The sequence below is a fragment of the Desulfoluna butyratoxydans genome (genome assembly GCF_900699765.1).
In the GTDB taxonomy this organism is placed as follows: Bacteria; Desulfobacterota; Desulfobacteria; order Desulfobacterales; family Desulfolunaceae; genus Desulfoluna; species Desulfoluna butyratoxydans.
In genome coordinates, this window is sequence record NZ_CAADHO010000003.1 from 1 (window position 1) to 230,686 (window position 230,686).

A 230,686-nucleotide genomic window follows, 5' to 3' on the forward strand; every position below is an offset into this window, starting at 1 on the left:
TTAAATTTGTCGGTAAATTTTCTTCGTTTTTTTCCCATCTGCATCCTCTCGCTATTAGCATTATTGGGATGCAGATTCCACTTAAGCCTGTGGTCCTAAAATCGGGGGTAAGCGCAGGTGTCTATCCAATGAATCCAGGAGACGCAAAAAGTTGCGTCCTTGATTTCCACGTTCGCAAGAGGTCTGTTTATGTTTCTTAATGTAATTCAAGTAATCATTTTTTCATGTATTTATTGGACCATGAATGTGTTCTCGTTTTGTTTTGCATTCATGATTGTTGCACTTCCTATCAAGATTCTAACTGGAAACACATTACGATACTATTTTCCTGGAGATTATCTGCTTTATATTTTTTCCTTTGTAATTGGAATTCTCCCTTTGTATTTTAGTCTTTATTCAGGGATAGAAAGTTTGAATGTATCTCATAAATTTCTCAAAAGCTTTACTGCTCCATATTTGAAAATATACTATCTGATTAAGGGGTATCTGATCAATCAAAGTAATTCCAAGTCACAAGGCTTTTAACTTAGGCTGGACGACAAATTCTTGTTTTTTATGGCGTTATTAATTGATCGCTTTTGTCTTTCGGTCTGTAGCACAATGCGTCTCTAAGTTCATTCGTGCAGGCGATTGACCTCAAAAAATACAATGAATCAAAAAAACACGGATATTCAAAAAATCTGGCGAGGCTTGAAAAACCTCATATTTTCGATTTCTCTCATAATCGTGACCATTGCATTATTATTTTATTTATATAATGCGTCAGATTTTAGAGGTTTTGATCTTGAAAGGGCCATGTTTGAGCATCAAGATGCTGTTGTGTTTGCTATAGCAGTCTTTGGAGCAGAATTCGTTTTATTGTTACTATCCATTTATAGGGTAGCAAAATCGTTGGATAAAAATGCAGCAGCTTGGTTGATCGCCTGTGTTGCATTTCCCATGGTTTTGTATGTTGCGATAATCTATTTGTCCATTTTAGGTGTTTATAACATCATAAAGATAAAATTTACCAAAAATGTCGAACCATCGCCTTCATCCAGCGTTCGTTCACCGCTCGGCTGAACCGTAAGTTACATTTCAAAAAGGGTAAATACAAAATGAAATATGAAATTTCTGGCTTTTGGGTGAGGGTCGGTGCATTATTTGTAGACGCTTTAATTTTGTGTGTTTTTGGCCTTTTTCTCGGCCTGGCTTTTTCTCAACAATTTGCAGAATTGGGTGGCTGGGGACGGGCGATCGGATTTCCAATTGCGGCTATGTATTTTGTAATACTGAACAGTCGATTCGGTGGCGGGCAAACCATCGGGAAAAGGGTGTTTAAAGTACAGGTTGTTGATAAGACCGGTAAACTTCTCAATTTAACTCAAAGTACTCTGAGATATTCCATTATTGGCATTCCATATTTTCTGAATGGGGCCATAATTCCGGAGTCAATTTTCTTTCCTGTCGTTCTTCCGCTCGTGTCGCTGCTTGTATTTGGATTCGGAATTTCTATAATCTACTTGAGCGTTTTCAATCGAAACACTCGTCAGTCGCTACATGACATTATCACGGGTACTTATGTTATTCGCAAAGACCTTGAATCAGATGAAATAGTGAAACCTATTTGGTCGGGTCACTATGCAATTTGCACCATTATTATGGTGCTTGCGTTACTTGCTCCAATATTTAGTAATCAGTTAAGTCAAAACGAATTTTTCTCAGAACTTACTGCTACCAGGAAGAATATACAGAATCTTCCCCACGTGGTTTACGCAACCATTCAGGATGGCCAATCAACCACTATACGGGTAGGTGATGAATCCAAAACGACAACCTATTTGAATATTCAAGTTATTGTAAATGACCCAAAAATTGATGCAGAGAAATTTGCTGCCAAAGTCGTGAATATAGCTTTAGAAAGTCACAAGGAAGCAACTCAAAAAAATCAGATACAGGTTGTCCTGACCTACGGTTATGATATTGGGATTGCCTCGAAATGGATCAGCTCTCGTTATTCTTTTGCCCCGGAGTATTGGCTGGCAAAGAACGAGAAAGAAATTTGACATGAAATGAGATAACTGGCTCATGATGACCGATTGTTGTGATCATAGGCACTCTCTCATTCTGCTGAAGCGAACGTTAATATCAATATGATAGGAATTATAATGGAAGCATGGCCTTTTGATCAGGCGTCAAACGTAGCTGCTATTACAACTCGTCAAGTTCTTGAGGATGGACATCCCATTTTGAGAGTTACACATTACTCTGATGACCACTCATGGGCATTTTTATGCGGAACAACAGATAATACAGACGATGGTAGGATTGTAGGTATGGGGACGGCCTTACAAATTGATCCCTCTCTCCGTGACATTGCTGATTTACCCGTTGGTTGGTGTGCCTGGCGTAAATCTGTTGATTCTCCCTGGCAAAGGGCCAAAGATCCATCAGCTTAACAATTAATTGCGAGGAAGGGTAAGAGTGAGCGAGTAAGAAGACAGGTCTTTTGAGCTATATAAAGTACAAGCCTTAGTTCACCTCAAACAGCCCCACGCTCTACTTCCAACCAAATTCTTTTGCGGTTATAGAAGCGTCCGGCCAATGGGTAGATGACGGCGCTTCAAGTATCAGATGGGCACGCTCCGCTTTGCCCATCCTATATGTGCAGGTTTGCGAATATTGGCAACCACATCTGCTGGCGACGGTTTACCTGGGGGCATGATTTCCGAAGACGACATTCGGCTGAGGTAGCGTTTCTTTGTGGTGAGGACGCAGAGTTTCCGCAGGGGAGCTCACCACGCGATCAGGTTTTCGTGCCTTTCAGCCGACATCAGGGATATTAAGACGCATCACAAAAAGAGTTTGTTCCTTGCCGTCCCTGGTCCAATGAAAACCGCTATGGCTTTGATCTGTTTGACATGCTACAAGCGTCATCGCGCTGCGAGCTTAGTGCATCCATCTTCTGCGTTATCAGAGCGTTGAGGTAAACAATTCCATCTGCAGCTCCGATGCCTTGAATAGTGGGTGCACCCGTCTTGTGAAATACCCGGGCTAAGTGTTTCGTTGCACGGAAAAAAAGTGTTTTAAACCAAGCTTATATTAAAAAAAACAGGAATATTGCTATGTCAGTTGAAGAGAAGATGTGTCCCAAGTGTAATTCACCTTATGCCTATCCCGATGGGTTCATGTGGGTATGCCCTGAATGTGCCCATGAGTGGTCAGCTGATGAGGCTTCTGATGCCTCTTCAGAAGATGCTCCCAAGTTTCTTGATGCCAATGGCACTCCGTTGCAGGATGGAGATACAGTCACCACCATCAAAGATCTCAAGGCCGGGAAAGACACCGTGAAATGTGGTACGAAGGTCAAAAATATCAGGCTTCTTGATGAACCTGTAAATGGACACGATATCTCCTGTAAGATTACAGGCTTTGGTGCCATGTATCTCAAATGCTCTGTTGTCAAAAAGGGCTAAGAGACAAGCAGAGAAACAGGGGACAGGCTCATTAAGCTGCATAACCCACCTCAAACAGCCCCACGATCCACCTCCAAGCAACTCCTTGACGGTTTTTAAAGGGGTAAGCCAATGGGGAGATGACGGCGCTTCAAGCATCAGATGGGCACGCTCCGCTTTGCCCATCCTACATGTATCGTCAGGCTTCAGGTGTCCGAAGGTCTGGGTGAACCAGAACGGTGGCTTGTTGAGTGGGGCATCTCCTGCCCGATCCCATGGAGGCAAGACGACAGGTTCATGATGACCATAGACATCATGAACCTTGTTTTATTTCCGGCCCTGTTTCTGTAGGCTCCACGGTTACGGTTTCATGGCCTTTTCCATGCGCCGAATGGCGTCTCTTTCCGCGTTGGCTTCCTGAATGATCTGCCAGCGACAGGTCATGGATTCGGGGACGATCTGATACGCTGTTTCCATGGTTTCGACGGACCGTTTCAGGCAGGTGCGGCATGGCCCCTCTAACCGTTCTTTCTGCCTTCGGAATGCGCTGTATGGCTTCTGCTTCCAGATGTCTCTGAAATTCACCTCCTGCATCGTTCCCCAGTGGAGGCTCTCTTTTGGTGCAGAACGGCCATGGGCCCAGTGGCGGACTTGCCCGGTGACGGGAAGGCTTGACATAACGCAGGGTGCCACGGTGCCGTCAGAGGCAATCACAGCGGATTTTGCGATGTTTTCCGTGCAGTGATTGAAGAGCATGAAAGGGGATACCAGGTGAAACCGCAGCACGTTTTGCAGACCGGCATTGGCGCGCATATCATAGAGCTTCCGCTTCAGATCATCCCACTCTTGCATGGTGTCGGCCAGGCAGGCCTCCTTCTGGAGCTCGGGACGCGTGACCAGGGACAGTGAACTGAGCACCACCTGATCAACCTTTAGCTTCTTCCAGAAGGCCGGGTAGGTGTCGAGGTGGATGAGGTTCGACCGCAGCAGCATCTGGGCGATATGGACCCTGGGAAACGCTGTGTGTCTTTCGGCCTTGTACTTTTGGATGGTATTGATGCAGCGGATGACCTGTTCCAGGGAAGTGCCCTGGCGAATGGGGTCATTTTCTTCACCGCTACACCCGGCAGTGGAAAAAGCGATGAGGTCCAGGCCCATATCCACCAGCGCTTCCATGGTGTCGTCATCCAGCATCGTGCCGCTGGTGGTGGTACCGACCTTGAATCCTTTATCTTTTAAGTTTTTGATGATGGAGACCAGTTGCGGATGGGCAAAGGGCTCTCCCCAGCCCTGGAGATGGATGTAGGTCTTCGGATGAAGATGGGGGAGGATGGCGTCTATCTGTTCGGGGGCAAGAAATCTGTTTTCCCAGCATGATTCGTATGCGGTCTGCGGGCAGTACATGCAGGCATTGGTGCAGACGGAGCTCACTTCGATCTGCAGCCAGTCAAGGCGAGTGCGTTGCCATGGTGTTTTCCACATACGACGTCCTCCTTTGCGGGTCCTTGAGGTACCACATGGATGACTCTATCTGTATTTCCAAACGGATGCCAGTTCTTTTGCTTTCGTGATGGTGGGGCGGCAGCCGGATATCGAATGGGTAAAAAAGAGAAAAGAGAAAAGAGAAAAGAGAACGCAAATGAGACACGAGTGTTATTTCTGCCATATCAAGACCGTTGAGTCATTGATTCGTAAATTCAAGCCTGATGCGGATACCGCTGAAGGCTTTATTTTTGCCGTGCATGAGCTGCTGGCCGCCAATCGCGATATGGCCAACCCGCAGCTGGCAACGCAGGTTCACCGGATTGCAAGGCAGCACCTGGACAATGGGAATCTGTATGCAGCGGAAAAAAAAGAGGCCAATGACCTGCTCCTCGGCCAGTATGAAGACTGGAAAAAGAGGGTGCGTGATACAGACGACCCGTTTTACACCGCTGCGAAACTGGCCGTGATCGGAAATATCATCGATTATGGTGCCCACAGTGTCAGCCGTGATATCTCCGCTCAGATTCAGGGCTTTCTCCAGCAGGACCTGACCATCGATATGCGTGGGGAATTGAAAGAGGCGCTGGGCCGCGCGGAAAGCGTTCTCTACCTGGGGGATAACTGCGGGGAGGTGGTTTTTGACAAGCTGCTCATCGAGACCCTGGGGCATCCGAATATCACCTTTGCCGTGCGCGGAAAGCCGGTCATCAATGACGTGACAGAAGAAGATGCCGGGTATGTGGGCATGGACCGAGTGTGCCGGGTTCTTTCCAATGGCGCGGATGCTCCGTCCACACTCATGGATTTCAGTTCAGACGAGTTCAAGGAGGCGTTTTACGCGGCGGATCTTGTTATTTCAAAGGGGCAGGGGAACTTTGAGGGACTGATGGAGTGCGATCATCCGAACATCTTTTTTCTCCTGATCGCAAAGTGTGCCCCCATTGCTGAACTTTTGGGTGTGGAGAAGAACAATATGGTTATTGTGAGGCGTTAGGCCGGATATTTCATGGGAAAACGGCCTGTTTGAAGCAATGGTGTATGATTGCAAGGGTTACTGCAGAGATATTAGACGCTTCAAAAACGCAACATGTAATTCTCGGTTTTATGCTCGGTTTTCTCACTCTTCGGGCGAGCCGGGTGTACTCATCTTTTGCGTTATCGGAACATTGAGGTAAACCATGGCATCTGCGGCTCTCATGCCTTGGGTATGTGTGCACTCGATTCGTGAAACATCCGGGGTAGGGGCCTCACATTCCGAACCCATGAAGATGTCCGAGTGCGGGGACAAATTCTTCGAACTGGACATCCCACGTTCGACTGTGAGATAACCGAAAACGTAATCATCATCTCTAAATCATAAAAATATAACCCTGAAAACATACCTGGTATTCATATTTTACAAGGTCGTAAATGAGGAGCGATGCCGCAAGTTTCCCCTATGGTCGTGGTGTATTCAGACCAAAAGGCTGACTACCATGTGATCAGTCGAACGGTACTGGTCGGTCGTCGGTTCGGGCTATTCGTGAAATACTCGGGCTAACCCTGGTGGAGTGGTAGTAAAGTAAAATGTGGTCGGATAGCTAAAATAGCTCTTATAGAAATATGGTAAACCATTGTCCATGTATCAAGATTAATGAAAATACAACAAAAACGAGGCCTAAAATGTTTTCGAGTTTAAGAAAAGTTGTCGTTGGTTGCATTTGTTTATTTCTCTTGTTGGCAGTTGATGGTCAGTGCCAAATAGATTCAGATAATACCAACACTATTTCTGAATATTTGATTCAAAAAGTGAATGACTGCACTGATAGTGATTTTACTACATCACTGTTTTTACTGTCTCACTTAACTCTGACAGAAAACAATATTAGAGTACTGAGTTCGATTTACAAGAGAGAGAAAGATCCAATTCGAAAAGTATTTATTGCGTTTACATTGTATGAAAGAACACTGGAAAAACGGTATGAAAATGACTTTATAAAGTTGTATCCTGTTGGTGAACAGCAAAGGCGTATTTGGAAGATATCAAGATATAAAACAGACTATGTTAATGTATCGTCACCTTTGCAAAGAAGGTTGGCTAACTTTGCAATAACCAATCAAATAGCATTAAAAAAACTTTTGTCAGGGTATGAGTTTTCCGACGGGGCTGACAGAGAATCATTGTCCGACCAAATACTTCAAATTTATAAATCCAATCCCGATTATATAGTGAGAGAACTTCATCAACATAATATTGAGTTATCAGAACTCGGGATTAAATAAATTTGGAGGAAATTATGATATATCGCATCAAATCACAAACGTTAACATTTAATGGCCAATCGTATAATGCTGTAAGCGGTCCACACGGAAGAGGGAAGCTGCCACCTGGTAACTATGAAATAAAGGTTAGGGAAGCTGTGGAAGGCAGCAAACTATCCTCCCCGTATTGTGCGGGAGGGGCTTGTTTTTTTATTCCGATAGAACCTCTGTTCAATGCAAAGGGGCGTACTGGGTTTGGCATACACCCTGATGGAAACGTAAGGGGTACAAATGGGTGTATTGGAATCATCGCCGATGATGCTAAAGTGTTTCTGGATGCCTGGAAAAGAATGGATATTGGTAGCAGGCCAACAAGTATAACTGTTTTGGATTGAATTTAGTGCTTTTGAGTCAAGAACACTTAAGTGTTATATCGTTGAGTAATGAATTGCTCTGACTCATTGTTTGTCCTATATAATGTTGAATGACGCGTGGGCCGGTATTGTAAGGTTTGCTGAAAAAAGAGCGTGTTCTTATTATGTATCAAAGTTGTACTTCAGCCAAACGGCTCATTGGCGTTGATTTAAGTGACTCAGAGTAGGATGAATTTTAGGATTTATGGCGAGAATCTATTACACAGAAGAAAAATTAAGCGGAAAGCCGATTGAAAGCGACATCATAACCATTGAACTGTTTGACTTTCTCTTTGACAGAACCGATCAATCTGAATTTGAATTCCAGAGCACGAAAATTGCCATTCTTGCGGGCTTTATCAAAGCCGGGTTCAACGTATTCAAGCATGTGAAGCTAAGAAATGACGGGCTTTACTATACATCAAAAGGGCAAACGTTTTTCCTGCCACGCTCTATCATCTTTTATGATGTGTCTGATTATAATTTTCCAACAAAATTTTACTTTATTGCCAACATCGGAAACCGACTTGAATTAAGACAATGCCGTGGGGGTGTCGGGGTTGAGTGGTTTCAGATTCCGGAACTTCATGGGCCTGTAAAAGATACGAAAATTGTGAAACGGGTCGAAAAGACCCTGGCAGAAGTGAAACGAATGGTGGAGAAAAGTGACAACGAAGGTATCTGGGTAGAGCGAAAGCCAAAAAAAGCCGAAGGCACGCCAAAAAGAGACGAGAACAGTCTCTCTTTGAGCAAGGATCAAAAAGAGGGGTTCAAGGAACTCATCGGGTTGTGTGTGAAACCTGATTCCTGCAAAGAGGCGATTGAAACATGCTTGGCCAACCTGCACGCTGAATACAGCGAAATTGTTCTGCTTGATCTTATATGCTTTTCAGAACACAACGACTGTGATTTCATCATGCGCATGGACTGGGCCGCTGAAGTCTCTGAATTGGATGGGGTGTTGTCCAGTAACATCCAACATAACCACGGCCTCCACATTGATCTGCCAACGCCCGATACCTACAGTGAGGACGCAACCGTTTCATTTGATCATGTTTTCGAAGATTACGATAAACCATTGCGAGAACATGGTCTGCAATTGGGGTTTATCGATACAGAATCAGATGAATACATCGTTCTTTTGCATAAGGTTCAAGATAAAAACAGGGTTGAACAGGCTGTGGCTAAAATTGGGTTTGATTATTATGAAAAATGAGACGAATTCCACTTCCGTGGGCTGTACATTTAATCCTAACAAGGACATGCTGCGGGTAGGACGTTGATGTTTGTGTTGCTGCCTTTACGGGATACTCAGCAATACTTTCTTGCATTCCATCAATGTCAGTAACAACCATCAGATGTAAAAGATATCCCCAACATCCCATGAATATAATACACGTATACTTCGGCATGAATGGAAGGTTGTCTTTGGTTCGATACTGGTTGTATTGGGTTATTCCATTCTCAGTTGTTTTGCTATCTTTGTACTACTTTAGAGGCCTGGGGTATTCTTTGGGTACGGGCACAATTAGGGTGTTCAATCTTTTGATCATTTGGCCTGCGATAGCAACTTCAGTGAAACGCCTTCACGACCTGAATAGGTCTGGCTGGTGGTTTTTGTTAAACCTTATTCCCCTAATCGGGAATTTGTTTCTCGGATTCCTGCTGTGCTTTATCCCTGGAACTAAGTCTGGTAATAGTTTTGAGTAGCTTTAAATGCCTAAAGAATATCGGAAAATAAACCTGTGTCCAATATGATTTTTAGTGATAAAGGAACCATGAAAACGATTATTAAAGTTTTCATCGGGCTATTGGTGTTGGCCTCTCAGGCTTTTGCATCTGAGCTGACAACAAAAAACTACACAATCACAATCGAGACCCATTGTGAGGAGGGTGTTGTTTCATGTGGTGATGTGACTTATGTCGGCACCCATAACAAAACAGGTAAATCCATCACGCTGAAGGGCGCCACCTGGAATTCAATGTGCGCCGATGGCGTTACGCCCAATCGTTTTATCGGGTATCGATTTAAAAATGGTGATATTTCCTATCTCGTGTATGAGGAGGGGCTTTTGGAGGTTTATCGTGGTGACGAGCTTCTCCTGAGCGAAGAAGGGACGTGGGTGTACTAACCCGGATATGTCACTGGTCCTTGATCACGTAGACGGGTTTTTCCGAATGGTCCAGCTGCTTGTCCTTAAGCATCCTGCGGGTTCGCTCTTCCCATTGGGAGCGGGCCAGGGCCTGCATGTCGGCGATGGTGTCCACCTCATCCATGATTTCCATCCCCAGCAGGGTTTCGATGATGTCTTCCATGGTGATAATTCCTGCTGTCCCTCCGTATTCATCCACCACCAGAGAGATGTGTTCCTGGCGAGTGAGAAGGAAGTCGAATATCACCGTCAGGGAGATGGTTTCCTGAACGGTTATGATGTCCCGCTTTAATTCAGACAGGGGCTTGGCCTCCTCTCCCTTGGCCGATGCCAGCAAGATGTCGTTTTTCATGACATAGCCGGTGATGGTGTCCAGGTTTTCACAGTAAAGCGGTATCCGTGAGAAAATAATATGCGGATGGGCTTCGAGGACCTGCTCGGAGAGCATCTCCTGTTTCAGGGCAAAGACCACGGTTCTCGGTGTCATGATGTCCTTGACCCGCAGTGAGTTGAACCGGAAGAGGCTTCTCAGGATGCGGGCCTCCTGCTTCTTTATTTCTCCGGATTTTTCCCCGAGTTCCGCCATGGCTGAAAATTCTTCCCTGGAGAAGGTATGTGGCGCTGTTTCAGGTGAAAAGAGGCGGGTGATGTACTTTGAAATCCAGACAAAGGGAAGCATGGGGGGGATAAGGTACGACAGCATCAGCGATACGGTTCCCGCAAGCTGCTTCCAGTAGGTGGCGCCAAGGGATTTGGGGATGATTTCAGAAACGATCAGGATCAGAAGGGTCAGTACCGCAGAGATGACTCCCACATACTGGCTTCCGAAAACCGCAGCGGCCTGTGCACCCGCTCCGGCTGCGCCCACGGTATGTGCAATGGTATTGAGGCTCAGGATGGCGGCCAGCGGTCTGTCAATGTTCTGCTTGTAATCATTGAGCCGTTTCCCCGCTTTTGGGCTTTTCTTCTCCACAACACCGATATACGAGTGGGGTATACTCAGAAGAACCGCTTCCATCATGGAGCAGGCAAAAGAGAAAAAAAGAGCGATGAAAATGTAAACGAAAAGTAATGTCATGTGGGGATCCTTTGATCCTTTTTTGCGTTACATTCTGTTTTTAACCAAGATATCAGGGATTCAGCATTGATTCAACATGACTTTGTGGGTGCATGCGACCCATGAAATATTCGGGTTATGATGACATTTTAATGCCTTGGCCTATTAGCATTCTCATGAAATATCCGGATTAGGGGGTGTCGATGATCAGAAAGGCTTGTGATTCAGATTGCATCAATTTAGCGGCACTCTCTTTGGGGGTGTGGCTTCAAACATATTCTGCGGATGGGATCTGTACAGAGAACTCAAGATTTGTTTTGTCTACTTTCAACGAAGAGTATTTTTTGCAGCGCCTGCGAGATTCCCGTTACCGGTGCCTGGTCTTTGAAGATGGGGTGTATATCAGAGGGTATGCCCTCATTAATTTGGAATCCCGATTTCAACGTGGCGTGAGTGGGTTTGAAATTGAAAAATTATACGTCCACTCCCCTTTTCAGGGACGTGGCATTGGCCAAAAGCTGTTGGCCGAGATAAAAGAACAGTTTGGGGACAGGTTCTGGTTGTACACGTGGGTCAGGAACAAGTCTGTGGGGTTTTATGAAAAATGCGGATTTGAGCATATCGGCACCCACCGCTTTGCCTTTGGGGATCATACCATCGAAAACCATGTGCTTGGCTATGACGGTTCATCATGATTGCCATCGGCTTTATCCGCACCTGTGCCGTATTTTCGGTGACCATTGTGGTTTCAATGCTGACGGATAATTAACCCTGTCGCACCTTGCTGCACGTTAGCCCGGATATGTGTTACCTCCGTAAGGATAAGAATGAATGATTGCTTACTGTGGAATTGACTGTTCGAAGTGCAAAAGCTATATAGCAACTCAGTCGGGTAAACGAGAAGAGTTGGAAACCGTTGCCCGAAATCTGGCACGAGCCTATCATGCTGAAGTCAAGCCGGAGTATGTTATCTGTGACGGTTGCAAAGAAGACAAAAGACATTCCTTCTTTTGCAGTAACAGATGCAACATGCGGCCGTGTTGCATTGCGAAAAATTATACGTCTTGTGCCGAATGCTCCGGGTTTCCGTGTGCTGAGTTAGAATGTGAAATTAAGAACAAACCAGATGCATGGGAGAACCTCGAAAAAATGAGTTGAAAAGTAATTTTCTCAGAATCCAGGCCCGATACGAAATGAAAACTCTTTGTCGTGGTTACTCGACTCGTGAAATATCCGGGCTAAGTAAGGATCAATAGGCTATGTTATTTGTAGTGCGCTTTACAGACAAGCCAGACAGCCAGTCGCTTCGAGAGACGTACCTTCAGGCTCATATTGCCTGGTTGGATGAGAGACGCCAAACGATCCTTGTTGCCGGGTCCATACGCGATGAACCGACCTCAAGTCCACTTGGCGCGTTTTGGGTCGTAGAGGCTGAGAGTAAGAGCAACGTCCATGAACTCTACAAATCAGATCCATTCTGGACCTGTGGTATGCGTGAACATGTGGATGTCTATCATTGGTCAAAAGCATTTGACGAGGAAACGTTGGTTTAGTTTTTCACGTTCACCGAGCGGGGCATTTGTCGAATAGTTAGTGCTACCCTTTCCTCAATCTGGAGAGGTCTTCCGTCTACTTGGAACCTATCACGCCTGTTATACTTGAGTATACCTGAAAAAGAGGAAAGATGACTTTTCAATCGTGGCTCATATACATGGCACTGGTGCTTGTTGCCACCGCAACCCCGGGTCCGGCTGTCTTTTTTATCATGACAAAGTCTGCGTTGCATGGATGGCGTCAGGCGACATTTGCGGCCCTGGGGAATATCGCGGGGCTTTTTTGCCTTGGGCTTGTGGCGGTTTCAGGCCTGGGGGTCGTGTTGCAAACATCAGAGACGATATTTACCGCCGTAAAATATGCCGGTTCATTGTACCTGATGTTTTTGGGGGTGAAGCTTATCTTTCACCAAGGCTCCGATGCCGGAATGGAAACCAGCGAATGTCACCAGGTCGGGACGGCGCCATGGAAAATATTCGCCCATGCATTTGGGGTCGCTGTGACCAATCCAAAAGCCATTGTTTTCCTCACGGCCCTGTTTCCACCCTTCATAAACCATGATGAAGCCCTTGTTCCCCAATTCTTGACACTTATTTCGGTGTTAATGGCGTCGTCATGTGCATTTCTGGTGTTTTATGCCCTGATCGCAGACAGAGCGACAGGCTGGTTCAGAAAACCGTACAGAATGAAGGCAATACGTCAGGCAAGTGGCTCTGTTTTTTTGGGCTTTGGCATTCTGATGGCAACGTCTTCAAACAAATGATGCGATGTAATTTTTTATGGTCGGCTGTGTCAAAGTCCCTGCACCTGATCTTTTGCGCAAGAATACCGATGTCCCGGGTGGTACGGTTGCCCCACTGAGGGCATCGCCTTGGAAGGTGGTCGGGATGAAAGCCCTCCTCGGTTGTACGAGGTGGGCTTTTTTGCGTTGATCCTTGCAACGTCCCCATATATCTCCCTCAATTCATAAGCAGGTTGTGACCGGGTATGTGACCAGCCTGTAGGCTTGAGAGCAAGGCCGCTGCGGTGTTTGGCCCGGATCTTTCATGAGAAAGCGTCTCAATTGGAATAATGAGACAATATTACAAGAAGTTATTGTGGAAAAGATCGATAATTCAAGGGTATAAAATGTAATTTACGATTTTCTGATCGATTTTCTCACCCTTTGGGCGAGCCGTGTGCACCCCCCAACGCTGCGAACCGCTTCAAGAGAGTTATCGCAGATAGTGCGAAAGCCCATGCGTTAGATGGAAGTCCGCTTTTTTCCAGAGCTTTTTTATTTCTGCCCATGATGTCCTTGATACCATGTAGATAGAATGGATCGAAAGTCCAATTCCTGAATGGCACATCCCTTGTCTACCAAAAAAGTTCCCTCTTGCTTTAGTACTTGTGAAACGTTCCCGGATTGGGTGCACCGTTTTTTGTGTTCTGCGTGAACGGCAGCAAATTCGTTGGATAATATGTCTATGAGAAGTGCTTACTGTTTTAAGATAAAAGAGTTGTGCTTTTTGTTAGCTTTGCAGCGTGTTGTCCAAAGTTCTCTTTCAGGTATGTATGGTTTTTCTAAATTGAAAAATGTTGAATTACAGCGTATGACTGAAAATATTCTAGTTGATTTCTCATTTAGGGCTACAGGTACTATCACTGTCCAATATCCAATGGGATTATGCCTGTTTTTTTTGCCGGAGTAGATACCACTTCATTCATTGATAAAGCAGGCAGTAGAGTCTTTAGACAATTTATCATAGCCACAGGCTGATTTACTATAGAAAGCATTTTTCTTTGTGATTGTATTTATGATTAAAGAGGTTTGGGAATAGATGCCATAAATTCTGTTTTTATGGGTGGGTGCGATCAGTGCATTCAGCCGATGCTCCATCAACACGCGCTTAAATCGAAACGGTAAGAGATAAATCGGAACATTTACTTTAGCTCAAGGACGGATCATGATGGAAAAAGAATTTCAAGAGAACGCAGTTGAAAAATCTGACGAGAGTTCAGGGGTTCAATTAAAAAACGTACTAATGAATGAGGGAATAACGGCTATTTGGATTGATAAACTATTAGACTGCTTTCGACAGGACTTTTTTTCAGATTTTTTTGAGAAAAGTGAGGCCTGGTTAATCAAGTGCGGCTTATATGGTTTATACATTGTCGGTATTTTGGGGCTTCTAACTTCATTGATTTTTCCGATCCGATATAATGCACTTCCTTTTATGTATTCTTTCGGGATTGGGGTATCTTGGGTGCTTTTGTGTGTGGTTCTTCACTATACGGCATATAAATTCGTCCCAAATATGACCAATATTATATCTTCAACACCAACCAAAATGTCATCGGAAGCGTTCTTAAACTCAATCGCCTTGATATCAGGCCTTTGTGGGGTTGTGTCTCTTCTCGCGGGCATTTTTTTCTGGATCAAAACATCATCATTTAACTCCTTTGTTATTGGTCTGTTTTCTTTTGTTTTTTGTGAGTATATGCTTGCGCTTTCGCTCAATCCGAATCTCCTTAATATCAATATTGATAAGAACATCTCTGCTGGAGAAGAATTCATCGGAATATTATCTTTTTTTGTAAAAAGTAATTTAAAGATAATTCCTATAATTTTTGGCTCTGGGATCGTTCTTAGCATAATTAGCTTGATAGGGGCCATGTTTACAAAATTCAACTATATTCCAGAGATTACCGCTAAGATGATGACCATTGGTGGTTTTACATTAACAGCTCTGTTGCCATTTGTAGGATATCTACTGTTTCTGTCCTACTATTTTGTTTTGGATTTAGTGGCTTCCGTTATTTCTATACCTTCGAAAATTGATGCCTTAAATCAGGAAAAATAGTGAAAACTTGACTCTTTGCATTACGGTTTGCCGTGACCGAAGGGTAGAGCAAGCCTTTTTTTCAAATCGTTGGGTTTGAATGTAACGAGAACTTGTCAGGTATTGTTTGAGTGTGAGAGGCCCGCCTCGGGGCTACGAGGTGGGCTTTTTTGCGCCGATTCTTACAATGTCCCCATGTATCTCCCCCCGTCCACAAGCAGGTTGTGGCCGGTGATGAAGCGAGCCTGTTGGCTGGCGAGAAAGGCTGCTGCGGCGCCGAAGTCCGACGGGTCGCCGAAGCTTCCGCAGGGAATGGCCGAGACCATTTTCCGGGAGATTTCCTCCTGGGGTTTGCCTTCCAGGGCGGCGCGGTCCTTGACGAGTTTGTCCACGCGGGCGGTTTTGTGGGTGCCCGGCAGCAGGGCGTTCACGGTGATGCCGTGGGGGGCCAGCTCTGTTGCCACGGTTTTTAAAAAACCGGTCAGCCCGGCCCGGGCCATGTTGGAGAGCAGCAGGTCGCCGATGGGCTGCTTCACGGAGATGGAGGTGATGGCAATGATTCGGCCCCAGCCTTTGGCCTTCATGGCCGGGCAGACATGGTGGATCAGGCGCACGGCGCTCATGAGGTTGAGGTCCAGGGCTTTGGGGTAGTCCTCCAGCTCCGTGGTTTCAAACGTGCCGGGGGGCGGGCCACCGGCGTTGGTGACGAGGATATCCGGGGTGCCCAGGGCGTCGTCCACCCCTTGGACCAACCTGCGGATCTCCTCTTTCTTTGTCAGGTCCGCCCCGAAGCCGACAGCCTCGACACCGTGGCGTCCCGAGATCTCCCGTGCAGCCTCCCGGGCGGCGTCGTCGCTGCGGGAGCACACGGCAACCCTGCACCCCTCTTGCGCCAGGGCCTCGGCACAGCTCCGGCCGAGCCCCCTGGTGGAAGCTGAGACAAGGGCTGTTTTTCCTTTGATTCCTAAGTCCATGGTTTGTTTTTCCTTGTAACTGATCAATCCAAACATGCCTCCGGCAGGGCCGCCGGAGGCATGTGGAGCTGAATAGTTACTTTTTTTTGGTTTATCAGGGGCGAAAGAAGGGGGCCAGAAGGCGACGGACCTCGTTTGGTTCTCCCACGCCTCCCTTGCCGGACATCACATAGGCCAGGGCGGGAAAGGAGACCATATCGGCTTTTCCCACGCCCTGGTTTCGCTTGATGTCCCGCTGCAGCCTGTAGAGCTCCCGAAATGCCAGGTGGGGCTCTGCCCCGGCCATGTGCTCCATGACCTTGCGCGATCGCTTGGCGCCCTTGGCAACGTCCTTGTCCGAGAGGGTCGGCAGGTCAGGGGCATCGGAGAGGTTGGCGATGAACCGCTCTGCCTGGTCCATGGCCTCCTGCTTCAGGGAGAGGCTGTCGGCAGGGGCTCCGGATGACAGGCAGGCGAGGCGGCCTGCCGGGGAGTCCGTGGCGCCGTTGATGTTGGAATCGGTGGTGCCCACGATGATGGTTTTGCCCGGGTCGGGCAGAGGCATGCCGCAGTCAACGGAGAGGCAGACCAGGTGGGCCACCTCCAGGGCGCCTGCCTCTCGGTCCAGCACAGGCATCCAGGAGCCGGGGGCGGCGCTGAAGGTGTCCAGAAAGTCGAGGAGGGCGGTGAACCGGCTGTCCGGCTCAACATGGCCGGTGGCCGGGTCTGCTTCGGCGACTTTCCGGGCGCCCAGGGAGTAGTCTGTGACGGTTTGTGCCCGCCCCGCTTCGGTGAGGACGGAAAGATAGCGGGCCGAAGCCGCCTCATGGGTCAGGCCGTCTGCGGGGCTGCCTGTGCGGAAGGCTTCTCCCGTACGGATCACCGGCGGTTCGATCCAGGTGTTGCTGTCTGGGCCGGGGATCGCCGGAACCAGGCCGAACCGGATGGGAAGGCCGACGTCCCTGGCAAAGCTGAGGTCTGCGGCGCAATGGGCCGGGTTCACGATGACCACACCGGTGCCGATGTCCGGGGCCACCCAGTCCACGGCCCAGACGGGCATGAGATCGCCGTGCAGGGGGTGACGGGCATACGTCCCGGTAAAGGCCGGAAGGCTTTTTCCCCTGGGGGCCAGTTTGTGGTGCGGGTGCACGGCAATGGCACAGGCCGCGGGCAGGGGGCTCCAGTCCGTGGTGAAGCAGTGCAGCGCATCGGGTTCGGTACCGGGTTCTGTCTCCTGGAGGGGAAAGGCCATGAGGGCGCCTTTCCGGGGTTTCAGGGCCTTTTTTGCCAGGCGGCCCAGGCTGGCTGGGGCGTTTTCCAGCCATGTTGCCAGGAAGGCCTTGGCCTCGGCAGAGGGGAGATAGTAGAGCCCGTCCCTGGAGTCGCCTTCAGGGATTCGGTAGACCAGTCCACGGTGTTCAAGGGCCGTAAGCTGCGTGCCGGGATCTTTTTTTGGGGGGTGGCCCTCTTCTGTTTCGTCGAACACTTCGCTGAGCCGCGCGTAACACGACGCGATGGCCGTGGCGCGGAAAGAGCCGTCACTGGAGAATATCTTCATGGTGTCCTTTCCATGGGCCGCCGTGGGGTGCGGCGGCCGTTTTGCATGGTGAGAGGTGACGAATTAAGATGCCCTGTCCTGGGCCAGGTCGCTTTCTGAGCCTTTGAGGGGCTCGGGGGCGCCTGCTTTGGCGGGTTTGCGCTCCATGATCACGGCGATAAAAGAGCCCACCAGCATCACCGTTGCGCCGGTCAACTGCAGGCGGCCGATGGATTCCCCCAGAAAGAGGATGGAGAAAAACGACCCGAAGAAGGGCACCGTGAACATCATGATGGTGGCGGTGGAGGCGCTCACCCGCTGCAGGCCGTAATAGTAGAACAGGTAGGCAATGGCCGTGGGGCCCACGCAGAGGTAGGCCACGTTGTACCAGGCCGTGGGAGACACCGAGGCCCAGTCCACTGCGTGGGCATGGGGAACGGCCAGGGCAATGAGGGCCACGGCACCGCTCGCCGTGGCCCACGTCGTGGCCCGCAGCGGGTCGATGGTCCCCTTGGAGAGAAGCGTCTTGGACACAATGCTGTAAAGGGCCCAGCAGCAGGCTCCGACCACGAAGAAGATGTCACCTGTCATCCGGGTCTTTAAAGACGCCCCGGTGCCTGCCCCGGCCAGGAAGATCCCCGCGCCCACAAGCCCTAAGAAGAGCCCCATGATCCTCATGGACGAGGCCTTTTCCCGGCCCAGGGTGATGAGAAGGACGGTGGTGATGACAGGGCTGAGTACCGGGACAATGACGCTGCCGTCGATGGACGGTGCCAGGGAGAGCCCCCAGAAAAAGAAGAGATTGTAGGCAAACACGCCGAGGAGGCCTGCAAATCCCGCAGACATGGCAGCCCCCCATCCCACGGGCTTGGAACGTCCGTGCATCACCATGGCAAGGACCATCAGAAGGGCGCCCCCGCCCCCGAACCTTAGAGCCGCCGCCACTTCGTGGGGCAGCTCCCCCACCACGAACTTGGAACTCGCAAATGCACTGCCGAACATCACCATCGTCACCAGCAGGCTGAGATACGGTGACGCGCTGGAACCCGTTTTCTCCCGGCCTTGAGTCTTGTCAGTCAACATACAACATCATCTCCTTTCTTACGTTTGTATTACAAAAATCTATGGAAAAGGCGTAAACGCCTGGTCCGTCGTGTTCGTGGTGAGGGCGCCGGGCACAAGGGGGCTTCTGGTTTTTTCATCTTTTCAGTACCTGGGCCCGGTGCCGGGTTTGCCGGAACCGGGCCCAGGCGCTGGCCTGCGGTTATCTTCCCGATACCCGGTCCATGATGGGCGATTCGTCACCGCCGAAATTCACGTGGATCAGTTTCTGGTTCGGGTCGCTCTTCGTGATAAAGGGCAGGAGCCCGTCCCGGTCGCTGTCGCTGCCCGTGGGCGACCACAGGGGGGAGGCCGCGAGCTGCCTCAAATCGGTGAGGCTCAGGCCGCTGATCCGTTCCAGTCGGATGGCCAGCCCCTGGCTTTCAATCTGCCCGCCCATCAGGAGGGTGCGGATCTCTCCTTGCCTGGAAACCAGGTCCGGCTGCTCGGCGGAGAGGTAGTTGTGCAGCCCGGCACATTGCCCTGCAAAGGGGGAGAAGACCATGCAGGCCAGCTGCTCGGTGTTCAGGCCGAAGGTGTCCCGGGCGTATCCTTCCACGAGGCTGCGCATGTGCGTTACGCCCTCATCCGTGGCGTAGCGCTTTTTGATGGTTTCGATGAGGTGCTCCGGAAAGTCCTTGTGCTCCATGAGTTCAATGGCGAACTCCGTGTACTGATCAATGCCTTCCCGGTAGCCCCGTCCGTAGACCCGTTCGGTGCGAAGGCCGCGCAGATGCGCCATGAGGGCGGGGTTGGCGCAATCGGACTCCGTGAAGCTGAAGGCCAGCTCGTCGAAGACAAACCCCAGGAAATCGGTGAGCAGCGCCCAGTGGGCACCGGAGGCGTAGTCCGTGTAATCGTAAATCGAAAAAAAAGTGAGGGTCTCGGAGACATCCCACGTGACCCTGCGATCCGCCAGCCGGTCTGCATGGCCTGCGCCGTGGATCTCTGTAAAATAGGCCTGGGAGATCCCGTCGAGGACTTTCAGGGTGCCCTTGAAGGAGGCGTCCCCGGACGGCTTCTGCCCGGTCTTGTGTGCCAGCTTGTTGATCCATACGGCATAATCCCGCTGTTCGTCCGGGGAGTCCCCGGTGACGATGAGGTCCACGCCGCAATGCCGGGCCGCCACCCCGAAGAAATTGGCCACGTTGAAATTGCAGGCGTTGCAAAAGGAGGTGCGGCCGTCTCCGTATGACTGATGGCCGGCCATGAGCAGGTCGGTCCGGTTAAAGTCGATCAACACGTGGGGCATGGGGGCGTGCAGGTCAAAGGGCCGCACCTCCTCCCGTTCTATGAGGAGCAGCTCGGCCATGGGGTCGTCGTACACGCCCAGTGCCTGATAGGTCCGGTGGATGTTCTGCATCACGACAAAGGGCATGCCCGAGTGACGCATCGTCACGATGACCAGACGGAACGTCTCGCCGTGGAAGCGTTCCGCCATGGCCAGGTGCACGGCCCGCATAAAGGCGGTGGTGTAGGCGCTGTCCTTGCCGCCGCCGTAGGCCACCATCACCGTGTTTTTACTCAGATTGTCTTTGTGTGGTAATCTGCCGTGCAGGTTCGTTACACACTGTTCAACCGCATCTACATCATTATCCGGCAGGGCCTTTCGCAGCGCGCTCAGTATATGCTTTTGCATTCCAATTTCCCTTGTAGGTAATGTCAGTTTAGTGACAAACGCTGCTAATTCAGCAGCATACATGGTCTCGGTTCATGGCACAACTGAATTGCTTAATGGTAAGTAATTCTTTTGACCCATGTGATGAACTCATCCGTCGCCAGCAGGTCCGTGTGACCGCCGCTGAATCGTCGGCTTTTCACGCCCTCGGTGGTGTACTCGTCCCACCCGTCGAGGCCGTTTTTCGTGACCAGGGGATCCCGGTCGCCGGACGCCGCGAAAATGGGGCAGTGCAGCCGCCCGAAATCCGGCGCATGGAAATCGCTCAGCAGATTCAGCTCCTTGCGGCTTGTGTCGATGAGGACGTCCTTCCACTCCGGGTCGGGGATTCGTTCAAAGAGGCTTGGGTCGACCATGGCCCAGTAAGCCTCGATTTCTTCGGGCGATCTCGGTAGTAACGCGGCTCCGTCCAGAACATGGGGCGCGTTGGCGCCGACGACGATGAGCCCGCCGATGCGGCATGTTGTTTTTTCCAGGGCGGTGGCAAGGGCGTAGGCGATATACGCCCCGAAGCTGTGTCCGAAGAGGATGGGTCCCTTTTCCTGCATGTCCCGGAGGCGGGGCAGGCAGGACATGGCCGCGTCGTGAAACGAGGACGTCACATCGTCGTCCTGTCCGTAACGCCAGGGGTAGCGGAGAACCTGAGCCTTGGGCCTCAACGTCCGCACAATGGGCTGAAACTCGCTGCCGAAGGATCCGGTTCCGGGAAAGATAATGACATCCCGTGTTGCTTGCTCCATGATGGTTTTCCTTATTGGTTTGTCCCTTTTCAGCATCGCAGACCCAGCTCGTCGACGATCATGGCGAGGCTGATGGCGCCCAGGCGAAAATCCCATTTCTCGTTGACGGTTTCAGGGGACGGCCCGGCCATGCATTCCGGGTTCAGGGCCTCCACAGAGGCCACCATTTCCTGCCAGTCCTGCCAGAGCTGGTGGTCGACGATGGATTTGAGGTCATAGGCCGTAAATCCGTGTTTTGCACGGTTCATGACCTGGTCCGGGACGGTGTCGCGATACGCTTCTTTCAGGCAGGTCTTTCCTTCGAAATTCACCACCTTCTTGTCGTCGGGTACCTGAAGGGCCAGGGAGACCACCGAGTTTCCGAGGAAGGGGTAGCGTCCTTCGATGGAGTTGGCCATGACCATGGCGTCTCCGTGGTCACCCAGCAGGTGCCCGCCGAGCTGGACATAGACGTCGGCGATGGAACGCAGCTGCATGGGGGAAAGCCCGGTGAGCTCTGTTTCCGAATAGGGGATCAGGCGGTTGCGCCAGAACTCCCGGCCCACAATCTCCTGGCGCGCATGGTCGGACAGGAAGGTGCGACGGCGGCCTTCCACACGGTCTAAGTCCACCTCCCAGCTGAAATCCGCCCGGCCCCATGCCTGCTCGTTGCGGGCGCTGGCTTTGGGCGGGCGTCGCCGGACGCTGTCAAAGGCGTAGGAGTCGTAGCCGAAGAAGAGCTCATCGGCCCCTTCACCCGAGACCACGCCTTTGATCCCAGCCTTGTGCACACGCTCCGAGAGCATCATGGCAGAGACGTTGTAGGTCTCCCGCTGGGGAAAGCAGCAGTGGCGAACCATCTTTTCGAAGCGGGCGGCAATGTCTTTGGGGGCGCACTGCACCTCTTCGTGGACGCTGCCTGCGACCGCCGCCACAGAGCGTTGGTAGCGTCCCTCGTCCAGACGCGGGTCGTCGAACGTCACGGAAAAGGAGCGCATGGGGCCCTTGGACAAGGTGGCCGCGTCCATGAGGATCGCCGTGGAATCGAACCCCCCGCTGAGGTAGGACCCGATTTCCACATCGGAGTGAAGGCGCACGGCGATGGAGTCCCGGACACCCTCGCGGATCGCTTCCGCATCCACGGGTCCCTTCGTTGGTGTGAAGGTGCCGTAGCGCCAGTAGCGCAGGGTCTTGCGGCCGTCTTCGCTTATCTTGACGGCGCACCCCGGCTCCACGGCAGAGACCTCTGCCACAAGGGTCCTGGGGGCCACGATATTGCCCAGGGAGAAGTACTGGTCCACGGCGGCATAATCAAGGCGCCACGGTCCGGGTACGGACTGCACAAGGGGTTTCAGCTCCGAGCAGAAGTGGGTACCGTGCCCCGCTGTGGTGTAGAACAGCGGGCAGATGCCGAAGCGGTCCCTGGCCAGGTAGACGGTGTTTTCCAGGCGATCGTGGATCACCGAGGCAAATTGACCGTCGATTTTCTCCAGGCCGTCGATGCCGTAGCGGGCCACCAGCTCCGGAAGGATGGCCACATCCACCCCGTTGCCGCTGGGCCGGGGGATGCCCAGCTCCCGGAACAGGCTCTCGGCGTTGTAGATCTCCCCGTTTGTCAGGGCCACAAAGCGTCCGCTGGCCTCTTCCACGGGCTGCCAGCCGTTTTGCAGGCCGATCATCCCGAGCCTTGCGAGTTTTGCCGACAGGGACGCCGTGTTCAGGGAGTAGGCTTCGTCCGGTCCCCGGTGGGTCAGCCGGTTGTGCATGGCCACGCAGAGGCTGCGGTCCAGCCCACCGTCCGGGGCAAAGGTTCCGCTTATACCGCACATAAGCGTTCCACCTCCTTTTCGGGAAAGGCGTCCACAAGGTCGCCGAGTGTTTCGGCCCGAAGCACGTCCCGCACGCCCACATCGGTCCATCCCAGCTCCTTGATCTTGGCCAGCAGGATGATGGTGGAGGCCGAATCCCCGCCGATGTCGAAGAAGTTGTCGTCCCGGTTGGCGTCTTCAAGGCCCGTGAGGCTTCGCACCAGTGAGAGGATCTGGGCCTCGACGGTGGTGGCCTCCTCAAAGACCTGATGGCGGGCGGCCTGGAGGGCGTGGCGATCCACCTTGCCGTTTCGCGTGTAGGGCATGGCCTCCAGGCGCTTGAAAACCGAGGGCACTTTGTACGGGTTGAGGTTTGCTTCCAGGTGCCTACGCAGCATGCGGGGCTCGGCCACGCCCTGGTAGTAGCAGATAAGGGCGTCGGCCCCTGCGTCCTCTTCCCCTGCGTGGGATTCGGCCAGGACCACCGCCTCGACGATGGTGTCCAGGCCGCAGGCCACGCCTTCCACCTCTCCGGGGTCGATGCGGTAGCCCCGTACCTTGACCTGGCGATCGCTTCTCTCCACAAAGTAAAACTGGCCGTTTCTCACCGTGACGATGTCGCCGGTGCGGTACACCCGGTGGCCTTGCGGGTCGAGGAAACGCTGCAGCCCCTCTTCGGCAAGGTAGCCGACGGCCACGCTTTTGCCGGTGATGACAAGCTCGCCCCGGCAGTCCGGAGAAGGCTCATCCGTGGGGTCGGCCTGCTGCCGGGCCACCTTGACGTCGCAGTCTCCCACCACATCACCCAGCGGGACCCCGTCGCGGCATGCGTCGGGGCTCAGGGTACCGGTCAGGAGGTTGCAGATGGTCGACTCCGTGCATCCGTATGCGTTGTGGAAGTCTGTTACGCGCGCCCATTTTTCCACCACGGCAGGTCTGCAGGCGCCGCCGCCGTTGACGACGTGGCGCAGGTGCATGGCCGGTGTGGGCCATGTGGCCGTCAGGGCAAAGGGCGTTGTTTTCAAGTGGGTGATGGCATGATGCTCCAAGGTGTTCTGCAGGACGGCACCGGGTGCCAGCTCGTCTTCGTCCACCACCACAAGGCAGGCTCCGGCACAGAGGGTCCAGAAGATCTCGGTGAGGCACCCGTCGAAGGTGAGCTTTGCAAACTGGAGCGTCCGGCTGCCGGGCCCCACGTCCAGCCTGTGGATGTGGTCCCTGATCACGGAGGCCATGGAGTCGGCGGCCACGGCAACGCATTTCGGCTCTCCGGTGGAGCCCGAGGTGTGGATGGCATAGGCGATGTCGCCGCACTCACCGCAAAGGTCTTCGCGCGGCTCGAGCCGACCCGGGGCGTCACCCGCCCAGGGGGCAGGGGTGGGCACGAGTTCGACCTCTCCGGGGGTGGCGGTGCCCCGGGCCACCTGGTTGATTCGAAGCCGGGACACCTTGCTGCGATTGGAGTCCTGGCTGTCTCTCGGGTCCATGACCACAAAGGGCCGACGGGCCCTCAACAGCCCTGCCATCGCCACAATGGTTGCGGCATCGCGCCGCCCTTCGATGCCGACAAATTCACCGGGGAGCGTCTCCTGCTCCACGCGTGATGCCAGCTGCCTTGTCTTTTTGTCCAGGTCTCCGTATGTCAGGGATGCCGACGGCGTCTCCATGGCCGTGGCATCCGGTTGCATGCGGGCACTCCGGTCGATCATATCCGCAACAGACATGTTGTCTTTGATGTTGGTCTTATCCATGTTGATTTGATGCATACCGTTCCGTTTCGTCTTACGATCGCCTGGCGGGCGGTCTATTTCACATGATGGGAGAGGTGCCCGACCTTCTCCACGACAGCCTCCACCGTGTCACCTGCCTCAATGGCTGCGGCCCCCGGGGTGCCGGTACAGATCACCGTGCCGGGCAGGAGGGTGCGGCCAGCGGAGAAATACTCCACCAGAAAGCCTAAGTCGTAGCGCATCTCGGACACCTGTGCCGAAGCGATGGTCTCCCCGTTTCGGACGGTGGACACGCGCAGGGTGTCGAGCTCTCCCGGTGCGAAGGTGTCCATGGAGACCAGGGCGGGCCCGATGCTGCAAAAGGTGTCAAAGCCTTTGGCCCAGGGAATGTAGCGGGGGTTTTCGCGGATCACGTCCTCGGCGGTCATGTCCAGGACCGTGGTCACGGCCGCCACCGCATCCCGCCAGTTTTCGCGGCGTACATTCTTGCAGCGGGTTCCGATGACAAGGCCCAGCTCCCCTTCGGCGGTGACGCGCCTGCTCTGCTGCGGCAGCTCGATGGCATCGCCGTTGGCGATGAGGCACCCGGCGGGCCTCAGGTAGGATCCGGGCCCTGAAACCGGCTGGGTGGCGTCCAGGTCTTTGGCGTGTCCCCGGTAATTGAGCCCCGCGCCCCAGATATCCCCGCCGTCCCCTGCAACCGGGGCCGCCGTGTCCAGGCGGCTTGCCGACACATCTGCCGTATCCTGGGTCTCCAGGAGGCCCTGAATGGCTTCCCTCGGCTTGTCGGCCAGAAGTTCCACCAGGCGGAAGGACTGGAATTCCTCGGGCAGGCACATCCACCTGCCGTCGCCGTTGCAGGCGTGGATTTTTGCACTCTCTCCGTGCTTCAAACGAGATAGCTTCACTCTTTTTTTCCTTTCGAACCGGCTCTGGGCCGGTCTTTGTTTCCTATGCGCACATTTTCTGGGACACGATCTCTGAGGCCTTGTAGATGTCGGATTCCTTGGGGTCGTATGTGGCAACGTTCAGGGCCTCTTTCATGACGGCCATCTCATCGATCTTCTGCTCGGAGCACACCTTTTCGATGACCGGAAACAGGCTGGTGTGCAAGCCGATGACCCCGCCCAGGACCTGGAGGTAGTGGCTCCCTGGAATGACCTTCATCTCCTGGTTGCACATCTCGGCCAGTTTCGCGAATTCGCGGTAGTCGTAGTCGCCCTTTCCCATGTTGGACAAGATGCCCGCCAGGGACTCGATGGCGGCGTTGCCGCTTCCGCGGCCGATGCCGTAGAGGGTGCCGTCGACGACCGATGCTCCGGCAGAGATGGCGGCAAGGCTGTTGGCATTGGCCATGCCCAGGTTGTCGTGCCCGTGAAAGCCCACCACGGGGAAGGTTTCCCGGACGGCTCGGACATAGTTCTCGACGTCTTCGGGCAGCATGGTGCCGTAGGAGTCCACGATATAGACCCCGGTGATCTCCGAGGGCACATTCCGGAGGAAATTCCCGATCTTGTCCGGGGAGACCACGCTGGATTTCATGAGGTTCAGGTAGACGTCATCGCAATGGGTCAAGGCATGTTCCAGATAATCCAGGTTCTCCTCCACCCGGTACGCTTCCAGGCCCACCCGCACAAAGGACATCCCTTCGCTGCACAGCCATTTCAGTGTGGAGAGGCGGCTGAACCCGGGCTGAGCGAACATTCCCCATTTTGAGGTGCTGAAGTTTTCGTTGGCGATGTCGCACCACTCGGTGAGGCTGATGTTGCTCTCCGTGTACCCGGCCCTTTCCGCTTCAAAACCAATGCCGTGGGCCACTTCCACCAGGTTGACGGAGAGATCGTTGAGCCGTTTTGCCAGGCCAATGACAAAGGCCTTGTCAAACTGAAAATCAACCGCGTAGGAGCCGTCGCGCAAGGTCGAGTCGAGCAGCTGGATCCCATGGGTTGACGCCGTCACATCTTGTTTGGTTGTCTCTTTCATCATTCATGTCCCCTTCGTGTTTATTGCAGATTAAAGGTTATCCCGCTGTAAAGCCGGGGGGCTTGAACTGTTGAAGTTCCGGCGTGGCCTGGAAACGCACGCCCGGGGTGCAGGTGGATCACCGGTCCCATGCCGTGGGCAAGGGGCCGGGGGTTGTTACTGGCATTTTTGGGTATGGACGGTTTGGTTAATGTTCTGGAATTATCGAATATTACGAGGCCGTGACTCCAATGCACGGCCTCCTTTGCCTGGATCGCAGGGGCCGGGCGTGGCGATGTTGCTCGTCAACACACCGGTTCGTCGTCATAGTGCATGCGGTCGCCGGAGGCTATTTATTGTACGACTGGTAAAACAAAAGGCCGGTTTTTTCCCGTACAGGCATCGATCGTCCCACCTATACGGGGGGGCTTGACGATGCGGCGGTGTCGGGCGTCGGTCGTATTCCTGCCGATAAATCCTGCGGCATATTGACTATGTGCTCGTGACGTCAATTGAGGATTTATTGCTTGCGTAAAATGTACGTGATTCCGAAATGTCAGGAGGCTCAATTTATGATTGCAGGGTGCAATACAATGTTTTGATTTGGGCGAATCTTATAATACGTAACATGGTGTGGGGATATTATTTTACATGTGTTAATTCTGTCAAGGTAAAATCTTCAAAATAACAAAAATGAAGCCGAAGATTTGTCGCAATGACAAGGCCGGGATGTTTCTTCGGGATGCAACGGGCTGAATCCGTGATGCATACGACATGACTTGTGATGAGACTTTTTTGAGCTTCGCTTTATTGCTTCCCACTCTGGCGCGGTGCGGGTCTGGGGTGTTTGTGGTGTCCACCGACTTCGGGTGTCGATAAATCGCGGGTTGCGAAAAGAAGGTATTCGCAGCGTGGCGAAAGTCCCGCCACTTACGGGCGCAGGTAATTTCTCATCAGGCGCCCTGCGTGCCCGAAAAATCTGTTTTTGAAACCCATGGCCAGGTACCGCCGGTTCACCTGGCCTGTGTAGACGTCGTAGCCCGCCTCCTTGAGCATGGCGCGGCAGGACGGGGCGTCCCAGGCCCTTCCGGTCTCGGTCCGGGTGTCCATGTCCCGGGGGTTGGTTCCCCGCTCCGCCACCAGGAAGTTGGCCCCCGCCCTGAGGCACAAGGGGGAGGGCTCGTGGGCGGCCAGTGTGAAGATGGTGTTGCCGAAAAAGAGGCGGGTCACGGCGGTGATGCGGGCAAATTCCTCGTCGGAGATCTGGCCGTAGGGTTCCAGGGGGCTGCCGCATATGGGGATGCGCTTCATGGTGGCCATCCAGGAGATATTGAGTGTGCGCATGAGGTCCAGGAGATCGGCGATCTCCTCGTAGCTGTGCTCCGGGCCGATGGGTTCCAGGCAGGACCCCACCAGCAGGCCGGCCCGATGGGCGTTTTCAATGGTCTGCATGCGTTTGTACGGGTCGATGAGGGTTACCACCCCTTCGCCGAGTCTCAGGGCGTGGTAGCAGAAGGTGAAACCGGCTTTTTTTACGGCCCGGGCCTGGTCCGAATCCAGGTCGCCCCAGTTGGCAAAGAGGGGAATCCGCCCTTTGAGCTCCTTGCGGACCATGGCTCCCATGGAGAGGAAGAGGTCAAAGTCGTAATCGGCGGTGGTCATCAGGGAGATGGACCCCACGTTCTGGGCTCCAAGGGCCGCGGCGTGTTCCAGAACCTCTTTTTTGTTGAGACAAAACGGGGTGTCAAGGGCGCTCCAGGTATCGCTGAACATGCAGAACTGGCAGTCGTTGCTGCACCGTTCTCCGTTGAGGCCGATCTGGCCGTGCACCTCGCCCATGTTTCCGAACTGGCGGCGGGAGAGGCCGTCGGCTGTTTTCAGGAGGGCCGTGAATGCCTCGCCCCGGGTGGGGAGCTCGTGGAGCAGCGTCAGGGCCTCGCTCTTGGTGAGGCCTTTGCCCTTGCTGCCTTTGTGGATGATGGAGAGGGTGGCCTGGTCTATCGCTTTGCTTCGCATTTTTATCACCTCACTTCGCAATTCTTCGAACGTCGCCGCGATCTGCCTGCGGCAGGGTATCGGGCAGGGAAGAGATGGCCTGCCGGTGCGTGCCGGGCTCCGGGGAGTGCATGGGCCTGTAAAAACAGAATCTCACGCCGGTGGGCCGGGGGTGAAGAGGGCGGTTTGCCCCATTTGATGCCCGGTCACCTGCTCACCGCTAAACAGATAGCAAGGCATATGCCAATGGAAGGGGCAGGGTGGGGAAGGCCCGGGGGGCAACGCCCCCCGGGTGACGGTGGCACCGGGGAGAAAACCCCCCGGTGCAGGTTACGCGGTGACAGATCAGAAGGAGGCTGTGAGGCCCTTCCAGAAGGTCACCAGGTTGGAGCGGCTGGTTTTTCTGAACTCACGCCACATGCCGGCAACGGTCATGCGGGTGGCAAACCAGGCTGTGTGGGCAAGGCCTTCGGGGAGAATGCCGACCCCCATAAACGCCTTGGCCACGGGATCCAAGGGAATGGAGCCCCTGGTGATGCAGTAGGTGTCCCGGACCTCCACCTGGTTCGGGTTGCGTTCAAAAGACTTGGGCCAGTAGCCTTTTTTGGACTGGAAGATTCCCTTGTAGTTGTACCCGTCGTTTCCGTAGTGGTAGCTGAGATCCGAGACCCGCTCCACCAGCCGGTTGGAGAATCCATGGTCGTTGTGCCTTCCGGCCATGGGGGCCAGGCCCAGGGAGAGCACGCGGAATCCCGGCTCGGTTTTGAAGCAGGCAAGGGCATCGTCCACAATGGCATCGAAGATGGCGATGTTGCGGCTGTCGTCCCGGCGGTTGATGTTGGCGTACCACCCGATTTTACGGTTCTGGTCGTACATCGCCTCAAAGGTAACGTATCCAACGAGGGCGCCGTCCAGTCGGGCAAAGAAGGTGCGTTCGTCCGGTTCGTCCCGAAACGTGGGCTCGCGGAGAAGCAGGTTCAGAGGGGTTTTGGTTTTGCGCGTCTGGCGCCATGCCTCGGAGATCTCCATGGCCTGCTGTGCCAGGGTGGGGTCGGAGTCCCACCGGGCTTCGGAGACCACAAGGCCTTTTTTCTGGGCCTTGCGGATTCGACGCCCCACGTTTTTCCCTTTGATGGTCCAGTCGTTGAGGATAAGGGTCTCAACCCCCATGTGGGTGGCGTCAAATCCGTGGCTGCTGAAATGACGCGCGGTCTCCAGGCTGCACTGCATGCCCACCAGGGGGCGGCGAAGCAGGCGGCTCTCTTTGACAAAGGCCTTGATTACCGCCGCCGCATCGCATGGGCAGCAGAAGGGGTCGCCCACAAAGATGCGAACGCCGAATTTGTCCTGATAGGCGATGGAGCCTTTTTCATGGGGGAAATGTGAGAACTGGGGGTCTTTTTTGATGGAGTAAGCCATGGTGAATGAACCGAATCTTTTGTAGTTTTCCATAAATCGTGTGTTCCTTCTTTTTTTTGCGATTGTTACGTTTCGCCTGTGTATGCATGCTTGTCGCATGGGGTGTTGTGGCGGTTTGAACATTGTGGGGTTTTGGGGTGGGAAAGGCGGGGCGTATCACAGGGGCTTTTTCATGCGAAACTGTGATGAAAACCCGGCTTTGGCGGCGATGGGGCCGTAGGGCAGGGTGCCGCAGTCGGCAAACCCGAGCTCCTCGTAGAGCTTTTTGGCCCCGGGGTTGGTGTCGACAACTTCCAGACGAACGCCGGAGAGGCGGCGGGTCCTGCCGAAGGCGAACAAGGTCTCCAGGAGCCGGTGGCCCACCCCGGTACCCCGGAAGGCGTTGTCCACCGCGATAACCTGCACCCTGACCTCGTTGTGGCTTAAGGGGTGGATGTCCTTGAACACAGAGCCGCTGAGCTTTCGCGTCACGCCCCCGAAGAAGCCGAACTCCCGGTTCAGGGTGGCAAGGTTCAGGTTGATGAATTTCTGGTTTTGGTAGTGAAAGCCCAGCATGCCTGCGACACGCCCCCGGCAGACGGCATAGATTCCCGAAGAGAAGTCCGCGCCGTCGCGATAGATCCGCAGGGCCTGGGCGCGGTCACGGGGCTTGAGCATGAGGTGGTCGATTTTTTGTCCGAATCCGCTTAGAAATACCTCAATGGCTGATTGCTGAAGTGTCTCGGGCAGCTTTCCCGTGACGATGATCGGGGTGTGACTCTTGTCCTTCATGGTGCAAAACTCCTTTTGGTAGGTAAGTAAAGAACGACCTGAAAAGGCGGGGCCTTACCGGCGGTGCTCCCGTCGCTGTGAGGGGTGTGCGCCTGGTGGCAATCTGCCCCGCGAAGACGGGTCAGTAACGAGTAAATAGTAGGGAAGGATGAGATATTGGTACAGGAGTGATTTTTTACTCTTGAGGTGGTGTTGCCGGTCCGGATATCTTCCGGGTTGACTGCACCCTTATCCGGGGCATCATGGCCGCATATGTAGTGGCTTACCTCAACGCGCTGATAACGCAGCTGATGGGGGGATGGCTTATCTGGAGGGTGAGGAAATTGAGTCGAAAACGGTGAATGGCATTTTGCGGTTTTGAAATACCTTAGATTTTTGCCGTAAAAAACTGTAATAGCACTTTATTTTTCTGTCTTAGCTGTTTTCTCGTGGGCTGTCCGGGTGGGGATGTTTTCCCGGAAGGGGTTGGTGGGGATGTCGTGGTAGGTATGATGAAGTGAAACAGGCAGGTATTGCGGGGGAGGGGCGGGCGGATTACTCCGGGGCGGTCATCACCTGGGTCATGATGCGCCGGATCTCCCCTTTGTTCTGCATGTCGGTGATGACTGCATTGAATTTGATGATGAAGTCTTTTTTGAAGTGAAACCGCCCGAAGTCCCGGCTGGTGAACCCCAGGTGGCCCCACTCGGTGCTGACGACAAGGGCCTCGCTCAGCAGGGCGTGGGTTCCCCCTTCATCGTAGAGACCCTCTTTTTTGAGTTTGTTGAGTTCCCAGAGGATGGCGAGGCGGTCGTTGATGTAGCAGTCTGTTCGTTTGATGCCCAGTTTCAAGAGATTGATGCGGTTGCTCCTGGCTTCGTCGATGCGGATGTTGTTTTTTTCGACTTCGCGGTAAAAGGCCTCGCCTCCTAAAAGAAAGCCGTCGTTGCTACCGATGGTCAGGCCGCGGAAGTCTTCGGGCCAGGTGTGCCTGGGGGCGCTCTGCAGGATCTCGTCCCGGCAGAGAAGCACCACTTTTTCCTGGAGGATGGGGGTGGAGTAGGGCCACATGTACGGCCGCGCCCGGGGTCTGAAGTAGGGCGGGCAGATGGCGAACACCTTGCCGTTTTCGATGTCGTGAAGTCCCCGTTTCCAGGGGATGGGCAGGATGGTGACGCGGTACCCCTCCATGCGCTGAAAGGCCTGCTCAAGGATGGCGGGGTAGATGCCCCGGGCCTGTCCCTCCACCGCGTAGCTGTAGGGTGGGTAGTTGTCGTCGCAATACACGACCACATCCGTTGCTGCGATGCCTGTTTGCCATGTGGTCAGGCAGGTTATCAGCAGGGCTGCAAGCCAGAGGCCTTTTTTCATGCATCCGTCCATGTGGGGGGTGATGGGGGTGTCCGGTTCGGGCCGGGCGTTGAGGTGTGTTGCTGTGTGAGAAAAGTATATCAGAGGGACTGGATGGCGGGAAAGGTAAATAAACGGGGTGGGTTGCGGCACCCGGGGCTGCCGGGGCAGCCCCGGGTGCGGGGATGTTGTCAGATGGCGTTGTTGAGCTGCTTCAGGGCGCGCATGAGGGCCTGGGTGCCCATGCGTGAGCCCCCGTGGGCCATGACGGCCTGGTAGAGCTGATTGACCAGGGCAAGGCCGGGCAGGGCCAGGTTCATCCGCCGGGCCTCCTCCAGGGCGATGCCCATGTCCTTGACAAAGTGCTCCACGAAAAAGCCGGTGTCGAACTCCCCTTTGAGGATCCGGGGCGCCAGGTTGTCCAGGGACCAGCAGGCTGCCGCACCGCCCGTGATGCTCGAGAGCATGACCTCAAGGTCGAGCCCGGCCTTTTCTCCGTAAAGAAGGGATTCGCACATGCCGATCATGGTGCCGGCGATGACGATCTGGTTGCACATCTTGGTGTGCTGGCCGGAGCCGGCAGGGCCCTGGTGGACGAGCTGCTTGCCCATGATTTCGAACAGGGGTGTCAGCGCTTTTACGGTGTCCTTGTCGCCCCCCACCATAATGGAGAGGGCTGCGTTGCGGGCGCCCACGTCTCCGCCGGAGACCGGGGCGTCCACGGCCCGGACATCTTTGGATGCGGCCTCTTTGTAAATGGTCTGGGCAAGGCTCGGGGAAGTGGTGGTCATGTCCACCACCACGGCGCCGGGGCGCGCACCCTTGAGAATACCGGATTCTCCCAGGTAGACCTCTTCCACATCCTTGGGAAATCCCACGATGGTGAAGATTACGTCCGAGGCGGCGGCCACCTCCTCGGGGGTCTCTTTCCACTCGGCCCCCAGGTCCATGAGGGGCTGGGCCTTGGCTTTGGTGCGGTTGGTGACAGTGGCTTGAAAGCCGTGGTCCATGAGGTGGCGGCACATCCACTGTCCCATGACCCCGGTCCCGATCCATCCGATACGTGTGTCGGTCGTGCTGAACTGCATGGCGATACCCTTCCTTAAAATGTAATAAATGGAAACGCTACTTCATCATCTTTTCGGGGACCACTTCGATCCAGTACCCGTCGGGATCTTCCACAAAGTAGATGCCCATGGCCTCGTTCTCCCAGAGGTTCAGGCCCATCTCCTTGTGGCGGGCATGCCAGGTGTCGTAGGCATCGGTGGTGACGGCCAGATGGATTTCGTTGTCGCCCAGGTTGTAGGGCTCTGTTCGCTCTTTGAGCCAGGTGAGTTCGAGCTGGTGACCGCCGGTGCCGTCCCCCAGGTAGACGAGGACAAAGCTGCCGTCTTCGGCCTCATGGCGGCGGACGATCTCGAAGTCCAGGGCCTCGGTGTAGAAGGCGAGGCTTTTTTCAAGATCGAAAACAGTGAAGTTGGTGTGTGCGATTTTTAAGGTGCCCATGGGGTCTCCTGTGGTTTTATTGCTGACGTGTTGAAGGAGGGGGCGCCGGGGGCTCCGGTGCGTCCTTGTTAAGGTCTGTCGGGTGAAACAGTATAGCGCCGACGCTGACTGCCGGTCAACCGGATGGAAGGGGGAGTGGGAGGGGGAAACAAAAAAGGCCTGTCGAAAAAATCGACAGGCCCTTGAAATCTTAAATGGTGGAGCTGAGGGGGATCGAACCCCTGACCTCATGACTGCCAGTCATGCGCTCTCCCAGCTGAGCTACAGCCCCACATTTTGTGTCTGGTGCGTTTGAAGATCGCTCGCAACAAACGAGAGAGTATTTAGACCATCACCGCACGGGTGTCAATGAAAAAAATGACTCTTTTTGCGCTTTCGGAATGCCCGGGGACGATAGGGCCCCGGACCCATTTGAAATACCGGGGCGCTCCGGGGGGCGGAAAATAAATTCTGTACTCTCAAAACAAGGGATGGTAAAGGTATTCGAGTTTTTTAATATAAGGGTATGAACCCGTATGGGCGTGGGAAAATGAGGTGGCGGCACTCGTTTGCTGCGGCCGCCGGGCGGTGATGGCTCACCGCGTTCGGCTATCCTGTCGTGATGCGCAAGCAACTGCCTTACCAGATGGTGCCGCCCATCCGTCCCAGCCCCCGAAACCAACGACGACAATAAGGGTACAGAGGTATATTGATGCTACAAATGATGCGTGACAATGCCGGCTCCTGGATAATCAAGATACTGCTGGGCGTTATTGTCCTGGTATTTATTTTTCTTGGACTCGGACCGGACCGCAACAGCGGCAACTCCATTGTTGCAGAGGTGAACAAGGCCGTTATCAGCTGGGACGATTACCGACTGGCCTACAATGAACTGGTGGAGGGATACCGGCGTCAGCTGGGCGGAAACCTGAGCCAGGAGATGATCAAGATGTTCCGGCTCCGTGAGCAGGCCCTGGAGAGCCTCATCACCAGTGAGCTGATGACCCAGGAGGCCGAGCGCCTGAAGCTTCAGGTGACCGACAAAGAGCTTGAGCAGGCCATCACGGAGCTGCCCTATTTCAAACGGGACGGCGTCTTTGACATGACGCTCTACGAAGCCCTCCTTCGCCAGAACGGGCTCACCGTTCCCCAGTTTGAAGCGCAGCAGAGAAAGGCCATGCTCATCTCCAAGCTGCGAAGCATGGTGGAAAGCGGCGTGCAGGTAACGGACGGCGAAGTCCAGGAACTCTACAAATACAAGAACACCGAAGCCTCGGTCCGCTACGCCCTGTTTGATCCGGCCTCCTACGCGGATGTCACCGTGGACGATGACTATGTCACGACCTATTTTGCCGAAAACGGAGAGCGATACAAAACTGACCCCGAGGCCAGGATCGCCTTTATGCGATTCAGCCGGGACGACTTCCGCAACGGGGTGAGTGTCTCCGACGAGGAAGTCGCAGATGCCTACGAGGCCAACCTGGCCCGGTACCAGACCCCTGAGACCGTGGAAGCGAGCCATATCCTCATCAAGGTGGCCGATGAGGCCACGGACGAGGAAGAGGCTGCGGCCCGGAAGCGGGCCGATGAGGTGTACGCCAAGGCCACGGCCGAGGGCGCGGATTTTGCCGAACTGGCCAAAACTTTGTCCGAAGGGCCTTCGGCCAAGGACGGCGGGCGCCTGGGCGCCTTTGACCGCAGCTCCATGGTGAAGCCCTTTGCCGACAAGGCCTTTGCCATGGCCGAAGGGGAGATCAGCGAACCTGTCCGGACCCAGTTCGGCTGGCACGTGATCAAGCTGGAGAAGAAAAACCCCGCCACGGAAAAGAGCCTGGCCGAGGTGTCCGACGAAATCCGTCAGGGCCTTGTGGATGAGCAGGCCGAAGCCGACGCCTACGCTGCGTCGGAAAATGCCTTTGACATGGTCCTGGGCAGCGACAACCTCAAGGAGGCAGGCGAGACCGCCGAGCTTCCTGTGACCGAAAGCGCATTTTTTACCCGCTGGAAAGGTCCCGAGACCGTTCCCGGCGTGGATCGCATGCGTATCGCCAAAGACGCCTTCGACCTGGAGGTCGGCGGGGTCAGCGATATTCTGGAATACAACGGCACCTACTACATCGTTCAGCTCATGGAGAAGAAAGAGTCTGTGGTGCCTGAACTCACCGCCGTAAAAGAGGCTGTACAGGCCGATGCCCTGTCTCAGGCCAAGGCTCAGAAAGCCGAGGCCGAGGCTGCCGCCCTCCTGGCCCTCCTCAAGGAAGGCAAGGACTTCCCCGAAGGGACCAAGGTCACAGAGTCTCCCATGTTTACCCGGGACGGCAAAGGGGCCGATGCCCTGGATCGCAAGGTGGTTGAGGCGGCCTTTGGTCTCAACGCCGAAGAGCCTGTTGCCGGTGAGGTGATCAGCGGCAACGGAGGCTACTATGTGGTGGCCCTCAAAGAGAAGAAGATTCCCGGCCTGGACGGGTACCCCGAGGTATCCGAAGACCTGAAAGCCGAGCTTCTCAATCGCAAGCGCAGCGATGTGCTGTCCAAGTGGGTTGAGGAGTTGCGAAACGCCGCGGAGATCAAGCGGGACCCCCGTTTCGCATCAGCCGACGCTGAATAATCCGTCCTGCGTGTCGGACTCCCTGACGCCCGAGGGCGACCCGGGGGCCTGACCCATGGCCCGAAAAGACGAGAAACCTGCCGGAAACGCTTCATTGGCTTGCCCGGCAGGTTTTTTTTATGGTAGCATATATATCTGTATGCGCTGACCAAAAGGGCTTGCGCGATACCGCCATGATCCCGCACGGGGTCCGGAGAGAAAAGCCGGTTTCCCATGCATATTTTCAAGCCAGTCGCCCATCGACCAGAAGACCAGACGACCCTCACGACAACCACTCAGCAGGAGATGGTGCATGGGAAAAGCAAAAACCAAACGGGTGTTCCCGTCCAAAAGGTGCCCGTATTGTTTTGCCAGCCTGTCGCTGGCTGCAGAGACCTGCCCGAGCTGCCACAAGCGCGTGGGGACGGTGGACCGATACGGCCTGGCCAAAAAACCCATCAACTATTTCGGGTACCTCGCCGCCGTGATGTGGGCGGGGATCTTTGTCGGGTACATCTGGTTTGCCTTTGTTCGGTAGCCACATGCACAATCGATGATTTCGAGGCCGGGAAGAACGTCATGACGTCCAACCGGCCTTTTTTATTTATTTGAGGGAGAAACCATGACAGGAAAATCGTTTCAACGTGTCCTTCACTGCCTGCTGGCCGTGATGCTGGTTGTCACCGCCGCGTGTGCCCGCCGTGACCTCGGCACCACCGCTGCTCCGGAACCGCGCCTTCCCAAAGACCCGGCCGTGGTGGAAGGGGTCTTGGACAACGGGATGACCTATCTCGTGATGAGGAACACGGAGCCCAAGGACCGGGTGAGCATGCACCTGGCCGTTAAATCAGGCTCCATGGTCGAGACCGAAGCCCAGCGGGGCGTGGCCCACTTTCTGGAACACATGCTGTTCAACGGCTCCGAGCATTTCCCCCCCGGTGAACTCATCAAATACTTTCAGCGCATCGGCATGCGGTTCGGCGGAGACGCCAACGCCCATACCGGTTTTTATGAAACCGTCTACGACGTGGTGCTGCCCGCGGGCGACACCAAGAGCCTGGCCGAAGGGCTCCTGGTCATGCACGACTATGCGGGAGGGGCTCTGCTCCTGGAGACAGAGGTGGACCGGGAACGCGGGGTGATCCTGGCCGAGAAGAGAGACCGGGACTCCGAATCCTACCGCAGCTTTGTGAAGAACCTGGCCTTTGCGTTGCCGGGCATGCGGATCAATGATCGGCACCCCATCGGCCTGGAGTCGGTCATCAAGGGCGCGGATTCAGCCCTTCTGAGGAGCTATTACGACACCTGGTACCGCCCGGACAACATGGCCGTGGTGGTGGCGGGAGACGTGGATCCCGTCGAGGTGGCTGGGTTGATCCGGGACCGCTTCTCCTCCCTTGAGGCCCGTGCCCCCAAAGGGAAGCTCCCCGACGAGGGCTCCTTTGCCCATGCAGGGACCAAGGCGTTTTACGCCTACAATCCCGAAGCGGGGAGCACCACCGTGACCCTGCAGGTGTTGCATCATGTGGCGCGGCAGCCCGATTCCTTTGCCGTCCGACGGGAGCAGATGCTCTTTGACATGGCGAGCCGGATCCTTGACAACCGGCTGGAGGAGCGTATCGGAAAGCCCGGTACTCCCTTTACCTCGGCCGGGGCCGGGGCCGGAACCTATCTGCGCCATGTGCGCTACGGCATTGTGGCGGCGGATTGTGACGCAGAAAATTGGGAGGAGAGTCTTGCCGTCATCGACCATACCCTGCGCAGTGCCCTGGCCTTCGGGTTTGCACCCGATGAGGTGGCAAGGGTCAAAAAGGAGATGAAAAACGCCCTCCTGCAGGCGGAGGAGAAGGCCTCCACCCGGGACAGCAGGGCCCTGGCTTCCCTTCTGATCCAGAGCTACACCACAGAGAAGGTGGTTGTCTCCCCCGGGGATGCGCGCCGCCTGTTCGAGCCTGTGGTGGACGCGGTGACGGCAGACGAGCTGCATCGCGTGCTCAAGGAGGTGTGGAACCCCTCCCATCGCCTTGTGATGGTGGAGGGCAACCTCCGCCTGGACGCCGGTGACAAAGGCCCAGAAGCCGTCCTTCTTGCCGCTTATAAGAAGAGCGGCCTTGTGGCGGCCACCCCGCCCCCGGCCAAGTCGGCAGCGGCGTTTCCCTACCTTCCGGCCCCTGAAACCCCGGGCAAGGTTGTTTCGCGGGTGGATCACGATGACCTCGGGATCACCGTGGTCACCTTTGACAACGGGTTGGTTCTGAACCTGAAGCAGACGGATTTCAAGGCCAGGGAGGTGCTCTACTCCCTGCGGTTCGGACAGGGTGTCAAAGGGGCCCGGGGGCTTGCCCCCGGCCTGGCCTCCATTTCCGAGATGGTGACCAACGAAAGCGGCCTGGGGCGCCTGAACCGGGACGAGACCGCCCGGGCCATGGCCGGTACCAATACCTCCTTTTACTATGGTGCGGGCCAGGACGGGTTCGGTCTCTCCGGGCGCACCATCCCCGGGGAGCTGGAACTCATGTTTCAGGTGCTTTTTACCCAGCTTACCGACACCCGACTCAAAGAGGATGCCTACCACCTTTCGACCCAGCGCTATACACAGGGCCTTGAGGAGATGGATCGCACCGTGGACGGCGTGCTCCAGAAACAGGTCGAGGCCTTTCTCACCGGGGATAAAGCCCGCTTCGGGTATCCGGGCGTCTCCCTTGAGGGCATCGACCTGGAGGCGGTCAACGGTTTTGTCATGCCCGACCTGCAAGGGGCGCCCCTGGAGCTCTCCGTGGTGGGGGACATGGACGTGGAGGAGGTGATCTCCCTGTGCGGGCGATGGCTCGGGTCGCTTCCCCGCAAGGCCACGCAGCCTGCCCGGGATCACGACCTTGCCTTCCCCGGGGGAAAGCGCCTTGATCTCTCCGTTGAGAGTTCCATCGACAAAGCCGTGGTCACGGTGGCCTGGCCCACCACGGGCATGGGCGATATCCATACGGTACGCCGCCTCTCCATCCTGGGGTCTCTTTTTTCCGAGCGCCTGCGGGAGACCGTTCGGGAAAACCTGGGGGCGGCCTACTCTCCCAAAGCCTGGAACCGTTCCAGCAGGGCCTACCCGGAGTATGGCACCCTCCGTGCCGTCATTACCGTGAGCCCCGAACAGGTGGACGAGGTCATCGCAGCGGTGAAAGAGATCGCCGACGGCCTCCGTGGGGCACCGGCCACCGAGGATGAACTCCGGCGCGTGGTGGACCCCGTGGTGAACCGCATCATCGACTACCGGCGCACCAACGGGTACTGGCTCAACAGCGTTATGCAGGACTCCTCGAGGTACCCGGAAAAACTGGTCTGGCCCCGGGATATCCTGGAGGACTACGCCGCCGTTACAGCAGCTGAGCTCCAGGCCCTGGCCCAAGCCTATCTCAAGGTTCCGGAGGCCGCGGTCCTGACGGTACGTCCCGTGCCGTCGTCCTGATCGCCTTTTCTGGCCCTGAAATTTTCGCCGCCCTGGAAACGGGGCGGTTTTTTTTGCCTCTTTGAAAAAAAACGGGGGAGGGGGCGATGGGCTTTTTCCATGATATGTTTCTTGGGAAAGAACGTATCTGCAAGGGTTTTGGGTGGGATGGAAACGCAATGTATACGGTGGGATAACATCTTTATGGCAGGCCTCTGTCCGGGGCTCGTAATGGTCTTGATTTTATGCAGGTGATCATTTATATAGTCCCCACAAACATTTACGACTCACGTGAGGTGCGCCTGCATGGAGACTGAGACGGCGCGTCTGTGTAATGTACTGTTACTACAGGAGATTTAGGTGGAATCAGTTAACTGGTTGGCGCTTGTCTACGGTTTGGTCGGTGGGCTGGGGCTTTTTCTCTACGGCATGAAGATGATGTCGGAAGGCCTTCAGAAATCAGCGGGCAGCAGCCTGCGAAACATCCTTGAAAAGCTCACCACCAACCGGGTCATCGGGACCTTTGTAGGTCTGGTGGTGACCGCAGTGATCCAGAGCAGTTCCGCCACGACAGTCATGGTGGTGGGGTTTGTGAATGCAGGGCTCATGAACCTGGTCCAGGCCCTGAGCGTGGTATTGGGTGCCAACGTCGGTACCACCGTCACGGCGCAGCTCATCGCGTTTAAAATTGGTAAGCTTGCCCTGCCCGCCATCGGTATCGGCGTGTTTATGCGCATGTTTACCAGCAACAAGAAGTACCATTACTGGGGAGAGGTCATCATCGGCTTCGGCCTTCTCTTCCTGGGCCTCAAGATCATGAAGGACGGTTTTGTTCCCTTGCGGCACAGCGAGTTCTTCCAGCAGGCCTTCATCACCTTTTCCCATCACCCCGTGCTGGCCGTTGCCGCAGGCGCCGTCCTGACCATGGTCGTCCAGAGTTCCTCGGCCACCATCGGGATTACCGTGGCCATGGCATCCACGGGGCTCATCGATTACTACGCCGCGTGCGCCCTGGTCCTCGGGGAGAACATCGGGACCACCATCACCGCCAACTTAGCGGCCATCGGTACCAACCCCACGGCGAGGCGGGCCGCCTTCGGCCACTTCCTCATCAACGCCCTGGGGGTCTGCTACATGCTCTTCTTCCTGAAGTTCTTCATGCAGGCCGTGGATGTGTTGACGCCGGGGGACCCCAACTTTGTCAACGCTTCCGGTAACCTTCCTTACATCGCCCGCCACATCGCCAACGTCCACACCGGCTTTAACATCGTCAACCTCATCATTTTCGTTCCCGTGCTTCATATCCTGGCGCGCCTGTGCGAGCGGATGATTCCGGGCAAGGGCAACGGCCGGGACGACGGCCTGGTCTTTCTGGACGACTGCCTCATCGAGACCCCTGATTTTGCGGTCTCCCAGGCCAGAAAAGAGGTGAGCCGCATGTCGGGCCTGGCCCTGGAGATGCTGAAACTGAGCCGGGACGCCTTTTTCACCCGGGACACAAAGACCATCAACAAGGTCTATGAACTGGAGAACACCGTGGATCTCCTGGAAAAGGATATCTCCACCTTCCTGGTCCGCCTGAACCAGGAGCAGATCAGTGCCGAGACCTCCCGGGAGCTCAACAACATCCTGCATGTGCTCCACGACCTGGAGAAGATCGGGGATTACGCCGAGAACATTGTCAACTACACGGAAAAGCTCATTGAAAGCGACATCCGCTTTTCCGACGAGGCCATGCAGGAGATGGAAGAGATCTACGACGTGGCCATTCGTTTTACGGACAATGTGATCAAGGCCTACAACGCCGGGGGCCTTCCCAGGGCCATCGACACCGAAGACGAGAACACCATCGACAAGATGCGCAAGCAGTTCAAGAAGCATCACCTCAAGCGCCTCCAGAAGGGCTCCTGCTCCGTTGAGACAGGGATTCTCTTTGTGGATATCCTCAACAACCTGGAGAAGACAGGGGACCAGGCCTTCAACATTGCCCAGGTGGTTCAGGGCGATATGTAAGGGGCAGCGGATTGCTGAACAGATGAAAGGCCGGGCAGACAGACTGCCCGGCCTTTTTGCGTGGGCCATATTGTGAGTCAGCTATGCGACACACATGTGTATAGGGTTCTGATACGATTGACGTTGTTCCCGCGCCTTTCGGTGTGGTATCATGCGCTGCCCGTTGGGGCCGCAGGGGGCAAGGGCGCTTCATTGCCGCTCAAAGCCTTCGGCTGTGACTTTTGACAAACGCACCACGTAGATGGTGCGCCGAAAGGGATCTATGAACAAACAACAAGTGGAAAAAGGGCTGGTCGATATCCTCTGGGGTGTCTTTGCATCGGTTCGGCTTTCCGTCATCGTGCTGACGCTTCTGGCCGTCACCTCCATCATCGGAACGGTGATTCCCCAGAACGCGTCTCCCGCCGTTTACGTGGATCGGTTCGGTGAGGCCGCGTACCGCGTGATGTCGTTCCTCGATATCTTCGATATGTACCACTCCTGGTGGTTTCAGCTGTTGCTGCTTCTGCTGGGGATCAACCTGGTGATCTGCTCCATGGATCGCCTGCCCGCCGTGCTCAAGATTATCGGCAAGACACAGCGCCTCAACCCGGAGGCCTACCGCAAGGCCATCAAAGGGGAGACCCTGTCCGTGGCCGGGTCCCCTTCCGAGGTAGCCGGGGTGCTCTCCGGAAAGCTCAAGGCACCCATGGGCGCCTTTACCCCCGTGGACGAAGGGGAGACGCGCTATCTTTTTGCAGAAAAAGGCCGCTGGACCCGCCTCGGGGTTTATGTGGTCCATGGCGCCGTCCTGTTGCTCCTGCTGGGGGGGCTCCTGGGATCCCTGTTCGGGTACGAAGGGACCCTGAACCTGGCCGAAGGGGAGAGCAGCCAGGTGGTCAGGCTCAACGGCTCCAACGCGGCCATGCCCCTTCCCTTTGAACTCCGATGTGATGCTTTCTCCGTCTCCTTTTACGACACGGGTGCGCCCAAGGAGTACCGGTCCGACCTCGTGGTGACCGAGGGCGGGGCCGAAGTCCTTTCAAAGCAGATCGTGGTGAACGATCCCCTGCGCTACAGGGGGGTCAGCTTTTACCAGGCCAGCTACGGCACGGTGCCCCCGAAGTCCGCCACCTTCTCCTTTACGAGCAAGGCCAGCGGCATGAGTTACCCTCTTGACGGTGATTTCGGGCAGCCCATCGCCATCCCCGAAGGTCTGGGGACCTTTACGCCCATGCATTTCATGAACAACTACAGGTTCCACGGCAGGTCCATGGGGGGCGCTGTGCTCGGCGTTCTGGAGAGTGCGGAGGGAGAGGCCACCCGCCTGGCCCTACCGGTGAAATCCCCCGGTTTTGACCGCATGCGGCAGGGAGACGTGGTGATTGCCGTGGCGGACTTTCCGCAGCGGTACTACACGGGACTCCAGGTGACCAAGGATCCCGGGGTGTGGCTGGTGTATGCCGGGTTTCTCTTTCTCATCGCCGGGTGCTACATCACCTTTTTCATGAGCCACAAAGGCTTTATGGTGGCTGTGGAACCGACTCTCACCGGGTCGGCCGTGACCCTCTATGGAAACACAAACAAAAACAGGCTGGGCATGGAGATGGTGCTTCGCCGCTTGACCGAAAAACTCGACCGTGAGGCCATTAGTCCTGAAAGGCAGGTGGAGAGATGAACAACAGTTCCCTGATTTTGTCCATTGTGACCTTTGTCTACGGATTTTCCGCCGTTTTGTATATCTCCGGGTGGATCTTCGGCAAAGAGGCACCGGCACGAAGCGCGCGGTATATTGCCGTGGTGGGGGCACTGGGTAACCTGGCCGGGTTTCTGCTTCGGTGGGTGGAGTCCTACGGGCACGGGTACGGGCACATCCCCTTGTCCAACCTCTATGAGTCCCTGGTCTTTTTTGCCCTGACCATCGCCCTGATCTCCCTGGTCATCGAGGTGCGGTACCGAAATTACATGATCAGCACCTTTGCCATGCCCCTGGCCTTTTTGGCCCTGGCCTACGCCTCTTTGTCCCCCACGGTGAACGACAAGATCCAGCCGCTCATTCCGGCCCTGAAGAGCAACTGGCTCACCACCCATGTGGTGACCTGCTTTCTCGGCTATGCCGGGTTTGCCACGGCCTTCGGCATCGGGGTGATGTACCTGGTGAGGGAGTGCACCACCGTCCGGGAGGGGGGCCTTATTTCCCGGCTTCCGGAGGGGTATGTCCTGGATGAGCTGATCCAGAAGACCGTGATGTTCGGGTTCCTGTTCCTGACGGTGGGCATCATCACCGGCGCGGTGTGGGCCAACTCGGCCTGGGGCTCCTACTGGAGCTGGGACCCCAAAGAGACCTGGTCCCTGATCACCTGGTTCGTTTACGCCATCATGCTTCACCTGCGCTACATGCGGGGCTGGGGCGGCGCAAAGATCGCCGTTATCTCCATCATCGGGTTCATGGCGGTGATGTTTACCTATTTCGGGGTCAATTTTCTTCCCGGCCTGCACAGCTACGGCAGCATGTAAGGGAGATCAATCAAGGATTGAAGCGGAGCCGCCTTTCCCGTCAGGGGAGGGGCGGCTCTTTTTTTTGGGTGGGAACAACCCACCGGAGCCGTTGGAATTTCATTTTCTTGCTTTGTGAAACGATAAGGATCTTTTTATTGACACGTGCGGCGTCGTTACTATAGAAAAGAGGCTAGCAATTTTCAGCGTTTCAAAGCCTCATGCATGTGAAATGGCAGTAAAATCCGGGACGCCCCTTGGGCTGCTGCCCGGGGTGGTGCGGGACGGCGGCCGGGAAGCGAACCGTTGTCCCCAAGTGGGAACCGTCATGACGCGATGGCTGCATCAGACCGTCTCTGACCCGTTTTGAAACCCGTTTTCTTTTTGCCTGCCGTGTTGCTTGAATCTGTTTCTTCCGCAGGTACTTAGTTGCCTCGCCGTGGGGCCCCGGACAGGTCCGTGAGACATCGGGCGTGGTTGCCATGGCTTGAAAAAGGACGCATGAGCACGTATAAGAAACGCAATCAAATGCGTGAAGACCGGCGAAGGGGGAATGCCGGTTTGCTATACCTGGTAAGGCTGCTTGACAAGGCCGGTGCAATGCGTGCCCCGGCTCTCCGTTTCGGCCTTGCCGTTCACAGGTTCGGAAAAAGCCGTTAGCACCCGGTAAGATCACAGGGGGCCAGGGGCTTTTTGTATGTCCGCGCCCCTTTTTTTGACGTATCCGAGGACGCGGCGCATGCCTGAACCACCCGGTGGTCGGGTATCTGGTGCTTAAAACAATTAACACGTGGAGTTTTCATGAGCCTAACTGGTGAAAAACAGACTGGTCGTGAGCAAACGGGGTCACCCGGAGGTCCGGAGAAAAAGGGGGAATCGGGATTGGTAGCCCTCTTTTTTATCGTGGGCCTGGCCTCAAGCCTTGCCATAGGGTGGATCGTTTTCCCCAAACTTCTCTATTCCAAGAGTGAGCAGCCCTTTGATTTCAGCCATGTCACCCACGCCGATGCGGTGGGGGACTGCGACAGCTGCCATTACTTCCGTGAAGACGGAACCTTTGCAGGGGTTCCCACCCTGGAGCAGTGCGCGGAGTGCCACGAAGAGGTACAGGGCGAGAGCGAAGCCGAAGAGACCTTCGTCAACGAGTATGTGGCCGAAGGCAAAGAGGTGCCCTGGAAGATCTATTCCAAGCAGCCTGACTGTGTCTTTTTCTCCCACGCCGCCCATGTGCAAGGGGCGGGGATGGAGTGTGCGGAGTGCCACGGGGACATCGGCGAGTCCGAGAGCCTGAAGCCTTACGAGGAGAACCGGATCACCGGGTACAGCCGGGACATCTGGGGCAAGAACATCGCCGGCATCAAGAAAAACAGCTGGGATCGCATGAAGATGGACGACTGCGGTGCCTGTCACCAGGAGACCATGGGCAGCAAAGGTGCCTGTTTCCAGTGCCACAAGTAGACGCTGTTTTTAGCCTCAACGCGAACGATCAATCCTTTCAAGGGGTGATTCACATATGAAGATCAACAGGAGACATTTTCTCGCTTTGGGAATGGGAGCCACGGCCGGTACCCTGCTCTCTCCCCTTCCCTGGAAGTTGACGGACGATGTGTCCATCTGGACCCAGAATTGGTCCTGGACGCCGGTTCCCGAGACCGGAGAGTACTATTACGTCGGTGGGGCGTGCACCCTCTGCCCCGGCGGCTGCAGCCTTGCGGTACGCAAGGTGGGCGAACGTGTGGTGAAAATCGAAGGGAGCCCCGAGAGCGCCGTGAACAGCGGTGACCTCTGCGGTATTGGCATCTCGGCCACCCAGCTCCTCTACGGCCCCTCGCGCATCGAGGGCCCCATGGTGCGGGCCGGCAAGCGCGGTGAGGGCAAATGGAACCGCATTTCCTGGGAAGAGGCCGAAGCGCAGCTGGCGGAAAAGCTGGGCAGCCTCTCCGACGGCAAGGGCGTGGCCGCCCTGTCGGCTTCCCGCAGCGGCAGCGTTCCTGCCCTGTTCCAGCGCCTGCTGGACACCCTGGGTTCCGACCGCTTTTTGACCCTGCCGTCTGTTCACGACACCCTGGAGCAGGCCATGGCCATGACCATGGGCCGCAAGCCCGGGGAAGGCGTGGGGTTTGACACGGAAAACACCGACCTGATCCTGAGCCTCGGAAGCGCCGTGGCCGAAGGGTGGGGCGCTCCGGTGCGCATGGTGAAAGCCGCCGGTTCCAAAAAGATGATCCAGGTGGAACCCTACCTCTCCACCACCGCCTCCATGGCCGACATGTGGGTGCCCGCCAAGCCCGGCTCCGAAGGGGTATTTGCCCTGTCCGTGGCCGCTGCCATGGTCCAGGAAAAACTCTACGACCATATCTTTGTCTCAACGGCCACCGAAGGTTTCGACGCCTTCAGCGCCTGGCTCCTTGAGAACTACGCGCCTGACAAGGCCGAAGCCGTGACGGGAGTCGCTCCTGCCATGGTCAAAAAGGTGGCCGTGGCCTTTGCCGGGGCGCGCCGCCCTGTGGCCATCTGCGGTCGCGGAAAAGGGGAGACCCCCGTGAGCCTTGCCGAGGCCCTGGCTGTCTTTGCCCTGAACGCCCTGAAAGGGTCCGTCCAGCGTGACGGCGGCCTGGTGAAGGTGGGGGCCCTGCCCTACGCCGTGGCCACCGCCGAAACCGCCGACCTGGGGGCCAAGCTTGCAGAGCTTACCGAGCCCGGCAAGACCGAGCTCCTCATGGATTGGGGTACCAACCCCTTCTACACCCTGGCCACCTCGGACAAGGCAAAAGAGTCCCTGGCTGCCATCGGCACCATCGTCAGTTTTTCTCCTTACATGGACGAGACCGCGGCCATGGCGGACCTGATCCTGCCCGACCACACCCACCTGGAAAAGCTTCAGGATGTGCCGGTTCGTGCGGGCCTGGAGCGGCCCACCGTCAACCTGGCCCAGCCGGCCATCGACCCGGTGATGGACACCAAGCACACCGGGGACGTGCTTATCAGCGTGGGCGCTCAACTGGAAGGCGGCAGCGATTCCTTTGGCTGGGACGACTACGAAACCTACCTCGAAGAGAGCTGCGGGGAGATGTGGGAGACCCTCTACGACGAAGGCACCTGGCAGGGTGACATCGCCTGGAAGAAAGGCCTTGAGCGCATTCTGGGCACGTCCCAGCGCTTTACCTTTGTCATCCCCGAAGGTCCCGTGGCCCTGGCTGCCGAAGGGGCGGCTTCCGGCCTTCCCTTCACCCTGGTGCCGAGGTGGTCCCTGCGCATTGCCAGCGGCCCCGTGGCCGACGCTCCGTTTACCATGAAGACCATCTCGGACCGGATGCTGACCAAAGGGGTCTCCCATGTGGAGCTTCACCCCAAGACCGCCAGGCAGGCGGGTCTCAAAGACGGCGACACCGCCACCCTGTCCACACCCTTTGGCAGCGCCAAGGTGGTGGTCACCCTCTTCGAAGGGGTGATGCCCGGTGTGGTGGCCCTGGCCGCAGGCCTGGGGCATACCGCCTTTGACGACTACATCGGGGGCAAGGGGGCGAGCTACACAGCCCTTTCCGGCAGCATGGCCGACCCTGCCACAGGGCTCAACTGCACCTGGGGCGCCAAGGCATCCCTGGCCAAGGGGTAGCCTGAGGGCGGCAACGGCTCGTGAACAACTGACGAAAACCCATCTCATACGAGGTTTTTCATGAATACGGAATCAAACGATACGAGGGCGAAGAAATTCGGCATGGTCATCGACCTCGACAAGTGCACCGGTTGCGGATCCTGCATGGTGGCTTGCTCGGCCGAGAACAACGTCCCCGTCAGGAAAGACGAAAGCGACAAGCTTTTGAGCACGACCTGGATCCGGGTCTACCGCATCACCAACGGCAAGGATTTCCCCGACACCGAGATCTGCTATATTCCCCGCCCCTGCCAGCATTGCGGCGGCAAGCACGACGACGGCCATTCCCCTTGCGTGTCGGTCTGCCCGGCCACGGCCACGGACTACGACCACTCCACCGGCATTGTCAGCCAGATCTACACCCGCTGCTTCGGCTGCCGGTACTGCATGGCGGCCTGCCCGTATCACGCCCGTTACTTCAACTGGTGGGACCCGGTCTGGCCCGCCAAGGTGGAAGAGTCCCTCTCCCCGGACGTCTCTCCGCGTATGCGCGGGGTGGTGGAGAAGTGCAGCTTCTGCTTCCACCGCTACCAGCTGGCCAAGGAGAAGGCCTATCTGGAAGAGCGGGATGTGGAGGAGATGGAGTACCAGACTGCGTGCACCCAGGCGTGTCCTTCCGGCGCCATCACCTTCGGGGACCTGAACAACCCCGACCACGCCGTGTACACCCTGAAAAAAGACAAGCGCGCATTCCGGTTGCTTGAACGCCTGCACACCAACCCGAAGGTCTACTACCTCTCCAGCCGTGAGTGGGTGAGACGGGCAGGTGACAACTACGTGAGCAGCGAAGAGCCCACCGGAAAACCCGGAGCCTATCACCTTGAAGGCAAGGGCGGCCACTGATCAGGCCCGCTTCTATCAGGACAAGACAGACGCCCGGCAGCCACGGGCGTTTTAAAAAATCTCTAAATGGCCGCCTGCACACAGGTGGAGGCGGCGAGGGGTAAGGATTTATGGACTCTGCTTTGATACCCGAAGGTGTTGAGCGTTGCTCTCTCAAGCGGTTTACCCTTGGTCTGGTCATTCCGGCGGCGCTGGTGGTCTGGGGGCTTTACGCCGCCTACCTCTGCTGGTTCAAGGGCCTCAATCAGACCAACATGAACGATTCCTACGGGTTTGCCCTCTGGATCTGGGCCGACCTGGCGGTTATCGCCGTGGGAGGCGGTGCCTTCTTCACCGGCTTTCTCCGCTATGTGGTGGGAAAAGACGAGCTGAAGAACATCATCAACTTTGCCGTTATCGTGGGTTTCTGCTGCTACTGCTCCGCCATGCTGATCCTGGCCATCGACATCGGCCAGCCCTTGCGCGGGTGGTTTATTTTCTGGCACGCCAACGTCCACTCCATGTTGACGGAGGTGGCTTTTTGTCTTTCGCTCTACCTGTCGGTGCTGGCCATTGAGTACCTGCCGCTGGTGCTGGAGAACCGAAAGATCGACCAGAATCCCTTCTTTCACAACCTGGGCCACCGCATGCACGAGGTGATGGCGGTCTTTGCCGCCACCGGCGCCTTTCTCTCCTGCTTCCACCAGGGATCCCTAGGCGGCGTCACCGGCGTGCTCTACGGGCGCCCCTTCGGCCTGAGGGACGGGATCTTTATCTGGCCCTGGACCTTCTTTCTCTACACCTGGTCTGCGGCGGCCTGTGGCCCCTGCTTTACCATGCTCTGCTGCAAGATCACCGAGAAGATCACGGGCAAGCGCCTGGTCAAGGACAACGTCTACGACCTGTTGGCCAAGATCTCCGGCTGGATGCTGGGTACCTACATGGTGGCCAAGATCGCCGACACCATCTGGTGGGCCGTGGTGACCGTGCCCAAGACCGGCTTTACCTTCATGGAGTTCTACACCAACTCCCAGAACTACCACGGCATCTGGATCCTGATCCTTGAGCTGGTGATCTGCGGCATCGTGCCCGCGGCCATTCTCCTTAAAAAAGAGTGGCGCCAGAACAGCAGGCTCTTTATCGTCGCCGTGACCCTGGCCGTCATCGGGGTGTGCGTGAACCGCTGGGTCATGGTGATGCAGCCCATGGCCATGCCGGTCATGACCTTTGATTCCTGGGTCCTCTACTTTCCGTCGTGGCAGGAGTGGGCCACCACCATCCTGCCCGTGGCAGGGGCCATCCTGATCATTGCTCTTTCCTATCGGTACCTGCCGGTGTTTCCCCAGGAGAAAGAGCTCAACCCTGTCGAGAGACCGTAAACGACCAACCGACCGGGGCCTTGGTTTTATCACAGGCCCCGGCATGAAAAGGAGAGAGCCATGTTTCCATTTGTCTGGGAGTGGGTCTGGGACGCGGGCCATTACCTGTTTTTCGGGGGGATGTGGTACGTACTGATTATCCTCACCGTGGGGCTGAACTGGTGCATCTTTAAAGCCCTGAAGGACACAAAAGAAGGGAAGGGCGGCGGCCACTGATCTTTTTTTGAAATAAAGGCATGATATGATAAAGGGCTGATTTCCTATGGGAAATCAGCCCTTTTTTATTGCGATGTTATGTGACCACCTTCATTTTTATGCGCATTTTTTACCTTTTTTTTGCTGTGTGAAGCAGATCATACCTGATGTATCAGCCTTGTGGTAGCTTACGAACCGTCGATAGGAATGAAACCGCCTCCCTTGAGGCTTTGAAGTACCCATTATGTTTTAGGAGTATCACGATGAAAAAAGCAGTTCGAGCAGTTGCAGGGTTGGCAGTGGCCGTATGTATGATGATGACCGCAGGTAGCGCCATGGCCGAAGAGGGCGGGACCAAGTTCAAGCTGGGTGTGGGAACCTACGGGCTGATCATTGCAGATGACAGTTCCAGCGTAAACAGTCATGACGAGGAATTCTACGGGGGGGCCATTGTCGGCACCGCGTGTTTTACCAAGCATGTGGCCCTGCGAGGGGCGTTCTACGCAGCGGAAAATGATGACGATTCCAGATGGGACATAAGCGGCGGCGACCTCCAGATTCTTCTGGGTACCAACTTCTACAAAGGGTTCAACGTGTTCGGCGGCATCGGGGTTTTTACTGAAACCTGGGAGTACGACGGCGGGACCATCGGCGGTGTAAGCATCAAAGCCGATAAGGACTTCTCCGGTGCCCAGGCCTCCTTCGGTATCGGATACTCCTGGAACAAGGTGGCCCTGGATTACGTGGTCAACGTCAGGGACACCAGCGACTACGAAGATTTTACCACTGTCGACCATGACTTCGCCGTCTCAGGCGGGATCAACCTCTCCTACATTTTCTAAGAAACCCTCCTTATTCCCACAAACAGGTCCCTGAAGGCCAGGCGCAGGCGGTATTCGAGTGAATACCGCCTGCGTTTTTTTGTTTTTGAGACACACCCCGTCCATTACGGGCGCAGCCCGTCAGCGAATGTGACAACCCGAGGGACGAGGGTTGGGGCATTCGCGAGCCTGGGGTACAGGGGCTGTAGCCCCTGTATTTTAGTTTTTGATGGCGGAGGTGGCCAGCTGGTCGGCTTTTTCGTTTTCAGGGAAGCCTGCGTGGCCTTTGACTTTGACAAAGACGAGGTTTGCGAATTTTCGGGTGAGGGCGCGGATCTCTTCCACCAGCTCCCGGTTGGCCTGGGCTTTCCAGCCTTTGGCGATGAGGCCCAGGGCGTAGCTGGAGTCGGTGTAGATGCGCACGGGCAGCTCGGGCTTTTTCACTTCGGAGAGAGCGGTGCGGATGGCTTCGAGTTCGGCGATGTTGTTGGTACCCTGGCCGATGTTCCGGGAGATCTCCCGCTCGTGGGGCCCGTAGCGGAAAAAGACCCCGATGCCCGAGGGGCCGGGGTTGCCGGAGCTGGCTCCGTCGGTGAAGATGTGGATGACGCCGGGTTCGGTGGTGGAAAGACCTTCCAGGGGCACCTCGCGCACAAGGCCGGGGCGCTGGGGCGGAGGCACGCTGACCTCCCCTTTTTGAGGGGGCGCTTTTTCCTCTTCGTTTTTTTTCTTTTTGGCGCCTTTGGGGATGAGGTTTTCCGGGGCGTCGGACTTCAGGGTGTCGGGATAGACTTTGTATTCATGGGTCTGCTTGAGGTTGTACTTGATGCGCACCCGGCCGCCGTCAAGGCGAAGCTCTTCTGCTTCGTCCACCTCTGCCCACACCTTGTTGCCCTTGAAACTCATGCGTTTCCAGAGGGCACCCTCATCGTCCTGTTTGGCCATGGTCTGCTCCGCGTCAGGGGTTGTAGATCAAAAAGGCTTCCCGGCTCTTCCTGAAATCGTCCAGTCCATCCTGCCACTGTGCTTCCAGTTTATCAATGGCCGTTCCTGCTTCAAGGCTTTCCCTGAGTGCACGAGATCCCAGGATCATGTCCATGGGGAGTTTTTCGTATTCGTACTCGTAGGGGGGCTGCTTCCAGGCAAACTCATCGGGGTGGTTGGCCATGGCCGCCCGGATGATATCCAGGCTGAGGCGGTACGGGGCAAAACGCTCCCGGTCGGTGACGTGGATCTGAAAGCCCTTGCAGAGCTCGCCCGCCCATTTGCCGAAGGTGGGCTCAAAGCCTGTCTCCCGGAGGATGCAGCCCTCAAGGCTTTCAGGGGCCAGGGTGTTTATGAGTTTGGTGGTGTCGAGGTAGGGGGCGCCGAAGAGCTCAAAGGGCCGGGTGGTGCCCCGCCCTTCCGAGAGGTTGCACCCTTCTAAAATCACCTGGCCGGGGTAGACCAGGGCCGCCTCTTCGCAGGGCATGTTGGGGGAGGGCAGCACCCAGGGAAGACCGGTGTCGCCGAAGTGCATGGATCGGGTCCAGCCTTTCATGGGCACCACGGTGAGGTCGCAGCCGATGCCGAACCGCTCGTTGAAGAAGAGGGCCAGCTCGCCCATGGTCATGCCGTGGCGCATGGGAATGGGGTAGCGCCCCACAAAGGAGGTGTAGGCCGCTTCGGTGAGGTTGCCCTCCACCTTAACCCCGCCGATGGGGTTGGGCCGGTCCAGCACCGCCACGTGAAAGCCTTTTTCAGCCGCCGCCTCCATGATGTAGGTAAGGGTCCAGATAAAGGTGTAGACGCGGGTGCCTACATCCTGGATGTCCACCACCACCGTGTCGATGCCCTCAAGCATTTCGTCCGTGGGCCAGCGGGTTTCGCCGTAGAGGCTGAAGACCGGCACCCCGGTGACCGGGTCAATCCCATGGCCCGATTCGATCATGTTGTCCTGCTTGTCGGCAAAAAAACCGTGCTGGGGAGAGAAAAGAGCCCCCAGGCTCCCCGGCAGGGCCTCGGCCATGAGGTCGCGGGCGTGGCGGTACGAAGGGCCCACCGACGCAGGGTTGGCCAGAAGGGCCAGTTTGCCCTCCCGCGCCCAGGCAGGCGGTGATTCCAGAAGGTGTTCAAGACCGGTGGTGACGCGTAACAAAAAAGACTCCCGGGTTCGCGGTTGCTCTCAGCCCCTCGTTCCCCGGGTTTGATCACAGACGCTGACCGGTCATAGCGCCGAGGTTGGCGAAGGGGAGATGCACATGTTGAGACGGTTGACACTTGGGTGGGATGACCTGTGCCCGGCATTTTTTCATTGAGTGCCGGAGCACAGCCATTCCATGCTTTTTAGCCTTTAGCCTTTAGCCTTTAGCCTTTTTCTTATTCAGTATCTCCGTGATCTCCTCTTTGGAGAAGTGGTAGACGCTGTTGCAGTTGTGGCAGCGGAGCTCCACGGGAAAGGGGCCCTCATTGGCGATGGCGGCCAGGTCCTTTTTGGGGAGCATGGCAAGGTGACCTGCAAAGGCCTTTTCGGAGCAGCGGCAGAAGAACTCCACGCGGTGGCTCCCAAGGAGTTTGGGCGAGAGTTCGGAAAAGACCGTTTCAATGACCTCTTCGGGGTTTTCGGCCCGTTCGGCGATGTCCCCGGGGGAGGGGAAAGAGGCCATGAGCTCTTCGATTTTCTTGTCGGTCTCCTCAGGGGCTCCGGGCATCACCTGGAGGAAGAGGCCTCCTGCTCCCACCACCTCGCCGTCCTGGTCGAAGTTGATGCTGAGGTTGAAGACCGTGGGGGTCTGCTCCGAAGTGAAGCAGTAGTTGGCCAGGTCTTCGGCGATGTTGCCGTACTCCAGGGCCACCTGGCCGGTGTAGGGCTGTTTCATCCCCTCAATGACCTTGGTGACGGTGAGCATGCCCGCTCCGAGGAAGGGGGACATGTTGAGGCTCTCCAGGGGGGCCTTCACCGGGATGGGGCTCTTTTTAAGGAATCCGCGTACCTCGCCGTAGGCGTTGGCTTCCACGGAGAGGCCCTTGGCCGGTCCGGTGCCGTCCAGGGAGAGGCCGATGCGGTCTCCGCCCTTTAAGTTGGCGCTCATGAGGGTACACCCCAGGTAGGCGTGGCCGAGGATGTAGGTCTCCAGGATCCCCAGGTCGAAGTTGCCGCGCATTTCGTTGATCATGCGGGTTCCATGGACAAAGACACCGCGGACGGTGTCGTCGGCCAGGAGAAAACGGTACATTTTGTCCCGTGCGCTGGCCTTGAGCTGCTCTTTGGCGTTGGCGCCGTATGGTTTTTTCTTGATCATCTCTTTTTCTATGGTATTTCGCATCGCCCCTTTCGGTGGAGGGCGACGCCGTGTTTTTCCGGTGTTCGTGAATTTCCATCCGAATTGCAGCCCGTTATATAATACAGGTGAAACGGGAATGCCACAAAAAAGGCCCCGGTGGGACACAGCCTTCCCTCCCGCAGGGTAGAATGCGACGGATGGGCAGGAGGGGCACGGGTCGGAAAATCGATTAAACCTCCCCCGGGCGGTGTCCGATAGAATCCCTATCAGGGATAAATTTCATGACATCGTTTCCGAGATTTCCCGTGGCACAGATTGAAAAAAGTAGGCAAGACCCGGAACCACCGGCATGCCTTCAACTGCCGGTACGTTCAGGATAAAAAGTGTTTTCGTTCACGGATGGAACAGCACGGCCCAGGCCGTGGAAATGTCCCCCTTCCCGGGGGAAAAGGAGCAAGGATGCTGATGAAGAAAGGGATGCTTTTGATGGGGCGCAGGTGCCTGGTGTGGATGGTGATGGCTGGCATGGTGCTTGGGGGGACCGCCCCTGTGTTTGCGGGCTGGAATCAAACCCCCGATTACATGAAGCCGTCCGACGACGTCACCTATCAGGAAGACCAGCTTTACCCCGAGGACGCGGAGATGGACACCTATCAGGATCGGTATGCCGCTCCTCTTTTTTACATGCCCGATGTCTATCAGACCCACCGCATCACAGGCTACGGAGCCGTTGCCTTAACCATTCTGGCCGTGGCCTCGGGGGATGACTCCACCTTTCACAAGATCAGCGGGGCCAGTGCCGCCCTCTGCGGCGTGGCTGCCGGTACCTCCGGTCATATGGCCTACGGCGGGGGGATCAATTTCAGGGATGGATGGACACGTGAGAACATCCATGCAGGGGCCGGGTACCTGGCCACAGCAGCCCTGGTGCTGGCCGCAGGCCTGGGAGCCGCCGACGAAGACCACGAGACCGCAGGCGCCGTTGCCACGGCAGCCGCTGTGGTTCCCGTGGCTGTGTTTGTGTTCTAAAAGAGAACCTGTCTACCGTTCCGCTTTTACCTGCCACCCACATGGATTACGAGGGTTTGTGAAAACACTCAAGCTCCATTGCGCTTTGCCTGAGCAGCGAAGGGCAAAGCGCAGTGGCAACCCGCCTTCGAGGTGGCTCACCTCGCCGCCGGAGGCGTTTTTTTGTCAAGCCTCACGGAAGGGTGCCGTGGGGCATGGTGTCCAAGGCCTTTCTCAGCCTTTGGGAAAACCCGGGGGGGACCGGTTCCTCCCCCACCTCTTCGCAGAATCCAACGGTCCGTTTCAGGGTCTCCAGGCACGTGGTGCAGCAGGGGCAGGCCTCCATGTGGGCACGGATCGCCTCGCAGGTCACCTCATCTGTCTCTCCGTCAATGTATTCCGAGAGCTTTGCAAACAGCTCCAGGCACGCTTCGTGATCATGGTGTGTGTGGTTGGCTGTCATGGAAATACCCCTTTAATTCTTCCCGCAGGAAAAGCCGGGCGCGGTGGAGCCGCACCTTGACGTTGGCGGGCGTGATGCCCAGGATCTCGGCTGTTTCGTCCGTTGAAAAGCCCTCCATGTCCCGTAAGACAAGGACCAGCCGGTACTGGGGGGGCAGCTCTTTCACCGAAGCCTTGAGGTACTCCCCCAGCTCGCGGTTCAGCACCTGGCGGATGGGCATGGCTGCCCATTCCGGCAGCTCTGTGTCGATGTCGGCATGGTCAGCGGGCAGGAATTCATCCAGGGAGAGTTCCCGCTCCGGCGCGTATTTGGACCGGCGTCGCATGCGGTGGCAGACGCTGGTGGCGATGCGGTACATCCAGTTTTTGAACTTTGTCTCCTGCCGAAAATCCTTGAGGTACCTGAAGATGTTGATGAAGGTCTCCTGGGCAAGGTCTTCGGCGTCGGAGGCGTCCTTGCAGATGCGGAGCCCGAAGTTGTAGAGCTTTCCTTCGTACCGCGTCACCAGCTCTTCAAACCTCTCTGCGGCCCCGTTCTGGATGGCCGTGATGAGCTCCGTATCCTGGTCCGTGATGTCAGGCACCCGGTTTGCGTCCCTTCCCATTGGCTTGTCCCCGACCTTTTTTCTTTTTTCCCGCCACCTGGCAGGCGTCGCTCATTCAGGTGCTGATTCCCATTTTGGGCAGGATCCATACCTGGAGGGCGAGCCAGATCACGACGATGAGTCCCATGGCAAGCAGTGCGTTCATGATGATACTCCTTCTTTTGAGGGGCATAGCGCCCCTGGTGTTTCATGGTTCAGATTATCGCAAAGCCCGGATGTTGGACAGCGAATAAACGTAACGATTCAGTTTGTCTTCTATGATTAAAGTGACCGGCAAAAAGCGTGCCTCCGGCGGCGAGGTGAGTCACCTCGAAAACTGATTGCGCGTGCGCATTTTCCTTCGTTCCTCAGGAAAATGCGCACGCGCCTTCGGCTCGGGCTTCGCCCGACATAAACGCCGATGGTTTATGCGGGTTGGCTCACAAGCTTCGACGTAACAGGATACGTTGTTGCCACTTGTCCATTGTGGATTTAACCGCACTGCCGGCGGCCAAGGGTTGTGCCTCTACGACCTTTTTATCAAACCTTCTGTATCGTGTTTTTAGAAGAATGAAATGGGCCTCTCCTGCAAAGACGGTTGCCAGATGTCACACATCACGCGAATGCCCCGAAACCTGTCGCGAAATGGTTGCCTTCATGCATTCGCCATAGGGTTTCAAGGTGCCCCCACCTTGCCGCCGGAGGCCTGCTTTTTAAACCGGTTTTAACCATAGAAGGCATTTTCTCCGTTATCCTTCGGCGGACCTGATCCATCCCGTGCCTTTGATGGCGGCCACAAGGGCGGCAGCACCCAAGGCAAAGACCCCGAAAAGGTGGATGAGGTCCAGGGTGGTGATGGCAGCCGCCGGCATGTAAACCCCCTTGAGGTTTTTGATCACCAGAAGTCCCCCCGAGGCGATGATGGCCGCATATAAGCCTGTTTTCACCCGTGCGGCGGCGGTGAGGGATCCGCCTTTTTCCAGGAGGCGCGTGGTGACGAGCCAGGCGGCCATGGCCAGGAAGAGGGCGGCGGTGAGGTAGTGGACGGCCAGGGTGATATGGAACTCCGCCAGCCAGCCGAAGCCCGGGATATCGGCGATGTAGTACCGCTTGAAGATGGGCATGTGGCCCACGCCGCTTAAGGCAAGAAAGAGCATGTTGACCCGAAAGAGGGTGCGGAACAATGGGTTCATGGGGCTTTCTCCTCCTTTGCGGCTTTTTTGAGCTTCAGAAAGACGCGCCCTGCGGCCGCTGCAAACCCGGCCAGGGGCGCCAGGAGCATGGCCGCCCCCGCGTTTTCTGCCAGGGCCATGCTGTTGCCGTGGGGGGCGAGGTCGGGCAGGCCCGGGCCCTGGTCCACGGCGCTGTTCAGGGTTTCAAAGGGGACGGGGGAGACGTAGAGGGTGGTGGTCCCCCCGTTTTCGTCCAGGCCGTAGATGTACCCGTTCATCTCCTTTGCAAGGGCCCTGGCCTTTGCGATCATCTCGTCCCTTGGACCGATGCTCTGTACTCCTTCGGGGCAGGCCTCGATGCAGGCTGGCTGTTCTCCGTCTTTGAGCCGGGTGTGGCAGCGGTCGCACTTGTACATCACCCCGTTCCCGGCAAGGGAGGGCAATAGGTCCAGGTAGAGCCCCACCCCGGTCTGGCGCTGGGGGATGTGCCAGGGGCAGGCTTTGCGGCACTTTGCACCCCCTAGGCAGAGGGCGTCGTTGATATGGGAGAGCCCGTTTTTTTCCTGGACCGCCGCGCCCCAGGGGCAGAGCTTCACGCAGGGCGGGTTGATGCAGTGCATGCAGCGCCTGGGGATGTAAAGGGTCTGCTCTTCGCCGTTCACGGTGACCTCGGCCTCCTGGATGGTGAGCCAGTTGTACGGGCTGAGCCGCCCCTCCTCATCCTGTTCATCGCTGAAGTCCTCCACCGGCACCCGGCTGGGGTGCATGGCGGGAAAGGGCTTTTGGGGCTGGGGAAAGTCCTCTTCGTGGGCCTCTTTGCAGGCCATGACGCATTCACCGCACCCCACGCACCTGGAGAGGTCCAGCAGGGTGGTGAGGTAGCCCTCGGGGTCTGCGGCCTCGGCCCGTGCGGGCAAAGCTGCTGCCGTTACCGCCGTGGCCGCGCTGGCAACGCTCCCCTTGAGAAACGCGCGTCGTGATAAAGTCGGGTTCATGGGTGTCCTTCATGTACGGGGTTCACCGGGTTGGGCACACAAGCCTCCGGGCAAATTCCCGGAGACGTTGCCATCCATGGTCCATGCCCTTTAAGAGACGCTTTCAGGAAAAGGGTTACAACATGTGCATCCCTTTGACAGGATTTTTCTATCGTCGTAGTATAGTAGCAGGTGACACGGACATGGATGCGCCGCCTCACCCCTTGCTTTCGCTCTCCATGAGTGCCTTTTCCCTTTCTCTCTCTTTTTCCGTTTGATTTCCGGCCGCGATGTTTTTTTGATCTCTTCCATGTCCGTCACCGGCCCACGACCAACGAGGGGCGGCAGCGGTGCACAGGTGCCCGCCCGAGGCAAATGCACTGTCGCTCCGGTACCCCTGCTGTATGGTGATTTAGGTCTTCCGTGCACGGGAAAGGGGGAATGGGATGAAACACAAACAGACGATGGTCAATCGCTCCGCCCAGGACAGGCGTCGCATGGAATCCGGCACGTGGAAGGGTGTTGAGCGCAGGACGCAAGAGGAGAAGCGGGAGCAGTGGCAGCGCGTCGGTAAATGGCGCAGCAAGCACAAGCCGGTCACCACGATCGACCTCTCCCACAATGCCCTGCTGTGATCCTTCGGGCCTGGCTGGCCGGGCCCTTGAAACCCAGTTTCCCTGACGCCTTGGACGGTCTCCGGAAGGCGGCCTCCAGGCGTCAGGTGACCGTCGCAACCAAAAAAACCGCCCCCCGAATACGGGGGGCGGTTTTTTATGACGGGCGTTTTGTGGACATTCCCGTTTTGATCAGGCTTTGGCTGCCATGGCTTCTGCCCAGAAGGGGGACATCTGGCGCAGGGTGTTGATGATGCCGGGCAGGCACTCAAGGACGGTGTCGATGTCCTCGTCGGTGTTGTCGATGGACAACGAGAACCGGATGGTGCCGTGGGCGGCGGTAAAGGGCACGCCCATGGCCCTCAGCACGTGGGAGGGCTCCAGGGAGCCCGAGGTGCAGGCCGATCCCGAAGAAGCACAGATCCCGAACTCGTTCATCATCAGGAGGATGGCTTCGCCTTCCACATACTCGAAGCTGATGCTGCAGGTGTTGGGCAGGCGGTTATCCAGGTCCCCGTTGACAAAGCTGTTGGGGATGGTCTCAAGAAGGCCTTTTTCAAGGCGGTCCCGAAGGGCCTTGACCCGGGTGTTCTCCTCTTCCATCTTTTCTGCGGCAAGCTCGCAGGCGCGGCCCAGGGCCACGATGGAGGAGTGGTTCTCGGTGCCGGCACGACGTCCCTTTTCCTGATGGCCGCCCATGAGGAAGGGGGCGAACTTGGTGCCCTTGCGGATGTAGAGGGCGCCCACGCCCTTGGGGGCATGGAGCTTGTGACCGGACAGGGAGAGCATGTCGATGGCCGAGTCGGCCATGTCGATGTCGATTTTTCCCACGGCCTGAACCGCATCGGTGTGGAAGACTGCCGCGCCCAAGGACTTTACCTTTTTGGCGATCTCTTCCACGGGGAAGATGGTGCCGGTCTCGTTGTTGGCCCACATGATGCTGACAATGGCGGTCTCTTCGGAGACGGCCGCGTACAGGGCTTTGAGATCAAGGCAGCCCTTTTTGTCCACGGGGACAAAGGTGACGCGGTAGCCCTTTTTCTCCAGATACTCGCAGTAGCTCAGGACCGCGGGGTGCTCCACCATGGTGGTGATGATGTGCTTCCGGTCGGGGTGAGCTGTCAGGGCCGCGTTGATGGCGGTGGAGTCGCTCTCGGTGCCGCAGCTGGTGAAGAGGATCTCTTCCGGCTGGGCGCCCAGGAGGGCTGCCACGCGACGGCGGGCAAGGTTCAGGGGCTCACCGGCTTCGGCGCCCTTGTGGTGCATGGACGAGGGGTTGCCGAAGACGTCGCGCAGGCAGGGGATCATCTCTTCGAGGACTTCGTCGGCCACTCGGGTGGTTGCGTTGTTGTCAAGATATACGGTGCGCATTACTTCACCTCCTCCACCACGAGTTCCGAGGTCACCAGCTCCCGGAGCTTGGCTTCCACATGGTTTTTCAGCGTAATCTGGGACTTGCTGCAGGAGGCGCAGGAGCCCTGGAGGCGAACGTAGACCTTGTCGCCCACCACGTCCACAAGCTCAATGTCGCCCCTGTCTTTCTGGAGGGTGGGCTTGATCTCACGCTCCAGGGTGCTTTCGATGAGCTTGATCTTCTGCATGTTGCTCATGCGCACGGGCTTGATGATCTCCATGGGCGCATCACCCTTGACTTTGTGGATGATGGCTTCGATGTCGTCGTGGCATTTGCCGCAGCCGCCGCCAGCCTTGAGGTGGTTGATCACCTGGTCGATGGTGGTCAGGCCGTCTTCTTTTACTGCGCGCTCGATCTCAAGGTCTGTGACCCCGAAGCATTCGCAGACCACATTGCCCTGGCTCTCTTTCACCACCTCGCCACGGTAATCGGCAATGGCGCGCTCCAGGCCGTCGCGGCCCATGACGGAGCAGTGGATCTTTTCCTTGGGAAGGCCACCCAGGAACTCGGCGATGTCGTCGTTGGTGATCTTGGCCGCTTCGTCCAGGGTCAGGCCTTTGACCATTTCGGTCAGTGCCGAAGAGGAGGCGATGGCGCTTGCGCATCCAAAGGTCTGAAATTTAGCGTCTTCAATGATATCATTCTCGCCCACGCGAATGGTGAGTTTCAGTGCGTCACCGCAGGAGAGGGACCCCACTTCACCGACACCGCTGGCGTTTTCAATCACGCCGACGTTTCTGGGGTTCAGAAAGTGCTCCCTGACCTTTTCCGTATAATCCCACATGGTATTCTCCCGTTAAGCATAATATATGGCCTCGCATCCACCCGGCGGTTCACGAATGCTTGCAGCCGGGTGCTGCCGACATTTCGAAAGTCCATGATGTCCCGACGAGGCGTTGTTGCCTTGAGCATTTTCGACTGGCCGTCACAGGGCGCCTGGGTTTGGAATTTTTGAAGGGCCGTATGATTTTTGGGGCTGCCGAACGTTTTTCAATGAAGATAAGAATCAACCACGATTGGTCAACCCTTTCAAGGATAAAATCGATAAAAACGATTCCCGGTGCCAGAAAAGAATCCCTTGGAAAGCCCCTGTACGCCGGTCCCCAGCACACCGCATCCCGGGGCCGAAGGAGCAAGGGGCTTGAAAAGCGGGGATGCTCTTGACAAGCCTTTCGCCCCCAAGGGATAGTAGATGGCGACATCAGCAAAACGATATCTTTTTTGTTCCATCATGAAGCATACCTGAGTCCACCGTTCATACAAGGGAGCGCCCATGGATGAGAGCACCGCACGACTGACCGAGGCCGCAGCTTATATTCGGAGCCGCTGGCCAAAGACCCCCGACATCCTGATCATGGCAGGCACCGGCCTGTCCGACTGCACCGGGTTTGTCTCGGAAGAGGCTTCCCTGATGTACGGGGAGATCCCCGGGTTTCCCCTGGCCACCGTTGAGAGCCACGCCGGGTGCCTTCTTTGCGGCGATGCGTCCGGTACCCCCGTCATGGTGATGCAGGGGCGCTTTCATCTGTACGAGGGCTACACAGCCCGGGAAGTGACCTTTCCCATTCGGGTGGCCCGAGCCTTAGGGGCCCGGACCCTCATTGTCACCAACGCCGCCGGTGGCCTTAACCCTACCTTTAAAGAGGGGAGCCTCATGGTGATACGGGACCACCTGAACCTCACCGGTGAAAATCCCCTGGTGGGTCCCAACAACGATGACTGGGGCCTTCGCTTTCCTTCCATGATCCATGCCTACAACCGAGACCTCTCCCATGCGGCCCTTGAAACAGCTCGGAACCTTCATGTACCGGCCTGCCGGGGGGTCTACGCGGGCCTGAAGGGGCCCAGCCTTGAAACCCCTGCCGAGATGCGCTGGCTCCGGACCATCGGGGCGGACTGCGTGGGGTTTTCCACGGTCATGGAGGTGATCGCCGCGACCCATGCGGGGATGAGTACCCTGGGCCTTTCCCTGATCACCAACATCAATGATCCGGATAATCCGGAAGAGGCTACGGTGGAAAAGGTGCTGGCCGTGGCAGAGAAGGCGCGGCCGGGGTTTGAGGGGGTGTTGAAACAGGTCATTGGTAATAGGTAATAGGTCATAGATAATAGGTGAATAGTGAATAGTGAGTAGTGAGTAGTGAGCAGGGGGTAGGGCGTGGCCGGGTGGGAAACGGCAGGGATGCCGTTTGATTATAGAAGCGATTCTTTATTGAAAGGGACGGAGCGATGACCAGAGGGACGACGTTAATCAAGGGCGGGTGGGTGCTCCCCATGACGGACCGCGAGGTTTACGACGGGGGCGCTGTGCTGGTGAAAGACGGGGTGGTGGGGGCTGTGTTCCGGGCGGGGGATACGCTTCCCGAGGCCGAGACCGTGGTGAATGCAACAGGCTGCGTGGTGATGCCCGGCCTGGTGAACACCCATTGCCACAGCCCCATGTCCCTGTTCCGGGGGCTGGCCGACGACATGCCCCTGGCCTCATGGCTCAACGAGCATATCTTCCCGGCCGAAGCCGCCCACATCAACCCGGAGACGGTGCGGGCAGGGGCCCTGCTCTCCTGCGCGGAGATGCTTTTGTCCGGCACCACCACGGTGTGTGACGGGTATTTTTACGAAGGGGAGGTGGCCGAGGCCGTGGTGGAGACCGGGATCCGGGGCGTGCTGGCCCACGGTGTCATCGATTTTCCCGCGCCCGGGGTGCCTGACCCTTCTGTGAACGTGGAAAAAGCCGCCGCCTTTGTGGAGGCGTGGAAGGACCGTTTTTCCCTTATCACCCCGTCCATCTTTTGCCACACCCCCTACACCTGCAGCGAAAAGACCCTGTCCGCGGCCAAGGAGGCCTGCCGCCTTTTGGGCGTCCTGTTCCAGATCCATGTGGCAGAAACCGAGGATGAGGTGCAGCGCCTCAAAGAGGAACGGGGGATTTCCCCGTATCAACTCCTGGACGACCTCCATATCCTGGATGAGTCCACCCTGCTCATCCACAACGTCTGGATGAACAACGGGGACATGGACCTTGTGGCACGCCGCGGCGCCACCGCATCCCACAACCCGGGGAGCAACACCAAGCTCGCCTCGGGGCTCTGCCCGGCCCAGGCCCTCATGGACAAAGGGATCCACGTGGGCCTGGGAACAGACGGCGCGGCCAGCAACAACAACCTGGATCTCTTCAACGAGATGCAGGTGACGGCCAAGCTCCACAAGGCCTACAGCCTGGACCCCGTGGCCATGGACGCCTGGACCGTCCTGGAGATGGCCACCCGGGAAGGCGCCAAGGCCATCGGTCTTGGGGGGAGTATCGGCAGCCTTCTCCCAGGCAAGCGCGCGGACATCATCCTGGTGGACATGAACAAACCCCACCTCACCCCCACCCACAACCCCGTCTCCCACCTGGTGTATGCCGCCTCAGGGGCCGATGTGCGGGACGTTTTTGTGGAGGGCAGGCAGGTGGTGAAAGAGGGCAGGCTCCTTACCGTGGACGTGGACTCCGTGATGGCTGAGGTCAACCGCATCGCCGCATTCATGGGGTGATTTTACAGGGAACCGCATGGTTTGACCGTCTGATACGTTGTTGTTGATAAATTGTTACCCTGAAACAATGCAATCAATTTAAGGTGGACCATGAAGAAGATCTGGTTTGGATTTGTGGGGCTGGTGCTGCTTGCGGGCTGTGCATCCCTGTCCGTAAACGAGCCTAAGACCGTGAGTAAGCTGGTGACCGGGGACCTGGGCCTGGTGGCCCCTCCGGCACGTTTTTTTGCCATCTATCCGGTGGGCAACGCCGCCTACCTTGGCTCTGGATCCGATGCGGATATGCTTGTGGGCATGACGCGGGATGCCATCCGCAGGACCATGGAAGGCAAAGGCTACGTGCTGGTGGCGATGTCTGCGGAACCCGATTTCATCATGGGCTTCGGCCTGGGGATGGAGTCGAAGATTACCGATGAGGATATTTTTCGGAAAACCGGCATGGTGGCAGGGCTTTCCACCGAAGGGATCAACCAGTCGGCCTTTCAAAAAGGCTCCATTCTGGTGGCCATGTTCAGGCCGGGAGACAAAGAGCCCGCCTGGCGGACCCTGGCCCAGGGCATGGCAGACATGAAAAAAGCGGATGCCGCCCGGAAAGAGGCCATTGACGCCCTGGTGGCGGACATGCTGAGTCCCGTCCCCCCGGCAGGCAAGGAAACCCATTAAAGGGGACGGAGCTTTTGCACCGTCCCCCTGCCCGCCGGAGGTGCGTTGTTTCCTTACTCCCGAGCCGTGGCAGGCTCTGGGGTGAGCCGCTCCACATCCTCAACGGTGGTGTTGGGGATATGGACGCCGTTTCGTTTGGAGAGGATCACCAGGGAGACCACCAGGGTGGCCATGGCCAAAAGCAGGCAGAGGGCGCTGCCCGTGATGCCTGCAAGCAGGTAGGCCACAAGGCTGACGGTGCCGTTGAGCAGGGCGTAAGGCAGCTGGGTCTCCACGTGGTCGATGTGATCGCATCCGGCCCCGGTGGAGGAGAGGATGGTGGTGTCGGAGATGGGAGAGCAGTGGTCTCCGAAGAGCCCGCCGGAGAGGACCGCCCCGATGCAGGCGTGGAGGGGGGCACCCAGGGTTTCCGACATGGGGATGACCAGGGGCATGAGGATGGCAAAGGTCCCCCAGGACGAGCCCGTTGCAAAGGACATGATCCCACCGATCAGAAAGACCACGGCAGGCACGCCCCAGGCGGGCAGGGTGCCGTGGGTCACCTCGATGATGTAGTTTGCCGTTCCCATGTGTTTTCCCACAGCCCCCAGGGACCAGGCCAGCACGAGAATCACCGCCACGTTCATCATCTTGTTCATCCCGGAAAAATAGATGTCGAAGCTTTCGCTGAGGGTTTTCACCTTATGAAAGACCATGAGGGAGATGATGGTGATGGCGGCAAAGAGGTACCCGGTGCTCAGGGCCGTGCGAAAGGTGCTGCCCGGGACCTTTTTCAGGGGAAACCCCAAGGGACCCAGGATGCCGAAGAGGGTGACGAAGAGGACGATGAGGGGGAGCCAGATGAGGATGGCCTTGCTGTTGGCGTTCCGCTCATCGTTGGCGTGCCTCAGGGGCTTGGAGTGGGGCCAGTAGCGCTCCCCGGTGTCGATGGTGCGTTTCTCGGCCCGGGCCATGGCGCTGAATTCATAGCCGGTGAACGCCACCACCGGCACCATGATGACTGCCAGGATCGGGTAGAACTGAAAAGGAATGGCCTTGATAAAGGCGGTCCAGTCGGATTCGGCGATGCCCAGGGCTGTAAATTCCTTCTGGATGAGGCCCATGACGTAGACCCCCCAGCCGATGAAGGGAACGAGGACGGCAATGGGGGAGGCTGTGGAGTCGATGATCCAGGCCAGTTTCTCCCGGGAGACCCTCAGCTTGTCGAACAGGGGTTCGGAGATGGGCCCCACGATGAGGGGCGTTCCGAGGTCCGAGAAAAAGACGATGATTCCCCCCAGCCAGGCGGAGAGCTGCACCTTGAAACGGTTGTTGACGATCTCCGTCATCTTCAGGGCAAAGGCGGCAGCCCCGCCTGATTTTTCCATGAGCCCCACAAATCCCCCGATAAAAACCAGAAGAACCAGAACGCCTGCGTTGTAGCTGTCGGCGACCTGGGCAAAGAGATAGGATTTGATCATGGTGGTGACAGCCGTGACGGGGTGACCCCCTGAGAGGATGAGAACCCCTGTGAGGACGCCTGCAAAGAGTGCCGGAATGACGTTTTTGAGCTTGATTGCGATGATGATTGCCAGCACAACCGGCAGAATCGAGACGATACCCATGTGTTCCATAGAAGAATCCTTAAAGACTGTCAGTGAATAATTTTAACTTATTTTCACTGTGCAGATAGGAGGAATCCACCGGTTTGTCAAGGGGGGAGGAGTCTAAATAACTGGGGCGTCCGGCAATATGCCGAACGCCCCAACGGTTTTTTCTTTATAGGAAAATACGAACTGATCTTCTGTCTGATACAGCAGATCTGAAATCGTGGTTCGGGTCGTGCCCGTTATCAGGGGGTGTAGTACTTCTTGTGGTACCAGCCTCCGTCGCCGGGGGGGCGGCCCATTTTTCGCCTGATGAGATAGGCAAAGAAAAGGAAGAGGACACGGGTGACGCCTCGGGAGAAGGGGGTTGCTTCCCAACGCCTGGGGGAGACAGTGACCCGTTGGGGGAGAAGCACCGGCTTTCCTGCGCGCTTCATTATCAGGGAGAGCTCCACATCCTCCATGAGCTTCATGGGGGGAAATCCCCCTGACCCATCAAGGACTGATCGCCTTACGAACTGACACTGGTCGCCGAAGCTGATGCCCGTGGTGTGGCAGCGCAGGTGATTTAACCCCCTGATGAGACGGGTGCGGGCCGTGGCAGGGGAAAACCCCATGGAAAAGGCGCCGCCGGGAACGGCGCTGTGGGCAAGGATCTTCCGGATGGCGTCGGCGCCGTGGGCCGGAAAGCGGGCATCGGCATGGAGCACCACCAACACATCCCCGTGGCAGGTGGCCCAGGCCTCGGCGATCTGCAAGCCCCGCCCCTTGCATGTGCAGCGCACCACGCGGGCCCCGGCAGCCTCTGCAAGGGAGCAGGTGGCATCCGTGGACCCTGCGTCGGCCACCACGATGTCAAGGAAGCACCCGCCCATGGCAAGGCTTGCCACGGCTTCAGCGATTCCGGCCTCTTCGTTGAGGGTGGGGATGATGGCGGTCAGTGTCGGAAAGGGGGCTGGGTGCGTTTTCATGGGGAAAGTGTGCCACAGATGGCCGGGGAGTGCCAGGGTGGTTTTGCCCTCATGGCGTGGCGGGGTCGTATTGAAATCGTAAATGGTTTTTCCGCATATCATCAATACAAACGATTGGTTTTTTTACTCACTGCCCGATATATGCATCACCATTGAAATCGGTTGAAAAAGCACGGTGATGGCAGGAGGAACCATGACATATGTTTTGAAAAACAGATGGGTTTACAGGGGACTCCGGTTTCTGGTGGCCGGAATTTTTCTGTGGTCCGGTGCGGGAAAGCTCATGGACCCGGCTGCCTTTACCGTGGTGATCGATGCCTTTGGACTTCTTCCCGAGGGATTCTCCGGCCTGGTGGCCGTGGTGTTGCCCGTGGTGGAAGTGGTGGCGGGCCTGGCCCTGATTTTCGATATGCGGGGGGCCTTGGAGACCCTGTTTGTGCTTATGCTGTGCTTCATGGCGATCCTCGGCTACGGGATCTACCTCGGGCTCGATATCGATTGCGGATGCTTTGGCCCGGAAGATCCTGAGGCGCGGGCCTTTGGCGGACTTCGCACAGCCCTTTACCGGGATGTTTTCTTTTGCGGGCTCATGGGCCTGACGGCCGTGAGCCGACGATTGAGGCGCGGTGCGGATCAACGTGTCGATGTCCAGGGGCTTGACCCTCGAATGGCATAACAGCGCATCCCGTCGGTTGATTTGCGAATTGAACAGTCCTTTTTGTGTGTTCGGATTTATGCGGTTTTTGAAACGGTTTTTTTAAGGAGAATGACGATGAAACGATTTTCTGCGGTGATTGCGGTGGGCCTGACCCTTCTTCTGGCCGGCAACGTGTTCGCTTTCGGCAAGAGCAAGTTTGAAAAAGAGGTGGAAAAAGAGACCGGCGCCGTCAAGCTCGTGCGCGAGATCCAGCGCGGCGGCTACGACCTGGTGACCACCGCCGAGTTGAAGAAGATGATCGATGAGAACAAAGAGATGGTCATCGTGGACACCATGCCCTATGACGCCAGCTACAAAAAGGCCCACGTTCCCGGCGCCGTGCAGTTCCTCTTCCCCATCCCCGACATGAACACCTGGAACAACGATGAAACCGCCGGTAAAACCCAGGCCGAATACGAAGCTCTCCTCGGCGCAGACAAAGAAAAGACCATCATCGTCTACTGCGGGTTTGTTAAATGCACCCGAAGCCACAACGGTGCGGTCTGGGCCAAGAAACTCGGATACAAGAACGTCTACCGCTACAGCGGTGGCATTTACGCCTGGAAAGGCGCAGGCTACAAAGCCGAGAAGGTCGATTAAGACCGCCTAACTCCCTTTCTTCCAGGTCCTCCACCTGAAACATGAAAACACCCCTGAACCGTGTCAGCCGGTTCAGGGGTGTTTTTGTTTGGTAAGAGTACATTCCAAAAAGTACAGCCTCCGGCGGCAAGGTGTGCCACCTTGAGAGCAGATTGCGAATGCGCTTTGACCCTCGTTCCTCGGGTCAAACCACATCCGCCTTTCAAGCAAACGTCGACCCTTGATCATTGTTTGGGCCATCGGCCTGTTTTCATCCCCACCCCCCGGACACCCTTGTTCCCTGGAGCGCCGCATTCCGGTGCGGCCCGGTCAACGACGGACTAAAAAGTCCCAACGGGGCTGGACGACTGAAGACGATATATGCCCGATACCTTTAAAACAGTCGACTTGCTGATAACTTACGGCGGAGCCGAGACGTTCACAAGATCTGTTTGTCAAACTTTTTTGTCGCGCCGTAGCCCTTGGGCGAAAGCGGATTAAACGTTTGGCCCCGGCAGGGCCGCCGGAGGCATGGTTTTTTGTCGGCTTTGCTCAGAAGCCCAGCTTTTTTGCTCGTTCCCAGGCTCCGCCTGGGAATGTTTTTCGGAGGCTCTGCCTCCATGTGTGATGTCTCCGAAACCTGTGAAGCCCTTCAGCGAATGTGACGGGGCGAGGTACGAGCCCCGGAGCATTCGCACCCTGCATTCGAGGTGGCACACCTCGCCGCCGGAGGCATGGTTTTATCGTTTTCTTGCCCACTCCTCCATGCGGCAGCGGGTGCGCAGGATAAAGAGGAGGCAGGGGATGGCGGCATCCGGGGCAAAGCCCAGGGCTGTGTCGGCCAGGAGGCGGCGGAAGGTTGTGGTCGCTGACGGGGAGGTCCAGGTTTGTGTTTCATCGGGAAAGGTGGCGGTGACCTTGTGGGTGCCCCACACCAGTGGGGGCGCGTTGCTGTTGGAGGCGGCCTGACGCACTTCGTCGGTGAGCCGGATGCGAAGGTCTCGGATGTGGGACTGGCTGACGGGGCGCTTGGGGACGTCGAACCGATGGATCCAGGGCATGTGCCCCTGGATACGGTCACAGGCCACGTCTTCGGCGCTGACAAAGGTGACGGGGATGTTGTGTTCTCCCAGCACGGCGGAGAAGAGTTCCACCTCGGTGACGGGGCTGTCATTGATGCAGAGCTTTCTTAAACGCTTATGGAAAATGTGGGGGCTGAACCCTTCCTGGTCCGGTGCTGCGTGCCAGCCGACCATCACGGCGCAGTCTGCCTCGGGCATGGTGCCGATGAGGGGCACGGGGTGCCAGCGGTGGCCTTGCTCGCAGCGAGCTTCGGCCATGAGTTTTTCCGGGAGGATGTTAAAGCCCGTACCGTGCATGTCGCCGACGGTGATGCGGTGGTAACCGGCGTCAAGAAGGCCCCGGGCCGCGGCGTTGACATCGGCTGTGAGAAGGTGCCTTGCCTTGTGCCACGCATGGGCACCGGGCGTACACTGGGCTTTGGCGTGAACGCCGATGATGCCTTCGATGTCGGCCAGGATAAGGGCGTGTCGGGTCATGGGGATGTCCGCAAGTGACTCTTTAGGGCCATGCCAAGTATAAATTACACATGACGTGATCACCCCATACGTCCTCAGCATGTTTTTTGGATCGTTGCGTCGAGACGTAATGCATTTGAGGCGAACTATCGTTATGTATTATTTTGGGGCATAGCCCTTAAATGGTTGGAACCAGAAACAGACACTCTGATGATGAAGTATTTACGATGCCTGTAAAAATTGCAAGCAAACCTTGCGACATGCCCATTTGCTTCGTTTGTCTCCGGCAGCCCTGCGTTACCTCTCCCACCCTGTGATCATGGCCTTTAAATGGGAAAACACCGTGGGACCGGTGGTGATCATGTAGACGTGCATGATGATAAAGGCCAGGACCAGCAGGGCGCCGAAGGTGTGGAGAACAGCGATGGCTTTCAGGCCCACGTCTGCCATGAAGTCGGTGCGGGTGTTGATTGTGTAGTAGAGAAATCCGGTGATCATCTGGCTCGGGAGGAGGAGGGCCGAGAAGAGGAGGTAGACGATGCGCTGGAGGGGGTTGTGCTTGGCCCGCTCCGTGGCGGGCACGGGGTGGGGCTCGCCCTTGAAGATGCCCACGGCGTAGTGGCGGACCACCAGGGCCATTTTTCGCGTGGTGGGGATGTAGTGTTTCCATTCACCGGTGGTGGCGATCCAGAAGGCAAAGAAGGCGAAGGCCACGGCCCAGGCGATGCCGGAGAGGTTGTGGACCCGGGCAGCGGTTTCAAACCCCATGAGGGAAAAGGAGCCGTGAACTTCCAGGCCCGTGACGATGAGAAGGGTGATGATCACCACCTGGAACCAGTGCCAGAGGCGCTCGTAGCGGGTGAAAAGGTAGATGGGTTGGTTCATGGTATTTCCTCCTGATACAGAACTCAGGTTTTGGGTTGTTGAATCACGTCACGGAGACAGTGAATAGTGAATCGTTAGAAGTGAATAGTGGTGGAGTCGCTTCGCTCCGTCAATTTGTGTGACGGAGCCGATTCAGGGAACGGGCTTAAGGCGTTTGTTTTATTCTGAGGTACGAAGCGAAGAAAACAAGCGCAATCCGGGGAAGAGGGGGGCAGTCCCTCTCCGCCGGGGGCACGTTTTTACCCTTTTCGCCGTGCCAGTACACGAATCGTCCCGTGAATCACGACACCGACAAGGGATGCCAGGACCAGGGCCCAGCCCGAGGCCTCCAGGGGGCCTCCGGTGTCGCGGCCCGGCATGTAGAAACCTGCCAGGTTGGGCGCGTCCATGCGGCCGCCTTCCCGGGTGTGGCATTCGGCGCAGGCCACGGTTTCCTTTTTGGGGGCCACCATGTGGGTGATGGGGAAGACGTAGCTGGTATCGGCAAAGGCGAGCTCCCCGCTGAAGGGAAGCCCGGCGTGTTCCATGCCGCTGGCCACGGCCCGGTTCCAGTCGTAGGTTTTCCAGTAGGCGTCACTCCCCTTTTTCCCGAAGAGGTGGGGGATGACGAGGTTTTTCGCCTGGGCATCCATGGGCTGTCTGGCTCGGTGGACCTTGAAGGGGAAGATGCGGGCGTTGGGATCCGTTCGGTCACCCAGGGGGCGGTTGACGGCGATCTCTTTTGACGGGTCCACGGTGTCCCGGGCCGTGAGGGTCTCGATGCTGCCGTTGAACCAGAAGTACTCGGGTTTGACCTGTTTCTCCCAGCGCATGTCCCCTTTCTTGGTCATGTAGACGGGCTTGCCGTAGGGGCCGTTTTCCACGTAAGGTTTTCCCTCTTTTTTGACGCCGGCCTTTGACCAGTCCCACCACATCTTGGTGGGTTTTTCCCGGGCAAAGGTGGGGATGTGGCAGGTCTGGCAGGCCACCTTGTCGGTGTGGTCGTTGGGCTTGGAGCCCTTTTGGTGAGGGGTTGCCGTGTGGCAGGACTCACAGGATATCTTTTGGGTGAGGTCGTCTTCCACGAGGCTTGTGCGGGTCTCAAAGGCCGGGGTGCGGTAGGAGCGGCCTGCGATGTCATGGGCCACGGTGGTGTGGCAGCGCACGCAGTCGAAGTTTTTCCCCTTGGCATCCATGTGCACATCCAGGGCGTTGTCCGGCATGAAGAGGGAGGAGTCCAAGTCGCCGTGCTTGACCCCGTCCCCACCGCCGCCGAAGAAGTGGCAGGTGCCGCAGTTTTTTCGCGTGGGGCGTGCCACGCTCTGGGCCACGGTGTTCCACTCCGGCGGGGTGAAGGTCTTTTTCCCGAATTTTTTGGGTTTGTCCACGGGCAGGCCCGCCATGGTGGGAAACTTTTTGTAGGTGCCTGTCTGCTCATGGCAGACGAGGCAGTCGATCTTCGTCTCGTCGGTGAAATCAAAGCTTTTGTCTTTCCAGCCATATCCCGCGTGACATGAGGTGCATCGGGGCTCGTTGCCGTGGATGCTGATGCAGAAGTTGTTCAAGGTCAGGCCTGCCTTGCCGATTTTCTCCTCTTCAGGGCTGTCGGGGTCCCGCCAGGTCCAGTGGATGGTTTGCATCACCTGGCTGCCCGCCTCGTTGTGGCAGGTGAGACAGGCTTTGGTCACCTCGCTTCCCGAGGTGAAATTCTGCTTCAAGATGTCATGGTCGGCATGGCTCGTGGTGATCCACGGTGTGGTGTCTGCCGTGGCCTGCCTTGCCATGGCGCGTCCCGGTGCTTCGTCCGCCCGGGCAGATTCAAGCCCGAAGCAGGCCAGGCACGCCATGACCAGCCCCAGCCTTCCCATCATGTTCCCTCCCATAACGTCTCCCTTCGATGTGTGAATAAACAGCCCTGCCTCCGGCAGGGCCGCCGGAGGCAACTGAATAGTTGCATTCATGGTTAAGAGCAAAGGGTGTGCCAGATGGCTGCATGTGTAACGTATGGAAATGGCAGCTTCATATTGCAGGTGTGTTTGGGCTGTGTTAATAAATTAACGTGAGTATGGCAACGAATGTTAATTTACGTTAACTCCGCCCGTGAGGTGACCAATGGAACACGTGATTTCCCATATTTTCGACACCCTTGCCGACGGTGTTCTGGTTGTGAACAGCAAGGGGCGGATTCTCGATGCCAACCGGGCTGCCGAGGAGCTCACGGGGTTTTCCCGGCAGGAGCTGAAAGGGGGCCCGTGCCGTATGCTGAACTGCTCGGGCTGCAAGCGGTTTGAAAAGGGCGGGGAACATCCCCACTGCAGCCTTTTTGCCTCAGGAGGGGAGAAGGTGGTGCGGTGCACCATCAAGTGCCGGAGCGGTGAGACCATCCCGGTGTTGAAGCGGGCCCGGGTGATGGAGGACGGTGACGGGCAGGTCATCGGGGCCGTGGAGATCCTTACGGACATGAGAAAACTCGTGGCCCTGGAGAACCGGGTGGACGATCTGGCACGGGAGGTGGTGGCCAGCCGGGAGCACCACGGCATCGAAGGGGAGTCCGCAGCGATCCGACGGCTCCTGGCCTTTATCGACAGCGTGGTCACCTCCACGGCCCCGGTGCTGATTCAGGGCGAGAGCGGCACGGGCAAGGAGCTGGTTGCCCAGGCCATCCATACGGGCAGCATGGGGGCGGGGGCACCCTTTATCAAGGTGAACTGTGCAGCCTTGAATGAAAACCTTCTGGAGAGTGAGCTCTTCGGCCATGTGAAGGGGGCCTTTACCGGTGCCTCCCGGGACCGGGTCGGTCGCTTTGAGGCGGCCCACGGGGGCACCCTGTTCCTGGATGAGATCGGGGACATGCCCGCCCCGATTCAGGTGAAGCTGCTGAGGGTCCTTGAGGAGAAGGTGATCGAAAAGGTGGGGGACCACACCCCGGTACCGGTGGATGTGCGGGTTATCACCGCCACCCACAGGGACCTGGGGGCCCTTGTTGAAAGGGGGGATTTCCGGGAAGACCTCTATTTCCGAATCAACGTCATTCCCGTTATCTGCCCGCCGCTGCGGGAGCGCGACGGCGACGTGCTGATCCTGGCCAACCGGTTTCTTACGCGGTTTGCCCTGCGGGACGGAAAGCCCATGACCGGCATCTCTCCGGAAGCCGCAGCCGTCCTTGACGCCTATGGTTGGCCGGGGAACGTCCGGGAGCTGCGCAACGCCATGGAGTATGCCATGGTCCTGAGCCGAAACGGGCGCGTGGAGGTGGAGCACCTGCCCGTCCATGTAGGGGCTGCCGGGGAAGCCGTCCCCTTTCAGGGGGGACGGCGGGCCGTGACCCGGGCTGACGTGGAGGCCGCCCTTTTTCGGGCGGGGGGCGTGAAAACCGAAGCCGCAAGGCTCCTGGGGGTGAGCAGGGTCACCTTGTGGAAATGGATGAAAAAAATGGGGCTTTGAATTAAAGGTCTGATCCCTGCGTCCCTTTCATTTCTTCCTCAATTTGCCTGTCCAGCTCCTCCATGCTTGTCTGCTCTTTGGGGGTGGTGACGGCGCTTTCGGCAAAGGGGTTTGCGTCTTTGCTCACCCAGCCGGTGCTGTCCCAGAGGTTGGCGCGCTCGTCCATGGACCCCTGCCAGGTGTAGGTGCCCCAGGGGGTCTTAAGGGCGTCTCCTCTTTTCCCTTCCATGCGTTCACCATCCTTGTAAAGGAGCCCGTGGTAGCCCTGGCTTCGGCTGCCCGGCTGAAGGATGTGAACCACCAGCTTCCAGCCATCCTCTTCTTTGACCATCACCTTGGGCGAGGTGCGGCCGCAGGGGGGCCGTTTTTTCATCTGGGCGACGCATGTGCGGTGCTGGGGCAGGCAGGCTTCCTGTGTTGCCGTGCAGGTGGTGCGGGGGCATGGGGTGGACGGGTCGGCCGTTTTGTTGGGGCAGGAGGACGGTGTGGCCCAGGCTGCGGAGACCACGGCAAGGGCGGCTGTCAGGAACAGGCATATGCAGGTGCGTTTCATAATGTCGTGTCCTTTTTCGTTTTCTATGTCACGGAGATGGGTTGGGTACGGTTTGCTGCCCGTGGGTGGGCATGTGAATGTCTATTTTTGCGGATGAGGGGGGAGAGGTCAAGGGGGAAAGGGCTAAGGGGGAAGGGCTAAAGGCAAAAAGGCGAAGGGCTAAAGGGGAAAGGCTAACGGGGAAAGGCTAAAGGCAAAAAGGTTGAGGGCTAAGGGGAAAAGGCGAAGGGCGAAGGAAAGGACGGGTTTTCCGGCTTGCGCAGAGGAAAGGGATCCGGCTAAAGTAAGCTTTTTGGGTAATGACTCAGCTCATCATTGCCTCAGGCGGTCCTGCCGGAGGCAACTGAATCGTTGCATTCATCATTTCTTCTCAGGACGTACCCATGAGCCATTCAGGTCCGGTCATTCGTCACGACGCTCTCTCCCATTGCCGGATGCTCTTTTCCGGTGATTTTCGCCTGCTGGTCATGGTGGCCCGTGCCGGTCAGGGCAAGACCACGCTGGCACGGCAGTTCATGGATTCTGCCCCGTCCTTCTGGCATGCCTGCACGCCGTCTGAGAGCGACCCGTCGGTCTTTACGGACCGTCTGAGCCACAGCCTGGGGTTGCCTTCCCTGCCCGAGGGCGGTTCACCGGAGAATCGCTCGGAGCAGGCCCTTGCGCGGCTTGTAAAAGCAGCCCCCGACCTGGGGCCGGGCCTGCTGATTGTGGATGACTACCACCTGGTCATGGACAACCCGGCAAACCGCACCTGCCTGCAGCAGCTCCTTGCCCACAGCCCGTTGCACATGGTGATCCTTACCCGTGAGTACCCGGATCATGTCGTTCTGGCTCCTTTGGGGGACACCCTTTTCATCGACAACGACCTTCTGGCCCTGAGCCTGGACGAAACCGCCCAGGTGGTGCAGGCTGCCGGGGGAGACCCTGCTGCGGCCCACGCCATTCGGGACATCCATGCCCTCACCGAAGGGTGGCCCGGAGGGGTGCGGTTGATTCTGGAGCACGGACGGCTGAGCAGCAGGCCGTTGACCCGACATCTCCCTGAGCTCTCCGGCAGCCGGATTCTCGGGGCCATGGACCTTCTCTGGACCGAGGCGTCTCCCAGGATGGCCCTTCTGGCGGGCCTTGAGCGCATTCCTGCGGGGATCCTCACGGACGACGGTCCCTGGCGCGTCGAGGGCGAGCTGCTCTCCTCCCTTGCGGCCAGGGCGTGTTTTGTGAGGATCCAGAAAGACAAGGAGGGGGAGTGGGTCATCCTGCATCATTTGCTTCGGGAGGCCTTTGCAGCGCGGAAATCGAGCCTGACCCAGGCGTTTTGTCGTCGGTGGGCCGAGGTGCTGGGTGCCGGATGCATTGAACGGGGCCTTGTGGAGGAGGGGCTGCTCTGCCTGAGCCGCGAAGGCTGCCACCAGAAGCTTGCCGGGGAGCTGAGTGCCCACGGCCTGGCGCTTCTTGGACGGGGCCGGTTTGCCCTGGTTGCCTCTCTTCTGGATGCACTTTCGCCCTGGTCTTCAAACAATTTTCCCTGGCTGGACCTTTTTCGGGGGATCATCCTGCTCACCGAGGACCCTGTCTCTGCCCGGCAATGGCTGGAGCAGAGCCTTGACGGCATGCGCGGGGCAGGAGACGAGAAGGGGGAACTCCATGCCATCGGGCGCCTGGTGGAGTATGAGGTACTGCATGGCGGGGCCTACGGCAGGCTTGCACCGGATATCCGGCGGGCAAGCGCCCTTCTTGAGACCATCGATTTGGCAGCCCATCACCGACGTCATATTCTGGCGGCCCTGACGCTGGGGGCCTGCTATGCCCTGGACGGGGCAGCGGCCCACGGACTGCTTCGCCTTCTGGAGCCGGAACTTAGGGCAGGCGGTGAAGATCACCTGGACCTTTTCAGTCTCCTGGTGCCCTGTTTGAACGCCATCCTGCGAACCGACGTTCCCTGTGCCCTTGCCGAACTCGATGCCAGGGTGGCGCCGGAGCGCATGGCGGGCTTGAGCCCGTCGAGCCGGTTTGCCGTCCATTTTTGCCTTGTGAACATCTTGCGTATCCGCGGCCGGGACGATGATTTTTCTCTTGCCGGGCGGTATGTGAAGACCCATTTTACGCCTTTTCTTTCGTCGCCCTACCTGGTGAAAATGACCCGCACCTGGGACGCCCTGGCTGCGTTGCGCCGAGGCCGGGCAAAAGAGGCCCTCGGCATATTCGACGAGGTGCTTGAGACCAGCGGCGGGCAAGACAATCTTCATGCCGTGACCCTGAGCTGGAAGGCCCTGTGCCTGGCTCACCTGGGCAGGCACCATGAGGCCCGGGCCCTTTCGACTGAGATCGGCCGGGTGGGAGACCTTGGTTGCGGGCATTACTACGCTCGCCATTGCGCCATGATCCAGGGGTGCAGCCGAAGCCTGGATCCGGCCGATGCCGACGCGGTATCCAACTTGGCCCGCCACACCTCCACCCACACCATCTATGAAGATGCCTCCATCCAGGCCCTAGGCCTGGGGTACCTGGCCAGGCGCCATCTGGTCGATGGCGAGGGCAGCGCTGCCATGGGGGCTGTCACGGACATGCTCTCCATCATGGAGACCGTGGATTGCCGTAACTTTTCCGGGTTTGAACCCCGCATTTTCACCCCCATGCTCACTGCTGCGGTATCCGGGGGAACCGAACGTCAGAGAGCCTTTCTGGCCGCCAGGCAAATGCTGGGCGTGGATCTTCTGGACGACGGCAGTGCCGTGCCTGTGCTGGACATCCGACCCGCCCCCGGTGGGCGCCTTGAGGTTTTTTGCCCCTCCTCGGGAAAATCGGTGGCGGTTCGAGCGGCCCAGCAGGTCCGTCTTCTTACTCTCCTGCTTGGGGAGCCCGGCACCTGCATGGCGGCCCACCGCCTGGCTGATCTTATCTGGCCCGGCAAGGAGCCAGGTGGGCTCAGGGGGCGTCTGGACAACCTGATGAAGCGCCTGAGGCAGACCCTGGCCACGGCCCTGGACGGGACGTCGCCCAGGGCTTACCTGGCCATTGACGCGGGCACGGCTGTGCTGCGCCATGTCCGGTGCGAGGCGGCCCGCCTCGATGACCTGCTGGAAGAGGGGCGGTTGATCTTGGAGCAGAAACGCCCCTGGACCGCCTCCGTTCTTTTGACCCGTGCCTTTTCCCTTCTCAAAGACCCCGCCCCTTTTGCCCCCGATGCCCGGGAGGTCCGTGGCGCTGCCCTGGCGTGGTGCCCGGTGCTGGCCCAGACCCATGGCACGGACCGGGCCCTTGACGTCGCCCGCTGCGCCCTCTCTTTCCTTCCCCTTTCCCCATCCCTTAATCGACTCATCCATGATCTCTGCCTTGATGCAGACCGTCCCCACCAGGCCCTGGAGCAGGTGGATCGTTTTCGAAAGGACCTGCGCCGGGCAGGCCACAGCTTCGAAGAGCAGGAGGCGGTCATGGAGAGTTTTTGGGGGTAGGATCTTTTTCGGACGGTTTTTGTTTTGTTTTAATGGGTTAGGAGGAAACGACAGGTCCCTGACAGGTGTGTGCCCAAGGGGGCGTATACTTTTGCCGATTGGTGGTTTAGTTCACTCAGTCAATAGCTGAATTTCGCAGAATAAGCTGAATGAAGGACTCATCGAAAGGCAGGTTATGTATTCTCCAAGATATCGACTCTTCTGGTGTGTGTGGTTGCTCTGTATGTTCCTGAGCTCTCCGTTGCATGCCCTCGAATCCCCTTCCCCTGATGCCGCGGCACAGGGCGACCCTTCCCTTTCATCAGGCAGCGCATCCCCATGGACCCTGGAACTCGGTGTGGACATTGCCGGGTATGGGGCCGAAGCCACCTCAACGTACGGGAGCGAGGCCTATGACCTGAGTGTTCGCCACAGCTTGAGCCCCATGGTGCAGGGCTCGTTTTACGTCAATGAGACATGGTCCCTGGAAGGCGGGGTGCGATGCGACTGGCTTCGCTGGGAACTCGATCCCTCCCTGGGGCCGGACGATGGCTCTTTCAGGGCACTGACCCTGGCCCTTGGCGCGGCCCGGCACGGGGCAGGGCGAAAGGTGCCTGTGCTGGGCCTTGCCCGTCCCCTGGTATCGGCGGCCGTTTTGTGGCGCTTTATCGACGCGGACCTGGACGGCCCTGCGCGGGACTACCGGTCCGGACCCGGGGTGGAAGTCGCCGCAGGCTTTACCCGTGACTATTGGGGGCTCCGCGCCGGTCTCTCCTATACCCATCATGAAGGGTCCGACCTGCTTCCCGGAGCCACGGCCGAAGACCTGGACCTGCTGGGGGCCTTCGTGCGTTTTACCCTTTTGATCGGTCGCTAAGGTGGGAAACCTGCGGGGGCCGGGTTGGGGGCTTTCAGCTGCATCCATGCACCGTATCGCGTCCAACCCGGTTTTGCCTTTTCTAAGTTCCCTCACCCCATGGATGGCTTTGTGATGAAAGATCCTTCTATCAACCGCCGTACACTGCTCAAGGGCATGGCCACGGCTTTTCTCTCGCTGGCAGGCTTCGGCATGGGACCCATGGCCCGGCTCGGCCGCGCTTCGGTAAGGCCCGGGGTATCCCATGAGTGGGGAACCCTCAAAGAGGCCGTTGTGGGCTCGCCGTACGTGCTGATCCCTGAGAACCTGTCCCCGGAAGTGCGCCGATGGTTTCCCCGGAGCTGGCTGGCGTTTTTCGACGCCCATGCAGGGAAAACCCTGGCCGAGGCCGATCCCGTGTTTTTCCGACGGCTGGAGAGCCAGATGACGGCGGTGATGAAGGTGCTGACGGACCGGGGCGTCACCGTTCACAGGGCCCCGGAAATGACCCGGGTTGAGCTGGCATATATGGATTCGGCATTTCCCGCCTGCGGGTCTCAACTCTATCCCCGGGATCCGCTTTTGGTGGTGGGGGACAGGTTCATCGAAACGGAACTCTTTTTCCCCTTTCGACGGCGGGAGCGGTTCGGGATTCGGCGGGCATTGGACCGGCGGTTTGCACAAGCCAAAATGGCCCGGGTTTCCATGCCGCCTCTGGTGCCGCCGCCGGTGTACGGAAAGGGGGCTGATCCATGGGGATGTGGAGCTGTCCTCGAAGGGGGGGACGTCCTTGTGCTGGGCCGGGACATCCTGGTGGGGCTTTCCGGCCATGCCAGCAACCCCGAGGGCGTTCGCTGGCTGGCCGGGTTCCTGGGGGCGGGCCACCGCGTCCATGGGGTGAGGCTCAGTCCCCATGTGCTGCACCTGGATTGCTGTCTCTCCACACCGAAAGAAGGCCTGGCCGTGGCCTATCCCGAGGCCTTTCCCGACGGTCTCCCCCAGTGCCTGCGCAGATGGGAGACCATCGACGTATCGGCGGCCGAGGCGTTGGAAGGCTTTGCCTGCAATGGCCTGATCCTGGATGAGAAAGCTTTGATCCTAACCGCGGGGGTGCCGCGCGTTGCCGACAGGCTGCGGGCCGCAGGTCAGGAGGTGATGGAGGTCCCCTTTGATGCCGTCACTTTTTTCGGCGGGTCCCTCAGGTGCTGGCACCAGGCCCTGGTGCGGGAGAGTGTCTGATGAAGGGATGCCGCGAAAACAGTGGGGTCGATAGATACGGGGTCGGGTTTTCGGTTTTTTCCGGGGCGCTTTTGGGGGTGGCCACCACAGCCCTGGTCTCCTGGCTGGCCTGGGTGTGCCTGGTTCCCTTTCTCCTTGCGGTGCGGAATGCAAAAAAGCCCGTGGCACAGGTGTGCTGGGCAGGCCTGGCCTACGGGCTGGTCATGTCGTTCTGGGTGGCTGGGGCCGCGCTAAGGTACACAGGCGACAGGTGGTGCGTGGCCCTTCTCTGCCACGGCGTGGCCGTGGGGATCATGGCTGCAAAGGCGGTAATTCTCCTGATGCTCTTTGTCCCGGTGCGAAGGAAACCCGTTGGTGTTCAGCTCCTTTTCTGGCCCCCGGCAGCCACCCTTGCGGAGATGGGGATGTACCACCTTCTGGAGGGGTTCCCCTGGTTTCAGTACCCCGTGGGGTTTTCCCAGGCCACCAACCTCTATGTCAGTCAGCTGGCGGCCGTGGGAGGTATTTTTTTGCTCTCTTTTGCCGTGCTGGTGCTCAATCTGGTGTGTGCCCGGGCGATGAAAAGGCGCTCTGCTGCCTGGGCGGTTTTGTTTGTGGTGCTCCTTGCCCTGCTTCACGGGGGTGGGGCCCTGGCGGTTCGTCAGGTGGAAGGGCTTCGTATGGACGGGTTCCGTGTGGCCCTTGCCAATGACAACTCCTCCTTTACGCTGCGGTGGACCCGGGAGCGGGTGGATGAATATGCGCAACGCCTTCTGGGGTTGGCCGCATCCATTAAAGGGAAGGGGCAGTGCCTGACCATCTGGAACGAGGGCGTCGTGCCCTGGGCCTACAGGCCGGATGATGACCTCATCCTGGCCATTCTGAAGGCCACAAACACCTCAGCCGACACCCTGCATCTTATCGGCATGACCACCGCTGCTATGGGGCACACCTTTAATTCGGCTTACCTTTTTACCGGCAAGGGGCAGGTGATGGGGCGCTACGACAAACAGAATCTTCTGAAGGGCATCGAAATGCCTGCTTCAGGGATGAAACTTCCGTTTTTTGAGGCCTCTCCCTTTGAAGAGCCTGCCGAGGCAAATCGGGGGATCCTTGCGGCAGGCCGTGCCCGCATCGGGGTGCTCATCTGCAACGAGAGCAGCACCAACCGGGTGGCAGCCTCCTTTGCCCGCAGCCCCTACGATTTCCTGGTGGTCCTGGCCAACAACAACTGGTTCACAGGCACGCCCCTGATCCGTCACCATTTTTACTTCAATCGGCTCCTGGCAATACGGAACCGCAAAGACCTGGTGGTCAACAACAACCTCGGGGTGTCCGGCCATATTTCCGCCTCCGGCATCATTGTGCAGAGGCGGGAGTCCAAAGAGCCGTTTGTTAGCTATTGCACCGTCAAAAAAATCGTGAACCATGGAGATACTTGATGAAAAAACGCACCCATTGCTTGATGGCATTGTTTTTATGCGTCCTGCTTTTTGCTGCGGATGCCTCCGCGCGTATAAATTCCCCCACGAATTGGCGCTGGCGCAATGACGACGGCACCGAAGAGACCGCCTCCTGGGCCACGAAAGAGGCCCGTCAGCCCGCGACCCTTGTGGGAAGCGATGAGATCATCCGGTTGAGGTTTGATAATATCCATGGTTTCGACTGCGGCGAGTTGAAGGTGAAGGGCGCAGGCAGTGACTTTTTTACTCTGTATTCTGACTTTTTTTGTTATGGGGACTCGCGGTTTTTGACGGACGGGGAACCGGCGCAGAGGCGGTTGGCAAGAGATTCCTGGAGCGAGTTCAGTTATCATCCGGGTGGGGTTGCCGTGGAGTCTCCCTGTCTGATCATGGCGCCACCAAACAATACATTTCAGGAGATTGAGCTTTGCCTCAAAGTCAAGGAAGGGCAGGGTATTTCTGAGGGAACCTATACCTTTCAGCTGCCCGACGGGTACCCCACCCGGGTGGGGCTTGTTTACAAACACCCCCGTGCAGCAACAGTCTCCACCCTCTCTCCCTTGGAAATCGCCGCCACCTCAGCCACGGGCCGGGGAAACCTGACGGACCTTGGGCTGCGATACCCCGTGAGCTACGGGGTGTGCTGGTCCGACTCCCAGGACCCGGATACCTCCTGCTCCAGAACCGACGGAGGCAAGACCGGCTCCACCGGAGTGTTCGGGCATGCCATGACAGGGTTGTCCCCGGGCACTACCTATTATGTGCGGGCCTTTGCCGTGAACACCGGGGGCACGGCCTACGGCGAGCAGGTGCGCTTTACCACGTTGTCCTCCCCCGATACGGAGGAGCCCCGGGTGACAGGGTGCAACATCGGAGAAAACGACGACAGCGTTTCCCTCAACATCACCCCCATGGTGACCTTCAGCGAGCCCATGGACTCGGAGAGCCTGACGCCTGTATCCTTGAACCTCACCACAGCCGGAGGCGTCAAGCCGCCTTTTCGCCATGTCTATGTGGAGGCCTCTCGAACCCTGGTGGTGATCCCCGAATCGGATCTGCCCGCCGATACCCTTTTGACCCTTACCATCTCCACCTCGGTCCGTGACCGGGCGGGAAACAGCCTGTACGAGACATTTGTGCGGCACTTTACCACGGCAAATCCGGGTGCAGACGAGGACAGCGACGGGGTGCCCGATTCCCTGGAAAAATTTCCCGGGGACAGCTCCCGTGCCACGGTGGCGACCGTCACCAACACGGGCCATTTTACCCTGGATGCCTCGGTGCTGAAACCTGGGGTGACACTTGCCGACGTGAGGACCCTCTCGGAATTCGACCCCTCTTTGGGGACAACGGGAAAACCCCGTGATGCCGAATTTCCCGACGGAGTCCTTGGATACCAGTTGCAGTCTGTTGGGGGTGGAGAGAGCGTGGAACTGCCCGTGGGGATGCCTTCAATCCTTCCCGAGGGGACTCGGGTCTACAAGGTGACGGAGGCGGGATACGTGGAGATCACGGAACGATGCCGCATGGAAGGCAAAACCCTCTACGTGACCCTCACAGATGGGGGGGCGGGGGATGCCGACGGCGAGGTCAACGGGACCATCGACGACCCCCTTGCCGTGGCCGTTCCCAAGGCAAGCCCATCGCCGGATACGGACCCCGTGGGGGGCACCGACCAGGGAGGGCCGTGCTTTGTGCGAAGCGCGGGATGGCGGTAGGGGCAAGCCTCCGGCGGCCAAGGGCTGAGCCCTTGGAACCCGGGGGCGCACATGCTCCGTCCCTTCGTTCCTCAGGGACGTCACATGTGCTGACGGGCTGCGCCCGTGGCTAACACGAATGGTACGTCCTGTTTGTTAGCGAAAACTTCCAGGGCGAAGCGATGTCAATCGTGGAGGCAGAGCCTCCGGGCAACATTCCCAGGCAGAGCCTGGGAACGAACGGTACCATATACACAAAGGTATTGCCCCTTGCCTTCGGTAGTCAACACGGGCGAAGCCCGTCAGCAAATGCGCAGGGCGAGGAACGAGCCCCGGAGCATTTGCGAACCTGGGGTCCAGGGGATTTATCCCCTGGTGTTTTTTCCGCTATTCGTGATGGGGAAACCAGGTTTTGTAGTTTTCCCGCATTTTGTACTTCTGCACCTTGCCGCTGGCCGTCATGGGGTATGCATCGACGATGGCCACGTGTTTGGGAATTTTAAAGCGGCTGATCTTTCCCCGGCAGAAGTCCCGTACGTCTTCGGGGAGGACATCGGCTCCCTGTTTAAGGACGACAAAGGCGGCCACTTCCTCTCCGTATTTTCGGCTGGGGATGCCCACCACCTGGACGTCCTGAACCCCTTCCATGGTGTAGAGGAACTCTTCGATCTCACGGGGGTAGATGTTTTCCCCGCCCCGGATGATCATGTCCTTATGGCGGCCGGTGATGGTGATGTAGCCGTCCTCGTCCATGGTGGCCAGGTCACCGGAGTGGAGCCATCCGTTATTATCAATGGCTTTTTCCGTGGCCTCGGGCATGTTGTAGTAGCCCTTCATCACGTTGTATCCCCTGCAGCAGAGCTCGCCCTGGGTTCCCGGAGCCACTTCGTCTCCGGTCTCCGGGTCGATGAGCTTCACCTCGATCTCGGGCATGGCTTTGCCCACGGTTTCCACTCTCTTTTCAATGCTGTCCTCGATGCGGGTCTGGGTGATCACCGGTGAGGCTTCGGTGAGGCCGTAGCAGATGGTGATCTCGCTCATGTACATCTTGCGGATCACCTGCTTCATCACGTTGATGGGGCAGGATGATCCGGCCATGATGCCGGTGCGAAGCGAGGAAAAATCGAACTTGGCAAAGAGCTTGTGTTCCAGGATGGCGATGAACATGGTGGGCACGCCGTAGAGGGCTGTGCAGCGCTCCTCTTCCACGGAGGCCATCACCTGGACCGGGTCGAAGCTCTCTAAGACCACCAGGGTGCTGGCGTGGGTGACGGCGGCCAGGACCCCTAAGACGCAGCCGAAGCAGTGGAAGAGGGGGACCGGCAGGCAGAGGCGGTCTTCATGGGTGAAATTCTGGTTTTCGCCGATCCAGAAGCCGTTGTTGCCGATGCTGTGGTGGCTGAGCATCACCCCCTTGGGGAACCCGGTGGTGCCGGAGGTGTACTGCATGTTCACCACGTCGTGGCAGGAGAGGGTGGCCTGGCGGGCCTGGTACGCTTCCTCTGAGACCATGGGGGCCATGGCTTCGATCTCGGGGATGGAGTACATGCCCCGGTGCTTTTCGTGGCCCAGGAAAAAGACCCGCTTGAGGTTAGGGAATGTGTCGGTTTTGAGGTAGCCGCGCTGACAGGTCTTGAGTTCGGGGATGAGGTCGCAGGCGATGTTGATGTAGTCGGCGTCCTGATACCCGTTGATGACCAGAAGGTTCTCCGACTCCGACTGCTTGAGCAGGTACTCCAGCTCGGCGGACCGGTAGTTGGTGTTGACGGTGAGGAGGATGGCGCCGATCTTGGCGGTGGCAAACTGAAGGGTCACCCAGTAGGGGATGTTGGTGGCCCAGACCGCCACCTTTTCTCCCTTTTGAACACCCAGGGCCATGAGGCCCCTGGCCACCCGGTCCACGGTCTCGCCGAATTCGCGATAGGTGAGCCGAAAGTCCCGGTCCACGTAGATGATGGCTTCGTTGTCCGGGTGCTCGGCAACGGCTTTGTCGAGGATCTGCCCTAAGGTCAGTTCCCGAAGATTGGTGGTGGTCATGGTCTGCTGCTCCGTATTGCGCTGGCCCGTTTCACGGGCCGGGTTCGTAACCGAGGGATCTTCATAGCACGGGCGTGGCGGGTATCCGCCCGAACTATTCCGGGATGTAGAGCACCGCGTAGATGCACGCCGGGGTCTCTGAAGCACAGCTTACGTAGTGGGGGACCACGGAGTTGTAGTAGATGCTGTCTCCGGCCTTGAGCAGATGGGTCTCCGTGCCGTAGATGACCTCCACCTCCCCTTGGGTGACCACGATGAACTCCTCCCCTTCGTGGGTGGAGAGCTTTTTGTCATGGGCAGATTCGGGCAGGATCTCGATGAAGAAGGGTTCCATGTGCCGGTCGGTTTTGCCCTGGCCCAGGGAGAAGAACCTGAGGGCAACGGGCTTGTCCTTGTCCGGGAGCATGTCGATCTCTCTTTTCTGGTCGCCTTTGCGCACAATAAGAGGATCTTCGCTTACCTGATCATCAAGAAGGGTGCCCAGGCGGACCCCTAAGACCCGTGAAATTTTGAGCAGGGGACCAAGGGAGGGGAAATACTCTTTCTCACGGCCGATCTGTTCCAGGAACTCCCGTTGAAGTCCCGTGCGCTCCACAAGATCCTCCAGGGTGATGCCCCGTTGTTTCATCAGGCCGGCAATACGGCTGCCGATCTTCTCGATTTTCATGCAACGACTCCTTCATGTTGTGTTGGTGGATGGCTTGCCATCAAGTATCACAAGGGGTGCCGGATTCCTTACAGGACGCAGGCACGTGGAGCGCCCCTCCTGCAGGATTGCTGACCGCCGGTCACCCTGGCGGGGGTTGAAAAGCATCGTGAGCCTGTCTCGTCGTGATCGGATGGGATGTCCACCGGTCGGGTGGGGGAAGAGGAAACAGCTTGAGAATGATCCCTTTCATGTTACAGGATCTCTTACCGAATTCATGCCTTGATTGTAAATGGATTTTTCGCGGAAAAACGTGTTTTTTTCGGTTTCTCCGCACGCGGGAAAGGCGGGTTTGCCCCCCGGGGCTCTCCGGGTGAGGGGCACGGTGAGGAGAGGCGGGCGGGATCAACGAATCACAACGGGCGTATTCCTCCTTTACGGGGAACACAATGGCTGATTACTTGGCCCAGAGGATGCGATGATTTGCCGTGTCGATGGTGTGGGGAAAGTGTTTGAGGAAATCCATGCCCAAAAGGCCTTCGTGCTGGGTGTGGCCTCCGTAATAGGGAATGACCGTGATGGTGGGGTTTTCCAGCTTCTTGGGACCCAGGGAGATGAAATCCGCCCTGGTGATACCTGTCTGGATGGTGTGGCCACCCGCCACCGAGGCCTGGCCCGTAGCCATGTTCCTCAGACCGATGCGGCGTGCCAGGGCCTTGTGGATCACCGTGGTGCTGGCCCCGGTGTCCAGGAGCAGGATGGCCGAGACCGTCCGGTTGTTGTTGCCGATGGTCACCCGGACCAGGATTTTGTTGTCGGCAAAGGTGAACCGGGTAGAGGGCGCATTGGCAACGGGGGCGGGCTTGCCCTTCCGCTCCCGCTCTTCCTTGGTCATCTCTTCCTCTTTGAGGTCGACCACGGGCTCTTCGGGCTTCTCGTCAAACTGGTCGTAGAAGACCTTTGATTTTTCCGCCTCCTCTTTGGGCACCTGGCTCAGGTCGTCGGTAAAGCAGATGACCCCGTCTTCGTTTCTGTACTGGTAGAATTCCGCATATCCGGTCCCGCTGGAGAGAACCCAGGCCGCGGCAAGAAGTCCTGCGATGATGTGTCTGAGATGCATGGTGCTGTCCTCTCGGCCTGTTGCTCGGGTTATCCCATGGCCTCGGGCAGGACCAGGGCAATATCTGGGAAGAATATCACAAGAAGGGCGGCCAGGGCCAGGGCCGCAAGCAGAGGAAGCACCCCCTTGAAGATCACGGAAAGGGGGATCTCGGGCACCACGCTGCGCACCACGTAGACGTTGATTCCCACAGGGGGGGTGATGACGCCGATCTGGGTGACCAGAACGATGACCACGCCGAACCACATGGGGTGAAACCCAAGCTCGGTGACCACCGGGTAGAAGATGGGAACGGTGAGCATGATCAGGGCCAGGGCGTCGATGAAGCACCCTCCCACCAGGTAGACCAGGACAATGAGGCCGATGACGGCATACGGGGGCAGGGCCATGTCCGCCACGGCCGTGGCGATCTCAAAGGGAATGCGGGTGACGGCCAGAAAATGGCCGAAGATGGTGGCCCCGGCCACGATGACAAGGATCATGCAGGAGATGCGGGTGGTCTCGGAGAGGGCGGCCGCAAAGCCTGAAACGTCGATGGTGCCCCGGGCCAGGGCAATGGCCAGGGTGCCGAAGGCGCCGATGCCCCCTGCTTCCGTGGGGGTGAAGATCCCGAAAAAGAGCCCGCCCATGACCAGGGCAAAAAGGAGCAGGGTCTCCACCAGGCCGCTCAACGACGCCAGGCGCTCTTTGGTGGTGCTCTTGGGCCCCCGTGGCGCCACCTCCGGGGTGATGAGGGCCCAGATGGCAACGGCCGCGGCAAAGAGCAGGGTGAGCAGGATCCCCGGAAGGATGCCTGCCATGAAGAGCCCCCCGATGGACTGCTCGGTCATGATGCCGTAGAGAATGAAGATGACGCTGGGGGGCACGAGGATCCCCAGACTCCCCCCTGCCGCCACCACCCCTGCGGCCATGGTGTCCTTATAGCCGTAACGCTTCATCTCCGGGATGGTTACCGAGGCCATGGTGGCGCAGGTGGCGTTGGTGGAGCCGCAGATGGCGGAAAATCCGGCGCAGGCGCCGATGGTGGCGATGGCCATGCCCCCGGGCAGATGGCCCATGAACCGGTAGGCTGCCTTGAAGAGCCGGGTGCTGATGCCCGCATGGAAAGCAATCTGGCCCATGAAGATAAACAGGGGAATCACGGTGAGGTTGTACGAGCCGAAGACGTCGATGGTGTCCCGCACCGCCAGGTTCAAGGCCGCGTCAAAGGAGACCAGGGCACCAAACCCCAGGATGCCGGTGAGGGCCATGACAAAGCCCACGGGCATGCCCGTAAAGAGAAGCACAAAGAGAAAGAGAAAACCGGCGGCCCCGGCGGTTGTTGGAGACATCATAAAGATACAGACCCTCAATAGCTCGGTTGAAAATGCCGAAAAGCCTCCGGCGGCGAGGTGTGCCACCTCGAAAGCAGGTTGCCATTGCGCTTCGCCCTTCGTTCCTCAGGGCAAATCGTAATGGCATTTTCTGCGGGCTCCGCCCGCAACCAAAGCTGGCGGCTTTACGGGACGGTTCATAATCTGTTTAGTCCGGGTGATATTAAGAAAATTCCAAAACCCTTCATCGTGTTTTTAGAAAAATGAAATGGGCCTCTCCTGCAAAAGCGGCGGCCACATGTCACACACCATGCGAATGCGTTGAAAACGGTTGCATGATGTCTGCTTTCATGCATTCGCCTCAGGGTTTCCAGGTGCCCCCACCTGGCCGCCGGAGGCTGGCTTTTCCTGCCCACTTTAACCATAGAAGGCTGGCTTTTTGACCATACAAGGCACGCTTTTCGCTACTTTAGCCGTGTGGCCAGTACGGCCACAAAGAGACCCATGCCTGCGGTGATGCCTGCCACCACGGGCCACACCGGGATTTTGAGGGTCATGGAGACCTCGGCGGCGTCTTTCAGCTCCAGGGCGTGGCTGCCCATGCGCAGGGTGAGGAGGCCGAAGAGGAGGATGAGCACCAGGGTGACGGTGCGGTCCAGCCATTTTGCAGGGGCCGGAGGAAGTTTTTCCGCCAGGAACGCCACGGCGATGTGGCCCCCTTTGAGGGTGGTGTCGGCCAGGGCAAAGGCCACCATGAGGGCGCTGAGGAACCCTACGGTTTCGTATGTCCCCGCGATGGGGCTGCGGAAGAAGCGCAGGACAACATCCAGGCAGGTGGCCGCCATCATGGCAAGGAGGCAGGCGGCGGCGAGCCAGGCCGAGAACGTGGCCCCCTTTGTGATGCCTGTGGTGAGCGGGCCCGGGCGGGTCATGAGTCCCTCGCCTGGAGTTGGAGGGCCATGATGCGTTTGAGGGTTTTCACCAGGGTGGTTCCGTCAAGGCCCTGTTCCGATGCCCGGGTGATGTAATCCGTTACCACCGGGCGGACCGCTTCTTTCCAGGCCGCGTTTTCCTCTTTGGAGAGCTCCACCGTGCGGTTGCCCCGGGCAAGGCTGGCTTCCATCCCCAAGGTATCCAGCTCATCCCAGGCTTTGCCGTGGACATCCACCCACCGGGCGCTGGTCTGCTCCAGGATGGTTTGCAGGTCGGCGGGTAGGGCGTTCCATTTTCGCTTGTTCATCACCACGTACATGGTGGTGGTGTAGCCCACGGTTTTGCAGAGGGTGGTGGAGGAGATCACCTCGGCCTGACGCCAGCCCTTGAGGACCTCCACCGGTCCGAAGGTGCCTTCCACCACGCCCTTTTGAAGGGCCTCGTAGGTGCTGCCCTGGGGCATGGCCACGGGCACGGCGCCCAGGGCTTTTACCACCTTGGCCGAGAGGCCGGTGGATCGGATCTTCAGGCCCTTGAGGTCGGCCAGGGAGGCCACGGGTTTTTTGGTGTGCAGCAGGCCCGGCCCATGGGCGTGGAGGTAGAGCACCTTGACCTTGTCCAGCTCTTTGGGGGCCATGGCCCGGTGGTAGGCATTGACCACCCGGGAGGCGGTGAGGCCGTCGGGATAGCCCATGGGCAGGTCACAGGCCTCCATGACCGGGAAGCGGCCACGGTTGTAGGCGAACACCGACATGCCGATGTCGGAGATGCCTCCTGTAACCCCGTCGTAGCAGTTTTTGGCGTTGGTGAGGGTACCCCCGGGAAAGACGGTGATCTTGATGCGGCCGTTGCTCTGGTTTTCCACCTCTCTGGCCCAGGCTTCGGCGGCCTTGGCCTGGCCGTGGGAGGCGGGAAAGAAGACGCTGTAGGTCAGCTTCCAGGTCTTGGCTGCGGCAGGGGTGGAAAAAAGGGCCAGGGCAAGGGCCCCGGCAAGAAGAAGGCAGGAACAGCGAAGGACATGTCGGGTCATGGTGCACTCCTCAAAAATCCTGGTGTGATGTCACGTCGAAGGCCAGGGCGCTGGCTCGGCCTGAAAACATGGTGTCTCGCCTTGTTGTGGAACGGTGATGCGTCATTAAAAAACCGTGACTGGCGGTCATTTGTCAAGGGAATTATGGCTATGGTGGGGAATCCATGATGTTTTTTGCGTGCGGGTTCCCTGGAAAGGGGCTGGGCGTGTGTTGATGGGTTGAGGCCGCCACAGGGCGCGGGCTTTTAACCCGGATAGTTCATGGGAAAACAGCCGGATGGAAGCAATGACGTGTTTTTATAGATCGTTACTGTGAAAAAACAGGTATTTTGAAAATAGAAAATGTCATTCACGGTTTTCTGCTCGATTTTCTCACCCTTCGGGCGAACCGGGTTAAGGGTGTCCGGAAGGAAAAAAGCCCTGCACGTGCCATGTTGGCCGTGCAGGGCTTTTAGACTTAGGAAAACAAACGGCTTTTCTTTACGCCGCCTTTCAGTCGTTGGGGGCGTCTGTCTTTTCCACGATGCCCTTGTGGGGCTTGACCATCTCTTTTTTCAGCATTTTCCGTATGGCCTGACGCATGTCCGGGTCCTGGGTGAGCTTGATCATGTCTTCGCTCATCTTCATGGCGTCGGCGTCGTCGTGGGGAAAATCGTAGAGCCCGTTGGCTTCGTAGTAGGCGTGATCGGCCTGGAAGACAAAGCGGTGGCGTCCCCACACGTCGTCTCGGAAGACCTTTCGCCCGCCGATGCCCACAAAGGTGGCCGGCCGGACATATCCGCGCTCGGCAAAGGCGGTGATGCGGCGGACCATGGTGTCGATGCGGGAGTCGATGAAGCCGCTTCTCTCCACCTCGTCGGTGACGGTGTCGGCAAGGTGGGCTCCCTGCCATTCGACGATGGCGTCCAGGGTCCCTTTCAGGGCCACCATCTGGGTGAGGGGGCCGGAGAGGAGCAGGCCCACCTGCTTGCCCTTCAATGCGGGGACATGGTTCTGGAAAAAGCTGCGGTCGAAGAACTGCTTCCAGGTGGATGAGAGCCATCGGTCCTTGATTTCACCGGCCAGGATGAGGATATCGGCCGGGGCCACCTTTTCCCGGGCAAAATCGATGAAGTCATCTTTGCCTTCGTAGATGCACGCGTGGTCGAACCCGCACTGGATACAGCCCAGGCAGTCCCCTTTGACGTTGAGTTCCGAGAGGGTGACCACCTCGATGTCCGCCTTGAACCCTTGGGTGCAGCGGTCCACCATGCGCCCCAAATTGGTGCCGTCGTAGTTTTCGTCCTGGATGAGCAGTACTTTCAGGGGCCCTGAGTCCACGGGCTCCGGGGCCGGGCCGCTTTCGTAGACATGCCAGCTGTAGGAGAGCGGGTAGGTGCGTTTTCCGAACATGGCCCCTGAGGTGACATCCTCGAAGGTCTGAGCAGCAAACTGAGCCAGGCGTATCTGGCCTTCTTCCTTGAGGAGATCGTAGGAATCTGCGGAGTAGGATCCGGTGAAGAGGGTGTCTAAGTCATCGTTGATGGCCCGCAGGTAGTCCACGGCGTAGTTATCAAAGAAGTTGATGGAGGTGGAGATGACCGCGGCGTATTTCCCTTTGAACAGAGGGGCTTTGCCGTCGGCGAACACCTTCTCGATGAAGCGCTTGTACTGGGCCGGTACCAGGCAGGTATAGACGGGTGTGGCCCAGATGATGAGATCTGCCTGTGTCACCGACGCCATGACGGCGTCAAAGGCATCTCCGTTTTCTTCCATGAGGGCGTTGATGGTCTGGCCGATGTGGAACACATCGTAGGTATGTTCCGGGAACAGTTTACTGATGTAGTTGACCGATTGCAGGGTAACGCTGTCCTTACCCTTCGGGCTCCCACTAAGGACGGTGATGTTCATCTTTGGACTCCTTGAAGTTGCAAAAGCAAATCTTTAGGGGTCGGAAAGTGCACCATGAAACTACTGAAATGTCTACTTCCCCCTTCTCCACTGAGTGAGTTTTAGCAGACGGTCAATTCGTGTGTAAAGCGGAAAGTTTCACTTGCCACTTTGGTGGTTGAAACTTGGTAAACAATGTTTTAATATCGGAACCATTCTTGCCGCAAGTCCCCGAGGCGCGCGGTAATTGCTTTCCTCAGTTTTAAACTCGAATTTGTTGTTTTTTATGTAACTGCTCAGACCCACTACGGTTCTTTGTTGAACCGCAGTTTTTTTTGGAAAAAAAAGGCACATGGGGGAGGAGCCTGCCACCACGGCGGCAGGGTCGTGTCGTCGGGTTTGGACAACCCGCGTCGGGATACACACGGTGACAAAATTCTACAATTCCAGGCCTGTGGGGGTGGAATTGCCAACCCATGCGAAGGATCGAGGATCAGGCACAATGGAGCAGATGATATCCGAAGACATTCCCCGTACGAATCGCGGGGTGCCTTATGTGAAAATGCGGGACCTCAAGTCGCTGACGGGGTTGCCCGGATCCACCATTCAGCACTATGCCAACCTGGGACTCCTGCCGGGGACGGTGAAGACCGAGACCAATGTGGCGTGGTACCCCCCGGACACCGTGGCGCGGATCCGGCTGATTCGCCTGCTGCAGAACCGGCACCGCCTCTCCCTGGCCCAGATCGGGGACCTGTTCCGCAAGAACGCCGCCGACGACGAGGTGGCGGTGATGGCCAGCCTCCACGAGGTGGTGTTCGGCCAGGAGGATCCCCAGGCCATTTCGCGGGAGGTCTTTATCCGCGACACCGGCCTCACCGCAGAGATCGTGGAACGGCTGGAGGCCCTGGGCCTTCTGCTGCCGGTGAGCGATGGAAAGTATGACCGGGAGGACGTGATGGTGGCGTCCCTGGCCCGAAAGGCCCTGGCCATGGGGGTGGACCTGGAGGACCTCACCTTTTATTCGGATCTGGTGGGCAAGATGGTGGCCCGGGAGATGAAGCTGCGACGGGGGGTGAGCCGGGGGCTAAGCGTGGAGCAGAACAGCGCCATGACCCTGGAGCTGACACGTATGGGGCGGGCGTTTCGTATCTACCTCTTTGACCGCACTTTTCAGAAGGTGATCCTGGATTCGGTGTCGGAGGAGGATCCGGAAACCCTGTGACGGGACAGTGCTCCCCGGCGGACAGGCCGGGGGCACTGCAGGGGCCTGTGTTTACAGGCCCAGAGGGGTGAGGCTTTCAAAGCCCTCTTCGGTGACCACGATGGTCTCTTCGAACTGTGCGGAGAGGGAGCCGTCACGGGTGACGGCTGTCCACTGGTCGTCGAGGATATAGAGCTCGGGGCCCCCTAAGTTGATCATGGGCTCGATGGTGAAGACCATGCCGGGCACCAGGGGGATGCCGTGGCCCTTGCGCCCGAAGTGGGGCACCTGGGGGCCTTCGTGGAACTCGTAGCCCACACCGTGTCCGATGAACTCCCGGACCACCGAGCAGCCCTGGTCCTCGGCGTAGCTCTGGATGGCGTGGCCGATGTCTCCGATGGTGTTGCCGGGGCGCACAACGGCAAGGGCCTGCTTCAGGCTCTCTTTGGCCACCTCGACGATTTTCACGGCGTCCTTGGACGGAGTGCCCACATAGTGGGTCTGGTTGGCGTCTGCGTAAAAGCCGTCCACAATGGAGGTGATGTCCACGTTGATGATGTCCCCGTCTTTGAGGACCCGGTCTCCGGGGATGCCGTGGCAGATGACATCGTTCAGGGAGAGGCAGACGCTCTTGGGGTAGCCCTTGTAGTTGAGGGGGGCGGGGATGCCGCCGTTCTTGACGGTGAACTCATGGACGGCCGTGTTGATCTCATCGGTGGTGATGCCCGGCTTGATCATCTCTTTGACCAGCTCGTGGGTCCTGACCACCAGGTCGCCTGCGACCCGTATCTTTTCAATGTCTTCCGGCTTTTTCAGGCGGATGTCGAACTTGTTCTTGTAATACGCTTCCACGTTGTCGGGATCGGGCTGGCCTTTTTTCAAGGCACAGCACTTCTTGTATTTTTTCCCGCTGCCGCAGGGGCAGAGTTCGTTTCGTCCGATTTTGATTCCTAATTTCTTTTTCATAAGGCCCAGTGTGAGTGGCAAGGTAAATGACATGGATAAACCCATGATGGCCTCAAAAACAAATGGGTGAGGCCGCGTTATATATACAACATGTCGCCAGCTGCCGAAGGTGCCGGGCAGGGGAAAAAAGCAATACAGCCACCCAGGTAAGGTGGTGGGGGACGACCGCTGTCCGGCCTCGGGAATGCCTCGGCGTTCAAAGGGCCCGCGCTGTATATTTGTCCGTTACTTTTTCATCCGTGCCCGCACGCCGTGTCGTCGGCTGGCGGTGACGTTTCCAACAACCGCATCAACCAGTGGTGTCGTTGCTCGAATGGATAAATATAGGGCAGGTTTAGGACAATGTAAAGGGGGGCACCGGAGTCCGGCTGGCTGGGCGGGGAGGAAAGGCGGCAGAATGTTCCTTCTTTGCTGATGAAATATCCGGGCTAAGGAGGCTTCAGGCCGTAAAACCCCGGGCGGGGAGGGGGGGATCGGGGTGACGGCCGGTGGGCTGTTCCATGGGCCGACGGGGATCTCGGCGGGTTGCACGTGCCCAGAGGCGCCGTGAGAGAAGGTCGACCTTTTCAGTGCGGCCCCGGGTGATCCAGTGGGCCAGCTCCGATGCCGTGTCGGGAAAGGGACAGGGGGCGGGCACGGGGGCATCCAGCCATGCTGCCACGGTGTGTGGGGCAAGGCGTTCCATGCGGGTCGCAAAACCCAGGAGTTCGAGGGCCCTGGCGTTGGAGAGCTGCTCCATCTGGCCGTCCACGGGTTTTACCAGGAGTTTTTTGCCCAGGTGGATCGCTTCGCTTGCAAGCTCAAACCCCGCGCTGCTGATCACCCCCTGGCAGGTGGCAAGGTCTTTTTGGAACCCTGTGCGGCTGAAGGGGCGCAGGTGCAGGTTTCCCCGGTCCCGGGGGGCGTTGATGTCGCAGTAGACCGTGTACCGGGCCCGTCCTGTCTGGGCAAGGACCTTTTCAACAACGCGGCGCTCCTCAAAGGGGAGGTAGACCAGGATTTTTCCCGGGGCCGGGGGCTCCGGGGAGCGCTCTGTGTCGATGATGGGGGGCAGGATGTTCGGGCCAAAGGGATGCCAGTGCAGGCCCACGGAGGTGGTGCAGGGAGCAAAGCATCTCATGACAAGGCGCTGCAGGGGCCGGGCCCCTTCCAGGGGGATGGGGGCCGTAAAGGCACTCTGGTGGGAGATGCCCAGGCACGGCAGGCCATGGAAGCGACAATGCCAGGCCGTGACCGGCTCAAAGTCGCTGATGATGCAGTCAAAGTCAGACAGGTCCAGGGCGCGGATATCCCGGAAAAAGGTGGGGAACGAAAGGTTCGCCGCTGTCTTCAGCGGGTCGATGCGCCCCTTTTTTGTGACAAAGGTAAGCCCCTTGCAAGTCTGGTAGTTGCCGAAGGCCTCCATGTCGAAGAGCTTTTCCGGTGGCCTGCCGGAGAAGAGCCAGGTAACGCGTGCCCCTGCCGCTTCAAGGGCACGCCCCAGGATACGGGCCCGGGTGATGTGGCCGTTTCCCGTGGCCTGGACACCGTAAAAGATTTTCACGGGGCCCCTCCCGGGATCAGGAGAAGGGCGGAGACGGTGCAGCTGATCCCCAGGGTGGTGCCGGCCAGGATGTCCGTGGGGTAGTGGACCCGCAGGATCACCCGTGACAGGGAGATGAGAAAGGCCAGGCCCAGGGCCGGGAGCAGGAAGGCGGGGTAGACGTGTCCCACCAGCGTGGCCGTGACAAAGGCGGCGGCGCTGTGGCCCGAGGGAAAGCTGAAGGTGTCCGACGGGGTGATGAAGGCTGACACCTGGCCCAGGGCGTGGTTGGGCCGGGGCCTTCGGATGGTGTGCTTCAGGAGCAGGTAGAGGGGCAGCTCAAGGGCAAAGGCCAGGAGCCCGGCCGCAAGAAAGTATGGCCCCCTGACAGGTTCGAAGAGCGCAAGGCCCAATCCCGCGGCAAGGTAGAGGTAGCCGTCCCCCAGTCGGGAGATCCAGCGAAACACCCCGGCGATGCGCCGTGCACGGGGCCTTTGGACAATCCAGAGGAAAAGTCTCACGTCACAGGTTGTGAACGTCTTCATGAGCGTGCTCATACGTGGCCTCCTTGATGATTGGTTGCATGTATTTTAAAGGCATCCCTGTTTTGTTTGTGTGTCCGGGACGTAAGGGTTCTGTTGCCTTGCATCGGAGAAAATGAAAAGCCACCGGGGCATGCCGTGGCTGCGGCCATCCGGCTCTGTGGCCCCTGGGGTAACACACGGAAGAGACGAGTGAAAAGGTTTGGACAAAGGGGGCGCCCAGGCGCATGATAAAGGGCAATACGGATTTTCAGGCTGAGATGATGACGGAGAACACGTGATGGCAGAGATGACAATTCGAGAAGCCCGTGTGCAGGATGCGGATACCCTTGCCGATATGATACGCCTATCCCACCGGGACGTTGCAGAGCGTTTTGACCTTACAAAGGAAAACTGCCCCAAGCATCCCTCTTTTTGTCTGGACTCGTGGGTTCAGGCTGACTTTCAACGGGGCGTGCGGTACTTTTTTCTGGATACGGACGGCTCCCCTTCAGGGTGCATGGCCCTGGAACGGGCGTCGGATCAGGAAATGTATGTGGAGAGGTTATCGGTTCTTCCCCACAGGAGGCGTTGCGGAGCAGGAATCCGCCTTGTTGCCCATGCCCTGGGGGAGGCGGCCAACCTGGGCGTCGACACCCTGGGAATCGGCATCATTTCAGAATTCTCCGAGCTGAAGGCCTGGTATCGGTCCCTTGGCTTTGAGACGGAGTCGGTGAAGCATTTTGACCACCTGCCGTTTGAGGTGTGTTTTATGAAACGCTGGGTACCGGTGACGGTGTAGCCGGGATATTTCACGAGCCATGCCCTTTGGAAGACAAAAAAAGCGGGCCCCGTATGGGGTCCGCTTTTCTGCGTTTGGGCCTGGGGCTGGGCTACTTGCCCTTGGCCGGGTCCGGGAAGATGAATCCCTTGGCGGCCAGCTCCTCTTTGGAGAGGGCTTCCAGCTCGTGGGGGAGGACCAGCCAGTCCTGGGAGGCGTATTTGCGGTAGTGGAAGTGGGGGGTGATGTCCACCTGGGTGTTTTCCGGCTTGTAGTAGAGGGCCGCCATTTTCACGTCTTCGGGGTTGCACTCCACCTCGTCGAGAACGCGCTCGTACACCGCCTTGAAGGTTTTTCCGCGGTCGAAGATGTCGTCCACGATGAGAAGGCGCTTGCCTTTTTCCATGCGGCGCTTCAAAGAGTCCAGGTTCTCTACCAGCACCTCACCGGCCTGAGCGATGCCCGTGTAGGACTGGGCGTGGATGGTGGTGAACTCCTTGGGGGTTCCGGAAAGGAGGCCAAAGACCTCCTGCATGTAGATACAGATCTGGGCCCCGCCCCGCGTGATGCCCGAGAGGATCTCAAAATCTTCCCCTGCCGTGAAAATTTTCTTGGCAAATCCCCAGCAGTCCCGTTCCATCTGGAGGGCGTCGATAAAAATCTTTTCGTTAACCTGGCTCATGTGAACTCCCCGGTTTTATAAAAAAGAGCCCTGTCAGGCCCTTTCTGGATTTAAGCTTGTTTGGGGGGAGTTTATACAGGGTTTTTGTCAGGATTTCCACTGAAGAATCATCCCACGGCCACGAGAACAAGTCCCACGGACATGATGGCAATGCCCGTGAATTTCGGCGCGGTGCGGCTCTCCTTGAGAATCCCCATGCCCATGAGGGCGCCCAGGGGAATGCTGAGCTGGCGGAAGGCCACCACGTAGGTGACGTCCGATGCAAAGTTCATGGCGGTGAGTACCAGGCTGTAGGTGCCGGAAACGCCGATGCCGGTGACGGCGGCGTTCTTGAGGCGCCGGGTGACCGTGTGCCGCAGACGCCCCCGGGCCGTAGCCCTTGGCAGGACCAGAAGGAGCATAAAGCCGATACTCGTGAGGTTCTGGACGAGAAGATAGAGCAGGGAGAGCCTGAAGGAGGAGATGCCCTGGCCCGTCAAAGGTGAGAGCAGGCGGATGCAGTGGTCGTCGGCCAGGGAGTAGACCACGGTGCACAGGGCCACCACAAGGGCCGCTGCCGAAGCGCGGTTGAGATAGCCCCCGGGACGGATGTCTCCGAAGGAGGCCTGGGGCAGCACAAAGCAGCCTGCCATGATCAAGGCGCCGCCCGCAAGGCAGGTGGCGGAGATGGCCTCACCCCGCCCCAGTAGAAAGGACCCGGCGGCCACAAAGACCAGGGGAAAAGCCCGGGCAATGGGGTAGACTACGGAGAGCTCCCCGCACCGATAGGCCGCAGAGAGGCTGGTGTAGTAGAGGCACTGGAAGAGCCCCCCCACCGTCAGGGGAAGCCATACCGCCGGGGGAAACCGCAGCACGGTGGGAACCACGGGCAGCACCACGGGCGACAGGGCCAGGGTTCCGATGATAGTGGCCACCAGGAAAAACGCGATGGAGGGGTGCTCATGTTTTCCCATGAGGTTCCATCCCGCATGGGTAAACGCAGAGACAATGATGAGGGCAACGGCGGTGAATTCCATGTCAGGGCTGCCTTTTCAGCATAGGGAGAATCTGGCTCAGGAGGAGGCCGGCACAGGCCTCGGGGGAACGCGTGCTGGTGTCGATGGTGAGATCCGGATTTTCCGGGGGCTCGTAGGGGGCGTCCAGGCCGGTCATGCCGGTGAGAATCCCCTGTTCTGCTCTGGCGTAGAGGCCTTTGGGATCTCGGGTGCGGCACACCTCAAGGGGGGTGGATACGTGGATCTCCACGAACCGGTTTTGAAATTTGTCCCGCAGGGCGCTTCGTTCGGCATGGTACGGGCTGATAAAGGCGCAGAGGGTGACGAGCCCGGCATCCAGGAAGAGCCCGGCCACCTCTCCGATGCGGCGGATGTTCTCTTTGCGGTCGGAAGGCGAGAGCCCCAGGTCCTGATTGAGACCGGAGCGGACATTGTCTCCGTCAAGGAGAATGGTGTGGACCCCGTGATCATGGAGCCGTTGCTCCAGAAGGCCGGCCACCGTGGACTTTCCCGATGCGCTGAAGCCTGTGAACCAGAGGAGCAGAGGGGCATGCCCCTTTTGGGACGCACGCATCCCCGGGGTGACAGGGTGGTTGTGGGTGAACACTCGGGTCGTCATAACAGCTCCTTAACGAGTCTGGACGGGGCAATGGCCGGATAGCCTTAGGTGATCCGTTCATACCATCGGACGGGGCGGGAGGAAATAGGAAAAGGGGGGTGGGGAGTGAATGGTCAATAGTGAATAGCGAGTGGGAAATAGCGAGTGGGGAGCGGTTTCAGATGCGTCCCGTCATTACATGTGACGGAAAAGGTGGCGCCGGGGCCTGGGGGTGTATTATAGCAGATGGCTTGGAAAGGTTTTTGGGTAGACGCAGGCAAGGAGAGAGGGAAATGGACGAGCCGGTATATATTGTCTCGGGATACATGCGATCCGGGACTTCCATGATGATGAAGGTGCTTGAAGGGGCGGGTATGGCGGCCCGGTACAATTCGAGAAAAGATGAGGTGCTGGGGGAAAAGTACGGCAGGGAGGGTTACCATCCCAACCCGGAAGGTTTTTTCGAGCTGGGCCGCAAAGAGTTCGATGATCCCGGTTTTCCCGGGATTTTTTCAGGGCAGCTCATTAAGGTGCTGCACTGGCGGCTCAAGGGGCTGCCCGCTCACCCCTATCGCATCTGTTTTATGACCCGGGATCCCAGGGAGATCGAGGTGAGCTACCTTAAGATGTTCAGGCGTCGTCCCCCCTTTGTCCTTCAGAAATACCACGAGCTGGTGGAAGAGGTGGTCCGGGACGTGAATGGCCGGGGCGACTCCGAGATCCTGCTGGTGCCCCACGCCGACATGCTGACAGATCCGGCAGCTGTCCTTGCCCGCCTTTCCGCGGCCGGGTGGCCCCTCACCGACCTTAAAAACGGCGCCGCCCAGGTGGACCCGTCCCTCTACCGCTCCCGCCCCGAGACCCTTGACGAGGCCCGCGACGCCGTGCCCGGCCTTCGTACCGATATTCCCGAGTGTCTGTCATAACAAAAAAGCCCCCGGAAAACCGGGGGCTTTTTTTTATATCATGCAGCGGTCGACAACGCGCCGCCTGCCAGGGGGATTATCCCAGAAGGATTTTCTTGGCAGACTGGTCGTTGATGTCCGAGATGTGCAGGATACCTGTCTCTTCGGCGGTCTCGCGGTTGGCTGCGAAGATGTCGTTTCGGGTCAGGGTGTCCATGGAGAAACGACGGGCACCTGCCATGAGCTGCTGGATGCCGCAGCCGAGCTTGTCGGCGAGGGTCCAGATGGCCATGGCGCCGTAGGGGATGTTTTCCATCTCCTCTTTGCCCACTTTCTTTTCGATGTCGTAGTAGCAGGAGAAGATCTCCTGGGGGGTGGTGCCGAACTGGGTAACGGTCTTGGGAAGTGCATCCCAGTTGCCGTTGACATTTTCCTTGCGCTCGTGGTGGATGGCGCCTTCGATGTTGGCCCCGAGGAAACCGGGAACCATGAGGGCACGACCCATGCAGATGAGCTTGGTGAAGGGGGCACCCAGGGCGAGGCCCTTGTAGATGCTGTCCTCCAGGGCAAAACCACCGGCAAAGGAGATGTCCACAACGTCCTGGCCGCTGGCAGCCAGTGCCGCAGCGTATTCGTAGGCCTTGGCGTGGAGGTTGATGGAGGGAACGCCCCAGCTCTGCATCATGTTCCAGGGGCTCATGCCGGTGCCGCCGCCGGAACCGTCGATGGTGAGCAGGTCAAGCTTGGCTTCGGAGGCGAACTTGATGGCCATGGCCAGCTCTTCCATGCCGTAGGAACCGGTTTTCAGGGAGATGCGGGCAAAGCCCAGGCTGCGGAGGTAGTCCACGCTCTTCATGAAGTCTTCGCGGACGAGCTCTACGCTGTTGAGGTTGGTCCCACCGAGGCGGCTGTGGCGGGCAAAGGACTTGATGGCACCGCTCTTGAATGCTTCCTGAACTTCGGGAAGGAGGGGGTTGGGGTCAACCACGTAGCCGCGCTCTTTAAGGAAGGTGGCGTAATCGAGGCTGGAGACCTGGATCTCGCCGCCGATGTCCTTGGCGCCCTGGCCCCACTTGAGCTCGATGATGCACTTGTCGCCGTACTTCTCTGCAACGTACTCAGCCACGCCGTTACGGGTGTCTTCCACGTTGAGCTGAACGATGATGGCGCCGTAGCCGTCATAGTAACGCAGGTAGGTATCGATGCGGCGGTCCAGCTCAGGGGAGTTGATGACCTTGCCGTTTTCGATGATGGACTTCTGGTCCACGCCCACGACGTTTTCGCCGACGACGATGGGAATACCGGTCAGGGCGCAGCCGATGGCAAAGGAGTCCCAGTATTTGGCGGCGATGAAGGTGGAACCCAGGGCACCGGTCATCAGGGGCATGCGGCACTTGGTCTTGATTTCGTTACCGAACTCGGTGGTCAGGTCCACGTTGGGGAAGATGCAGTCGTCCGGGTCGTTGGTGAGGGTGCCGTTGAGGCCCATGGCGCCGTACGCGTAGCCCTGGATTCGCAGGGAGTTGTAGGAGACGCCCAGGTGGGTGGTGTTGTTGGCACCAGCGGTGACCACACCGAAATCACGGGGGTAAAGGAGTTTACGGCCGACCATGCTGGAGAGCCAGGTCTCGCATTTGCCCTGACAGTCGGCGCGGCAAAGGGTGCAAAGTCCTGATTCAGCGGGGTTTCCACGGTTTACGGTTCCGAGTACATCGTTGTTTTTGGCAAAACGCATGACAATTCTCCTTCTCAAAGTGATCTTAAAAATATGTCAAATCAAAATTATCGTGATGCGGATGGCATGTTCTGTATGCAGCGTGATGTTCACGCGCTCGGTCACAGCGTTCTGAATGTAAATACCTGCTCAGGTATCGCAGTCCTTGATTAATAGAGAGTACAATGGCAAGCAAATGAGATCGCATGCTCGGTTCGTGATCCTGCGCAGATTTTATCCGGGGACGTCTCTGGCTGTTCAGGAGAACTCAGCAAAGGCGCAAAACATTCAGTGTAGCGCTTTGTATTATTAGTTTGACCGTTAAGATCGAACCAAAACACAGTTTATATGACAGTTCAAGAAAAAATTGAGCGAGATATTGCAAGGGATCCGGCAATGGCGTAGGCGCAAAATCCGCAAAAAAATGGGTTGAAGTAATTTACCTGCGATAAGTTTTAGAATGACTTATAAAAAGGGGGGAGACCGCCCCGAATTTTATTCGGGCTTTATGAGGATCAGCCGAATAATACAAAGAGGCCCATGCTCATTTTTTTCGCGCCGTGAACTGACGTTGACGTAAAATTCAGTCGTTGGTCCAGGGTTGGTACCCTGGCTGTTGGGCGGAAATGTTCTGAATTTATTTGATATCTGATATATCACATATGTGAGAAACAGTGTTGTTCGGTCAAGGGAACGGTTCGCCGATTCGCTGCCTTTTGCCTGTTCTGCGTCAATCGCGAAACTGAGCTGAATAATATTCGCGATAAGAAAAGTTCGGGGTGTGTTTCTGCGATTTGAGTTGAAACGATGGGGGGCTTTCTGTGGATCGGTGAGTTCCGGCATCAGGGCGGGGTATGTGGAGAACGCCCCAGATTCCGTGAACGGCGGGGCGTTTCACCTTTATACGGGTTGGGTAAGGAAAAAGGCAAAGGGGGCTGCTCTGCTGAAAAGGCCTTTTGTAACGTGACCATGCACAGGAACAGCCCCCGAAGGCTTTTCTTATACGGCAAGGCCCACGGAAAAGAGCAGGGAAAAGACCACCGAGAGCTTGGCCGTTGACGCCAGGGTCTCGTTCAGGGCGGGGCCCTTGGTGTGAAAGAGATCCTTTATAATAGGCAGCACCATGGGAGAGGCTCCCAGAGCCAGGAAGCCCGCAGCGCCCATGAACCCGGAGAGGAAGAGCAGGGGCAGCATGAAAAACGGGATGAGGACAAGGAGTCCGCAGAAGACGGAGCTCATGCCGCGCCCCATGCGAACGGCAAGGGTCCGCTTTCCTGCCACGGAGTCCGTGGGGATGTCCCGGAGGTTGTTGACGTTCATGATGGCCGCCACCAGGAGGCCTGCAGGGATGGAGGTGATGAGGGGCCGGGGGCCCATGGTGAGGGCCTGGACGTAATAGGTGCCGCAGACCGCCACCGGTCCGAAGAAGAGAAAGGCAAAAAGCTCACCCAGGCCGTTGGAGGCGATGGGGTAGGGCCCTCCGCTGTATGCCAGGGTGGAGAGGATGCACAGCACGCCGATGACCACAATGGGCAGTCCGCCCCGGGCCACCAGATAGATCCCCGTGACAGTGGCCAGCACCAGGCAGAGCACCATGGCGGCCAGGACCCGGTTCGGTGCGATGAGGCCGCTCTGGGTTACCCGCACAGGCCCCAGGCGCTTTTCCGAGTCGATGCCGTGCTTGTTGTCAAAGTAGTCATTGGCCAGGTTCACCGCCACCTGAAGGAGCATGGCCCCCAAAAGGGCAGCCAGGGCGGGGAGAAAGGCAAAGGCGTTGTCGCCCATGGCACAGGCCGTGCCCACGATAACCGGGGCCGCCGATGCGGGAAGGGTTTTGGGCCGGATGGCAAGGAACCAGGGCGATGCAGTAAGGGTTTGAACGACAGACATGGGGAACTCCTTAATTATATAAAAAATGCCTCCGGTGGAGGCTGCTTTTCGTATGCTTCTTACCCCTTTGCGTACCTTCGTTCGATGGTATGGATCAGGACATAGAGGGCCGCGCCCAAAAGGCCCATGGCCATGATGCCTGTGTACATCTCCGGGTACATGAGGACCTGGTAGGTCTCCACCACGATGTAGTAGCCGAGTCCCCAGCTGGTGAGGGACTGTTCGGCGATGAAGAGGACGGCCACGGCCGTACCCACCGAGACCCTCAGGGCCGTCAGCACAGCGGGAATGGATGCGGGCAGGTAGACGTAGCGGAAGAGGGCCCGTCGTCCCGCGCCCAGGGAACGCACCGAGATAATGAGCTCGCGCCTCAGCCCTGCGGCTTCGTCCCGGACCACCACCAGGATCTGAAAGAAGATGATAAAGGCGATGAGGGTGATTTTGGAGAGGTCGGTGATCCCCAGCAGCACGTAGATCACCGGCAGGAAGATGATCTTGGGGATGGGGTAGATGATGGCCACCAGGGGCCCGACGATGCGGTCGAGTTTGGGCAGCTGGCCCAGGGCCAGGCCCAGGGGGGCTGCCGTGATCACGGCCAGGAGAATGGCGGCCAGGACCCGCGCTGTGCTGGCCAGAAGGTGGAGGCCCAGGTCTCCGGGCAGGGCCTTGAGGAACAGGGGTACCACCACGGTGGGGGGCGGCAAAATGGGCCGGGCAAGGAGCATGGAGGCCACCTGCCAGATGAGGAGAAGGGTGAGGCTGCCCAGAAGGGTTCCCATGGGGGTGGAGCGCCGACGTACCTGGCTCATGGCTTCTCCTTTCGGGACCGGGTCTCGATGAGGGCGCGCAGGGCGCTGCACTGCTCCAGGAACTGTCTGCCCATGCGCAGGTCGGGGTCTCCGGCGTGGGGATTGTCCACGATGGTGGGCGTTTGGTTCACGGTGTCGGACAGGACGAGAATTTTTTCGCCCAGGACCACGGCTTCTTCGATGTCGTGGGTGACGGTGAGGCTCGTGAGCCCGGTCTCCCGGTGAAATCGGTTCATCACCCGCTGGAGCTCTTCGCGGATGGGGGCGTCCAGGGCGGAAAAGGGTTCGTCCATGAGCAGGAGGTCCGGTGAGAGGACCAGGGTCCGGGCAATGGCGGCCCGCTGGCGCTGGCCCCGGGAGAGTTCTGCGGGGTATTTTTCCCGCACGTGGTCGATGCCGAGCCAGGAGAGCCAGTGGCGGGTCAGGGCCTCTTCGGCCTCGGGGTCTTTTTCGGCGTCTTCGGGGCTGTGCTTGCCGTCGGGACCGTAAAACCCGCGGATCTTGAATCCCAGCTTCGTGTTCTCCTCCACCGTGGCCCAGGGCAGGAGCCCGTGGTCCTGGAGCACGAGGCCCGTTCGGGGCCGGGGTCGCTCGATGGGAGCGCCCCCCACGCGGATCACCCCTGAGTCCGGCCGGGTCAGCCCGGCCATGAGGTAGAGCAGGGTGGTCTTGCCGCAGCCCGATGGGCCGATGACACTCCACGCCTCGCCCTGGCGGATGGTGAGAGAAAAATCCTCAAAGATGGGGGCACGGTCCCGGTAGCGGAAGTTCAGGGTCTCTATGTCGATGATGGGAGCGGTCACAGGTCTCGGCTTACTCCTTGAAACGGCCGGTCACAACGGAGGTGCCGTAGGCGACGGGTTTTTTGAGAATCCCTTTTTCCGTCATCCAGGCCATGACATCGTCCCACTGGGCCCTTGATGGCACGGTGTTGACGGGAAAGGGCGGAATGACAAAGCTCTGGCGAACGTTCTTGGGGACCCGGATCTTTTTAAGCATCAGGGGCCGGAAACTCTCGGGGTCGGCGTTGATGTCTTGGGCAGCCTTCATCCAGGCGTCCACAAAGGCCCCCACCGCCTGCTTGTTGCCGGTCCAGGCTTCGGCGCTGACGGAGAGGACGCTTGCGCTGTACAGGGGGGCGCGGGTGTCGTCCATCACCACATGGGCACCGGCCTTCATGGCGGCAAAGGCCAGGGGATCGGGCAGGGTGGCGGCCTTGATCTGTCCGGAGAGGAGCAGCTGCATGCGCTCGGGCAGGACTGGCACCGATTTTTTGACGATCTCTTTGGTGGAGAGCCCGCTGTCGCCCAGGAGCCGGTCCGTGAGGTATTCGATGACGGTGTGCTTGGAGACGGCGATGGGAACCCCTGCAAGCTGGTCCGGGGTGGTGATCTTTGAGCCGGGGCTGGAGAGGATTCGAAAAAGGGGCGAACTCCCCTTGGGTGCACGGGCCACGGCCACGATCTTCATGCGTACCGTCTCCCGGTTGAAGCTCGCCGTGCCCGAGATTTCGTTGACCATGGCGTCGATGCGGCCCGCCTGCATGAGCTGGTCCCGCTCCAGGGCGCTGCCCACGGGGAAGGTCTCCACGCGGATGCCCGCCTCCTTGAAGTACCCCTTCTCCTCGGCCACGAACACGGGCAGCACGTCGGGGATGGGCAAAAGGGCGATGCGCAGGGTGGGGGGCTGCTGGGCTGCGGAGGCTGGGGAGCAGACCGACAGCAGGGCCAGCAGGGCGAACAGGGTGGTGGCAGCCTCAATGGCGAGCTTTTTCATCATAGACCTCATGGCATGGGATTGAAAAGGCGGTGTTCCCATGGGGAAAACGCCTTACCGCATTACTCGTAACCTTACGGTGTATACAGGATTTTTACGGAAAAATGTACCCGCTTGTGCCGCCGTGATGCTGACAGAAGGGGGAGGGGATCCGTATAAGACAGGGCGCGCGGGTGGTTGTGATCGCTGTTTTTGAGCAAAAACAGTTGACATGCGTGGTGGGCTGTGACAGGAAAGAAGGCAATAGAAACCTGCAGGTTTCAAAAGCAAAAAGGGTTCCTTAATGTACTTCGGCCCAGATCTGACAAGGGCTGGGATTGAGTAATGTCAAGCCACGAAGGCTGGCGCACCGCACAAGCGGTCCGTCGTCATGTCGTGGCTTTTTTTGTTTGGAGGGTCGGTGGTCCGGACGCCCATATTTCACGAAGCCCACAGGGAGGATGGTATGCAGCAATGGAAAGCCGTGGTTGCTGCTTTAAGCCTTATGGGTGTTTTTGTTCCCGTTGAGTGCCCATGACGGGATCTGGATGATCCGGGTGGAGAAAAAAGAGAAGGCCCCGACGCCGCGATGCGACAGCCATGTGATGCAGGCTGTCCTGATTTTTGGCGTGGGGTGATGGCATTGGGCCTGTGACGGGCCCGGGGCGAAGGTGCGGTTCCTGAATCGGTCAGGGGGACGAAGGCGTCCATGATCGCGCCTTCGCCCTATTTTTTTGGGCGTTGGCCTAAGGGTACCAGGCGTCCACCAGCTCGCCCACCTCAAAGGAGACGACCTCGTCGCGTTTTTCGAGCCAGGCGTTTGCCAGGGCGCGGTGCTCGTCGGTGACGCTGCCGCGGGTGGCCAGAACCACGAAACCGGCAAAGTCAAAACGGTCTCCACCGCCGCCGAAATCCAGGCCGTTGGGGTCGATCACTTCATCCAGGAAGGACTCCACAAAGGCGTCCAGGGCCTCGTTGGTGTTCTGGTCGGTGAACTTGATGGTGAGGTTGAAGCCGAACTCCTGGAACTCACCCACGTGCAGTTTTTTTCTCAGTCGTTTTTTCATGGTGGTGTCATATCCTAATTTGATGGTTTACCCATGTTGTCGTGTTGTATTGGCGCCCCAGCTTACACGAATTCAAAGGGGACGCAATACAAAAAAACGCTTGATGCCGATCCGTTAGGGGGCAGCTCTTTTTACGGCCCGGTTTTGGGGGATCGGGGCCGGATTTTTCGTGGGTTGAACCGCACCACCGCCTGCCTCAGCTCATGGGGCCTTTCGGGGTCGTCTCCATGCGGTCCGTAGGTGAGGGCCACATAAAGGCGGATGATCCTGCGTGCCTCGGGGTAGAGGTGGGGGGCTTCTTTCTTGATCCGGTCCAGGTAGTCCAGGGGGCCGGTGGCCGGATGTCGGGTGATTTTTTCCTTTTCCATTTTCTTTTGAAACAGCTCCCAGCTGGCCCGTACCGGCGGGATTTTGGTGCGGCTCCGCAGTTCCAGGATCAGCCAGGCCAGCCCAAAGGCGGCGCAGCAGAGGGCAACCCCCCAGGCTGCGGCGGCAACCCACCCTTTGGCGGATCGGGACGAGGCGCCCAGTTTTTTGAGGAACGCCTCCTGGAGGCTGCCGGAGTACCCGATGACCCGCGTGTCCCAGTGGTAGTTGAGGGCATCCCACCCCAGGCTGATTCGCTGGAGCCCCCGGGTCAGGAAGGAGGCGCCGTCGCCGATGAAAAAGGAGGGGCGGTCCGCCTCGGGAAGGCCGAAGCCCGCCCCCCGCTCCACCCGGTCCGGTGCCACGGCCGAGGTGGGGTCCACCCGTACCCAGCCCTGTCCTTTAAGCCAGACCTCTGCCCATGCGTGGGCATCGGCCTGCCGGACGATGAGGTAGTTTCCCATGGGGTTGACGGTACCCCCCAGGTAGCCGCCCACGATACGTGCCGGAACCCCTGCGGCCCGCATGAGAAAGACAAAGGCCGAGGCGTAGTGCTCGCAAAAGCCCTTTCGGGTGTCAAAGAGGAATTGGTCGATTCTCTCTTCAGAGAGGAGGGGAGGGGTGAGGGTGTAGACGAACCCGTTGGTGCCGAGATAGGTCAGGGCGCTGTCCACCACCTGGCGGGCATCCGAGGCCTGGGCTCGCCAGCGACGGGCCAGGCGGCGGCTTTTGGGGTTTCCCCCGGGGGGCAGGCGGGTAAAGACGGCCTCCCAGGGGGCAAAGGGCCCGGTGGTGTAAGCGGTGGCGGAGTGAAACCGGTAGGGTGCTTCCTTGAGGCCCCCCTTGGGCTTTTGCATGGTATGATCTGCCCATTGTGCCGTGCCCTTGGGCAGGGTGACGGGAAGGTCCAGGGGAAAGAGACGGTCCGTGTTTTTGGTTTCCACCATGATTTCGTAGGACGCAAGGGGGCCGGTACCTCTGACCGTTGCCCCCGATGGGGGGCGGGTGGCGGCGCGCCAGGAGGTGCCGTTGAAGCTTTGGAAGACGATGCCCCGGAAGTAGCGCAGGCCCGAGGGGGGAATGGTTCCGTCAAAGGTCACCCGGAAGACCGGGGCCTGGCTTTTGACCATATTGGAGACGCTGCCCGGGGAGAGGGTGGTTGAAAACCCCGAAGAGGCGCTTCGGCTGGCGGTGATCCCGAAGAGGCTTCCGTCGATGCGCGGGAAAAAGAAGAAGAGGACCAGGGTGAGGGGGACGGCCTTGCCGGTGATGGCCCCCGACACCTTGAAGGCCTCTTTCAAGGGCACCGCAGGGCAGTTGATGCGCAGCAGGATGGCGGTGATGTGGATCATGGCCGCCACCATGTACGCTGTCATCACAAGGGAGGCGGAGAAAAAGAGGCTGGAGACCACCATGAAATAGGCAATGAAAATGGCGATGAACAGGTCCCGCTCCCGCCGGGTCTCCAGGGGTTTCAAACCCGCCATGACACACAGGAGGCTGGCCCCGAAGCGGTTGTCGATGACCCCGTTGCTGGAGACAAACACACAGGCAAACCCCAGGAAGGTGAGGCACACGCGGGAAAGGGTCCGGGGCAGGGGCCACCCCTTGGGCTCGGACAGCACCGCATACCCCCAGAACCCGACACACCAGACAGGGATCCAGGGGCTGAGGTGGGTCATGTGGGGAATCAGCCCGGCCGCAAGGGCCGCCACCAGCAGGGGCAGGGTGCCTTTCACCGCCTCTTCCCTGGGATGGCGGCCTTTTTTTGTTGAAGACGTCGACACGGTGGTTGGTCCAACCTTTTCTTTCATGTTCACATGGCACGATGCTTTCGAGGTGGCTCACCTCGCCGCAGGAAGCACGCTTTTTGTTAGCCCGGATATTTCATGAGAAAACGACGTATCTAAAATAATAGATCGTGATTGCGCTATGTTATTGTGGCCGACTCGTGAAATATCCGGGTTGGTCGCTTGGTGGCATCATGGCCAGGGCGGTGAGGCATCGGTCCCGATGGGGGACGCTGGCCGGGGCGCCCGGATCGATGGTTATGCCCGGGGCCGACAGGCCGTAAGGGATTCCTTGCCGGTGGGCTTCCAGCACCAGGTGGCAGAGGTGGCTGATGCGGGCCTCGGTTCCTGTTGCCCGGATGAGGTCCCAGGAGAGGGTGACGGCGTGGTTCTGCTCTGCCTCAAAGGATTTGGTCCAGAGGCCCTGGCCCCGGGCCAGGGGTTTCCAGGCGATGCGGCTTCCGGGATCCCCCGGACGATAGGTCTTGAGTTCCCTGAAGTCGCCGGTCTCGGAGTGTGGGGAGGTTCCTGCGCCTTGACCTGGGCTAGGGGCTGTGGCCGTTTCAAAGGCATGGGGCAGGGGCGCGGGAAAGACAAGGCAGTGGGTGTCCAGTCGGATGCTTACCCAGGTGCGAAAGAGCCCGAAGGGGTAAGTGGACTCCACGATGAGGGGCGGGGGCCGGAAGCGTCCTCGCGCCAGGGTTTCAAGGGGCAGGCGGAAGGTGACGGTCTCTCCTGCAGGGATGTCCCGCACAACGCGTCCCTGGTCCTTGAACCCTGCCGCGACCCTGTAGCGGGGGGCGGCGTCGGCTTTGACGGCCAGCTCAAACCAGAGGGGCTTGCCCGCAAAGACAGGGGTGTGCTTTTCCGATACCAGGGTGAGCACTTTGATGTTTTTCTGGGTGTAGAGGGTGGACATCAGGGCCATGGAGGCCAGAAGAAAGGCAAAGAGAAACCCGGGGTTGTTGGTGTAGTTCAGGGAGCCCCCGACCATGGCCGTCACCGCGCAGGCAAAAAGAAGCCCCCGGCCCGTGGGGAGGATGTAGATGCGCAGGGCCTTGATCCCAAGGGGAAGGGGCCGTCGGGGGCCCCGGGAGGTGAACCGGAGCAGGGCGTTTGCCGCGGCGACTTTCACGGAACGGGCACCTCCATGAGCAGGTCCTGGAGCTGCTGGAAGGAGTATTCGGACCGGGTCTCCCGGGACTGGAGCCGGTGGCCGGCGATGTAGGGGAAGACAGCCTGGAGGTCTTCGGGGATCACGTGGTCCCTGCCGTTGAGGCAGGCCCAGGAGCGGGTGGCGTGGAGGATGGCCAGTCCGGCCCGGGGGGAGAGACCGTGGGTGAAGTGGGGGGCGCTCCGGGTAAAATCAAGGAGGTCCTGCACATAGTCCAGAAACGCGGCGGAGACGTGGATGGAGGCGATGCTGCTTCGGATGGTCATGACCTGCTCGGTGTTCAGCACCGGCCGGATTTTTTCAATGGCGTGCTTTCGGTTCCCGGTTTCAAGGAGTTCGCGCTCGGCTTTGCGGTCCGGGTACCCCACGCTGATTCGCATGAGGAACCGGTCGAGCTGGGACTCGGGCAGGGGAAAGGTGCCGGACTGCTCCAGGGGGTTCTGGGTGGCGATGACGAAGAAGGGCTTGGCCAGGGGGTAGCTGTTGCCTTCAACGGTGACCTGCCACTCTTCCATGGCCTCCAGAAGGGCGCTCTGGCTTTTGGGGGTGGCGCGGTTGATTTCATCGGCCAGGAGCACCTGGGTGAAGATGGGCCCCTTGTGAAAGACAAAGCTGCCGCTGGCCTGGTCGAAGACGGAGACCCCCAGGAGGTCGCCGGGGAGCATGTCGCTGGTGTACTGCATCCGGGTGAAGCCAAGCCCCAGGCAGCGGGAGAGGGCCTTGGCAAGGGTGGTCTTGCCGATACCCGGTCGGTCTTCGATGAGGAGGTGTCCACCGGCAAAGAGGCAGGTGATGGCCAGCTTCACCTCGTGGGTTTTGCCGAAAACCACCCTGCTCATGGCGGAGATGATGTCGTCAAAGGCTTTTTTCATGGCGGCCTTTATATCATTTTATAAGGCGGGCCGAGGCCCGGTTGCGTTTGGCATGGTTCCAGAAGGCGTTGAGTGCTGATATCCTTCAACGGGGATGACCACAGGTGGTGATCCGGTACGAAAGGGTATCAATTTTTTGATGATACGTGGTTGACGGCGCTTTCGTCAAATCTTTCCGGTTTTCCGGGGGCTCTTCGGGCGAGGGGGTTGTCGCTGATTGAGACGCGGGATGTTTCATGGTACGCTATGATGTTTGATGGGGCTGCCTTGTGGGGCTCCGATGCCATGAAACCAGGAAAGGAAAAAGGAACGGCCCATGCAGCGCATGATGATTACGGATTTTGACGGGACCCTGTTCCGCAGCGACCGCACGGTGGCGGATGAGGATCTCGAAAGCCTTCGGCGGCTGGGTGAGCAGGGTGTCATCCGCGTCATCGCCACGGGGCGCAATCTGTACTCGTTCATGAAGGCGGCCCCAGCGGATCTGCCCGTGGACTACCTTGTCTTCTCCACCGGGGTGGGCATCGCCCGGTACCCCGACCCGGCGGCCAACATGATCCGGGAGGCGAGCCTCTCCCATGAGGCCTGCCTGTACATCAAGGGGGTCTTTGACTCCTTTGGGCTGGATTACATGGTCCACGGAGCCGTGCCCGAGGGGCATCGTTTCGTCTACCACCGGCACGCGCCGGAGAACCCCGATTTCGATACCCGTCTCTCCTTTTACGATGGTTTTTCCGAACCCATCAACGGGCACTTTTCCGGTCCGGCGTCCCAGTTCCTGGCCATTACCCGGGAGGTTCGCGCCAGCGCCCTGTTTGCAGAGATTTCCCGGGCCCTGTCCGATTTCACCGTGATCCGCACCACCTCACCCTTTGACGGCGCCAGCACCTGGCTGGAGGTCTTTCCCAAGGGGATCTGCAAGAGCGAGGCGGTATCTTATCTTGCCGAGCAATGCGGGGTCTCTCCCGCCCAGACCATGGCCGTGGGCAACGACTACAACGATGAAGATCTCCTTCACTGGTCGGGCAAGGGGTTTGTGGTGGCCAACGCGCCGGACGACCTGAAAGCCTGTTTTGCCTCGGTTTCGGACAACGACACCTGCGGGGTGTCCGAGGCCATCGGACGCTGGGCTGCCTCCGGTTCCTGCTGACCCGGATGGGTCATAAGAAAACGATCAGGCCAGAGCCATTGGCTGAGATTGCTCCTGTTTGTTGACGCCGTGAAATATCCGGGCTGACGGTTGCATCTCCCCTTTGCCCTCACTTTTGCGACAAGACCCTTCACGGCCCGTGGTTACGGGCCGCTCTGCTTTTCTTCTCCCTTCTTTTTCCGGTTCTACTCCGATGATTTCCAGCACCTGTTCCCCGGCTGAGCATGCCCGGTCCGGGCATGCCATATCGCCTTGCGGGCCTTTGTGGGCTCCGTCTTTTGTATCCCATGACCGCCACGGGAGAGATAAATTTTAAACATATGTTTGAAATGTACAGTTGATTTAAACGTCTGTTTGAATTATTCTGGGATAGAATCCAAAACATACCGGGATCTGGCGTGGTTGAAGAGAAGAACCAACACGGCCCCATGGCTGGATCTATCAGATAACTGGAAGACGTGGAACATCTGGAAGAGGCGGAAAGCCGGAAGAGGAGACGAGAGATGGCGGTGGAAGAGACCAAGACAAATATTCTGGACGCAGCGGAGTCGTTTTTTGCAGAGATGGGGTTTTACGGTACCTCCCTCAGGCAGATCACCGAGCGGGCCGGGGTCAATGTCGCGTCGGTGAATTACCACTTCGGCAGCAAGGAGAACCTCATGGACGCGGTCCTCCGCAGACGCCTGGAGCCCCTCAATGCCATTCGGATGGCCCGGCTGGACGCCGTTGAGGCCGAGGCCGCCGAGGCCGGTGAGCCTCCGTCGGTGCGGGCGGTGATGACGGCCCTCATCGAGCCCACCCTTCGGGCGGTGGTCCAGCCGGAGTTCGGCGGGTTTTCCATTATCATGAACCGGGTCTTCACCGAGCACAGGGGGGCCATGATGGAACGTGTGGGTCCGCTGATCGAGCCCCTCCTCAACCGGTACCTTAAGGCCCTTGGCGAGGCCCTTCCGAATCTGCCCAAAGAGGAGGTTGTCTTAAGGTTTCGGATGTCCCTTGGGGCCATGCAGCACGCGATTCACGCGGTGCGCGGGTACCTGACGGACTCCTGCCCGAGGGCGCTGACCACGGCCATGCCCGAAGAGACGGTGGTGAATTCCCTCATCGATTACATTACACGGGGTATGGAGGACACATGAAACGAGGTTGGTTAATCGTTCTGGCCCTTGGCCTGGGGGCCTTTTCAGGCTGCTCCGTCCATGACCGGACAGCACCCGGGGCCATGGCCGAGCAGGCCGTGGATTTGCGGGAGGCAGGGGACACGACCCTGCGCCCGGAGGTGGACTGGTGGCTTTTTCTGGAAGACGACACGTTGAACACGCTGGTGGAGACGGCCCTGGAGGAGAACCCCACCCTGGACCGGGCCGCGGCCAACGTGAGAAAGGCTGAGGCGCTGCTTGGGGCGCAAAAGGCTGCGGATCTCCCAGGGGTCAACCTCACCGGTTCTGCCGGTCGGGCTCGAACCGAAGGGTTCATGGCCGGGATTTCCAACTCCTGGAACCTGTCGGCCGCAGCTTCCTACGAGCTGGACCTCTGGGGCGGCAGGCAGGCCCTTGAAAACCAGCGGGCCCTGGACCGGGAAGCCTCCCTTGCCTCCCTTTCCGAAGCCCTTGTGACCGTGTCGGCCCAGGTGGCGGACACCTGGTACCTTCGCCTCGAACGGCAGGTCCAGCTGGATCTGTCCGAAGAGCGGGTGGCCATGCGCCGTGAGCTTCTGGAGATGATTGAGTGGCGTTACGGCCAGGGCACGGCCACGGCGCGGGATGTCTACGACACCCGCACCGAGCTGGCCGTGGATGAGGTGACCCTTGCCAGGTACCGTACTGACGTGGCCGTGGCCGATCACGCCCTGTCTGCCCTGCTCAACCGCAAGCCCGGCGGCCTGGAGGCCGTTATCCCCGGCATTTCGGGCAAGCCCCTTCCCACCATGGCCCCCCTGTCCCAGGAACCCCTCTCATCGCGGCTGATCCTCGGGCGCCCCGACATGGTCCGCGCCATGCTGGATGTGATGAAGGCCGATGAGGCCGTTGCCGTCTCCCTGGCGGACCGGTTTCCCACCTTCAGCCTCACAGCCGGTTACGGCAGGGCCGGCGACGGCTGGGAAGCCGGGTCCAACAGCGGGACGGTGTGGAACATCGGCGGAGAACTCCTGGCCCCCCTCATCGACTGGGGACGACGAAAATCCCTGGTGGAGGCCGACAGGGCCGCCTTTGATGACGCCGTGGCCCGGTATCGCACCACGGCCCTAACCGCCTTCACCGAAGCGGCGGACGCCCTCACCCGGTGCCGCAACGGCGAGCGGGAAGACGCCCGCCTCAAGGAGTCCCTGGATGCTTCGTCGGCCACCACGGCCTACGTGACCAGCCGGTACCTGGAAGGCGCCTCAGATTACCTGACCCTGATGATCGCGCGCATTGCGGAAAATGAAGCCCGGAGCCGCCTGGCAACCAGCCGGCGCCTTCTCCTGTCCAACCGCATCGGCCTGGCCCGTGCCCTGGGAGGGTCTTTCAGCGACACATGGGTCGAGACGTATGTGACGACACACAGAGAAACGGAGTAATGAGTCATGGAAGATGAATGGCGGTCGAGCAAGGAGAGAACCATGGGACAGAACTGGCGCCCGCGGATGAAATGGATCCTCCCCCTGGTGATTCTGGTGGCGGGGGTTCTGGTGATGCGTGTGATGATCCACCTGAAACGGGCGCCGGAGAGGACCGCGGCCGAAGAGCGGGGCCAGCTGGTGGAGACCGTGCCCGTGGCCCGGGCCGATGGGCGGGCGCGTATCGTGACCCAGGGCACGGTGGTGCCCTTTCAGCAGATGGACGTGGTGCCCAGGGTGTCGGGGTATGTGGTGGCGGATCACATGGAAGTGGGCAAGTCCTTTGCCGCAGGCGAGGTCCTGTTCACCCTGGATGATGAAGATTATCGCCTGGCCTCAATCAAGGCGGAATCCCAGGTGGCCCAGGCCGCACTGGCCCTGGCCGAGGTGCGCTCCAAGGCCCGGTCCGCCAAGCTGGAGTGGGAGCGGATGCCGGGCCGCGAAGGCATGACCCCTTCCCCCCTCTTGCTCTATGAACCGCAGCTGGCCTCTGCAAAAGCCCAGCTTGAAGGGGCAAAGGCCGATCTTGCGGCACGGCGCCTGGATATCGCGCGCTGCACGGTGAAGGCCCCCTTTGCCTGCCGGGTCCTCAGCGAAACCGTGGCCCCGGGCCAGTTTGTCTCCCAGGGCATGACCGTGGCGCGCCTTCTGGCTTCGGACCGCATGGACGTGGTGGTGCCGGTGACGGCCGAAGAGCTGGCCTGGGTGGACCCGGAGCAACACGAGGTCCGGGTGAGCCTGACGGCGGGCAAAGAGCAGGTCCTTCGCACCGGACGCCTGGTGAGGCGCCTGGCCGATGTGGACCCGGACGGCCGCATGGCACGGCTCCTGGTGAGGGTGGAGGAACCTTTCAAGGATGAGGTGGCCGCCATGGTCCCCGAGATGTACGTGGGCGTGGAGCTGACGGGCAGGCCCATTGACTCCGGTTTTTCCATTCCCCTTGAAGCCCTGGTGGACGGCAAATGGGTCTATGTCCTTACCCCGGAAAACACCCTGTCCGTGCGGGAGGTGACCGTGGTGTGGCGCCGCAAAGCCCGGGCTATTGTCACAGGTCCCCTTGCCGAAGGCGAGGCCGCCATTACCTCCGGGGTGGCCGGAGCCGCCCCGGGCATGAAGCTGAGGCAGTGGCAGGCAGCGCCCTGATCGGGGTGGCCTATAAAAAAAGCCTCCGGCGGCCCTGCCGGGGGCCAAACTTTTAAAAAGTTTGACAAACAGGTCTTGTGAGCGTCTCGGATCCGCCGAACGTTATCGGTAAGCCAACTGTTTCAAACGCATCGGACACATATCGAAACGTTTCTGCGGAGCTTTTGTCAAAAAGCGACTCACCGGAGTTATTCCGGTTAAAGTCAAGCGAATTGCAAATGCCCTTCATCGTGATTCCAGAAGGATGAAATAGGCCTTTTCAGCATAAGCGGTTGCCCATGTCATGGATCATGTGAATGCTCTTGTGAGCAAGCGTATAACAGCAACCTCCATGCATTCGCCATAGGGTTTCAAGGTGCCCCCACCTTGTCGCCGGAGGCATCCAAGTTAAAGATGCCTCCGGCGGCCCTGCCGGGGGCCAAACTTTTGAAAAGTTTGACAAACAGGTTTAGCTCAATTTCTTTAAAGCCTTGGCGGATGTCCTCACCCTGAGGAACGAAGGGAGAGGACATCCGCAACCTGGGGTCCAGGGGATCATCCCCTGGCCGCCGGAGGCCTGCTTTTTAAACCGACTTTAACCATAGAAGGCATGCTTTTTTCCAGCAATTTAGACGTAGAAGGCGATGTCAGGGCAAGTATTCAAACATATAACGTTGTGTGACCCTTAGGTGCCGAAATGAAAAAATGGATTGAATGGATGGCCAACAACCATGTGGCGGCCAACCTGTTGATGATGGTGTTTGTGGTGGGCGGTCTGATCAAGGGCCTGGGGGTGAAGCAGGAGGTGTTTCCCGAGATCGCCCTGGACAAGGTCCGGGTGGAGGTGGAGTACCTCGGGGCGGGCCCCGACGAGGTGGAAGAGGGCATCATCCTGAAGATCGAGGAGGCCATCTCCGGCATCGACGGCATTGACGAGCTCTCCTCCCAGGCTTTCGAGGGCCGGGGCAGCGTCATCGCCGAGCTGCGCACCGGGGTGGACCCCAACGTGGTGCTCCAGGATATCAAAAGCGAGGTGGACCGCATCACCACCTTCCCGGAAGACGCGGAGCAGCCCATTGTCAGTAAAATCTTGAACCTTCAGGAGACGGTGTCCGTGGTGGTCTACGGTGACCTGCCCGAACGGACCCTGAGGGAGCGGGCCGAGATGGTGAGAAACCAGCTCCTGGATCACCCCAAGATCACCCAGGTGGAGCTGGGCGGGGTGCGGCCCTACGAGGTGACCGTGGAGGTGACGGAGGAGAACCTGAGGCGTTACGGCCTCACCATGGAGACCGTGGCCGCGGCAGTGCGCCAGGCCTCCCTGGACCTGCCCGGGGGCACCATCAAGACCCGCAGCGGAGAGATCCTGCTGCGCACCAAGGAGAAACGCTACAAGGCGGCTGAGTACGCCGATATCGTCATTGTCCGGGGAGGCAACGGGGCCACGGTGAGGCTGGGAGACATTGCCGTTCTCACCGATGGCTTTGAAGACACGGGCACCTACGCCCGCTTTGACGGCAAGCCCGCGGCCATGATCAACGTCTTTCGGGTGGGCGACCAGAAACCCACGGAGATCTCCGACATCGTGCTGGCCTACGTGGACGAGCTCAACGCCCAGTGGCCGGACTCGGTGCGCGCGGCCGTGTGGAACGACACCAGCGAGCTCCTGGAGAGCCGCCTTAACCTTCTGAAGAAAAACGCCCTTCTGGGCCTGTGCCTGGTGATCATCGTGCTGGGGCTCTTTCTGGAGCTGCGCCTGGCCCTCTGGGTGATGCTGGGGATCCCCATTTCCTTTATGGGCGCCTTGATGCTCATGCCCTCCTTTGACGTCTCCATCAACATGATCTCCCTGTTCGCCTTTATCCTGGCCCTGGGGATCGTGGTGGACGACGCCATCGTGGTGGGGGAGAATATTTTTGCCCATCGCGAAAAGGGAAAACCCTTTCTGCAGGCCGCCATCGACGGAGCCGCCGAGATGTCGGTGCCCGTGACCTTCTCCATCCTCACCACCGTGGCCGCCTTTCTGCCCATCGCCTTTGTGGCCGGGACCATGGGAAAGTTCATGGTGGCGGTGCCCATCGTGGTGATTTCTCTTCTTCTGGTCTCCCTTGTGGAGAGCCTCTTCGTGCTTCCCGCCCACCTGAGCGGGGGCTCGGCCAAACCCCTTTCCGGTCCGGTATTGGGGCGCATCGATGCGGTACGGGTCCACTTCGGGGAGCGGCTGGAGCGCTTTGTGGCCGGTCCCTACAAACGCACCCTGGACCTGGCCCTTGCGTATCGATACACCACCTTTGCCATCGGCATCGCCCTGCTTTTGATGAGCGTGGGGCTGGTCCGGTCCGGCCTCATCAAGTTTACCTTCATGCCCGAGGTGGAAGGTGAGCGCATCACCGCGGCCCTGCAGATGCCCGTGGGAACCACCCTGGAAGCCACGGGCCGCCAGACCGACATGCTCATCGAAACGGCCATGGCGGCCGTGGCCGAGATGGACTCACATCACGCGGAAGAACCCACCATCTTTCGTCATGTCTACGCCATCGTGGGCGGGGCCATGGCGGCCACGGGGCCTGGAAACGACGGCGAGGGCGCCGCGTCCTCAACAAACATCGCCCAGGTGGCCCTGTTCCTGACCCGGGCCGAAGAGCGCTCGGTGCCCATCAGCGATGTCAAGGCCCTGTGGCGGAAAAAGGTGGGGGAGATCCCCGGCGCCGATTCCCTGACCTTTACCACGGACCTGGTGCAGATGGGCGCCGACATCGACGTGGAGCTGCGGCACGTGGACTACCGGGTGCTGGAGGCCGCCGCCGAGGAGGTGAAAGCCTACGTGGCGGGCTACCCCGGTGTCACCGACATTGAGGACAACTTCTCCCCGGGCAAGGGAGAGATCAAGTTCACCCTCACGGATGAGGCGAAAACCCTGGGCATCACCGAGGCGGATTTTGCCCGGCAGGTGCGGGGCGCTTTTTTCGGCAGCGAAGCGTTGCGCCTGCAGATCGGCCGCAACGAGGTGAAGGTGAAGATCCGATACCCCGAAGGGGACCGCAGGCTCATGCAGACCCTCACCGCCATGCGCATCCGCACCCCCGGTGGCGGGGAGATCCCCATTGCAAGGGCCGCCCGGTTTGACCGGGGCCGGGGCTATTCCACCATCACCCGGAACAACCGCAAGCGGGTGGTCAACGTTACGGCCACGGTGAACGCCAAAGAGGGCAACGCAGGGGAGATCAACGCCGATATCCGGGAGAAGCTGCTCCCGGGCCTCATGGCTACCTACGACGGCCTCTCCTACGGGTTTGCTGGGGAGGAAAAAGAGAAACGCGAGTCCCTGGGGAGCCTGAAAGAGGGCTACCTCCTGGCCCTGTTTGCCATTTACGCTCTCTTGGCCATCCCCTTTAAAAGCTACGGCCAGCCCGTGATCATCATGTTCGCCATTCCCTTCGGCATTGTGGGGGCCATCTTCGGCCATCTTCTCATGGGCTACAATTTGAGCATGCTGAGCCTCTTCGGCGTCATTGCTCTTTCCGGGGTGGTGGTCAACGACTCTTTGCTTATGATCGACCGCATCAACACCAACCGGGCCAGGGGCATGACCATCCTCGAAGGGACCCGTGAGGCCGGGCAGCGACGGTTCCGTCCCATTCTCCTGACCTCGCTCACCACCTTTTTCGGCCTGGTTCCCATGATCCTGGAGACCAGCGTTCAGGCCCAGTTTCTCATCCCCATGGCCATCAGCCTGGGCTTTGGTATTCTCTTTGCCACCCTCATCACCCTGCTTCTCATCCCGGCCCTCTACATGATCCTGGAGGATGCCAAAAGGGCCATGGGCTGGGGCGGTGAGGTTCGTCGAGGCGATATACCGTCTTGATGGGGTCTGTGCGACGATATGTCGTCTTTGTATCCGCAACCGGGGGCGCTGTGGTGCCCTCCGGTTGACCGGTTCTTATCCTCCCTTGTTGTTTCTTTGTCGCTCGGATTATACTGCCTGAACAGAAGGTTGTCTCACCTGGCCCTACGGCGGGTCGTCGAGGCGATTTCCCTTTTTTCGTGCCTGGAACAGATTCTGCACAGTTGCGAAGGCAGTCTCGGTTGGTATGCCGACACACGTAAACGATTCGATAAACCGCTAAATCCTGGTTACTGCTCAGTTCGTAAAAAGTTGCCCCCGGCAGCCGGATGCTTGTTTTTTACCCATGGTAACCAGAGGCGGCATTTTTTCATCAAATTCAACCTTTCACCTGCATTGAAGGAGCAACCATGGATGCAAAGGGGCTTGTTGAGAAACAAAGGGAGTACTTCAACACAAACGCGACCAAGGACCCGGCCTTTCGGGTGGGGCAGCTCAAAAAACTCAAGGCGTTGCTCAAGGCCAACGAAGCAAGACTTAATGCGGCCATTTACGAGGATTTCGGCAAGTCCGAGTTTGAAACCTACCTCACCGAACTCTCCCAGATTTACCATGAGATCGACATGTTCGTGAAAAAGGTGCCCCGATGGAGCAGGAGAAAAAGGGTGCCGGGGAGCCTGGCCAATGTGCCGTCCAGAAGTTACATTCTGCCGGAGCCCCTGGGCACCACCCTTGTCATCGGGGCGTGGAATTACCCGTACAACCTCTCCCTGATCCCGGCGCTTTCTGCCCTGGCCGCAGGGAATACCGTGATCCTTAAGCCCAGCGAGCTGCCCGCCCGAACCTCACAGATCATGGCCGAGATCATCAACCAGGGGTTTTCCGATGCCTATTTCCATGTGGTGGAGGGCGGGGTGGAAGAGACCACCGAGCTGCTGGAGAACGCCTTTGACAAAGTCTTTTTCACGGGGAGCATCCCGGTGGGGCGCATCATCTACCAGAAGGCTGCCAGACACCTCACCCCCGTGACCCTGGAGCTTGGGGGCAAGAGCCCCACCTTTGTGCTCTCCGGCTGCGACATCCGGGTGGCGGCCCGGCGCATTGCCTGGGCCAAGTTCCTCAACGCCGGGCAGACCTGCATTGCCCCGGACTACGTGCTGGTGGAAAAAGAGGTGGAGGCGCCCCTGCTTGCCGCCCTGAAAGAAGAGATACAAACCCGCTATGCCCCCGGAGAGACCCTCCGGGAGAACTACGTGCAGATCATCAACGAGAGAAACCTGGAAAGGCTTGCCGCCCTCATCGACCCGGCCAAGGTGCACCACGGCGGGGAGGTGGACAGGGATACCCGGACCATCAGCCCCACCCTCATGAACGGGGTAAACTTCGAGGATCCGGTCATGGAAGATGAGCTCTTCGGCCCCGTGTTGCCGGTCATCGCCTTTTCCGATCTGGACGAGGCCATCGGCAAGGTCAAGGAGCGGTCCAAGCCCCTGGCCTGCTACGTCTATGCAAAGGACAGGGTGCGGATCCGCAAGATCCTCCGTGAGGTCTCCTTCGGAGGCGGGGCGGTGAACGACTCCCTGATGCACCTGAGCAACCCCAACCTGCCCTTTGGCGGAGTGGGGGCCAGCGGCATGGGCAACTACCACGGCAAAGCAGGCTTTCGGGCCTTTACCCACTACAAAAGCATCCTGGACAAACCCACCTTTTTTGAGGCTCCCCTGAAGTACTGGCCCTACGCCCCCTGGAAGCTGAAGCTCATCAGGCGGATGTTCAACTGACCCCGGTGTCTATGGTTAAAGAAGGGGACAAGCTGGCCTCCGGCGGCCAGGTGGGGGCACCTGGAAACCCTGTGGCGAATGCATGGAGGCAGCCATCAAACATGCGTTTTCGGGGCATTCGCGTGGTGTGTGACATATGGCACCCGCTTACGCTGGAGAGGCCCATGTTATTCTTCTGGAAACACGATGAAGGGCATGGGGGATTCGCTTGACGTTAACCGGAATAACACCGGCGGGTTGCTTTTTGAGCAAAGCTTCGCAAAAATAAGAGGGACGAGGCTGTCGGAAACACATAATCACACAATGGCTCGCCAGAATACCGCTGGGATTTGACCCGAGGAACGAGGGGCAAAGCCCGGCGGTAATTTGCTTTCAAGGTGGCACACCTTGCCGCCGGAGGCTGTTTTTTGAGCTTTTATTTTTTTCTTGCAGCCCTATGCCCCATTGGGGCGCGTTCCCAAAAAACAAAACCTGTTTGTCGAACGTTTGGCCCTCGGCAGGGCTGTCGGAGGCAATGTTGAGCTGAAAAGTGACGGTGGGGGTGTATGCAGGAGCCAGTGAGTGATTCGGAGCGGTTTTCGTTTTTCAGGGAGTCCATTGGGTGCATCAGCGCGAGCCTGGACATGGACCAGGTCCTCAAGCGATTGCTGGTGTCCATGCAAGACCGGATACCCATGAACCGGCTTGTTCTGATCTACTTTGATTACCCGAAAAACTGCTTCAAGCGCCTGGGCTATGCCTCCTTGATGCATGAGACGTTCAACACCTTTCCGGAATACCTTCACATTGAACAGGGTGCGGAGTACGTGGAGGAGGCCTTCAAGCGCACCGAATCCGCCATTGTCATCGAGGACCCTGAGCGGGATCTTCTGGCCGGGGAGTATGTCCGCCATGCGGGCACAGCCGATGATTCCTTCATGGCGATCACCCTCATGCTCGACGGAGAGCGTATCGGCGCCCTCATCGCCGTTACCAGCGGCAGGCATCTCTTTACCTCCAGCCATCAGGACCTCTTCAGTCTCTTGAAGGAACCCATGGCCCTGGCCCTCTCCAACACCTTGCGGTACCAGGAAGTGCTCCACCTGAAAGAGCAGTATCGGTATGAAAAACATGAGCTGACAAAAAAAATGGGGAGTGCCGTGGAGGGGAGCGTCATCGGTGAAGAGGGGGGCCTGGGGCCGGTGATGGCGTCGGTGCGCAAGGTGGCGCCCCTGGACAGCTCCGTCCTTCTGTTGGGGGAGACCGGGGTGGGCAAAGAGGTGATCGCCAACGCGGTGCACGCATTGTCGCCGCGAAGCGCCAGCCCTTTTATCAAGATCGATTGCGGCACCATCCCTGAGACCCTCATTGAAAGCGAGCTGTTCGGTCACGAGAAGGGGGCCTTTACCGGTGCCGGGGAGCGAAAGCCCGGAAGTCTGGAGCTTGCCGACGGGGGCACCGTTTTTCTCGACGAGATCGGTGAGCTCTCCCTGACCGCCCAGGTCAAGCTCCTGCGCTTGCTTCAACATCGCGAGATCGTTAGGGTGGGCGGCCACAAGGTCATTGCCCTGGATCTGCGCATTGTCTGCGCCACCCACCGAAACCTCCAGGAGATGGTCCGCAAGGGGACCTTTCGGGAAGATCTCTGGTATCGCCTCAACGTCTTTCCCATCGGGATTCCCCCATTGAGGGAACGCAGGCAGGATATCCCCGCCCTTGTGGCCCACCTCATACGCAAGAAAGCCCGGGAGATGAACCTGGGCACGGCCCCTTTTCCCAACAACTTTGAACTCAGCGAGCTGGCGTCCTATGACTGGCCCGGCAATATCCGGGAACTGGAAAACATCCTGGAACGCTGGCTGATTCTGGGGTGCGGTTCCGTCTCCTTCCGTTCCCTCCTGAACCCTTCGGATGGCGCAGGTAAAGAGGCCTCGTCCCTTCTGTCGGTCTTTGACAGGGTCACCACCCCGGACCAGGTCCTTCCCCTTGCCACCATCGACCGACGGTACATCGAATCCGCCCTGAAAGCCTGCAACCATGTGGTGGGAGGCAAAGAAGGCGCGGCCGTGAGGCTCGGCCTTCCGCGGACCACCCTTCGGAGCCGCATGGAAAAACTGGGCATTCATCGCCGCCGGTGACCGCAATGGAATGAAGTTGATAATGCGTTGAAAAAAAGATAGCATCGGTGTCGGGTCCCGGTGGGGCCGCTCAAGGAGCGGCAGGGGGATTATTTACCTCCATATTTCATATTGAACACCATGCCTGGGTACAATCTGAAATATACCCATGCCCCTGCCAGTGCGCCGAGGCGCCTCACCGGGCCCCTCCAGTCCGGGCTCGCCCCCGAAGGCCGCGTGGCGGGCCTTCGGATTCTCCGCAGGTGCCCGGCTTATTTCTCTTCGAACAACCCCTTGCTCCCGTCAAAGACGATCTCCCCGTTGTACACTGTGGCCAGCACCGGGATTTCTCCGATGCGACGGGCCTCCACGGTGAGGATGTCTTCTCCCAGGATGCAGAAATCAGCCAGTTTTCCTACCTCGATGGACCCTTTCTCCTTTTCCATGTTGTCCTGCCAGGCGCCGTTCAGGGTGTAGGCACGGATCGCCTCTTCCCGCGTGATGCACTCCTCCGGGCCGCTGACCCTTCCGGATACCACGTTTTCACGAAGCACCGCTGCCTGGACGCCCTGGCGCCAGTTGGGCAGGGTGACCGGGGCATCGCAGCTGAAGGTGAGGACCAGGCCGCTCTGCTGGACCATGCGGGCTGGAAACTCCTTTGCCGCCCTTTCGGCGCCCACCACGGCAGGCTCGAAGTCGGAGATCATGGCGCCGATGGCAGGCTGCATGGATACCCCGCAGGGGTATTTGCTTAAAGCCCGGGTGGTTTCAGGGTCCATGAAGTCTCCGTGGATGAGCTGGTGCCTCACAGACACATCGGGATTGTTGTCACAGGCGTACATAAAGGCTTCGGCAGCGGCGTCCACGGCCCGGTCGCCCGTGGCGTGGATGCCTGCCATAAAGCCCTTGGAATGGACGTAGTTCACCATCTCCTTGAGGTTGTCCCGTTTGTCCTCTTCGGTGGCACCCGGGACCACGGAGGCTCCGTATCCTCCGGCCTCGTAGGGCTCCTTCATCCAGCTGGTGCCGGTGAGGGGGACCCCGTCTGCAAACATCTTGACGCCTGAAAATTGCAGCCTGAGCGGATCGGTGTCGTCGGGAATGGCAAAGGTGTCGAAGTTTTTTTTGATATCGTCAAGGGTCAGGGCCCCGTAGTCCCCCATGAGCAGGAGCACATTGGTGCGGACGGTGAGCTTGCCTTCAAGCAGCAGTTCCCGGTAGATCTCAACGAACTCGCCGCTCATGACGCCGAAGAGCATGGTTTCGCCCCCCGGGCCGATGGCCGCGTCCGTAAAGCTGGTGATGCCGTTTTTGTTGAGTTCATGAACGGCGGTGAGCACAGCCTGGCGCTTTTCCTCCCGGGTTAAAAGGGGAATGTGGGTGGAGACCATGGCAATGGCCGCCGGTTCCTTGAACAGGCCTGTGGGCTCTCCGGTGGCAGGGTCCCGCTCTATCTCCCCGGAGGGCGGTGCCGGGGTCTGGGCGGTGATGCCCGCAATCTCAAGGGCCTTGCTGTTCACCAGCAGGGTATGCCCGGAAAAGTCGTTGAACACCACGGGGTTGTCCGGTGAAACCGCGTCGATGTCCGATCTCCGGGGCATGCGGGACGGGTCGTTTTTGCACTCCTTCAGGGTCCCCACGTCCCAGCCGAACCCGCGGATCCATTCTCCGGCAGGGGTCTCGGCCACCTTGGCCTTGAGGGCGTCCACCATCTCCTCGATGGAGGTCACCGCAGGGGCTGTGAGGTCCAGGGCCAGGGGCGGCCGGGTGGCCCCAAAGTAGGGACCGTGCATGTGGGTGTCGTTGATGCCGGGCAGCATGGTGTGACCATGGAGGTCGAGAATCCGGGTGGCGGGTCCGATGTACGGGGTCATCTCTTCATTTGCGCCCACGGCGACGATGCGCCCTTCTGACACCGCCACGGCTTCCCGGATGCTGTTGTCGCTGTCGACGGTGATGATGTGTCCATTTTTGATAACCAGCTCTGCGGCCATGTGTCTTCTCCCTGTTGTGGGGCCGGGACAGGCTGCCCGACCGTTATCTGATGGCCTTCAGTCTATCGTGGGGCCCTGGGAAGTCCATATGGAAAGAGTGCAGAGAAAAGTAGGCACAGGGCTCTATATTCGGGCTAAGACTTGCCCTTTGGCCCCCATGGGATAACATGGGTGGGAACGGCAACAGGTGGCGACATATCGTCACGGCATAACGCACCTGGATGGAAGGAGAGAATCTGTGAAAGCAACGCATGGGAGAGCGCCGGTGTATGCGGAAAAGACAGCCAAAGACCTCATGGAAGCAGACATGCCGGTGGCGGCCTTGATGCTGGATCAGCGGTTTGCCCTGACAGGGTACAACCGGGGATATGCCGAGATACTCTCCCGCTACAACCTTGGGGCTCCCGAGGCGGGCAGGGGTGTCTTCTATTTTGACTGCGTTCCTGCATGCACGGAGCGGCTGAAACCCATGCTGGCACGCACCCTGGACCACGGACGCCCCATGGCCATGAGCAACGTGGCCCTGGAAGCCGACCTCGGGGACACAAAGGTGACGACCCTCTGGAATTCCTATCACGCCCCGGTTGTGGACGGCACAGGTCGGGTCAGCGGCGTGCTTGTCTTTATCCATGATGTGACCCCCAGGGCGGAAGCCGAGGCCCGGGTGCACGAGCTGGAGGCAGAGGTGGCCGAGCTGAAGTCGGCCCTGAGGACGGTAATGGCCTTGAAAGCAGAGGACAAGGCGCTTCTGGAAACCCGCCTGGCCGCCAATGTCACCCACCTTGTCCGCCATCCCCTGGAGGACCTGAAAGCCACGGGGCTCTCCTCACGCCAGCGCTCGCTCCTCGGTGCGGCCGAAGCCGGGTTGAACGAGTTTGCCTCCCCCTTTTCAGAGACCCTGGTTACCTCGGGGTGGAACCTCACGCCCCGGGAGACCCGCATCGCCCATCTCATCAAATCCGGTAAAAGCACCAAGGAGATCGCCGACCTGCTCTGCATCTCCGCCGGAAGCGTCAACACCCACCGGCACCACCTTCGGAAAAAACTGGGCCTGACCCACCGTGATATTTCGTTGAGGGCATTTCTCCAAACATGCAGCCGTTAACTTTTGGGCGCTTTTCAGGGGGGCGAAACCCCTTCATCCTGAAGAGATCGGTTGAGCTATCGAAAAGAGGCGGGGTTGTTGCAGTATTGATTCACGATGTTGGCAAATCTGCTCACGTCTTTTTGAGTGAGGGGCGCCGGACCCTTGGTGACCTCACCGCAATCACGGAAGCCCTGCATGAGGTTCCGCATGGCGAGAATGTCTTTGATGTTCTCGGCGGTGAAGCGCTCTCCCCGATGGTTGACGGCATGGGCCCCTTTGGTGATGACCCGGTCGGCAAGGGGGATGTCCGCTGTGATGACCAGCTCCCCTTTCTGCACCATGTCAACGATGCGGTGGTCGGCTTCATCGGCCCCGGACCCCACGAGGATGCTGGTGATGTGTTTTGACGGGCCCATGGTGATTCGCTTGTTTGCGATGACGATGGTGGGAAAGGCGAGGCGGTCCACGGCACGGAGCAGGACAGGTTTCAGGCGGTTGGGGAAGGCATCGCCGTCAATGTAAAGGGTCATGGGGGTGTCTCCTGGCAAAGGGCTGCGGGGCTGCTTTATGGAAGGGAAGGGGGATGTTGCCGTGCCGAAAGCCCCCTGGGGATTCAGCACGGCCACATGTGCTTTTAACGCTATGTTGAGATCAGCTCGCGCGACGCTGGCGACCGCCGCCGGAACGGCTGTGTCCGCCCTGGCGGTTGCTGCCGGAGTTGCTGCGGTTGCCGTTTCCGCCTGTCCTGCGGGCAGCCTGCTGGGGCCTTGCCCCGGAGCGTCCGGTGCGTGCAGGGCGCCTGCCTTTACGCTTGAGGATGGGCTCGGGCGCGATGGACGGGTCCGGCTCATAGCCCGGGATAACCTCGGTGGTGATCTTGCGCTTGAGGAGCCGCTGGATGTCGGAGAGCAGCTTGTTTTCATCCACGCACACCAGGGAGACGGCGTGGCCGTCCTGCCCGGCGCGGCCGGTGCGGCCGATGCGATGGACGTAGTCCTCGGGCACGTTGGGGAGCTCGTAGTTCACCACGTGGGGAAGCTGTTCGATGTCCAGGCCCCGGGCGGCGATGTCTGTTGCCACAAGGACCCTGACTTTTCCGTTTTTAAAATCGTTGAGGGCCCGGGTCCTGGCGTTCTGGGATTTGTTGCCGTGGATGGCGTCCGAGATCAACCCGTTGCGCTGAAGCTGTTTGCTGACCCAGTTGGCCCCATGCTTGGTACGGGTGAAGACCAGGACCTGGCTCCAGTTGTTGGCGCCGATCATGTGGGAGAGCAGCTCCAGCTTTCGGGTGCGATCCACAGGGTGGACCACCTGGGTCACACGCTCGGCGGCCGTGTTCTGCCGTGCCACCTGGATGGTGGAGGGGGCGTTGAGCAGGTCGCTGGAGAGCTTTTTGATCTCCTTGGAAAAGGTGGCCGAGAACAACAGGGTCTGGCGCTCTTTGGGGAGTTCGGTCATCACCTTGCGGATGTCGTGGATAAAGCCCATGTCCAGCATGCGGTCGGCTTCGTCCAGGACCAGGGTTTCCACCCTGCCGAGGTCAATGGTGCCCCGCTGCAGGTGGTCCAGGAGACGGCCCGGGGTGGCCACGACAATGTCCACGCCCCTTCTGAGCTTTGAAATCTGGGGGTTAATGCTCACGCCACCGAAAATCACGGCGGTGTGGCAGGATATGTATTTGCTGTAGTCGCGGATGCTGTCGCCGACCTGGGCGGCCAGCTCGCGTGTGGGAACCAGGACCAGGGCCCTGACCACGCGGCGTTTGCCCTTGATGGGGTTGGCCTGCATACGCTGGAGCATGGGCAGGGCAAAACCTGCGGTTTTACCGGTGCCGGTCTGGGCGCCGGCCAGGACATCATGGCCTTTGAGAACGAGAGGGATTGCCTGTTCCTGGATCGGGGTGGCCTGCTCATAGCCCTGATCCGCTATCGCGCGCAACAATTCGGCGGAAAGGCCGAGCTGTGAAAATAACATGGGGAAGAAAACTCCGGGATCACCCTGCCCCTGAGCCATGGATACATCGGCAGTCATGGGTCGGCCTGGGCCGGGCTTGTGTGTTGGACTCCGTGGGCCGCGGAACTGCGGGGCGGGAGTGGATGGCGCCGACCGAAGTGCGCCAAGGAGTGCGGACTATAACACCGGAAATCACGTCTGTCCACAGGTCAAGAGTCGGTGCAGGGCAAACGCATTTGGATTTTGCCTCCGGCGGCCCTGTCCGGGGTCAAACTTTTGAAAAGTTTGATAAACAGGTTTTGTTTTATGAGGATGCGTCCCTACACGGTATAGCCCCTCTTCTTTTTTTATTATCAAGGCGCTTATCTTCAGCCCCTGCGGGGCTGAAGATAAGCGCCTTGATTACCGGAACGTTTTTGCGGAGCTTTTTTCAAAAAGCGACCCGCCGGAGGCCGTGAAGTTAAATCAACACTGGGCAAGTGGCAATAAGCTTTCGAGGTGACTCACCTCGCCGCCGGAGGCAGGTTTTTCAATGTACTTTTACCATAGAAGGCAACTGAATGTTTCAATGCGCTGACCCTGTGTTGCAGGACTATACCCCTTGATTCTTGCTCATTGTTGGGGGTATGTCATTTAGGGACGGTTTGTCTACCGGATTTTTTTTAAATACACCATAAATCGAGAAAAGGGACACGTATGAAGCGGATAGCATGGGTTGTTTTTTGTGCTCTTTTTGTCGGGGCCACGGTTTCCGACGCAGCGGTGATCTACATGAAGAGCGGCCGGGAGATCCTCACCGATACGTACTACAAAGAAAACGGCATGGTCTATTACACCGTGGCGGGCCAGACCGTTGGCGTTCCGGAATCCACGGTGGAGCGGGTGGACGAGTCCGTCACCGACTCCGGTCCGGACCAGCGCCTCATTACCATTCGCATGCCCGGGTATGTGGAGGTGGCCTCTCCGGTTCAGGGCGTGGAAAACGGTCTGTATGAAGAGGTGGTGTCAGAAGGGGCCTGTCCTGTCTTCCGGAAGCTTTTCGGCACAGCGGGGCTTTACGGTCGGGACTGTGGCAGCGCAAAGGGAGAGTGGGTCCTGGCAAAGGGGGCCTCTGGGGCCCGGGGAACCGAGACCCTTGCCGTGTTGAGGCATGTGCCCAAGGGCCAGGGCCCGGAGTTTGACGGGGCCCACTGGACGGCGGCAAACGGCAGGGTGTGCCAGGTAACGGTCAAGGTCGTTGCGCCCCCCGCCACCACCAGTGAGAAGAAGCAGGTGCTGAAGTTCAACGGCTTTCCCAACGGGTTTTTCAACGGGATCTACAAACCCTGGGCCATCGTCAACGGCCGCATCGCCTACAAGATGACCAAGGCAAAGGACGAGGCCTTCATCGAACTCAGGGCCCACAGTGGGGATACGCCCTCCTATTACTGGGCCGTGAGCTTCGGCCACGACACCTATTATCACAGCGTTCCGTTTGATACCCCCGGGGGCCTTTTCCCCCATGAGGTGACGGTCTGGACCCACAAAGGCACGGACAACACCATCACCGGTGTGGTGGGGGAGGTGAGCACCGAACGGGAGCACACCTTCGAGTTTCGATAAAACCCAGCTTTATCGTGTCATGATGCAAAAAAGGCCCCCGGATCACCGGGGGCCTTTTTTTGTGCTGACTACATTGTGACCATTAATAATTGTCGGGCTTCAGCTCAAAGTGGGCCTGGGGGTGTGCGCAGGCCGGGCAGCTGGCCGGAGCCTCTTCGCCGGTGTGGATGTACCCGCAGTTGCGGCAGGCCCAGACCGTGCCGGCTTCGCGCTTGAAGACTTTTCCGGCCTCGATGTTGGCGGCCAGGGCGCGGTAGCGGTTTTCGTGGTGCTCTTCGGCAACGCAGATGTTTTCAAAGAGGGCGGCGATGGTCTCGAACCCCTCCTCCCTGGCCACCTTGGCGTAGCCGGGGTACATGCTGGTGAACTCTTCTTTTTCCCCTTCGGCTGCGGCCTTGAGGTTTTCCAAGGTGGTGCCGATGACCCCTGCCGGGAAACTCCACTTCACTTCCGCTTCCCCGCCTTCAAGGCACTTGAAGAATCGTTTGGCGTGTTCCTTTTCCTGGTTGGCGGTCTCTTCGAAGATGGCGGAGATCTGGACGTACCCCTCTTTTCTGGCCTGGGCTGCAAAGTAGGTGTAGCGGTTGCGGGCCTGGGACTCCCCTGCAAAGGAGGTGAGGAGGTTTTTTTCGGTCTGGGTTCCTTTCAGTGATGCCATTGTGTGTGTCTCCTTAAAAGAAAAGGTTGGGTCGTGACGACGCGGGCGACGTGTCCCGAGACGTTGGTTCATTTTACGATAAGGCCTTCTGGGGGCGACGTGCGCGGCATATGCCGGGGGGCTGCTTGGGCCTGATGGACCCGGGCACTGCCTGGCGGCTTTCATCGGACCGTGTGAACGGTCCGGGCACGAATGGATTTGATCCTACCAGAAAGCGTTGAGCGTGTCATAGTCAAAAGGCGGTTTTGTCGTCAGGGCAAACGCCTTTAGACATCGGTAAAATCAGATATATGATATGGAAGCGTGGCCTCCGGCAGGGCTCCCCGGAGGGCTGCCGGAGGCAGTGACGGACGGCGGCGTTATCGGCGTTGTTCGTCAAAGCCGATGATCTCCGATGCCATGCGTTCGGGCTCTTCCCAGGGGATCATGTGGCCTGTGGCCGGAATTTTTGCCAGGTGCGCGTCGGGGATAAGGCGGGCATACTCCTCACCCGCGGACAGGGGCACGAGCTTGTCCACTTCCCCCCAGATGCAGAGGGTCGGCAGGCTGATCCCGGTGGCGCGCCCGTCGAGGAAGTCCCGGAAGAGGCCGTCGCGGGTGGTTTGATTCAGGGTGGCCAGGTCCAGGGGGGTGTTGGTGTTGGTCAGGATGATGTCCCGGGTGCACTCCGGGTAGTCCGGACGCCCCGGGCCGGTCATGAAGAGCCGGTGGCTTCGGGCCAGGGCCTTTTCCGTGAGGAACCGGTTGATGACTTTCTGGGTCACAGGGGCCAGAGCCAGGCGGGCGTACCAGGGCAGGCGGTCCAGGACCTGCTTTAAGCCGATGGCACCGGCCAGGGTCAGGGTCTGGACCCGTTCCGGGGCTTGCAGGGCCATGCGGGCGGCGATTTCACCTCCCATGGAGTGCCCCACCAGGGTGAACCGCTCCACCCCGATTTCCGACAGCCAGGCCAGGAGCCTTTCCGCCTGTTTTTCCGGAAGGTAGGAGTCGTGCTCCTTGGATGAGAGGCCGTGGCCGGGAAGGTCCGGGGCCAGGACCCGGTATTTCTCTTTGAACAGGGGAATCATGGGTTTCCAGAAATAACCGGAGCAGGACCAGCCGTGGACCAGAACCAGGGGAGGGCCGTCCCCGGCTTCGATCCAGTGGATGCCGTGGTCATTGACCTCGCACGTCGTTGATCTGGCCTCCAAGTCACCCATGAGGGCCGTTTCCAGCGTCTCGGGGGCCAGCCCCCTGTGGCGCGTGACGAATTCGCCTGCAGCGTGCAGAACGTCTTTCATCTTTCTTTTCTCCTCTCTTTTCTCTCTTTCTTACGGGAACTCTTTATGCTTCGTATAAATCGCGCAGGTATTTATACGTGCTGTTTCTCTGCTTGTATGGCTTTTGATATCGGCTTGATATGCCGGTGGGAGTGTGGCGTGGGACCTCCCTGCTGTTTATGCTCACCTCCTTACCATATACCTGAGTCAGCAAAAGTCCAACCGGAATTGCGGAGAAGGGCAGAGCGCTTTTTTAAGGTAAGGGGCAGGCGCAGGAATCCCTTGGCGCTTTGGGGCGCCTCAGTGTTGTTGTCTCGGATTTCTCGGATTTCTCGGTGTTACGAGATGTGACCGAGATAGACCGGGGGGTCGGGGAGCTTGAAGGCTTTGAGGAATCCTTCCAGCTCTTCGGGGTGGAGGGTGAGCTTCTGGAGGGATTGCCTGGAGACCCACTCCACGGAGACCTGGTGGGGGTCCGGGGTGTGTCCCATGACGGGGTCGTAGGGTTCGTTGAGCTCGCAGAGAAAGGCAAACTCCACATGGTGCTGGGTGATCTCCGGGTCTTTGCGGGCCGGGTGGCTGTGTTCGTAGACTCCCAGGAGACCCAGGACGTTGACGGTGGCGGCCACCTCTTCGTGGACCTCCCGGACCACAGCCTCTTCCAGGGTCTCCCCGGCTTTCTGGCGCCCGCCGGGCAAGGTGTAGAGGGTATGGCCGTTGTCGTACTCCTTCATGAGCATCAGGATGTTCTGGCCGTCGGTGATGACGGCTTTGGCGATGTTTAACGAGATGATCATGGGGGCCTCCTTGATGACGGTGGCTCTGGAATGAAACCCGGTTTGTCTTGCATCTTATCCTGACTGAATTGGTTTGTGCAACCCTTAGGAAGGAACATGGCCTGTGCTGTTCTCCAGTTGCTGCATGCGAAAGTAGAGCCCTTTTTTGCCCATCAGCTCATGGTGGCTGCCCGATTCGGCGATGCGGCCCTTTTTGACCACCAGGATGCGGTGGGCGTGTCGGGCCGTGGAGAGGCGGTGGGCGATGAGGAAGGTGGTGCGGTTTTCCATGAGTCGGGACAGGGCCGCCTGGATCTCCGATTCGCTCACAGAGTCCACATAGCTGGTGGCCTCGTCCAGGATGAGGAGCTCAGGGTTTTTCACAAAGGCCCGGGCGATGGAGAGGAGCTGGCGTTCCCCGCTGGACAGGGGACGGCCCCCTTCGGTGAGGAGGGTGTCGAGGCCCTGGTCCAGCCGGTCCAGGACAAAGCCGCATCCGGCCTGGCGCAGGGCGGCGTCAAGGGCTTCGGGGGCGGGGGGACGGTCCGGGTCGGGGAGGATGTTCTCCCGAATGGTACCGGCAAAGAGGAAGGGGTCCTGCATGACCATGGCGATGCGGCTGCGCCACCTTTGGGGATCCAGCTCGGCCAGGGGGCGGCCGTTGACCCGGATGGTGCCGCCCTGGGGATCCCAGAACCGGACAAGGAGGCTGACGATGGATGTCTTGCCCGCGCCCGTGGGGCCCACGATGGCGATGGTTTCTCCTTTTTTTGCGGCAAAACTGACGTTGGAAAGAACGGGCTCTCCATCGGTGTACCCAAAGCTGAGGTCGTCAAAGGCGATGGTGTGGATGGGCGCACCCGGGTCTCCGCCGGGCTTTTCGTCGTCTGCCATGGGTGTGTCGAGGATGAGAAAGAGGCGCTCGGCAGATGAGAAGGCGTTCTGGAGGATGTTGTATTTTTCGGCGATGTCCCGGATGGGACGGAAGAACATGCGCAGGTAGCTGATGTAGGCCACAAGGACTCCCAGGCTGGCAAAGCCCCCTAAGACCCGGTAGCCCCCGTAGAAGATGATGAGCCCCAGGGCCGTTGCGTTGAGCACCTCGATGACGGGCATGAAGAGGGCAAAGATGCGCACCTGGGCCATGCCGGCGTCATAGTGTCGGTCCGAGAGGTGTCTGAAGGCGGCGTCGGTCTCTTTTTCCCGGGCAAAGAGGCGGATGACGCTCATGCCGCCGATGGTCTCGGCCAGGTGGGCGTTGATCTCGGCAATGCGCACGCGCAGGTCCCGGAAGGCGGAGCGGGACCGGCGGGCAAAACCGATGGCGGCGGCCACGGCCACGGGGATGACGATGAGGGTGACGGCGGCCAGCCGATAATCAAGGATGATCAGCATGGCCAGGATGCCAGCCAGCAGGAAAATGTCTTTAAAGACAAAGGTGATGACCGAGGTGAACATCTCCCGCAGGTTTTCCACGTCCCCTGTAAGGCGGGTCACTACGCGGCCCGTGGGGTTTCGGTGGTACCAGGAGACCGGGAGCTTGCGGATGTGGGTGAACAGGGCCAGGCGTAGGTCGTGGATGATCCGCTGGCCCATGATCTCCAGGACAAAGGTCTGGCAGAAGCCGAAGAGGAAGTTGAAAAAGAGGGCCCCCAGAAGAAGCAGGGCCGCCTTGACGGCCCCGTTGATGTCGGCCGCCCGCAGCCTCAGGCGGGTCTCGGGGTCGGCCTTGTCCAGGGCGGTCCTGGGGATGGCAAGGGTGCCGCCACCTTTTGACCGGAGCTCAGGGTGGGCGAGTAGGAACCGGTTGACCGCAGGGTCGGAGGTGTCCACGGCAATCATCCGGGTTTCGGGCCTGCCCGGGTCTGGCACGATGTAGCGGTCCAGGGCCTCTTTGGTGATCCAGGGGATGGAGAGGTCAAGGACCGTCAAAACGATCACCAGGAGCAAAGCCGCCGCCAGAAGCTTCCGGTGGGGGGTGATGAAGGGAATCAGGCGGCCTGCCAGCCGGTAGTCCTTGGACTGGGTGATATCTGTCTCTTCGATGTATCCGCCCCTACGCATGGTCTGCCTCCTCGATTTCCAAGGCCAGGCTCTGGAGTCGCCAGGTTTCCCGGTAGTAGTCGTCCGTTTTGAGCAGGTGCTCGTGGGAACCCCTGGCGCGGATGCGCCCCTCTTCCATGACGAGGATCTCGTCGCAGGGCACGATGGCGGCAAATCGGTGGGACGCCACCACCAGGGTGCGGCCTGTATCGGCAAACACGGCCTCGATGATGTGGTGGGCGGTGCGCGTGTCCACCTGGCTGACAGGATCGTCCAGGATGAGAACGGGGGACGGATCGTAGAGGGTCCGGGCCAGGGCCACCCGCTGCTTCTGGCCGCCGGAGAGCATCACCCCCTTTTCGCCTACGATGGTGTTCAGCCCGTCTTCAAACCCTTCGATGGTTTGGGCAAGGCATGCCTCGGTAACGGCCCGGTCCAGCTTGCGGGCATCCGCATGGGCCCCGGGCCCGCAGATGTTCTCTTCGATGGTGCCGGAGAAGAGCCAGGGTTCCTGGGGCATGAAGCGGACAAGGCGCCTCACGTCTGCCGTGGCAAGGTCGGGCAAGGGCACGCCGTCCATGCGGATGGTCCCGCCCGTGGGGTCGTAGAGGCGGACCAGAAGGGAGAGCAGGGCGGTCTTACCGCTTCCCGGCGGCCCGACAACGCCCACGCTTTTGCCGCTCTCCACGGCCAGGGAGATGTGCCTCAACACCTGCCTGGAGCCGTTAAAGGAGAAGAAGACCTTCTCCATGTCCAGGCGGCCTGTGGGGTTTGCAATGGGGGTGGGGTGACGGGGCTCGGCCACCTCGGGGCGCTCGTTAAAGATCACTGCCAGGCGGTCCAGGGAGGCTTTTCCCCGCTGGACGAGGTTGGTCATCCAGCCCAGGGCCATCATGGGCCAGGTGAGAAGGCCCAGGTAGCTGATGAAGGCCACGAAATCTCCGGGAGAGATCCCGCCGGTGATGACAAGCCGCCCGCCTGCCCCCACCACGATGGCCGTGCCCATGCCCGAGAGAAAGATCATCAGGGGCATGAGGCTCCCCGTGACCCTGACGAGGCGCAGGTTGCGCCGTACGTAATCCCCGGAGAGATCCTTCAGCCTGTGGTCCACCTGTTTTCCCCTGCCGAACACCTTGACCACGCGGATTCCGTCCACCGCCTCCCTCACATGTTCGGTGATGGCGGCAAGCCCCTCCTGCACCGCCTTGTGGCGGGCGTGCATGCGCCTGCCGAACACCCGGGCGCTCAGGACGATAAAGGGCATGGGGATCAGGGCCATGAGGGTAAGCCCCGGATGGATCCAGGCCATGAAGCCGATGGCCGCGCCCCCTAAGACCACGGCGTCGGTGACGGCGACGATGCCCATGCCCGTTGCCATGCGGATGTTGTTGATGTCGCTGGTGGCGTGGCTCATGAGGTCCCCGGTGCGGGTGGTGTCGAAGTAGCGGGCGTCCAGGGTGAGCAGGTGGGAAAACAGATCGCTCCGGATGGCCCGCTCCACCCGCCGGGAGGTGCCGATGAGGCAATGGCGCCAGCCGAACCGGAACACGCCGATGAGCATCGCAAAACAAACGATGATGCCGCCGTCCCGGGCAAGGAGATGCGGCGTGGCCGTGCCCGCGGACAGGGCGTCCACGGCGTGCTTGACGATGCGGGGAATAAAGAGCTGAAAGGCGTCCACGCCAAGCAGGAAGAGAAGCCCTGTGGCAATGCGACGCAGGTTTGCTCGAAAGTAAGGACGGATCAGGTCAAAGGCAGTCATGGCATATCCACGGAAACAAGGGTGGCAGGTGAGGTGATTCACAGTTCAAAATGGGGATTAAATGGCGGGAAGTCAAGGGCGTTGGGGCATGAGTATCGACCAGACAACGGCGAAAAAAAACATGCCTCCGGCGGCCCTGCCGGGGGCCAAACTTTTAAAAAGTTTGACAAACAAGTCTTAAATACGCCTTTTCAGGTTCCGTCGAAGTTATGTTATGGAGCTTTTTTTAAAAGAAACGACCCGCCAGAGGCTGATCGGTTAAATCCATAAAGGCAAGAGACAGCAATGTATTCTGTTGCGTCGAAGCTTGTGAGCCAGCCTGCCCACACCATCAGCGTTTGTGCCGGGCGAAGCCCGAGCCGAAGGCCCGTGCGCTTTGGCCCGAGGAACGAGGGACAAAGCGCAAGGGCAATGAGCTTTCGAGGTGGCTCACCTCGCCGCCGGAGGCTTTTTTTTATCCCGTCATTCCGTACTCCGCCCGTTCGATGAGTTCGATCTGCTGGGCGTGGTTGAGGCGGACGAAGTAGGCGTTGTAGCCGGAGATGCGGACGATGAGGTTGGGGTAGTGTTCCGGGTGGGCCATGGCGTCTTTCAGGGTGCGGGAGTCCACCACGTTGAACTGCATCTGCATGCCTCCCATGCCGAGGTAGGCGGTGACGTATGCGGCCATGGTATCCACGATCTTCTGGCGGTTTTCCCCTGGTTTGGGGACGAGTTTAACGTTGAAGGCGATGTTGTTGTCCATGTGGACGGGGTTGAGTCGGGCCACATCGGAGATGAAGTCGAGGTAGTTGGCCGAGGCGTGGGGTTCCGGGGTGAGGCCGGGGGTGAAGGCCTTGCCGGCCAGGCGCCCCGAGGGGAGGGTGCCGGAGAGGGCGCCGTAGGCCACGTGTTGGCTCATGGACCAGAACCCGCAGGTGTAGGGGCCGCCGCGGTGGTTGGTAAAATCGTGGTAGGTGGTGCTCAAAAAATGGGTGATTTCGTTGCAGAGGGAGAGGGCTTCCTTGCTTCCGGACCCGAACAGGGGCACGTGGTTGCAGACCAGCTCGCGGATGTGGGGCGTTTGGGCGAACTGGGTGTCCACGGCCTCTTTGAAGGTGGCAAGGGGGATGCGTTTGTCGTCGAAGACGAGTTTTTTGACGGCCAAAAGGGAGTCGGTGACATCGGCCAGGCCGATGTTGGAGGTGCCCGAGCTGTTGTATCGCGCGCCTCCCTGGGTGATGTCCGTTGCCGCGTCAAGGCAGCCGTCCATGAGGAGGCTCAAGAGGGGCGTGGGGCGCATCTCCGCGTGGAGGGCGGCGTAGGTGTTGTTTAAGGTGACGGCGTGCTGGATAAGAAAGCGCTGCTGGGTTTTCCAGGCGTTGAAGAAGGCCTCGAAATCGGAGAAGTGCTCCGGTGTGCCGGTGCGGGGGCCGAGCCGGGTGCCGATGAGGGGGTGGACCCCGTTGTTCAGGGCCATTTCCAGGCCTGCCACCAGGTTCATGAGGATGGAGCCCGTGTGCCCGGCGTGGCGACCGGTGAGGGTGGGTTCCACGCATCCGATGGCACACCAGTCGTTGGCGTGCTCTTCGGGGTAACCATGCTTGGCCAGGGACGCGGCAACGGCCAGGTCGTTGTGCAGGGAGGGGGTGGCCCCGGTGGTGTAGTTCACCTCGCAGAGGCGCTTGATGTAGGTGGCGCTGTTTTTTTCCGGGTGGATGCGGGCGTTGACGTTGGGGTCGTGGATGGAGAGCATCTCGGTGACCTTTAAGAGGATGTAGGTCATGTCGCAGACCCCGTCCTCCCCCCGGGGCGTGACGCCCCCTAAAGTGACGGCCTGATCCGGGGGCGAGCCCCCGAAGAGGTGGTTGCCGATGTCCGGGCTCATGGGCATGTGGTCGGTGAGACGAAGAAAAAAGGCACAGCACAGTTCCAGAGCCACTTTAATAAAGGCGTCTCGCTCTTCCCGGGAGGTGCACCGGGCCATGTCCGAGAGGAAAAAGGGCTGGAGGAGGCGGTCGAGGCGGCCCATGGAGAGGCCGGTGTCGGTGTTTTCCATGTTGAGGGCGATCCAGGTGGTCCAGAGGCTCTGGAGGGCCTCGTGCAGTGTCGTTGCCGGGTGGCGGGGGACCCTTGCGCAGACCCGGGCAAGGTGGGTGAGCTCTTTTTTCCGGGCGGGGTTTGGGGCTTTGGCGGCGCACTCTTCGGCTTCTTGGCAGAGGGCATTGGCATAGGCATCCAGGCCGTCAAGCATGTGGGACATGCCCGAGAGGGTTCGGGACTGCCCTTGTGTGAGCCCGGGCCCTCCTTGCCTCTCCTTGATCTTGGTGCGCAGCCCCGTGGTCCCAAGGGAGAGGATGGCGGGAAAGTCCGGGGCTGTGTGGGATACCCCCACGGACTTCCAGCAGAAGTAGGCCACCCATTTTTCATCGATTTCAAGGGGGGTGAGGTCCTTTAACCGGTTTCTTGCCTGTTCCCGGACGTTCCGGTGGATCCAGAAGGGAAAGAGGTCGTGGAGTGCTTTTTTGGTGGACGGAGAGATATCGTAGGGGTTGAGTTCCCGGCGGTGGACGGTGTCCAGCTCGCTCCAGATGGAGGTGCCGTGGGTATCGGGGTAGATGGCGACCCCGCACACCGGGTCCGATGTGGTGGTGCCCGCCAGGAGTTGTTCTGCCTGGATGACAGGCTTCTTGGACTTGAGGACGTGGGCCAGGGCGAGGCCCTGCCGTTCCACCGGGTGCCAGGCGGTGCCGTCGGGGCGGGTCTCGTAGCCGTTTTTGCGGTGCCAGGCCGTAAGGGCTGCGGCCCGCTCCGGGCAGATGCGGGGGCGTGCATTCAGGTGGCGGGACAGAAGGGCCTCAATGCGGGGAAAGTCGTCCAAATTCCAGTGTGAAAGATAGGGGTCTTGTAAATGGCGCACGCCGGGGTCGCCTTTGGCAACCGCCCTCAAGTGGTGGCGGGCTCGCCGGGCAAGCCCGGCGTGGTTTTCGGGGCGATCCGCGGGCGGGGTGTCGGTGAGGCTCATTCGTGCAAGGGCGGAGGCCTTTTTCCGGGCGCGTCCCTGCAGGGGGGATGCCAGCAGCGCCACCAGCCTGTTGACCAGCTGGATGTACGCCAGGTTGCCCGAGGTGCGGATGCGGTTTCTCAGCATCATCACCATCACTTCACTGGGGGGCAGGAGTACCAGATCCGCCAGGCTCTTCTCGTCCCGCGCCGTGAGGCAGGCGTCTGCCCCTTCGGGGATGGGCGACACAACCCGGCAGCGGCCGTTATTAAACACCAGGGCCTGGGCCACGCTTCCGTTTTCTGTGGATACCCCCACGCTGAAATCCATCCATCCTTCAGGGGATTTTAATTTATTTCGCACATGGGGCATCACACGGAAAGCCAGGGCAAGGCCTGTCAACACCCACCGCGTCAGGCGGTCCGGCGTGAACACACGATGTAAAAGGGAACAGTCAGGCATGGCGGCTCCTTTCTCTCATGAACAGCTGCTGGGCGATGTGGGCCATGCAGGCGTCCGGGCCTTCTGGCTCAAGGGGAAGGGACTGTGGTGCGGTGGAACAGTGTTCACCTTATCACCGGGCCGACGGCATATCAAGTGAACGCCGGGGCTTGTCTTTTCAATGGCCCTGGTGACGGTGGGTGAGGGGTCACCAACGGGGTGCCGGTGGTTACCGCAGGAAAGGGAAATCGGTTTTGTTTGTCTGAAAGATGATGGGTGTGATATTCTAATGATCTGAAATTATGGTGCTATATCGGCGTGTGGGGCCCTTGTCTGATGGAAGGGCCGTCCAGGGGGCATAAAATTTTATAACGTCTGGAAATATGCGCTGTGAAAGGCTTTGCACGGTTTTTTAGTAAAAAGGCAAAAAAAGTGTTTGACAGGAGGCTTCCGAGGTCTTTAAAACTTCATACATGTCAAATGTCGACATTTGGAACGGGCGCAAAGGGGAGTCCCCTTTTCCCCCTTCAATGATGGACATGATAACCCAACATAATGAAGGATATCACGCATTATGACCCAGCCGATCCAGACGCCCGACGCACCCGCAGCCGTAGGCCCCTACTCACAGGGGATCGTTTCCAACGGTTTTGTTTTTGCCTCAGGTTGCCTCCCCATTGATCCCGCCACCTCCACCATGGTGGAAGGGACCATCGCCGAGAAAGCCACCCGCGCCCTTGAAAACCTCAAGGCCGTTGCCGAAGCAGGTGGAAGCTCCCTCGACAAAGCCGTGAAGGTGACGGTGTTCCTTGCGGACATCGCCGATTTTGCCGAAGCCAACAAGGTGTACGCAGAATATTTCAAAGAGCCTTATCCGGCCCGAAGCGCTTTTCAGGTGGGCGCGCTGCCCCTGGGCGCCGCCATCGAAATCGAGGCGATTTTTGCTGTGTAAATGAATATCCGGGCGGTGATGGTACCCATGATCGCCCGTATTTAAACGGACCTTGCAGATAGATCCGATAAACGCTTATTCCCTCCCAAATAAGGAAATAAAGACCATGAATTTCACTAAATTTCCCCGTCGCGGTTACCTCCAGGGCCAGACTCCTGTCGAGCCCATGAAAAACCTCAGCAAAGCCCTCGGCGGCGAGGTGAACCTCTTCGTCAAGCGTGACGACCTGCTCCCCGGTGCGTCCGGCGGCAACAAGACCCGTAAACTCGACTTCTGCATCGCCGACGCCATCGAGAAGGGTGCCGACACCATCATCACCTGCGGTGCCATCCAGTCCAACCACTGCCGCCTTACTGCTTCCTGGGCTGCCAAAGAAGGCCTCGAGTGCCACCTCGTTCTCGAAGAGCGCGTCAAGGGCTCTTACAAGGAAGACGGCAGCGGCAACAACTTCCTCTTCGAACTCCTTGGCGTGAAGTCCAAGCGTGTTGTTGAAGGCGGTTCCGACATGATGGCTGAGATGGAGAAGACTGCTGCAGAGCTGAAAGCTGCCGGCAAGAAGCCCTACATCGTTCCCGGCGGTGCTTCTAACCCCATCGGTGCCCTGGGTTACGCTGCATGCGCCGAAGAGCTGATGAACCAGCTCAACGACATGGACCTGAACATCGACTACGTTGTTGTTCCCTCCGGTTCCGCCGGTACCCACGCCGGTATGGTTGTGGGCATGACCGGGATCAACGCCAACATCCCCGTCATCGGCATCAACGTGTCCCGTACCAAGGAAGCCCAGGAAGAGATCGTTTTCGGTCTGGCCCAGAAGACCGCTGAGCTCCTCGACGTCAAAGGCGGCGTTGCCCGTGAAGACGTGGTTTGCTACGGCGACTACGTCGGCCCCGGCTACTCCCTGCCCACCGACGCCATGGTTGAGGCCGTGAAGCTGTTCGCCGGTGAAGAGGCGATCCTCCTCGACCCCGTCTACACCGGTAAAGTGGCTGCCGGCCTGGTAGACCACGTACGCAAGGGAACCTTCCCCAAAGGCTCCAACGTTCTCTTCCTCCACACCGGAGGATCCCCCGCCCTCTACGCTTACCTGGACACCTTCAGGTAGCATTCGGCGAGTGAGATCGTAAATTTCCGCAGCACCGGTGAAGGTTATCCGGTGCTGCGGTTTTTTTGTTTGTGCCGGTCCGCAGGGCCAGGTGCCCTGGAATGTGCAGGCGCGTGAGTTTCGGTTGATCTCACGGAGAATATGTTGCATAAAATGAGTGCAAACGAATCAATAACCCAACACCGGTCGTTCCCCTGACCAGGGAGCCCGGAGCCCGTAACGGAATATAGATGCACCATGGCGGAAATCAAAACGTACAGTGAGCAGGTAACCGAGTACATCAAGCGATCGATTCTGGAAGGGTCCCTGAACCCCGGTGACAAGGTCAACGAGGTGCACGTAGCCGCCAGCCTTTCCATCAGCCGGGCACCGGTGCGGGAGGCGCTTCAGATGCTGACCCGTGACGGGCTCATCGTTTCTGTCCCCCAGAAGGGCAAGTTCATCAACTGCCTGACCAAAAAGCAGATCAAAGAGAGCTACTTTACGGGTGGGGTTCTGGAAGGCGCTGCCGTTGCCGCCTCCATCGACGAGTTTACCGAGAATGATTTCGACACCCTCCAGGCCATTGTGGACCGTATGGAGGTGGTGGCCTCCATGGAGACGGCCGCCGATTACATGCCCGCCCTGGACGACCGGTTTCATGAGGTCCTCTTTTCCAAAACGGACAACACCCTTCTAGTGGAACTCTCCCGGCGCTACTGCCACGGCCTCTCCAAGTTTCTCCTCTTCCGGTACTGGCGTAATCTCTTCTCACCCCGTACGGTCTGGCTTCGCCACAAATCCATTGTGGACGCGCTGAAAACCCGGGACAAGGTGGTTATTGAGAGGGCGCTTCGCGAGCACTACATTGAATCGGGTGAGCGCATGTCCATGTACGGGTGCGAGCAGGACAACCCGTTGTGTAAGATTTGCAGGTAAAGCAGGTCATAGGTAAGGCAGGTCATAGGCTATAAGGTGGTGGCTGGGCGTGGATTGTGGATCACGGCAGGGGCCTGTGACGCAGCAACAGTCGCCGTATTTTTTCCCGTTTTTCTCCATTCTTTCATCCCCCATGTCCGAAGCACGGACTCCTCTACCATCCCTTCCGGTAAACCGGCAGATACAAATCGGTATATCCATTCAATCTATGTCCTCATGGGGCTTTGCTTTTCAGGTTTATTGCATTCTCTGGTGGGCGTCGTCAGTTCTCAATACAAGGGAAAGGAACAATACATTGCATCAGGGGCTCTTTCGTTCCCAGGCTCCGCCTGGGAATGACGCAGGGAGGCTCTGCCTCCACGATTGAAGTCGCTTCACCCTGTCTGTTTTACCCATTATGCCGCTATGCTCCGCACCGGCAAGGCAGAGGCCTGTTTCTAATGGGTTTTGAACAGGGCGGGGACGTTGCCTTTGGCAGGCTCCGAGGTGATGCGGCCTGTGTTGGGGTCCATGTGGCGGAGGGTGACGCCGTCGGGGCGGTCGAAGCGGGCGGGGGGGCTGTTTTTCCAGGCGGTCTCCATGAGATCGGTCCAGATGGGCAGGGCGGCCCGGGCACCGGTTTCGATGCGGCCCAGGGTGGTGTAATTGTCGTTGCCCACCCAGACCCCTGCGGCGACGTAGGGGGAGAAGCCCAGAAAGAGGGCGTCCCGGTAGTTGTCGGTGGTACCGGTTTTGCCGGCCAGGGGTTTGCCCACGCGCAGGGCGCGTTTGCCTGTACCTTCGGTGACCACGGCGGCGAGCATGTCCGTGACCACGGCGGCGTCTTCCCGGGAGATGGCCACGGCATGGCTGGGGCGGCCCTCCCAGATGACCCGTCCGTCCCGGTTTTCGATGCGGGTAATGGCCATGGGCTCGGACTTGATGCCCTGGTTGGCAAAGACCGCATAGGCCCGGGTGAGATCCATGAGGGTGGTTTCCGAGGTGCCCAGGGCCAGGGAGAGGTTGTTGGACAAAGGCGAGGTGATGCCCAGGCGGCGGGCAAAGGCCGCCACATTGGCCACGCCCAGGGAGTCGGCCAGGCGTACGGCCGGGATGTTCTTGGAGAGGGCCAGGGCCTTTCTCAGGGTGATTTCACCGCTGTATGTTTTGGAGAAGTTCTTGGGCTGCCACGGCTTTTTCCCCCGCCCCATGGAGAAGGAGACCGGGGAATCCAGGATGAGTCGGTTCTGATCGATGCCCTTTTCCACGGCCAGGCCGTAGATAAAGGCCTTAAAGGAGGAGCCGGGCTGGCGCTTGGCCTGGGTGGCCCGGTTGAAGTGGCTTTTCTTGAACTCCCGGCCCCCGGCCATGGCCAGGATGCCGCCGGATTGAACGTCCATGGCAACAAAGGCACACTGGGGCGCCGGGTTTTTGATGCGGTGTTTCTTCATGCGGGCCTCAAGGCGGGCCATGTTTTTGGCCATGGAGGCTTCCCCTGCCCTCTGGAGGGAGAGGTCCAGGGTGGTGCGGATGGTGAGGCCGTCCCGGTAGAGGCGGTCCAGCCCCACGATGCCGGCCAGCTCGCCTTTGAGGTAGTCGATGAAGTAGGGGGCTTCGAGGACCCTTCCGCGTCCGCGCTTACCGGCCAGGGCCAGGGGTTCGGCCAGGGCTGCCTTGAAGGCCGGGGTGGTGATGCGGTGGCGGTCGTGGAGAAGCTTCAGCACGAGGTTGCGCCTGCGGATGGCCTTTTCCGGGCTCACCAGGGGCGAGTACCGGGACGGAGACTTGGGAAGCCCTGCCAGCAGGGCGCACTCGGCCAGGGTGAGTTCGGAGACCCCTTTATCGAAGTAGATGTTGGCGGCGGACTCCACCCCATAGGCCCCGCTGCCGAAGTAGATCTGGTTAAGGTAGAGCTCCAGGATCTCTTTTTTGGTGTAGCGGCGCTCCAGCTGGAAGGCGAGCATCGCCTCCTTGAGCTTTCGGTCGATGCTCTTTTCCCGGGTAAGGAAAAGGGTCTTGGCCAGCTGCTGGGTGATGGTGCTGGCCCCTTCCACAAAGTTCCGGGCGATGATGTCCTTGACGATGGCCCGGGCGATGCCTTTTAAGTCCACCCCGTTGTGGTCGTAGAAGTTTCGGTCTTCGGTGTTGATGATGGCGTTTTGCAGGTGGGTGGGGACGATGGCAAGGGGCACCGGGTCCCTTTTTTCTGCGTAGAATTCGGCCAGGAGGGCCCCTTCCCTGGAGTAGACACGGCTCACCGACGAGGGCTTGAAGGACTTTAACGCCTCAATCTGGGGCAGGTCCCTGGTGGTCCCGAAAAAAAGGCCGGCCATGAGGCCGGCCGCGGTGCCGATGACAACAACGGCGATGACGGTCAATGCAAAGCGTCGATTCATGGGGTCATACTACGTTGGGATCTATTAAAAATCAACGGCTTCCTTGACGGAGAGCAGGCGGTCGATCATCTCGGCGAGGCCTTCGTCGGTAAAGGGCTTCATGAGGATGGCGTCCACGGGGCTGGCGCCGTCCCCTGCAGGGGGGGCAGCGTCGCTCTGGGTGGTGACCATGAGAATGGGCAGGCGCGAGCTGTCCGCATGCCTGCGCAGCTGGGAGGCCAGGGTGAACCCGTCCATTTCGGGCATGTTGAGGTCTGTCACCACCAGGCGCGGGGCCAGGGCCGGGATCTCCCGGGCGGCGGTCTCCGGGTTCTCGAAGGTGGCGACTTCATAGCCCAGGCCGTTGAGCTTTTTCATGTAGAGCATGAGCATCATCTTGGAGTCGTCCACACAGGCGATGAGGGGGCGGCTCACGCCGGAATCGGCGGTGGCTTTTTTGACCCGGTCGGCAAGGGCCTTGAATCGCTTCTTGGTCAAAAAGGCCACGCAGTGGGCCCGCACGTCCGGGTGGGCGTGGCGGATAAGGTGGGTCTCGGTGAGCCCCTCAAACCCGTCGATGGTCAGGAGAAAGCGCAGGGTGTTGTCCGACTGGGAGTCGATGAGGGCCCCCACCACCTTGGCGGCGATGTCGTCCCCGAAGGAGACGATGTTGGTGATGCCCTTGATCAGGGGGGTGGAGATGTTGCGGTCCACGGCTCGGGCCGCGGACATGCGCACGGCCTCGGAGTCGTCTGCCAGCCCCCGGGCCAGGTGGAGGGCCCATTTGGGGGAGGGGAGGCGTCCGGCCGCTTCGTACACGGCGTAGCGGATGTTGGGATCCCGTGGCAGGGATGCCAGCAGGCTCAGCAGGGGAGGCAGGGCCTCGGGGGCCCCGCACCGGCCCAGGGCGTTGACCGCGTGGATTACCAGGTCGGTGTTGTCGCTTTTGAGCTGGGCGGACAGGGCGCAGACCCCTTCGCTGCCTGCAGCGGCAAAGATGTCGATGGCCAGGTTGCGCAGGGTGTGCTCTGTGGATCCCAACAGAGCGGCCACCGCAAAAAAACCGGGTTTGCCCGTGAGGGGCAGGGTTTCGGCGATGCGTTGCCCCTGGTCCCGGTTCTCTTCGCAGAGGCGCTTGATGAGCATGGGCCCGTCCTCGCCGGACAGGCCGAGGGTCGCTCTCAGGGCAGCGGTAAGGACCAGGGGCGAGCGGCTGGTGGCCACCAGGTCCAGAAGGCGCGGCAGGGCCTGGGGCAGGTCCAGCTCCACCATGGCGTCGGCCCAGAAGGAGAGGCGGTTCTCGTCCATGGGCCCGAAGGTGTTGCCGGCCAGGAACTGGCCGATGATCCACTCCACCTCCATGCGGTTGCCTTTTTTCCTCAAATCGTTGGTGAGGAACTTGACGATGGGCAGTCCCGGAGACTCGCAGCTCAGGAAGAGCTTTTTGAGGGTGGTGTGCTTCATCGTTTCGGAGATGGTGGTGAAAAAGGGCATCAGCGCGCAGCCCTTGACCGCGTCGTTAAAGTCGATGCAGTGATTCAGCTCTTCGATGTACTGGCGTTCTTGTTTATCCATGGACGGCCCTCGATGGGGTCACGCGGGGCGCCGCCGAAGGGGAGGCGTCCGGCAATTGATAAAACGTGGAGTTCAGGTAACGCATGGGGACAAAGGGCGACTCCTCCTGGGCAAGGGATTCTGTGGATCCGATGAGGAGGCAGCCGTCGGGCTCGAGCTGGCGGGAGAGGTTGTCGAAGAGCCGCAGCCTATCTTCACGTGTGAAGTAGATGGCCACGTTGCGGCAGAGGATGATGTCGAATTTGCCGAGTCCGGTCAGGGGGCCGAGCAGGTTCTGCTTGCGGAAAGAGACCATGCTGCGGATGTCGTCGTTGATCCGGTAGCCGTCCCCCTTGGGGGTAAAGTATTTGCCGAGGCGGGCCGGTGAGAGGCCGCGGGTGACCTCAAACTGGCTGTAGAGGCCGTAACTGGCCCTGGCGATGGCCGCATCGGAGATGTCCGTGGCCAGAAGCTGCAGGTCGATGCCCGGTTTGGGCAGGCCCAGCTCCCTGAGGACCATGGCCGTGCTGTAGATCTCCTGGCCCGTGGAGCTGGCGCTGCTCCAGATGCGGATGGTGACCCGGCCCCCTTTTTTGCTCTTGCGGTCGATGAGGTCCGGGATCAGGCGGTGCTGAAGCAGGTTGAAGGGTGCGTTGTCCCTGAAAAAATAGGTCTCATTGGTGGAGATGGCGTCGATGATCTTTTTTTCGAGGGTCCGGGACGCTTCGGTGCGGGAACGGGTGAGCAGCTCCTGGTAGGAGCGGCAGCTGTATTCCGCGGCAAGCTGGCCCAGCCGGGTTTCGATGAGGTACTCCTTGCCTGCGGCCAGGGTAATCCCCGAGATCCCATAAATGTATTTTGAGAGCGCTTGAAATTCGCTTTCGGTGACCTTCAGTCTGTTCATCGGACCTGCTTGTTGTTGCGATGTGGTTGCCGTTTCAGAGTCCTTACGGGGCGGTGGAAACACCTTCCCTGTGCGCCGTGGTGTCGTATACGGCGCCGGGACTCGGTCAAATGGGTGAAAGGCATTATTTGAGCGTGCCCATCAAGGCGCGGGCCATGTCCGGGAGGGGGACCACCTTGTCTGTGATCCCGGCCTCGGTGGGTGCCTTGGGCATCCCGTACACCGTGCAGCTGGCCTCATCCTGGGCCAGGATGACGGCGCCGTTTTCGTGCATTCGCTGCAATCCCTTGAACCCGTCCTGGCCCATGCCGGTCATGATGATGCCGGTGGCCCGTCCCACATAGTGGTCGGCCACGGAGCGGAACAGGTAGTCGGCCGAGGGTCGGCAGCTGTTTTCCGGGGGATCGTTGGTGATGCGGACCATGCGATGGGTTCCGTCCCGGTGGGCCTCCACGCGCATCTGCTTGCCTCCCGGGGCGATGAGGGCCAGCCCCGGTTTCAGGAGATCACCGTCTTCGGCCTCCTTGACCTCGATGGCGCATTTGGTGTTGAGGCTGCCCGCAAGGGACTTGGTAAAAACCGGGGGCATGTGCTGCACAATGAGGATGGGCACCCCGATATCGGCCGGAAGTTTGGGGAGCATGGCAGCAAGGGCGTTGGGACCGCCGGTGGAGATGCCGATGGCCACCACCTCGGAGGGGCGGCTCACCGTGCGGGTGATGCGCCTCGGAGGCGGTGTGGCCGGGGTTGCGGCCGGTTTGGGTCGTGCCTCCCGCGGGACGGCGGTGCGTGCCAGGGTGGCCCGTGCGTTGTCCAGGCGCGATCGGAATTTCTTCTCCTGGATGAGCGCGGTGACCGCCGGTGTGAGCTGGGTGCGGATCTTTTCGACGTTTTCCGCGGCGGTTCCGGACTGGGGCTTGGTGATGAAGTCAAAGGCCCCCAGCTCCAGGGCGCGGATGGTCATGTCCCCGCCGGTGGTGGTGAGGGTGGAGAGCATGATGATGCGGGGCAGCTTCATGCCCGTTTTTTTCAGCTCTTGCAGGAGCTCCAGGCCGTTCATCTCCGGCATCTCGATGTCCAGGGTGATGAGGTCGGGCTTGAAGGTCTTGATCTTGGTCAGGGCAAATCGCCCGTTGGCCGCGGTACCGCATACTTCGGCACCCGGAATGGACGCGATGACGTCTCCGACAACTTTACGATAGAGAATGGTATCGTCAACCACCAGTACTCTGATGGGATCCATGGCGATTCCTCCAGGAAACAAAAGAAGGGGTTAAGGGCTCGGAACCAACGGATTCACGGGGTACCGGCAGGGGCCGGACAATCCGGCATGCTGGCCCATGCCAGCATGCGCACCCCAATGGGCTCCGGGCTGCGACGACCGCAGTGCGGAGGCACGGGGACCTCCCGCAGGAGGTCCCTTGTCCGTTGTTCTGCCGAAGGGTCCACACGACTCCGGCGAAGGTGACCTATCACCGAACGAAGATCGGGGCGACCCTTTTTTGTTTACGCTCCGTCGGGTGGCTGTGCTTACCCTTCGGTGAGGACCCGTTCGATGTCCAGGACACCGATGAGGCCCGCTTCGGTCTTGACCACCCCTTCGAAGTAGCTTCCTTCGATACCGCCCAGGTTGGCGGGGGGAGGCTCCACGTGGCTGGGGTCGGCGCTCATCACGTCGCTGATGCGGTCCACCAGCAGGCCGATGTGCTCACCCATGGAGTCCACGATGATGTTGCGGTTGTCCTTGTCCCGGGTGATGGGGGAGAGCCCCGTCTTGAGGCCGAGGTCGATGACCGTGACGATGCGCCCGCGCAGGTTGAGGACCCCCACCACGTAATCGGGGGACTGGGGCACGCCGGTGACCTCGGTCTGCTTGTTTATTTCCTGTATCTTGAGGATGTCGATGCCGCACTGGGCCTCCCCTACGGAGAAGGTGGCCAGTTCCAGCATGGACGAGTTTCCGTTTTTTTTAGCCTGTTCATTCATGGTGTCTCTCCTAACGCTGATGGGGTTGCACGGCTACAGGGAGTATTCCCGAACCACATCGATGAGCTTTTCCCGGTCCAGCTTGATCTGGTAGCTGTCGATGCCGGCCTCCTTGCCTTTCTGGATATCCCGTTCGCTGGCAAGGGAGGTGAGGGCCACCACGGGCAGGTGCCCGAAGGTTTCCGAGGCTTTGATCTTTTTGGTGAGTTCAAAGCCGTCCATGTTGGGCATCTCCAGGTCGGTCAGGATGACGGTGAAGTCGTCCACCCCTTTGTTGAGGTAGTTCCAGGCCTCGGCCCCGTCTTCGGCGGTGGTGACGATGAACCCTTCGTCGGCCAGGAAGTCGGAGACCTGATTGCGGAAGAAGGCCGAGTCTTCGGCAAAGAGGACGCGGATTTCGCCGTCTGTGGTCGTGGTGTCCGGACCGGTGGGGCGGTTCTCCTCAAACCAGGTGGGGTTCACCGTGCGCACCAGCTCGAAGATGTCCACCATGAGGGTGGTGTGGTCCCCCACGATGAGGGAGCCCATGATCCCCTCCTGCTTGAGGGTGGAGGCGTCCACGTTGAGGTCCACTTCCACGGCGTCCACAGGGGGCGTGACGAGAAGGCCTGTTTCCCGGCCTCCCACGCGGAAGACCACCACTTCGTACTGGTCGCTCTCCGGTACCGGGGCCACGTTGGCCACCTCGGAGACCTCGTTCAGGGGCAGGGTGCCGCCGCGGTACTGAATCACCCGGCGTCCGCCCACCTCTTCGATCTCATCGGATTTTATGCGCTCAATGCGTTCCACCAGGTTGAGGGGGGCTGCGAAGTGTTCGGCCTCGCCCCCTTTGAAGGTGAGCAGGGCCGTACGGTCGCTGCCCGCGTTGTTGCGTTCGTTGGCCGAAGCCTCTTCGGCGGCGCTGATGGTCTTGGATGAGGTCTCGTTGAGGGAGCCCATCTTGGCCAGGGAAGCCACGTCCAGGATGAGTGCCACGCGGCCGTCGCCCATGATGGTGGCTCCGGCGTAGCCGTCGCATTTGCTCAGGTGGCGGCCCAGGGGCTTGACCACGATCTCTTCGGAGTCCCGCAGCTCGTCCACCACCAGGCCGTATTTGAAGTTGCCGGCGGAGACCACGGCGATGTTGATGGCGCTGTCGCTTCGGTAGCGCCGGTCCTCACCGCTTCGCATGTCTCGGATCTCTTCAGGGAGGTCGTCTTCGTTCTGGCGGCGGTCGGCCAGGTTGCGGCGCTTGTCCGGGTAGACCTTGCCGTCTTCCGGGTGGACAAAGGTGGGGGCGATGTCCAGCAGGTCGGTGAGGCGCAGCAAGGGCAGAAGGGCCCCGCGGAGCCTTACCACGTCGGCATTGCCCACCTTTTCGATGCGGTCCTTTACCTGGGCCGCGGGGATGCGCAGGAGCTCGTCTAAGTTCACCTGGGGGATGGCGTAGCGCTCGTTCTCCACGGAGACGATCTGGCTGGGGATGATGGCCAGGGTCAGGGGGAGCTTGATGAGGATGGTGGTCCCCTTGCCGGGCTTGGAGTGGATGTCGATGATCCCGCCGAGCTTGTCGAGGTTGGTCTTGACCACGTCCATGCCCACGCCGCGGCCGGAGACGTCCGTCACCTGGCGTGCGGTGGAAAAACCCGGGAGGAAGATGAGGCCCACCTTCTCCTTGGTGCCCATGACGGCCACGTCGGATTCGCTGAGCAGTCCCTTGCGGATGGCTGCCGCGGCAATGGCGTCTCCGTCGATGCCGCCGCCGTCGTCGCTGATCTCGATGTTGACCTGTCCCGCTTCGTGGAAGGCCTTGAGGAAGATGCGTCCCGTGGGGTTCTTGCCCAGGCGGGCGCGGTCTTCCGGGGACTCGATGCCGTGGTCCACGGAGTTTCTCACCAGGTGGGTGAGGGGGTCGTTGATGGATTCGATGATGGTCTTGTCGAGCTCCACGTCCTTGCCCTCGATGAAGAGGTCCACCTTTTTGTTCAAGGTGCCGGCAAGGTCCCGGACCACGCGGGTGAATTTGTTAAAAACGTTGGATATGGGCTGCATGCGGGTACGCATGATGGCCTCCTGGAGTTCGGAGGTGATCATGTCGATGCGCTGCCCGGATGTTTCCACGGCCCGCGTGTTGCTTCCGGTGATGCCCTGCATGAGCTGGTTGCGGCTGAGGACCAGTTCCCCGGCAAGGGTCATGAGGGTGTCGAGGAGCTCCAGGTTGACCCGGATGGAGGTCTGGCCCTTGCTTCGGGTCTCCATCTCCATGGGCTTGGCTTCGTGTTCGTCCACCCTGACGGGGGTGGGGACAGCCTGGGGAACCGGCTGGGGCGCGGGTGCGGCCACCGGTTCCGACGGCTCGGCCGGTGCGGGGGCGCTGGGGGCTGCCGGAGCCGCTGCGGACTCGGCCTCCTCGATGATCTGGTCCATGGCAGCGTCACCGCCGCCCAGAAGCGGGGTGATGTCCTCCACGGCGGATTCGTCAAGCTCGGCCAGCAGGGGCGCGATGTCCGGTTCGATGATGGAGGCGAAGAGAACGAGGAAGGGGCGGTCTCCCTTGGCGTCGGCGGGAACCGTGGGGTCGGTGGAGTCCAGGATCATGCCGCTGTTGCCCAGGGTGTTCAGGACCTCGTTGACCACCTTGCCCTGATCGGCGATGTCCCGGTTCAGGTCGTAGGTGAGTCGGTAGACGTATTTGCCCTGCCGGAGAAATTTGTCCAGCTCCTCTCTGTCCACCTCAAAGGCGGCCAGGGGATCTTCGTCGTCTTCGGTTGCGGGGGGGGCAGGGGCCTGTGCCTCGGGCTCAGCGGGAGCCTCGGGCAGGCTGTCGATGGCGACGAGGGCATCGACAAAGGTGGTGATGTCCGCTTCGTTGCTCGTCTCGATGTTGTTGACCAGGTCCGTCAGCTTGTCGAAGGCGGTGAGCAGGGTGCTGATGACCGCAGGGGCCGGGTCCAGCTCACCGTTGCGCATCATGTTCAGGACGTTCTCCAGGTTGTGGGAGAGCTCCTTGACCGTGGTGAGGCCCATGAACCCTGCGCCTCCTTTAATGGAGTGGGCTGCACGGAATACGTTGTTGATCAACTCTTCGCCGTTTTCAAGTCCCGCCTCCTCAATGGCCAGGAGGTCGCTTTCAATATCCGAAAGGTGCTCCAGGGACTCTTCCACGTACATTCTTAGGGTGTCGTCGTCTTCAAAAATCATTGCATATACCTCCAGCTCAGCCGGTCAGGTGCATTTGGATGCCTTGTCCGTTGGACGTGTTATTCATTCGCTTAATCGTACTTATCGGCAGGAAGGGAAGATTACTTACCCTTTTTTTTACAGCAACGGTGATTTCAAATGACTTCGGTATGATGGGGGATTCGGGACAAAAATATGCGGGAAATGAACAGGGCGAGTCGGGTAAATTGCTGTTTGGTAAGGAAATACGGGCCGGATCTTTTGTTTGCCTTTCCTCGGCAACTTCCATATAATTTGCCCGTTCATTGACCGGGTACACAGATTTTTCTGAGAGAACGGGCCTTGTATCCATCCCCTTGTCCCATTGGAGTTTGAACTATATGACTGGTTTTCTGACGGTTTCGTGGGGCGCGGCCTTTGCTGCGGGCCTGCTGTCGTTTTTTTCCCCGTGCGTGTTGCCCCTGGTTCCCGCCTATTTCACCTTTATAACAGGTCTCTCCCTGGAGGAACTCCATGCCGGTGGGGCCGGGGTGCGAAAGCAGGTGATCCTCGCCACCCTGGCCTATGTGTCGGGGTTTTCCCTTGTGTTCGTGCTTTTGGGAGCGGCGGTCTCTTCCCTCGGCGGGCTGCTCTACGACAGCAAGGAGTGGCTCCGCATCGGCGGAGGAATCCTCGTGATCCTCTTCGGGCTTCACTTTCTGGGGCTCCTCCGTGTTCCCAGCCTGCAGGTGGACAAGCGCCTGAGGGTACGGCACAAGCCCCTGCACCTTTTCGGGGTGTTTGTGGTGGGCATGGCCTTTGGCGCGGGGTGGAGCCCCTGCATCGGCCCCATGCTGGGGTCCATCCTTGTCCTTGCCGGCAACCAGGAGACCGTGGCCCGGGGCATGGGGCTCCTGACGGTCTATTCGGCGGGTCTGGCCCTGCCCTTTGTCCTGATTTCTGTTTTTATCCACGCCATGTTGAATTTCATGAAAAAGGCGCGCAAGGTGCTGCCCTATGTGAACAAAGTGGCCGGCGTCCTGCTTGTGGCCGTAGGGATTTTGCTTCTGGGCGGGTATATCAATGCCCTTGCAATCCCCTGATCGTTATGCTGTTGTAAAAGGAGCGCTTTTGTTCCTGCCGGACCCCTCCGGCTATGGGCAAAGGCGATAAACCGAACCCATCGATGCCCGGGTGACCGGTCACGGTGGGAGAACCCATCCGGAGGATACCCATGCGCAACGCATTGATATCGTTTGTGGCGGCCCTGGCCTGCCTGCTGTTGACCGACACGAGCGCCCTTGCCCTGGACACCACCCCCGGCGGCATCCAGTGGAAGTCGTATCAGGAAGGGGTGGACCTGGCTGCGTCCAGCGGCAGGAAAATATATGTCAATTTCCATGCGGCCTGGTGCAAGTACTGCACCCTCATGGCCGAAACCACCTTTCAGTCCGAAAAAGTGATCGCCTACTTGAACGAAAATTTCGTTCCGGTGCAGGTGGATGCGGACCGGGAGAAGGAGCTGGCCCGCAAGTATCGGGTGAGGGGGCTGCCCTACAGCCTGTTCCTCGATGAGAACGGGGCCCAGATCAGCTTCATGAATGGATACCTGGATGCCGAGACCTTTCTGGAACGGCTCCAGTTCATGGCCAACGAGGGGTATAAACGCTAAATGGACACCACGGCCCCCTTTGATGTGAATTACGCGCGGGAGATGATTCGTACGACGACACACCCCGATTCCATCGGAGACCACCTGAAAAAGGCCTCCGTGTTTATGCTCATGCGGACCCCTGAGACCGATCCGACGATCCTGGCCATTTTAAAGGCCGACAACAAGGGATACCCCTGGGCCAACCAGGTGGCGTTTCCCGGCGGACACCAGGACCCGGTGGACGCCTCACCCCTCTCCACGGCGTACCGTGAGCTGAGGGAAGAGACGGGGATCCTGCCCGACCAGGTGGATTATGTGGGCTCTCTGGGTCACTTCCAGACCATCAAGAACACCGAGATCGAGGCGTTTTTCGGGATCTGGCACGGGGAAGAGGAGGAGGTGGTCTTCGACCCCTCTGAGATCGCCCGCATTGTCATGATTCCCCTGGGAGAGGTGGTGAAAGCCCACCATGACAAGGCCTATTCCGGCCGCGTGCCGGGGTGGGATGAGCTGCAGTACCCGGTGGAAGACATGGCCGTGTGGGGCGCCACCGCCCGCATTTTTCACTATTTTACGGAGCTGCTGCTCGTGTAGGCCTGCAGCGGACGCGGGGCTTTGGCCCGTGTCCCTCTTGAAACGACCAGACAAACTGCCCTGCGGGCGCACGCGCACCCGCAGGGCAGTTTTTTTGTGCCGTAAGGCATGGGGCTACAGGCCCTATTTGGTGAAGAGCTTGATGCGGATGGCGTGCAGGAGGATGGAGACGAAGATCCAGACCGCCAGGACAATGAGCAGGGCCGGGACCCAGATATGGGCTTCCCACATGGGTTCCGACAGGCAGACATCCAGGCCCACCCCGCCGAAAATGGCCGACACAATGGCGATGATGAGCAGCAGGCGCGTGGCCGTCCGGGACCGGTACAGCCCGCCGATGGCCCGCCTGATGTCGGGGGGCGTCTTTTCTACCAGCCGTTTGTCGGCTCGTTTGTCGTCGAACATGGCAATCTCCTTGAAAGGGCTGCTTAGGGCCCTGGATGGACCGTTTTTTACCCGGGGCCGTCGTACCGTCGGGCACCGGCAACGCGGCAAAGCATAACACGCCTTTGCCCCGGGCGGGGCGGCTTTTTTGGCCTTGGGGTACGATGGCTTGCTGGGCGGCGTATCCTCTGCTGATTCCAGGTTAGGACGGACATAAAAAAACAGGGGTGCAACGGGTGTTTACAGGCGTGGCCATGTGTATACTGGCTTGATTTTTTTCAAGATATGGCTGCTGGTGGTCCGGAGGGGGAATATACAACATGTGGGAGAATAGGGTTGACACTGACTATATATTGTGTAAACTTGAGCTGTCGCTGGGGCCAATACCAGGCCGGCGACATCCCCGGGTCACAACCTGACACCCGATTTTTCCATGCCGCCCTCTCCTGGGGCGCGGCAGGCTGAAAACCGAGTTCTCGGAAGCCCGAACAATCAGAACATTTCATGACGACATGGGGCAACAGAGGCAACCATGGCAAGGTATTTACCCGGAGCTGACTCCAGGGGCCCTTTCCCATGGGCAATGCCCGGTCCCCAACTCACTGAATGAGGAACATCCGATAAGATAATCCATGACGGCGTCGGTGGCTCACGGCAGGAAGGGTTCTGCCAGGCGGGTCCGGCGTCATGTCACGTCGTTGCCGGTCTCACATTAGGGCGTAGTTGATCCCTGCCTTGAGGGCTGTCGATCGGCATCATTCCACACAACAATTCGATGTAAGCAGTCTTTACAACATACAAGAGGAGATGGTGGTTACATAGTCTGCGGCTGTCCATGGGGATGCGTGCGTGCATTGCGGTTCCCCGGACCGTTCCGAACCGTCGGAGCGCGGCTATGCAACCGGAACCCTGACCTGACCGGTACGAGTGAGAGATGCGGCCTTTAGGCATAAGGTGCAAGAGGGCTCTCCGCCGTGTGGTCTGTGTAAACCTGTGAACGTTAAAGATGAAGAAGGGGTAGGCATTTGTTCGAACGAATCAAAAAACGAAACGGTAGCGTGGTGGAATTTGACTCTTCCAAGATTACGGCGGCCATCGCAAAAGCGGGGAAAGCCACAGGGGAGTTCGGGGAGCGGGAAGGCAAGATGCTGACCATGAAGTTTCTCTCCATGGCCCGGACCCTGCGTCTGGGGGCGGTTCCCGACGTGGAGGAGGTCCAGGACATTGTGGAGCGCGTGCTTCTGGATTCCCCGTTTTACAAGACCGCCAAGGCGTACATCCTCTACCGTGAGCAGCGTGCCCAGATTCGGAACATCACCATCAAGGCCAACACCGAGCTGATGGATAACTACATCAAGAAGCTCGACTGGAAGATCAAAGAGAACAGCAACATGAGCTACTCTCTCCAGGGCCTGAACAACTACATCTCTTCGGACATCACCGCCGAGTACTGGCTCAACAAGATTTACCCCGAAGGCATCCGGGAGGCCCACAACCAGGGGCACCTGCATATCCATGACCTGAGCCTGCTCTCCGTATACTGCGTGGGCTGGGACCTTCAGGACCTCCTGCGCGTAGGGTTCAAAGGCGTGGCCGGCAAGGTGGAGAGCACCCCGCCCAAGCATCTGCGCACAGCCCTGGGTCAGATCGTGAACTTCTTTTACACCCTCCAGGGCGAGGCGGCCGGGGCCCAGGCCATCAGCAACTTCGACACCCTGTTGGCCCCCTTTATCCGTAAGGACAAGCTCTCCTACGGCAAGGTAAAGCAGGCGCTCCAGGAGTTTGTGTTCAACATCAACATCCCCACGCGTGTCGGTTTCCAGACCCCCTTTACCAACATCACCATGGACCTTGTGGTGCCCAAGAACCTCAAGGACACCCCCATCATCATCGGCGGGGAGGACCTTGAAGAGACCTACGGCGAGTTCCAGGAGGAGATGGACACCCTGAACCGCGCCTTTGCCGAGGTGATGATGGAAGGGGACGCCAAGGGCCGCGTCTTTACGTTCCCCATCCCCACCTACAACATCACCGAGGATTTCGACTGGGACAACCCCAACCTCGACATGATCTGGAAGATGACGGGCCGCTACGGCATTCCCTACTTCTCCAACTTCGTCAACTCCGACATGAGCCCCGACGACGCCCGGTCCATGTGCTGCCGACTGCGCCTGGACAACCGCGAGCTCCTCAAGCGCGGCGGCGGGCTCTTCGGCGCCAACCCCCTCACCGGCTCCATCGGGGTGGTCACCCTCAACCTGCCCCGCATCGGCAAAGAGGTGGAGACCGAGGAGGCCTTCATGGCACGTCTTGACGAGCTCATCGACCTGGCCAAGGAGAGCCTGGTGATCAAGCGCAAGATCCTGGAAGAGTTCACCGAAAAGAACCTCTACCCCTATTCCAAGTTCTACCTGCGCCATATCAAGGAGCGCTTCGGGATCTACTGGAAGAACCATTTCTCCACCATCGGCATCATCGGCATGCAGGAGGCCCTGGTGAACTTCATGGGCCAGGGCATCGCCGAGACCGAGGGCAAGGAGATGGCCCTGAGGATCCTGGACCATATCCGCGGTCGCCTGGAACAGCTCCAGGACGAGACCGGGGACATCTTCAACCTGGAGGCCACCCCCGGGGAAGGCACCGGGTACCGCCTGGCCATGAAGGACAAGAAGATCTATCCGGATGCGGCCTGCGCCAACGAAGAGGCCTTCAGGAACGGGGACGACCCCTTCTACACCAACTCCACCCACCTGCCGGTGAACTACAGCGACGACCTCTTTGAGGTGCTGGACCTCCAGGACGAGCTCCAGACCAAGTACACCGGCGGCACCGTGCTTCACATGTTCCTCGGGGAAGAGGTCTCCGATGTGGAGGCGGTCAAGTCCCTGGTGAAAAAGGTCTCCGGCAACTACCGCCTGCCCTATTTCACCCTGACCCCGACCTTCAGCGTCTGTCCCTCCCACGGCTACATCGCAGGGGAGGTGAAGACCTGCGAGAAGTGCGGCAGCGCCACGGAGATTTACTCCCGCGTGGTGGGGTACCTCCGGCCCGTATCCCAGTGGAACAACGGCAAGCAGAGCGAATTCTGCATGCGTGAAACCTTTAAGGTGGCCTAAATATCCGGGTTGGCCATGGCATGGGTCGCATCCCGTGCCGTGGCCCATGCGTTTCAGTACGTGCTCCCCGTGTCCGAAAGGGGAGCCGACATAAGGAACGGCCTTGTTGCCGAACCCTTGATCTGTGTATCGGGGCCGATTTCTCCTTGCAGGAAAGATCGGCCCCGACTATTTTGGAGCGGCAGATGCGCGGACCCTTAGGCGGCCGCCATCTGGTGATGGAAGGAGAGTCCTGAACGATGATTATCGGTGGTTTGAACAAATGCTCGCTGATCGATTACCCCGGAAAGATCGGGGCGGTGGTCTTTACCTACGGATGCAACCTGACCTGCCCTTACTGCCACAACGCCGGACTGGTGAATGATGGTGGGCCTGAGACGCCCTATGCGGTGGATGAGGTCCTGGGGTTTTTGCAGACCCGGGTGGGGCGGCTGGACGCTGTGGTGGTGAGCGGGGGAGAACCCTGCCTTCACAGCGACCTGCCTGAGTTCATCCGCAAGGTCAAGGAGATGGGATTTCTGGTCAAGCTGGACACCAACGGAAGCCGCCCGGCGATGCTCAAGTCCCTGATGGACGAGGGCCTGCTGGACTATGTGGCCATGGACATCAAGGCCGATCCCGCCGCTTACATGCCGCTGCTCTCACGCCGCCCCATGGAGGCGGAGCTCAAGGAGAGCGTGTCGGCCATCCTGCACTCGGGCCTGCCCCATGAGTTTCGCACCACCTGCACCTCGCCGTTCATCGACGAGGCGGTTCTGGACACCATCACCGGCATGATAGAAGGCGCAGAGCTTTACGCCCTGCAGGAGTTTAACCCCAAGCACACCCTGAATCCGGACTTTTTCGACGTTTACGAAGGGATCTCACCCGAACTCCTGAAACGGTTCAAATGCGTTGCCGAAGAGAAGGTCAGGCGCTGTGTGCTCAGGATGGCGTCGTGACGACGGCGGGACCGATGCAGGCAGGCGATGATGGCCCAGGTGGCCTTGGCATGTCTGCTACGGTTCTTTTGCCGGATCAGCGCCTGTGGAGGTGCCCTTGACAGCAACCCTTAATGTCCCTGAACCCATCTTTGCGGAGATCGATCTTTCCCGCATCGCCGCCAATGCACAGATATTGAAAGCCCATGCGGGAAAGGCCCGGCTCATGGCCGTGGTCAAGGCCAATGCCTATGGCCACGGTGCCGAAGAGGTGGCCCGAACCGCCCTTGCCCACGGCGCATCCTGGCTGGGGGTGGCCCGGGTTTCCGAGGCCGTTGTCCTGCGTGAAGCGGGCATCGAGGCCCCCATCCTTATCCTGGGCGTCACGCCGGAGTCGGGGGTGCCCCTTTTGATACGCTACGGCCTGCGACAGGCCGTGGTGGACGACGGGTACGCCCGCATGCTGAGCCGGGTGGCAGGGGAACTGGGCGGCGAGGTCCTGGGGCATATCAAGGTGGATACCGGCATGGGCCGTGTGGGCTTTGACGCGGTGCAGGATCCGGGCCGGGAGTCCGCAGAGGCGTGCGCAGAAGCCATTGCCCGGGCGGTGGCCCTTCCGGGGATCCGCGCCGAGGGCATTTTTACCCACTTTGCCACCGCCGATGAAGCCAATCTGGTGGAGGCCCGGAATCAGCTGGCCCGCTTTACCTCGGTCCTGGGGTGCCTTGAGGCCCTCGGGGTCACCTTTGAACTTCGCCACGCCGCCAACACGGCGGGCATCTTCACCCTTCCCGAAGCCCGGTTCGACATGGTGCGGGGGGGCATCTCCCTGTACGGCCTGAACCCCTCTGCCAAGGTGCGCGTGGATGCCCTGGGGGTTCGTCCCGCCATGCAGGTGAAGGGGAGTGTCGTCCAGGTCAAGCGCGTGAAAAAAGGGGCGTTCATCAGCTACGGCGGGACCTGGCAGGCGGAGAAGGAGACCGTGGTGGCCACGGTTCCCTGCGGGTACGGAGACGGGTACCCCAGGCTCATGTCAAATCGCGGGCACATGCTGGTGCGGGGCCATCGCGTCCCTGTTCTGGGGCGGGTCTGCATGGACATGACCATGGTGGATGTCACCGATGTCCACGGCGTGGCCGTGGGGGACGAGGTGGTGATCATGGGCAGCCAGGGCGACGCATTGGTCTCCGCCGATGAGATTGCCGAGGTTGTCGGCACCATCAATTATGAAGTGACCTGCATGGTTGCCTCCCGGGTTCCCCGGGTCTACCGTCCATAAAATCCGGGGCGGGGAGCTGGCGCTCCCCAGCCTCGATGGCGTAGAAACAGGCAAAATTCCGGAATGTTACTTTCCTTTTTGCGATTTTCTTAAATCAGCTTCTTTTGCTCCATCCCTTCTATTCTACTTACCGCGCGTGATCTGCCTTGACCGATATCCCCTGGTTTTTTATGATTGCATGTTACTTTGGATAGCTATTATTGCTAATGGCATCGCAACACGCCCGGGAGACTCCCCGGGATAAGCCCGATAATACGGTTTTTCAAGATCGGCCCTGAACTCGTATGGAGTGATTGTGTGCTGCGGGCTTTTTGCTCTGTTGTCAACATGTTAAGGAAGGATATGCGGTGGCGGTTTTGTTTGGCGCGGCGAAAACAGCGGTGAAAATCAAGGGATACGGGGACGGTTTTCTGCTCTCCGTGGACCCCAGGGCCTCGGAAGACCATCTCCTGAAAGCCACGATTCGAATTTTCCGCCAGCTTAGAAACCTCGCGGCCGGGGCCCTGGTACAGGTGGACGCCGGCAGCTGGTCCGGCTCGTCCCTCTGGGCGGATCGCCTTGCCCCGGTGCTTCAGGACCGGTTTGCCGTCTCCGGCGTGTTGCCTTACGGTGAGCCGCCGGAGAGCGAAGGGGCCGAGGTTATCCCCACCCCTTCAGCTTCGGAGACCCAGGTCCTTACCGGGCGCGTGCGATCCGGGCAGCGGGTCACCGCGGAGCGGCATCTTCTGGTGCTCGGGGACGTGAACCCCGGGGGCGAGGTGGTGGCCGGGGGCGACATCTATGTGATGGGGGGCCTTCGGGGCACCGCCATTGCCGGATCCCCCGGAGATTCAGATTCCATCGTGATGGCCCTTGATTTCCGTCCCATGCAGCTGCAGATCGGGACCCATGTGGCGGACCACCGCACACCGGACGTCCCGGGACGTGTGGCGTATGCCTCAGTGGCCGGGGGGGCCGTGGTGGTGGCCGATTACCTGGAAGAAAATCCCTTCGCCAAAGCCCCGGTTCTGACCTGGAGAGCGTAAGCGGAACCCGGGTCGTTTAAGGGGACCCCATAGTATCAAGGCGATGCCTTTTTGAGGCTGCGCATCATCGTAAACGAACAACAACGCACGCACAGGAGAGTTGGATACGTGAAAGGCAGAGTAATCGTCATCACATCGGGCAAAGGCGGTGTGGGCAAGACCACGGCAACGGCTTCCATCGGAGCGGCCCTGGCCCTTGCGGGCAAGAAGACGGCCGTGGTGGACATGGATATCGGACTGCGGAACCTGGACGTGGTGATGGGGCTTGAAAACCGTATCGTCTTCAACGTCGTGGATGCCGTCAAGCAGCGGTGCAAACCCTCCCAGGTGGCCATCAAGGACAGGCGCATCGACAATTTGTTTCTCATTCCCGCCTCCCAGAGCGACAACAAAAACACCATGGGACCGGATGAGGTGACCTCCTTCATCGATGAGATTCGAGGCGAGTACGACTACATCCTCATCGATTGCCCGGCGGGCATCGAACAGGGTTTTGAAAACGCCGTGGCCGCAGCCGACGACGCCGTGGTGGTGTGCATGCCCGAGGTCTCTTCCATCCGGGACGCCGACCGCATCATCGGCCTGCTTCTGGCCAAGGAGATCGCCCCCAAACTGGTGGTGAACCGCATCGTGCCCCAGATGGTGGAACGCGGCGACATGCTCAGCCACGAGGACGTGGTGGACGTGCTTTCCGTGGAGCTCATCGGCCTTGTGGAGATGGACGAACAGGTCATTGTCTCCACCAACACCGGGGTGCCCCTGGTGATGCAGAAGGACTCCAAGGCCGGGCGTGCCTTTGAGCGCATTGCCGCTCGTCTTGCCGGACAGACCGATCTGCCCATCGAGGTGCCTCGAACCGACAGTGGATTCTTTAAACGCCTCGGCCGGAAAATGGGTCTGGCAAGGTAAGGAGGAGATGATGCTGAACAACCTGTTGCAGAAGATGATGGGCTCAAAAGAGGAGCCCCGAAGCAGCGAGGTGGCCAGAAAGCGCCTGAAGCTCGCCCTGGTGTGCGACAGCCTGGAGGTCTCCGACGAGGTCCTGAGCAACCTGCGCGAGGACCTTCTCAAGGTGATCTCCAGTTATTTTGAGATCGACAGGGCAGGGTTCTCCCTGGACATCGATAAAACCGACGACTACTCGGCCCTGGTGATGAACACCCCCATTTTGTCGTCCCTTCGCAGATAGGGGCGGCCTTCATTTTACGGACCCCGGAGGCGGGCTGACGCCGGGGGCCCCACGACCATTGACACAAGAGGATGCCATGGATCTCACACACGACCTGCTGCGGACCATTCCCCTGTTTCGCTCCCTGGACACCGCCAGCCTCGATCGCATCGCAAGGGCCGTCAAACCCGTGACCCTCAAGCAGGGCGAGGCCCTCTTCCGCAAAGGGGACGAGGGCAACGAGATGTACATCATCGAAGAAGGGGCCGTTAAGATTGTCCTGCCCTCCAGCGTGGGGGAGGAGATCATCCTGACGGTGCTGAGGGAACCCTCCTTTTTCGGGACCATGTCCATGTTCGACGGCCAGAGCCGAAGCGCCGATGCCGTGGCCATGACCGCCAGCCGCCTTCTGGTCCTGGAGCGCGACGCCTTTATCCACATCCTCCAGGAGGACGAACACGCCCTGCGTACCATCCTGTGCGATCTCTCTTCCATGATCCGGAAAACCGACGACCTTCTGGAAGGCCTTTGCTTCTTCAGCATCTCCACCCGCCTGGCCAAGTGTCTCCTGGAGCTTGCCGAGAAGGTCTCCGACGGCCGGGACAAGCCCGTTGAGATCGATCTGACCTTCACCCAGAAAGAGCTGGGGGAGATGGTGGGCGCCACCCGCGAAAGCGTCAACCGCGAACTCAAGAAGCTCCGCGAAGAGGGCATCATCCAACTGAACCGGGGTGTGATCACCATCTCAGACTGGGACGCCCTGGAAGAGCTTGCCGTGCCCATGGATTTTTAGGCCTGGGCCTATGTGTGAACAGATAGTTCGTTATCTGTGAATGAAGGAATGAAGGGACAGGCTCTTTATGCGATTTATTCGTAGGACTCGTAGGGGACAGTTCGTAGGGGACAGGTTATTAATGCCGAAGCAAGCCTGAAGTCGACTGGGGGCGTCTTGTTTCCATTCATGGATTGCAACGATTCCGGCTTTTTTTATTGGTGATAGCTGCCACATGGGCCACAGGACGTGTTGAACGGGGATATGTGGGCGCAGAAGGGGGAGGTAAAGCGCATTTCACCCTAAGGGCTTTGCCGCAGGCCCTTTATCGGGTATCGCCAAGGGTGTAGATGTGTTTTTTTTAGATTGCGATGGTGGTCAGGCTTCGACCAGCCGTTTCAGTGAGTACATCCCTTCGATCCCCCGTACACGCTTCGGAATTTTATCCCGAGATGCCGGGAAATGGTCTCTAAATGTTTCGTAATACCTTTCAACAAAGGCCCGGGAACCGATTATCCCTGAATCCGTAAAGTAGCGGGTCCTGTATTGAAATCGCCTTGCACGATTGATTTCGAAGCCCTGGGCGGCCTCTGCGTCCAGAATGTTTTTGGGTATGCTGGCCTTGCCCCTCTTTTCAATGGCCCCTAAATGATACAGGTACTCCCTGTAAGCCTTGAGCTGCGTTTCGGTAGAATCCATAGCAACATCAGGCATTCCAAAATCCGATGAGAGAAATCCGTCCCTGTTGTCGGTTTGGGCATGGTATCCGATGGAGCTCCAGCGGTAATCTTCAGGTCGTTTCACGATTCCGGCCCGCACGGCATTCAAATCAATATACGCGAGACAATGGATCAACGTGTTTCCCTGCTCGACGATGACGCTTTTGAATCGTTCACCCCACAGAGTGCCTTTCCTGTTTTTTCGCTTGTTGTAAAAACAGGAAAATCGCTGCTTGATGTCCTTGACGTAGGCGGACAGGCTGCAAAATCTCTCCCGGTACTCTTTGATGCGAGCCTCGGCAAATTCCGTATTGTCCCCATAAAGAAGGCGGAATCGTGTTCGCACGTCGTCGTCGGAGACCATGTCGTCGGGGATCATCTCGATGAGCAGGTGAAAATGGTTTCCCATGACGGCAAATCCCAGTACTTCGACACAGTAAATCCTGGAATACTTTTGAATGATTCGTACCAGCTCGTCTTTTTCAACTTTACCGAACGGAAGCCCGTCCAATGCGGTTCGGCTGATCACATGGTAAGCAGCTTTTTGTCCTGAATCTGTAACGACCATACGGGGAACGCGCGGCATGGAACCCTCCTTTTCGGTCTTGCAGAATCTGATTGTGGGATTGGCTTTGTCTGGCTGGCTTTCTAATGATTTTGCCATGATATCAGTTTTGTAGAGTTTGCCACAGGATGCATGGTATGTCCAACATAAAGAGCCTGTCCCGGTTTTGTCCCGGTTTTTTCCGGTTTTTGATTTGGAAGGCAGGCCTTGCTTTGATGCGGAGCTTAAGGTAGTAGAAAAAGACTGTTTTTGTTGATGCATGATGTGACGGCAGCTTTTATGCCCACAGGCTCCCGGAGCTGACACGGGCCACCGCAATGAATAAACGACGACATGCCACGAAGAGATTCCAGTGATTTGCCTCTGACGCAAGGGGAACACACTCTTTTTATGTCGGATTCATTGGGTGCGAAGGCCCAGGCCCTGTGAGAGTCCACTGCCACAGCTGGTGGTTTACCTGAATTGACATGAGGACACTATGACAGACAAACGTATCATTTACACCGCTATAGATGAGGCTCCCGCACTGGCAACCCACTCCCTGTTGCCCATACTTGAGTCCTTTACCAAGGGTTCAGGTATCCGCTTCGAGAAAAAGGACATCTCCCTTGCAGGGCGAATCCTTGCGAATTTTCCGGAAAACTTAAGCGAGGACCAGAAGGTCGCCGACCATCTGGAAGAGCTCGGGGCCCTAGTCAAGGAGCCTGCCACCAACATCATCAAGTTGCCCAACATCAGCGCCTCCATCCCCCAGCTCAAAGCGGCCGTCAAGGAGCTTCAGGACAAGGGGTTTAACGTGCCGGACTATCCCGAAGAGCCTCGGACCGATGCGGAAAAAGAGCTTCACGCACGTTATGCCAAGGTCCTCGGCAGCGCCGTGAACCCTGTGCTCCGGGAAGGAAACTCCGATAGAAGGGCCGCGGCCTCGGTAAAGGCCTTCGGGAAGAAGAAACCCCACAGGCTCATGAAAGCCTGGCCGGATCACTCCAAGGCCCGCATCGCCCATATGGAAGACGGGGATTTTTACGCCAGCGAAAAATCCATTGTGGTGGACAAGGCGTGTTCCGTGCGCATCGAGTATGTGGACCCCGAAGGCACGGTGTCTGTATTGAAGGGGGAGACCCCCCTGCTTGCCGGTGAAGTCATGGATTCCGCGGTGATGAACGTCCGGGCCCTGCGCGCGTTTTACGCCGAGCAGATCTCCCTTGCCGCAAAGGAAAACGTGCTGCTCTCCCTGCACCTCAAGGCCACCATGATGAAGGTGTCCGATCCTGTCATGTTCGGGCACTGCGTCTCCGTCTTTTACAAGGATGTGTTCGACAAGCACCTCGACACCCTTGCTCCCCTGGGCATCAACGTGAACAACGGCCTGGGCGACCTCTACGCAAAAATTCAGGACCTGCCCGAAGAGAAACGTTCTGAAATCGAAGCCGATATCATGGCCGTGTACGAGGCCTCCTGCCAGCTTGCCATGGTGGACTCAAGCAAGGGCATCACCAACCTGCATGTTCCCAACAACATCATCGTGGATGCTTCCATTCCCGTGGTCGTCCGCGACGGCGGCAGGATGTGGGGCGCCGACGACAAGCTCCACGACACCCTCGCCATGGTTCCGGACCGCTGCTACGCCACCATGTACCAGGAAGTCATCGAGGATTGCCTGAAGAACGGCGCCTTTGACCCCGCCACCATGGGCAGTGTGTCCAATGTGGGTCTCATGGCCCAGAAAGCCGAGGAGTACGGTTCCCACGACAAGACCTTCGAGGCCCCGGGGCGCGGGATGATTCGCGTTATCGACGACGCCGGAAAGACCCTCATGGAGCAGCCCGTGGAGCAAGGGGATATCTTTCGGTCGTGTCAGACCAAGGATGCACCCATCAGGGACTGGGTGAAGCTGGCCGTGACCCGTGCCCGCGTTACCCAGGCACCCGCCGTGTTCTGGCTTGACGAAGACAGGGCCCATGACGCGCAGCTCATGGGCAAGGTCAACGCCTACCTGAAAGATCACGACACCCAGGGGCTGGATATCAGGATCATGGATCCGGTTTCGGCCATGACATACTCCCTTGAGAGAATCAGGAAAGGTGAGGATACCATCTCCGTCACCGGAAACGTCCTGCGTGATTACCTCACGGACCTTTTTCCCATTCTGGAGCTCGGTACCAGCGCCAAGATGCTCTCCATCGTGCCGTTGATGAACGGCGGCGGCCTGTTTGAAACAGGGGCCGGGGGCTCTGCACCCAAGCACGTGGAGCAGGTGCTGAAGGAAGGCCACCTCCGTTGGGATTCCCTGGGGGAGTTCTGCGCCCTGGTGCCCTCCTTCGAGCACATCGCCGCAACCCACAAGGATGCAAAGGCCACCATCTTTGCTGAGACCCTGGACAAGGCCATCGGCCGCTTCCTGGAAAACGAAAAATCCCCTTCCCGTAAAGTAGGCGAGATGGATACCCGGGGAAGCCACTTCTACCTTGCCCTTTACTGGGCACAGTCCATGGCCGAGCAGACCGCCGATGCGGACCTTGCCACCCGCTTTTCCGCCATGGCAGACAAGCTGGCAGCCGCCGAAGCCGTGATCACCGACGAGCTGATCAGCGCCCAGGGAAGCCCCGTTGACCTGGGCGGCTACTACCGGCCCGACGTCACAAAGACCACACAGTTCATGCGGCCGAGCCCCACGTTCAATACCATTATCGACCAGCTGTAAGAACGTTTCCCCTTGCCTTCGGCCCTGCCGGGGCAAGCCGCGAAAGCCCATGCAATTCCCACGCCCCTTTCCTTTTTCCTCTTGGCAAGAAGGGAAGGGGCGTTTAAACATGCCCCGCCGTTGCCTCTCCTCTGTTGCTGTTGTCAATATGCAGCTATCCATATTTATAAATAAGAACAGCCGTTTTATAATGGAAGCGATACTAAAAAGCGTGCCTCCGGCGGGTCGCTTTTTTGAAAAAAAGCTCCGCAAAAAACTTTCCGGTAAGAAAGGTTAGAGCAGTCAGAATCGCCGGAATTCATAGAAAAGCTGTCAAGACCTGTTTGTCAAACCCAGATCATACAGTTTGGCAAAAGTTTGTCCCCCGGCAGGGCCGCCGGAGGCTTCTTTGGATGACCAGTGAACAAGCTGGTTAAGGGGATGTGGGGTTGGACGTGGTGCAGTGCCCCAGGTTGGGGGCGAACTCGGTCTGGATGATGGTGTGGAGCTTTTTGCCCACCTCCAGGCCGATGTCGATGAAGCCAGGCCCGTAGAGCTTTCCGGTCTGGGACCGGAAGGTTTTTTTGATGCGGGCGATTCCTTCCAGGGCCCTGGGGTAGTGGTTCATGAAGAGGGGCAGGGGGATTCGCGCGTAGGAGACCATGTCCCAGACCGTGTGGGCGAAGTTGTCGGGTCCCCAGCGGAATTTGTCGGCATCGTAGAGGGCGTCAGCCAAAAGCTGGGCATCGGGGCTTGCCGGGCAGGTGCCGTCATGGGTTTTGAAGGCTTCGTGGCAGGCGATGGCAAAGGCAATCTCGTGGATTTCCTGGGTGGGAAATCCCAGTTCGGTCAAGACGCGTTCCGCGTAAGCCGCGCCTTTTTCCGCGTGGTCCTTATGTTTTCGCATGGTGTCGTGGAGCAGGCCGGCGCAGTGGGCCTTGAACATGAGGCGTTCCAGGGAAGGGGAGTCTGCATCGCACCCTTTTGTCCCGGAGCAGCGCTCCACCAGCACGATGGCCCCGGCTTCGATGGCCACTTTTTGGGCGTGGAAAAGCCCGTGGCCGAAGTCTTCATCCAGCTCGGCCTCCAGATGGGAGATGAGTCCCTTGAGCGTTTTGTTTCGATCAAAAAGTCGGTGCGACCTTGCAAGGGCATCGGCTTCCTCTTTATAAAAGGCGGGTTCCGGGAGGTCCTTGACCAGCTCCCGTGCCCGTTGTCGAATTTGTCTGTATGTCTCATCCATACCTTAAAGTGTAGCACACACCCCGTCTTCTTGAAAACAGGCAAGGGGTGCCGGACACCGCGCAAGAAGGGTTCTTTGTGGCATGGGGCAAGGGAACGCGCGGGTGGCGACTACCCCTTTTTGTCTCTTTAGTTACGCGATGTTCCGGCCTGTGACGGCCTTGTTGTGATGGGGTGAAAAAAACATTGACAGGTCTTTCGGCCTGGTCTAAATAACAGCTTATGAGCATATGCTCATAACCAAGGAGGAGTCATGGTACGTCCAAAAAAAGAACGGGTGGTGGGAGTTCCCTCCAGCCTCAGCTATTTCAAACCGGGGGGCATTCCCCTTCGGCAGCTTGAGGAGACCCTGCTCACCGTGGACGAACTGGAGTCCCTCAGACTCTGTGATCTGGAACAGCTCTCCCACGAAGAAGCGGGACGCCGTATGAACGTGTCCCGGGCCACCCTGGGGCGCATTGTGCGGGAAGCACGGCGCAAGGTGGCCGACGCCCTGGTTCACGCCAAGGCCCTGCGCGTGGAGGGCGGCAACTATCGGATCACAGAGGAGTTGCGCCTGTTTGTCTGCAGCGGTTGCGGCAAAAGGTGGCAGGAACCTTATGGAACCGGGCGCCCGGACGGGTGTCCTTCGTGCGAGAGCGTGAAGTTCCACAGGGTCTGGAAAGAAGAAGCCGGGTTTCCCGAGTCCGAATGATGCCGTGCGCAAGCTTTTTTTGATACCGACCGATCCGGCCCCCACATCCGGGATCGGTGCTCATCAAAAGGAATTTCACAGACATCCCGTTCCGGGGATCCGACGGTTAAGATAAACCCGTAACACGGGGTAGTGAACGCCATGATGATCACGGTAGCAAGCGGCAAAGGGGGCACGGGGAAAACCACCGTGGCCACCAACCTCGCCGTGGCCGTCGGAGAAGGGGCCACCCTTCTTGACTGCGACGTGGAAGAACCCAATGTCCATCTGTTTTTGAATCCCGAGTCGGTCATAACGACCCCTGTCACCACCATGGTTCCGGTGGTGGATGAGGATGTGTGCGTCCAGTGCGGCGCGTGCAGCGAGTTGTGCCAGTTTTCCGCCATCACCCTGGTGGCAGGCGAGCTTTATACCTTTCCCCGCATGTGCCACAGCTGTGGCGGGTGCGTGATGGTGTGCCCCTCCGGGGCCCTTTCCGAAGGCACCCGCGAACTCGGTGAACTGGAGCGGGGCCGATACAAAGGCATTGAACTGATTACAGGGCGCCTCAAGGTCGGCGAAGCCATGAGCCCTCCCCTCATCGACAGGGTGAAGGAGGCCGCCGAGGGCAAGGAGCTGGTCATCGTGGATGCCCCTCCGGGGACCTCCTGCCCGGTGATCGCCGCCATGGGCGGGACCCATTACGTGGTGCTGGTCACCGAGCCCACGCCCTTCGGACTCAATGACCTGAAACTCGCCGTGGAGGCGGTTCGGGTCCTGGGTATTCCCTTCGGCATCGTCATCAACCGTGCCGACGCCGGGGATGACCGGGTGGTCCGGTACGCGGAGGAGGAGGGCATCGAGATCCTGATGTCCATCCCCTACAGCCGGAAGGTCGCGGAGTACTACGCCAGGGGACGCCTTCTGGTGGAGGCGATGCCGGAGATGGCCGAGGCCTTTGAAGGCATGGTGAACAAGATCCGCAAAGCCACGGAAGGGGGGACACGATGAAAGAGATCACCATCTTAAGCGGCAAGGGCGGCACCGGAAAAACCACGGTTACCGCTTCCTTTGCGGCCCTTGCCACCAACAGGGTGCTGGTGGACGCAGACGTGGACGCCGCCAACCTGTACATGATCACCCCCCACACCGTGGAGGAAGAGCACCCCTTTCAAGGGGGCAACCTGCCGAAGATCGATATCCAGGCCTGCACCCACTGCGGTGAATGCGAAACCCGGTGTCGGTACGGGGCCATTGAAAAGGGGCCCCGCCTCAACCGCATCGCCTGTGAAGGCTGCGGGGTGTGCGCCCACTTCTGTCCCGAAGGGGCCATCACCATGGAGCCCCGGGTGTGCGGCACCTGGTTCAATTCCAGCACGGAGAACGGGCCCCTGGTCCATGCCCGCCTGGGCATTGCCGAAGAGAACTCCGGGCTCCTCGTCTCTCTGCTGCGCCGCGAGGCGCGTAAAAAAGTGGAAGAGACCGCGGCCAACCTGATCCTGGTAGACGGCCCTCCGGGCATCGGCTGCCCGGTCATTGCGGCCACCACCGGATGCGATGCCGTGGTGGTGGTCACCGAACCCACGGTCTCGGGGCTCCATGACCTGGAGCGCGTGGCCGAGCTCACCGCTTTTCTCAAGGTCCCGGCCATGATCACCATCAACCGGTGGGACCTCCACCCCATGATGGCGGAGCGGATCCGGGAAGTGGCAAAAGAAAAGGGCATGCATCATTTAGGCGACATTCCCGTGGACGAGGCGGTAACCGCGTCCATGGTGCAGGGCAAGCCCCTGGTGACCTGTTCCGAAGGTCCTGCGGCCACGGCGATTCGCGGTGTGTGGCAGCAGGTCGTTAATTTTCTGGATGACAAACGCGGGCCACTGAAGATGGCTCTGTAACCCAAGGAGAACCCCAATGAAGATCGCAGTGACAGCTACAGCGCCGGATTTCGACGCCCCCATGGACCCCCGGTTCGGCCGCGCCGCCTGTTTTCTCGTGGTGGACACCGAGACCATGGCCTGGAGCGTGGTGGAAAATACCCAGAACCTGAACGCAGCCCAGGGTGCCGGCATCCAGGCCGGCAAGACCATCGTTGAGACGGGCTGCACGGCCATTATCACGGGCAATTGCGGCCCCAAGGCCTTCCGTGTGCTTACGGGCGCGGGCATCAACATCTACACCGGGGCCAAAGGCTCCGCCCGCCAGGCCGTTGAGCAGCTTAAGGCCGGAGAGCTTCAGGCCTCCGCCGAAGCCAACGTGGAAGGACACTGGATTTAGTCCCTTTGACAACTTTGCATTCAAGGTGGCTTTGCCTGCCGCCGCTTTTGTATACCCATGAAGGAGAAAAAAATGAAAATCGCCATTCCACTGGCCATGGGCCAGCTTACAGCACATTTCGGACATTGCCAGGAATTTGCCTTCGTCAACGTAGCCGACGGGGAGATCAAGGACACTGAAAAGCTTGTTCCCCCGCCCCACGAGCCCGGTGTGTTGCCCAAGTGGCTGGCGGATCACGGCGTCACCCACGTCATCGCCGGCGGCATGGGCGGCAGGGCCCAGCAGCTCCTCAACGCCAGCAACATCGAGGTGGTCACCGGTGCCCCCGTGGAAGACCCCGAAGTGCTCGTCAAAGCCTGGCTCGCCAAGACCCTGGAAACCGGCGAGAACGCCTGCGGTCACGACGAAAATCATATCTGCGATCACTGATTCACAGATAGACTGACGCGCCTTGAGGCGGCGGGGGAGACCCCTTGCCGCCCCCAACGCGTTTTACGGCGGGTCTGATTCACCTGTCCGTCCACTCGAAGAAGAGGGCCGGCCGTAAAACACAAAAACCCCGTTTTTGCAAAGGGACCTCCTTTTATGCAAAACGGGGTTTTTTTATGGGGCGGACCTAATTCCCTCAGGGGGCGAGGAGCCGGGAGGCTCCGGCTGCGATCTCCGGCCAGGAGGTACAGCGGGTGCAGGCGGTGAGAACCCTGCCCCGGCGGTTCCAGGGGCGATCAAAAAGAAAGGTGGGAATCTCCATGGGGCCGCTGAGAAAGGCGGCCATGGACAGGGAGTCCTCCACGGCGAGGGTGTAGGGCCTTTGTTTGACCTCGTCCAAGGTGATGAAGGGACCCTGGCGCGGGTGGTGGCGGCCGTATTTGTCGCAGATGTCAAAGCTGTCAAAGGGCACCTTCTCCCGCTTCAGCCAGGCAAGGGAGATCTCCCGGGTTTCAGGGGGACGCCCCGTGACCACGGCGATGGGGTACCCTTGAGTCTGCCAGGCCGCCAAGGTCTCTCTGGCTCCGGCCACCGGGGAAAAACCCATGAGCACCTCCGGGGTGTGAACCACCTTGAAGAGGTGCGCCAGCTGGTTTCGGCTGAGCCCAAAGGAGTTGGAGAGATCAAAGTCGGCGATACCCTCGTAGGTGGCCTCAACACCGAATTCCCGTCTCACCAGGGCCGGGTAGGTGCGCGTGGTCTCGGCGATGACATCATCCATGTCCACAAAAATGGGTGCTTTCATGGATTAGCTGTTTTTCAGGACGTCGATCATGGAAAAGCAGCCCGTGGTGCCGGAGAGGCGTTTTTTCTCCAGAAAGGCCACGGCATCCAGGGTGCCTTCGGCGTAGATGTCCCGGCCGTTGATGTTGTGGGTGATGCCGAATTCGGAGCTGCCGTCCGGGGCGCAGAGGGTGTAGGTGTGCCAGCCGTGGCCGTCTATGTGCTCCTCGGGGATGCCCATTGCTTTCTGGGCCTCGGGCTCACGGACCATGTCGATGTCTGCCTCGGTGAAGTCCACCCCCAGCAGGTTGAACTGGCGAATGATGGCTTTGGCCGTGCCGCTGGTGTCGGCCTTCCAGCTCTGGTGGCTCTCCTTGACGGTCATTTGAAAGCCCTTGAAGAGGCCGGGAAAGTTTTTGGCCCCGTATTCGATCATGGCCTGGAGCCCCACGATCTGCTTGGCCATGTTGGGGGCGATGACCGCCGGGATCGTCGAGTGATTCACATCCTCGCGGATCTGCTCCCGGTTGCCGCCGGTGGTGCCCATGACAAAGGGGAGGCCTTCGGCGCAGTAGAAGGCGACGTTGGCGTCCACGGCACTGGGGTGGGTGTAGTCCACGGTGATAAAGGAGTCGCAGCGTTTGCGGATCTCCGCAAGGGCTTCCTGGCGCTCGTCAGGGGAAACCAGGGTGATCTCCGTCTCCTTGACCCGGATGCTTTTGTCCGTGTCCGGTCCGGTGAAGGAGTAGGGCAAAACGGTAAATCGTTCGTCATCTATCGCGTGGGCCAGGATGGTGGTGGCCACCTTGCCCGGAACGCCGTTGATCATGATGTGGGTGGTCGTCATGGTGTCGCCTCGTCAGTAGGATTCGGGGTGGTTGGTTGTGGGCCTCGGCAGGCCCGCTCGGTAACCTACCATATTTGCCGGCGCGATTCAAAAACGGGGTCAGGGACAACCCATTTACGGCTCAGAAACATCAGGATGTCCCAAAACGTGTGGCTTAGGCGGCCAGGTGGGGCTCCTGGAAATCCTGTGGCGAATGCCTGGCGGCAGATTTCATGCACACGTTCTCAAAGGCATTGGCAACGCGTGTTTGTAAATTTTATAACCGTTTGGCGCTCGCCAGGGCCGCCGGAGGTGTGCTCAACATGCGTCACCCCGGACGGTGTGCCTTGTTGTCCTTGGGCCGTACGTGTGGTAAAAACGGAGCAAGATACCTTACGCTGTCTCGCCTGCCCGTGTGCATAGAATAGATGAGATGAGATGAATAGACGCACGGTGTGTCCGCCCCTCTTTTTTTCCTGTCCGATACTGAAGGAGAACCCACTGCCATGAACGCCATATCCCGTGAAAAATTTTCTCCGAAGTCCGTGTTGACCCATCTTGTCCAGGGGGGATACCTCTCCCAGGATCAGGCCAGGCATGTGGTCTCCATGCGGGAGAGCGTGGAGAGAAAACTCTCCCGGAGAAAGGGAGACGTCAAGGCCGGTATCATCGAGGTCTTGAGGCATTTGTCCATGGACCGGGCGGACAGGCCCGGAGAGCCCCTGGACGAGGACGCCATCTACCAGGCCCTGGCCGAGGCCTGGGCCATGGACTACATGAAGATCAACCCCTTGAAGCTCAACATGGAGACGGTGACCAAAACCATCCCCAAGAATTTTGCCATGAAGCACCTGGTGCTGCCCGTGGACATCAAGGACGGGGAGCTCACCGTGGCCATGTCCAATCCCTTTGACACCGAGGTCCTGGATGACCTCAAGCGGGTGAGCCAGATGCGCATCCGCCCGGTGATGGCCTGCCGTTCCGACATTGAGCGTTACATCAACGAGTTTTTCGGGTTCCGCTCCTCCATTGCCGCAGCCAAGTCCCAGTACGCCGGCACCGGCATCGACCTGGGGAACCTGGAGCAGTTCGTCAAGCTGGGCTCCTACGGAGAGCTTCAGTCCTCTGACCACCACATCATCAACGCGGTGAACCATCTGTTCAGCTACGCCTTTGACCAGCGGGCCAGTGACATCCACATCGAGCCCAAGCGGGACGTGACGGTCATCCGCATGCGCATCGACGGGGCGCTGCACTCTGTCTACGAGCTGCCCAAGACCATCCACAGCGCCCTGGTGACGCGCATCAAGGCCATGAGCCGCCTGGACATGGCGGAGAAGCGGCGTCCCCAGGACGGCCGCATCAAGACCGACCAGGACGGCACCGAGGTGGAGATCCGTGTCTCCACCGTGCCCGTGGCCTTTGGCGAGAAGGTGGTGATGCGAGTCCTGCACCCGGACATCATGTTCCAGGACCTGGAAAAGCTCGGGTTCACCGGGGAAGACCTGGGGCGATACGAGGCCCTCGTAAACCGGCCCCACGGCATCGTGCTGGTGTGCGGGCCCACGGGTAGCGGAAAGTCCACCACCCTTTACTCCACCTTGAGGCGCAGGGCGAGCCCGGAGCTTAACATCACCACCGTGGAGGACCCCATTGAGATGGTCCACGAGGAGTTCAACCAGATTGCAGTTCAGCCCCAGGTGGGGATCAAGTTCGGGACCATCCTGAGGAACATCTTGCGCCAGGACCCGGATATCATCATGCTCGGGGAGATGAGGGACCTGGAAACCGCGGAAAACGCCGCCCAGGCTTCCATGACCGGCCACCTGGTTCTCTCCACCCTTCACACCAACGATGCCCCTTCGGCCATTACCCGTCTTCTGGACATCGGGATTCCGTCTTACATCATCCAGGCCACCCTCTCCGGAGTGGTGGCCCAGCGCCTGGTGAGGCGGGTTTGTCCCCATTGCGTGGAGACCTACGACATGGACAGCGAAAAATTAAAAGGGCTTGGGCTGGACTCGGGGCGTGAGGGGATGCTCACCCTCTCCCGGGGCACGGGGTGCCTCAAGTGCCGGGGGACGGGGTATCTGGGTCGGCTGGCCATCTTTGAGATCCTTACCTATTCCGATACGATTCGTCGTCTTACCACCCAGGACGCGGATGTGGCTGCCATTCGCAGGCAGGCGGCCAAGGAGGGGATGGTGAGCTTAAGGGAGAGCGGGATCCGGCAGCTTTTGGCCGGGAACACCACCTGGGAAGAGCTGCTCCGGGTGACCTGGGAGAGCCACTGATTGCGTGACCGATAAAAAAGGCCCCCGGCGGCCCTGCAGGGAGCCAAACGTTTAAAAACGTTTGGCAAACAGGTCTTAAGAAATTTTTTTCAGACTCCGCAGAAGGCGAGCGGATTTGTTACGCGTTCTTCTCCATAAAAAAAGGCGCCCTGACCATGGTCGGGGCGCCTTTTCATTTTCTTGCGGGTGGGGTTATTTCAAGAAGGCGAAATGGTCTCCGGGGCTCAATCCCTGGATGGAGTCGGTGACCAGGATGGTGGCGGTCTCCTCCTGGGCGTCCAGGACAATAAATTTGCCGATATTGACGGGAACTCGAAGGCCCTTGTCACTCAGGGCGTCGGTGGGCTTTTTGGTCTCGTAGTAGAACACCGTGTAGACTTGGCCCTTGGCGATGCCGTCGGCGGTGCCCCGGTTGATAAATCCGACCATGTCCTCGCCAAAGGTGGTTTCTCCCTCTTCGGCAGTGATGATCTCCCCTTCCATGGATTCAAGGCCGTCCAGAATGGGAATGTTCCGGGAGCGCTTCTTGTAGGGCATGATCATGTCGTTGAGCTTGATGGATCGGTAGGAGTCGGTGATGCGGCCAATGAAGAAGCCGCCGCGTTCGCCGGTGATCTCCACCACCCCGCTCAGGTAGTGCTGGGTGCCGATCTCCTTGCGGACACGATTGAGCTTTTTCCGGTCCACGTCCAGGAACCGCGCCGTGATCTGCCTGGGGGTGAGGGTGCGGTAGGTGACGTAGCGCGCGCCGATGACCAGGGGCGTTTCCTCGCTGGCCTTGATGTAGATGGTGTCGCCTTCCCCCAGCATCAGCTGGTCGGTGCCCTTGAGCTTAAAGACCGACCCGTGGGGGGTGATAGGCTCCCGTCGCATGAAGCCGGCCCGTTCGATTTTTGAGTAGTAATATGTGCGGGGCTCGGTTTCTTTTGCCGTCTCTGCAGATTCCACGGGTTCGGCATCTTCAATGGCCGCGTCCATGGCTTTATCGGCGGTGCCCAGTTTGTCCAGGTCACTGCGATGGACGAGTTTGATTTTCTGGCCGGGGTAGATCAGGTGGGGGTTGGTCAGCTGGCCGTTTTTGCTCCAGAGGTCGGGCCAGGTGTACGGGTTATCACTGAACTTTTGGGAGAGTCCCCAGAGGGTGTCCCCTTTTTTGACCGTGTAATACACCCCTGTTTCCGAGGAAACCTGCGTGGTGGTGTCGGCCAGGCCCGATACCCCGGAGGAGAAAATGAAAATCAGTGAGAGTAGGGCGGCGTATCGGAGTTTTGCCTTGATATCCATAATCGCTCCGGTATGATGATTGAGGTAAGTTGATATAGACCGTATCCGGTCTGAAATAAGGCCCCTGCGTCACTCTTTACTGTCCGGGTTTTTCATCCGCGTGTCAACACAAAATAGTGGAAAGTGCTCACGTATTTTTGGCCCTGGCGGAGCCTGAAATATAAGGTGAACCCAAGGGGTGGGCGCCATCTGGTGCCTCTTTTTTCCATGGGGGGTTGAGATGGCGGAACAACCCCTGTATAGGGTGGCAACGGCTGCCGCCCGGATTGTCTTGTGCGGGGCCGCAGGGGGTACATACTGCTGATATATCCTGTATTGTCCTGATTTGTCAATGTATTCAAAAGTGGGTCCCCGACGGTGGGAGTAAATGCCGACAAGTTGCCGGGGAGCGGGCCGCAAAGGAAGGGGAGCGTTTTATGGAACGGATTGCAGATTTTTTGTTTGAAGCGGGGATGTTGAAGCGGATTCCTCGCTCCGGGTACCACTTTCTCGGAGGGGGCAAAGAGAGCATTGCCGAGCACTCCTTTATGATCACCACCATCGCCTTTGCTCTGTCCCGCATGGATGAGGCCGTGGATGCCGGTAAATTGCTGGCCATGTGTCTGCTCCATGACCTTCCCGAAGCCCGCACCGGGGACCTGAACTATGTCCAGAAGAAATACTGCTCTGCCGATGAGGCCCGTGCCGTGGCTGATCAGGCCCGGGGCCTTCCCTTTGGCGGCGAGTATGCCGACCTGGTGGCCGAGTTCAATGCCGCTGAGACCCGTGAGGCCAAGCTTGCCAAGGATGCGGATCAGCTTGCCTTTGTCCTGGACCTGCGGCAGCTCATGGACACCGGCCATACCGGTGCGGATAAGTGGCTGGCCGTGGTTCTGGAGCGCCTGGAGACCGACGCGGGACGAAGGCTGGCAGAGGCCATTGTGTCCAGGGCCTGGGACGACTGGTGGCTGACGGGCTACACCGAATAAAGCCCGTCCGCGCCTTGGGCCCCGGTCGGTGGGCGTCCCGAAGGAGGGCCGCTGGCCGTGCTGTTTCGGCTTATCCCGGGTGGGACGGGAAGAGAAAAGACGAAAATGGCTTTAACTTCGGGGCCGGTTTGGCCGATCAAGAGGAATGCATTCGGTATCAGGACGGATGGCCACGCGAGGCGTGACGGACAAAAAGAAGGGGGAGGCGTGCCCGGTGTGTGTGTTCGGGCCAAAGGGCGGAAGGCATGGAAAAAATGGATACGGCGAAAATTTTGTATGTGGACGATGACCAGGATCTGATCCAGATCTACACCCGGTTTCTGGAAGGGGAGAACTACAGCCTGAAAACCGCAGGCGATGCGGAGGAGGGGCTGGAGATCGCTTTGGATTTCATGCCGGACCTCATCATCAGCGATGTGGCCATGCCCGGCATGGACGGCCTGGAGTTCTGTCGCCGGGTGCGGGCATCCGAGACCCTTGGAGACGTGATCTTCATGCTGGTCTCCGGCATTGACGTGGAACCCACGGACGTGGTGGCGGGCCTGGGGGCCGGAGCCGACGAGTACCTGGTCAAACCCTTTTCCCGCGATGAACTCGTGGCCCGCATCGGGACCCTCCTGCGGATAAAAGGGCTAAAGGAGAAGGCCGAAAAAGCCGATACTTTTTTAAAAGACGAACTCCGGAACCGCGACACCCTGGAGGCCAGGCTGGCAGAGCTCAAGGAGGAGCTCGCCGGTGAACGGGAGGCCCTGTCCGGGGCCCTCAAACAGGTGGCTTCACTTGTGGGAGAGCGGCAAAAAGCCGTGGAGCGGGCCGACACCATGGAAGCCAGGGCTGCAAAGACCCTGGAAACCTGTGTGGGGCTGCTGGCATCGGTTTTGGATGCGCGGCCTGCATTTAAAAAGGGGCACGGCGCGGATGTGACCCGCCTGGCGCTGGCCATGGCCGATGAGCTCGGTCTCGACGGCGACAAGCGCCGCGAGCTGGAACGGGCCGCACGGCTCCATGAACTGGGGCTGCTCTTTGTGTCGGAGGAACTTGCCGGAAAGAACCCCCTGGACCACACCGAGTCGGAAGCAGATTTTCTCTCCCGGCACCCCGAGCGTGCCGGCAAGATCCTGGCCGGTGTGGAAGGGCTGGAAGAGACGGCCCGCATTGTCCGCCACCTCTTCGAATACCTCGACGGGAGCGGGACCCCCGGTGGCCTGAGAAAAGAGGCCATTCCCTTTGCATCGCGGATCATTGCTGTTGCAGATGCCTGGGAGACCCTGGCGGCGTGGCCCGAGGGCGGCAGCGAAAGAGATCGTCTGAACAGGCTGGAAGAAGAAGCAGGGACGCGATTCGACCCCAAGGTTGTGCACAGTCTGCGCAAGTGTCTGGGACGAAAGCCTGAAACGGAAATCGGTGGTCGTGTGGAGATGAGTGTGTTTGATGTGAAGCCCGGAATGGTGCTCGCATCCGCCATCTATACAGCCAAGGGAGCCATGCTCCTGCCCGAAGGTACGGTCCTTACGGATGAGTACATCAGGCAGATCGCACGCTACAACCGGATCGAGTCCCTGGAAGAGACTGTATTTATAAAGGGATAGGTTGGGTTGATATGGATCTGGCTTCATTGATAGGTGTGATTTCCGGGGTTGGCTTTACCGCCGCGTGTATTCTTCTTGGCAGCAGCCTGATGCTGTTCTGGAACCTGCCGTCGGTCATGATTGTCGTGGGAGGGACCATTGCCTCCTCCCTCATTGCCTACCCCCTCAAAGAGTTCCTTGGCGTGTTCAAGACCGTGGCCAAGGTGTTCATGTTTAAGATCGAAAAACCCGAAGACCTGGTCAAGACCCTGGTGGAGATCTCCAACAAGGCAAGAAAGGGCGGCCTTCTCTCCATTGAGGCGGACATCAACAACACCGAAGACCCCTACCTCAAAAGTGCCCTTCAGATGACCGTGGACGGGGTGAAGACCTCGGACATCGCCGCGGTGATGCAAAAAAGGATGGAGCTTACCCACCGGGAGCACAAGGTGGGTTACTCGGTCCTGGCCTCCATGGGAGCCTATGCACCTGCTTTCGGCATGGTGGGCACCCTCATCGGCCTGGTGCAGATGCTGGCCAACCTCGACGACCCCTCCTCCATCGGACCCAAAATGGCGGTGGCCATGATCACAACCTTTTACGGCGCCCTGATGGCCAACCTGTTTTTCATTCCCATGTCGGACAAGCTGAAGCTTCGCAGCGAAGAGGAGATCATGAACATGACCCTGCTCTACGAGGGTGTGGTCTCCATCCGCGAAGGAGAACACCCCAGGCTCATGGAAGACAAGCTCAACGTCTACCTGACGGCAGGGGGCGGAAAAGCCGCCAAAGAGGAGTAGACCATGGCTGAAGAGAACGGCACCGGCGCAGGCGAGGAGGAGGCGGCCCCGGCCCTCAACCCTCCGGCCCCCATCGGGGGCGATGACGAAGAGGGGGGCGGCGCCCCCGAATGGATGTGTACCTTCTCCGATCTGGTCACCCTGCTCATGTGTTTTTTTGTGTTGCTGTTTGCCATGAGCACCATCCAGGAAGAGACCTTCAAGGAGCTTGTCCAGTCCCTGAAATCCGCCCTTGGTGTGCAGCAGGTCCCTGAGACCGGCACCCGTGAGGGGCTGAGGATGGATCCGGGCACCGACACCACCGATCCCCAGGCCCATGCCGTGGATGAGTTGGGCGGAATGGTCCAGAAGGAGATGGAGGAGATCGTCAGCGATGTGCGTGAGCTGATCATGTTCAACAAGCTTGGCGGTCAGGTTCGGGTGGAGGAGACCGAAGACGGTGCGGTGATCACCATCGCCGACATGGTCATCTTCGGGCCCGGCGAGGCTCACCTCTCCGAGGACGGGCGCATCGTCATGGAGAAGGTGGCCATGGTGCTGGCCCAGTTCCATTACCCGGTCACCGTGTCGGGTCACACCGATGCCCTGCCCATGGCCAGGCGCAACGACGACTCCAACTGGGAACTTTCCACCCGCCGCGCCACAAGCGTGGTGCGTTTTCTCATCTCCATGGGCATCGACCCTTCCCAGCTCAAGGCCCAGGGCTTTGCCCACTACCGACCCGTGGCCGACAACCGGACCCCTGAAGGCCGCGCCAAAAACCGCCGGGTGGAAATTACCTACGAGCGTACCTACATCGCCCGCGCCCTGAGCGGGGGCCTTTACAGATAGCCCCTTTTTGCTGGTTTCTGAATGCGTTCACCCTGTCCCTGGCCATGATTGCGGTTGAACTCTCAATTTCTATCAGATAGAATACGAAGTTTTTAAAATATCGCCGGGACGACGGCGCGTCAGGGGAAAGGTGTTCCCGGACCGACGGTCGGCCCTGTTTTTGACGTTTTTTTGTGGTGACGGATATGAAATTGAGATTGGATGAGCTTGCCGAGGCCATGGACCTGCCGCGGGATACCCTGGAGCGCTGGATTCGACAGGGAAGCATCCCTGTAAAGAAAAGCGGGGCAGAGTGCTCTTTCAGCTTTGCGACCCTTAAAAGCTGGGCCGGAAAGCACAACACCACCTTTGTGCTCAAGGAGCCGTCTTCTCCTTCGGGCGATACCCGGGAGGCAGTGACCCTCTCTGATGCCCTGGAGCGCGGCGGGGTGGTGTTCGGCCTTGATGGCGACGACGTCCCCTCGGTTCTCAGGAACATGACCGCCTCGGTACGGGGGTTCGGTGAGGGGGAGCGGGACGCTCTTTTTCATCTCCTTGACGAGCGGGAGCGCCTGGCCTCCACCGGCGTGGGGCGCGGAGTGGCCCTGCCCCACCCGAGGACACCCATGGACGCCTGCAGGGTTCCGTCCATCACCACCTTTTTCCTGAAGCATCCCGTGGATTTTGAAGCCGTGGACGACCTGCCGGTGCGCGTGCTCTTCCTGATCCTGAGTCCCGATGTGGGGACCCACCTGCAGCTGCTGTCCAAAATATCCTTTTGTGTGCGTGAGCCCGCGTTTTTGCGATTCCTGGAGAGTGTGCCCTCTGAGGCGGCCCTTCTGGAAAAAGTGGCGGAGTTCGAGACCAGGCTCTAAGGGGCTTTAAAGGAGCCCGAGGTTCCAGTAAAAAAGGGGGATGGGGTCCCCTTTACAACGGGGGTGGAATCTGTTAGTCCGGCGGTGTCGGTTCGGTACCGACAGTGCTTTAGAATCCAGCCGGGAGAACCCCTGGCCCGGAGACCCTGCGGACGGGTTGGAACCCGATGCCGCAGTGTGTCCGAACCAGGCGTTTTTCAAGGCTTTTTTGCGTCGTGACACCGGGGCGCTTTTCTTGTTTATCGTCGGGAACCCGTTTCCGAACTTTTTTGGGGATCTTTTAAATGCTGAAAAGGCTGTGTAGACTTCCGTCGAAATTACCGCGTATTCAGTCGGATGATCGGTTGATTTTGATGGTGGCCGGCGTGATGGTGGGGATTGCAAGCGGACTGGCGGCCCTGGCCCTGAACCGGAGCCTTGAGGCGATGATGGAGTTTGTGCATCACCTGAAGGACTACCCCTGGGCCTTTGTGCTGCCCGGGATCGGTGCGGCCGTCTCTGCCATCTACCTTGATTACATAATGAAGGAGGGGGCCGGCCACGGGGTGCCGGAGGTGATCTATGCCGTCTCCCGCTACGGGGGGCTTTTAAGGCTGCGTTCCAGCGTGTCCCGCCTTATTTCCAGCTGCCTGACCATCGGCAGTGGGGGCTCGGCAGGCCCTGAGGCCCCGGTGGTGATGAGCGGGGCGGCCATCGGCTCCAATATCGCCAAGCTGTTTAACCTGAACGACCGACAGCGCGTCACCCTGGTGGGGTGCGGGGCGGCCGGTGCCATCTCTTCCATCTTCAACGCCCCCATCGCCGGCCTGGTTTTTGTGCTGGAGGTGGTGCTGGGTGAGTGGTCCACGGTGAATATTGTGCCCATCGCCATTGCCGCGGTGGCAGGCACCGAAGTGAGCCGCTTTTTTAACGGCAACCAGATTGCCTTCAGCCACACCGGCTTTGATATCGGTGTCGCCGACACGGTGGCTGCAGCCGGGCTGGGTCTGGCCACGGCCCTGTTTTCCATCCTTCTCACCCGGGCCCTGCGGTCCATGCACGGGGTTTCCTCCCAGGTCAAGCTCCCCAAATGGGGGCGGGCGGCCGTGGGCGGGTGTCTGGTGGGGCTTCTGGGGCTGGTCTTCCCCGATGTGCAGGGGGAGGGGTACCACGCCATCCGTGAGATGATCGTGGGGGCCTACAACGGAGCCTTTCAGCTGGCGGCCATTGCCATTTTTGCCAAGATCCTGGCCACCTCCCTGACCCTGGGGTGGGGAGGCTCCGGCGGGATTTTTGCTCCCTCCCTTGTGGTGGGCAGCTTTACCGGACTGGCCTTTTACCGGGGCGTGACCCTTCTCTGGCCATCCATTCCCCTGGTGGGGGAGGGCTGCTTCGCCCTCCTGGGCATGGCCGGGCTCATCAGCGGGATCCTTCAGGCTCCCCTCACCGGCATTTTTCTTATTGTGCAGATCACCGGGGGGTACGAGGTGATCCTGCCCCTCATTGTGGTTTCTGCCGTTTCCACCACCATCACCCATTATTTTGAGCCGGCCTCCTTTTATATGAAGGACCTGGTGGACAGGGGCCAGCTTCTGCGTCCCGGCACCGACGCCCGGGTGCTTAACGACCTTTCCCTGGGTGAACTCATCGAAAAGGATTGCCTTGCCGTGACACCCCACATGACCTTAAGGGAGTTTGTGGAGGTGGTCAAACGGTCCACCCGCAACCACTTTCCCGTGGAAGACCCGGACAGCGGTGATTTCCTGGGCATGGTGGATCTCGACAGGGTGCGGCCCTACCTCTTTGACACCATCATGTACGATGCTGTGGTGGTGGAGCAGATCATGGACCGGAAGGTGGCCACCGTGGCCTACGGGGATGAGCTGGCAGAGGTCCTGTACACCATGGATACCCAGGGGCTCTTCACCATTCCCCTGGTGGTAAACCGGCGGTTCGTGGGGATGATCTCCAAGGCCACCCTCCTTGACAAATACCGAAAAGAGCTGATGGTGCAAACCACCGACAACGCCTGATACGGGTAGGAGACCGACATGGATACTCAACTTTTTCACATTTTCCGGAACACGCCCACCGGGCGGGAGACCTTTCTTCAGTCACTCTACTTCTGTCGCCTCATGGGGGCGTCGCCTGTGGTGTACGTGCCCAAGCACACCAAGTTTCTGATGTACTTCGAGCGGGACGTGGTTCAGGTGGACCTGGACAGCTCCTATCTCACAGCCCCGGAGACAGCCGAAAAGCATGCCCGGGAGCTGGCCGAGCAGGAGGGGCTGGAGCCCGGTGTGTTCAAGGCCAAGAATTTTACGGCCTCCACTTTGCCGGACATTCCCGTGGATTTTGATTTCATGTGCTGTCCGCGCAGCATCAGCGACCTGACCAGCAAGATCGGGCTGGGGTTCATCGGCTCGCGGGTGAGGCGCATCATCCGGTCGGCTTTTTTTCCTGTTCTCATCACCAGCCCCTCCTTTCGTCAGTGGAACAGCATCACGGTTTTCTTTGGCGGCTCCAAAAACGCGGTCAGCGCCCTTCGCTTGGGGGCCCGCATTGCCCGTAAGACCGGCATGAAGCTCAGGCTCTTCACCCAGGTGGAGGGGGGCAAAACCCGGGACGATTACGAGAAGGTGATTGTGGAGAGCGGTCTTGGTGAGGATATGTCCGCCTATGTGGACGACTGGCTCCTGTTTTTCGGCGGCAGGTTCGAAGAGAACCTCTTTGAGGTGCCCCATGACAGCCTCCTGGTCCTGGGGGCCTACGGTCACGGACTGATCCGTGATCTGCTCTTCGGAAGCAAGATGGAGACCATTCAGTCGGTGATGCCCAACAACCTCATGGTGGCGGGACCCAACTACGTGGACAGGGGCGCGTGATTGGATGACGCGTTATCCCGGGGCGTTGTGGAAGAGCCCCGGATGAGGGGGCGGCAGACCCGGCGAAGCCTTTTTCGGGGACCCCTGAAAAGTGTGAGAAAACCCCTTGACAAAGGAATGGGGATGACGTAAATCTTCTCTCGCTTTTGGGGCAGTGTTCAACAACACGCTGCTCGATGAGCGCGGCGTTTCTCACCGGCCTGGTCGGTAAGAGCAAGCGCCAGACATAAGGGTAATATGCGGAGAGGTGACCGAGTGGCTGAAGGTGCACGCCTGGAAAGCGTGTGTGCTGTAACAGGTACCGAGAGTTCGAATCTCTCCCTCTCCGCCACTACCCCTTGTGCCTGAATCAAAGGGCCGCCAACAGTGAACAGGTTTTCACCACTTCCTTGCCAGCAACGGACGTGGGGCGCCTGTTTTTTTCGTTTTGGCCCTTTGCCTTGCCCGCGGCGGCAACGGGATGCACGGGGCGCTTGCAGTGCCCATCGTTTTATGGTTTCATCCCTGGTAGTGACCCCATACGTGTTGTGGGGCTTTTAAGGCGGCACCAGGCCGCGGCTGATTTGATGACACGCCGGCACCTTGCCCGCGTTCCGGTTCGGAACCGGTCTTCGGCCGGCAGGGAGAACCGGTCACCATGTCCTATCTTGTCCTTGCCCGAAAATACAGACCCCAGCTTTTTGACGATGTGGTGGGGCAGTCCCACGTCACCACCACGCTGACCCATGCCATTTCCGCCGAGCGTGTGGCCCACGCCATTCTCTTTTCCGGCCCCCGGGGCACGGGAAAAACCTCGGTGGCGCGCATCCTGGCCAAGGCCATGAACTGCTCCGGCAGGCGGGAGACCGGTTCTCCTCACCCCTGCAACTCCTGCCGTTCCTGTCGGGAGATCACCCAGGGCAGCTCCGCCGACGTCTTCGAGATCGACGGCGCCTCCAACAACAGCGTGGAGCAGGTGCGGGAGCTGCGCAGCAACGTCAGCTACATGCCCGTCTACAGCCCCTTCAAGATCTACATCATCGACGAAGTGCACATGCTGAGCACGGCGGCCTTTAACGCCCTGCTCAAGACCCTGGAAGAGCCCCCTCCCCATGTCCTGTTCATGTTCGCCACCACCGAGGTGCACAAGATCCCGGTGACCATTCTGTCACGCTGTCAGCGCCACGACATGCGGCGCGTGTCACACCGTGACCTCAAGGCTCACCTTCAAAAGCTCAGCTCCCTGGAGAACGTTTCCGTTCCCGACGAGAGCCTGGATCTTATCACCGTGGAGGCGGGGGGCTCTGTGAGGGACTCCCTCAGCATCCTCGACCAGGTCATTGGCAGCGCCGTGGACGGCGCCGTGACCCATGAGTCGGTACTGACCACCCTGGGGGCCGTGGAGACCAGTGACGTCATGGCCCTGACCGAGGCCCTGATCCGGCGGGACGGCGGGGCCGTTCTCTCGGCCGTGAACCGGTTTTATATCCAGGGAAACGACCTGCGACGCCTCTTTTCCAGTCTCACCCAGACCTTAAGGAATCTTCTGGTGCTGGAGGTGGCCGGGCCTGAGGTGCTGGACCTTCCCGACGGAGAGATGGCCGCCATGGGGGCCATGGCCCAGTCTTCCACCCGTGGGTTTCTCACCAAGGCCCTGGAGGTGCTCCTGGCCGAAGAGTCGGCCGTGCGTTATGCCGCCGCCCCCAAGATGGCCCTGGAGCTGGCCCTGATCAAAATTCTCCAGGTGCCCGATGCCCTTTCCATCGACACCCTGATCCGAAAGATCGACACCCTGCAGAAAAACGGTGGCGGTCCCCCTGCGCCTTCGGGACCGTCCGGTCCTTCCGGGGGCGGGGTCTCCGAAACACGGACTGCCTATGCTCCGGCGCCCCCTGCAGCCCCTTCGGCCGAGTCGGCGCCCGTCACCCCCGAACCAGCCGCTCCGGTCCCTAACCAGCCGCCTTTGAGCGGCTCGGCTCCGGCGATGCCCCAGCAGGCGTGCCGGAACGTGGCCCCGCAGGCACCACAGCCGGAGCCGCAGCATGTTCCGCAGCGGGCACCGCAGCAAGACGTGCCACAGCAAGCCCCGGAGCAGTCACCGCCGAAGGTGCCGGAGCACGTACCGCCGCAGGCATCGCAGCAAGCGCCACAGCAGGCACCTCAGCACGCGCCCCAGCAGCCGCCCTCCCCGGCGTCTGATCATGGGGCTGCACCCGCGCCGTCCGTGGCCCCGGGACCCTCTCCAGCCTGGAACCCCTCGGATTCCCCGGAAAAGGCCTGGGGGGCATTTCTTGATGACTTGCGGAAAAATCGGCCTTCGCTGGCCCCGCTCCTGGCCAAAAGCGCCTTGAAAAAAGTGGCGGGAAAGAGTATTGAGATCGAAATCACCGCCAACCGTTTTGCCGTGGGGCGACTCAAAAACGGCAAGAAAAAAGAGTTGGAAGATGAGATCCGGGCCTGGTTCGGCCCGGAGATGGACGTGACTTTACACACCATCATTGCCGGAGAAGAGACCCATTCCGGGGGGCGCCACGGGAACGACCGTATCGTGACCGAGGCAAAGGAGCACCCCGTGATTCACGAAGCCATTCGGGTCTTCGGGGGCAAGGTGGATGTCAACATCATTAAGGAGGAAGACCATGAAAGGCATGGGTAACATGATGAAGCAGGCCCAGAAGATGCAGGCCAAGATGATGAAGCTTCAAAACGAGATGGACCAGTTCACCGCAGAGGGCACCGCCGGAGGCGGCGTGGTCAAGGCCGTGGCCAACGGCAAACAGAAAGTGCTCTCCGTCACCATCGACCCGGAAGTGGTGGATCCCGAAGATGTTGAGATCCTCCAGGACATGGTGGCCGCAGCCGTCAACGATGCCCTGACCAAGGTGGGGGCCATCGTCAACGAAAAGATGAGCAAGGTAACCGGCGGGATGAACATCCCCGGCCTGATGTAGTTTTTTACCCTGCTTTGTTGTCCCGGGCTGCCGGAGGGCTTCCTCCGGCACGCTGTTTTCGGGCCGTGCGTTTTGCTTTGCACCCATTCCCAGGTCCAGCATGAATCATTATCCAGCCTCGTTGAAGCAGCTTATCGACAATCTCGCCCGTTTGCCGGGGATCGGCCGTAAAAGTGCCGAACGACTGGCCCTTCACATCCTGAAGGCACCGCACCGCGAAGCAGACCTCCTGGCCGGGAGCATCGCCGAGGTCAAGCGCCGGGTGAGGCTCTGCCGCCGCTGTTTTGCCCTTGCCGAGTCCGATCACTGTCCCATCTGCGCCAACACGGGGCGCGACCAGTCCCGTATCTGTGTGGTGGAGAAGCCCGCCGATATGGCGGCCATCGAGACCTCCGGCGGGTATGCGGGGACCTACCACATCCTTCAGGGGGCCCTGTCTCCCATGGACGACATCGGCCCGGACGACCTGCGTATCGCAGAGCTCCTCAACCGGGTCAAGGCCGAAGGCACCGTGGAGGTGATCCTGGCCACAGGGACCAATGTGGAAGGGGAGGCCACCGCCGCATACATCGCGGAGCAGCTGCACCACCTGTCGGTGCGGGTAACGCGCATTGCCTCCGGGGTGCCCATGGGCGGGGATTTGAAATATGTGGATCAGGTGACCCTGAAACGGGCCATGGAGACGCGACATGACACATAGTAGCACCACAAGCGAAGATATTTTCGAGTGCACCCAGTGCGGCGAATGCTGCACAGGCTTCGGGGGCACTTACATGACGGAGGAGGACGTGCAGCGCATCGCCGCCTTCATCGGCATGACCCCCGAGGAGTTCGTGGCCACCCGCTGCCAGATCGTGGACGGCATGCCGGTCATCGCCTCGGGCCAGGACGGACGCTGCGTTTTTTTCAAGGACAACTGCACCATCCATGCGGTCAAGCCCCGCATGTGCAGGGCCTGGCCCTTTATCGACGCCGTGGCCCGGGTGCCCTCCAACTGGGATCTCATGGCCGATGCCTGTCCGGGGATCCGCAAAGGGTTTCCCCACGAGGTGATTCGTCGTATTGTCTGCGGAGAGCAGGAAAAGCTCAACGAGGCAAGGCACGAGGTGGGGTCAATCTCGCCACACCTCAGGGGGCAGAAGGCGTAAGGGCTCTTCGGCCGCTTTGGCGGCGGCAATGATGCCGCGGCGCTCAAGCTCTTCAAGGGCCGCATCAAGCCCCGGGCCATCCCCGGTCCAGAGGCGCGTCACTTCAGGACGGGTCAGGGGAAGCTCCTGGTCGGCCAGGCCGGCAAGGAGCAGGTAGCACGAGACGGTCTCCGTGGGGAGGCCGAGGGTAAATATTTTCTGGTCCATGTGCATGGGACCTCCTTGTGGAAAAACGTGTGCATGACCGGAAGCGGGGACCCCTTCGGGGGCCTCACTTCGCTGACACTGCGGAGTATACCAAACGGTGTCCAATTCACAACCTTTGCGGGGCCATGGCCGACATCGGTGGACCCTTCAGCATGAAACACAGGCGTTTTAACTATTATGATTGGTATTTTTGACTCGGGCATCGGTGGGCTAACCACCTGTCGTGCCCTGAAAGAACTCCTGCCCGGTCACGAGATGATCTACTTTGGCGATACCGCCCGCACCCCTTACGGCAGCAAGAGCCGGGAGACCGTTGTGCGGTACAGCCTTGAAAACACCCGCTTTCTTATTGAAATGGGTGCGGAGATGATCGTGGTGGGGTGCAACACCGCCTCCAGCGTGGCCCCTGCGGCCATCCGGGAAGCCTATGACGTGCCTGTGTTTGAAGTGGTAACTCCGGCTGTGGAGCAGGCCCTTGCCGCCTCGAAAAAGGGGCAGATCGGGGTCATCGGGACCCGCGGGACCATCACCAGCAAGGTGTATGAGACCCGTATCAAGGAGATGCGGCCCGACGCGTCGGTGCACTCCAATCCCTGTCCCCTGCTTGTTCCCCTCGTGGAGGAGGGGTGGTTCGATCGCCCTGAAACCCGAAGGATCGTCAAGAGCTACATCCACCCCTTGCGGGTCCGTCAGATCGACACGCTGATCCTCGGGTGCACCCACTACCCCATGCTGGAGCCCATCATCAAGCAGAAGGCGGGGAAACGGGTGACCATTATCAACTCCGGTGCGGCCGTGGCCCGTCAGGTGAAAGCCTTTGTGGATGCTCACCCGGAGTGGCGGGACAAGGGCGGCAGCCGTCGCGGATGTGATCGGTTTTACGTCTCCGATTATACCCCTCAGTTCCGCTCCATCGCCGAATCCATCCTCAACCAGAAGGTGGAACTCCAGCTGGTACAGCAGTAAGCCTCCCGTCTTTCCGGTTTCGATTAAAGATTGATCAAAAATCGGATTGATATTATAAATAAATACGGCGTCTTCTTCGGGCGCCGTCTTTGTCCGGGCCGTTGACTTAGGGGGGGGCATGCCTCCCAAGCCGCCCGGGTCCTTGTCCGGCTGATTCGCCTCTTTTCCCAGTACGCTTTACGTTCCCGCCGCGCCTGCCCCTATGCCGGATGCGTTGCCCTTTCTTCTTCCGTGACATCCACGCCAGTGCATCATGCATTTCCCACCCGCAACACCGTGTGAGGAGGCCTTTATGACCGTACGCAAGATTTTTATCGCCGGGGCAGGCAATGTCGGCTCAGCCGCCGCAGCTTTCATGGCCACAAAACAACTGGGGAATATCTACCTGTACGATATCCTGGAAGACTTTGCCGTGGGACAGGCCATGGATATCAACCAGTCCCTTCCCTACTGGAGATCCGACTCCAAGGTGACGGGGTGCCGATCCTTAGGGGAGATGGAAGGGGCGGATGTGGTGGTGATCACCGCCGGTGGCAAGCGGGCCGAAGGCATGACGCGACTGGACCTTCTCTACCAGAACCTTGATATCATGTACGAGATCGGCGAGGTGGTGATGGCCCTTGCCCCGGACGCCTTTGTCCACGTTACCAGCAACCCCGTGGATGTGCTGACCTGGGCCCTGAAAGAGCGGTGGCCCAAGATGAAGGTGACGGGCCTCGGGTGCGCCCTGGATGCCATGCGGTTTCGGTTTTTCCTGGCCGAGCACCTCAACGTCTCCCGGGAGGCCGTGAACTGCACGGTTATCGGGACCCATGACGACAACATGATCCCCCTTGTAAACCGGGCCGATGTGGGGGGGACCCCGGTGAAGGAGCACCTCTCTGCCGACGATGAGGAGCGCCTTATCACCCTGGTGAAGCACGGGGGCGGGGACATCGTGAAGCGTTTGAAGACCCGCAGCGGTTTTTTTGCCGCAGCCACCAAGGTGACCCAGATCGTGGAGTCTCACCTTCACAACAAGCAGCATATCTTTCCCTTGAGCGTGATTATCAACGGTGAGTACGGCTACTCGGACATGGCCCTCTCCCTTCCTGTTTCCATCGGGGAGCGGGGAGCTCACAAGGTGTTCGAGTTTGACCTGAGCGATGAGGAGCGAGCCCAGCTGGATGTCTGCGCCGACTCCATGCGCACGGTGATTGCAGAGATCCGTGCCCGGGCTTAAGATGTGGGTGGCGTGCCGTCACAGGTAAGGCATAGAAACAGGACGGAACGCCAACCCCATGGCCCGGATACCCGACGAACCGATCCCTTTACAGGAGGTGACGGTGGTTGATTCAGGTTCTGAGGTTCCCGTCGAACGACGGATGACAGTGGACAGACGAGTGTATTCCTACGACAGACACTACCCGGAGCGTCGAAAAAGAGGCGATCGGAGAGCCGAAAACGAGTCCCTGTCGGAAGAGGCAATCCGCTCTCCGGCCGGGGCCGTCCCCCGCCCCTTGGTTCCCTGACCTGATCCATGGTGCCCGCACGGGTGGCATGGTTTCTTTCCCCCCCCCCTAATGGTGTGTGCCGGCTGTCCTTAGCCCCGCAACCACCATTGCGCTTTTTGTGCACACCCTCTCCCGCCTTTTTGTCCCCGATTTCATTTTTTCTTACCCTTGTGCATCCTGCGGCCTGGTGATGTTGAGCTGCCCGATTTTTGTCAGCAGGGTTTTGTAGCTGATTTTGAGGATTTTTGATGCGCGTGTCCTGTTCCAGTTCGTCATGTTTAAAATCTGCGAAATGGCCTCCCTCTCAACGATGTCAATGGCGCTTTGCTTTACTACCCTCAGCGAAAAATCAGCTAACTCATCAGGGGATTTGTCGGTGAGATCACGGATCTGGCCCAGGAGATTGCCCGCCATGGGCGGTGGCGAAGACCCGTTGATGCGGGGTGACTCTTCGTCCAGGATCTCGCGTAAGGTCTCTTCATCACAGCCAATGAGCAGGATCCGCTTCAGGGCGCTCAAGAGCTGCCTGGCATTGCCGGGCCAGGAGAACCGGCAGAATCGGTCGAAGATGTCCCGGCTGAGGGGGAGGATGTGCCGATCCGCGTAGGCCTCACTATAGACTCTGGTGTAGTGGCGGATCAGTTCCGGAATATCTTCTGGGCGTTCCCGTAAAGGGGGGATGTGGATACGGACCATGTTCAGGCGGTAGTAGAGGTCGGCCCGGAACTCTTTGGCCTTGATTTTCTGCCGAAGGTCGTGGTTGGTGGCGGAGATGACCCAGGTGTTTGATTTCAGGTTGCTCTCCGAGCCGAGGCGGCTGTACTCGCCGCTCTGGAGGACATGGAGGAGCTTTGCCTGGAGGTGGAAGGGCATGTCTCCGATCTCGTCGAGGAAGAGGACCCCGTCGTCGGCCAGTTCAAATTTGCCTTTCCGTGTTTTAAGGGCTCCGGTGTAGGCGCCCTGCTCGGTACCGAAGAGTTCGCTTTCAAGGAGTGTGTCCGGAATGGCGGCGCAGTTGACCTTGACGAACTCGTTTTTATTTCGCGGGGACGCTTCGTGGAGGCACCGTGCGACGACCTCTTTGCCTACGCCGGTTTCGCCTGTGATGATGACGTTGAGGGCAGCGTTTGACGCGATGCGGTTCAATGTATCACGAATTTTCTGGATGGCGGGGCTAACCCCGACGAGGATGGTACTCATGGTGTCACCCCGGGGAATGTAAAGGTTCGCATCACGTTTTGTGATATGCCAGATTGTAACTGCTTGCTTTGAAAAGATTAGGTGCGTTGGGGCGTGACGTGATTACCGACATCTCTCTTCGTCTGTGCGGTCGTTTTGTGACCGCTCCGCACCCGGCTCGAGCCCTGAGACTCAAGGCACCGATGGGGGGGCGATACGAATCGGTGTCTCTGGTCTGTCTAAAGAAGTTATTACCACGTTTATGCTGTGTCGTAATAGAACCAGAAATGTAAAATTAAGGAGTTATTAATAGATGAAAAATCATTCTATGGCAAGAGTAAAAAAGACTTTTCGCCAAGATCGCGTTGCTGTGATCCTTGACAGGTAATAACGTATTGTATTTTTTAAATCTGTTGACGCGTGTCGTTCGCGTAGGTATATAAGTTAATCTTCATGTACTCGATATTGTCTTCTACTATGACTATGTGTGGGGTTTGATGGGGGAATCGAGTAGTAATATCAATATTGATTTTGAGTTTATCGCAGGGATGGTAGTCAAGTGGTACTGGGTCCTGCTGATCCCTCTTACGATGGCCGCCCTGGCGGGAATCTATCTTATTTACAGCTCCCAGAGGTATTATGTGGCCAGCACGGTGATTCTGGTCCAACCACAGAGATTACCGCCGGATGTCGTGCGAAATATCATCGCCGAAGATATCAATACACGGGTCAGTACGCTGTCTCAGCGCATTAAGAGCCGGACAAACCTTGAAAAAATAATCGACGAATTCAACCTGTTTTCCAGTGATGGATCACAAGACATGTATATGGAAGACAAGATCGACACCCTTCGTCGTCGCATCTCATTTAAGGTAACCAACGGGCGAAATCGCAATGCGGATTCCTTTGCTGTTACCTACAAGGGCACCGACCCCGTGCGTGTGACCAAGATTACCCAGTCCCTTGCGTCCTACATCATCGATGAGAACCTGAAGCTCAGGGAGACCCAGGTGCTGGGAACCAACTCCTTTCTGGAGGATGAGCTGGAGACCATGCGCAAGAAGCTGGTCAAGACCGAGACGGAACTTAAGGAGTACCGTGAACGGTACATGGGGGGATTGCCTGAGCAGCTGAACAGCAACCTGCGCATCCTGGCTTCGCTGAGTGAGCGCCTCCCCCATGCCCGTGAAGAGGTCAGGGCCACGAAACTCCGGCTGGATGCCGTGCGCCAGAAGATCAGCAAAGGCCCCGGGCCTGCCGGAGACCCCGGCGCAGGCCCTCAGGCCGGTGAGCTGGAGCGCCTCAAAGAGGAACTGCGCGTGGGGCTGGAACGCTACACGGCCCGGCACCCGGATGTCCGTCGGCTCAAAGCGGCCATTGCCGCCCTGGAGCAGCAGCCGGCAACGCCCGATGACGCCCCGGAAGGGGACACCCCGCCGGAGGCGGCGGCAAGGCCCCGGGGCCCCTCCCTGATTGAACGCCAGAGGCAGGAGATCCTGGCCGAGCTGGCCGCCGAGGAAAAAGAGGTCAAACAGCTCAAGGCCCAGATCGGTGTGTACAAAAAGAGGGTGGAGGACACCCCTCGCCGGGAGCAGGAGCTCCTCTCCCTGCAGCGGGATTACGAGAACATCCGCAGCGCCTATCACTCCCTTCTGGGGCGTCAGCTGGAGGCCCAGATTGCCGTCAACATGGAGAAGAAACAGAAGGGCGAGCAGTTTCGCATCATCGACCCGGCGCGGGTGCCGCAAAAACCCGTGGAGCCGGACATGAAGAAAATCGTGCTCTTTGTCCTGGCGGCAGGCTTGGGGCTTGGCTGCGGGGTGGTGGGGCTCCTGGAGTTTCTCTTCCAGACCTTTCGAGGGGTCCGTGCCGTGGAGTCGGCGACGTCAGTGCCTGTGATCGCCACCATCCCGGAAGTCGCCGGCCCGGTGCGGGGCCGAACCCTCTTCTGGAAGCGCATCGTTCCCCTGTCCGGAGGTGCCATGGCGGTTTCTCTTCTGGGGGTGTTTCTCTGCCTGGCATACATCAAGGGGTGAGCCCATGGGCATATTTCGGAAAGCAGTTCCCCGCAAGGGGGCGGGGCAGGGCGGCGGAGGGCCTGGAACGCTGGTGGCACAGTTCGACCCCTGGGGGTTCGGGGCGGAGCAGTTCCGCGCAGTCAAGACCTCCATCATGTTTCCGGCCGACGGCCGCGAGATACGGACGCTCCTTGTGACAAGCGCGGTGCCGGGGGAGGGCAAGACCTTTGTGGCCGCAAACATCGCGGCCTCCATTGCCGGCAGCATGGACAACCATGTGCTCGTGGTGGACAGCGACATGAGGCACCCCTCCATGGCCGCCTATTTTTCCCTCTCCCCGCAGGTTCCGGGGCTGGATTACTACCTGAATCACCGATGCGCCCTGGAAGAGGTGATCTATCATACCGAGATTGACAAACTGTCCGTCCTTCCGGCGGGGGGAGGCGTGCCCAATCCGTCGGAGCTGATCACCTCCTCCACCATGACCCGCATGATTGGTGAGGTCCGGGAGCGTTATGAGGACCGTTACGTGATCATCGATTCTCCGCCCCCCTTGTTTGCGCCGGAAACCATTGCCCTGGCCAAGCACGTGGACGGGATCATTGTGGTGGTGCGAAACGACAAGACGCTGAAAAAATCTGTGGCAGACCTGCTGGAGCGGTTGGACCGCTCCCGGGTGGTGGGCATTGTCCTGAACAGGCACAAGGCTCCCTTTGGCGTGGGGTACGGTTACAGGAATTATCCCTACGGAAAAAGCGGTAGCAGCGACGGGTAAGGCCTTTGCATCGGGAAGTGCAAACTCTTTTCTTATGGTTTTGGCCGGGTCGTGTTCCCATGAACTCTCCCGGCAAGGGGCCTGCGGGTTCCCTCGTGACATCGGAAGTCCCCGATACCATCGGGGCTGTCTTACGAATCAACGGATCATAGATGGTGGATGTGGATTGACATGATTGAAGTGTTCAGAAGGTACTATACCATTCGCAACCTGTTTTTGATTGCCCTTGAAAGCGTGCTCCTTTACCTGTGTATCCTGCTGGCCTCGGCCCTGTTTGTGGAGGGGCAGGGGGCAGGGGACCTTTCGGGTCTCTCCCTCAAGGCGGGACTTGTGGTTTCCACCTGTATTTTCTGCCTTTACTGCAACAACATTTACAGCCTGAAAGACACAAAAGGGTACACAGACCTTGCCTTTAAGCTGTTTCAATCCTTTGGCGCGGCCATGATCCTGCTGGCGCTGTTCTATGCGGCGTTCAGCCAGGCCATCATCGGCACGCGTTTCTTTTTTATCTACATTCCGGTGGTGGTGACCATCCTGTCCATCTGGCGGTTTTTCTATGTTTACCTGCTCAAGTCCGGTGTGCTGAGCCAGAGTATCTACATCATCGGGGACGGCGACCTGGCCATCGATATCTGCCGGGAGACCGAGACCGAGATCGACTGCGGGTATTGTGTAAAGGGAATCATTTCGCCGCGTCCTTTGGAGGGAATCTCCTCGGTGAAGGCCCCCCATATCGATACCTGTCAGGGCCTGGCGGTCCGTGCCAGGGAGAACGGCGTCAAGCGCATCGTGGTGGCCCTGAAAGAGAAGCGGGGCAATTTTCCCATCGACGAGCTCCTGCTGTGCCGGGTCAGCGGCATCGACGTGGTGGAAGGCAACACCTTCTATGAGATGCTCACGGGAAAATTCCTCGTCTCTTCCATCAACCCCACCTGGCTGATTTTTTCCAACGGCTTTAGAAAAAGCAGGGTTCGGAACATGGTCAAGCGCCTGGAAGACCTGGTGGCCTCCGTTTCGCTCCTGCTCTTTTTTTCTCCCCTGATCCTGGTGACGGCCCTTTTTATCAAATGGGATTCCCGGGGCCCGATCCTTTTTTCCCAGGATCGCCTGGGGATTCGCCACAAACCCTACAGGCTCTACAAGTTCAGGTCCATGGTGGAGAACGCCGAGGCCCTGAGCGGACCGGTGTGGGCCAGCCGGGAAGACCCCCGTGTGACCCGGGTGGGCAGATTTATCCGAAAGTGGCGGATCGATGAGCTGCCCCAGCTGTTCAACGTGCTGAAAGGCGACATGAGCCTTGTGGGACCCCGGCCTGAGAGGGCGCACTTCGTGGAGCAGTTGGAAGCCCAGGTGCCTTATTACGCGGAGCGGTTCATCGTTCGTCCCGGGGTCACCGGGTGGGCCCAGGTGCGCTACGAGTACGGGGATTCCGTGGAAGATGCCATGGAAAAACTCAACTACGACCTCTTCTACATCAAGAACATGAGCATTTTCATGGACGTGGTCATTGTGTTCCGCACCATCCGAACGGTCCTTTTTGGGGTGGGCGCCCGCTAGCGGTCAGCCACGGGGCCGTATCGGAAGAGATGTTGTCAGGCGGTTGGTTTGAAGATGATGGTGACGCGACAAAACGGGAAAAAAAGCGGGGCATGTAACCCGAGGGGCGAAGCTATGTCTTGTGGTCGGCTTGTGGCGGTGATGATGATGGTGCTGATGCTGGCGTCATCGGCCGGAAAAACGGTTTTTGCGGCCCCGAAAGGCAAGGACGAGGAGAAAAATTATACCCTGGGCTATGGGGATGTTATTGATGTCCTGGTCTGGAAGGAACCGGATTTTACGGTGGAAAACATCGTGGTCCGTCTGGACGGGAAGATCACCCTGCCCCTGGTCAACGACATCCGGGCCCAGGGCCAGACCCCACGCCAGCTCAAGGCCCACTTGGAGATTGTCCTGCGCAAGTACATCGAGTCTCCTGTGGTGACGGTGCTTCTTAAGGAGGCGCGGAGCCGTCGGTTCTATATCCTGGGAGAGATCGCCCAGACCGGGGAATACGCTTTGACCAAGGAACTCACCGTGCTCCAGGCCTTTGCCCTGGCCGGAGGCTTCACCGAGTGGGCCAGGAAAAAGGAGATCTTCGTGCTCAGGCGAGGGGAGGGAAAGGACACGGTGATTCCCGTCAATTATCTCGACATCATCTCGGGAAAAGACCTCAAGGGCAACCTCGTCATCCAGGCGGACGACACCATTGTGGTCCCGTGAGATGGTGGGCGCCTTACCCGGGGGGGCGGAAAGATTGTCGGTGCTCATCCGTGCTCTCCTGGCTGCCGTGCTCTGGACGGCCGGGGCGTGGCTTCGGCCAGCAGCTTGGGCTGAGGTTCAGGTGGGGGTCACCTCCCAGGTGGAGTACAACGACAACCTCTTTCTTGAACCCTCCGGCGGGAGCTCTGATGTGTTGTTCAGGCTGTTGCCCTGGATGGATGTAGCCCATGGCGGACACCGGCACTCCGCCACCCTTTCCTACCGGCCGAGTTATACCTGGTACCGGAAAAACCCGGAACTCGATCAGGCGGGCCATGAAGCGGAGCTGGAGGTGGCTGCGGACCTTTCCCGGCGTGTGGACCTTCTGTTTAACACCCGGCTGGAGCGCAGCGAAGAGGGAACCTCGGACCAGCAGCCCGTGGAGGGGACCTCACGCCTGCCCGTTACAAACCTCTCGTCAAGCCTTACGGTGCACCGGAAAACAGGGCGGGATGAATTTTTTGATGTGACGTGTACCGGCCGCTCCCTGGACTACGACAGCAGGAGCGTTTCCGAGGACAGCCGTGAGGCCGAAGGGGAGGTCGCCCTTCGGACAATGGCGGGGGACCATCGGGCAGCCATCCTTGAGGGGCGCTATGCCAAAGGGTGGTACGATACGAGCGCATCGTACAGGCAGGGATGGGCCAGCCTGGAGGTAGAGCAGACAGTGAGCGCCATCAAGCGGCTCTTCGGCAAGGTGGATGTCTCCACGTATACCAGCGACGGGCGAACCGACTACCTGACCGTCAACCCCTATGCCGGGCTGGCCGGGGAGTGGCCCCATGGGCGATACGATCTGGGCGCAGGGGTCCTGATCCGGGATGAAGAAGGCGGGGACACCACCTGCGAGTTCTCTTTGGTGGGCACCGCCGAGATAGAGAAAACCTGGCCGCGGGGGAGCCTGACGGCCTCCCTTGAAACCGGCCACGATGAGGATTATATAGACTTTGATACTCCGGGGTTTACCACCTATGCCACCGGCCTTGTCACCGGGAGCTACCTCCCGGCCAGGGGATGGAGCCTGGACGGGCAGTGCGAGGTGCGGGGGGACGATTACCAGGAGAATCGCCCGGCAAAAGAGGACCGACGCGACGTGACCCTCACCCTGACGGTAGGGGGCCAGCGTCAGATCAGGAAATGGGGCGTGGTCCGGCTTGAAGGCAGCCACCGCGTCAGGCGATCGACCCTCAATGACCAGGAGTACGACGAGAACAGCATCATCCTGACTTTGAACGTCTATACACGCTGAGGGCAAGGGACCTTTTCTTGCCTTTCACAATGCCAACAACATAATCGAACTGGGTGAACCGTGATTCCTGAACAAGAGATGAAGATTGCCGTGATTGGCCTGGGGTATGTGGGCCTTCCCCTGGCCGTGGCCTTTGGCAGCCTGTTTGAGACGGTGGGCTACGACATTAACGACGCGCGTGTCCGAGAGCTGCAAGGGGGAGAGGACTCCACCCTGGAGGTTTCCCCGGAGGAGCTGGCCGGCGCCACATGCCTCTCCTATGCGTCGGACCCGGAGGCCCTGAAGTCCTGCAACGTGTATATCGTCACCGTGCCCACCCCCATCGACGGGAACAAGCGCCCGGATCTGACCCCCCTTGAGGCGGCCAGTGAGCTTGCGGGGCGCGTGATCGGCAAAGGCGACGTGGTGGTCTATGAATCCACGGTGTATCCCGGGGCCACGGAAGAGGTGTGCGTGCCCATCATCGAAAAGGTCTCGGGCCTGCGCCTGAACTCCGATTTTTTTGCAGGCTACAGCCCGGAGCGCATCAACCCCGGGGACAAGGAACACCGGGTGACCTCCATCCTCAAGGTCACCTCCGGCTCCACCCCCGAGGCCGCCGAGTTCGTGGACGGCCTCTACGCCAGGGTGATCACCGCAGGGACCCACAAGGCGGGCTCCATCCGCGTGGCAGAAGCGGCCAAGGTCATCGAGAACACCCAGCGGGACCTCAACATCGCCCTCATCAACGAGCTTGCCATCATGTTCAAACGCATGGACATCGACACCGAGGAGGTGCTCAAGGCCGCAGGCACCAAGTGGAATTTCCTCCCTTTCCGCCCCGGCCTGGTGGGGGGGCACTGCATCGGGGTGGATCCCTACTACCTGACCCACAAGGCCCAGGAGATCGGCTACCATCCGGAGATTATCCTTGCGGGCAGGCGCATCAACGACGGCATGGGTGCCTACGTGGTCTCCGAGGTGGTCAAGCAGATGATCAAGCGGCGGATCCAGGTCGAGGGCGCCTCGGTGCTTATCATGGGCCTCACCTTCAAGGAAAACTGCCCGGACCTTCGCAACACCCGGGTGGTGGACATGGTCCAGGAGCTTTCCGAGTACCATGCCGAGGTGTCGGTGTATGATCCGTGGATCGACGCAAAAGAGGCCGAAGAGGAGTACGGGATCACCCCTGTGAAGGAGCCGGTGAAAGGTGGCTACGATGCGGTGATTTTGGCCGTTGCCCACGATGCCTTCCGGGAGATGGGCATCGACGCCATCCGGGCCCTGGGCAAAGGGCAGCACCTTCTCTTTGACATCAAGTATCTGTTTCCGGCAGACCAGGTGGACGCGAGGCTGTGATCATGACGCCCTTTGAACGCCTTGAACAGGAGCTTGCAGGGACGCCGCGGACCTGGCTGGTCACCGGGGTGGCCGGGTTCATCGGATCCAACCTCCTGGAAGCCCTGCTGAAACTGGACCAGCACGTGGTAGGGCTGGACAACTTTTCCACGGGCCATGAAGCAAACCTCCGGGAGGTGCAGTCCCTGGTGACAAAGGCCCAGTGGGCCCGCTTTGAGCTTATCCGGGGAGACATCATTGACCCGGAGACCTGCCTTGCCGCCTGTCGGGGCGTGGATTACGTCCTGCACCAGGCTGCCCTGGGATCGGTGCCCCGCTCCATCGAAGACCCCCTGGCAACCCATGCCAGCAACAACACCGGGTTTCTCAACATGCTGGTGGCGGCCCGGGACAGCCGGGTGAAACGGTTTGTCTACGCAGCCTCCAGCTCCACCTACGGGGACCATCCGGGTCTGCCCAAGGTGGAGGAGACCATCGGCAGGCCCCTGTCGCCCTACGCAGTCACCAAGTATGTCAACGAGCTCTACGCCGATGTCTTTGCCCGAACCTACGGCACGGCTTCGGTGGGGCTTCGCTACTTCAACATCTTCGGCCCCCGCCAGGACCCTGAGGGCGCCTATGCGGCGGTGATTCCCAAATGGATTGCCGCGTGCCTCAACCGGGAGCCCGTCCACATCAACGGTGACGGCGAGACCAGTCGGGATTTCTGCTACGTGAAAAACGCGGTGCAGGCCAACCTTCTGGCCGCCACTGCGGAGCTGGAAGAGAGCGTCAGCCAGGTGGTCAACGTGGCCGTGGGGGACCGCACCTCTTTGAACAGTCTTTTCGGATCCATCCGGGAGAGCCTGTCTGTCCGGGTAAAGGATCTGGTGTTGCCCGAGCCTGTGTATCGGGATTTCCGTGCCGGGGATGTGCGGCACTCCCAGGCAGATATCTCCAAGGCAGAGCGCCTTCTGGGATACCTGCCCACCCATCGCATCGGGCAAGGCCTTGAAGAGGCCATGGACTGGTATGTGGCTGCCTTAAGGCCCGGGAAGGCTCTATGACACAGCCTGCCCGAAGAAGAATTCCCCACGGGCGCCTGTGCCTGGCTGCCCTGCTCATGCTTGGCTCAGCCCTTTTCATAAGGGCCCTGGATGTCACCGAGGCCGTGCCCTTAAAACAGTCCTTTGAGTCCTTTCCCATGGAGATCGGGACGTGGTCCGGCGAGAAGGGGCGCTTTGACGAGGCCGTCTACAGGACCCTGGGCGTGGACGACTCCATCCTGAGCAACTACAGGACCCCCCGGGGCGATCTGGTCCAGCTCTACATCGGGTACTACCACAGCCAGAAAAAGGGGGACCTCATCCATTCTCCCAAGAACTGCATGCCCGGATCGGGCTGGGCCATCATCGAGTCGTCCCTGGAAGAGGTTCCCGGCCCTGATGCGGCCGACCCTTTTCAGGTGATCCGCCTGGTGGTGGAAAACAGCGGGAAGCGCAACGTGGTGCTTTACTGGTTCCAGTCCCGGGGGCGGATCATCTCCTCGGAGTACATGCAGAAAATCTATCTTGTGGTGGACTCCATTTTGAAACGGCGTACCGACGGCTCCTTTGTCCGGCTCATTTCCCCGGTGCGGGACGGGGATGTCGAGGCCAGCACCCAAACACTGAAATCCTTTGCCCAAGACCTGGCGCCACTTCTTCATGCATACCTTCCTTCATAGACTGACACAAACCAATCCCAAGGCGGTGGGCTTCGCTTACGGGGCGCTTTTTGTGGCCTCCTTCGGTTTCTTGTACTTAGGGACCCTCACCGAACTCACCACGGACTGGAGCACCAACCCCAATTTTTCCCACGGGTACCTCGTGCCCTTGATCTCCGGGTTTCTTGTCTGGCGGGACAAAGAGCGGCTCAGGGCCCTTCCCGTCACCCCCTGGAACCTGGGGCTGGCCGTGTTGGGGGGCGGGTTGCTGCTCTTCTGGGTGGGAACCATAGGTGCCGAGCTCTTTGTGATGCGATGTTCCATGCTCATTACCCTGGCCGGGGTGATCCTCTTTTGCCTGGGCAGGCAGTGGGCAAGGGCCCTGGCCGTACCCCTGTGCTACCTGATGTTCATGATTCCCCTGCCGACCATTATCTGGAACAAGATCGCCTTTCCCCTTCAGCTCATGGCAGCTTCCGGAGCGGCTCAGGCACTTTCCCTGCTGGGTGTGCCCGTGTTTCGGGAAGGCAACGTCCTTCAGCTGGCCACCACCACTTTAGAGGTTGTGGACGCCTGCTCCGGGCTCCGGTCCCTCATGAGCCTTTTGGCCCTGGGCGCTGCCTTTGCTTTTCTTTCCTCCCTGTCTCCCTGGAAAAAATGGGTGTTGTTTTTGTCCTCGGTTCCCATTGCCGTGCTGGTGAATGTGGTCAGGCTGACGACAACCGGGCTGCTGGCCGTGTACGTCAGCCCGGAGACGGCCAAAGGGACGATGCATGATCTTTCAGGTCTGGTGGCCTTTGGGGGAGCGCTTTTTTTTCTCTATTTTGTAAATCAATGTTTAGACAGGTGAATGGATCCGTATCATGGACTGTCCGGTTGCTGTAACCCATTTTACCTCCGACCGGAGGCCCTCGCGGCCTCGGGCGTTCCTCTTCACCGTGGATGTTGAAGACTGGTTTCAGGTGGAGAACTTCAAGCCGTGGATTCCCTTTGAGTCGTGGCCGCACCGGGAATTGCGCGTGGAGAGAAACATCCACCGGCTCCTCGATCTTCTGGACGGGGGAGAAGAAAGGCGGGAGGCCACTTTTTTTGTGCTGGGTTGGCTTGCCGAGCGCTATCCCCACCTGGTTCGGGAGATTCACACCCGCGGCCATGAGATCGCCTCCCACGGGTTCAATCATCACCTGCCCGCCATGCAGACCCAAAAGGCCTTGCGGGAAGATTTGGTTCGGAGCCGAAAGCTTCTGGAGGACACCATCGGAGAGGCGGTGCAGGGGTATCGGGCTCCGAGTTTTGCCGTGAACAAAGAGGTGCTGTCCCTTATTCAGGAGTGCGGGTACCGCTACGACTCCAGTTACAACTCCTTTGACCGGCACGGCCGGTACGGCAGACTGGATGTCTCGGGCTATCCCCGAAGGGGCATTGCCATTGAGCTTGACGACTCGTTTTATGAGATGCCTGTCAGCAACCTGACGGCAGCAGGCCAGGTTATCCCCTGGGGGGGCGGGGGGTACTTCAGGATGATCCCGGCGCCGGTTTATGTGGCGGGGATGCGCCGCCAGATGGACCGGGACGGGGCTTTTGTCTTTTACACCCACCCCTGGGAGCTGGATCCCGGTCAGCCCAGGGTGAAGGGGGCATCGGCCCAGTATGCCTTCAGGCACTATGTCAACCTTGGGGCAACGGCCCGAAAGCTGATCCATTGTTTTAGCGGGCTGAAAGGGAGCCGGTTCACAGGATGCCGTAGCTATCTGAACGAGGTGACCGGCGAAGGACGCGCTGACGTGCAACGGTGCGCGTGATGGCAGGGGGTGATGTTTGCAGACGGGAAAGGGGAGAACACGCATGGTAACGGTGAGGGTTTTTCAACCCGGGGATGAAGAGCGGTGGGACCGGTATGTCAACGCCCACGCCGACGGCACCTTTTTTCATCTGGTGTCGTGGAAACACGTGGTAGAAACCACCTTCGGGCATCGGTCCTGGTACCTGATAGCCGAAGACGAAGAGGCCAGGATCGTGGGCGTTTTGCCCCTGTTTGAGATTAAGAGCCTTTTGTTCGGGCACTTTGTGGTTTCCACACCCTTTGCCGAAACCGGGGGGCCCATTGCCGACTCGGAGGAGGTGACGGCAAAACTCCTGGATGAATCAGCCAGGATTGCCAAAAAGACAAGGTGTCACTACGTGGAGTTTCGAAACCGCCACGGCATGCCGGACCTGCCCACCAAGGATCTCTATTACAATTTTAAAAAAGAGATCTCTTCCAGCGACGATGACAACCTGAAGGCCATCCCCAGAAAATCACGGGCCATGGTGCGCAAGGGCATCAAGATGGGGCTCACCTCGGAGTTCGGGGATCATCTCCTCGACGAGTTTTACGATATCCTCTCCAAGAACTACCACAGGCTGGGCACCCCGGTGTTCCAGAAGCGGTTCTTCGCCAATTTTCTCTCCTGCTGCGGGGAAAATGCCCGCATCATGGTGGTGCGGACCCCCGAGGGCAGGGTGGCCTCTGCGGTGCTCACCTTTTACTACAAAAACAATGTGATCCCCTACTATGCGGGCTCGGACTTCCGGCTCAGGCACCTGGCCCCCAACGATTTTATGTACTGGGAGCTCATGCGGGACGCCAGCTGGAAAGGGTGCCACTGCTTTGACTTCGGCCGCAGTAAAAAGGGGACAGGTTCGTTTTATTTCAAAAAGAACTGGGGCTTTGAGCCGGAACCCCTGGCGTACCAGTACCACCTCCTGGATGTGGGCGAGATGCCCGACCTGAGCCCGGCCAACCCCAAGTACCAGAGGCGCATCGAGATGTGGCGGCGCATGCCTCTTCAGGCAACCCGGGTGGCCGGGCCCATGCTGTCCAAGTATCTTGTCTGAGAGCCCAATGACTTCTATGGGTAACATCGGCCCAAAAAGCAATGTCTCCGGCGGCAGTGCGGTTAGATCCACAAGGGCAATATGCTTTCGAGGTGGCTCACCTCGCCGCCGGAGGCACGCTTTTTTAACCATAGAAGGTCATATTATCCTTTCTTTTTTGACCAGGTGGAGCCCATGAGCCGCGTCCTGTACCTTGCCCACAGAATTCCCTACCCCCCCAACAAGGGGGATAAAATCAGGTCCTACAACACCATCCGGCACCTTGCTTTAAACCACGAGGTGGACTTGATCTGCCTTGCCGACGACCGGCGGGACCTCAAGCACCGGAAAGAACTTTCCGCTTTGTGCCGGAAGGTGGCGGTGCTTCCCCTGAACACTCTCAAAGCCAAGGTCAACGGGGTGTGCAGTTTTTTGAAGGGGGCGACCATTTCCGAGCGCTACTTTTATCGCCGCAGGTTTCAGCGGATTTTCAACGCCTGGACCCGGGAGACGCCCTACGATGCGGTGATCTGTTTCTCTTCCCCCATGGCCCAGTACCTGCTGGAGGATGATTTTATCGCCACAAAGGGCGGCTCCATGCGCTTGATCATGGATTTTTGCGATGTGGATTCGGACAAGTGGGTCCAGTATGCGGGAAAGACAAAATTTCCACTGAATGCATTGTATAAAAACGAAGGGCTGCGCCTGCTGCGTTATGAGCAAAAGATACACCGGATGTTTGATCGCTCCATTTTTGTCTCAGATCACGAGGCGTCTTTGTTTAAGGAGTTGTCAAAGGATGAGGAGCGGATATTCGTCGTCCCCAACGGGGTGGACAGCGACTATTTTTCTGAGCATGAACGCGACGTTTCAGAACCTAACGGAAAACCCACGCTGATGTTTGCCGGGGCCATGGATTACTATGCCAATGTCGACGGGGTCCGGTGGTTTTGCCACGATATCCTGCCGGAGGTTCGACGGGGACACCCGGACATCGTGTTCAATATCGTCGGCAGCAATCCCCTTCCAACCGTCACAGAGCTTTCAGCCATGGACGATGTCCATGTGACAGGCTTTGTCAAAGACATTCGCCCCTATTACCAGGAAGCCGATGTCTGCGTCATTCCCCTTCGCATCGCAAGGGGGGTTCAAAACAAGGTCCTGGAAGCCATGGCCATGGGAAAGACCGTGGTGACGACACCTGCGGCGATTCAGGGGATCCAGGTGACACACGGGAAGCACGTTCTGGTGGCCGACAGCCCCAAAGGGTTTTCAGAGACTATTTTGTCCCTTATGGATGACCCCGAGCGAAGGGTCGCGTTAGGACAGGCCGCAAGGGCCTGTGTCCAGCGTGACTATTCGTGGAACCGGAATGTGTCCAAACTGATGGATATCGCCCTTCATTAAAAACTTTCTGGCCAACGAGTAAAGGCATCACATGAAAATTCTCCATATTCTCGACCACAGCCTGCCCCTGCACAGCGGGTATACCTTTCGAAGCCAGAGTATTTTTGAAGCCCAGAGAAACATGGGCTATGAGCCTGTGGTGTTGACGACTCCCAAGCAGGAGGAAAACTGGAAAGGTGATTCCACGGGCAAGGACGTTATCAACGGATTTCATTATTACAGATCGGGCAAGGTGGAAGGCAGGGCGTGGCCGGTGCTGTATGAAGCAAAGCACATGGTGAAAACCTACCGCAGGATCATGGAGATTCTAAAGCGTGAGGAGATCGGGTTGATTCACGCCCACTCCCCGTCTTTGAACGGTATTCCCGCATTGATCGCCGGGAAAAAGACCAAGACGCCTGTTGTGTATGAAATTCGGGCCTTTTGGGAAGACGCGGCCGTGGATCACGGGGCTTACAAAGAGGGCGCCTTCAAATACAGGCTGACAAAGTACATCGAAACAAAGGTGTGCAAAAAAGCGGGCCATGTCGCCATATTGTGCAATGGACTGAAAAAGGATCTTGAGGAAAGGGGCATTGCCGGTGACAAAATCACGCCGGTGTTCAACGGGGTAAACCCCGATGATTTTGCTCCATGCAAACCCGACGAGGAATACGGGAAAAAATGGGGTGTGGAGGGGAAAAAAGTCATCGGTTTTATCGGCTCGTTCTATCGCTACGAAGGGCTGGATCTGCTGGTGAAGGCCTTCGGCAAACTGAGCCGGCACGATGACGGGTGCGTGCTCCTCCTCGTGGGGGGCGGGGAGATGGAGGCTGAGCTGCGCGCCCTGGCCAGGCAGATGGGGATTGAGGATCGGGTTATTATGCCGGGGCGGGTGCCCCACGAGCGGGTCGCGGGGGTCTATGCCATGGTCGATGTGCTTGTCTACCCGCGATACCCCATGCGCTTGACGGAGCTGGTGACCCCCCTTAAGCCCCTTGAGGCCATGGCCATGGGAAAGGCCCTCATTGCAAGCGATGTGGGGGGGCACCGTGAGCTCATCAGCGATGGGGAAACAGGGGTGATGTTTCCCGCAGGAGACCTGGACGGCCTGGTGGCTGCACTGGGCAGGGTACTCTCGGACGAACACCTGGCGGCAACCTTGCAGCACCAGGGAAAGACGTGGGTCTCCCGAGCCCATACCTGGGCGAAAACCACTTCTGTGTACCGCGATATTTATGACGCCCAGGTTCACGTTGGGTAGTGTCCTTTTTTATGGGCTTGGAGAGATAGTGCAATGTGCGGAATAGCTGGCATCATCAACACGAATCATGCGCCGGTATCGCCCGATATCCTGAAAAAAATGGCCGATGTTCTGAAACATCGCGGGCCGGATGATGAAGGCTTTTTCATGAACCGCCCCGAGGCTGAACCTCGCCCAAAGTGGAAGCACGTTACGGGGCAGGGGCATGTGGGCCTGGCCCACAGGCGGCTCAGCATCATTGCCTTGGACAGCGGGCATCAGCCCATTCCCAATGAAGACCGGTCTGTGTGGGTGACGTACAACGGGGAAATATACAACTATGCGTCCATCAAAGCCGAGTTGACGGGAAAAGGGCACCGCTTTGCCACAGACTCGGATACCGAGGTGATTGTCCATGCCTATGAAGAGTGGGGGGATGCGTGCGTACAAAAATTCAGGGGGATGTTTGCCTTTGTCCTGTGGGACCAGCGCAGGGACAGGATCTTTGCAGCCCGGGACAGGGTGGGGATCAAGCCCTTATACTACTTTTTTGAGGCTAACCGGTTTGTCTTTGGCTCAGAGATCAAGGCGATTTTAGAGCACCCCGATGTGCCCAGAAAGGTGCGTTCGGAATCGGTATCCGATTACTTTCACCTGATGTATGTCCCGGGTCCGGAGAGCATTTTTGACGGCATACACAAGCTCTTGCCCGGGCATACCCTGAGCATTGAAAATGGGGCCATGCGTATTGAAGAGTATTGGGATATCTCTTTTGCGCGGACCCTTGATTTCACGGAGGATGAGTGGTGCCGCAGGGTTCTTCATAAACTTGAAGAAGCCATTGACTTACGCATGCTCAGCGACGTCCCTTTGGGGGCGTTTTTAAGTGGCGGGGTGGACTCCGGTGCTGTTGTTGCCCTCATGGCAGGCTTAAGCGATGCACCGGTCAAAACAGCCTCCATCGGGTTTGCAGACGAGACCTTCAACGAGCTTCCCTATGCCCGAAGGGTCGCCGAGCAATACAACACACACCACCATGAAAAGACCGTGGATGCCGACTCCCTGGGAATCCTGGATAAGCTCGTGTGGCATTTTGACGAGCCCTTTGCCGATTCGTCGGCCATTCCAACCTACTATGTGTCCCGGATCGCCAGGGAAAAAGTGACCGTTTCACTTTCCGGGGACGGAGGGGATGAAAATTTTGCAGGCTACAGGCGCCACCTCTTTGATTTTGCTGAAAATCGCCTGCGGGGCGTGTTTCCCGAATGGTTCAGGAAAACCGTTATTTCGGGGTTGGCGGATATTTACCCCAAGGCGGATCGACTGCCCCGGTTTTTACGGGCCAAAACCTTGTTGACCAATCTGTCCAGGGAGCCCGTGCAAGGGTATTACAACTCCATGGCGTGGTTCCAGGGTGCACCTGACCTGTTCACCCCTGAGATGAAAAAAGAACTCAACGGGTATTCGCCCGTATGTCACTATGAAAGGTATTTCAGGAAAAGCGATGCCTCATGCCCCCTCTCACGGGTTCAATACACGGACATGAAGACCTATCTGGTGGACGACATCCTCACCAAGGTGGACCGCGCAAGCATGGCAAATTCACTGGAGGTCAGGGTCCCGGTTCTGGACCATGAGTTCATGGAGCTGGTGGCCGCCATGCCCTCCAACCTGAAGCTGAAAAAGCGGGAAGGCAAATACATCTTTAAGAAATCCCTGGCCGGGCACCTGCCCCACGACTGCATGTACCGGGAGAAAAAAGGGTTCTCCATTCCCCTGTCCTCCTGGGTGAAAAACGATTTGAAGTCCGTCTTTGAAGATACCGTCCTGAGCAAGAACAGTTTTTGCGGCGACTACCTCAACGAAAAGGCCGTTAAAAGGCTTTGGGGCCAGCACCAAAAAGGGCAACGGGACTTTGCCTTCGAGATCTGGGCGATTCTTGTCTTTGAGCTCTGGGGACGGCGATGGCTTTGGTGATGGCGTCCTCTCTGGTCAAAATAAGTTCAAAAAACGTGCCTCCGGCGGCAAGGGGCTGAGCCCCTTGACCCCAGGTTCGCGAATGCTCTCGGCCTTCGTTCCTCAGGCCGATCACATTCGCTGACGGGTTTCGTCCGTTGTCATGTTGTAACATCGCTTTGTGGCCCTGTGATCACCCATGTTGACCATAGAAGGCACGGTGTTCTGTCAGGTCACATGTGCCGAAAAAAGAGAAATCAACCACCCACATGGTCTATCCCATCTTTTATCTTCTTGTTGTGGCCGTCGGGTGGGTGGCCGGTCTGTGCCGTGGGCCTTTTTGGGCGGTGTTGACCTATGTCTTTGTCTACTTCAATATCCCTTCCCACCAGTGGTGGGCCGCCAGCGTGCCGAGCCTTCGGTGGAGTTTTCTCTCGGCGGGCATAGTCCTGGTGAGCTGCGTGATTCATAAGGATCAGCTCAAGGATGGCATGAACGCTCCCTTGAAGGCGCTCATTTTTCTTCTCGTCCTCATGATCTGCATCATTCCCCTGGCCTACAATGCCGATCGATCCCTGGTGAGGATCTACGATTTTTTTCGGTATGTCCTCTTCTTTTACCTGGTGTGCAGGATTATCAAAACCTTTGCCCAGTATCGCTGGTTTGTTCTTGCCATTTTGTTCCACTGTTTTTTTCTCTCCCTTCTGGCAAGGCATTATTTCAGCGGAATGCGCCTGGACGGCGTGGGCCTGCCGGACGCCGCGGACGCCAACATGCTGGCAGCCCTTGTGGTGCTGGTGCTGCCTTTTCTCGTGGTGTTTCTTTTTTTCGGCAGCAGGTTTGAAAAGGTGGCCGCACTTCTGTTTACCCCCTTCATTCTCAATATGTTTGCCATGACACGGAGCCGGGGCGGGTTCATGGGCCTGCTGGTGGCAGCCGGGGTCTTTGCCTGGGGCGCTCGCAGGGACGTGGACATCAAAAAAATGGTCCTGGGGTTTGTGGCGGCCGCAGTGGTGGTGCTGGGGATCATGGACAAAGGGTATGTGACGCGGGTGACCCGTCTGTTTGGCGGGGAAGAGAACATCGAGGACCAAAGCGCCGGGCGCACCGATATCTGGAAGTACGGGCTGCGCATGATCAAGGACTACCCCCTGGGGTGCGGGGGCGGGGGGTTCTCTTTGTTGAGCACCTCTTATCTCCCGGATCATTTGATTGAAAAAAGGGTGGGGAGGCGCGCCTCGCACAACACCTATGTCCTTGTGGTGACCGAGCAGGGGGTACTGGGGCTGGGCATTTATCTGGTGTTTATCCTGCTTCTCTTCAAAGGGACTCGACGGGCTCGCAGCAGCCTTCACGGGATCGCGGGCATGGACAAGGGCCTTCGGAATCACATGCTGGCTCATACCTACGCCTTGGAGACGGGCCTTGCCGGTTTTTTTACGGCGTCGATTTTCATCGATCGCCTCTACTTTGAATGCATCTATCTGATTGCGGCGCTTGTGCCTGTGTTGTCCGCCGTAGCGGAAGCCGCCCAAGGCCCTGAGGTCACGGAAGGAGTTCAGCCATGATGGCGGAAAACGTGAATCCCATAGATCCCGCCCTGGTCAATGGCTTTGTGGGGGTGGTGGGCAGCCCGTCTTCGGATCGCGATGTCTGTGGCAGGCGCTTGGCAACGGCCTACGGGCAGTTTAAGAACAACCCGAATGTTCAGGTGAAACGCGGGAAACTCTGTGAGATCTCCTTTTTCATGCGTCGCCCTGTTTCGGAACCATCCGGTAACGGGAGGACGTGGACCCAGGTGGCGGGGGTGTTCTCCGGAAGCCCCTCTCCAGGTGACAGCGGTCCTGAAGAAGTTACCGGGTCCCTCCAGGGGCAGTTTTTCGGTGTGGCAGTGGACGAGGAGCGCTACAAGGTCACCCTTTTTTCCGATCACGCCGGGATTTTCAAGGTCTACTATGCTCACCGGGACGGTCTCTTTTTCTTTTCGACCTCGTCACTGGCCCTGGCCGCGGTGCTGGGGACCCCTTCACCTGACCTTCTGGGGTGTACCGAGTTTCTCTCCATGGGGTACATGCAGGGCGACAGGACCTTTTACAAAGGGATCCATGTCTTTCCCCCGGCCTCTGCCTGGGTGTTTGACGGGAAAAACCAGGCAGCGCCCCGTAAACTGAGGTACTGGCAACCTTTCTCGGGGTATGGGGCGGACCAGCCCCCCCTTACGACCCAGGACGGCGTGGAAAAAGCCCTCATGTCCCTGGACAGACACGCAAAGGCGCTGGCCGCCACTTACGATCGTCCTGTGTGTGATCTGACGGCCGGGTTTGACTCCCGGGGGGTTGTCTCCACCCTGCTCAAGGCGGGACTCCCTTTTACCACGGTCTGCAATGGGTTTGCGGGGAGCGACGATGTCAGGGTTTCAAGCGCCATTGCCAGACGATTGGGGTGGCATCATGAGGTGAATGAGCTGGGGCACATCGTGGGTGGGCTGACCATGGCCGATATCAGCAGGGCCCTTCGCCTTACCGACGGGGAGATCCCGGTATCGGACTACGTGATCCCCATGGCTGTGCATCAACACCACGGCGATAGATTTAATTTGGCGTTCAACGGCAGCGGAGGGGAGCTGTTCCGGGGGCGTTGGTGGGAAGGGGAATTCTTCCTTAAGGGAGGGCAACGGCTCGTTAACAAGGGGCGACTGGTGAAACGCCTCATGGTTCCCGGCCACGACTGGGCGCTCCTGGCCCCTGAGTTGAAACCCCAGTTTTTTAAGGCGACGGAGCGGGCCATCCAAGCGTTATCAACGGAGAATACCGCCCGTGCAAACACCGCAAAAATTGACCTGATGTATTTAAACAGCCGCATGGGGCGCTGGCATGGCAGGTACTATTCCTCGACCTTTCAGCTCATTCCGTGCAGCACCCTGTTTTTGACCGGTGAGCTGCTGGAACTCATGTTTCGTCTGCCATGGTACACCAAATACAAAAATTACATGTACAGGCATTTGCTCCAGGCGTCCCATCCTGCCCTGGCCCGGGAGCCCATGGGCGACAACCTGCCTGCGACTCCGGTCTCCTTTGCCCATGGCAGGGCCCACCTTGGATGCTGGCTGCGGGGCGCAGCAGGGAAGGTCCGGACCAGGCTCGCCGGAGGGCAGTATCTACAGGGTGCCCAGGGGATGGATATACACGGACGTGTTCTGGCAATGATCCATGATGCCGAGCCGTTGACGGACGTTTTTTTATCACAGGGGCTTAAGACAGGGGCGCTCTACGACAAGGGCGCCATGGGCGAGGTGGTCCGGCAGTCCTGTGCTTCGGGCTTTGGTCTTGCGTCAGCCCAGTTGATGCGGATGGTCACCCTTGAGCGCGCCTTTGAAGAGGCGTGCTCTGTGACGTGTGAGTGAATCGGATTTATCGGGGAGTTGTCATGACCAGAAAACGCGTGCTGTGCATCAGCTACCAGTTCCCTCCCTTTGCCGGGACGGGGGTTTTTCGTGTGCTGAATTTCGTGGAGCACCTCCCGGACCGGGGGTGGGACCCGGTGGTGCTCTCGGTGCTCCCCGGTCATTACGAAAGGGGCACAGCCCTTGATGACGGCCTCTGCGCCAGGGTGAACGGGTCGGCGCGAGTTCACAGGACAAAGTGTTTCCAGGGGATTGACGCCATGCTCAGCCTCAGGGGAACGTTCAGGGGCAATGCCACCCCGGCAAGTGCGGGGCAGGGAGAGACGGCAGGAACCGCACCGGCCGGAAAGGGGTTTTGGCAGGGGGTAAAGGACGCCGTCACCCTGGCATACCGCATTCCGGACAAGCAGGTGGGCTGGCTTCCCTATGCCCTGGCTGAGGGGGTCCGTATATGCCGCCATGAAAAACCCGAGCTGATCTATGCGTCGGGGGGGCCCTGGACCTCGTTTCTCATCGGGCTGGCTTTAAAGGCTCATTTTCACCTGCCGTTGGTCATCGATTTCAGGGACCCATGGATGAACAATCCTTATGACGAGCTGAACGTGGGGTTTCGCAGGCGGGTGAACCGTTTTCTGGAGAGATGGTGCCTTCGCCGGGCCGATGCGGTCATTGCCAATACGGAGCCGCTGCGAACCCTGTTGGCCGACACGGCGGGCTCTGGGAACAAGTGCCATACCATCACCAACGGATACAACGAGACGGAGTACGTCGGGCTGAAGGCCAGGGCCTCCGGCACGGTCCCCCTGGTGGTGACCCATGTGGGTAACCTTTACGGAAAACGCACTCCCGACAGTTTTCTTCAGGCCCTTACTCGATTGATCGACACCGGGCGTCTCGGCGTCCATGAGGTGGCGGTTCGTTTCATCGGCCATGTGGACGAGGCCCGCATCAACAATCTCATCGGCTCCCACCCGGTGAGCGCCATGGTTACCTGTGTAGGGGTGGTCCCTAAGAATCAAGCCCTTAAGATGTTGTTCCAATCGGACATCGCCCTTCTTATCCAGCCGGATACCCGCCTGCAGATACCCGCCAAGCTTTTTGAATATATCCGGTCCCAAAAGCCTATTCTTGCGGTGTGCGGGGAAGGGGCCACCCAGGAACTCATTGAAGCCCATGGCCTGGGGGTGGTGGCGGATGCCGACGACCCAGAGGGTATGGAAGGGGCCATTCTGGATGTGTTTCGGCAGGCACGGTCTGCGGAGGGCCACGTGAAGAAGGATTACATGGCATTTGAAGCCGGGGCTTTGACGACGCAGCTGGCAGGCGTTTTTGACGGGGTTTTCCAGTCATCTCCACAGATGAAAAACGGGTGATGCATGTGGTTTGAATCACGAAAAAAAGCTGAAGACAGGGTGCTGCACGTGGTGCTCTCTCTGGGGATCGGCGGGGCCGAGCGCATTGTCTCTTCCCTGATCGAAGGGGGAGATGCCGCCGGGATCTCCCATGGGGTGTGCTGCCTGGATGAGAAGGGGCGGCTGGCAGAGGCCCTTGAAGACGCAGGCCATGAGGTTCATCTGGTGAGGAGGAAACCGGGTATTGACCTGGCCCTGCCTTTCAAGATGGCAAGGCTGGCGGTGCGCTGTGGGTATACCACCCTTCACGCCCACGGGGAGACCCCGTGGTTTTATACGGTGCTTGCGGTGATTCTGACCCAGGGCCTGAGGTTCCGATGTCTGACCACCATCCATGGTTACAGCGGGGGGGACAACGCCGAGTTGGCCCATCCCCGTCTCTGGCGCCTGCTGATGGTTTTTACCCGTCGTGTCATCGTTGTTTCAGGTGCCCTTGAGCGCGAGATGAAGGCGGTCTATCCGGTGCTGGGGAAAAAGGTCGAGACCATTCGAAACGGGATTTCGCCGAACGAGAAGGTGCCAGCCCAGTCGCGGGACGCCTGGGGGCTGCGTGGAAAAACCGTGGCAGGTGTGGTCTCTCGTTTGTCCCCCGTGAAGAACCACCTGCTGCTGCTAAAAGCGGCGGAACGGCTCATCGGGTTGGGGCGGGAAGACCTTGCGGTGATGATCGTCGGGGACGGACCCGAGCGGGAGTCCCTCGAAGCCTATGCTCAAAGACCAGGGCTTAAAGGGCACGTGATCTTTACCGGTGAGCGTCTCGATGCTCTGGGATTTTACCCCCTTTTTGACATGTTTGTGCTGCCCTCCCTGTCCGAGGGCATCTCGGTGGCCCTGCTGGAAGCATCGGCTTTGGGGGTGCCCCTCATCGCCTCCGGGGTCGGGGGCAATACCGAGATTGTCTCGCACATGGGCACTGGCCTGGTCTTTGAGTCGGAGAACCTGGATGACCTTGCACGCCAGATAGAGCTGCTGCTCGACACACCGTCCCTTGCCGGGCGGCTCGCGGCCGGAGCCCGGGCCTGGGTTCGGGAGACCTTTTCGGTGCGCGCCATGGTGGACAGGTACAACCGCCTTTATCTGGAGATGGCCGGCTGATGAAGATTCTGGTTTTCTCGACCCTGTTTCCCAACAACACGGCCCCTGCCCACGGGGTGTTCATCAAAAACAGGATGAAGGCGGTTTCGGAGATGGATGGCCATGAGGTCCGTGTGGTGGCCCCTGTCCCCTATTTTCCGCCGATCAAACGATTCAAGGCGTGGTATCGCTTCTCCCAGGTGGCCGCCCGCGAGAGGGTGGATGGCCTGACGGTTTATCACCCCAGGTACCTTGTGACCCCCAAGGTGGGGATGACGGCCTACGGGGTGTGTCTTTTCCTTGGGGCTCTGAAAACCGTCAAGGCCTTGGAAAAGAGCTTTTCCTTTGACGTCATCGACGCCCACTACATGTACCCGGATGCCTTTGCGGCTGTCCTTTTGGGTAAGGCCCTGAACAAGCCGGTGACGGTCTCTGCCCGGGGCAGCGATATCCATCAGTTTTCAAACCTTGCCATGATCCGGCCCCTGCTTCGCTACACCCTGACACAGGCCGATGCCGTCATTTCGGTGTGTGATTCCCTCAAGGAGATGATGGTGGCGCTGGGTACCCCTTCGCACAAAGTGAGCGTTATCCCCAACGGCATTGACGGCACCTCCTTTTATCCCGCGGATCGGGCTGAGGCGCGGCAGCGTCTGGGAATCCCCCTTGATGCCAGGGTGGTCCTCTCCGTGGGGGCCCTGATCCGGCTTAAGGGACATCACCTCCTGGTGGAGGCCTTTGGTCGGATCGTGGCAGAAGAGACGGAGCATACCTGTTTGTATATTGTGGGCGACGGGGTGGAGCGAGGCGTCCTTCATCGCCAGGTTCAGGCACTGGGCCTGGGCAGTCGAGTCGTTTTCTGCGGGCAGGTTCCCCACGGAGTCCTTGTGGACTATTACAACGCCGCCGATCTTTTTTTCCTGGGAAGCGAGCGGGAAGGATGGCCCAATGTCATCTCCGAGTCCCTGGCCTGCGGAATCCCGGTGGTGGCCACCCGGGTCAACGGTATTCCCGAGATTGTCCGGTCTGATGATTTAGGGGGGCTGGTGGCGCGGGATGTGCCCTCCTTTGTGGCGGGAATTCGTCGGGCCCTGGACACCCATTGGGACCGCAGTGCCATCGGTGCCTATGGGCAGTCCCGGTCCTGGGCCATGGTGGCAGAAAACGTTGTTTCTGTTTTAAAGAGGGTGTCTATGCGTTAATATAACAAATAATCAATCCCTTACATATCGTGTGATGCCTTTTACGGCTGGTCCTGGCCCCTTTGCGAATGCCCTGCAAAGTTCATGTCCTATGGGGAATCCATAGTATCACGGTCGATGTTTTTCGCATGGCGAGAAACGTTGGAACGGTAGTCGGTCTGTTCTTTCCACTTCGTTTGACCATGATAGGTGAACATGATGAAAGAAACCTTGCAGGGTATCCTGAAGAGGCGTGTATGGTGTGTTGTTGTCGTGATGTTTTGCGTTGGTGGCGTTCTCCCGACCCATGGCGAGTGTGCGGTTGATCCTGCCGTGAGGATCGAGGTTCGAGAGTTGCTCCCGGAGGGCGTATCTGGGCTGGACAGGACCCATGAAGCGGCCACCTTCGGGGTACCCTTAAGGGACTGTGACGGGATTCAAACCATCAATCAGTTGGGACTTTCCGGACTATGGGATTATCAGTTCCGGGTGCTGCACAGGTACCCGAGCGGCAACATTCAATGGGTGCTCATCGACACACTGGCCTCGGTTCCGGCGGGGCAGAGCACGGTTATCTGGCTCACCAACGGCTCTGGCAACAGCTCGGGAAACAGTCTGCCCATAGACCTGGCCGCGGATAACGGCAACACCATCACGGTAGACACCGGTGCCGCCCGGTTTGTCATCAGAAAAGCCCGTTACAACGTCTTTGATTCCGTGGTGGCCGGGGGCACCTCTTTTCTTTCGAACACAGGCGGCATCACGGCTGTCAGCGGAACAACCCAGTACTCCTCGGCAAACGACGAGCAGTCCATGGCGGTCATTGAAGAGAATGGCCCCATCAAGGCCGTGATCCGGTGCGAAGGTCATCTTAAACCCGCAAGTGGTCCGTGGCTCTTTGGCTACACCATGCGCATGTACTTTTACAAGGGCTCAGGACGTACCCGCCTGGACCTGATCCTCAAAAATGCAGAGATCAGTTCCTACACCGTCAAAACCTTTGAATCGGTCCGTATTGAGCTTCCCACCACCATGGTCGCCCCTTCCTATCTGTTTTCAACCGGTCCGGGGGTACAGGCCGGAGGGTTCATTGACGGCAGCGCCCACCTGTACCAGGGCTACAGCAGTCACAAATATGTGCAGTACCTGGGGGGTGCGGATTTGCTCAAGGCACGCCTGGTCCCGGATGTGGGGCTTGAGGTTGTCAATGGGACCTCGGTGATCCACGCCTTGGGCGACGAGAAGAATTACAGCGAAGGGTTCGCCGCCATGACTACCCAGGGCATGCAGATCAACTGCGGCATCCGGAACCTTTACGGCATGTGGCCCACGGGGTTTACCATGACCGAAGACGGGCATCTTTATATTGATGTGTTCAGCCCTCGCAACACCAAAGATGACATCCGATTCGCTTTTTTTGCCCACGACAAACGGCAGGTGGTTCTGGAGTTCACACCAGAGGCAAAGGATCCCAAACAGACGTTTTATACCTTGCAATACCCCCTGGCCGGGCTGGCTGATTTTGAGCATTACGCGGAGGCAAAGGCCGTTTATGGGGAAGATCGGCTGGCAACCCATGCAGAGACAAGGGGCTTTCTTTCTGAGATCGGCCTGGGGAGCTACGAGATCTCCAATGTGGATACCCTGCGCAGGTATTATGTGTGGGGGCAGGGCGGAGGCTCCAATCAGTATGACCTCCAGCTGTGCAAGTACCTTCATTATCTTCAGACAGGCAACGGGGGAGCCTTTCTGGCCGCACAAAACGATGACCATCACAAGATGTTCGGATCCGTCAAGCACTCGGATGATTTTGATGTCTATGTCCAGGGGCCGACTCTTTTTAAAAACGTGAACACCACCTCCCCACCCGACCAAAACCTGACATACAACAGCAAGTTTTTCGACCGGGAGCACTCCCACGATGTGTCCGTACCCGTGGGGTATTTTCTCACCGGGGACGAATCGTTGATGGACGCGTGGCGTGATTACGGAGAATACACCCTCTACGATCAGGGCTCCGGAAAAGGCTCCATCAACAGTTACTACGACGGGACAACCTATGTGGGGTTCCCCCGCATTTTTTCAAGGGCGTTAAGGCGTGCCGGAGCCTATGGGCAGTATGCAAGCACGAGTGTCTGGCGGGAAAAGATCAGTCGAATGGTTGGGAATTTTATGGGGATGCGGGCAACTCCTGCAGACGACGATCAAGACGGATGGGACTTGGACCGTGGTTTTTTCTATATGAGCAGAGATGGAAGCAGACCCGATGGCGAGCGTTCCAATAAAGTCTTTATGGCATACGATATATTTCCCAACGCCTTTTGGTATTATGCCCCCGAAAATTTTGATGCCCCCTTGATGTATGAAGATTATCAGGACTATATCCTGGGGCTTGCCTACCATTCATTGCGTGAGATCATTCCCCTGGAGCACCAGCCCTATGGCTTTAAACTTGATGAAGCCAATGCGTCGGACCCTACCGGAGAGTATCCGTTTTCCTTTTTGATGGCTGCCGGGTATGAAATGACGGGGGATGACTCTTTCTTGGATCAATACACATCCCATTATCGCGTGATGCTGATTGTCCAGAGCAAAGAACGGGTTTATTCTCCCTATTCGTCAAAATTTATACACAACCATGAAAACCGTGATATTTTAACGGGCTATGTGTCTCCTGAAGGTGCCGGACGTGTCGACTTGGGAAACTCCGATGCACCGGGTGTTTCGCGTTCCGGTTCTGTGTACACATTGACCTGGCAAGCGCCCATGGATGAGATTATCCGTTATCAGATAAAGTTCTCTGCGGCACCAATGGTCGAGAACCTCAATTTCGATCAGGTGACAAGGGCGTATGAATACGCTCCTTCAGCATATGATAATTTCTGGGCGGCGTTGAACATCGCCAATGAGCCCACTCCCAAGCAGTCTGAAGGGGATGTGGAGACAGTATCCATAGACGTTGCGCAGGCAATCAACGCTTACAACACCCGGTATGGCCTGACCGCCGGCCAGCCCGCCTATCAAGTCTATGATGATCAGACAGATTACTTTTTTTCTGTAAAGTTTTTTGCTGATGCACCCATTGTCAATGGAATAGACACCCCATTACTGCCTTGCCCCCCCTAACATGGGAAGTCATTCGTTTCCCCCCCTTATTTTTGAATGGCCTGGTGACTGCATAAACAAACCGAGACAAAGAATACGCTTCATCGACGACAGGTATATTGGTTGTGTTGTTGAGACGGTTCGCGATCTCCATTGTGCTGCATGACCGGGCGTTGAGAGCTATAAGGGGGACAGATGGACATGACGATTCGTGGCGTGGGTAGTGGCCTGCGGAAGAGTCCGCTATGGCTGTTCTGGGTAACGTTCTGTTTCTGCTGTGGGGTCACGGTGCATGGATATCCTGCCATAAGCCACCCCGTGAAAATCCGGATTCACGAACTTCTCCCCGATGGCGTAACGGGGATGAACAGGGATCATGAAGTTGCATCCTTCGGGATACCGTTGAAGGAGGCAGCCGGGGTTCAATCCATCGACGAATTGGGTCTTGTGGGGGGAGGGGCATATCAGTTCAGGGTGTTGCACAGATACCCCAGCGGCCATGTTCAGTGGGTCCTTGTGGATACCCTGGCATCGGTATCGGCAGGGGAGGAGACTATTGTCTGGCTGACCAACGGAGGCGGCAACAGCTCAGGGCTTCAGTTGGCCACGGATCTGGGGGAAAAAATATCGGTGGACACCGGTGCTGCCCGGTTCGTGATCACGAAAAAGAACTACAACGTGTTTGATTCCGTTTTCGTAGGCGAAACGTCCTTCCTTGAGCCCACCGGAGGGGTTACGGCGGTCAGCGGATCAACCCGGTACTCGTCGGCCAATGATGGTGATTCCACGGCAGTGATTGAAGAAAACGGCCCGGTAAAGGCTGTCATCCGATGCGATGGGCATCTGAAATCATCCCTTGATGACTGGCTTTTCGGGTATACCATGCGTATGTATTTTTATAAGGGCACAGGCCGAACGCGCCTTGACCTCATCATCAAGAATGCGGAAATAAGCTCCTTCACCGTCAAAGAATTTGAATCCCTTCGCATTGAACTTCCCACCACCATCGCAAATCCCTCCTATCTTTTTTCCACCGGTCCGGGGATCATATCCACAGGGCCTGTTGACGGAACAGCGTATCTGTACCAGGGCTACAGCAGCCACAAGTATGTTCAGTACATGGGGGAGTCCGGTTTGCTAAGGGAGCGCCTGGTGCCCGACGTGGGGCTCAAAGTGGTCAATGGTGCCACTGTGATTCATGAACTGGGAAACGAGGCGGACCACAGCGAAGGGTTTGCATCGTATTTTTCTGGAGCTAAGCGCATCAACTGCGGGATTCGTAACCTTTACGGTATGTGGCCGGCGGGGTTTACCATGGATGACGAGGGCCACCTGTATGTTGATATCTACAGCATCCACAATTCAAAAGATGATATTCATTTTGCCTTTTACGCACATGACAAACGGCAGGTCGTGCTGGAGTTTACCACGGAGGCAAAGGCATCCCAACAGACATTTTATGCCGTGCAATACCCTTTGACCGGTCGAACCAAATTTCAACATTACAAGGATACCCGGGCCATCTATTCTCACGACAGACTGGCAACCCACGGAGAAACACGAAAATTCCTGAAAGAGATCGGCCTGGAAAGCTTTGAAATTTCAAATGTAGACACCATGCGTAGATATTATGTCTGGGGGATGGGGGGAGGGCCAAACCAGTACGACATGAATTTGTGCCAGTACCTTCACTATTTGCAAACCGGCAACGGGGGAGCGTTTCTGGCAGCCCAGAACATGGACCACCATAAAATGTTCGGATCCACCCGTCACTCGGATGATTTTGATTTTTATCGGTACGGACCTGAACGGTTTAAAAATATCAATAATATTGACCCGGACAAGCAGCCCCTTGCCTTCAACAATCGCTTTTTAGACAGGGAGCATTCCCATGATGTCTCTGTTCCCATCGGCTACCTGTTGGCAGGCGATGAATCCATCATGGATGCCTGGAAGGATCACGGTGAGTATACACTGTATGACCAGGGCTCCGGAAATCACGGGGAAGTCAGCTATTACGACGGTACAACGTACCTTGGATATGTTCGCATTTTTTCACGTGCATTTCGCCGGGCGGGGGCCTTTGGCCTGTATACAGAGGATCCTTTGTGGCACGAGAAGGCCGGGCGTATGGCAAGGACGCTGCTCAGCTTGAGGGATGACCCTGAGGACGTGAACAAGGATGGGTGGCAGTTGGATCGAGGGTACGTGTATATGCATCGCCACGGAAACGAAACCTACGGCGGAAAACGGACCAATACCGTGTTTATGACATACGGGATTTTTGCTGATTCCCTTTGCTATTATGATTCAGTTGGTTTTGGGAACCCATTGTACCACGAAGACTACTACGATTACATGCTCGGCCTCTCCTATCATGCATTGAATGAGTTGGTCCCCCTGGGGCGTCAACCCTATACATACACTTTAGACCAATCAGCCATTTTGGATGATGCCGGAGCATATCCCTTATCCGGGCTGATGGCCCATGGGTATGAGATGACGGGAAATGATCAGTTTTTGAGCAGGTACAAGCCCCATTATAACGGAATGCTGACAGCTCAGAGCAAAGAGCGTGTTTACTCTTTGTATTCATCGCGTTTTATCCATGATTATTACAACAGGAACGTGTGCACCGGATATGTGTCACCCATGGAGAACGGGCGTGTGGACATGGGCAATTCCGTAGGCATGAACATTTCGCGAAGCGGATCAGTCTACGCCTTGACGTGGGAGGCCCCCAAAAAAGGTATCAAGCGCTACCAGATAAAGTTCTCATCACAGCCTATGGTGGAGAATCTCGGGTTTGATCAGAGACAAAGGACCTATGCCTATGACCCGGCCCATTACGACAATTTTTGGGCAGCGCTGAATGTGGGCAATGAACCCACACCCAAACAGGTCGAAGGAGAGACGGAATCCGTGACCATCGACGTACGACAGGTCATCCATGATTACAATGCCAGGTACGGCCTTGAACCCGGTGAAGCTGCCTATCTATCCTATGATTCAACCAGGGATTATTTCTTTGCTGTGAAATATTATACTGTGGTTCCTTTTTTCCATGGAATAACGATACCGTCGCTTTTTTGTCCTCCTTGATCATGTCATTGAATGATGAGAAATGGCGGTTCGTACTGCATGCCCCCCCGTGTTATCACTTTCTGTTATGTCCATGCCTGTTTACTCATAAAATCTTTCTTGTCGAAATGATAGTGCTTGATTTTGTAGAAAAATATAAAGGATATGAGGTTGATGCATTCATATGAAAACCATTGTCTTGCATATGTTAAAGATCGTCGGATTTTTTAAAATAGCGAAGCATTTTTCAAAACGTAACCTGTTGATTCTCGCATACCACGGTGTTGAGATAGAAGATGAATCCGAATTCAGCCCGAAGCTTTTCATCAAACGTACAACACTCAAGGAAAGGATGGCTTGCCTTAAGGAGCACGGTTTTCATGTCGTGCCGCTGAATGAGGCAACAGACATATCGAACTGGGACAGACTTCCCGATAACAGTATCGTGATTACCGTTGACGACGGATGGTTCTCAACCCTGTCCGAGGCCCATGATGTTTTTTCTCATTATTCATTTCCCTATACATTGTATGTAACTAGCTATTACGTCGACAAAGAGTCCCCGGTGTTGAATGTGGTATTGCGCTACATGATCTGGAAAACCAACATCAATTCAGTCGGGTTCGATCAATTGGAAGAAGAGGGCCTGAAGGGGACATATTCTCTCGCGAGTTTGCATGAAAAAAAGAGGGCGGAGATTGGTCTGGTGAAATACCTGAATGCGTTGCCCACCCATGAAGAAAAGGTGAACTTCATATCGAAACTGGCAAATGTGTTATCTGTTGATTATGGAGCCATAGAAAAGAGTCGTCGTTTAAGCCTTCTGTCTCCAGATGAGATCATTGATATGGCTGAACAGGGTGTAAATATTCAATTGCACACGCATCGCCATACGATGCATCATAATGATGTCGATGGTTTTAAAGATGAAATCATTCAAAATCGGCTGGTCTTGGAACGCGCTGTGAAGAGTAACATGACACATTTTTGCTACCCCTCAGGCGATTATGCTCCTGGTAGCGAAGTCTGGTTGAGGGAGCTCGGCGTTTACTCTGCAACAACGTGTCATGCCGGATTTGTTTCGAAACAAACGAACCCGTATTATTTACCGAGGTTTTTAGATGGTGAAAATATACCTCACATAGTCTTTGAAGCTGAAATTTATGGTGTATTGGAGTTTTTTAGAAAAGTAAAACGCATAATGAAACCATTAAATCATGTCCTACTATAAGCATAATCAGTGAAGAGGACTTTCTTAGTTGCTAAAAAGTTTAAGTGTGAAGGAGTTAGGCTGTGGACACGATGTGTCGAAAGGACTTCCAATGGTATGGAATGTATAGATGCATATACGGATACATTGAGTGTTTTGAAAGAAGAATGTGAACCACATCTCATTAAGTATACCGTCTCAAAAAAACCGGAAGAGCAGCTTTATGCAGTCAGTTCGTTTAAACCAGAGTCTCTTGTGACTTTATTTGAAAAAGTAAAAAGTAGCATTGGCGTGGAAGCGTTGGAACCTATTCGAAAAGTGATGATTCTCCAATCATTGTTGGCAAATTGGGATGATTTATTGTCTGAGAAATACCCGAACAGCATCCAGCAACAGTTTATGAAAAGTGCTCGACGTTTTTTAGGTATGTGTCAGAGTCAAGATGGCTGGATGTGCCATAGTGACGACGTGTACTGGAAAGATCTCGCCATCGCGAGGCAGAAGGTGTTTCCCGCCGGTGCTCAAATAGTCGAGGCATATTCGGGGTTCGGTTTGATGCAGGGCCTTTCATTGAATCCTCTTCAGGTGCTTAGCTTTCTGAAACTAATTACTCATTGTGGTGGCCGTACGGGATATTATCAAATTCATACACACGTTCCGGATTTGGACCAGTTTAATAATCAAGGTTGGATTGATTGTTTTTTACGTATCGCGGCGATGCTGAGGGTCAATAAGCATATCAAGGGGCTCTTTGGCGGTAGCTGGTTTTATGATCCTCAGCTGGTTGGAGTCAGCCCCCATCTGACATACTTACAGTCCATACCGATGGATAATGGCGCGTTTCGGTTTTATTTAGGACGGGATCGAACCGGAAATGCCTTTTCTACGTCTAAGAAAAGGGTCGATTTGTACAATGAAGGAAAGTACACACCGAAATCTTATCTGATGGTATGGCCACGAGATGCTTTGATTAGATGGGCTGCGAATCAGTAAAATACTTGTCGGGTTTGTATGGAATTGATTTGTGATCTCTTTTGATCGGGTAAACCAGGTACATGTTTGGAGTGGTTGCATGCAAGTCGATTTTTTCCTCTTTCTAATGTTTATCAAATTTTTAGGTGTGCATGGTGGTAAATACGTTGCGGTGTGAATTAGTCAAACGTGTCTTGTGTTACTTTTTCATAATGTGTTGTATCGGTGGCGTGATCCCTATGCATGGGATGTGCGGTATCGATTCGGCAGTTAAGATCTTTGTTCATGAACTCCTTCCCGAAGGAGTGACAGGGGGAAAGAGGGCCGGTGAGGTCGCATCCTTCGGCATCCCCCTGAAAGCATCTGATGGGATTCGATCCGTCAGTGAATTGGGCCTGGTCGGTTCGTCGGACTATCAGTTCCGAGAACTTCACAGGTACCCCGACGGCACCATTCAGTGGGTGCTAGTGGACACGTTGGTGTCGGTTGAGGCAGACGGGAGCAAGGCGATCTGGCTCACCAACGGTTCCGGCAACAGCGCGGGGTCTCACCTGGCAGTGAATGGACCTGAACATATTACGGTGAATACGGGCGCTGCCCGGTTTGTGATCAGGAAGAAGAACTACAATGTGTTTGACTCTGTCGTTGTGGGCGATACCCCGTTTTTACGTGATACGGGAGGGATCACAGCCGTCAGCGGAACAACCCGCTACTCGTCGGCCCTGGATAACGATTCCTCGGCAGCAATCGAAGAGAACGGCCCTGTGAAGGCGGTTGTCCGGTGTGACGGGCATCTTAAGCCCGAAAGCGGGCCGTGGCTTTTCGGCTACACCATGCGCATGTATTTTTACAAGAACACCGGCCGAGTCCGGCTTGACCTGATCATCAAAAACGCCGAAATGGCATCCAAGTCGGTCAAAATCTTCGAATCCCTTCGCATTGAGTTGCCCACCACGGTCTCTGCCCCCCAGTATTTTTTCTCCACCGGGCCGGGGGCCGAGTCCCACGGTTCCATAGACGGAACCGCCTACCTGTACCAGGGCTACAGCAATCACAAGTATGTGCAATTTCTGGGCGGCACCGCCATGCTCAGGCAGCGTCTGGTCCCCGATGTTGGCCTGAAGGTTGCCAACGGGGATTCGGTGATTCTCACTCCGGGGGATGAGACCCACTACAGCGAAGGCTTCGGGGCCATGCATTCGGCAGTAAAACAGATCAACTGCGGGATCCGCAATCTTTACGGCATGTGGCCCGCAGGCTTCACCATGGAGGACGACGGTGACCTGTTTATTGATATCTTTAGCCCCTGGAACTCAAAAGATGACATCGGATTTGCTTTTTTTGCCCATGACAAGCGACAGGTGGTGCTGGAGTTTTCGAAAAAAGAGGATGCCCCGTTACCGGGGCAGACCTTTTACGCCATACAATACCCCCTCACCGGCAGGGCGGCATTTCAGCATTACAAGGACACCGGGGCCGTCTATTACGAAAAGAGGCTGGCGACCCACGAAGAGACGCGGATGTTTCTGGATGAGATCGGACTGGAACGCTTTGAGATCGAAAACGTGGACAACATGCGCCGGTATTATGGGTGGGGGCAGGGCGGAGGTCCCAATCAGTATGACCTGAATCTGTGCCAGTACCTTCACTTCCTGCAGACCGGCAACGGCGGTGCATTTTTGGCGGCCCAGAACATGGATCACCATAAAATGTTCGGGTCTACACGGCATTCGGATGATTTTGATTTCTATGCTGACGGGCCCGGACTTTTTCCCAACGTGAATACAATCAACCCTCCGGATCAGGAGAAATTGTCCTTCAATTTTAAATTTTTCGACAGGGAGCACACCCACGATGTGTCTGTACCCATCGGGTATTTCCTGACCGGTGACGAGTCCTTTTACGAAGCATGGAAAGAGCACGGGGAGTATACGCTCTACGATCAGGGCTCCGGTAAAGGGGCCGTCGGCAGTTATTACGACGGGACCACCTATGTGGGGTATCCCCGGATATTTTCAAGGGCTCTCAGGCGTGCCGGGGCCTTTGGCCTCTACGCAGGTACGGATGTCTGGCGGGAGAAGATGCGCCTCATGGTCGGGAATTTCATGGGCATGAGGGCGGCGCCCCTGGACTACAATCAGGACGGGTGGGATCTGGATCGCGGTTTTTTTTATATGCGGCAATCCGCGAGCTGCCCGGAAGGTGTCAGATGCAACAAGGTGTTCATGGCATACGATATCTTTCCCAACTCGCTCTGGTATTATGGTCCCGAAAATTTTGACGACCCCTTGATGTACGACGATTTTCGGGATTATCTCCTTGGGAGTTCCTACCATTGCCTGTCGGAAATCGTACCCTTGGAGTTCCCGACGTATGAAATTTTTTTGGATACATCCAATGGGGCGGCTGAAAAAGGGGAGTACCCCCTTTCGTTTCTGATGGCCCTGGGGTACGAAATGACGGGGGATGACACCTTTTTGGCTCAATACAAGTTTCATTACAAGGCGATGCTGTCTGACCAAAGCGAAGAGCGGATCTACTCTCCCTATTCGTCAAAATTTATCCATGATTACTACAATCGAGACGTGGTTGCAGGCTATGTCGCCCCTGTGGGCAATGGGCGTGTGGACATGGGAAACTCCAGTGCGGCATCTGTTTCGCGCCACGGCTCCGTGTATACCCTCATCTGGAACGCCCCCCTGGAGGGAATCCATGGGTACCAGATCAAGGTTGCACCGGTGCCCATGGTGGAAAACCTGAATTTCGACCAGATGGCCCGATCCTACCAATATCACCCGGACTTGTATGATAACTACTGGGCAGCACTGAACGTGGCCAATGAACCGGTGCCGAAGCAGAAGAGGGGGGATGTCGAATCTGTCTCTGTGGATGTTGCGCAGGTCATCAGCGCTTACAATACCAGATATGGCCTGTCTGAGGGCGACCCTGCCTACCGCTCATATGACCCGTCCATCGATTACTATTTTGCCGTAAAGTACAGCAAAGTGGCTCCCGTTGCCCACGAAAAGACCATTTCTTCGTTACCCTGTCCATAAAGGACAAAACTTAAAAAGCAACGCGAATTTTGGGCTTGGAAGGCCCGGCTTCATCGCAAATCACTCCTTTTTGTCTCTCATACCGGAGCATGCTTGCGGCGTTTTGAATCGCCCCGCCCGAGGTGACTTGCCTCATTACCTACTCCAAGGATACTTTTCGAAACATGAGTTTGAAAAACAAGGTCCTCCACTCACTGAAATGGCTCACCATCGGCAAATTCATGGGCCAGGTGTTTACCTGGGCCGTCACCATTCTGGTGATCAGGCTCCTGTCGCCCTCGGATTATGGGTTGATGGCATCTGCCGGGATTTTTGTGGGTTTTTTGCAGCTTATCAGTGAGCTTGGGTTCGGGGCCTCTATTGTTCAGGCCAGGGACATTGAGGATTCAGCCATTCAACAGATTTTCGGGTTTGTTATCTGTGTGGGGGCGGTGCTTTTTGCCATGTTGTTCCTTTCGGCACCGTGTATCGGGCTGTTTTTCGACAGCGACGCCCTGGTGCATGTGGTGCGCGCTCTCTCCTTTCAGTTTCTGGTGATTCCTTTTTTGACCATTCCAAAGGCCCTCATCGAAAAAGAGCTCCTATTCAAACAGAAATCCATCATCGATTTTTTGGCAAGTGTGGCCAGCGGGGCCACGACGTTGGTTACTGCGCTTC

The 230,686-nt window shown here is 58.4% G+C and carries 189 protein-coding genes and 2 tRNA genes (1 of these 191 cut by a window edge); 112 read left to right on the forward strand and 79 right to left on the reverse strand.

Features of this window, described 5'->3' with window-relative positions; all coding sequences use genetic code 11:
- The 5 genes from MSL71_RS08970 to MSL71_RS08990 all read left to right on the forward strand — a co-directional run.
- Nucleotides 1-200: hypothetical protein (locus tag MSL71_RS08970; RefSeq protein ID WP_218950988.1), on the forward strand; the 200-nt coding region annotated here is incomplete at its 5' end.
- Nucleotides 201-648: 448 nt separating this feature from the next.
- Nucleotides 649-1,062: a hypothetical protein gene (locus MSL71_RS08975; RefSeq protein ID WP_180139088.1), complete on the forward strand. Its 414-nt coding sequence runs from the start codon at nt 649-651 to the stop codon at nt 1,060-1,062.
- Between the two features lie 35 nt (nt 1,063-1,097).
- The gene (locus tag MSL71_RS08980) at nt 1,098-2,045 is read left to right on the forward strand and encodes an RDD family protein (protein WP_180139091.1); all 948 of its coding nucleotides are present in this window, start codon (nt 1,098-1,100) and stop codon (nt 2,043-2,045) included.
- A 102-nt stretch (nt 2,046-2,147) separates the two neighbouring features.
- Complete coding sequence (locus tag MSL71_RS08985; protein WP_180139094.1) at nt 2,148-2,438, forward strand: hypothetical protein; 291 nt, start codon at nt 2,148-2,150, stop codon at nt 2,436-2,438.
- A gap of 666 nt (nt 2,439-3,104) precedes the next feature.
- A complete protein-coding gene (locus tag MSL71_RS08990; protein ID WP_180139097.1) occupies nt 3,105-3,455 on the forward strand; it encodes a zinc ribbon domain-containing protein YjdM in 351 nt (116 codons plus the stop codon).
- A 339-nt stretch (nt 3,456-3,794) separates the two neighbouring features.
- Here MSL71_RS08990 and MSL71_RS08995 read toward each other — a convergent pair whose 3' ends face one another.
- Nucleotides 3,795-4,916 carry a radical SAM/SPASM domain-containing protein gene (locus MSL71_RS08995; RefSeq protein WP_180139100.1) on the reverse strand — a complete coding sequence of 374 codons (1,122 nt, stop codon included), beginning with the start codon at nt 4,914-4,916 and terminating at the stop codon, nt 3,795-3,797.
- Between the two features lie 88 nt (nt 4,917-5,004).
- Here MSL71_RS08995 and MSL71_RS09000 point away from each other — a divergent pair, with 88 nt between their 5' ends.
- From MSL71_RS09000 to MSL71_RS09025, 6 genes are all read left to right on the forward strand, one after another.
- A complete protein-coding gene (locus MSL71_RS09000; RefSeq protein ID WP_246317758.1) occupies nt 5,005-5,913 on the forward strand; it encodes a damage-control phosphatase ARMT1 family protein in 909 nt (302 codons plus the stop codon).
- Between the two features lie 668 nt (nt 5,914-6,581).
- The gene (locus MSL71_RS09005) at nt 6,582-7,181 is read left to right on the forward strand and encodes a hypothetical protein (RefSeq protein ID WP_180139102.1); all 600 of its coding nucleotides are present in this window, start codon (nt 6,582-6,584) and stop codon (nt 7,179-7,181) included.
- Nucleotides 7,182-7,195: 14 nt separating this feature from the next.
- A complete protein-coding gene (locus tag MSL71_RS09010) occupies nt 7,196-7,555 on the forward strand; it encodes a hypothetical protein (RefSeq protein WP_180139104.1) in 360 nt (119 codons plus the stop codon).
- Between the two features lie 223 nt (nt 7,556-7,778).
- Entirely contained in the window at nt 7,779-8,789 is a 1,011-nt protein-coding gene (locus MSL71_RS09015; RefSeq protein WP_180139106.1) for a DUF6630 family protein, read from the forward strand.
- 194 nt (nt 8,790-8,983) lie between these two features.
- Complete coding sequence (locus MSL71_RS26875) at nt 8,984-9,283, forward strand: DUF805 domain-containing protein (protein WP_425484417.1); 300 nt, start codon at nt 8,984-8,986, stop codon at nt 9,281-9,283.
- A gap of 68 nt (nt 9,284-9,351) precedes the next feature.
- Nucleotides 9,352-9,705: a hypothetical protein gene (locus MSL71_RS09025; RefSeq protein ID WP_180139110.1), complete on the forward strand. Its 354-nt coding sequence runs from the start codon at nt 9,352-9,354 to the stop codon at nt 9,703-9,705.
- 10 nt (nt 9,706-9,715) lie between these two features.
- On the opposite strand, the gene MSL71_RS09030 is transcribed toward MSL71_RS09025, so the two are convergent.
- Nucleotides 9,716-10,804: a CNNM domain-containing protein gene (locus MSL71_RS09030; RefSeq protein ID WP_180139112.1), complete on the reverse strand. Its 1,089-nt coding sequence runs from the start codon at nt 10,802-10,804 to the stop codon at nt 9,716-9,718.
- A 182-nt stretch (nt 10,805-10,986) separates the two neighbouring features.
- On the opposite strand from MSL71_RS09030, the gene MSL71_RS09035 reads away from it, so the two are divergent.
- From MSL71_RS09035 to MSL71_RS09055, 5 genes are all read left to right on the forward strand, one after another.
- On the forward strand, nt 10,987-11,478 hold the full coding sequence (locus MSL71_RS09035; RefSeq protein ID WP_180139115.1) for a GNAT family N-acetyltransferase: 492 nt from the start codon (nt 10,987-10,989) through the stop codon (nt 11,476-11,478).
- A 136-nt stretch (nt 11,479-11,614) separates the two neighbouring features.
- Nucleotides 11,615-11,941: a DUF3795 domain-containing protein gene (locus MSL71_RS26880; RefSeq protein WP_180139118.1), complete on the forward strand. Its 327-nt coding sequence runs from the start codon at nt 11,615-11,617 to the stop codon at nt 11,939-11,941.
- Between the two features lie 101 nt (nt 11,942-12,042).
- Nucleotides 12,043-12,336, forward strand: a complete 294-nt coding sequence (locus tag MSL71_RS26885; protein WP_180139121.1) for a YciI family protein — start codon at nt 12,043-12,045, stop codon at nt 12,334-12,336.
- 131 nt (nt 12,337-12,467) lie between these two features.
- Nucleotides 12,468-13,100 (forward strand): LysE family translocator, encoded by a 633-nt coding sequence (locus MSL71_RS09050; RefSeq protein WP_180139126.1) that lies wholly within the window; start codon nt 12,468-12,470, stop codon nt 13,098-13,100.
- A 1,183-nt stretch (nt 13,101-14,283) separates the two neighbouring features.
- Nucleotides 14,284-15,180: a hypothetical protein gene (locus tag MSL71_RS09055; protein ID WP_180139129.1), complete on the forward strand. Its 897-nt coding sequence runs from the start codon at nt 14,284-14,286 to the stop codon at nt 15,178-15,180.
- 161 nt (nt 15,181-15,341) lie between these two features.
- On the opposite strand, the gene MSL71_RS09060 is transcribed toward MSL71_RS09055, so the two are convergent.
- The 16 genes from MSL71_RS09060 to MSL71_RS09135 all read right to left on the reverse strand — a co-directional run bounded on the left by MSL71_RS09060 (nt 15,342) and on the right by MSL71_RS09135 (nt 33,938).
- Nucleotides 15,342-16,133, reverse strand: coding sequence for an SDR family oxidoreductase (locus MSL71_RS09060; protein ID WP_180139131.1), 792 nt, complete (start codon nt 16,131-16,133; stop codon nt 15,342-15,344).
- Nucleotides 16,134-16,227: 94 nt separating this feature from the next.
- Nucleotides 16,228-17,670 carry a hypothetical protein gene (locus tag MSL71_RS09065; protein ID WP_180139134.1) on the reverse strand — a complete coding sequence of 481 codons (1,443 nt, stop codon included), beginning with the start codon at nt 17,668-17,670 and terminating at the stop codon, nt 16,228-16,230.
- 63 nt (nt 17,671-17,733) lie between these two features.
- Nucleotides 17,734-18,732, reverse strand: coding sequence for a DMT family transporter (locus tag MSL71_RS09070; RefSeq protein WP_180139137.1), 999 nt, complete (start codon nt 18,730-18,732; stop codon nt 17,734-17,736).
- A gap of 181 nt (nt 18,733-18,913) precedes the next feature.
- Nucleotides 18,914-20,389, reverse strand: a complete 1,476-nt coding sequence (locus tag MSL71_RS09075) for a PqqD family protein (RefSeq protein ID WP_180139141.1) — start codon at nt 20,387-20,389, stop codon at nt 18,914-18,916.
- Between the two features lie 92 nt (nt 20,390-20,481).
- Nucleotides 20,482-21,168: a thioesterase II family protein gene (locus MSL71_RS09080; protein WP_180139145.1), complete on the reverse strand. Its 687-nt coding sequence runs from the start codon at nt 21,166-21,168 to the stop codon at nt 20,482-20,484.
- A gap of 29 nt (nt 21,169-21,197) precedes the next feature.
- Complete coding sequence (asnB, locus tag MSL71_RS09085; RefSeq protein ID WP_180139148.1) at nt 21,198-22,976, reverse strand: asparagine synthase (glutamine-hydrolyzing); 1,779 nt, start codon at nt 22,974-22,976, stop codon at nt 21,198-21,200.
- Nucleotides 22,964-24,721: a non-ribosomal peptide synthetase gene (locus tag MSL71_RS09090; protein WP_218950989.1), complete on the reverse strand. Its 1,758-nt coding sequence runs from the start codon at nt 24,719-24,721 to the stop codon at nt 22,964-22,966. Before MSL71_RS09090 ends, asnB (MSL71_RS09085) begins: the two co-directional genes overlap by 13 nt.
- A 38-nt stretch (nt 24,722-24,759) precedes the next feature.
- Nucleotides 24,760-25,593 (reverse strand): fumarylacetoacetate hydrolase family protein, encoded by an 834-nt coding sequence (locus MSL71_RS09095; RefSeq protein WP_218950990.1) that lies wholly within the window; start codon nt 25,591-25,593, stop codon nt 24,760-24,762.
- 43 nt (nt 25,594-25,636) lie between these two features.
- Nucleotides 25,637-26,671 carry a beta/alpha barrel domain-containing protein gene (locus MSL71_RS09100; RefSeq protein ID WP_218950991.1) on the reverse strand — a complete coding sequence of 345 codons (1,035 nt, stop codon included), beginning with the start codon at nt 26,669-26,671 and terminating at the stop codon, nt 25,637-25,639.
- Nucleotides 26,672-27,577: 906 nt separating this feature from the next.
- Nucleotides 27,578-28,663, reverse strand: a complete 1,086-nt coding sequence (locus MSL71_RS09105) for a biotin synthase BioB (RefSeq protein WP_180139151.1) — start codon at nt 28,661-28,663, stop codon at nt 27,578-27,580.
- A gap of 324 nt (nt 28,664-28,987) precedes the next feature.
- Nucleotides 28,988-30,094, reverse strand: a complete 1,107-nt coding sequence (locus MSL71_RS09110; protein WP_180139154.1) for a DUF2156 domain-containing protein — start codon at nt 30,092-30,094, stop codon at nt 28,988-28,990.
- A gap of 123 nt (nt 30,095-30,217) precedes the next feature.
- Nucleotides 30,218-30,832: a GNAT family N-acetyltransferase gene (locus MSL71_RS09115; protein ID WP_180139157.1), complete on the reverse strand. Its 615-nt coding sequence runs from the start codon at nt 30,830-30,832 to the stop codon at nt 30,218-30,220.
- A gap of 534 nt (nt 30,833-31,366) precedes the next feature.
- Nucleotides 31,367-32,182 (reverse strand): substrate-binding periplasmic protein, encoded by an 816-nt coding sequence (locus MSL71_RS09120; RefSeq protein ID WP_180139160.1) that lies wholly within the window; start codon nt 32,180-32,182, stop codon nt 31,367-31,369.
- 170 nt (nt 32,183-32,352) lie between these two features.
- On the reverse strand, nt 32,353-33,249 hold the full coding sequence (locus MSL71_RS09125) for an NAD(P)-dependent oxidoreductase (protein ID WP_180139163.1): 897 nt from the start codon (nt 33,247-33,249) through the stop codon (nt 32,353-32,355).
- A gap of 37 nt (nt 33,250-33,286) precedes the next feature.
- A complete protein-coding gene (locus tag MSL71_RS09130) occupies nt 33,287-33,667 on the reverse strand; it encodes a VOC family protein (RefSeq protein ID WP_180139166.1) in 381 nt (126 codons plus the stop codon).
- A 195-nt stretch (nt 33,668-33,862) separates the two neighbouring features.
- Nucleotides 33,863-33,938 (reverse strand) — tRNA-Ala (locus MSL71_RS09135).
- Between the two features lie 429 nt (nt 33,939-34,367).
- On the opposite strand from MSL71_RS09135, the gene MSL71_RS09140 reads away from it, so the two are divergent.
- The 12 genes from MSL71_RS09140 (at nt 34,368) to MSL71_RS09195 (ending at nt 51,053) form a co-directional block, all read left to right on the forward strand.
- A complete protein-coding gene (locus MSL71_RS09140; protein WP_180139169.1) occupies nt 34,368-36,254 on the forward strand; it encodes a peptidylprolyl isomerase in 1,887 nt (628 codons plus the stop codon).
- A 292-nt stretch (nt 36,255-36,546) separates the two neighbouring features.
- Nucleotides 36,547-36,771, forward strand: a complete 225-nt coding sequence (locus MSL71_RS09145) for a hypothetical protein (protein ID WP_180139173.1) — start codon at nt 36,547-36,549, stop codon at nt 36,769-36,771.
- 84 nt (nt 36,772-36,855) lie between these two features.
- Nucleotides 36,856-39,693: a M16 family metallopeptidase gene (locus tag MSL71_RS09150; RefSeq protein ID WP_180139176.1), complete on the forward strand. Its 2,838-nt coding sequence runs from the start codon at nt 36,856-36,858 to the stop codon at nt 39,691-39,693.
- A gap of 339 nt (nt 39,694-40,032) precedes the next feature.
- On the forward strand, nt 40,033-41,685 hold the full coding sequence (locus MSL71_RS09155) for a Na/Pi cotransporter family protein (protein WP_180139179.1): 1,653 nt from the start codon (nt 40,033-40,035) through the stop codon (nt 41,683-41,685).
- Between the two features lie 262 nt (nt 41,686-41,947).
- Nucleotides 41,948-43,342: a cytochrome c biogenesis protein ResB gene (gene resB / locus MSL71_RS09160; protein ID WP_180139182.1), complete on the forward strand. Its 1,395-nt coding sequence runs from the start codon at nt 41,948-41,950 to the stop codon at nt 43,340-43,342.
- Nucleotides 43,339-44,181, forward strand: a complete 843-nt coding sequence (gene ccsB, locus MSL71_RS09165; protein ID WP_180139185.1) for a c-type cytochrome biogenesis protein CcsB — start codon at nt 43,339-43,341, stop codon at nt 44,179-44,181. Before resB ends, ccsB begins: the two co-directional genes overlap by 4 nt.
- A gap of 861 nt (nt 44,182-45,042) precedes the next feature.
- Nucleotides 45,043-45,618, forward strand: coding sequence for a menaquinone reductase multiheme cytochrome c subunit QrcA (qrcA, locus tag MSL71_RS09170; RefSeq protein WP_246317759.1), 576 nt, complete (start codon nt 45,043-45,045; stop codon nt 45,616-45,618).
- A gap of 55 nt (nt 45,619-45,673) precedes the next feature.
- Entirely contained in the window at nt 45,674-47,776 is a 2,103-nt protein-coding gene (gene qrcB / locus MSL71_RS09175) for a menaquinone reductase molybdopterin-binding-like subunit QrcB (RefSeq protein ID WP_180139191.1), read from the forward strand.
- A gap of 60 nt (nt 47,777-47,836) precedes the next feature.
- Nucleotides 47,837-48,658, forward strand: coding sequence for a menaquinone reductase iron-sulfur cluster-binding subunit QrcC (gene qrcC, locus MSL71_RS09180; protein ID WP_180139194.1), 822 nt, complete (start codon nt 47,837-47,839; stop codon nt 48,656-48,658).
- A gap of 110 nt (nt 48,659-48,768) precedes the next feature.
- Entirely contained in the window at nt 48,769-50,016 is a 1,248-nt protein-coding gene (gene qrcD / locus MSL71_RS09185) for a menaquinone reductase integral membrane subunit QrcD (protein WP_180139197.1), read from the forward strand.
- A gap of 60 nt (nt 50,017-50,076) precedes the next feature.
- A complete protein-coding gene (locus MSL71_RS09190; RefSeq protein ID WP_180139201.1) occupies nt 50,077-50,232 on the forward strand; it encodes a hypothetical protein in 156 nt (51 codons plus the stop codon).
- A 242-nt stretch (nt 50,233-50,474) separates the two neighbouring features.
- Nucleotides 50,475-51,053, forward strand: a complete 579-nt coding sequence (locus MSL71_RS09195) for a hypothetical protein (protein WP_180139204.1) — start codon at nt 50,475-50,477, stop codon at nt 51,051-51,053.
- 198 nt (nt 51,054-51,251) lie between these two features.
- Here MSL71_RS09195 and MSL71_RS09200 read toward each other — a convergent pair whose 3' ends face one another.
- The 3 genes from MSL71_RS09200 to MSL71_RS09210 all read right to left on the reverse strand — a co-directional run bounded on the left by MSL71_RS09200 (nt 51,252) and on the right by MSL71_RS09210 (nt 54,337).
- The gene (locus MSL71_RS09200) at nt 51,252-51,977 is read right to left on the reverse strand and encodes a ribonuclease HI (RefSeq protein ID WP_180139207.1); all 726 of its coding nucleotides are present in this window, start codon (nt 51,975-51,977) and stop codon (nt 51,252-51,254) included.
- A 13-nt stretch (nt 51,978-51,990) separates the two neighbouring features.
- Entirely contained in the window at nt 51,991-53,169 is a 1,179-nt protein-coding gene (locus MSL71_RS09205) for an exo-beta-N-acetylmuramidase NamZ family protein (protein WP_180139210.1), read from the reverse strand.
- 202 nt (nt 53,170-53,371) lie between these two features.
- Nucleotides 53,372-54,337: an Hsp33 family molecular chaperone HslO gene (locus MSL71_RS09210; protein ID WP_246317760.1), complete on the reverse strand. Its 966-nt coding sequence runs from the start codon at nt 54,335-54,337 to the stop codon at nt 53,372-53,374.
- Between the two features lie 417 nt (nt 54,338-54,754).
- Here MSL71_RS09210 and MSL71_RS09215 point away from each other — a divergent pair, with 417 nt between their 5' ends.
- Nucleotides 54,755-55,324, forward strand: a complete 570-nt coding sequence (locus tag MSL71_RS09215) for a hypothetical protein (RefSeq protein WP_180139213.1) — start codon at nt 54,755-54,757, stop codon at nt 55,322-55,324.
- Nucleotides 55,325-55,496: 172 nt separating this feature from the next.
- Here the strand turns inward: MSL71_RS09215 and MSL71_RS09220 are convergent, their stop codons facing one another.
- The 4 genes from MSL71_RS09220 to MSL71_RS09235 all read right to left on the reverse strand — a co-directional run bounded on the left by MSL71_RS09220 (nt 55,497) and on the right by MSL71_RS09235 (nt 58,516).
- Nucleotides 55,497-55,766: an anti-sigma factor family protein gene (locus MSL71_RS09220; protein WP_180139216.1), complete on the reverse strand. Its 270-nt coding sequence runs from the start codon at nt 55,764-55,766 to the stop codon at nt 55,497-55,499.
- Nucleotides 55,741-56,370 carry an RNA polymerase sigma factor gene (locus MSL71_RS09225; protein ID WP_180139219.1) on the reverse strand — a complete coding sequence of 210 codons (630 nt, stop codon included), beginning with the start codon at nt 56,368-56,370 and terminating at the stop codon, nt 55,741-55,743. Before MSL71_RS09225 ends, MSL71_RS09220 begins: the two co-directional genes overlap by 26 nt.
- 728 nt (nt 56,371-57,098) lie before the next feature.
- Complete coding sequence (locus MSL71_RS09230; RefSeq protein WP_180139222.1) at nt 57,099-57,542, reverse strand: hypothetical protein; 444 nt, start codon at nt 57,540-57,542, stop codon at nt 57,099-57,101.
- A complete protein-coding gene (locus tag MSL71_RS09235; RefSeq protein ID WP_180139225.1) occupies nt 57,539-58,516 on the reverse strand; it encodes a 4Fe-4S dicluster domain-containing protein in 978 nt (325 codons plus the stop codon). The genes MSL71_RS09230 and MSL71_RS09235 overlap by 4 nt, the downstream gene beginning before the upstream one ends.
- Before the next feature lie 425 nt (nt 58,517-58,941).
- On the opposite strand from MSL71_RS09235, the gene MSL71_RS09240 reads away from it, so the two are divergent.
- Nucleotides 58,942-59,130 carry a hypothetical protein gene (locus tag MSL71_RS09240; protein WP_180139228.1) on the forward strand — a complete coding sequence of 63 codons (189 nt, stop codon included), beginning with the start codon at nt 58,942-58,944 and terminating at the stop codon, nt 59,128-59,130.
- A 171-nt stretch (nt 59,131-59,301) separates the two neighbouring features.
- Here the strand turns inward: MSL71_RS09240 and nifS are convergent, their stop codons facing one another.
- Nucleotides 59,302-60,480: a cysteine desulfurase NifS gene (gene nifS, locus MSL71_RS09245; protein WP_180139231.1), complete on the reverse strand. Its 1,179-nt coding sequence runs from the start codon at nt 60,478-60,480 to the stop codon at nt 59,302-59,304.
- Entirely contained in the window at nt 60,480-61,307 is an 828-nt protein-coding gene (gene nifU / locus MSL71_RS09250; RefSeq protein WP_180139234.1) for a Fe-S cluster assembly protein NifU, read from the reverse strand. The genes nifS and nifU overlap by 1 nt, the downstream gene beginning before the upstream one ends.
- Before the next feature lie 489 nt (nt 61,308-61,796).
- Between nifU and MSL71_RS09255 the strand changes: the two genes are divergently transcribed.
- The 3 genes from MSL71_RS09255 to MSL71_RS09265 all read left to right on the forward strand — a co-directional run bounded on the left by MSL71_RS09255 (nt 61,797) and on the right by MSL71_RS09265 (nt 64,720).
- A complete protein-coding gene (locus tag MSL71_RS09255) occupies nt 61,797-62,618 on the forward strand; it encodes a purine-nucleoside phosphorylase (protein ID WP_180139237.1) in 822 nt (273 codons plus the stop codon).
- A 134-nt stretch (nt 62,619-62,752) separates the two neighbouring features.
- Entirely contained in the window at nt 62,753-64,057 is a 1,305-nt protein-coding gene (locus MSL71_RS09260) for an amidohydrolase (protein ID WP_180139240.1), read from the forward strand.
- A gap of 90 nt (nt 64,058-64,147) precedes the next feature.
- Entirely contained in the window at nt 64,148-64,720 is a 573-nt protein-coding gene (locus MSL71_RS09265; RefSeq protein WP_180139243.1) for a DUF4136 domain-containing protein, read from the forward strand.
- A 53-nt stretch (nt 64,721-64,773) separates the two neighbouring features.
- Here MSL71_RS09265 and MSL71_RS09270 read toward each other — a convergent pair whose 3' ends face one another.
- Nucleotides 64,774-66,333, reverse strand: a complete 1,560-nt coding sequence (locus tag MSL71_RS09270) for a Na+/H+ antiporter NhaC family protein (protein WP_180139245.1) — start codon at nt 66,331-66,333, stop codon at nt 64,774-64,776.
- Between the two features lie 218 nt (nt 66,334-66,551).
- Nucleotides 66,552-67,277 (reverse strand): TIGR04283 family arsenosugar biosynthesis glycosyltransferase, encoded by a 726-nt coding sequence (locus MSL71_RS09275; protein WP_180139248.1) that lies wholly within the window; start codon nt 67,275-67,277, stop codon nt 66,552-66,554.
- Between the two features lie 193 nt (nt 67,278-67,470).
- Here MSL71_RS09275 and MSL71_RS09280 point away from each other — a divergent pair, with 193 nt between their 5' ends.
- Together MSL71_RS09280 and MSL71_RS09285 are read left to right on the forward strand one after the other, a co-directional pair.
- A complete protein-coding gene (locus tag MSL71_RS09280) occupies nt 67,471-67,953 on the forward strand; it encodes a MauE/DoxX family redox-associated membrane protein (RefSeq protein ID WP_180139251.1) in 483 nt (160 codons plus the stop codon).
- Between the two features lie 96 nt (nt 67,954-68,049).
- On the forward strand, nt 68,050-68,574 hold the full coding sequence (locus MSL71_RS09285) for a rhodanese-like domain-containing protein (RefSeq protein ID WP_218950992.1): 525 nt from the start codon (nt 68,050-68,052) through the stop codon (nt 68,572-68,574).
- Nucleotides 68,575-69,293: 719 nt separating this feature from the next.
- On the opposite strand, the gene MSL71_RS09290 is transcribed toward MSL71_RS09285, so the two are convergent.
- The 3 genes from MSL71_RS09290 to MSL71_RS09300 form a co-directional block, all read right to left on the reverse strand.
- Entirely contained in the window at nt 69,294-70,112 is an 819-nt protein-coding gene (locus tag MSL71_RS09290) for a M55 family metallopeptidase (RefSeq protein ID WP_180139257.1), read from the reverse strand.
- A gap of 276 nt (nt 70,113-70,388) precedes the next feature.
- On the reverse strand, nt 70,389-70,976 hold the full coding sequence (locus tag MSL71_RS09295) for a cytochrome b/b6 domain-containing protein (RefSeq protein WP_180139260.1): 588 nt from the start codon (nt 70,974-70,976) through the stop codon (nt 70,389-70,391).
- 239 nt (nt 70,977-71,215) lie between these two features.
- Nucleotides 71,216-72,802, reverse strand: coding sequence for a tetrathionate reductase family octaheme c-type cytochrome (locus tag MSL71_RS09300; RefSeq protein ID WP_343052645.1), 1,587 nt, complete (start codon nt 72,800-72,802; stop codon nt 71,216-71,218).
- A 265-nt stretch (nt 72,803-73,067) separates the two neighbouring features.
- On the opposite strand from MSL71_RS09300, the gene MSL71_RS09305 reads away from it, so the two are divergent.
- A complete protein-coding gene (locus MSL71_RS09305; RefSeq protein WP_180139266.1) occupies nt 73,068-74,399 on the forward strand; it encodes a sigma-54 interaction domain-containing protein in 1,332 nt (443 codons plus the stop codon).
- Between the two features lies 1 nt (nt 74,400).
- Here the strand turns inward: MSL71_RS09305 and MSL71_RS09310 are convergent, their stop codons facing one another.
- Nucleotides 74,401-74,952, reverse strand: a complete 552-nt coding sequence (locus tag MSL71_RS09310) for a hypothetical protein (protein ID WP_180139269.1) — start codon at nt 74,950-74,952, stop codon at nt 74,401-74,403.
- A gap of 383 nt (nt 74,953-75,335) precedes the next feature.
- Here MSL71_RS09310 and MSL71_RS09315 point away from each other — a divergent pair, with 383 nt between their 5' ends.
- From MSL71_RS09315 to MSL71_RS09335, 5 genes are all read left to right on the forward strand, one after another.
- Nucleotides 75,336-78,404 carry an AfsR/SARP family transcriptional regulator gene (locus tag MSL71_RS09315; protein ID WP_180139272.1) on the forward strand — a complete coding sequence of 1,023 codons (3,069 nt, stop codon included), beginning with the start codon at nt 75,336-75,338 and terminating at the stop codon, nt 78,402-78,404.
- 223 nt (nt 78,405-78,627) lie between these two features.
- Nucleotides 78,628-79,260: a hypothetical protein gene (locus tag MSL71_RS09320; RefSeq protein WP_180139275.1), complete on the forward strand. Its 633-nt coding sequence runs from the start codon at nt 78,628-78,630 to the stop codon at nt 79,258-79,260.
- Nucleotides 79,261-79,374: 114 nt separating this feature from the next.
- Nucleotides 79,375-80,478 (forward strand): dimethylarginine dimethylaminohydrolase family protein, encoded by a 1,104-nt coding sequence (locus tag MSL71_RS09325; RefSeq protein ID WP_180139278.1) that lies wholly within the window; start codon nt 79,375-79,377, stop codon nt 80,476-80,478.
- Complete coding sequence (lnt, locus tag MSL71_RS09330) at nt 80,478-81,899, forward strand: apolipoprotein N-acyltransferase (protein ID WP_180139281.1); 1,422 nt, start codon at nt 80,478-80,480, stop codon at nt 81,897-81,899. The genes MSL71_RS09325 and lnt overlap by 1 nt, the downstream gene beginning before the upstream one ends.
- Nucleotides 81,899-83,638: an Ig-like domain-containing domain gene (locus MSL71_RS09335; RefSeq protein WP_180139284.1), complete on the forward strand. Its 1,740-nt coding sequence runs from the start codon at nt 81,899-81,901 to the stop codon at nt 83,636-83,638. Before lnt ends, MSL71_RS09335 begins: the two co-directional genes overlap by 1 nt.
- A 366-nt stretch (nt 83,639-84,004) precedes the next feature.
- Here the strand turns inward: MSL71_RS09335 and MSL71_RS09340 are convergent, their stop codons facing one another.
- The 7 genes from MSL71_RS09340 to MSL71_RS09370 all read right to left on the reverse strand — a co-directional run bounded on the left by MSL71_RS09340 (nt 84,005) and on the right by MSL71_RS09370 (nt 92,586).
- Nucleotides 84,005-85,654 carry an AMP-binding protein gene (locus tag MSL71_RS09340; RefSeq protein ID WP_180139287.1) on the reverse strand — a complete coding sequence of 550 codons (1,650 nt, stop codon included), beginning with the start codon at nt 85,652-85,654 and terminating at the stop codon, nt 84,005-84,007.
- A 94-nt stretch (nt 85,655-85,748) separates the two neighbouring features.
- Nucleotides 85,749-86,321 carry a helix-turn-helix domain-containing protein gene (locus MSL71_RS09345; RefSeq protein ID WP_180139290.1) on the reverse strand — a complete coding sequence of 191 codons (573 nt, stop codon included), beginning with the start codon at nt 86,319-86,321 and terminating at the stop codon, nt 85,749-85,751.
- Between the two features lie 436 nt (nt 86,322-86,757).
- Nucleotides 86,758-87,420 (reverse strand): retropepsin-like aspartic protease, encoded by a 663-nt coding sequence (locus MSL71_RS09350; protein WP_180139293.1) that lies wholly within the window; start codon nt 87,418-87,420, stop codon nt 86,758-86,760.
- Between the two features lie 29 nt (nt 87,421-87,449).
- Complete coding sequence (locus MSL71_RS09355; RefSeq protein ID WP_180140641.1) at nt 87,450-88,751, reverse strand: TRAP transporter large permease; 1,302 nt, start codon at nt 88,749-88,751, stop codon at nt 87,450-87,452.
- A 446-nt stretch (nt 88,752-89,197) separates the two neighbouring features.
- Entirely contained in the window at nt 89,198-89,665 is a 468-nt protein-coding gene (locus MSL71_RS09360; RefSeq protein WP_180139296.1) for a TRAP transporter small permease, read from the reverse strand.
- A complete protein-coding gene (locus tag MSL71_RS09365; protein WP_180139300.1) occupies nt 89,662-90,696 on the reverse strand; it encodes a TRAP transporter substrate-binding protein in 1,035 nt (344 codons plus the stop codon). Before MSL71_RS09365 ends, MSL71_RS09360 begins: the two co-directional genes overlap by 4 nt.
- Nucleotides 90,697-91,188: 492 nt before the next feature.
- A complete protein-coding gene (locus MSL71_RS09370; protein ID WP_180139303.1) occupies nt 91,189-92,586 on the reverse strand; it encodes an NAD(P)H-dependent oxidoreductase in 1,398 nt (465 codons plus the stop codon).
- A gap of 481 nt (nt 92,587-93,067) precedes the next feature.
- On the opposite strand from MSL71_RS09370, the gene MSL71_RS09375 reads away from it, so the two are divergent.
- Nucleotides 93,068-93,790, forward strand: a complete 723-nt coding sequence (locus MSL71_RS09375; protein WP_180139307.1) for a MerR family transcriptional regulator — start codon at nt 93,068-93,070, stop codon at nt 93,788-93,790.
- 51 nt (nt 93,791-93,841) lie between these two features.
- On the opposite strand, the gene map is transcribed toward MSL71_RS09375, so the two are convergent.
- The 3 genes from map to MSL71_RS09390 all read right to left on the reverse strand — a co-directional run bounded on the left by map (nt 93,842) and on the right by MSL71_RS09390 (nt 96,802).
- Nucleotides 93,842-94,735 carry a type I methionyl aminopeptidase gene (map, locus tag MSL71_RS09380; RefSeq protein ID WP_180139310.1) on the reverse strand — a complete coding sequence of 298 codons (894 nt, stop codon included), beginning with the start codon at nt 94,733-94,735 and terminating at the stop codon, nt 93,842-93,844.
- Nucleotides 94,736-95,174: 439 nt separating this feature from the next.
- On the reverse strand, nt 95,175-96,278 hold the full coding sequence (locus tag MSL71_RS09385; protein WP_180139313.1) for an MJ1255/VC2487 family glycosyltransferase: 1,104 nt from the start codon (nt 96,276-96,278) through the stop codon (nt 95,175-95,177).
- The gene (locus tag MSL71_RS09390) at nt 96,275-96,802 is read right to left on the reverse strand and encodes a phosphatase PAP2 family protein (protein ID WP_180139316.1); all 528 of its coding nucleotides are present in this window, start codon (nt 96,800-96,802) and stop codon (nt 96,275-96,277) included. The genes MSL71_RS09385 and MSL71_RS09390 overlap by 4 nt, the downstream gene beginning before the upstream one ends.
- A gap of 277 nt (nt 96,803-97,079) precedes the next feature.
- Here MSL71_RS09390 and MSL71_RS09395 point away from each other — a divergent pair, with 277 nt between their 5' ends.
- Nucleotides 97,080-97,580, forward strand: a complete 501-nt coding sequence (locus MSL71_RS09395) for a GNAT family N-acetyltransferase (protein ID WP_180139319.1) — start codon at nt 97,080-97,082, stop codon at nt 97,578-97,580.
- Between the two features lie 91 nt (nt 97,581-97,671).
- Here the strand turns inward: MSL71_RS09395 and MSL71_RS09400 are convergent, their stop codons facing one another.
- The 3 genes from MSL71_RS09400 to cysC all read right to left on the reverse strand — a co-directional run bounded on the left by MSL71_RS09400 (nt 97,672) and on the right by cysC (nt 99,855).
- Nucleotides 97,672-98,241, reverse strand: a complete 570-nt coding sequence (locus tag MSL71_RS09400) for a phosphoribosyltransferase (protein WP_180139322.1) — start codon at nt 98,239-98,241, stop codon at nt 97,672-97,674.
- Nucleotides 98,242-98,348: 107 nt separating this feature from the next.
- Nucleotides 98,349-99,257 carry an EamA family transporter gene (locus MSL71_RS09405; RefSeq protein WP_180139325.1) on the reverse strand — a complete coding sequence of 303 codons (909 nt, stop codon included), beginning with the start codon at nt 99,255-99,257 and terminating at the stop codon, nt 98,349-98,351.
- Nucleotide 99,258: 1 nt separating this feature from the next.
- On the reverse strand, nt 99,259-99,855 hold the full coding sequence (gene cysC / locus MSL71_RS09410) for an adenylyl-sulfate kinase (RefSeq protein WP_180139366.1): 597 nt from the start codon (nt 99,853-99,855) through the stop codon (nt 99,259-99,261).
- 272 nt (nt 99,856-100,127) lie between these two features.
- Between cysC and MSL71_RS09415 the strand changes: the two genes are divergently transcribed.
- The gene (locus MSL71_RS09415; RefSeq protein ID WP_180139380.1) at nt 100,128-100,760 is read left to right on the forward strand and encodes a hypothetical protein; all 633 of its coding nucleotides are present in this window, start codon (nt 100,128-100,130) and stop codon (nt 100,758-100,760) included.
- 76 nt (nt 100,761-100,836) lie between these two features.
- Here the strand turns inward: MSL71_RS09415 and MSL71_RS09420 are convergent, their stop codons facing one another.
- The 9 genes from MSL71_RS09420 to MSL71_RS09460 all read right to left on the reverse strand — a co-directional run bounded on the left by MSL71_RS09420 (nt 100,837) and on the right by MSL71_RS09460 (nt 112,176).
- Complete coding sequence (locus tag MSL71_RS09420) at nt 100,837-102,474, reverse strand: glutamate synthase-related protein (protein WP_180139383.1); 1,638 nt, start codon at nt 102,472-102,474, stop codon at nt 100,837-100,839.
- Nucleotides 102,475-103,452: 978 nt separating this feature from the next.
- Nucleotides 103,453-104,343 carry a 1,4-dihydroxy-2-naphthoate polyprenyltransferase gene (locus tag MSL71_RS09425; protein WP_180139386.1) on the reverse strand — a complete coding sequence of 297 codons (891 nt, stop codon included), beginning with the start codon at nt 104,341-104,343 and terminating at the stop codon, nt 103,453-103,455.
- Nucleotides 104,344-104,402: 59 nt separating this feature from the next.
- A complete protein-coding gene (locus MSL71_RS09430; RefSeq protein ID WP_218950993.1) occupies nt 104,403-105,152 on the reverse strand; it encodes an ABC transporter permease in 750 nt (249 codons plus the stop codon).
- The gene (locus MSL71_RS09435) at nt 105,149-105,955 is read right to left on the reverse strand and encodes an ABC transporter ATP-binding protein (protein WP_180139389.1); all 807 of its coding nucleotides are present in this window, start codon (nt 105,953-105,955) and stop codon (nt 105,149-105,151) included. The genes MSL71_RS09430 and MSL71_RS09435 overlap by 4 nt, the downstream gene beginning before the upstream one ends.
- A gap of 10 nt (nt 105,956-105,965) precedes the next feature.
- Nucleotides 105,966-106,931 (reverse strand): ABC transporter substrate-binding protein, encoded by a 966-nt coding sequence (locus MSL71_RS09440; protein ID WP_180139392.1) that lies wholly within the window; start codon nt 106,929-106,931, stop codon nt 105,966-105,968.
- A gap of 722 nt (nt 106,932-107,653) precedes the next feature.
- Entirely contained in the window at nt 107,654-107,974 is a 321-nt protein-coding gene (locus tag MSL71_RS09445; protein ID WP_180139396.1) for a YggL 50S ribosome-binding family protein, read from the reverse strand.
- Nucleotides 107,975-108,105: 131 nt separating this feature from the next.
- The gene (locus MSL71_RS09450; RefSeq protein WP_180139399.1) at nt 108,106-110,154 is read right to left on the reverse strand and encodes a transglutaminase TgpA family protein; all 2,049 of its coding nucleotides are present in this window, start codon (nt 110,152-110,154) and stop codon (nt 108,106-108,108) included.
- A gap of 121 nt (nt 110,155-110,275) precedes the next feature.
- Nucleotides 110,276-111,265 (reverse strand): DUF58 domain-containing protein, encoded by a 990-nt coding sequence (locus MSL71_RS09455; protein WP_180139402.1) that lies wholly within the window; start codon nt 111,263-111,265, stop codon nt 110,276-110,278.
- Nucleotides 111,262-112,176 carry an AAA family ATPase gene (locus MSL71_RS09460; protein ID WP_180139405.1) on the reverse strand — a complete coding sequence of 305 codons (915 nt, stop codon included), beginning with the start codon at nt 112,174-112,176 and terminating at the stop codon, nt 111,262-111,264. Before MSL71_RS09460 ends, MSL71_RS09455 begins: the two co-directional genes overlap by 4 nt.
- Nucleotides 112,177-112,492: 316 nt before the next feature.
- Here MSL71_RS09460 and MSL71_RS09465 point away from each other — a divergent pair, with 316 nt between their 5' ends.
- From MSL71_RS09465 to MSL71_RS09495, 7 genes are all read left to right on the forward strand, one after another.
- On the forward strand, nt 112,493-113,326 hold the full coding sequence (locus tag MSL71_RS09465; protein ID WP_180139408.1) for an HAD family hydrolase: 834 nt from the start codon (nt 112,493-112,495) through the stop codon (nt 113,324-113,326).
- A 458-nt stretch (nt 113,327-113,784) separates the two neighbouring features.
- Nucleotides 113,785-114,465 (forward strand): TetR/AcrR family transcriptional regulator, encoded by a 681-nt coding sequence (locus tag MSL71_RS09470; protein ID WP_180139411.1) that lies wholly within the window; start codon nt 113,785-113,787, stop codon nt 114,463-114,465.
- The gene (locus tag MSL71_RS09475) at nt 114,462-115,886 is read left to right on the forward strand and encodes an efflux transporter outer membrane subunit (RefSeq protein ID WP_180139414.1); all 1,425 of its coding nucleotides are present in this window, start codon (nt 114,462-114,464) and stop codon (nt 115,884-115,886) included. The genes MSL71_RS09470 and MSL71_RS09475 overlap by 4 nt, the downstream gene beginning before the upstream one ends.
- 42 nt (nt 115,887-115,928) lie before the next feature.
- A complete protein-coding gene (locus MSL71_RS09480; RefSeq protein ID WP_180139417.1) occupies nt 115,929-117,068 on the forward strand; it encodes an efflux RND transporter periplasmic adaptor subunit in 1,140 nt (379 codons plus the stop codon).
- Nucleotides 117,069-117,744: 676 nt separating this feature from the next.
- Entirely contained in the window at nt 117,745-120,912 is a 3,168-nt protein-coding gene (locus tag MSL71_RS09485) for an efflux RND transporter permease subunit (RefSeq protein ID WP_180139420.1), read from the forward strand.
- Between the two features lie 389 nt (nt 120,913-121,301).
- Nucleotides 121,302-122,672, forward strand: coding sequence for an aldehyde dehydrogenase (locus tag MSL71_RS09490; protein WP_180139423.1), 1,371 nt, complete (start codon nt 121,302-121,304; stop codon nt 122,670-122,672).
- Nucleotides 122,673-123,217: 545 nt separating this feature from the next.
- Entirely contained in the window at nt 123,218-124,789 is a 1,572-nt protein-coding gene (locus tag MSL71_RS09495) for a sigma-54-dependent Fis family transcriptional regulator (protein ID WP_180139426.1), read from the forward strand.
- Between the two features lie 251 nt (nt 124,790-125,040).
- On the opposite strand, the gene MSL71_RS09500 is transcribed toward MSL71_RS09495, so the two are convergent.
- Nucleotides 125,041-126,762: an amidohydrolase gene (locus MSL71_RS09500; protein ID WP_180139429.1), complete on the reverse strand. Its 1,722-nt coding sequence runs from the start codon at nt 126,760-126,762 to the stop codon at nt 125,041-125,043.
- A gap of 238 nt (nt 126,763-127,000) precedes the next feature.
- Here MSL71_RS09500 and MSL71_RS09505 point away from each other — a divergent pair, with 238 nt between their 5' ends.
- Complete coding sequence (locus tag MSL71_RS09505) at nt 127,001-127,867, forward strand: PAS and helix-turn-helix domain-containing protein (protein WP_180139432.1); 867 nt, start codon at nt 127,001-127,003, stop codon at nt 127,865-127,867.
- 56 nt (nt 127,868-127,923) lie between these two features.
- Here the strand turns inward: MSL71_RS09505 and MSL71_RS09510 are convergent, their stop codons facing one another.
- Together MSL71_RS09510 and MSL71_RS09515 are read right to left on the reverse strand one after the other, a co-directional pair.
- Nucleotides 127,924-128,379: a YaiI/YqxD family protein gene (locus tag MSL71_RS09510; RefSeq protein ID WP_180139435.1), complete on the reverse strand. Its 456-nt coding sequence runs from the start codon at nt 128,377-128,379 to the stop codon at nt 127,924-127,926.
- Nucleotides 128,380-128,500: 121 nt separating this feature from the next.
- Complete coding sequence (locus MSL71_RS09515; RefSeq protein WP_180139438.1) at nt 128,501-129,823, reverse strand: DEAD/DEAH box helicase; 1,323 nt, start codon at nt 129,821-129,823, stop codon at nt 128,501-128,503.
- A gap of 675 nt (nt 129,824-130,498) precedes the next feature.
- Here MSL71_RS09515 and MSL71_RS09520 point away from each other — a divergent pair.
- Complete coding sequence (locus tag MSL71_RS09520) at nt 130,499-131,404, forward strand: hypothetical protein (protein WP_180139441.1); 906 nt, start codon at nt 130,499-130,501, stop codon at nt 131,402-131,404.
- Nucleotides 131,405-131,486: 82 nt separating this feature from the next.
- Here MSL71_RS09520 and rbr read toward each other — a convergent pair whose 3' ends face one another.
- The 6 genes from rbr to MSL71_RS09550 all read right to left on the reverse strand — a co-directional run bounded on the left by rbr (nt 131,487) and on the right by MSL71_RS09550 (nt 141,347).
- The gene (gene rbr, locus MSL71_RS09525) at nt 131,487-132,062 is read right to left on the reverse strand and encodes a rubrerythrin (RefSeq protein WP_180139444.1); all 576 of its coding nucleotides are present in this window, start codon (nt 132,060-132,062) and stop codon (nt 131,487-131,489) included.
- A 359-nt stretch (nt 132,063-132,421) separates the two neighbouring features.
- Entirely contained in the window at nt 132,422-133,342 is a 921-nt protein-coding gene (locus tag MSL71_RS09530) for an alpha/beta fold hydrolase (protein WP_180139447.1), read from the reverse strand.
- A gap of 317 nt (nt 133,343-133,659) precedes the next feature.
- Entirely contained in the window at nt 133,660-134,118 is a 459-nt protein-coding gene (locus MSL71_RS09535; protein WP_180139450.1) for an NUDIX domain-containing protein, read from the reverse strand.
- An 84-nt stretch (nt 134,119-134,202) separates the two neighbouring features.
- The gene (locus MSL71_RS09540) at nt 134,203-136,161 is read right to left on the reverse strand and encodes an ABC transporter ATP-binding protein (RefSeq protein ID WP_180139453.1); all 1,959 of its coding nucleotides are present in this window, start codon (nt 136,159-136,161) and stop codon (nt 134,203-134,205) included.
- Nucleotides 136,154-137,902: an ABC transporter ATP-binding protein gene (locus MSL71_RS09545; protein ID WP_180139455.1), complete on the reverse strand. Its 1,749-nt coding sequence runs from the start codon at nt 137,900-137,902 to the stop codon at nt 136,154-136,156. Before MSL71_RS09545 ends, MSL71_RS09540 begins: the two co-directional genes overlap by 8 nt.
- 454 nt (nt 137,903-138,356) lie before the next feature.
- Nucleotides 138,357-141,347, reverse strand: a complete 2,991-nt coding sequence (locus MSL71_RS09550; protein ID WP_180139458.1) for a pyruvate formate lyase family protein — start codon at nt 141,345-141,347, stop codon at nt 138,357-138,359.
- 553 nt (nt 141,348-141,900) lie between these two features.
- On the opposite strand from MSL71_RS09550, the gene MSL71_RS09555 reads away from it, so the two are divergent.
- The 3 genes from MSL71_RS09555 (at nt 141,901) to MSL71_RS09565 (ending at nt 144,301) form a co-directional block, all read left to right on the forward strand.
- Nucleotides 141,901-142,278, forward strand: a complete 378-nt coding sequence (locus tag MSL71_RS09555; RefSeq protein WP_092208575.1) for a RidA family protein — start codon at nt 141,901-141,903, stop codon at nt 142,276-142,278.
- Between the two features lie 106 nt (nt 142,279-142,384).
- Entirely contained in the window at nt 142,385-143,383 is a 999-nt protein-coding gene (gene cuyA / locus MSL71_RS09560) for a D-cysteate sulfo-lyase (RefSeq protein WP_180139461.1), read from the forward strand.
- Between the two features lie 237 nt (nt 143,384-143,620).
- The gene (locus tag MSL71_RS09565) at nt 143,621-144,301 is read left to right on the forward strand and encodes a GntR family transcriptional regulator (protein ID WP_180139464.1); all 681 of its coding nucleotides are present in this window, start codon (nt 143,621-143,623) and stop codon (nt 144,299-144,301) included.
- Between the two features lie 437 nt (nt 144,302-144,738).
- On the opposite strand, the gene MSL71_RS09570 is transcribed toward MSL71_RS09565, so the two are convergent.
- The 7 genes from MSL71_RS09570 to MSL71_RS09600 form a co-directional block, all read right to left on the reverse strand.
- Nucleotides 144,739-146,676 (reverse strand): penicillin-binding protein 1A, encoded by a 1,938-nt coding sequence (locus tag MSL71_RS09570; RefSeq protein WP_180139467.1) that lies wholly within the window; start codon nt 146,674-146,676, stop codon nt 144,739-144,741.
- Between the two features lie 24 nt (nt 146,677-146,700).
- A complete protein-coding gene (locus tag MSL71_RS09575; protein ID WP_180139471.1) occupies nt 146,701-148,230 on the reverse strand; it encodes a response regulator in 1,530 nt (509 codons plus the stop codon).
- The gene (locus MSL71_RS09580; protein WP_180139474.1) at nt 148,223-149,113 is read right to left on the reverse strand and encodes a CheR family methyltransferase; all 891 of its coding nucleotides are present in this window, start codon (nt 149,111-149,113) and stop codon (nt 148,223-148,225) included. Before MSL71_RS09580 ends, MSL71_RS09575 begins: the two co-directional genes overlap by 8 nt.
- Before the next feature lie 124 nt (nt 149,114-149,237).
- Complete coding sequence (locus tag MSL71_RS09585) at nt 149,238-150,356, reverse strand: protein-glutamate methylesterase/protein-glutamine glutaminase (RefSeq protein WP_180139477.1); 1,119 nt, start codon at nt 150,354-150,356, stop codon at nt 149,238-149,240.
- 287 nt (nt 150,357-150,643) lie between these two features.
- Nucleotides 150,644-151,099, reverse strand: coding sequence for a chemotaxis protein CheW (locus tag MSL71_RS09590; protein WP_092208591.1), 456 nt, complete (start codon nt 151,097-151,099; stop codon nt 150,644-150,646).
- Nucleotides 151,100-151,132: 33 nt separating this feature from the next.
- A complete protein-coding gene (locus MSL71_RS09595) occupies nt 151,133-154,279 on the reverse strand; it encodes a hybrid sensor histidine kinase/response regulator (RefSeq protein WP_218950994.1) in 3,147 nt (1,048 codons plus the stop codon).
- A gap of 16 nt (nt 154,280-154,295) precedes the next feature.
- Complete coding sequence (locus MSL71_RS09600) at nt 154,296-154,610, reverse strand: hypothetical protein (protein WP_180139480.1); 315 nt, start codon at nt 154,608-154,610, stop codon at nt 154,296-154,298.
- 28 nt (nt 154,611-154,638) lie between these two features.
- Here MSL71_RS09600 and MSL71_RS09605 point away from each other — a divergent pair, with 28 nt between their 5' ends.
- From MSL71_RS09605 to MSL71_RS09615, 3 genes are all read left to right on the forward strand, one after another.
- Nucleotides 154,639-155,340 (forward strand): cytochrome c biogenesis CcdA family protein, encoded by a 702-nt coding sequence (locus tag MSL71_RS09605; RefSeq protein WP_180139483.1) that lies wholly within the window; start codon nt 154,639-154,641, stop codon nt 155,338-155,340.
- A gap of 131 nt (nt 155,341-155,471) precedes the next feature.
- Entirely contained in the window at nt 155,472-155,909 is a 438-nt protein-coding gene (locus MSL71_RS09610; RefSeq protein ID WP_180139486.1) for a thioredoxin family protein, read from the forward strand.
- On the forward strand, nt 155,910-156,485 hold the full coding sequence (locus tag MSL71_RS09615; RefSeq protein WP_180139489.1) for an NUDIX hydrolase: 576 nt from the start codon (nt 155,910-155,912) through the stop codon (nt 156,483-156,485).
- Nucleotides 156,486-156,608: 123 nt separating this feature from the next.
- Here the strand turns inward: MSL71_RS09615 and MSL71_RS09620 are convergent, their stop codons facing one another.
- Nucleotides 156,609-156,890 (reverse strand): hypothetical protein, encoded by a 282-nt coding sequence (locus tag MSL71_RS09620; protein WP_180139492.1) that lies wholly within the window; start codon nt 156,888-156,890, stop codon nt 156,609-156,611.
- A 1,004-nt stretch (nt 156,891-157,894) separates the two neighbouring features.
- Here MSL71_RS09620 and MSL71_RS09625 point away from each other — a divergent pair.
- From MSL71_RS09625 to MSL71_RS09655, 7 genes are all read left to right on the forward strand, one after another.
- Nucleotides 157,895-159,985 (forward strand): ribonucleoside triphosphate reductase, encoded by a 2,091-nt coding sequence (locus MSL71_RS09625; RefSeq protein ID WP_180139494.1) that lies wholly within the window; start codon nt 157,895-157,897, stop codon nt 159,983-159,985.
- Between the two features lie 239 nt (nt 159,986-160,224).
- A complete protein-coding gene (locus MSL71_RS09630) occupies nt 160,225-160,926 on the forward strand; it encodes an anaerobic ribonucleoside-triphosphate reductase activating protein (RefSeq protein WP_180139497.1) in 702 nt (233 codons plus the stop codon).
- Nucleotides 160,927-161,023: 97 nt separating this feature from the next.
- Nucleotides 161,024-162,184, forward strand: coding sequence for an alanine racemase (gene alr, locus MSL71_RS09635; RefSeq protein WP_180139499.1), 1,161 nt, complete (start codon nt 161,024-161,026; stop codon nt 162,182-162,184).
- A 347-nt stretch (nt 162,185-162,531) separates the two neighbouring features.
- The gene (locus MSL71_RS09640) at nt 162,532-163,209 is read left to right on the forward strand and encodes a septum site-determining protein MinC (protein ID WP_180139502.1); all 678 of its coding nucleotides are present in this window, start codon (nt 162,532-162,534) and stop codon (nt 163,207-163,209) included.
- Between the two features lie 108 nt (nt 163,210-163,317).
- Nucleotides 163,318-164,118, forward strand: coding sequence for a septum site-determining protein MinD (gene minD / locus MSL71_RS09645; protein ID WP_180139505.1), 801 nt, complete (start codon nt 163,318-163,320; stop codon nt 164,116-164,118).
- 7 nt (nt 164,119-164,125) lie between these two features.
- Complete coding sequence (minE, locus tag MSL71_RS09650; RefSeq protein ID WP_246317761.1) at nt 164,126-164,398, forward strand: cell division topological specificity factor MinE; 273 nt, start codon at nt 164,126-164,128, stop codon at nt 164,396-164,398.
- 76 nt (nt 164,399-164,474) lie between these two features.
- Nucleotides 164,475-165,170 carry a Crp/Fnr family transcriptional regulator gene (locus tag MSL71_RS09655; RefSeq protein ID WP_180139509.1) on the forward strand — a complete coding sequence of 232 codons (696 nt, stop codon included), beginning with the start codon at nt 164,475-164,477 and terminating at the stop codon, nt 165,168-165,170.
- A gap of 357 nt (nt 165,171-165,527) precedes the next feature.
- On the opposite strand, the gene MSL71_RS09660 is transcribed toward MSL71_RS09655, so the two are convergent.
- The gene (locus MSL71_RS09660; RefSeq protein ID WP_180139512.1) at nt 165,528-166,694 is read right to left on the reverse strand and encodes a transposase; all 1,167 of its coding nucleotides are present in this window, start codon (nt 166,692-166,694) and stop codon (nt 165,528-165,530) included.
- Nucleotides 166,695-166,911: 217 nt separating this feature from the next.
- Here MSL71_RS09660 and MSL71_RS09665 point away from each other — a divergent pair, with 217 nt between their 5' ends.
- A complete protein-coding gene (locus MSL71_RS09665) occupies nt 166,912-169,137 on the forward strand; it encodes an NADP-dependent isocitrate dehydrogenase (RefSeq protein ID WP_180139516.1) in 2,226 nt (741 codons plus the stop codon).
- A gap of 412 nt (nt 169,138-169,549) precedes the next feature.
- On the opposite strand, the gene MSL71_RS09670 is transcribed toward MSL71_RS09665, so the two are convergent.
- Nucleotides 169,550-170,359 (reverse strand): HD domain-containing protein, encoded by an 810-nt coding sequence (locus MSL71_RS09670; RefSeq protein WP_180139519.1) that lies wholly within the window; start codon nt 170,357-170,359, stop codon nt 169,550-169,552.
- A gap of 252 nt (nt 170,360-170,611) precedes the next feature.
- On the opposite strand from MSL71_RS09670, the gene MSL71_RS09675 reads away from it, so the two are divergent.
- The 5 genes from MSL71_RS09675 to MSL71_RS09695 all read left to right on the forward strand — a co-directional run bounded on the left by MSL71_RS09675 (nt 170,612) and on the right by MSL71_RS09695 (nt 173,737).
- A complete protein-coding gene (locus MSL71_RS09675) occupies nt 170,612-171,052 on the forward strand; it encodes a DUF134 domain-containing protein (RefSeq protein ID WP_180139522.1) in 441 nt (146 codons plus the stop codon).
- A gap of 141 nt (nt 171,053-171,193) precedes the next feature.
- Nucleotides 171,194-172,042, forward strand: coding sequence for an ATP-binding protein (locus tag MSL71_RS09680; RefSeq protein ID WP_180139525.1), 849 nt, complete (start codon nt 171,194-171,196; stop codon nt 172,040-172,042).
- Nucleotides 172,039-172,929 carry an ATP-binding protein gene (locus tag MSL71_RS09685; protein WP_180139528.1) on the forward strand — a complete coding sequence of 297 codons (891 nt, stop codon included), beginning with the start codon at nt 172,039-172,041 and terminating at the stop codon, nt 172,927-172,929. The genes MSL71_RS09680 and MSL71_RS09685 overlap by 4 nt, the downstream gene beginning before the upstream one ends.
- 16 nt (nt 172,930-172,945) lie before the next feature.
- Nucleotides 172,946-173,308 (forward strand): NifB/NifX family molybdenum-iron cluster-binding protein, encoded by a 363-nt coding sequence (locus tag MSL71_RS09690; RefSeq protein WP_180139531.1) that lies wholly within the window; start codon nt 172,946-172,948, stop codon nt 173,306-173,308.
- 72 nt (nt 173,309-173,380) lie between these two features.
- Nucleotides 173,381-173,737: a NifB/NifX family molybdenum-iron cluster-binding protein gene (locus tag MSL71_RS09695; protein ID WP_180139534.1), complete on the forward strand. Its 357-nt coding sequence runs from the start codon at nt 173,381-173,383 to the stop codon at nt 173,735-173,737.
- A gap of 196 nt (nt 173,738-173,933) precedes the next feature.
- Here the strand turns inward: MSL71_RS09695 and MSL71_RS09700 are convergent, their stop codons facing one another.
- A complete protein-coding gene (locus tag MSL71_RS09700; protein WP_180139537.1) occupies nt 173,934-174,542 on the reverse strand; it encodes a 5' nucleotidase, NT5C type in 609 nt (202 codons plus the stop codon).
- 3 nt (nt 174,543-174,545) lie between these two features.
- Nucleotides 174,546-175,367, reverse strand: coding sequence for a dihydrodipicolinate reductase C-terminal domain-containing protein (locus MSL71_RS09705; protein WP_180139540.1), 822 nt, complete (start codon nt 175,365-175,367; stop codon nt 174,546-174,548).
- Nucleotides 175,368-175,852: 485 nt separating this feature from the next.
- Between MSL71_RS09705 and MSL71_RS09710 the strand changes: the two genes are divergently transcribed.
- On the forward strand, nt 175,853-177,640 hold the full coding sequence (locus MSL71_RS09710; protein ID WP_180139551.1) for a GspE/PulE family protein: 1,788 nt from the start codon (nt 175,853-175,855) through the stop codon (nt 177,638-177,640).
- A gap of 192 nt (nt 177,641-177,832) precedes the next feature.
- On the opposite strand, the gene MSL71_RS09715 is transcribed toward MSL71_RS09710, so the two are convergent.
- A complete protein-coding gene (locus tag MSL71_RS09715) occupies nt 177,833-178,924 on the reverse strand; it encodes a LysM peptidoglycan-binding domain-containing protein (protein ID WP_180139553.1) in 1,092 nt (363 codons plus the stop codon).
- A 416-nt stretch (nt 178,925-179,340) separates the two neighbouring features.
- On the opposite strand from MSL71_RS09715, the gene MSL71_RS09720 reads away from it, so the two are divergent.
- From MSL71_RS09720 to MSL71_RS09775, 12 genes are all read left to right on the forward strand, one after another.
- Entirely contained in the window at nt 179,341-179,892 is a 552-nt protein-coding gene (locus tag MSL71_RS09720) for an HD domain-containing protein (RefSeq protein WP_180139556.1), read from the forward strand.
- Between the two features lie 245 nt (nt 179,893-180,137).
- Entirely contained in the window at nt 180,138-181,481 is a 1,344-nt protein-coding gene (locus MSL71_RS09725) for an HD domain-containing phosphohydrolase (protein ID WP_180139560.1), read from the forward strand.
- An 11-nt stretch (nt 181,482-181,492) separates the two neighbouring features.
- Entirely contained in the window at nt 181,493-182,260 is a 768-nt protein-coding gene (locus MSL71_RS09730) for a motility protein A (RefSeq protein ID WP_180139563.1), read from the forward strand.
- A 3-nt stretch (nt 182,261-182,263) separates the two neighbouring features.
- Nucleotides 182,264-183,091: an OmpA/MotB family protein gene (locus MSL71_RS09735; RefSeq protein ID WP_180139566.1), complete on the forward strand. Its 828-nt coding sequence runs from the start codon at nt 182,264-182,266 to the stop codon at nt 183,089-183,091.
- Between the two features lie 185 nt (nt 183,092-183,276).
- Nucleotides 183,277-183,945: a PTS sugar transporter subunit IIA gene (locus MSL71_RS09740; RefSeq protein WP_180139568.1), complete on the forward strand. Its 669-nt coding sequence runs from the start codon at nt 183,277-183,279 to the stop codon at nt 183,943-183,945.
- A gap of 353 nt (nt 183,946-184,298) precedes the next feature.
- Nucleotides 184,299-185,957, forward strand: a complete 1,659-nt coding sequence (locus MSL71_RS09745) for a chloride channel protein (RefSeq protein WP_246317778.1) — start codon at nt 184,299-184,301, stop codon at nt 185,955-185,957.
- Between the two features lie 18 nt (nt 185,958-185,975).
- Nucleotides 185,976-186,809, forward strand: a complete 834-nt coding sequence (locus MSL71_RS09750) for a universal stress protein (protein ID WP_180139573.1) — start codon at nt 185,976-185,978, stop codon at nt 186,807-186,809.
- A 241-nt stretch (nt 186,810-187,050) separates the two neighbouring features.
- Nucleotides 187,051-187,140, forward strand: a tRNA-Ser gene (locus tag MSL71_RS09755).
- Between the two features lie 306 nt (nt 187,141-187,446).
- On the forward strand, nt 187,447-189,444 hold the full coding sequence (dnaX, locus tag MSL71_RS09760) for a DNA polymerase III subunit gamma/tau (protein WP_180139576.1): 1,998 nt from the start codon (nt 187,447-187,449) through the stop codon (nt 189,442-189,444).
- Nucleotides 189,428-189,739 carry a YbaB/EbfC family nucleoid-associated protein gene (locus tag MSL71_RS09765; RefSeq protein ID WP_180139578.1) on the forward strand — a complete coding sequence of 104 codons (312 nt, stop codon included), beginning with the start codon at nt 189,428-189,430 and terminating at the stop codon, nt 189,737-189,739. The genes dnaX and MSL71_RS09765 overlap by 17 nt, the downstream gene beginning before the upstream one ends.
- Before the next feature lie 100 nt (nt 189,740-189,839).
- Nucleotides 189,840-190,439 carry a recombination mediator RecR gene (gene recR, locus MSL71_RS09770; protein WP_180139581.1) on the forward strand — a complete coding sequence of 200 codons (600 nt, stop codon included), beginning with the start codon at nt 189,840-189,842 and terminating at the stop codon, nt 190,437-190,439.
- Nucleotides 190,429-190,887 (forward strand): YkgJ family cysteine cluster protein, encoded by a 459-nt coding sequence (locus MSL71_RS09775; RefSeq protein WP_180139584.1) that lies wholly within the window; start codon nt 190,429-190,431, stop codon nt 190,885-190,887. The genes recR and MSL71_RS09775 overlap by 11 nt, the downstream gene beginning before the upstream one ends.
- On the opposite strand, the gene MSL71_RS09780 is transcribed toward MSL71_RS09775, so the two are convergent.
- Complete coding sequence (locus MSL71_RS09780) at nt 190,852-191,094, reverse strand: hypothetical protein (protein WP_180139587.1); 243 nt, start codon at nt 191,092-191,094, stop codon at nt 190,852-190,854. The two genes, MSL71_RS09775 and MSL71_RS09780, sit on opposite strands and share 36 nt — an antisense overlap.
- Before the next feature lie 177 nt (nt 191,095-191,271).
- Here MSL71_RS09780 and murI point away from each other — a divergent pair, with 177 nt between their 5' ends.
- On the forward strand, nt 191,272-192,060 hold the full coding sequence (gene murI, locus MSL71_RS09785; protein WP_180139590.1) for a glutamate racemase: 789 nt from the start codon (nt 191,272-191,274) through the stop codon (nt 192,058-192,060).
- A 292-nt stretch (nt 192,061-192,352) separates the two neighbouring features.
- On the forward strand, nt 192,353-193,282 hold the full coding sequence (locus MSL71_RS09790) for a malate dehydrogenase (protein WP_180139593.1): 930 nt from the start codon (nt 192,353-192,355) through the stop codon (nt 193,280-193,282).
- Nucleotides 193,283-193,715: 433 nt separating this feature from the next.
- Here the strand turns inward: MSL71_RS09790 and MSL71_RS09795 are convergent, their stop codons facing one another.
- Nucleotides 193,716-194,753, reverse strand: a complete 1,038-nt coding sequence (locus tag MSL71_RS09795) for a sigma-54 interaction domain-containing protein (protein WP_180139596.1) — start codon at nt 194,751-194,753, stop codon at nt 193,716-193,718.
- Nucleotides 194,754-195,229: 476 nt separating this feature from the next.
- Here MSL71_RS09795 and MSL71_RS09800 point away from each other — a divergent pair, with 476 nt between their 5' ends.
- From MSL71_RS09800 to MSL71_RS09920, 25 genes are all read left to right on the forward strand, one after another.
- The gene (locus tag MSL71_RS09800) at nt 195,230-196,768 is read left to right on the forward strand and encodes a GumC family protein (protein WP_180139600.1); all 1,539 of its coding nucleotides are present in this window, start codon (nt 195,230-195,232) and stop codon (nt 196,766-196,768) included.
- Between the two features lie 4 nt (nt 196,769-196,772).
- Complete coding sequence (locus MSL71_RS09805) at nt 196,773-197,525, forward strand: CpsD/CapB family tyrosine-protein kinase (protein WP_180139603.1); 753 nt, start codon at nt 196,773-196,775, stop codon at nt 197,523-197,525.
- Between the two features lie 171 nt (nt 197,526-197,696).
- Entirely contained in the window at nt 197,697-199,082 is a 1,386-nt protein-coding gene (locus MSL71_RS09810; RefSeq protein WP_180139606.1) for a sugar transferase, read from the forward strand.
- Between the two features lie 114 nt (nt 199,083-199,196).
- Nucleotides 199,197-199,784: a polysaccharide biosynthesis/export family protein gene (locus MSL71_RS09815; protein WP_180139609.1), complete on the forward strand. Its 588-nt coding sequence runs from the start codon at nt 199,197-199,199 to the stop codon at nt 199,782-199,784.
- A 40-nt stretch (nt 199,785-199,824) separates the two neighbouring features.
- Nucleotides 199,825-201,072, forward strand: a complete 1,248-nt coding sequence (locus MSL71_RS09820) for an outer membrane beta-barrel protein (RefSeq protein ID WP_180139612.1) — start codon at nt 199,825-199,827, stop codon at nt 201,070-201,072.
- A gap of 60 nt (nt 201,073-201,132) precedes the next feature.
- Nucleotides 201,133-202,410 (forward strand): Vi polysaccharide biosynthesis UDP-N-acetylglucosamine C-6 dehydrogenase TviB, encoded by a 1,278-nt coding sequence (tviB, locus tag MSL71_RS09825; RefSeq protein ID WP_281374467.1) that lies wholly within the window; start codon nt 201,133-201,135, stop codon nt 202,408-202,410.
- 2 nt (nt 202,411-202,412) lie between these two features.
- Nucleotides 202,413-203,456, forward strand: coding sequence for an SDR family oxidoreductase (locus MSL71_RS09830; protein ID WP_180139615.1), 1,044 nt, complete (start codon nt 202,413-202,415; stop codon nt 203,454-203,456).
- Nucleotides 203,453-204,115 carry an exosortase C-terminal domain/associated protein EpsI gene (locus MSL71_RS09835; RefSeq protein ID WP_246317762.1) on the forward strand — a complete coding sequence of 221 codons (663 nt, stop codon included), beginning with the start codon at nt 203,453-203,455 and terminating at the stop codon, nt 204,113-204,115. The genes MSL71_RS09830 and MSL71_RS09835 overlap by 4 nt, the downstream gene beginning before the upstream one ends.
- Nucleotides 204,096-204,944, forward strand: a complete 849-nt coding sequence (xrtA, locus tag MSL71_RS09840; RefSeq protein WP_180139618.1) for an exosortase A — start codon at nt 204,096-204,098, stop codon at nt 204,942-204,944. The genes MSL71_RS09835 and xrtA overlap by 20 nt, the downstream gene beginning before the upstream one ends.
- A 13-nt stretch (nt 204,945-204,957) precedes the next feature.
- Entirely contained in the window at nt 204,958-205,896 is a 939-nt protein-coding gene (locus MSL71_RS09845; protein WP_180139620.1) for an XrtA system polysaccharide deacetylase, read from the forward strand.
- Between the two features lie 43 nt (nt 205,897-205,939).
- Entirely contained in the window at nt 205,940-206,971 is a 1,032-nt protein-coding gene (locus MSL71_RS09850; RefSeq protein WP_180139623.1) for a FemAB family XrtA/PEP-CTERM system-associated protein, read from the forward strand.
- A 174-nt stretch (nt 206,972-207,145) separates the two neighbouring features.
- A complete protein-coding gene (locus tag MSL71_RS09855; RefSeq protein WP_180139626.1) occupies nt 207,146-208,357 on the forward strand; it encodes a TIGR03087 family PEP-CTERM/XrtA system glycosyltransferase in 1,212 nt (403 codons plus the stop codon).
- A 31-nt stretch (nt 208,358-208,388) separates the two neighbouring features.
- Nucleotides 208,389-209,600 carry a TIGR04063 family PEP-CTERM/XrtA system glycosyltransferase gene (locus MSL71_RS09860; protein ID WP_180139629.1) on the forward strand — a complete coding sequence of 404 codons (1,212 nt, stop codon included), beginning with the start codon at nt 208,389-208,391 and terminating at the stop codon, nt 209,598-209,600.
- A 33-nt stretch (nt 209,601-209,633) separates the two neighbouring features.
- Nucleotides 209,634-211,556, forward strand: coding sequence for an asparagine synthase (glutamine-hydrolyzing) (gene asnB, locus MSL71_RS09865; protein WP_180139632.1), 1,923 nt, complete (start codon nt 209,634-209,636; stop codon nt 211,554-211,556).
- Nucleotides 211,557-211,804: 248 nt separating this feature from the next.
- Nucleotides 211,805-213,103 (forward strand): O-antigen ligase family protein, encoded by a 1,299-nt coding sequence (locus MSL71_RS09870; protein ID WP_180139635.1) that lies wholly within the window; start codon nt 211,805-211,807, stop codon nt 213,101-213,103.
- Nucleotides 213,100-214,938 carry an asparagine synthetase B family protein gene (locus MSL71_RS09875; protein WP_180139638.1) on the forward strand — a complete coding sequence of 613 codons (1,839 nt, stop codon included), beginning with the start codon at nt 213,100-213,102 and terminating at the stop codon, nt 214,936-214,938. Before MSL71_RS09870 ends, MSL71_RS09875 begins: the two co-directional genes overlap by 4 nt.
- A gap of 23 nt (nt 214,939-214,961) precedes the next feature.
- Entirely contained in the window at nt 214,962-216,311 is a 1,350-nt protein-coding gene (locus MSL71_RS09880) for a glycosyltransferase family 4 protein (RefSeq protein WP_180139641.1), read from the forward strand.
- A gap of 3 nt (nt 216,312-216,314) precedes the next feature.
- A complete protein-coding gene (locus MSL71_RS09885) occupies nt 216,315-217,445 on the forward strand; it encodes a glycosyltransferase (RefSeq protein WP_180139644.1) in 1,131 nt (376 codons plus the stop codon).
- Nucleotides 217,445-218,626 carry a glycosyltransferase family 4 protein gene (locus MSL71_RS09890; RefSeq protein WP_180139647.1) on the forward strand — a complete coding sequence of 394 codons (1,182 nt, stop codon included), beginning with the start codon at nt 217,445-217,447 and terminating at the stop codon, nt 218,624-218,626. Before MSL71_RS09885 ends, MSL71_RS09890 begins: the two co-directional genes overlap by 1 nt.
- Before the next feature lie 312 nt (nt 218,627-218,938).
- On the forward strand, nt 218,939-221,731 hold the full coding sequence (locus MSL71_RS09895; RefSeq protein WP_180139650.1) for an exo-rhamnogalacturonan lyase family protein: 2,793 nt from the start codon (nt 218,939-218,941) through the stop codon (nt 221,729-221,731).
- Nucleotides 221,732-221,905: 174 nt separating this feature from the next.
- Entirely contained in the window at nt 221,906-224,812 is a 2,907-nt protein-coding gene (locus MSL71_RS09900) for an exo-rhamnogalacturonan lyase family protein (RefSeq protein WP_180139653.1), read from the forward strand.
- 163 nt (nt 224,813-224,975) lie between these two features.
- Nucleotides 224,976-226,022: a polysaccharide deacetylase family protein gene (locus tag MSL71_RS09905; RefSeq protein WP_180139656.1), complete on the forward strand. Its 1,047-nt coding sequence runs from the start codon at nt 224,976-224,978 to the stop codon at nt 226,020-226,022.
- 96 nt (nt 226,023-226,118) lie between these two features.
- On the forward strand, nt 226,119-226,994 hold the full coding sequence (locus MSL71_RS09910; protein ID WP_180139659.1) for a hypothetical protein: 876 nt from the start codon (nt 226,119-226,121) through the stop codon (nt 226,992-226,994).
- 218 nt (nt 226,995-227,212) lie between these two features.
- Nucleotides 227,213-230,029, forward strand: a complete 2,817-nt coding sequence (locus tag MSL71_RS09915) for an exo-rhamnogalacturonan lyase family protein (protein ID WP_180139662.1) — start codon at nt 227,213-227,215, stop codon at nt 230,027-230,029.
- A 164-nt stretch (nt 230,030-230,193) separates the two neighbouring features.
- On the forward strand, nt 230,194-230,686 hold the 5' portion of the coding sequence (locus tag MSL71_RS09920; protein ID WP_180139665.1) for a lipopolysaccharide biosynthesis protein. The gene runs 941 nt beyond the window's last position; the window shows 493 of its 1,434 coding nt (coding positions 1-493); the start codon lies at nt 230,194-230,196; the stop codon falls past the right edge of the window.

Excerpts from the sequence above, each read along its gene's own strand:
- MSL71_RS08975 (WP_180139088.1), top strand. The coding sequence starts at position 649 with ATGAATCAAAAAAACACGGATATTCAAAAAATCTGGCGAGGCTTGAAA.
- MSL71_RS08980 (WP_180139091.1), top strand. The coding sequence starts at position 1,098 with ATGAAATATGAAATTTCTGGCTTTTGGGTGAGGGTCGGTGCATTATTT.
- MSL71_RS08985 (WP_180139094.1), top strand. The coding sequence starts at position 2,148 with ATGGAAGCATGGCCTTTTGATCAGGCGTCAAACGTAGCTGCTATTACA.
- MSL71_RS08990 (WP_180139097.1), top strand. The coding sequence starts at position 3,105 with ATGTCAGTTGAAGAGAAGATGTGTCCCAAGTGTAATTCACCTTATGCC.
- MSL71_RS08995 (WP_180139100.1), bottom strand. The coding sequence starts at position 4,916 with ATGTGGAAAACACCATGGCAACGCACTCGCCTTGACTGGCTGCAGATC.
- MSL71_RS09000 (WP_246317758.1), top strand. The coding sequence starts at position 5,005 with ATGGTGGGGCGGCAGCCGGATATCGAATGGGTAAAAAAGAGAAAAGAG.
- MSL71_RS09005 (WP_180139102.1), top strand. The coding sequence starts at position 6,582 with ATGTTTTCGAGTTTAAGAAAAGTTGTCGTTGGTTGCATTTGTTTATTT.
- MSL71_RS09010 (WP_180139104.1), top strand. The coding sequence starts at position 7,196 with ATGATATATCGCATCAAATCACAAACGTTAACATTTAATGGCCAATCG.
- MSL71_RS09015 (WP_180139106.1), top strand. The coding sequence starts at position 7,779 with ATGGCGAGAATCTATTACACAGAAGAAAAATTAAGCGGAAAGCCGATT.
- MSL71_RS26875 (WP_425484417.1), top strand. The coding sequence starts at position 8,984 with ATGAATGGAAGGTTGTCTTTGGTTCGATACTGGTTGTATTGGGTTATT.
- MSL71_RS09025 (WP_180139110.1), top strand. The coding sequence starts at position 9,352 with ATGAAAACGATTATTAAAGTTTTCATCGGGCTATTGGTGTTGGCCTCT.
- MSL71_RS09030 (WP_180139112.1), bottom strand. The coding sequence starts at position 10,804 with ATGACATTACTTTTCGTTTACATTTTCATCGCTCTTTTTTTCTCTTTT.
- MSL71_RS09035 (WP_180139115.1), top strand. The coding sequence starts at position 10,987 with ATGATCAGAAAGGCTTGTGATTCAGATTGCATCAATTTAGCGGCACTC.
- MSL71_RS26880 (WP_180139118.1), top strand. The coding sequence starts at position 11,615 with ATGATTGCTTACTGTGGAATTGACTGTTCGAAGTGCAAAAGCTATATA.
- MSL71_RS26885 (WP_180139121.1), top strand. The coding sequence starts at position 12,043 with ATGTTATTTGTAGTGCGCTTTACAGACAAGCCAGACAGCCAGTCGCTT.
- MSL71_RS09050 (WP_180139126.1), top strand. The coding sequence starts at position 12,468 with ATGACTTTTCAATCGTGGCTCATATACATGGCACTGGTGCTTGTTGCC.
- MSL71_RS09055 (WP_180139129.1), top strand. The coding sequence starts at position 14,284 with ATGATGGAAAAAGAATTTCAAGAGAACGCAGTTGAAAAATCTGACGAG.
- MSL71_RS09060 (WP_180139131.1), bottom strand. The coding sequence starts at position 16,133 with ATGGACTTAGGAATCAAAGGAAAAACAGCCCTTGTCTCAGCTTCCACC.
- MSL71_RS09065 (WP_180139134.1), bottom strand. The coding sequence starts at position 17,670 with ATGAAGATATTCTCCAGTGACGGCTCTTTCCGCGCCACGGCCATCGCG.
- MSL71_RS09070 (WP_180139137.1), bottom strand. The coding sequence starts at position 18,732 with ATGTTGACTGACAAGACTCAAGGCCGGGAGAAAACGGGTTCCAGCGCG.
- MSL71_RS09075 (WP_180139141.1), bottom strand. The coding sequence starts at position 20,389 with ATGCAAAAGCATATACTGAGCGCGCTGCGAAAGGCCCTGCCGGATAAT.
- MSL71_RS09080 (WP_180139145.1), bottom strand. The coding sequence starts at position 21,168 with ATGGAGCAAGCAACACGGGATGTCATTATCTTTCCCGGAACCGGATCC.
- asnB (WP_180139148.1), bottom strand. The coding sequence starts at position 22,976 with ATGTGCGGTATAAGCGGAACCTTTGCCCCGGACGGTGGGCTGGACCGC.
- MSL71_RS09090 (WP_218950989.1), bottom strand. The coding sequence starts at position 24,721 with ATGCATCAAATCAACATGGATAAGACCAACATCAAAGACAACATGTCT.
- MSL71_RS09100 (WP_218950991.1), bottom strand. The coding sequence starts at position 26,671 with ATGATGAAAGAGACAACCAAACAAGATGTGACGGCGTCAACCCATGGG.
- MSL71_RS09105 (WP_180139151.1), bottom strand. The coding sequence starts at position 28,663 with ATGCGAAGCAAAGCGATAGACCAGGCCACCCTCTCCATCATCCACAAA.
- MSL71_RS09110 (WP_180139154.1), bottom strand. The coding sequence starts at position 30,094 with ATGGAAAACTACAAAAGATTCGGTTCATTCACCATGGCTTACTCCATC.
- MSL71_RS09115 (WP_180139157.1), bottom strand. The coding sequence starts at position 30,832 with ATGAAGGACAAGAGTCACACCCCGATCATCGTCACGGGAAAGCTGCCC.
- MSL71_RS09120 (WP_180139160.1), bottom strand. The coding sequence starts at position 32,182 with ATGAAAAAAGGCCTCTGGCTTGCAGCCCTGCTGATAACCTGCCTGACC.
- MSL71_RS09125 (WP_180139163.1), bottom strand. The coding sequence starts at position 33,249 with ATGCAGTTCAGCACGACCGACACACGTATCGGATGGATCGGGACCGGG.
- MSL71_RS09130 (WP_180139166.1), bottom strand. The coding sequence starts at position 33,667 with ATGGGCACCTTAAAAATCGCACACACCAACTTCACTGTTTTCGATCTT.
- MSL71_RS09140 (WP_180139169.1), top strand. The coding sequence starts at position 34,368 with ATGATGCGTGACAATGCCGGCTCCTGGATAATCAAGATACTGCTGGGC.
- MSL71_RS09145 (WP_180139173.1), top strand. The coding sequence starts at position 36,547 with ATGGGAAAAGCAAAAACCAAACGGGTGTTCCCGTCCAAAAGGTGCCCG.
- MSL71_RS09150 (WP_180139176.1), top strand. The coding sequence starts at position 36,856 with ATGACAGGAAAATCGTTTCAACGTGTCCTTCACTGCCTGCTGGCCGTG.
- resB (WP_180139182.1), top strand. The coding sequence starts at position 41,948 with ATGAACAAACAACAAGTGGAAAAAGGGCTGGTCGATATCCTCTGGGGT.
- ccsB (WP_180139185.1), top strand. The coding sequence starts at position 43,339 with ATGAACAACAGTTCCCTGATTTTGTCCATTGTGACCTTTGTCTACGGA.
- qrcB (WP_180139191.1), top strand. The coding sequence starts at position 45,674 with ATGAAGATCAACAGGAGACATTTTCTCGCTTTGGGAATGGGAGCCACG.
- qrcC (WP_180139194.1), top strand. The coding sequence starts at position 47,837 with ATGAATACGGAATCAAACGATACGAGGGCGAAGAAATTCGGCATGGTC.
- qrcD (WP_180139197.1), top strand. The coding sequence starts at position 48,769 with ATGGACTCTGCTTTGATACCCGAAGGTGTTGAGCGTTGCTCTCTCAAG.
- MSL71_RS09190 (WP_180139201.1), top strand. The coding sequence starts at position 50,077 with ATGTTTCCATTTGTCTGGGAGTGGGTCTGGGACGCGGGCCATTACCTG.
- MSL71_RS09195 (WP_180139204.1), top strand. The coding sequence starts at position 50,475 with ATGAAAAAAGCAGTTCGAGCAGTTGCAGGGTTGGCAGTGGCCGTATGT.
- MSL71_RS09200 (WP_180139207.1), bottom strand. The coding sequence starts at position 51,977 with ATGGCCAAACAGGACGATGAGGGTGCCCTCTGGAAACGCATGAGTTTC.
- MSL71_RS09210 (WP_246317760.1), bottom strand. The coding sequence starts at position 54,337 with ATGCGAAATACCATAGAAAAAGAGATGATCAAGAAAAAACCATACGGC.
- MSL71_RS09215 (WP_180139213.1), top strand. The coding sequence starts at position 54,755 with ATGCTGATGAAGAAAGGGATGCTTTTGATGGGGCGCAGGTGCCTGGTG.
- MSL71_RS09220 (WP_180139216.1), bottom strand. The coding sequence starts at position 55,766 with ATGACAGCCAACCACACACACCATGATCACGAAGCGTGCCTGGAGCTG.
- MSL71_RS09225 (WP_180139219.1), bottom strand. The coding sequence starts at position 56,370 with ATGGGAAGGGACGCAAACCGGGTGCCTGACATCACGGACCAGGATACG.
- MSL71_RS09230 (WP_180139222.1), bottom strand. The coding sequence starts at position 57,542 with ATGAACCCATTGTTCCGCACCCTCTTTCGGGTCAACATGCTCTTTCTT.
- MSL71_RS09235 (WP_180139225.1), bottom strand. The coding sequence starts at position 58,516 with ATGAACCCGACTTTATCACGACGCGCGTTTCTCAAGGGGAGCGTTGCC.
- MSL71_RS09240 (WP_180139228.1), top strand. The coding sequence starts at position 58,942 with ATGAAACACAAACAGACGATGGTCAATCGCTCCGCCCAGGACAGGCGT.
- nifS (WP_180139231.1), bottom strand. The coding sequence starts at position 60,480 with ATGCGCACCGTATATCTTGACAACAACGCAACCACCCGAGTGGCCGAC.
- nifU (WP_180139234.1), bottom strand. The coding sequence starts at position 61,307 with ATGTGGGATTATACGGAAAAGGTCAGGGAGCACTTTCTGAACCCCAGA.
- MSL71_RS09255 (WP_180139237.1), top strand. The coding sequence starts at position 61,797 with ATGGATGAGAGCACCGCACGACTGACCGAGGCCGCAGCTTATATTCGG.
- MSL71_RS09260 (WP_180139240.1), top strand. The coding sequence starts at position 62,753 with ATGACCAGAGGGACGACGTTAATCAAGGGCGGGTGGGTGCTCCCCATG.
- MSL71_RS09265 (WP_180139243.1), top strand. The coding sequence starts at position 64,148 with ATGAAGAAGATCTGGTTTGGATTTGTGGGGCTGGTGCTGCTTGCGGGC.
- MSL71_RS09270 (WP_180139245.1), bottom strand. The coding sequence starts at position 66,333 with ATGGAACACATGGGTATCGTCTCGATTCTGCCGGTTGTGCTGGCAATC.
- MSL71_RS09275 (WP_180139248.1), bottom strand. The coding sequence starts at position 67,277 with ATGAAAACGCACCCAGCCCCCTTTCCGACACTGACCGCCATCATCCCC.
- MSL71_RS09280 (WP_180139251.1), top strand. The coding sequence starts at position 67,471 with ATGACATATGTTTTGAAAAACAGATGGGTTTACAGGGGACTCCGGTTT.
- MSL71_RS09285 (WP_218950992.1), top strand. The coding sequence starts at position 68,050 with ATGAAACGATTTTCTGCGGTGATTGCGGTGGGCCTGACCCTTCTTCTG.
- MSL71_RS09290 (WP_180139257.1), bottom strand. The coding sequence starts at position 70,112 with ATGACCCGACACGCCCTTATCCTGGCCGACATCGAAGGCATCATCGGC.
- MSL71_RS09295 (WP_180139260.1), bottom strand. The coding sequence starts at position 70,976 with ATGAACCAACCCATCTACCTTTTCACCCGCTACGAGCGCCTCTGGCAC.
- MSL71_RS09300 (WP_343052645.1), bottom strand. The coding sequence starts at position 72,802 with ATGGCGTGCCTGGCCTGCTTCGGGCTTGAATCTGCCCGGGCGGACGAA.
- MSL71_RS09305 (WP_180139266.1), top strand. The coding sequence starts at position 73,068 with ATGGAACACGTGATTTCCCATATTTTCGACACCCTTGCCGACGGTGTT.
- MSL71_RS09310 (WP_180139269.1), bottom strand. The coding sequence starts at position 74,952 with ATGAAACGCACCTGCATATGCCTGTTCCTGACAGCCGCCCTTGCCGTG.
- MSL71_RS09315 (WP_180139272.1), top strand. The coding sequence starts at position 75,336 with ATGAGCCATTCAGGTCCGGTCATTCGTCACGACGCTCTCTCCCATTGC.
- MSL71_RS09320 (WP_180139275.1), top strand. The coding sequence starts at position 78,628 with ATGTTCCTGAGCTCTCCGTTGCATGCCCTCGAATCCCCTTCCCCTGAT.
- MSL71_RS09325 (WP_180139278.1), top strand. The coding sequence starts at position 79,375 with ATGAAAGATCCTTCTATCAACCGCCGTACACTGCTCAAGGGCATGGCC.
- lnt (WP_180139281.1), top strand. The coding sequence starts at position 80,478 with ATGAAGGGATGCCGCGAAAACAGTGGGGTCGATAGATACGGGGTCGGG.
- MSL71_RS09335 (WP_180139284.1), top strand. The coding sequence starts at position 81,899 with ATGAAAAAACGCACCCATTGCTTGATGGCATTGTTTTTATGCGTCCTG.
- MSL71_RS09340 (WP_180139287.1), bottom strand. The coding sequence starts at position 85,654 with ATGACCACCACCAATCTTCGGGAACTGACCTTAGGGCAGATCCTCGAC.
- MSL71_RS09345 (WP_180139290.1), bottom strand. The coding sequence starts at position 86,321 with ATGAAAATCGAGAAGATCGGCAGCCGTATTGCCGGCCTGATGAAACAA.
- MSL71_RS09350 (WP_180139293.1), bottom strand. The coding sequence starts at position 87,420 with ATGCATCTCAGACACATCATCGCAGGACTTCTTGCCGCGGCCTGGGTT.
- MSL71_RS09355 (WP_180140641.1), bottom strand. The coding sequence starts at position 88,751 with ATGTCTCCAACAACCGCCGGGGCCGCCGGTTTTCTCTTTCTCTTTGTG.
- MSL71_RS09360 (WP_180139296.1), bottom strand. The coding sequence starts at position 89,665 with ATGACCCGCCCGGGCCCGCTCACCACAGGCATCACAAAGGGGGCCACG.
- MSL71_RS09365 (WP_180139300.1), bottom strand. The coding sequence starts at position 90,696 with ATGACCCGACATGTCCTTCGCTGTTCCTGCCTTCTTCTTGCCGGGGCC.
- MSL71_RS09370 (WP_180139303.1), bottom strand. The coding sequence starts at position 92,586 with ATGAACATCACCGTCCTTAGTGGGAGCCCGAAGGGTAAGGACAGCGTT.
- MSL71_RS09375 (WP_180139307.1), top strand. The coding sequence starts at position 93,068 with ATGGAGCAGATGATATCCGAAGACATTCCCCGTACGAATCGCGGGGTG.
- map (WP_180139310.1), bottom strand. The coding sequence starts at position 94,735 with ATGAAAAAGAAATTAGGAATCAAAATCGGACGAAACGAACTCTGCCCC.
- MSL71_RS09390 (WP_180139316.1), bottom strand. The coding sequence starts at position 96,802 with ATGAAGACGTTCACAACCTGTGACGTGAGACTTTTCCTCTGGATTGTC.
- MSL71_RS09395 (WP_180139319.1), top strand. The coding sequence starts at position 97,080 with ATGGCAGAGATGACAATTCGAGAAGCCCGTGTGCAGGATGCGGATACC.
- MSL71_RS09400 (WP_180139322.1), bottom strand. The coding sequence starts at position 98,241 with ATGAGCCAGGTTAACGAAAAGATTTTTATCGACGCCCTCCAGATGGAA.
- MSL71_RS09405 (WP_180139325.1), bottom strand. The coding sequence starts at position 99,257 with ATGGAATTCACCGCCGTTGCCCTCATCATTGTCTCTGCGTTTACCCAT.
- cysC (WP_180139366.1), bottom strand. The coding sequence starts at position 99,855 with ATGACGACCCGAGTGTTCACCCACAACCACCCTGTCACCCCGGGGATG.
- MSL71_RS09415 (WP_180139380.1), top strand. The coding sequence starts at position 100,128 with ATGGACGAGCCGGTATATATTGTCTCGGGATACATGCGATCCGGGACT.
- MSL71_RS09420 (WP_180139383.1), bottom strand. The coding sequence starts at position 102,474 with ATGCGTTTTGCCAAAAACAACGATGTACTCGGAACCGTAAACCGTGGA.
- MSL71_RS09425 (WP_180139386.1), bottom strand. The coding sequence starts at position 104,343 with ATGTCTGTCGTTCAAACCCTTACTGCATCGCCCTGGTTCCTTGCCATC.
- MSL71_RS09430 (WP_218950993.1), bottom strand. The coding sequence starts at position 105,152 with ATGAGCCAGGTACGTCGGCGCTCCACCCCCATGGGAACCCTTCTGGGC.
- MSL71_RS09440 (WP_180139392.1), bottom strand. The coding sequence starts at position 106,931 with ATGATGAAAAAGCTCGCCATTGAGGCTGCCACCACCCTGTTCGCCCTG.
- MSL71_RS09445 (WP_180139396.1), bottom strand. The coding sequence starts at position 107,974 with ATGAAAAAACGACTGAGAAAAAAACTGCACGTGGGTGAGTTCCAGGAG.
- MSL71_RS09450 (WP_180139399.1), bottom strand. The coding sequence starts at position 110,154 with ATGAAAGAAAAGGTTGGACCAACCACCGTGTCGACGTCTTCAACAAAA.
- MSL71_RS09460 (WP_180139405.1), bottom strand. The coding sequence starts at position 112,176 with ATGAAAAAAGCCTTTGACGACATCATCTCCGCCATGAGCAGGGTGGTT.
- MSL71_RS09465 (WP_180139408.1), top strand. The coding sequence starts at position 112,493 with ATGCAGCGCATGATGATTACGGATTTTGACGGGACCCTGTTCCGCAGC.
- MSL71_RS09475 (WP_180139414.1), top strand. The coding sequence starts at position 114,462 with ATGAAACGAGGTTGGTTAATCGTTCTGGCCCTTGGCCTGGGGGCCTTT.
- MSL71_RS09480 (WP_180139417.1), top strand. The coding sequence starts at position 115,929 with ATGGGACAGAACTGGCGCCCGCGGATGAAATGGATCCTCCCCCTGGTG.
- MSL71_RS09485 (WP_180139420.1), top strand. The coding sequence starts at position 117,745 with ATGAAAAAATGGATTGAATGGATGGCCAACAACCATGTGGCGGCCAAC.
- MSL71_RS09490 (WP_180139423.1), top strand. The coding sequence starts at position 121,302 with ATGGATGCAAAGGGGCTTGTTGAGAAACAAAGGGAGTACTTCAACACA.
- MSL71_RS09495 (WP_180139426.1), top strand. The coding sequence starts at position 123,218 with ATGCAGGAGCCAGTGAGTGATTCGGAGCGGTTTTCGTTTTTCAGGGAG.
- MSL71_RS09500 (WP_180139429.1), bottom strand. The coding sequence starts at position 126,762 with ATGGCCGCAGAGCTGGTTATCAAAAATGGACACATCATCACCGTCGAC.
- MSL71_RS09510 (WP_180139435.1), bottom strand. The coding sequence starts at position 128,379 with ATGACCCTTTACATTGACGGCGATGCCTTCCCCAACCGCCTGAAACCT.
- MSL71_RS09515 (WP_180139438.1), bottom strand. The coding sequence starts at position 129,823 with ATGTTATTTTCACAGCTCGGCCTTTCCGCCGAATTGTTGCGCGCGATA.
- MSL71_RS09520 (WP_180139441.1), top strand. The coding sequence starts at position 130,499 with ATGAAGCGGATAGCATGGGTTGTTTTTTGTGCTCTTTTTGTCGGGGCC.
- rbr (WP_180139444.1), bottom strand. The coding sequence starts at position 132,062 with ATGGCATCACTGAAAGGAACCCAGACCGAAAAAAACCTCCTCACCTCC.
- MSL71_RS09530 (WP_180139447.1), bottom strand. The coding sequence starts at position 133,342 with ATGAAAGACGTTCTGCACGCTGCAGGCGAATTCGTCACGCGCCACAGG.
- MSL71_RS09535 (WP_180139450.1), bottom strand. The coding sequence starts at position 134,118 with ATGATCATCTCGTTAAACATCGCCAAAGCCGTCATCACCGACGGCCAG.
- MSL71_RS09540 (WP_180139453.1), bottom strand. The coding sequence starts at position 136,161 with ATGCGTAGGGGCGGATACATCGAAGAGACAGATATCACCCAGTCCAAG.
- MSL71_RS09545 (WP_180139455.1), bottom strand. The coding sequence starts at position 137,902 with ATGACTGCCTTTGACCTGATCCGTCCTTACTTTCGAGCAAACCTGCGT.
- MSL71_RS09550 (WP_180139458.1), bottom strand. The coding sequence starts at position 141,347 with ATGCCTGACTGTTCCCTTTTACATCGTGTGTTCACGCCGGACCGCCTG.
- MSL71_RS09555 (WP_092208575.1), top strand. The coding sequence starts at position 141,901 with ATGACCCAGCCGATCCAGACGCCCGACGCACCCGCAGCCGTAGGCCCC.
- cuyA (WP_180139461.1), top strand. The coding sequence starts at position 142,385 with ATGAATTTCACTAAATTTCCCCGTCGCGGTTACCTCCAGGGCCAGACT.
- MSL71_RS09565 (WP_180139464.1), top strand. The coding sequence starts at position 143,621 with ATGGCGGAAATCAAAACGTACAGTGAGCAGGTAACCGAGTACATCAAG.
- MSL71_RS09570 (WP_180139467.1), bottom strand. The coding sequence starts at position 146,676 with ATGAATCGACGCTTTGCATTGACCGTCATCGCCGTTGTTGTCATCGGC.
- MSL71_RS09575 (WP_180139471.1), bottom strand. The coding sequence starts at position 148,230 with ATGGATAAACAAGAACGCCAGTACATCGAAGAGCTGAATCACTGCATC.
- MSL71_RS09580 (WP_180139474.1), bottom strand. The coding sequence starts at position 149,113 with ATGAACAGACTGAAGGTCACCGAAAGCGAATTTCAAGCGCTCTCAAAA.
- MSL71_RS09585 (WP_180139477.1), bottom strand. The coding sequence starts at position 150,356 with ATGGATCCCATCAGAGTACTGGTGGTTGACGATACCATTCTCTATCGT.
- MSL71_RS09590 (WP_092208591.1), bottom strand. The coding sequence starts at position 151,099 with ATGAATGAACAGGCTAAAAAAAACGGAAACTCGTCCATGCTGGAACTG.
- MSL71_RS09595 (WP_218950994.1), bottom strand. The coding sequence starts at position 154,279 with ATGATTTTTGAAGACGACGACACCCTAAGAATGTACGTGGAAGAGTCC.
- MSL71_RS09600 (WP_180139480.1), bottom strand. The coding sequence starts at position 154,610 with ATGGATACAAGGCCCGTTCTCTCAGAAAAATCTGTGTACCCGGTCAAT.
- MSL71_RS09605 (WP_180139483.1), top strand. The coding sequence starts at position 154,639 with ATGACTGGTTTTCTGACGGTTTCGTGGGGCGCGGCCTTTGCTGCGGGC.
- MSL71_RS09610 (WP_180139486.1), top strand. The coding sequence starts at position 155,472 with ATGCGCAACGCATTGATATCGTTTGTGGCGGCCCTGGCCTGCCTGCTG.
- MSL71_RS09615 (WP_180139489.1), top strand. The coding sequence starts at position 155,910 with ATGGACACCACGGCCCCCTTTGATGTGAATTACGCGCGGGAGATGATT.
- MSL71_RS09620 (WP_180139492.1), bottom strand. The coding sequence starts at position 156,890 with ATGTTCGACGACAAACGAGCCGACAAACGGCTGGTAGAAAAGACGCCC.
- MSL71_RS09630 (WP_180139497.1), top strand. The coding sequence starts at position 160,225 with ATGATTATCGGTGGTTTGAACAAATGCTCGCTGATCGATTACCCCGGA.
- minE (WP_246317761.1), top strand. The coding sequence starts at position 164,126 with ATGATGCTGAACAACCTGTTGCAGAAGATGATGGGCTCAAAAGAGGAG.
- MSL71_RS09655 (WP_180139509.1), top strand. The coding sequence starts at position 164,475 with ATGGATCTCACACACGACCTGCTGCGGACCATTCCCCTGTTTCGCTCC.
- MSL71_RS09660 (WP_180139512.1), bottom strand. The coding sequence starts at position 166,694 with ATGCATCAACAAAAACAGTCTTTTTCTACTACCTTAAGCTCCGCATCA.
- MSL71_RS09665 (WP_180139516.1), top strand. The coding sequence starts at position 166,912 with ATGACAGACAAACGTATCATTTACACCGCTATAGATGAGGCTCCCGCA.
- MSL71_RS09670 (WP_180139519.1), bottom strand. The coding sequence starts at position 170,359 with ATGGATGAGACATACAGACAAATTCGACAACGGGCACGGGAGCTGGTC.
- MSL71_RS09675 (WP_180139522.1), top strand. The coding sequence starts at position 170,612 with ATGGTACGTCCAAAAAAAGAACGGGTGGTGGGAGTTCCCTCCAGCCTC.
- MSL71_RS09680 (WP_180139525.1), top strand. The coding sequence starts at position 171,194 with ATGATGATCACGGTAGCAAGCGGCAAAGGGGGCACGGGGAAAACCACC.
- MSL71_RS09685 (WP_180139528.1), top strand. The coding sequence starts at position 172,039 with ATGAAAGAGATCACCATCTTAAGCGGCAAGGGCGGCACCGGAAAAACC.
- MSL71_RS09690 (WP_180139531.1), top strand. The coding sequence starts at position 172,946 with ATGAAGATCGCAGTGACAGCTACAGCGCCGGATTTCGACGCCCCCATG.
- MSL71_RS09695 (WP_180139534.1), top strand. The coding sequence starts at position 173,381 with ATGAAAATCGCCATTCCACTGGCCATGGGCCAGCTTACAGCACATTTC.
- MSL71_RS09700 (WP_180139537.1), bottom strand. The coding sequence starts at position 174,542 with ATGAAAGCACCCATTTTTGTGGACATGGATGATGTCATCGCCGAGACC.
- MSL71_RS09705 (WP_180139540.1), bottom strand. The coding sequence starts at position 175,367 with ATGACGACCACCCACATCATGATCAACGGCGTTCCGGGCAAGGTGGCC.
- MSL71_RS09710 (WP_180139551.1), top strand. The coding sequence starts at position 175,853 with ATGAACGCCATATCCCGTGAAAAATTTTCTCCGAAGTCCGTGTTGACC.
- MSL71_RS09715 (WP_180139553.1), bottom strand. The coding sequence starts at position 178,924 with ATGGATATCAAGGCAAAACTCCGATACGCCGCCCTACTCTCACTGATT.
- MSL71_RS09720 (WP_180139556.1), top strand. The coding sequence starts at position 179,341 with ATGGAACGGATTGCAGATTTTTTGTTTGAAGCGGGGATGTTGAAGCGG.
- MSL71_RS09725 (WP_180139560.1), top strand. The coding sequence starts at position 180,138 with ATGGAAAAAATGGATACGGCGAAAATTTTGTATGTGGACGATGACCAG.
- MSL71_RS09730 (WP_180139563.1), top strand. The coding sequence starts at position 181,493 with ATGGATCTGGCTTCATTGATAGGTGTGATTTCCGGGGTTGGCTTTACC.
- MSL71_RS09735 (WP_180139566.1), top strand. The coding sequence starts at position 182,264 with ATGGCTGAAGAGAACGGCACCGGCGCAGGCGAGGAGGAGGCGGCCCCG.
- MSL71_RS09740 (WP_180139568.1), top strand. The coding sequence starts at position 183,277 with ATGAAATTGAGATTGGATGAGCTTGCCGAGGCCATGGACCTGCCGCGG.
- MSL71_RS09745 (WP_246317778.1), top strand. The coding sequence starts at position 184,299 with ATGGTGGCCGGCGTGATGGTGGGGATTGCAAGCGGACTGGCGGCCCTG.
- MSL71_RS09750 (WP_180139573.1), top strand. The coding sequence starts at position 185,976 with ATGGATACTCAACTTTTTCACATTTTCCGGAACACGCCCACCGGGCGG.
- dnaX (WP_180139576.1), top strand. The coding sequence starts at position 187,447 with ATGTCCTATCTTGTCCTTGCCCGAAAATACAGACCCCAGCTTTTTGAC.
- MSL71_RS09765 (WP_180139578.1), top strand. The coding sequence starts at position 189,428 with ATGAAAGGCATGGGTAACATGATGAAGCAGGCCCAGAAGATGCAGGCC.
- recR (WP_180139581.1), top strand. The coding sequence starts at position 189,840 with ATGAATCATTATCCAGCCTCGTTGAAGCAGCTTATCGACAATCTCGCC.
- MSL71_RS09775 (WP_180139584.1), top strand. The coding sequence starts at position 190,429 with ATGACACATAGTAGCACCACAAGCGAAGATATTTTCGAGTGCACCCAG.
- MSL71_RS09780 (WP_180139587.1), bottom strand. The coding sequence starts at position 191,094 with ATGGACCAGAAAATATTTACCCTCGGCCTCCCCACGGAGACCGTCTCG.
- murI (WP_180139590.1), top strand. The coding sequence starts at position 191,272 with ATGATTGGTATTTTTGACTCGGGCATCGGTGGGCTAACCACCTGTCGT.
- MSL71_RS09790 (WP_180139593.1), top strand. The coding sequence starts at position 192,353 with ATGACCGTACGCAAGATTTTTATCGCCGGGGCAGGCAATGTCGGCTCA.
- MSL71_RS09795 (WP_180139596.1), bottom strand. The coding sequence starts at position 194,753 with ATGAGTACCATCCTCGTCGGGGTTAGCCCCGCCATCCAGAAAATTCGT.
- MSL71_RS09800 (WP_180139600.1), top strand. The coding sequence starts at position 195,230 with ATGGGGGAATCGAGTAGTAATATCAATATTGATTTTGAGTTTATCGCA.
- MSL71_RS09805 (WP_180139603.1), top strand. The coding sequence starts at position 196,773 with ATGGGCATATTTCGGAAAGCAGTTCCCCGCAAGGGGGCGGGGCAGGGC.
- MSL71_RS09810 (WP_180139606.1), top strand. The coding sequence starts at position 197,697 with ATGATTGAAGTGTTCAGAAGGTACTATACCATTCGCAACCTGTTTTTG.
- MSL71_RS09815 (WP_180139609.1), top strand. The coding sequence starts at position 199,197 with ATGTCTTGTGGTCGGCTTGTGGCGGTGATGATGATGGTGCTGATGCTG.
- MSL71_RS09830 (WP_180139615.1), top strand. The coding sequence starts at position 202,413 with ATGACGCCCTTTGAACGCCTTGAACAGGAGCTTGCAGGGACGCCGCGG.
- MSL71_RS09835 (WP_246317762.1), top strand. The coding sequence starts at position 203,453 with ATGACACAGCCTGCCCGAAGAAGAATTCCCCACGGGCGCCTGTGCCTG.
- xrtA (WP_180139618.1), top strand. The coding sequence starts at position 204,096 with ATGCATACCTTCCTTCATAGACTGACACAAACCAATCCCAAGGCGGTG.
- MSL71_RS09845 (WP_180139620.1), top strand. The coding sequence starts at position 204,958 with ATGGACTGTCCGGTTGCTGTAACCCATTTTACCTCCGACCGGAGGCCC.
- MSL71_RS09850 (WP_180139623.1), top strand. The coding sequence starts at position 205,940 with ATGGTAACGGTGAGGGTTTTTCAACCCGGGGATGAAGAGCGGTGGGAC.
- MSL71_RS09855 (WP_180139626.1), top strand. The coding sequence starts at position 207,146 with ATGAGCCGCGTCCTGTACCTTGCCCACAGAATTCCCTACCCCCCCAAC.
- MSL71_RS09860 (WP_180139629.1), top strand. The coding sequence starts at position 208,389 with ATGAAAATTCTCCATATTCTCGACCACAGCCTGCCCCTGCACAGCGGG.
- asnB (WP_180139632.1), top strand. The coding sequence starts at position 209,634 with ATGTGCGGAATAGCTGGCATCATCAACACGAATCATGCGCCGGTATCG.
- MSL71_RS09870 (WP_180139635.1), top strand. The coding sequence starts at position 211,805 with ATGGTCTATCCCATCTTTTATCTTCTTGTTGTGGCCGTCGGGTGGGTG.
- MSL71_RS09875 (WP_180139638.1), top strand. The coding sequence starts at position 213,100 with ATGATGGCGGAAAACGTGAATCCCATAGATCCCGCCCTGGTCAATGGC.
- MSL71_RS09880 (WP_180139641.1), top strand. The coding sequence starts at position 214,962 with ATGACCAGAAAACGCGTGCTGTGCATCAGCTACCAGTTCCCTCCCTTT.
- MSL71_RS09885 (WP_180139644.1), top strand. The coding sequence starts at position 216,315 with ATGTGGTTTGAATCACGAAAAAAAGCTGAAGACAGGGTGCTGCACGTG.
- MSL71_RS09890 (WP_180139647.1), top strand. The coding sequence starts at position 217,445 with ATGAAGATTCTGGTTTTCTCGACCCTGTTTCCCAACAACACGGCCCCT.
- MSL71_RS09900 (WP_180139653.1), top strand. The coding sequence starts at position 221,906 with ATGGACATGACGATTCGTGGCGTGGGTAGTGGCCTGCGGAAGAGTCCG.
- MSL71_RS09905 (WP_180139656.1), top strand. The coding sequence starts at position 224,976 with ATGAAAACCATTGTCTTGCATATGTTAAAGATCGTCGGATTTTTTAAA.
- MSL71_RS09910 (WP_180139659.1), top strand. The coding sequence starts at position 226,119 with ATGGAATGTATAGATGCATATACGGATACATTGAGTGTTTTGAAAGAA.
- MSL71_RS09915 (WP_180139662.1), top strand. The coding sequence starts at position 227,213 with ATGCATGGGATGTGCGGTATCGATTCGGCAGTTAAGATCTTTGTTCAT.